Source organism: Nocardia sp. NPDC004068 (assembly GCF_042874315.1).
In the GTDB taxonomy this organism is placed as follows: domain Bacteria; phylum Actinomycetota; class Actinomycetes; order Mycobacteriales; family Mycobacteriaceae; genus Nocardia.
The window spans coordinates 1-221,206 of the sequence record NZ_JBIAMW010000005.1; the positions used below are offsets into that span (position 1 = coordinate 1).

Genomic DNA, 221,206 nt, shown 5'->3' on the forward strand with positions numbered 1-221,206 from the left:
TTTTGAAGGATCACGCGGTGACCACCCTCTACTCGGCTACGACACGCCACCACTTCGCTGGCGTCCGGTCGTACACCATCCTGCTGGACACAACCTTTTTGCGGATCTCGCGGAGTCGTGCGCCGAGAGCTTGCCTCGCTTGTTGAACAGAGTTCGTCACTTCCGGATGTACTCCGAATATCGGATGGCAGCGGGCCAGAGGCGTTCTCTGGCTGTGCGGCAGTATCCGACAATTCCGGGGTCGGTCGTCACCGCCGGACCTACCGGCACGCCTTCCGAATCCACGAGGTTGAAGGCAACCGTCTCGTCATCGAAAAGCCAGTAATCATCCTTCGGAACCGCTGACGGATCTACCGTCGACCGATCTATATACCGGATATCTTCCCCGGCTGCCACGGACGGCCCGGTTACCGAGAGCAGCCACCTCTGGTAATCCGTGTGCGGAACCGTGACGACACGTATCCGGCTCATTGCGAGACCCTGTGCAGTGAGCGACCGAATGACGTCGGTCCACTCGTCCAAGTCGTACTCGTCGTCCGGTTCCCCGGCAAGGAACCGGCGAAGCGGTTCGGACTCTTCCGGTACTGCGTAGATGTCTTTCACTTCGAGATGAAACGCTGATTTGCGAGCACCCCGAAGCAGGGCCATCCAAGCGTCATCGCCTGGCCTGAACTCCACCGAACCATGTCCTTTCCTTGCTGGGCACTTCGATTGCCGTTTCGTTCTTGTCGAAGGTCAATTTTTGGAGTGTTTCCGGGTCCGTGACCGGCCTCCCCGTGATTGTGAACGTGCCCCTCCCGGTATCCAGCAACGTTGCCGCAAGGTAGGTATTCGGTTCCAGGAAACCGAGCAACATGTGTGGAATCTCCACTGTCCCGACGGTTCCCGTCTCCCAGCCTTGGACAATGTACGTGCCTCGATCGGTGACGTAGAGAGTGGGGCAGTTGGTTCTACCCGATCCACCCATCCCGAGAAAACGTATCTCCACGAGAATTCTCCTATCGATGAACTTCTACGTACTTGCGCCTACGGCAGTCATGATCCCAGGCTCTTACCGCAGGTGTATCGGGTTTGACTGGTTGTCGCAAGTTTCCGCAAGTCTGTAGACCGCCGGGGCTGGCGTTTCGTAGCTTCGAACCAACGTCCGGGACTGGTGAAGGAGAGGCCCGGTCCCGGGCTGCCTTCCACCGACCTACCACAGGGGTTGAGATGAGCGCAGACGAAGACGAAACACACCAGGGCACAAGGCTTTACTCGTTTCCCGGCGGGATGCTCGAAGTGCAGGAATCCCCCGGTGACGAGCCGGGTACCGGAGTGTATTTGGAGTTCTACATCCCCCGGCAGTCCCATAGTGGCGCAAGGGGTTTCGGCCCTGGCGAAGTGGGGCGGCTCGACGTGGTGGACGATGGTCCGGAGGTCGCGTGATGCCGGTGTGGGTGGCGTTCGTGGTGCCGCTGGTGGTGTTGTTCGCCGTGCTGCTCTGGCCGCGCCGGGGGTGAGGGGCGATGAAGCTTGATGAACGCAGTGAGCCCGGTACATCTGCCGAAGCTCGGACCGAGGGCGCGGCCCGACATCGAGACGAAGGTGGCCAGGGGAAGACTTTCGTGTCACCACACGCGATAGGGCACCGTCACGGTGTAGGCGGTCGTGCGGTCGGCACGGATGGTCAGGCGCAGCCGCCACTCGCCTGGAGCGGGAACTCGCACACGCTGGGAGACGAAATGGTCGGGGCCGAGGTCGACCGGTTCGACGCGGCGGAAGGCGACATCGATCGGGATCGTGCCGTCGGCTTTCGTGAGTCGCCCGGTGACCTCGGCGGGGGTGAAGGGTGTGCCCGTGCTGTCGGTGAAGCGGAGGGTGAATTCCTGGGGGCCGACGCCGGTGCCGTCGATATCGACGGTGGCGTGCAGGGGTCCGGCCTCGGCCGTGAGGGAGGCGCGCGGGTTGTAGGCGTCGCGGGCCGGGGTGGTTCCGGCGAGGACGGCGGTCACGATCAGGACCGCGGTTTGGGTGGCGAGTTCGAGCCGTAGGGCGGTCGCGTGGTGGCGGACGAATTCGCGGGCGAGCCAGGCGGCGACGAGGGCCGCCGCGACGAGCGCGAGTTTGAGCAAGAGCAGGCGGCCCCACCCTGTGGTCCACAGGGCGGCGAGAGGGGTCGTGGCACGCCATGTCTGGTATGTGCCGGTGAGGATGAGCGCGGCTACCGCTGTGAGCGCGAATCTGCCGTAGCGGGCGGCGAATTCGAGGCGGCCGGGTCGCCGCAGGGTGAGGACGGCGAGGGTGACCCCGCCGAGCCACACCGCCATCGCCGCGAGGTGGATGGTGGTCGTCGCCACGGCGAGCCAGCGGTCCGCGCCCGCGACGCCATGGCCGCCGAGTGCGGTCGAGACAAGCAGGACCACCGACAACACCGCAGCCGCAACAACTCTGGGCCGCAGCGGTACACGACGGCGAGCCGCACCCTCGCCCGAAGCCGAAGCCGAAGCCGAAGCCGAAGCCGAAGGGGCTGGGGCCGGAGCCAATGCCGATGCCGGGGCTCGGGTCGATGCAGGGGCCGGGGCTGAGGCCGATGCTGGGGCTGAAGCCGATGCCGGGGCTCGGGTCGATGCAGGGGCCGGGGCTGAGGCCGATGCTGGGGTCGGAGCCGAGGTCGGACCCGATGCCGATGTCGATGCCGGGGCCGGGGTCGGAGCCGGGGCCGAAGCTGATGCCGGGGTCGATGCCGAAACCACGTGCAGGGCAGCGCGGAAGGTCAGGGCCAGCAGCGCGGCAGTGATCGTGCGGGCCAGGGCGGCCAGGGAGGGTGGGGACAGGAGGGAGCGGGTCCAGACGGCGGCGTCGGTCCAGCCGGGCGCACCGGCCAGGCGGACGGGGGCGAGGGCGACGGTGAGGGCGGAGGCGATCGCCAGGGTGAGCGCGCCCGCGCGGGCCAGTTGGCCGACGACGGGATCGCGGCGGCGCACGAGGCGGGCGACGGCCGGGACGCCGACCGCGAGGGCGAGGCCGAAATAGCCCGTGGCCGTGAGCATTCGGGCCGCGCCGTCGGCGGCGACGGCGAGCGGATCGCGCGGCGGGTCGGCGGCGAGCAGGTCCGGGGGTGTGCCGATGCCGAAGACGGTGGAGCCGGTGACCGTGTGGCCGTCGGCGGACAGCACCACCCAGGTGAACACGTAGGTGCCCGTCGGTGGGTCGGCGGGCAGCCGCACCCCGACGGTGTGGCCGCCGTCGGCGGTGAACATGCCGCCCGCGTCGACGCGGCGACCGTCGCGATCGGTGACGTGTACGCCCGATTCGGCGACGGCCACCGTCTCGTCGAAGGTCACCGCGACGTGGTCGGGGGCGCGCTCGACCGTGGCCCCGTAGGCGGGATCGGTCGACACCGCGATCGCGTGCGCCCCGGCCGTGGCGGCCGCGACGGCGGCCCACAGGGTCAGCAGCGCCAGCGTCGCGACCGTGGTGACGGCGCGGAACGCGGTGCGGCTCAAGGCTTTCGGAGACGCGCCCGGATCGCCGGGGCGCCCGCGATCGCCACGGCCGCGAGGGCGACGACCAGGGCCGCTCCCGCCAGCCAGGTCGCGGTTGAATTCGTTTGCGGGGCAGCGGCTTCGGTGGTGTCGCCGTGGGCGTGCTCGTGGCCGCCGGACAGGCGCAGGACGGGCGCGGGTTTGTCGGGTTCGGTGCCGTCGGCGCTGCGCTCGATCCAGCCGACCGAGGTGCCGTCGCTGTAGGTCTGGATCGTGGGCAGGACGAGTTCGGCGGCATCGGGCAAGGGGCCCAACAGGATTCGGAACTCGGCGAACTGCCCGGGTCCGATGGCGGCGCCCTCGCGGGCGGTGAACAGGATCGTCGAGACGGCGTCGCCGATCCGGTGGCCGTGGCCGTCGTCGATCGGGGCGGGCAGGGGTGTCCGCCGCACGGTCGCGTCCCAGCCGGGGATCGGTTCGGTGCGGGCCTCGGTGATGGGGTGGTCGGTGGGGATGGTCACCTCGAGTCTCACGGTGCCCGCCTTGTCGGATTCGGTCGGGACGCGCAGGCTCACCACGGTGTGCCCGCCCGCCGTCGCGTCCGGGGCGGAGGCGGTGACGTGGGCGGTGGCCGGGGCGCACAGCAGTGCGGTCACGCCGATTCCGAGGGTGACGGCGAGAGGTGTTCTCATACAGTGCCTTTCAGGGCGGCCGCGTCGAGCAGGGCCGAGATCGATCCGTCGTGCGCGACCACCACGGGGCCGCGATGGTCGCCGATCCGCGCGGCCGCCGCGGCGATCGTCTCGGTCGCGCCGATCACCGGCAGCGGCGGGTCGAGGTGCGCGGACACCGGGTCGTCGCCGGGCGCGGCGGCGAGGCGGGCGGGGGTGACCGAGCCGAGGATCTCGGCCACCACGGGGGAGCCGGATCCGTTGCGCTGCACCGTGACCGGCAGGGCGGTGGCCTCGCCGAGGAGTTCGCGGGCGCGGGCGGCGGAGGTCGCCGAGCCGATCACGCGGACCTCGGCGGTGGTGACCAGATCCGCCACGACCGGTTCGGCCGGTGTGAGGGCGGGGGCGAAGCCGAGCCGGGTCAGCCAGTCGTCGTCGAAGTATTTCGACAGGTAGTTGCGGCCCGAGTCCGGGGCGATCGCCACCACCACGTCGTCTTCGGACAGATCCCGGGCCACCCGCAGGGCCGCCGCGACCGCGGTGCCGGTGGAGCCGCCCGCCAGCAGGCCCTCCTCGCGCGCGAGTCGCCGTACGACGGTGAGGGATTCGTGGTCGGGGACGCGTTCGAGCCGGTCCACGATCGCGGGCCGATACGACAGCGGCCATTCGTCGGCGGCGGTGTCCGGGTGCAGGTAGTGGCCGATGGATTCGATGTACCAGGCGCGGCCGTCGCCGCCGCCGTACACCGATGCCTCCGGGTCCGCGCCGATCACGCGGACCGCGCCGCCGGAGACCTCCTTGAGGTATTCGCCGGTGCCCGTGACGGTTCCGCCGGTGCCGACCCCGGCCACGAAATGCGTTACCCGGCCCCGGGTTTGGCGCCAGATCTCCGGTCCGGTGGTGCGCCGGTGCGCGGCGGGGTTGGCCGGGTTGTCGTACTGGCCCGCGTACCAGGCGCCGGGGATCTCGGCGGCCAGGCGTTGGGCAACATTGCGGACGAATTCGGGGTGTTCGCGCGGACGGCCGCCCGGGGTGACGTGCACCTCCACGCCATAGGCGCGCAGCAGCGCGAGCTTCTCGGCGCTCGACTTGTCGGGCACCACGACCACGGCGCGGTAGCCGCGCGCGGCCGCGATGGCCGCCAGGGCGATGCCGGTATTGCCGGAGGTGGCCTCCACGACCGTGCCGCCGGGCCGCAGCTCACCCGCCGCCTCGGCCGCCTCGATCATGGCGAGCGCGGCCCGATCCTTCACGCTGCCAAGGGGATTGAGGTATTCCAGCTTCAGGTAGACGGTGGCGGCGATGCCCTCGGTGAGCCGATTGAGCCGGACCAGCGGGGTGTTGCCGATGGCCGCGGCGACCGAGTCGAAGACGTTGTCGCTCATGCCGCCGCCCGTCCCGGCTCGCCCAGCAGCGCGAGCACCTCGCGGCGCAGGTCCGGATATTCGGGGGAGTCGTGGGATCGCGGGCGGGGCAGGGTGACGCGCAGATCCCGCAGCACCTTTCCCGGGCGGGGGCTGAGCACGATCACCCGGTCGGCCAGCCGCAGCGCCTCGTCCACGTCGTGGGTGACCAGCACGGCGGTGAAACCGTCCTCGCCCCAAAGTCTTTCGATCTCGGCCTGGAGGGTCGCCCGGGTGAGCGCGTCGAGTTTGCCGAGCGGCTCGTCCAGCAGGAACAGGCGGGGCCGGTTCACCAGCGCCCGCGCCAGCGCCACCCGCTGGGCCATACCGCCGGACAGCTGCGCCGGATACGAGTTCTGGAACCCGTCCAGCCCCACCAGCCCCAGCGCCTCCGCGATCCCGTCCCGGTCCGCGGCGAGCGTGCCGCGCGCCTGCGGGCCCAGCGCCACGTTCTGCTCGACGGTACGCCACGGGAACAGCGTCGGATCCTGAAACATCAAGGCGCGATGCGGATCCGGACCCGCCACCGGCGTTCCGTCCACCCGCACCGACCCCCGCGTCGGCCGATCCAGCCCCGCGAGGAACCGCAACAGCGTGGACTTCCCGCACCCCGACGGCCCCAGCAACGCCACGAACTCCCCCGCCTCGATCCGCACCGACACCTCGGTCAACACCCGCAACCGCCCCAACTCCTGCGCCCGGGTCGGCACCGCCGCGGGCCTGCCCAACAACACCTCGACCACACTCCGCCGCCGCGGCCCGGCCACCGCGAACTGATGCGACACCCCCTCGATATCCACCGCACTGCCTCGTATGTTCACCATGGCACCAGATCCTTGTCTCACTCCGTGGCGCGGTTGGGAAGTCACCATCGCACCAGCCCCTTGTCTCACTCCATGGCGCGGTTGGGAAATCACCATCGCACCAGATCTTTCTCCCAGGCCAGGACGCGGTTGCGGATGCGGAACAGGATCAGCATCAGGGTGCGGCAGACTACGGCCATGATCACGATCGCGGCGTACATGCGGGGGTAGGCGGCCCAGCCCTTGGTCCATTGGATGTACCAGCCGAGGCCGTTCTTGACACCGAGCAGTTCGGCCACGACCAGGGCGACCAGGGAGGCGCCCAGGCCCATGAACAGGCCGGTGAAGATGCTCGGCAGGGCGCCGGGGACCGCGACCCGCCAGATCAGGAAACGCGGTGTGGCGCCGAGGGTTTGGGCGACGTCGAAGTAGCCGCGACCGACCCCGGCGATGCCCGCGCGGGTCAGCACCGCCACCGGGAACAGGACCCCGAAGGCGACGATGAACACGCTGCCGCTGTAGGTGGTGGGAAACAGCACCAGCACCACCGGCAGCAGCGTCGGCGCGGGCACCGGACCCAGCGAATGCAGCACCGGCAGCCCCCAGTACGCCGCCACCCGGGACCAGCCGACCGCGATCCCGATGGCCAGCCCGCCGACCGCGCCGATGACGAAACCGGTGAGCAGCAGCACCAGCGAATGCCAGGTGCTGGCGGCGAGGATGCCCGCGTCCTGGGTGAAGACCAGCAGCATGTGTTGCGGCGAGGCGAAATACGGAGGTTTCAGCCAGCCGGATTTCGCGGTGCTCAACTCCCAGAACAGGATCCAGGCGGCGAGCGCGACGAACCACGGAACGCGGTGGCGCAGCGCGAATGTCGCGGCGCGGCTGCGGTAGGCGTAGACGCCCCAGGCCGCGAGCAGCACGGTCCAGGCCGCGAACAGGGCGCCGACGACGGTCGGGTCGGCGGCGTCGAGGCGGTCCGGCAGTGCGAGGGTGAGCGCGGCCGTCGTCGCCCACAGCGCCCAGGCCGCCGCGAAACCGGGCGTCGGGGGATAGCGCCGGACGGAGTTCGGGGCGGCCGGGGCGCGGGGCGGCGCCGCGGTGGTGGTCACCACGTCAGACCCAGATCGGCGTACACCTTGGTGGCGAGCGCGTCCGGATCGGTCTTGCGGTCCAGGTAGCCGGTCTTGGCGAATTTCGCGATGCCGGGGGCCAGCTCACCCTTCAGCCGGGCCGCCGAGGGCGCGAAACCATAAGTGCGCAAGGTGGATTCGATGATCGACCGATCCGCGGCCACATACTTGTTGTCCGCCTCGAGCGTCGCGGCTGGGCCGATATTGGCCCCCACCCACCGGCTGCCCTCCGCCCACGCGGTGACCAGTTTGCGCGCGGTCTCGGGATCCTCGCGCAACAGCCGCCCGCTGATCGCGGTCGTGCAGCAGAACTCCTCCCGGTTGGCGCCCCGCTGATTGTTGGTCAGCTCGCGGGCATTGCCCTTCAGGATCGGCAGCAGACCGTTCGGATCGCTGCCCGCGATGGCGACGATCTCGCCCTTGGCCAGTGCCTCGCCCAGCTGGTCGCCGGGGAAGACGCGCCAGTCGACGTCCTGCGCGGGATTGATCCCCGCGTCGAGCAGATCGAGGGAGAAGAACGACATGGCCGAATCCCCGATCGCCGCGACCCCGATCGCCTTGCCGCGCAACTGCGCCACCGAGGTGATCGGACTGTCGTTGGGCACCGCGATCCGCAGGCACCCCTCGTGCAGCCCGGCCGCGAGTTTGGCATCGATGCCCTGCTCGATCGGCTTGAGCCAGGAGAAGAAGATCCCCGGCGCGGCGTCGAGCTTGCCCGCGCCCACCGCGTCCTTGATCTCGTCCCCACCGGTCTTGACGATCTCCACGTTCAGGCCGTACTTCGCGAAGATCCCCTGGTGATGCGCGGCGTACAGGGGCGCCTCGCAGATTCCGCCGCCGAATCCGATCTTCAAGGCGCGGTTGACCGTTCCGGTGCCCGGGGTGCGGCGGGTGGTGAGCCAGGCGGCCAGGCCGCCGCCGACGACGACCGCCGCCGCGACCCCCGCGCCCGCGAGGAGGGTGCGGCGGGAGACGGCGGCGGGTTCGGGTTCGGCCGGGGCGGCGAGGTCGGCTTCCTCGTCGGGGTCGGCTTCGCCCGCGGCGGTTTCCGCGCTGTCGGTGCTCGGGGGAACCGCCGGGGCGTCGGTGTCGTCGTCGTGCGGGGGCTGGGGAGTGGGGGACATCCGGAACCTCGAATCACTGTGCTGGACCGCGCATTCGGGGCGCGCCGCGGTCAGATTCGCAGAACCGTATGCCGCGCAACAGGTTTCTCGTCAGCGCGATCCGATTCGGGCTTCGAGGTCAGGCCGCGTATTTCCCGGCGAGGGCGGCGAGATCGTCGAGGACGCGCAGCGATTCGGACTCGGGGAGGGTGGGGAGTTTCAGGGTGACCCGTTCGACCCCGGCGGCGGCGTACGCGTCGAGGACGGCCGGGTCGGGCGGGGCGGGGGTGACCGTGACGGGCAGATCGGTGCCGCGCAGCGGGGCGAGTTGGGCGGGGACCGCGGCCGGGTCGCCGATGCCGTTGGGGATCCAGCCGACGCCGTGGCGGATCGCGCGGGCCGCCGCGGCCTCGCCGCCGCCGATGAAAATGGGCGGGTGCGGTTTCCGTACGGGTTTGGGCCAGGCGTGCATCGGGTCGAAATCGATGAAGCGGCCGTGGTATTCGGCCGGGTCGTCGGTCCAGATCGCGCGGATCGCGGCGAGTTGCTCGTCCAGCAGCGCGCCCCGGGTTCGGGGATCGGTGCCGTGGTCGGCCATCTCCTCGCGGTTCCAGCCCACGCCGACGCCGAAGACCGCGCGGCCGCCGGAGAGGTGGTCCAGGCTCGCGACCTCCTTGGCGGTGTGGATGACGTCGCGCTGGATGAGCAGGGTGACGCCGGTGCCGAGGACGAGCCGCTCGGTCACGGTCGCGACGGCGGCGAGGACGACGAACGGGTCGAGGGTGCGGTAGTACTCGCGGGGCAGTTCGCCCCCGGCGGGGTAGGGCGATTGGCGACTCGCCGGGATGTGGGAGTGCTCGGCGAGGAACAGCGATTCGAAGCCGCGTTCCTCGAGCGCGGGGCCCAGCCGCCGCGGCGCGATGCTCTCGTCGGTGACGAAGGTGTTGATGCCGATCTTCATACCAAGGCCGAACCCGATTGCGCGGCATCGTATTCCGGGGCTCGCACGAGCGTGAGCATGGACCGCTTGCGCAGCGTGAACCCCAGCCGCTCGTAGAGCCGGATGGCGGTGGTGTTGCGCGCGGTGGCGTGCAGGAACGGCGTCTCGCCCCGCGCCCGGATCCCCGCCCCCACGGCCCGCACCAACCGCGAGGCGAACCCGTGGCCGCGGAACTCGGCGTCGGTGCACACGGCGCTGATCTCGGTCCAGCCCGGCGGATGCATCCGCTCACCCGCCATGGCCACCAACCGCCCGTCGACCCGGATGCCCAGATACCGCCCCATCTCGATGGTGCGCGGCGCGAACGGACCGGGTTCGGTGCGCGCGATCAACGCCAGGATCTCCGGCACATCCGCGGCCCCGAGCACCACCAGCCCCGGATCGTCCGCGACCCGCAGCCCGCTCCCGTCCATCTGCACGGAATCGAACTGCTCGACCACCTCCCACCCCGGCGGCACCTCGTGCCCGAACCCCCGCAATCCCGTCATACCCCCCGGCCCGAGCAACGTCGCCAGATCCTCCCAATCCCGCTCGTCCAACACCGGCGGATGCCCCACGAACCGCGCGACCTCCGGGTCGTACCGCCCGCACCGCCCCACCCACGTCGCGAACCGCCGATGCTCCCCCCACAACGACCCCCGCACCGGATCATCCAACGGATGCCCCGAAACCTCCACGCCCCCAACCCTTCCCGAGCCCACATTCCCTCCGATCCCTGACCCGCAGCACCGTAACCCCACCCCCACGCCCCCACCACCCTTTAACTCCCCCCGAACCAAACCCCTCCCCAGGCACACGCAACACAGCCGCACCCTTTATTCGGATCCGCACCCCTTGCAGAGCCCTATAACGGGTGCGGATCCGAACAAGGGGTGCGGCTGGGGGTGGTCAGCTGGGGAAGGGGGTGTGGGTGAGGGATTCGGAGAGGCGCCAGAGGCGGGGGGCGTCGGGGTCGGTGCGGAGGCGGGAGTAGAGGGGCTGTTCGGCGGGGGCGCCGCCGAGGTGGCCGGGGCCGCTGGGGCCGTAGAGGCGGGCGCCTCGGGCGTCGGGGGAGGTGGCGGCGAGCAGGGCGGGGAGGAGGGCGGTTTCGGTGGTGCCGACGAGGATGCCGTGGCGGGAGAGGGTCGTGATGACGCGGCGGGCCGTGGTGTCGCGGGCGCGGCCCAGTTCGGGGCGGGCGGCGAGGAGGTTGGTGGGGGCCACGCCGGGATGGGAGAGGTTGCTGGTGATTCCCCAGCCCTCGGCGCGGCTGCGGCGGTCCAGTTCGAGGCCGAACAGACCCAGGGCGATCTTGGACTGGCTGTAGGCGCGGCGGCCGTCGTAGGAGCGTTCCCAGTTCGGGTCGTCCCAGTTGATCGCGTGCTGGTTCGCGGCAATGCTGATCTGCGAGGTCACCCGGGCGCGCCCGGCGTGCAGCAGCGGTAGCAGGTGGGCGACGAGCGCGAAATGGCCCAGATGGTTGGTGCCGAATTGCAGTTCGAATCCGTCGGCGGTGGTCTGCCGCTCCGGCGGCGTCATCACGCCCGCGTTGTTGACGAGGATATGGATCGGACGATCCTCCGCGCGCAGCGTCTCGCCCAGAGCGGCGACCGAATCCAGTGACGACAGATCCAGATCCCGCAGCGACACAACGGCTTTCGGGAACTCCTCCAGAATCCCGGCGACCGCCGCCGCGCCCTTGCGCGGATTGCGCACGGGCAGAACGACCTCCGCCCCGGCCGCCGCGAGCCGCCTCGCCAACCCCAGCCCCACCCCGTCGCTGCCCCCGGTGACCACGGCCAGCTTGCCGGAGAGGTCGGGAACGGTGATGTCCGGTCGAGTACGTGCCATGCTTTGCTCCTGATTTGCCCGAAGTGGATGTGAACCCAGATTGCCCCTGCCCGCTGGCTGTAGCCACGGCCTCTCGATCCCAGGCACACCGAACCGTGAGGGGGGATCCGCAGCCGTGCCCAAACTCGCAAGGGGGGATCCATAATCCGAGGCAACCCCCCGGTACCCCAGGCAGACTGAAGACGATTCCCTATCCGAGGAGGACGCACCCGTGATCGACCGAGCGGGACTCGCCGAATTCCTGCGTCGCCGCCGCGAGTCCCTGCAACCCGAGGACGTGGGACTTCCGCGCGGGCAACGTCGCCGCACCGCCGGGCTCCGGCGCGAGGAGGTCGCCGCGCTGTGCCACATCTCCGCCGACTACTACAGTCGCCTCGAGCGTGAACGGGGACCGCATCCGTCCGAGCAGATGATCGCCTCGATCGCCCAGGGCCTGCACCTGTCGCTCGACGAACGCGACCACCTGTTCCGCCTCGCCGGACACAACCCGCCCGCGCGCGGCGCGGCCAGCGAACACATCGGGCCCGGCCTGCTGCGCATCTTCGACCGGCTCGCCGACACACCGGCCGAGATCGTGACCGAACTCGGCGAGACCCTGCGCCAAACCCCCCTCGCCGTCGCCCTCACCGGCGACACCACCCGCTTCACCGGCCCGGCCCGCAGCATCGGCTACCGCTGGTTCACCGACCCGGACATCCGCGCCCTCTACCACCCCGACGACCACGCCCTGCACTCCCGCGTCTTCGTCTCCGGCCTGCGCGCGCGGGTCACCCTGCGCGGCCCCGACTCGAGGGCCGCCCACCTCATGAACCTCCTACTCGCCGAGAGCGACGAATTCCGCGCGCTGTGGTCCGATCACGAGATCGGCGTCCACTACAACGGCGTCAAGCGCTACGTCCACCCGCACGTCGGCGCCCTCGAACTGACGTGCCAGACCCTCGTCGACCCCGATCAGTCCCATCTACTCCTCGTCTACACCGCCGTCCCCGGCACCGAGAGCCACGAAAAGCTCCACCTCCTCTCCGTCCTCGGCCCCCAGCCGCACCCCTTGTTCGGATCCGCACCCGTTGTAAGGCCCTGAAGGGGGTGCGGATTCGAATAAAGGGTGCGGCTGGGGTTGGTGCCCTACACGGGTAGCTTGAGGGGGTGGTGGGGATCGAGTACAAGCCGGACGCGGATGACCCGAAGAAGGTGCGGATTTCTCGGGGGCTGCCGGAGGGGGTGTCTCGGGCGGAGGTCACCTTTCGGGTTGAGGGTGGGCTGCGGGGGTCTCGGGTGGTGCGGCGGTCGGAGGCGGAGTTCGCGTTCGTGCGCACCGCGACCGACGGGGCGTACGAGGGGGTGTGGAGTGAGCCCGAGCGGGTGTGGGTCGGGGATGCCGATCGGTACATCGAGCGGGCTCGGCGGCGAATCCTGGAGCAGGGGGCGGAGATTCGGCGGCGGCGGGAGGCGATCGATCTGAGCTGCCCGTGGTGTGCGCGGGAGCGGGACTACATCGGGGTGCTCGGATTCATCACCGGGGTCGCGGGATTCCTCACCGAGCATCCGGCCGAGTGGGGGCAGGAGATCGTCAAGCAGCACGCCTATCGCTGCGGTGGCTGCGGGTCCATGCAGTTCTTCGCCGACGGATTCCTGGAGCATCCGCTGCCGGGACGCCCGCGCGACGCCTGATCCCGATTCGACGCGATTGACGCCCACCCACACGGGTATGTAACCACTGAAACCCATTTAGCCGGTAACAGAGGTGTCGCGCATGACCCAGCTCGAAGCCCTCACCCCCCGACAACTCCCACGGGCCTGGCGCGTCGGCCTGCCCGGCCTGCTCACCCTCGCCGTCACCTACGGCTACGGCCGCTACGGCTACGGCCTCTTCCTCCCGCAGTTGCGGCGCGAATTCCGCGGCAGCGCAGGGCTTCTCGGAACCATCGTCAGCATCGGCTACCTCACCGAACTGATCGTGGTCGTCGTCGTGGGCCGCCTGTCGGGCCGGGTCGCGCCCCGCGTGCCGATCGTGATCGGCGGCCTCTTCGCCGCGTCCGGAATGGCGTTGATGGCGAGCGCGACCTCGGCCGGAATGCTCGCGGTCGGCGTCGCGCTGGCGGGAACGGCCCCGGGCTGGGTGTGGGCCCCGTACTCGGACGCGATCGACGCGGGCACCCGGAAATCGTCTCGCGCGCAAGCGATCTCGATGGTCAGCAGCGGAACCACCTTCGGTGTTCTGGTGGCCGGTCCCGCGGTGGTGCTCGTCGCCCCGTCCGGCTGGCGGCTGGTGTGGGCGGGCGCGGCGGCGGTCGCGCTCGCCGTCACGGTGTGGAATCGGCTCGTCCTGCCCCCGGTTCCGCATCCGGGACCGACCGGTGGCCCGCCTCGGCGCCAAGGCGCACGGCTACTCCCACAGCGCGGACACCTTCCCCAGCTACGAGGTGCTCGGCTGTCCCGCCGACATCGAACACCACACGCCCACCCGTACCGCCGCGAACGCGAGCGCGCCCAGCGCGGCGGCGTGTCGTGGCCGACCCCCGCCCGCGCCCGCCTGCTGCTGGCCGCCTTCTCCTCGGGCGCGGTCGGCGCGGCATACTGGGCGTACGCGAGCGTGGCTGTGAGCGAATTCCCCGGCGTCCCAACCACATTCGGCCCCACGCCCCTGTTCTGGACCATGATCGGAGCCGCCGGTGTGCTGGGCGTCCTCACCGGAACCCTCGTCACCTGCTGGGGCCTGCGCGCGGTCTTCGCGACCGCCCAGGCCCTCGTCGCCGCATCCTGCCTGCTGCTCGCCCTCCCCGGCCCCGGCTGGTTCGCCTACGTCGGCGCGGCCGCCCTGTTCGGCGCGGGATTCATGATCGGCGGCACCCTGCTGCCGCTGTGGAGCGAGCGCGTCGACTCCCGTTCGCCGACAGCCGGATTCAGTACGGTCGTCGTCGTGATGACCCTCGGTTCCGCGCTGGGCCCGGCGCTGTCCGGCCCGATCATCGATGCCGTCGGACCGGAACCGGTGTTCACATCACTGGCCGTCGCGGCGGTCGCCACCATGATGGTGTACCCACGCACCGGCGACCTCGCCGAGAACCGAAGGGAGACATAGATGCAACCCCCGCGCCTCGGCGGCCGACTGTGCCTGGACTTCGCCAACACCGTCGGCCCCCGCCGCTCCCGCCCGGACAAGGCGTCCCACGAATACCTCGGCACCCTCCCCGACCTCGTCCGCTGGTGTGCCGCCGCCGAACTCGTCGACGGTCCCTACGCTCTCCACGGCGACGACATCCTGCCCCGCTGCCTCGACCTCCGCGAGGCCATCCACCGCACCTTCGCCGCCGTCGCCGCCGACCGGCGACCCCCCGACCAGGACGTGGCCTCGATCCTGCACGCGCACAGCCGAACCCTGCGCCACGCCACCCTCACCGTCACCCACCCCCGCGCCCGCCTCACCTGGCCCCGAACCGGTCCGTCCGCCGTCCTCGGCCCGGTCGCCGACTCCGCCGTCGACCTGCTCCGCGCCGGCGACCTCGACCGGATCCGCGTCTGCCCCGGCCACGACGACTCCTGCGGCTGGCTGTTCTACGACACCACCAAGAACCGCTCCCGCCGCTGGTGCAGCATGGACCTGTGCGGCGCCCACGACAAGGTGCGCCGCCACCGCGCCCGCGCCTAGCGCCGTCGCGCGCGCCATTCCGCCTCCAGCACACCGAGTTCCGTCGTCGGGGCCTCGTCGTAGAGCCACTCCCGCGCGATGCGATGCCAATTGTTGGTCGTCTCCAGCTGTCCCAGCACCGCGAAGGTGAACAGATCCACCCGCCGGGAGAAGACGTGCTCGGCGGGCAGCCGCTGCTGGTGCATACCGCGGAACTCCTCGGCGCGCGGGTCCACGGCCATGATCACCGCGCCCGTGGCCAGTTCGGGGGTGATGGTCAGCTCCTCGTCGAGCAGATGCCAGCCCGCCGCGGCCCACACGTAGTCCAGGCACTCCTGCGGGGTGACCTCGCCCTCGGGGTCGATGATGCCGCGGGCCACCCAGGCGTCGTAGATGTCCTGGGCCCGGTACTCGCCCGCGGCCCGCAACGCAGACCGCTCGAGTTCGACGTGCTCGGGGTCCATCGTGTTGTAGAGGCCGAAATCCACGAACCCCAGCCGCCCGTCGTCGGCGAGCAGGATATTGCCCGGGTGTGGATCACCACAGAATTCGAAGTCCGCGAACAGGGAACTGACATAAAACCGGTAGATCAGCTCACCTATCCGATCGCGTTCGGGCGCGGGCAGTTGTTGCATCTCACCGAACGAGCGGCCCTCGAGGAACTCGGTCACCAGGACGTGATGCCCGCAGAATTCCTCGATACTGTCGGGTACGGTGATGCACGGATGATTCCGGTAGCGCGAGGCCACCCGATGCTGCGTGCGCGCCTCGCGCACATAGTCGAGTTCGCTGCCGATATTGCGCGCGATCTCGTCGAGCACCTCGCTGTCGGCGGCGCTGGGCAGCAACGATTTCCATAGTCGGCTGATCATCGACAGATTGCGCATATCCGCCTCGACGGCCCGATCCACGCCCGGATATTTCACCTTGACCGCCACCGCGCGGCCGTCGCGCAGCCGCGCCCGGTACACCTGACCGATCGAGGCCGCGGCCACCGGCGTCTCGTCGAACTCGGCGAAAACCCGTGCCAGCGGGCCCAGATCGCCCTCGATGACCCGCCGCATCTCCGGGAAGGGCACGGTGGGCGCGCGGTCGCGCAGCTCGGCGAGCTTGTCGCGGAACATTTCCCGATGCGATTCCGGTAGCAGATCGACATCGAGCACGGACAGAATCTGCCCCAACTTCATCGCCGCGCCCTTCATGCCGCCGAGCACGGTCACCAATTGCTGCGCGGTCTGGAGGGTGGAACGTTCGGCGAGCACGCGGCGCGCCTCCTCGGTCCGCCCGATCATCGACAATCGGGTGCCCACCCCGCGGATCGCCTGTCCCGCCGCGAGGCGGCCCATCCGGCCGCCTCGCGCGATTCGACTCTTCGGCACCCGACCGCTCACTGTCACACCTCCATGTGTCACAAACCGATGCCCACATTCCACCGCATCGCGGCCCGTGGGTTCGTGAAATTCGAATCTGGATCGGAAATCGCATCCGGCGCTAAACTGAGCGCCGTTCATTTTTCGATGCCAGCAGGAGGGGTGCGGTGCCGCCGAAAACAGTGGGCCAGCGTCATCGCCCGGCGCAGGAACGCGCCCGGGCCACCCGCGAGCACATCCTCGACACCGCGGCACGGCTGTTCGGGGAGCGCGGGATCGCCAACACCTCGACCAACCGCATCGCCGCGGAGGCCGGGGTGAGCATCGGCACGGTCTACCGCTACTTCGCCGATCGCTCCGTGATGGTCGAGGAGCTGCTCGAACGCCTGCTCGAGAACATCGAACGCCGGTTCACCCAGCGGGTTTTCGGGCTGGCGGAGAAGCAGGTGCTCGAGGTGGTCACCGGCATCCTCGAGGTGATCACCGACGAACTGGTCGCCAACGCGGCGCTCGTGCGCGCCCTGGTCGCGGGAGTTCAGTTCTACAGCAGCGGGATTCCCGAATTCGAGCCCCGGCTGCGGCTGCTGGTCAAGGTGCTGGTCATCCAGCTGCTCGGACCCGGCGACGATCACGAGTACGACGTGATCACGTTCGTGCTGATCAACACCGGTTTCGCGGCGGTGTTGCGGGCCTCGGCCCTGGAGGTCGACCCGCAACAGCGCAAGGAGGTCATCGACATGACCGCGCGCATGATCACGGCCATGGCCGAGAGCGAGATCGGCTCCCGCACCGCCTGAGCGCCGTAGCGGCAAAAAGTGAGCACCGGTGCCGAACAGTCGTCGCCGACCGTCCTCGAATCCGCCGTCACGGACGCGATATCCGCAGGTCGAGGCCGGTGCGGCGAAATGCGGAGCGGAGTATTCGAACGGAGTAGTAAGTGAGTGCGCGCCCAGCTTAGAGTTCGATCATCGACACGAGAGTGTCGTAGATCACCCGATGAGGGCGCGGGGTATCCCAGCGCCCGGGGCGGAGAGGAGCCGACGATGACGACCATTACCACCGGCGAAGCGTTCCGGACGCAGCTGACCGTGTCCGGCAAGCCGATGTCGGCGCCCCTGCAGGACGTGCGCGCGTTGTCGCGGCAGCTGGTCGGCCATTTCGTCGACAACGTGGTCCCGTGCGGGACCCTGCCCGGCGACGCCCTGTCCGGGGACGTCACCACCATCACCCGACTGTGCCTGGAACTGGCCGTGAGCATGCTCGACGGACAGGACATCCCGGCCAAGACCGACCGCCTCGCCGAGGCCGCCGCGGGCTGGGCGCGCGAGGGCGTGCCGATCGACACGATCGTGCACGCCATCCACGAGGGCTTCAAAGTCGGTATGGCCCTGGTGATGTCGCAGGCCACCGACAAGGACTACCAGAGCGTCGTCGCCGCCTCGCGGCTGGTGGTGGAGATGCTCGACACCATGACCGGCACCGTCGCGCGCGCATACGTGCGCGAGCACAAGGCCGTGGTCAGCGAGCACCACACCGCCGTGCACACGCTCACCTCCGCGCTGCTGGGCGGCTACTCGACCTCGACCATGGCCCGCGAATGCGGCATCGAGATCGCCGAGTCGTATTCGGTTGTGGCGCTGTCGATTCCGCGGCATCCCGACGAGAACAACCCGATGCTGGACGGCAAGGTCGTGGCCCGGCGCAAGCTGCGCCGGTTGCAGGCCGAACTGGCCACCCGCTGCGACGAGACGATGCTGTCGCTGCTGTCGGTGGACGGCGGCACGATCCTGGTGCCCGCCGACGCCGTGGACGACGCCGGGCTCGACGATCTGGTGGCGGGCCTGTCGGCCGCGGCGCACGTGCCGATCACCGCGGCCGTGGTGACCGCGGCGGTGGTGGAGATCCCCGGCGCCGCCGACCGCGCCCACGAACTGCTCGACATGGTGCACCGGCTGCACTGCATCCCGGGGGTGTACCGCTTCCCGGATCTGGCGCTCGAATACCAGCTCACCCGGCCGGGACCGGGCCGGGAGTCGTTGGGCGCGTTGCTCGATCCGCTCGACGAGCACCCCGAACTGCTGCACACCCTGCAGTGCCACATCTCCAACAACCTCAACCGCCAGCGCACCGCCCGGCTGCTGCACGTGCACACCAACACGGTGGACTACCGGCTCAAGCGCATCGGCACCCTCACCGGTTTCGACCCCACCGAGACCTCCGGGCTGTGGTATCTGCGCTCGGCGATCATCGCCCGCACTTTCCGCCAGGCGGAGGGCCTGGCGGGGAAGTGACGGCCGCGGCGGCCTAGGCGATGCCCAGGCCGCCCGCGAGCACCGGCCAGGACCGCTTCAGCGCGTCCTCCCAGTAGCCCCACGAATGGGTGCCCGCGGGTTCGAAATCGAAGGTCGCCGGAATGCCCAACTGCCCCAGGCGATTCTGGAGGTTGTGCGTGCAGTAGTCGACGGCGGCCTCGATCACCCCGCCGATCACCAGCTGATTGGCGTACCCGCGGGGACCGGGCTGCATGTGGCTGCCGTTGTAGACGTCGTAGATGCCGGGGATGCCGGTGCCGCTGGACACGAACAGCGCCAGCCCGCGCAGCTGATCGGCGTGCAGATACGGATCGTTGGCCGCCCACATCGGATCGTCGTCGGGGCCGTACATGTTGCGGGTGTCGCCGCCGCCCCACTGCTCCACCGACAGCTTCACGAACTGCCGCCCGAGCGGATCGCTGATCTGCGCGCAGCCGCTGTAGGCGGCCACCGCGCGGTACAGGCCGGGCGCGGCGATCGGCAGTTGCAGCACCGAGGTGCCCGAGGTGGACAGGCCCGCCAGCGCGTTCGCCCCGGTGGTGGCGAATTCGGCGTCGACGAGCGGCGGCAGTTCCTCGGTGAGGAACGTCTTCCATTTGTACACACCGAGTTTCGGGTCCGGCGCGCGCCAGTCGGTGTAGTAGCTCCACCGCCCGCCGACCGGCTGTACGACGTTGACCTGCTTACCGGACAGGAAGCTGAGCACATCGGTGTTGCGCTGCCAGGTGGCCGAATCCTGGCCGCCGCCACCGCCGTTGAGCAGATACAGCACCGGCGCGGGCGCGTCGGGATCGGCGGGCCGCTGCACGTTCACCATGATGTCGGTGTTCATCGCGGCCGAGTGCACCCGTAGCTGCACGGTCCGCTCGTCGACCTGCCAGCGGCCGGTGATCGCCGAGCCGTCCGGCGCGTCGGCCGCGCACGGGGCCGCGCCGAGCAGTGCGCCCGCCACGACCACGACGGCCGGAAACGCGATGCGGCGCAGCATGTTCCGGAACATGAGTACTCCTGAGAAAAACGGCTGTGCCCGCCGGGCGGAGAGGCTCCGATATCCGCCCGGCGAGCACATGTGGGAAAAGGGTCTTACAGCGAGCCGCCGCCGCCGAACAACCAGGGGTTGAAGGTGCAGGTCAGATTCGGCGTCTGGGCCGGATCCAGGGTGTTGAGGATGATCGACAACGCCCGCGGCGAGTACATGATCGTCAGGTGATCGGACACGTCCTGCTCGCAGCCGTCCTGCAGGGTGATGTTGCGGACCGTCGCGCCCGGGCCCGCCTTCAGGAAGGTCAGGTCGTAGGGCGTGGAGATCTCGTCGTAGCGGGTGCCGACCACGGTGTAGTCGACGCCCGGCACGGTGTCACCACCGGCGTTGAGGTTGTTGATGAAGTCCGAGCCCACGGTCTGCTGAATACCGCTGTGGCCCACGAAGATCTCCACCAGACCCAGCACGTCGATGCCGAGGTTGTTGATGGCCCGGCCCAGCGCGCCGATGCCGTCGAGGGTGGTGCCGTGGTTGGTGGCGGAGAAGGTCAACAGGTGGTGCACCTTCGACGCGCCGCCCTCGAACTTCAGGTACTGCCGCGACACCGTGCCACCCTGCGAGTGGCCGATGATGTTCACCTTCTGCGAGCCCGTCGCGGCGAGCACGCGGTCGACGAAAGCGCCGATCTGCTTGGCGGATTCGGCGATGTTCTCCGTCGCGTTCGCGCCGGGGAGCACCGAGCCGAGACCGCCGCCCTCGATCAGGTTGGCCTGACCGTAGTTCAGGGTGAACACGCAGTAGCCCGCGTCGTGGATGGGCTGGGAGATGTAGGCGAAATTGTCGTAGGCGCTCTCCCAGGTGCCGTGGATCAGCACGACCGGCTCGGGGTGCTGAGCGGTCGGCTTGCAGCCCCAGTCGTTGGTGCCGGGCGGGGCCGCGTTGGGATTGAGCAGGCTGTAGCCGAACGCGCCGATGAACGACGTCGATGCCGGGCCGTAGCCGACGGTGTCGGAATAGTGGCCGCCCGACGAGCCGGAACTGGAACCCGAACCGCCGTAACAATCACCGGAGCCGTTTCCCGAACCCGCCCCGCTGCCGGATGTGCACGCGGACCCGGAACTGCCCGCGCTACCGCTGTCGGCGATCGGATGGGCGTCGGGATTCTTCAGCCCTTGGTCGATGTATTGCGCCAGCTGCTGTTGCTGTGTCGCTTCATCCGGCGTCAACTCCGGGGCGGCATTCGCACCCCCGGTGGTCAATGCCATGGCGAGGGTCGCGGCGCCGGCGAGTATTCCGACGCGCAGCCCGCGCCGGGCGGCACTTCGTTTCATAATCTTTGCCTCCTGCGGAACCTCATCGTTCGGTCACGGTGCGGTCGAAGTGCACCGCGACGGGCAAAAACGTAAGGCGCGGCGCGGCTTTCGCGGCCGCGACGGCGTTCATTCTGGGTACCTCACCACCGGCGGGAACGCCCGCAGGGAAGGTTGACAGCTCGTAACTGTGAAAAATGCGCACGGATCGCCTCGCGGTTCGGTGATTTTTCCGGATTCACTCGCAACCGTCCGGGAAGGGGGAGTTCGTGGGCCACCATGAGCGTGTCAGGTCAGGCGCGAGGAGCACGATGTCGATATTCGTCCGGGACACCGACGCGCAGCCGGTTATCGGGCGGTGGCGGTTCCGAAGCCGGAATGCGGTACTGGCGGCCGAGGCCGCCGGGACGGCCGTGACGACCGATGTGGAGGACGCGGCCCTGACCGCGGTGGTCGCCAACTGGGACGCCGACCGGATTCTGCACGTGGAATACGTGCTCGACATCATTCGCCCGCTCGTTGCCGGAGAGCCGCTGGACGCCGATGTCCTGTGCGAGGGCTTCCACCACTACCGCGACTATCGCATCGTCTCGCTCACCACCAGGCTGCGTGACCGCGACGACGAACTCGTGCACGTCCGCACCACCACCCTGCTGATCCAGGGGCGGCTGGCCACGGCCGACGACGGCGCCCGCGCGAGCGAGCCGGCCGGCGCGCTCGTGTCGATCCCGCTGTCCCGCCGCCGCGCCGACCCCGAAGCCGCTCGCGCCCACGCGAATTCGTCGCCGCGCCCCGTCGTGGTGCGCCCGACGGTCGGCTTCGACTCGCTACGGGTCGGCACCGCGCTGCCGCCGCACGCCGTCGTGCTCGGCGCCCACAAACCACCCCCGCCGTGGGCGATCGGCCTCGGCCTCGCCGCGGGTTATGTCGGTTCCTGGGCGGGCGATCCCGCCGCGCTGACCCGGTGCCGCCTGCACTACGCACCGCGGCTGCACCGGACGCCGGGACCGGGGCGGGTGGTCTTCCGCGGCCAGGTGGGGTGGCTCAATCCCCGCTGCCGCACCGCCACGATCGTGGTCGACGCGGACGCGGGAGAGCACAAACTGTTCGGATACGCGACGGCCGAGGTCCGCCTCGGGTGATCGTGGGCGCACGAGGAAAGCACGACGTTGTCCACCGACATCATGGAGGTGACCGCCGAGGTGGCGGTCGCCCGCAGCGCCGTCTGGCAGCTGCTCACCGAATGCGGCACCTACGCCCGCCTGTTCACCGGAATCGGGGCCTGTGACCCCGTCGCCGCGATCGGCGGACACCCGCAGTGGCAGCTGCGGATCGGCACGCCCGATGCCGAGATCCACACGCTCACAGCCGTTCTGGTCGTCGTCGTGCCGGGGGTGACCTTCGAGCTGCGCTGCCCGGCGCTCGGCAGTTTCGCCGTGGTGCGGCTGCGCGATCGCGACGAGCTGACCCGGATCACGGTCACCTGCTTCGCGCCCGGCCGGGTCCATCCCGCCGTCGCGCCGCTGCCCAACGCGCGCATCCGGGCCTGGCTCGAGGAGGGGCTGGGCCGGGTGGCGGAGCTGGCGCAGGGCGCGTCCACCGCGGTCGCGGCCAACGGCGAACGCGCGGCGCTGCGGCAGCACGCGGCGGTGTTGCGCCAGATCGTCGCCAGCGGGGTGGCCCGCACCTACCGGCTCGATCAGGCCGTGCTGCAACTGAATTCGCTGTCGCGCTGGGGGTTCACCCTCGCCGGGGGCTACGCCGCCGCAGCCGTGGTCGATCCCGGCCGCACCGCGGTGGTCGACGATCGCGGGCGGCGCAGCTTCGCCGAGATCCACACGCGCACACAGGCTCTCGCCGCCGCCATGGCCGACCTCGGGCTGACCGCCGGGGACGCGGTCGGCCTGCTGGCGCACAATCACGCGGGCGCGGTCGAAACCCTCGTCGCCGCGGGCAAACTCGGGGTCGACGTGGTGCTGCTCAACGCCGGGCTCTCCTCGCGCCAGCTCGAGGACACCGTGCAGCGGCACCGGCTCACCACCCTGTTCGTGGACCGGAGCCTGGAACATCTGGTGCGGTACCTCAGCGACGGCGTGCGCCGCTACCGCACCGATCCGACCCCCGACACGGCCGCCGAGCGCACCTCCATCGACGACCTGATCGACCTGGGGCACAAGGACTTTCGCCGATCCTCGCGGCCGGGCCGGTTGATCGTGCTCACCTCCGGGACCAGCGGCGTGCCCAAGGGCGCCCGCCGCCCGCACCCCAAGGGCTTCGCGACGGTGGCGGCGCTGCTGTCGCGGATCCCGTGGAGCGTCCACGAGACCATGGTGATCCCCGCGCCGCTGTTCCACACCTGGGGCCTGGCCGCGGTGCAGCTGAGCACCGCGCTGCGCGCCACCGTGGTGCTGCCGCGCGAGTTCGACGCCCGCGAGTGCTTGCGGCTGATCGCCGAGAACCGTGCCAGCACACTGGTCGTCGTGCCGACGATGGTGCAGCGCATCCTGGATCTGCCGCTGGCCGTGCGGGCCCGCTACGACACCTCGAGCCTGCGCGTGGTCGCCAGCTGCGGCGCGCCGCTGGCCGGGGCGACCGTGCTGCGGTTCATGGACACCTTCGGCGATGTGCTCTACAACGTGTACGGCTCCACCGAGGTCTCCTGGGCGACGGTCGCCACGCCGGAGGATCTGCGCGTCTCGCCCACGACCGCGGGCCGTCCGCCGCTGGGCACGAAAGTCGCTGTGCTGGGCCCGGATCGGCGGCCGGTGCCGGTCGGGGCGACCGGGCGGATCTTCGTGGGCAATCACATGCTGTTCGACGGGTACGTCAACTACGCGCCGCCGGACGAGGCCGACGGGCTGCTCGACACCGGCGATCTGGGCTATCTGGACGTCAACGGGCGGCTGTTCATCGCCGGGCGCGACGACGAGATGATCATCTCCGGCGGCGAGAACGTCTTCCCGCGCCCGGTCGAGGAGGCGCTGGCGCATCTGCCGCAGATCACCGATGTCGCGGTGGTCGGGGTGCCCGATCGCGAGTTCGGGCAGCGGCTGGCGGCGTTCGTGGTCAAGCGCGAGGGATCCGGACTGGACTCGGACATGATCCGCACCTACATCCGGAACCGGTTGAGCCGCTTCTCGGTTCCGCGCGACGTCCACTTCCTCGACGCGTTACCGCGCGGGGAGACCGGCAAGGTGCTCAAACGGATGTTGGGCGGGCAACCGGCCGGGTGAGCCCGGTGCTCACCGCGGCCGGGACACCGGCCAATCGTCGGGCAGGGCCAGGACCGCGCCGATGATGCGCAGCGCCGACAGCAACGCCTGCACCTCGTCCAGCCCCACGCCCACCGCGTCGGGGCGGCCGCCGATCCGGAACGGGCACACGAACAGGTCGGGGCGGTCGGCGTCGCGATGCGGGCGGCCGATGGTGACCGTCACCGGTCCGGTGTTGCCGCGCAGCGTGCGGGTCGCGATCGGCTCGCCCAGCCGATCGGTCATCGCCGCCGGTTCCGTCCGCGCGGCGCCCGGACCGGGAAACGCATGTCGAACTGGCCGAACACGGTGAGGTCCGCGCCCTCGCGGCGGGCCGCGGCCAGTTCGTCGCCGACGGCGATGAGCGCGTTGTAGAGCGCGGCGAGTCCGTCCACCCCGCGCACGGTCGATTCGCCGCGGCCCTGGACCCGGAAGCCGCAGCGGAAGTCGCGACCCCACAGCGTCGGCACCGGCTTGCCGATCTCGATCAGAATTCGTCGTTCCCGGTCGGCGATCGTCCGGGTCGCCACCACCTCACCGACACCCTTGCCCACCGCTGACCTCCGGGCTCGACCGCGATCTTTCCGGTGGGAGTTTAGGCGACTTGCGTTGGTTTCCAACGGCTTTGGTGACAGGTCCCAGCTCAGCTCAGCGCGGATTCGAACATCGGCCAGCTGCTGTGCAGATCCTGCTGCCAGTAGCCCCACGAGTGGGTGCCCGCCGGGCGCAGATCGAAGGTGGCCGGGACGCCGAGGTCGCGGAAGCGGTCGCGCAGCGCGCGGGTGCAGCCGTCGGAGATCGCCTCGAGAATGCCGCCGATCGCCAGCTGGTCGGCGAGTTTGGCGGTGTTGCCGTTGATGCCGGTGCTGTCGAGACGATCCAGCGCGCCCGCCTGGCCGTTGCCCGCGGCGACGTAGATCGCGGTGTCGCGCAGGCGATCCGCGTGCACGTAGGGGTCGTTGTCGGCCCAGGCCGGATCGTTGGGCGGTCCCCACATATTGGTGACCGTGCCGCCCATGGCGGTGACGATGGTGGCGACCATGGCCTGCCCGGCCGGGTCGCTGGTGCGCACGCACCCGCTGTAGGAGCCGATCGCCTTGTACAGGCCGGGCGCGGCCATCGCGAGCTGGAACACCGAGGTGCCCGTCATGGAGACCCCGGCGATCGCGTCGGCCCCCGAGCCGTGGAAGGCGGCGTCGATCACCGGGGGCAGTTCGCGGGTGAGGAAGGTGGTCCAGCGCGGGCGGCCCAGCACCGGATCGTCGGCGCGCCAATCGGTGAAGTAGCTGCCCGCCCCGCCGGTCGGGACGACCACGGTCACCTGTTTGTCGGCGAAGAAGCGGTCGACGTCGGTGCGCTCGATCCAGCCGTCGCCGTCCACGCCGCCGTCGATCCCGTTGAGCAGGTACAGCACCGGGGCCGGGCGGCTCGGATCGCGCGGCGGCAGCACCCGGACCGGCACGGTGGCGTTCATGGCCGTCGAGTGGACCGACAGCTCGACGACCCGGCTCGGGGGCGCGTCGGCGACGGCGGGGGAGCCGGAGCCCGCGACGACCAGCAGCGCCAACAGGGATGCGCGCCAGCGTGATCCGTGCGATGCTCGACGCGAGGTCATGGCCCGACGCTAGGATTCCGCTGTCGCGACGGCAATGGCCGCGTGCCCGGTTTGGTGATTTCGGCAAACGATCTCGTGCCGAATTGGTAACCGACACAATGTTGCTCGAAAAGTGCGGCGATCTTCGCACCGATGTTGTTGACTACGAATTCGAGCCGTCCCACCCGGGGCCAGGAGTCAACATGTCCATATTCACGCACCGTACGGGCGCGGCGATCGCCGTCGCCCTCACTCTGTTGTGCACGACGGTCGGCGCGCGCGCGGCACACGCCGAGCCCGCGCCGACCGGCGAATCCGCCGACGGCACCCGCATCGTCGAAACGCGGGAGCGTTCCGATCGGTTGGTCGAACTCGAGGTCTATTCCGCGGCGATGAAAAGCACCACGACGATCAGCGTGCTGCGGGCCGCCGATCCCGACGCCCCCGCGCCGACGTTCTATCTGTTGAACGGCGCCAACGGCGGAATCGACGGAAATTGGTTGGATGGAACAGATCTCGTCGATTTCTTTCACGACAAGCAGGTGAACGTCGTGGTGCCGTTCGGCGGGGCGGGCAGCTACTTCACCGATTGGCGCTCCGACGATCCGGTCCTCGGGCGGCAGCGGTGGGGGACGTTCCTGACCAAGGAGCTGCCCCCGGTGATCGACGCGGCCTTCCACGGCACCGGCACCAACGCCATCGCGGGGGTGTCCATGGCGGGCACGTCGGTGTTCCAGCTGGCCTTGTCCGCGCCCGGCCTGTACAAGGCCATCGGGTCCTACAGCGGGTGCGTGCGGACCAGCGATCCGACCGGTCAGGCGATGGTGCAGGCGGTGGTGACCCAGGAGCGCGGCAACGCCGTGAACATGTGGGGGCCGCCGACCGATCCGGCGTGGCGCGCCAACGACCCGTATCTGCACGCGGATCGCTTGCGGGGCACCGCGATCTACGTGGCCAGCGGGACCGGGCAGCCGGGCGCCTACGACAATCTGCCGGGCGCGAACAACAATCCGGCGCGGTTGTTGTTCCAGCTGATCTTCGGCGCGCCGCTGGAGGCGGTGACGAACATGTGCACCCACGAGTTGCAGGATCGGTTGCGGCAGTTGAACGTTCCGGCGACCTTCGACTTCCGCCCGACCGGCACCCACGCGTGGGCGTACTGGCAACAGGATCTGCGCAATTCGTGGCCGATGTTCGAGGCGGCGCTGGGATGACCCGGCAGGAGGCGACGGTCGCGCTGGGGGCGTTCGGGGCGTGCCTGATCTCGGTGTTCATGCAGATGATCGACGTGACGATCGTCAATACCGCGCTGCCGGTGGTGACCACCGAGCTGGGGGCCTCGCGGTCGCAGCAGTTGTGGGTGGTGGCGGGGTACTCGCTGGCGTTCGCGTGCGTGCTGCTGGTGGCCGCGCGGATCGGGGCGACAGCCGGGCGGCGGCGGACGTTCCTGTGGTCGGCGGCGGCGTTCACGGCGGCGTCGGTGTGGTGTGGGTTGTCCACCGGGGCAATGGAATTGGTGATCGCGCGGATCGTACAGGGGGTGGCCGGGGCGGGGATGGCGGCGCAGACGATCGCGATCATCACCGCGACGTTCCGGCGGGAGCATCATCAGTACGCCTTCGCGGTGTACGGGGCGGTGGCGGGGTTCGCCGGGATGCTGGGGCCGATCCTGGGCGGGGCGCTGATCACGGTGGATCCGTTCGGATTGGGTTGGCACGCGATCTTTTTGATGAATCTGCCGTTGGGCGTGGTGGCGATCGCGCTGGCCTGGAAGTTCCTGCGGATGGGGGCAGCGCCGGAGCGGGAGCCGCTGGATCTGCGGGGGACGGTGGTGGCGACGGGGGCGTTGTTCCTGTTGTTGTTCGCGTTGTCGGACAGTCAGCAGGCGGGGTGGCGGCCGGTGCACGCCGGGTATCTCGTGATCGCGCTGGTGTTGGGGGCGGTGTTCGTCGCGCACGAGCGGGCGGCCCGGCGGGCCGGGGGGCGTGCGCTGGTGCGGCTGGATCTGTTCTCGGACAAGGCGTTCGCGGTGGGATCGACGTTGGTGGGGATCTTCTTCGGGGTGTTCACGGCGTTCGTGTTCACCGTGTCGATCCTGTTGCAGGACGTGCTGCACTTCTCCGCCCTGCGCACCGGGATCGCCATGACCCCCTTCGCCGTCGGCGCCGGGGTGGGCGCGGTGGGCTCCCCGATCCTGGTGAACCGCTGGGGTATTCGCGCCCTGTCCGCGGGGATCGCGCTGTTCGCCGTCTGCGTGGCCATCGGCATCGCCTACCTCCACATCACCGACGGCACGGTCAACCTCCCCCTCGTCATGGGCCCCACCTTCCTCGCGGGCTTCGGCGTCGGCGTCTTCGGCATCCCGCTCCAACCCCTCATGCTCGCCAACCTCGACGAACACTCCCTCGGCGAGGCCTCCGGCCTCCTCCCCACCATCGAACAGATCGGCAACTCGGTCGGCCTCGCCACCCTCAGCGCCGTCTTCTTCCAATCCCACACCCTCACCGGCAGCACCACCATGCTCACCGCCATCACCGCCGCCGCCCTCCTCCTCTCCGCCCTCACCCTCACCCTCCCCAACCACACCCCCACCGCCACCACCCCCTGGACCTTCTCCACCCCCTAACCCCAAAAGCCCGACAACCAAACGAGCACGAACCCAGCCGCACCCCTTATTCGAATTCGCACCCGTTTCAGAGCCCCACAAAGGGTGCGGATCGGAATAAAGGGTGCGGCTGGGTTGCCGGGCCTGGGGGTCAGGGGACGGCGGTGAACAGTTCGTAGCTGTGGCCGTCGGGGGCGTGGACGTAGACGCCGCGGCCTCCGGCCAGGTGGTTGATCTGTCGGTCCCACCCGTGTTCCGGGCCGGAGCCGTACTGCACGGCGGGCCATTTCGCCAACCTCTCCAGGCCGTGCGGTCGTTCACCTCACCGACAGCGGACGCGAGCTGCTGGCCGCATCCCATGACTGGCAACGCCGTTGCTTCGACCGGCTCACCGCGACGTGGACCGAACGCGACCGCCGACAATTCGCCGGGTACCTGCAACGCCTCGCCGACGATACGACCCGCTGAATTGTCGGCCACCGAAAACGGTTGGGGGACAGTGACTTTACCTCCGAACTAGGGGCTCAGGGGTGGAGGGTGGGTTCAGGGGTGGGAGCCGGTTGACGGCGGCGGCGGAGGAAGGCGGGGGTCCACCACGCGAGGTTGCCGAGGAGCCGGAGGGTGGCGGGGACGAGGAGGAGGCGGAGGAGGGTGGCGTCGATGAGGAGGGCGGCGACCATGCCGTAGGCGATGTACTGCATCATCACCAGGTCGGAGAGGGCGAAGGCGCCGGTGACGACGATGAGGATGAGGGCGGCCGCGGTGATGATCCAGCCGGTGCGGGCGATGCCGGTGCGGACCGCCTCGGTGGTGGTGGCGCCCGCCTCGCGGGCCTCGACGATGCGGGCCAGCAGGAAGATCTCGTAATCGGTTGACAGGCCGTAGATCACGGAGACGATCAACACCAGCACCAGCGCCATGATGGGCTGCGGGGTGAAGTTCAACAGCCCAGCCCCGTGACCCTCGACGAAGATCCACGTGAGGATGCCCAGCGTCGACCCCAGCCCGAGCAGGTTCAGCACCGCCGCCTTCAACGGCAACACCACCGAACCGAACGCCGCCACCATGAGCACCGTCGTGATCAGGAACACCAGCGCGATCATCCACGGCATCCGATGCAGCAGCGCGTCCACGCTGTCCCGCTGGATCGCGGGCTGACCGCCCACCAACACCGTCGTCCCCTTCGGCAACGGCATGGACCGCAGATAGTCGATGGTCGCGTCCGCGTCGTGCGCGTCCCGCAACACCGTCGAGGTGGTGAACACGTTCGGATGCGAAGGCCCCTGCACCGCGGGCGGGAACGGCGCGGTCAGTCCGGGCGCCTTCCCGGCCGCGTTCACCACCCCGTCCACATCGGCGGTGTTGTGCGTGATCACCACCAGATCCACCGGATTGATCTGCCGCAGCGGGAAGATGTGATCGAACCGCGCCTGCGCCGTGCGCGCCGGATGCTCCGGCGGCAGGAACAGTTCGCTGATCCCGCCGAAGGCCACGTTCCGCACCGGCGCGATCAACACCACCAGCAGCACCAGCAACGGAACCGCCACGGCCACCGGCCTTCTCATCACCCACCCCGCGAGCCGCCCCCACGCGTTGTCGCGCCCCCGGTCCGCCGCCCGCCGCGCGTGGAAACGGTTGAACCCCAGCCAATCCACCCGATGCCCGAGCACCGCCAGCATCGCGGGCAGCACCGTCACCGAGATCAGCGCCGCCAGCGCCACCGTCACCATCGCCCCGAACGCGAACGACCGCAGAAACCCCTGCGGGAACAGCAGAATCGCCCCCGCCGCGACCACCACGATCGTCGCCGAGAACGCCACCGTCCGCCCCGCGGTCAGCACCGACCGCCGCACCGCCACCGGCACCTCGTGCCCGTCGGCCAGCTCCTCGCGGAACCGGCTCACGATGAACAACCCGTAGTCGATCGCCAGCCCCAGCCCGATCATCGAAACCACCGGCGACACAAACGAATTCACCTCGGTCACCGTGGTGAGCGCGCGGATGATCCCCCACGCCCCGAGCACCGTCAGCCCGCCCACGATGAGCGGCAGCGACGCCGCCACCGCCCCGCCGAACAGGAAGAACAACAACACCGCCACCGCCGGGATGGCGAACAACTCCATCCGCCGCTGATCGTGGGCCATGGTGTCGTTCAACGCGCTCGCCACCGGCTGCCCGCCCGCGACCTCCATATCGATCCCGGGTATGCGGAACTCGTCGGCCACCGCGCGGTAGTTGCGCATCACCTCGGTGTCGTCGTTGCCGCGGATGGCCACCGACGCGAAGGCGTAGTCGCGGTCCGGGGTGCCGAAGACGTCGGGCAGCGCCAGCCCCGTCTCGGTCGGCCAGTAGGTGCCGTTGATCTTGGCGATCCGGTCCGGAAACCGTTGCGGCAGCGCGTTCAACTGCCCGGTGACGGTCGCCGCGAACGCCGGATCGTCGATCGTCTTCCCCGCGGGCGCGTGATAGAGCAGGATCACGTCGGCGATGTGGTCGTGCCCGAACGCCTCGTCCTTGACCCGGGCCGCCCGCGCCGATTCCGAACCGGGGTCGTCCCATCCGCTGACGCTGAGGTGGTCGCCCAGCCCGAGCCCGTACAGGCCGAGCGCGAGCAGCCCGGCGACCGCGACGCCGATGACCGTGAAACGCCGCCGCACGATCGCGTCGACCCAGCGGGTGAACTCGGCGAACAATGCCTTCCTCCTAATCGATGACATCGTATTTCGACGAGGGCCACGAACAGCGCAAACGTAACAACTCCCAGCGAATTTTCGGCTGCGGATTCGAGAGTCTCGACATGTGACAAGCGCGTCCGGTACCGAATTGTGATGTGTCCCTGAGCCACTGACGCTCGCTGTGATCGCAGTTACGCTGACCTCGACGTCACCTATCCATCTCATAGTGATTCGCCTGGAGAATGGCGATCGACAAACTTTCGCACCCGGAGGGATGTGCATGTCGGATATAGCAATTGTCGGCATCGGCTGCAGATTTGCAGGCGGAATCGACTCGCCCGACACCTTTTGGGAATTCGTCCTGGACAAACGCGACGGCGTGGTGGATATGCCCGCCGATCGCTGGGACTATCGCCGCTACTACGATCCGGAACCGCGCACCCCCGGACGCAGCTACACCAAGCGCGGCGCCTTCATGACGATCGACCCGTGGGAGTTCGACCCCGATTTCTTCGGCATCTCCGCGCGCGAGGCGACCCAGCTCGACCCGCAGCAGCGTCTGATGCTGGAGGTGACCTGGGAGGCCCTCGACGACGCCGGTGTCGCGCGGCACGCGGCGGGCCGCTCGATCGGCGTCTACGTCGGCGGCTTCGTGGTCGACCAGTCGGTGATCGGCGTGGTCGGCCCGGCGCTGTTCCACACCGATATGCACACCCCGGCCAGCGCGTCCTACACCATGCTGTCCAACCGAATCGCCTACGCGCTCAACCTCGTCGGGCCCGCGCTGACCGTCGACACCGCGTGCTCGTCGTCGCTGGTGGCCTTCCACCTGGCCTGCCAGGCGATCGCGAACGGCGACTGTGAGATGGCCCTGGCGGGCGGCGTCAACGTCATGTTGCAGCCGGAGACGTTCGTGCTCATGTGCAAGGGCGGCTTCCTGGCCACCGACGGCCGCTGCAAATCCTTCGACGCCTCCGCCGACGGCTACGGCCGCGGCGAGGGCGCGGGCATGGTCGCGCTGAAGCGGCTCGAGGACGCCGAGCGCGACGGCGACCGCATCTACGCCGTGGTCAAGGCCACCGGCGCCAACCAGGACGGCCGCACCACCGCGATCACCGTGCCCAACGCCGATTCCCAAGAGGCGCTGGCCCGTTCGGTGTGCCAGCGCGCCGGACTCGCGCCCGAGGAGATCACCTACGTGGAGGCGCACGGCACCGGCACCCTGGTCGGCGACCCGGTGGAGCTGCGCGCGCTGGGCCGCGTATTCGGCGCCCCGGCGGGCCGCACCCGGTCGCTGGGCGTGGGCTCGGTGAAGTCGACCATCGGCCACACCGAGGCCGCGGCCGGTGTCGCGAGCGTGATCAAGGCGGCGCTGGCGATCCGGCATCGCACCATTCCGCCGCAGGGCTGGCTGGAGAAGCCCAACCCCGACATCCCCTTCGACGAACTGGGCCTGCACGTGCAGCTCGAGGCCGAGCCGCTGCCCGCGGACGCCGCGCCGATGTCGGTCGCGGTCAACGGTTTCGGTTACGGCGGCACCAACGCGCACGCCATCCTCCAGGAGTACCGGCCCGCCCATCGGCACGAGACCGTCGAACCGGCCGGTCCTGCACGGCATTTCGGCATCCTGCCGATCTCGGCGCGCAGCACCGGCGCGGCCCGCGCGCTGGCGGGCCGCTACGCCGACCTGATCAGCGCGGGCACCGACGCCGAGCGCCTGGCCGAGGCGGTGTGGACGCGCACCGCGCATCACCACTACCGCACCGGTGTGCTGCTCGGCGACACCGACGACGTGGTGCACGAACTGCGGCAGTTCGCCGGGGGCGAGGGCCGCGACGCGGCGCGCACGATCATCGCCCGCACCGCCGAACCGGTCTTCGTGTTCTCCGGCATGGGCCCGCAGTGGTGGGGCATGGCCCGCGAATTGGTCACCGGCGACGGCGTTTTCGCCGAGGAGGCGCGGCGCATCGACGCCGAGTTCCAGGCGGTCGCGGGCTGGTCGATCATCGAGGAACTGCTGAAGCCCGAGGAGGAGTCGCGGGTCCCGCGCACCGAGGTCGCCCAGCCCGCCAACTTCCTCGTGCAGGTCGCGCTCGTGCGGGAACTGGCCCAGTACGGCATCCACCCCGCGGCCGTCGTCGGCCACAGCGTGGGCGAGGTGTCCGCGGCGTACGTCACGGGGATGCTGTCGCTGCGCGACGCGGTGCTGGTGGCGTATCACCGCGCCCGCCTGCAGGCCACCACCGCCGGCACCGGCGGGATGCTCGCGGTCGGCATGTCGCTCGAACAGGCCCGCGCGCTCATCGCCGACGATCCGCGGGTGGACATCGCCGCGGTCAACAGCGCCAGCTCGCTGACCCTGTCCGGCGACGCCGACCGGCTCGACGAGATCGCCGAGAAGCTCACCGAGGACGGCGTTTTCGCGCGCCGTCTGCGCGTCGAGGTGCCCTACCACAGCCGCCTGATGGATCCCATCCTCGACGAGCTGCGCACGGTGCTCGCGGAGCTGAAGCCGATGGCCCCGACCGTGCCGCTGTACTCCTCGGTCACCGGCGAGGCGGTGCTCGGACCCGACTGGGACGCCGAGTACTGGTGCGCCAACGTCCGCGAACCGGTGCGCTTCGCCGACGCCATCGGCACACTCATCGCCGCCGACAGCCGGGTGTTCCTCGAGGTGGGCCCGCATCCGGTGCTGTCGGGCAATATTCGCGAGATCCTGCTCGGCGCGGACGTCAACGGCACGACCGTGTCGACCCTGGACCGCAAGCAGCTCGATTCGGAGAGCGTGCGCCGCACCCTGATCGGCCTCTACGCGGCGGGCGTGCTCGATCTGGACGCGCTGTTCCCCGCCGACGGCCCGGCCGTCCCGCACGTGCCGCTGCCGCGCTACCCCTGGCAGCGCACCCGGCTGCACTCGGCGCTCCCGCTGTTCGAGCAGGCCCGCCTCGGCACCCCGGGCAGCTACGCGATGCTCGGTGACCCGGACGTGGAGGGGCGCCCCGACTGGCTGTTGCAGGTCGGCACCGAACTGCTGCCGTGGCTGGCCGATCACGTCGTCAACGGCGTGAAGATCATGCCCGGCGCGGCCTACCTCGACGCGGCGCTGAGCGCGACCGCGACCCGGATGGGCACCAAACGCGTTGCGCTGGAACAGGTCCGGTTCGTGGCCCCGCTGATCATGGGCGGCCCGGACGTGCCGCTGGTCGCGCTGACCGTGGAGGAGGCGAGCAACCGCTTCCTGATCCGGTCCCGCTCGGCGACCGGCACCGCCTGGACCGTGCACGCCACCGGCCGCACCCTGACCGGCAGCCACCGCCAGACCAAGGTGAACGTGCCGACCCTCGAGGTCGGCGTCGACGTCGACCCGCAGCTGTTCTACACCGGGCTGTCCGCGGCCGGATTGCAGTACGGTCCGTCGTTCCAGCGGGTGACCTCGGCCCGCGTGGGCCGCGACGCGGTGGTCGCGACCGTGGACGGCAGCATCGCCACCGACTCCGGGCATCTCGCCCACCCCGCGGTCGTGGACGCCGCCATGCAGAGCGCGGCCCTGCTGTTCGCCGACGCCCGCGTCGACGAGGGCACCCTCGTTCCCGTCGGGGTGGCGGCCGTGCGCCTGGTCGCGGCGCTGCCCGAACGCATCACCGTGGTGGCGCGCCGCGACCCGAAGGCCCGGCTGCGCGCCGACGTGGATCTGCTCGACGACGACCACAACCTCGTGATGCGGTTGAGCGGCTTGCAGATCGGCGCGATCTCCCCGGGCCAGGACCCGTTGCACCGCATGGTCGACTTCTTCTACACCGAGACCATGGAGGAGCGCGACGCGCTGGATCCCGCGGCGCTGCCGCAGGATTCGGTGAGCACCGTCGTCATCGCCCTGGGCAGCACCAGCCGCCGCGCGGGCCAGCTGGCCGCCGCCATCCCCGGTTCCCGGCTCTACGTCGCGGGCGTGGCCGGGCGCGAACTGGCCGCGGACCTGTCGGCGACCCTGCGGGCCGCCCAGGAGGAGGGCCGCGACCGGCTGCACGTCTGCGTGGTCGCGGGCGAGGTCGAGGACGATGTGGCCGACCTGTGGACCCTCGAGCGCATCGCGGTCGCCATCGACGAGTTCGTGCACCCCGAGACGACCAACGACCAAGGGCCGCAGAGTGTTTTCGGCGACGGCCGGTGCCACGTCACCCTCGTCACCGAACGCGCCTTCGCGCTGCCCGACGACGGGATCCCGCCGAACTCCAACCACTCCGCCCTCGCCGGTGCGCGCCGCGTCCTGCTCAACGAGCAGTCCGCGCTGCGGTGGCGGCTGATCGATGTCGAACCCGACACCGAGATCGACCGGCTGGTCACCGAATTGGCGGTGCCGGGCGCGTTCTGGACCGACAATATGGACGAGGTCGTGCTGCGCGGCGACAAGCGCTGGGCCCCGATGATCGCCAAACCGCTCGGCGAGCGACTCGACGCCCTCGACACCCCGGAGCCGCTGACCGATCCGGAGGCCAACTTCGAGCTGGAGCTGCCGCGCACGCGGCTGCTGTCGGCGCTGGCGTGGCGGGAATGCCCGCGGCGCGAGCCGGGCCCGGGGCAGCTCGAGGTGCGCATGAAGGTCATCGGCCTGAACTACAAGGATCCGCTCAAGGTCATCGGCCTGCTCGGCGAACGCGAGCTCGCCCCCACCTATTTCGGCACGGTGCCCGGCATGGAGGGCGTCGGCGAGGTGGTCCGGGTCGGCGAGGGCGTCACCGGCATCGCGGTCGGCGATCAGGTCGCGGTGGCGGCCAAGGGCATGATGAAGCGCTACGTGGTGGTCGAGCGCGAACTCACCATCCCGCTGCCGCCCGACACCGACCCCGGATACTGCACCAGCACAATCGCTTTCGGCACCGCCGAATACGCCCTGCACGATCTGGCCAACCTCCATCCCGGCGAGACCGTGCTCATCCACGGCGCGGCGGGCGGCGTCGGCACGGCCGCCATCCAGGTGGCCAAGGACCGCGGCGCGCGCATCATCGGCACGGCCAGCACCGAGGAGCGCCGCGCGCACGTGCTGGAACTCGGCGCCGATTACGCCATCGACTCGCGCTCGCTCAACTTCGTCGACGACGTGCTCGAGTTCACCGACGGCAGGGGCGTGGAGGTCGTGGTCTCCAGCGCGCCCGGCGAGATCCTGCGGCAGAACTTCAACGCCGTCGCCGAATTCGGGCGCATCGTGGAGGTCGGCAAGGCCGACATCTACACCGGCGGCCTGCTCGAGATGGCCAACTTCGACAAGAACGTGGCCTACTTCTCGATGGATCTGGACCGCCTCGTCGCGGTCGACGCCCAGCGGCTGACCAAACTGCTGCAACGGGTCTACGAGAAGGTGATCGCGGGCGTCTACAAGCCGCTGGACTACCGGGCGTTCGAAACCGACGACGTGGCCCACGCGTTCGAGGAGACCATCCGCTCGACCGGCCTGTCCCGCATCGCGCTGCGGATGGACTCGGCGAACCCGTCGGTGCGTCCGTACCTGCCCGGCGTCGAGATCCACAGCGACGCAACGTATCTGGTGACCGGCGGCTTCGGCGGCTTCGGGATGGCGATGGGCCGCTGGCTGGTGCTGCGCGGCGCGCGGCGGCTGGTGCTGCTGGGCCGCGGCGGCGCGAGCACCGAGGAGGCGCGCCGTCAGCTCGAGGCGTGGCGCACGATCGGGGTGGAGGTGATCGAGGAACGGGCCGACGTGACCGATCCGGAGGCGATCGCCGCCATCGTCGCCCGCGCCCACACCGCCGAGCGGCCGCTGCGCGGGGTGTTCCACTCCGCCGGCGCGGTGGCCGACAACCGTTTGGCGGCAATGGAATTCGAGGAACTCGCCAAGGTCTACCGGCCGAAGGTGCACGGCGCGCGCGTGGTGCACCAGGCCGTCGCCGACGCCGGGATCGAGCTGGACATGTTCGTGCTGTGCTCCTCCGGCGGCTCGATGTACGGCATCTACGGCCAGTACAACTACACCGCGGCCAATCTCGCGGTGGAGGCGCTGGCCGAGGAGTGGTCGCGAGCCGGGGAGCGGGCGCTGTGCGTCGGCTGGGGCCACCTCTCCGGCGCGACGGGCGGCATGGCCGCCGACGAGACCGCGCTCAAGTACCTGGATCTGGTCGGCTTCGATCCGATCGACATGGCCGACGCCACCGCCTATCTGGAGCAGACGCTGCGGCTGGGCATGGCGCGGGCGGCGATCATCCCGACCGACTGGGGCAAGCTGACCGGCACCTTCCCGCAGCTGACCCGGACCGGCCGCACCATCGCGCTGGCCCAGGCGAGCGCCAAGGACACCTCGGAGCTGGCCCGGCTGCGCGCGGAGGTGGCCGCGATCGAGGAGAGCAAGCGGGGCGCGTTCGTGGCCCGCAAGATGGCCGAGGAACTCGCGGTCGTCATGGGCGTGCCGGTGGAGTCGATCGACATGACGGTGCCGGTGCCCGAGCTGGGCCTGGACTCGCTCATGGCGGTCGAGCTCGGCGCGCGGGTCACCAAGACCCTCGGCATCGACCTGATGTCGTTGCAGATGGGCCGCTCGTTCAGCCTCGAGCAGGCGGGCCCGAAGGTGGCGGAACTGATCCTCGCCGGGGAAACCGGTGCGGGACAACCGCTTCCGGACGCGGTGCCGGTCCCGGCCGCGGCGAACGGCGCGGCGGCCGAGCCGGTGCCGGTGCTGGCGGGCGAGGCCCGGCCGTGACCGACCGTCGTCGTCGAAAGAGGTAGCACCGTGGTCAGTTTCGGACTGATCGACGAATGGGAGCCGGGACCGGGGCGACTGGTCAGCTGGGTCGCGTCACCGGATTCGGTGGCGCGCGCCCGGCGGGCGCCGGTCCACCCCGCCCCGCCCTCCCATCAGCAGGAACAGTATCTGCGGCTCGCCGACCGGCACGCCGAGGCCGACTTCCGGTACTCGGGCCTGTGCCTGGTGACCGCGGAGATCCCGACCGGTGATCTGGATCTGGACGCGATGACCCGCGCGGTCAACGCGTTCCTGCGGCGCCACGACACCTTCCGCACCTGGTTCCGGATCGACGCCGCGGGCGCGATCGAACGGCATCTGGTTCCCGAGGAGGACGTGGAGTTCGTGCCGATCGAGTACGGCCGCATCGACGACGCCGACACCCTGCGCGATCACGTCCAGAAGACCACGCCGGGGCCGTTCGACTGGGACTGCTTCACCTTCGGCACGATTCAGCGGGAGGAGTCGACCACGGTGTACGCCGCGGTCGACCACCTGCACACCGACGGGTTCGGGCAGTACCTGACCGGCTTCGACCTCGCGCTGCTGTATCTGCACGAGGTGTGGGAGGACACCGGGATGCTGACCCCCGCGGCCAGCTACCTGGACTACTGCGCCACCGAGCGCGGCTACACCGGCCGGATGACCCTCTCCTCGCCGGGAGTGCGCAAGTGGCTGGAGCTGATTCGCGGCAACGACGGCGAATTGCCCTCGTTCCCTTTGGATCTGGGGCGGCGCACCGATGTGTACAACCGCAGCGCGCACCGCACGGTCACGCTGTTCGACGAGGCCACCGCGCAGCGGTTCGAGCGGGTGTGCCGCGACAACGGCGCGGAGTTCGTCGGCGGTGTCTTCGCCGCCGCGGCGCTGGCCGAGCGCGATCTCGTGGGCGGGGACTACTACTTCGGCATGACCCCGGTCAGCACCCGCAGCTCCCCGGAGGAACGGGCCTCGGTCGGCTGGTACGCGACGCTGCTGCCGGTGGCGTTCCCGCTCGGGCCGACCGCCACGTTCGCGCGGGTGGTGAAACTCGCCCACCGGGCCTACGAGAACGGAATGCGCTTGGCGGCCACGTCGTTCCAGCGCGTGGTGGAACTGCTGCCCGCCGATTCGGATCTGAATCTGCGGCCCGGCTGGGCGACGCCGATGATCTCCTTCGTCGACGCCCGCGAACTGCTCGGCAACGATCTGTTCGACGTCGCCTCGTGCGGGCTGTACGCCAATCGCGCCGCCTCCGAACAGGTTCTGATCTGGATCAACCGGTTGGCCGATCGGACCATGCTGAGCGTCATCTATCCCGACACCCCCGTGGCGCACGGGTCGGTCGAACGGTACGTGGACACGCTGAAGGCGGTGTTCGTGGCCGCGGTCGAGGAAACGCAGTGAGGAGGACGCGTGCACACCGCGTTTCGTGATCCGGGCATCCCCGACGGCGAGAAGTCGGTCTACACCGTGACCGTCGCCGAGCGGCCGCCCAAACTCGATCTGATCAGCGTGGTCGGCCACGACGGTGACGGCTACCGCTCGATCGTGGAGGTGAGTCTGGGGCACGGCAATTTCGCGATGACCGTCGAACAGCGCTTCCAGCGGGCGGGTGGCCTGCTGCGGGCCGAGAACTACCGGGCCGAAACCCGTTCCGGCACAACGGTTGTCTCGCGGGAGGAGGCGAATTTCCTCGGCACCGCGCATCTCCAGTTCGGCGGCGGCCTGGCGCCGTTCCCCGACAATGTGATGCCGCTGCTCGGCGGGCTCACGCTGCTGCGCGGCCTGGATTTCACCGAGGGCGCCGAGGAGCTGGTCGATCTGTGGCTGGCCTTCTCGGTGAGCATCCCGTTCGCCGTCAAGGTGGAGCACACCGCCGAGATCGACGTGCCCGCCGGCTGCCGCACCGGCTGGCAGGTCCGGCTGCGCCCCCGCTTCACCGGATTGAACATGCTCATGGAGAAGGTGATCGGCGGCTTCCTGCCCCCCTCGGTCGCCCACTTCGAGGCCGACCCACCCCATCGCCTGGTCCGCCTGAGCTTCCCGACCGGCCCCATGCCGTGGGACCCGCGGGGCCTGCTCGAGCTGGTCGCCTAGGCTCGCTCGCGCCGACCCGGTACTGTCCCTGCCGGAGACGGAAGGAGTGTGCGTGGGTGAGTCGATGACCTGGGTGCAGGCGCTCGTGCTTGGTCTGGTTCAGGGGTTGACCGAGTTCTTGCCGATTTCGTCGTCGGCGCATCTGCGCATCGTGTCGTCGCTGTTCTTCGGCGACGACGCGGGCGCCTCGTTCACCGCGGTGACCCAGCTGGGCACCGAGGCGGCGGTGCTGGTGTACTTCGCCAAGGACATCTGGCGGATCCTGGTGGCCTGGTGCACCACGCTGGTCGAGCGGGTGCGCGGTGAGGCGCGGGTGCCGGTGCCGGTGAGCGAACAGCCGACCACCGTATTGCCCGTCTACACCGACGATTTCGACCCGCACGCGCTCGACCCGGACGCGCAGCGCGAACTCGACTACCGCATCGGCTGGTACGTGATCATCGCGACCATCCCGATCGGCGTGCTCGGCCTGGTGTTCAAGGATCAGATCCGCACCGGCGCGCGCAACCTGTGGCTGGTGGCGGCGATGCTGATCGTCTTCGCGCTCGTCATCGCCGCGGCCGAGTACTACGGGACGCGGCGGCGGCCCCTCGAGGAACTCACCACCCGCGACGGCTTGATCATGGGTTTCGCCCAGTGCCTGGCCCTGATCCCGGGCGTCTCGCGGTCGGGTGCGACGTCCTCGGCGGGCCTGTTCGTGGGCCTGACCCGCGAGGCGGCCGTGCGCTTCTCGTTCCTGCTGGCGATCCCGGCGGTCCTGGCGTCGGGCCTGTTCAGCCTGCCCGACGCGTTCCAACCCTCGGGCGAGGGCCTGCAGGCGTCGGGCGCGCAACTGCTGGTGGCCACGGTGTTGTCGTTCGTGGTCGGCTACGCGTCGGTGGCGTGGCTGCTGAAATTCGTGGCCCGGCACTCGCTGAACTGGTTCGTCGGCTACCGCATCGTCCTCGGTCTGGTGGTCATGGGCCTGCTCGCCACGAACGTGCTCAGCGCGACGTAGGGCTCCCTACGAGCCATCGGACCCATCCGACGGCAGAATCGAGGCATGGGAGCCAAGGCCGTAGTCAACGACATCACCATCGCCGAAACCGACACCTACGAGACGGTGGAGGGCAACATCTACTTCCCGCCGGAATCGATCCATCGGGAGTATTTGACCCCCACCGACTCTCACACGACCTGTCTGTGGAAGGGCGTGGCGAGCTACTACACGATCGATGTGGGCGACGGCCAGCCGCTGGTGGACGCGGCCTGGTACTACCCGGAGCCGAAGAAGGCCGCGGCGGCGATCAAGGATTATGTGGCGTTCTACAAGGACAGGGTGGATATCGTCGCGGAGTGAGTGACGTCAGCCATCGTGCCGCTGGGGCGCCCAGCCGAGCGGCGGGGATTCCGAGGGGTCGCCGTAGGCGGTCACGAACTCCTCGTCGGCGGGGATGGGCTGGGCCCAGAACTTCAGGCCGAAGTGGACGGGGAGGCGGCGAGCGTCGACGGTGATCACGCGGCGGGTGGTTTCGAGGTGAAGGGCGGGAAGAGTGGGGTCGAAGCGGGCGATCACGAATTCTGTGCCGTCCTGAGCTCGGCCGTACATGAACTCGACCCGCTTACCATCCTCCAGCGGCGGTCCGCCGAAACCCCAACCCTCGTTCACTCCCGGCCCGGCGATCTGGATGTCGGTCATCAGCACATCGCGACCCGGATGCAACGCCGCCATGATCTCCTCGGCGGGACCGGCCTCGACCCACCAGGTCAGCCGCCCGTCCGTGCGGCGATCCGTCACCGGCGTCAGATCCATCGTCCCGCCTCTCTCGCGGATCAACGCTTGATATCGGCACAGGCGACGCCCTTGCCGCCGATCCAACTGCCGCACATCAGCTTTCCATCTTGCATCGTTCCGGTCGGGCCCAGCTCGTCATAGTAGAACCCAGCCGTCTCTCCCGCCGTGTTCGGCCGCGGACACGCGGTGTGGTGCATCCCCTGCACGCGACTCGCGCCCGCCGGGAACCACTGCCAAGAATTGTCCATGCAGCCCTCCGGCGGTGAGTAGTAATACAGCGCGGACTTGTCCACGAAGATGCTGTCGCCCCACACGTGAATGCAGGTCAGCTCCCTGCACTTCAGCGCCTCCTTGGCCTCGGCGAATCCCGGAGCGCCCACCAGCTCGAGTCGGCCGCCGATGACTGTCGGCCGATCGGGCAACACTTCCGGATGCTTCTCGAGATAGGACACCGACACCCACGTCAACCGTCCGACCTGCCAATACTGCCCCCGGTCGGCCTGCTGCGCAGACACCGGCCAGGCCGTGACACCGAGAGCGGCGACGACCGCGAGGACAGCCGTGAAGAGTGCGCGAAACATGATCAAACCCCCTCAGCCTCAACGGATTCGGTGAAATCCGCCCGCGCTCAGTCTAGAACCCGACCGGCGGCCCGCACGGTCTTCCGTCGCGGGCCGTTCCAGGGCGAACTCCGAGATTCCACCGGCGGCGCGATTCGATCTTCCCGGCGCGGGTAGAGCCCGGTCGAAGGGTTGTCGGTCCGACGTTGGAGGGTCGTATGGCGCGAGCGAGGGTGATTCGTGGGGTGCGGGCGTTGCGGGTGCTCGTGGATCTGGGGTTCGCGCCGGTGGCGGCGGGGGTCATCGCGCGGCGGCGGCGGGTGATGGGGCTGCTCGAGCGTGGGCAGGCCGATACCCGGGCGCTGACCCGGATGCGCCGGCTTCGGGACGAATTCGGCAGGGGGCCGGTCGAATTGGATCTCGGGCTGCGGCGGATCGTGGTCGTCACCGATCCCGACGACGTGGGCCGTGTGCTGGCGGAGTCGCCCGGCCCGTTCCATCCCGCCAACAAGGAGAAGCTCGCGGCATTGCGGCAGTTCCAGCCGCACGGGGTGCTGATCTCGCGCGGCCCGGTGCGGGAGCGGCGGCGCGCGGTGAACGAGGCGGCCCTCGACACCGGCTCGGAACTGCACCGCCTCGCCGACCCCTTCGCCCGCGTCATCGCCGAGGAGGCCGACGACCTGATCGAATCCGCCCTCCGCGACCGCTACATCGACGCCGACCGCTTCACCACCGCCTGGTTCCGCATCGCCCGCCGCGTCACCCTCGGCGACGCCGCCCGCGACGACCACCACATCACCGACGACCTGTGGCGCCTGCGCTCGGCCGCCAACTGGTCCTTCGCCGCACCCCCACACCGCCGCCGCCGCGACCGCTTCATCGAACAGCTCTACCGCTACTGCGACTCACCCCAGCCCGACAGCCTCGCGGGCGCGGTCGTCGCCGCCTCCACCGACGCCGCGGTCGACCCCATCGGCCAGATCCCCCAATGGCTGTTCGCCTTCGACGCCGCGGGCATAGCCCTCACCCGAGCCCTGGCCCTGCTGGCCACCCACCCCACAGAACTCGACCGCGCCCGCTCCGAATCCCTTGCCCCCCAAAGCATCCAGCCCCGCCCCTACCTCCGCGCCTGCATGCTGGAATCGATCCGCCTCTGGCCCACCACCCCCACCATCCTCCGCGACACGACCGAACCGGTCACCTGGCGCGATGACGCCCCGATCACCCAGCCGGGCACGGCGGTGCTCATTGCCGCCCCGGCGTTCCATCGCGACGCCGAACTCCTCCCGTTCGCCGACGCCTTCACTCCTGATATCTGGGTCGATGGGCGGGCGCAGAGCTATCCGCAGCTGGTGCCGTTCAGTGCGGGACCGGCGGAATGCCCGGGGCGGAATTTGGTGCTGTTCACCACGAGTACCTTGTTGGCGCATCTGATCGAGGGGGTGGAGTTTCAGCTCACCGGGGGTTCTCGGCTCACGCCGGAAAAGCCGCTCCCGATGACGTTGAACAATTACGGGCTGGAATTCGGTGTCGCACCGAGACATTCGTTGTCCCTGAGTTCGACCGCGCCGTCGGACTGACCCCACACGCGGACGGCCCGCTGGGAACTCGTTGAGCAGCACAGATTTTCGCAGATGCGAGACTTCGCGTTAGGCTTGGGGTTCACCGGGGGAAGGGGGCCGGTCGCCCATGCGATCCAACGTCACCGCGATGTTCGCCGCCATCTTGGCTTTGCTCGGCGGCACACGCGGCGTCTACGCGCTCACCGCGATCCGATTCCTCCCCGGCAGCGACCTCGACCCAACGGGCTTCTGGCGCAGCGTGAAACCGCTGATCCTCCTCGGCGCGGTTCTCGCCGCCATCATGCTCCTCGGCGCAGTGCTCCTGCTGCTCCGCAAACAAGCCGGACAAATCCTGATCGCGGCCGCTGGAACCGCCTATCTCGCCCTGTCGACCGTCTTCACCATCATCGACCATCGCCACGGCGGCACGGTGCACACCGGCGTCACCTTGAACACCCAACTCACCCTCATCGGCGTCGTCGGCACGGTCTTCAACATCGCGATGCTGGTGCTTGTGCTGCTGCCCGGCACGTCACGCTGGCTGGCAGACCGGCCGGGCTTCCCTCGAACCCCCTACTGAACAAAGGGCACAAGGCCATCTGCTCGGCGCCCGAAATCACTGAGAGAGAACAAGATTCGTAACTGAGCCGAGGAGCGGGCCGTGAACGACAAGACTCGCAGCCTCCGTCGCCGAGCAACCACCGCCGACGGTGAGAACATGCCACGCTGCCCCGATTGGCTCAACCTCCGGATGGCCGCGAGTGGTGGGGCGACGCTCCGGCGGCGGGCTGGCCCCGCGTGCTGGATCCCGACACGCGGCTGGTCACCATTCCTGTACCCGAACGCTGATCTCGTCGGCGCGGTGCCCCGGCTGTCCAGCCAGCGGGAGTTACCATTCGTCAACGGAGCGCGAGCGCCGCTGTTCCAGAACTCGACTGATCAGCCCACGGGCGGCGTCGCCGACGACCGCAAGCTCCGCCAACGCACCGAAAACGCGACCGTACTGGGCGATCTCCCGTGGCCGGGTGATCGTCAGCTCGGCAGTGATGGTTTCCACCAGCACCATTCGGTTGTCGTACATGACGAAATTGGTTGTCTGCATGGGAATTTCGGCCTCGGCGGGAACAATGCCGAGCCTGACCCGAGGCAGCCTGATTACGGACAGCAGCCGGTCCAGCTGTCCTGTCATAACATCATCCCCGCCGACCGTCGTTCGCAACGCCTGTTCGGCGATGAGAATGGCGAAGTGGTGGTCGCCTCGGTGCAGAAACTGTTGGCGCTCCATACGTTTGGCGATACCGGCGTCGATGTCATTCGGGATGGCGTGGCGTGCGATGGAACGTTCGAGGATCGCGCGAATGTATTCGGCGGTTTGCAGGATGCCGGGGATCAAGACGTTCTGGAAGATCCGGGTATGGGTGGTTCGGGCGGCGAGCTTGACCAACTCGTCCTGCGCCCGGCCCGTACCGGCGCCGAGTAGTCGCCGCATTTCCAGATAGGCGGCGTCGATGTGGTACAGGCTGGCGAGGAGGTCCGGCAGCTGATCATCCGCGCCCGCGAACGTGCAATAGGCGCGGACGTCGGCATCCGAAGGCCGGAGTCTGCCGTATTCGAGCTTGGACACCTTGGACTCGTGCCAACCGGCCAAGGCCGCGAGCTGGCGTCCCGTCAGACCCGCGCGACGACGAATCTCCCGGAGCTGTTGTCCGAGTGCTTCTCTCGCGTCGTGAACCTCGTTGGTCACTGCTGCGGCGACGCACCTACGTAGTCGGCGAACGGAATCGCCGACGGCCACAGTCGCCGCTGCACGGACAGACACTCGCCGACGATGCCAGGATCGGTGGTCACGGCCATCCCCGCGGGCCGCCCCGCGTGGTCGACCAGGTTGAACGCCACCTCTCGCTCGTCGAACAGCCACCAATCGTCAAGGGGAACGTCTCCGGCCCGGTGCCGCGGAACATAGCGGATGTCCTCACCCGCCGCGACATTGCTGGCCGTGATGGACAGCAGCCACCGGTGGTAATCCGAATGCGGCTCGGTGACCACGCGAATACGGCTGACGACAACCCCGCGGGCGATCGTCTCGCGCATGAACTGGATCCACGGACGTTCCGCGTAGTCCGCCGGTGTCGGTTCGCCGTTCAGGAATCGTCGCAGCGGCTCGGACTCGGTGGCCGTGGTGTAGGCGTCCCGGACCTCGAGGTGGAACGCACTACGCTGGCACTCGCGAAACGGGTCGTCGGCCGCGTCGCCTCGGAGTAGTTGCACCGTAGTACGTCCTCTCTCGCTTCGGCACCTCGATGGCGGTCTCGTCGGCTGCCAACGTCAACTGTCGCAGCGTCTCGTCATCGGTGATCGGGCGGCCCGTCAGGATGAACGTACCCCGACCAGTATCGGTCAGGACCGCGTCGAGGAACGTATCCGGCTCCAGGAAACCCAATAGCAGATGCGGGATTTCGACGGTCTCGGGATTGTCGGTCTTCCAGCCCTGCACGAGGTAGCTGTCGCGGTCGGTCGCGTACAACGTCGGGCAGTCGCGGTCGCCCGAACCACCCTTACCGAGGAACCACAGGCGCATGATGAAGCTCCCTTCCAGCGGATGCGCGGATTATCCGCGCCCCCTTCATCTTTCACATACAGACGGCAGGTGTGCCCGGTAGTCGCCGAAATCGTTCAAGTTCTTGCAAACCACTGGCGTGGCGGCGAACTCGCGCCTTAACGTCGGATCGCCGCCGGTTCGTGCGACGGACCCATGACTTGATGCCATCAGTATTGAGCAGGAACGAGTTCTCGCATGTCGCAATTCATTTCGTCCTCCCGCGCAGAAAACGTCCTGCGAAAGGGCCGGATCATCGGTGCCGACGAGACACCCGATGCCATGGTGTGGCGCGTCGCTGACGCACTCGCGCAGGAAGAGTCGGCGCTCACCGACCAGCGTGCGGGCGCGCAGTTCGCCGAGGAATTCGCGGCCGCATTGGCGGACAGGGCTATTGTCATGAGTACGCCCGTTATGACGAATGCCGGCCGCTACCCCGACCGTCCACTCACAGCCTGCGCGATGCCGACCACGAACGTCGATCCGACCAATTCGAGGGAGCTCGAGGCCGAGATCATCCGGCTGCACGAGCAGGGCATGGGCACCGGCTTCAATCTCGACGCGGCGGACGATCCGGTCGCTACCCTGTGCTTCCTCAACAGAGTGGCGATGGCAAGTGCCAGCAATGGCCGGGAGGACCGGCCGGTGGGAAACATGGCGATCCTCAGCGTCCGGCATCCGAGAATTCGCGAGTTCATCACCGCCAAGGTCGACGCCTCATCGGACGACAACGAATGGAAATTCAACATCTCGGTCGACCTCGACCGTGAGTTCATGCGTGCGCTGGAACGTGGCCGGGCGATCGAGCTTCGCAACGGCCATCATGTGGATGCCCGTGAACTTTTCGACACCCTGTGCGCAGCGGCCGCGGCCTGTGCCGATCCGGGCATCGTGTTTCTCGACCGGATGAATGCCCGAAATCCCTTGCCGGGCATGGGCACATACGCCACGACCGCACCGTGCGCCGAGGTCGGCCTGATATCGGGGGAGACGTGCCAGTTCGGCTACCTCAACGTTCGAAAGTTCGTCACCACCGACAGCGTGGGTAGGGCGGTTGTCGCTACCGCGAAGCTGACGGCGGCGACCCGGTTGCTCACCCGCGCCCTGGACAACAGTCTCCAAATCAGCCTGACGAATCTGACCGACCCTCGGGCGCAACATGTCTCGTCGCAGAAGCGGAAGATCGGCATCGGCCTCTGCGGTGTCGCTGACGCGCTCAGCGTGGCAGGCTTGCCTTACGACTCCGCCGCAGCCCGCATCCTCATGTGCGATGTCCTGTCCCTCGTGAACTTCACGTCCAAGGAAGAATCGATCCGCTTGGCCGAGCAGCGCGGGCCGTTCGGAGCCATGCGCACCACCCTGCTCGGTAACCGCCACCGAGAGACGCCGGGGCATATCGAGCGGTTGTACGGGCAGCTCCAATCGGACACGGTTCCGGCCGCGGACTGGCGAGCGCTGTCCGTCCGCGTGGCGGAAACAGGGATGCTGCGCCATGTTTCGACGATCGCGCTTCCGCCTACGGGTCGCAGCGCCTTGATCATCGACGCGTCGACGGGAATCGAGCCACACTTCGATACCTTCGCGGCGACGGAGGAGGTGCTCGCCGCACTCGCGAGCTTCGTTCAGGAGAAGTACCGGGAGTCGATTTACGCGGATGCGTCGAGTCGTTCCCAACCGGTCCGAGAAATTCTGGCGTCCGCCTCCGACATCGGCCCTGCGGGGCATATAGCGATGGTAGCCGCGTTGCAGCAATATACCGACGAGGCGATTTCGAAGACAGTCAACCTGCCCTTGAGCGCCACGGCCGATGACGTGAGGCGAGTATACTGCGCGAGCTACGAAGCCAACCTGAGCGGCATCGCGGTGTATGTGGACGGCAGTCGCGCGACGCAGCCGAAAAGACTTGCGGCACAAGGAGAAGCATGCGGGATACGACTCATTTCCAATACTGCCAAAAGCTGGTCGTCATAGATCCGGCAACCGATAGCGTCCTGCTGGCCCGACGCAAGGGAGAGGCCGATTATGATGGCGTTTATTCCCTGATCGGTGGCAAGATGGAAACCATCGACGGCAGCATTCTGGACGCGATCCGCCGTGAGAAGGACGAGGAGATCGGCAAGGCGGCCAAGATATCGGTCGCTGCCGATTTGTCGTACAACATCCTGTTCAGAAAGAAGGATGGCAATAGTATGATCCTGCCGCACTTCTATGCCGAATACGAAGGCGGCGACATCGAACTCAACGACGAGTACGCGGACTATACCTGGGTGCCCGTCGAGCAGCTGGACGCGTTCGAGCCGAAGATCGACACGATTCCAGCCGCGGTGCGATGGGCGAGGGAGGTCGGTGCGCTCGTGAAGAAGGGGCGGGGGCTGACGGAGTTGTAGGGTCGTGGTCGTGCGGGGGTGGTCAATTACTGCGAGGTGAACTCACGGATCAGGACGTCGAAGCGAGGGGCGTTCGGGAGGTTGGGGCGGAGCCAGCCGACCTTGTGCCAGCCCCAGCGGCGGTAGCGGTCGTAGGCGCGGGAATTGGTGGGGTCTACGAGTAGGGTGGCGCGTTTTTCGGGGCGGGTGGTGCTCAGGTCGTCGTGCATGGCTCGGGCGATGCCTTGGCCGGTGTGGGTGGCGCAGACAATGATCTCGCTACCGGCGAAGGTGCGGGTGCCGTCTTCGGTGGTGAATTGTATTGGGTCCCCGCCGGTTTCGAGATGTAGGCCGTTCCACCAGCGGGTGTCGGCTGGCAGCGGCCAGCCCCAAGCTTGTCGCATGGGCTCGCCGTTGAGATAGGCGATTACGTGGGCGAACCCTTCGCGTGCGGAGTAGGAACCGAGTCGCGCAGCAACCCCAACGGCGAGTGGCGCAGGTCGCCGAACGGGGCTGCCTTCACCTTGCAGCGGCGGTGGCCGTCCTCGCCAAGTCTCGTCCAGCGTGGGCCTGGATCGCCGCCGGTGTTCGAGAACCTCCCGTCGGACTGTCACCTACCGGCCGCCTTCCGCGCCAAACTGTCATAAAGCTCCCGGAATTCGGCTCCCGACGCCACGTTGTCCACGGCAGTGCGAACCGGCTCCAGAACACGCAGCGTCCGAGTCGAACTGATGGAAGACAGCTTCAGCAAAGCCTGATAGCCATGCTCCAACGCACCGGTCGTGTCGCCGAGCTGTGCTCTGCTCGCGGCCGACCACGCACGAATGATGGTGGCGTTTCGGGTCTGGGTCGGGCTCTCGGCGGCGGTCGCGAACAATTCCGCCGCCTTGGAGAGGTCGCCGAGATCGGCGTGGGCGCGTGCCTCGTGATCAACGACTTCCGCGTGTCTGACGAAGTGCAGCCACTTCGGAGCCTCCGCCAACGGCTCGAGCTGGAAGGCTTGGTCGAGTTCTCGCCATGCGGTCGCGACGGCTCGGTTGAACGCCGTCCGATCGCGGAGCAGGCCGTATGCCTGCGCTTCGCGGATGGCGATCAACGCGTGTATCCGGCCGGGCGGCCGTCCGCGCACCAGCGTGCGAGCCCGGTCGGCGAATTGCAGTGCGCGGTAAGGACTTCCGCCCCGGCCGGTACGCGCGAGAACGTATGCGAGGTTGGCCGCACCCATGCAGACATGTGCGATCAGGTCGTTGTCGTCGGCCTCTGCGCCCAAAGTCATTGCCTCGGCGTAACATCGACGCGCCAGTTCGTGACGATCAGCGTCGTAAGCGAGCCAGCCGGTTATCGATGCCAACTCGCCCACCGCGCTGGCATACGCCTTGCCGGTTGCGTTGTCGTACGCGCCGCGGTCGAGGAATTCCTTCGCCGCCTGCAAATGCCGAAGCGCGGGTTCGAGCAACGCCGCCCCGCCCGCCTCCCGATCTTGTCGTCTGAATGCCTCGACCTCTGCCATAATTCGGTGAGCGTCGGCCATCCCGAGCCGAATCTGCCCGTCCCGCACCAAGATCGCGGTGCCCGTGGCCGCTGCCGCCAACTTGCCCAGTTCGCGCCGTCTCATCTCGTCATCGACTTCCCCTGTGTCGGTATCGAAGTCAAGGGAACCGGTACCACCTGGTACCGCCACAGCGAACGTCGTTCCGCCACTACCAGCATGCCCCCCACCCCGCACCCGCGACAGCTCCGCCAGAAACCTCTCCCGCTGCCCCTCCTCCAACCGCGCATACGCCGTATCCAACGCCTCGGCCGACCCGCCCTTGACCGGCCGCTCGGCCGTACACTTCTGCTCCCACTTCTGAATCGTCTCGACCTTGAACCCGAGCGCCTCCGCGAATTGCTCCTGCGTCATCCGCAGGGCGGCCTTGCGCAGTGCCCGAACCTCGGTCTTCGTCCATGTGCTGACGACCATGCCCACCCCTCACCCCTGCGATTGATGATCAATGGGAGAAGAGTACGGCCTTCGTGCCAGGTTTGTGGCTGGGATGGCCGAAGAATTTCCCGGAAGCTTGTGGCAGACAGGTTCATTCGATAGCAAAGGAAACAAATATGCCCGCAGCGGGTTCGACGGTGGCGCGACGAGCGCTCGGCCGGCAATTGATGAAGTTCCGGAATATGGCGGCCATGAGTCAATTCCAGGCCGCCCGAATTCTCGGGATCTCGCCGCAGACGATGGGTCGCCTCGAGGACGGACTTTCCGTGCGTTCGGCGAGCGACCTGTACATGAATACGCTGTGCGACAACTACGGCATCTCCGACGAGCATCGGCGCATGATTCTCGCGCTGGCCCGGGAGGTGCGCACCACGGCGAAGAACGGCGGCGGCTGGTGGCGTCCGCACCTGGACCGTACCGAAGGCGACCCCGACCCGTACTCGGCGGTGGACGACGCGGCCACCCGGATGACGGCGTGGTCGGTCATCCTGCTGCCGAAGATCGTGCGCACGCCCGACTACTGCCGCGCCGTCGCCTGGACCGAATTCCCCAACGCCCCGGCCGATCTGATCGAGGGCCGCATCGACCGATCCCTCAAACACGCTCGGCGACTGGAGGATCTGTCCTTCCACGCCGAGATCATCCTGTCCGAGGCGGCGATTCGCGAGGAATGGGGCGGCCCCGGGGTGATGGCCGAACAACGTCGCCACCTCGCCGAACTCGCCGAGCGTCCCAATGTCTCCGTCCGTGTCGTCCCCTTCGACACCCGCAATCACATCGGCGCGCTGACCGGCCCCTTCGCCCTCCTCGAATTCCCCCTCCTGCCCCACACCCGTTTCCTCGAACCGCCGCTGATCTACATCGAGGAATATGTCGGCAACCTCTACCTCGAGCGCTCGGCCGAGGTGGCCAGCTACAAATCCGTGATTCCCGAGCTCCGCCGCGTGGCGCTGAGTGAAAGCGATTCGAGCGCAATGTTTCTCGAGTAACGGATGAACTCGGGTCATGACCCGCGAGGGTCGGCGGGATAGGCTGCCCATCGTGTTAAGGATTCGGCATCTGGTTCTCGCCGCCATCGTGGCGACGGGCGTGACCGCGTGCGGCGAGTCGGAGCCCACATCGGCTCCGATCACGCGCACGACCTGCGACGCCACCGCGGCGAACGGAGCCGTCTTCACCACCCGAGCGCGCCCCGATCTGCCCTTCACGCTCCATCTTCCGCAACTGCGGGGTTGGCAGGTCACGCCGGACGACGCGGCCGATCTGGTGTTGCGCCGCACCGATCGGCTCGCCGGGCGGACGGGCAGCGCGACCATCACCCTCCGCGTGACCGAACCGCGTCGCGCCGACAACCGCACCAGCGTGTTCGTCGCATACGAGGGCCCCTGGCGGCAGTGGCGGTCCGAGTCGGTGCAGGTGTGCGGTCGCGGCGGCACCCGTTCCGGCGGGATCCATCCCGCGTCCGACGCCGAGGGCGGCGACCGCTACCACGAATACCTCGACTTCGATTGTCCCGCAGGCGAATTGCTGTATCCGATCCGAATGCTGGTCGAGGCCACGGCCGCCGACCGAGACCTCTACCGACCCGATATCGACAGTTTCATCGATGGGTTGCAGGTCGTGCCGACAGCCTCCGCGGGGTGAGCGGCGTCGTCCCTGCCCCGCCGGCACGGGCTGGATCGGAGCGAACCGCTCATCGGTTCCCGCGACCGCCTAACGCCCCGCCAACTCCGCCACCACCGGGGCGAACCGCTCCGCGGCTCCCGCGCCGATCACGAAGTACGAGAAACCCATCTCCTCTCGCCGCCGCTGAACCTCCGCCACCGCCGCAGCCGGATCGTCGGGCAGGACGGTGAGCGCGTCCGCCTCCCGCCACGGCGTGGGGTCGGTGTCGGGCGGGGCCATGTGCGGTGCGACCCAGTCACCGATGGCCGGTACCGCGAGCGCGAGCTCGACCTTCTCGTTGTCCCGGAACTCGCTGGCCATCGGCGCGACCTGGCCGCGCGGTTGGTCGCCCAGGACGAAGGTCACCGTGTCGGCGACCTCGGCGGCCAGGGCCCGCGCCTTCGGCCCGAGGACGGCCATCGCGACGGGGGTGTGCCGGTCGGGTCCGTCCAATTCGCGCAACCGCTCGACGGTCTCCCGGATCTGGGGCAGCCGCTCGCCCCGCGACGGGACGTCGGCCACGCCCTTCTCGTGCAACTCGTCCTCGATGCCGGGCCGGCCGGTGCCGATGCCCATCTCGAAGCGCCCGTCGGTCAGCAGCGACAGCGAATGCGATTCCCACGCCGTCAGCCACGGCGCGCGCAGCGGGGACGCGTACACCCAGGTGCCCACGCGCAGGTCGGTGATCTCCGCGGCGATCGTCAGCAGGGGCGCGGGCGCGGGTTGGGTGAGCGGGAAGTCGGGCACGAGCAGCGTCGAGTAACCCAGGTCGCCGATGCGGCGCGCTTGCTCACGCCAGGTCGGCAGGTCGGTCAAGAGCGGGGCAACGACCCCGAAGCGGAACGGTTTCGTCATGGCTGAACTCCTCATCGTCGGTATCCAACGATATGGACGACGAGTCGGCACGGAATTCATCGGTGCGGTGGGGCGGATGCCTGCGACCGTTGTGTTCGCCGAGATTCGTTGGAGCACAACGGCTCCGGCCGCCACGGCTGGGGCCACCAGCTACGTCACCGAGAACCCCGCAGTTTCGCTGCCGAGATCAGGGGCCGCGTGTCGCGCTCGAAACGTCCGGTCAGACGGACCCACTGATTCCTGGGTTGTGCCTCTTCTTGATTTCGCTGGCGATATCCCCTTTGGACTGTGCTACAGCCTTGATCCGAGAACTTATGTGCACTCTTCCGCTGCTATCCGAACGATCGCATCCACCGCCTTGTCTGCTTCCTTCCGATGATCGGCGAAGAGGAGTGTTCCCGTCCGATGGTGATGGTCGATCGCCACCGCTTCGAACTTGACTCTGATCGAGGACCGACGTTTCCGAATCGCTTTTTCAACGTCGCCGCCCTGCTCCCGGTACTGTGCGGCCGCCCAGCGGATTACATTCTCGGAGATCTCTCGCTGCTCGGGGTCGTCGAGCTGGCCTTTGGCCGACTTCCAGGCATAGTCATCGATGGACTCATCGAATGTGCGCTTGGTCTTCTTCAGCTCTTTCGGCTCGAACATGATTTCCTCTGCTTCGACCCTCGATATGTCGCATGGCGCAGTACAGCGTCTCACAGATGTTTCTCCCAGGATGTCCTGTGAATGAACGACACTCGCTCATGGTTCATTGCTTGCAGGAGAACGGACTTCGACCTCGAGATTTGTCAGCGGAGCCCGTCGAACAGGTCGGTCTCCTGATCCGGCGCCCCCGTCACCCGATTACTGTGGCGCACAAAGGTTTCCGTGCCGAAGATGCCCTGCTGCACTTCCGCGGGCAGGCTCAGCAACATGATGCTGTCGCTCTGGCTGCCGTGAGCCTGGAGCGCCTTCAGTTTGCGCGGGGCGTAGGGGGTGACGTCGACGACGGTGGTGATCCGGTCCATCGGCGTGCCGAAATCCGCCGGCGGCTCGAAATCGACGGCGCCGCTCGCGCGCAGCGCCGCGAACATCTCGAGGGAGGGCTCGCGGGGGATCGCGGTGTAGTAGAGCTTGGCCGGGATATCGGTCGCCTCGGTCGCGGCGACGGCGATGCGATTGGCCTGAATGTGGTCGGGGTGGCCGTAATTGCCGTTCTCGTCGTAGGTGACGACGACCTGCGGACGGTAGTGCCGGATGAGATCGGCGAGGCGGGCCGACGCCTGCTCGACGGGGATGTTGCTGAACGCGCGGGGATCGTGGTTGGCGTCCCAGCCGTCCATTCCGGAATCGCGGTAGCCGAGCAGTTCGACGTGCTCGATGCCCAGCAGCGCCGCCGACTCCTCGAGTTCGCGCAGCCGCAGGGCGCGCACCTCGTCCTCGTCGTGGCCGGGCTCGCCGGGCTTGATGCCGCCCGGCGCGTCGCCCTGTTCACCGTTGGTGCAGGTTACCAGGACCGTGCGGATCCCCTCGGCGGCGTAGCGGGCGAAGATTCCGCCGGTGCTCATGACCTCGTCGTCGGGATGGGCGTGTACGGCCATGATCGTCAGTGGCGTCGTTGCGTTCACCCTGGCATTCAACACCAGGGACCGAGGCGGTCATTCCGTGCCGGTGACGCCCGGATCTCGCTCAGCGCCGGGCGTGTCGTCCGACCGCGTGCAGGTGGCGCAGCGCCTGGGCGTAGGACTCCCACAGCGTCGTCTCGCGGTAGGGGATGCCGACCTCCGCGCAGAACCGGGTGACCAGGGTTTGGGCGCGCGGCAGATTGGGTCGCGGCATGGACGGGAACAGGTGGTGCTCGATCTGGTAGTTCAACCCGCCCAACGCCAGATCGGTGAGGTGGCCGCCGCGGACATTGCGCGAGGTGAGCACCTGACGACGCAGGAAGTCCGTGGCGTCGGTGGCCGAAAGTACTTCCATCCCTTTGTGATTCGGCGCGAACGTGCAGCCCATGTAGAACCCGAACAGACCCTGCTGCACGACGACGAACGCGAGCGCCTTACCGGGCGGCAACACCGAGAACACCACGCCGAGGTACCCGATCGCGTGCACGGCCAGCAGCGCCGCCTCGACGCCCCGATGCCGGAGTGGCCACCGCAGCAATCCGCGAACGCTCTGGACGTGCAGACTCCAGCCCTCCAGCAACAGCATCGGGAAGAACAGGTACGCCTGGTAGCGGAAGACGAACCGGCGGAAACTCCGCTCGGTGCGCGCCCGCTCACTCGAATGGGCCAGCACCCCCATGATGTCCGGATCCGCGTCCTCGGTGTTCGGATGCGCGTGGTGCCGATTGTGATTGCTGGTCCACCACCCGATGCTCACCCCCGTCGCGAGATTCCCGAACAGCAGACCCGTCACATAGTTCCCCCGCCGCCCCGCGAAGATCTGCCGATGCCCCGCGTCGTGCCCGAGAAACGCGCACTGCGCGAACACCATCGCCAACCACGCCGCGACCCCCACCTGCCACCACGAGTCCCCGACCGCGACGAACGCCGCCCACCCGCCCCCCAACGCCAGCAGCACCCCCGCACCCTTCCCGTAGTAATACCGCCGCCGCCGATGCAACAACCCCGCCTCCCGCACCCGCCGCATCAGCACCGCGTACTCACTACCCCGCGACCCCACGACGCCGTCCACCACCAGGGCGTGCATCCGTTCCTCTCCCACCATCGCCGGTCTGCTCGAACAACAGAATGCCGAGATCAGACCACGACCAGGCAAACGGAATGTGCCGGGGGATCATACATCTGGGTGGTCGAACCAGCCGTGGCGGTTGCGGTTCTCGAAGAAACGGTCCTCGGCCTCCTCGCGTTTGCGCCTGCGGCGGGCCTTCTCGGCCCGCTGCCGGGCCGCGTTGGCCTCGGTGAAGGTGGAGACGGCGTCGAAGCGGGCGTCGGCGCGGAGCTCACGCAGGGCCTCGTCGACCTTGGGTTGTTTGTCGGCGAGGGCGGCCCGGTAGGCGGCGAGGATGGCGGGTTCGTCGTCGACGGTGACCGAGAGGAGGCGGTTCTCGGCGTCGATGATCACTCGAATGCCTTGTGCGACACCGGTTCCGCGGATTTGTTGGAGGGCTTGGTGGGCGCGTTGGACTTTTCGGCCGAGTTCCTCGAAGTCGGCGGGGTTCATGGCGTGCCTTCGATCACGTCCGGCGCGGGAGTCTCCGCGCCCAGACCCTCGTAGGGGAAGCAGGGGGATGCGGCCACGATGCTCAACCAGCCGTCACCTTTGCCCGCGTCCTGCACGATGAACGTGTAATGGTCCGGGGTTCCCAGTGCCGCTAGCGTGTTCGTTGCCTTCGGATCCAATTTCCAGCCCCAGTTCTTCCACGTGTCGCGCAGGAGCGAGAAGAATCGCGAGGTCTGTCCCGGTGGTACTCCGGCAACCCAGTACAGAGCCTGTACCTGATGCGGTCCGCGTTCACGATGGCCGTCGTAGCACGGCATCGTATCGGCCGGTTCGAACGCGGTCGCATGGTTGACACCATCGGGCGACAAAGAGAATTTGACTCCGATCTCGTTTGCGGTTCTCTGTAGGTACTGGAAGATGTATCGACGGGCTGCTTCTTCCGTGAGTGATTGCTGCACCGCATCTGCTCCCTTGTGCTGCGAGACTGTGCATTCAGTGGTCGACAGCGCAATCAACACCATTGCCGAGACGACGAGTAGTCCAGGACATAATCGTGCCATCATTCGACCGTCGGGTTGTGACCGGCGATGATATCGGCGATATTGACCAAGGATTTGCAGGGTTTGCCGTCGGGTACGTCCCAATATTGACTGTGGGCGTCGGTCGTTACGCCCCACGGTCCGTCTGCGCCGGGGTCCGATGCGAACACCTGCGCGCCGAAGTCGGGGTTGTTGGGATTGGGGCCGAACGGGTCGCCCAGCAGTGCGAGCTGGATGATGTCGTGCTCGGCCTTCGTCGCGAATATGTGCTTCGGCACCTGGTCCTGCGGTACTCCGTCCAGGTGGAGGTCCCAGGCGTGCTCGACCGTGGTACCGGGGCTCGCTACCAGGACCACGGCATCGGCATCGAGACTTCGTCCGTGGGCAGCCGCATCACCCACGACTGTAGTGCCGTAGCTGTGCGCTACCACCGAGTTGTATGAGGGCGGTTCACCATGAGAAGCGCGCAAGCCCTCCTGGAAACGATCCAGAACCGGTGCTGCGGCGTCGGCGTACTTGATGTTCGAGGCATCGTCGACATCCCAGTCGAAGGGGTTCAGGTGCTGGTCGACATCGACCGGTGTGGGAGGTGTGTCGTATCCGATCCAAGCGATCACCGCAGGGTTCTCGGCGCCTTTCGATTTCGCGTACTCCGCCATGAACTTGCACCTCTTCATATCTTCGGACATTTTCGAAGGTTGTGTGCCTGTGCCGGGTACGTAGGTGGCGACATGGTCGGCGAAGTCGGGATTGCCGATGGACACCGCCGCGTGGGCGTTGCGACCGGTCTGCGTATCGAGAAGCATCAGGTAACGGTTCTGTGCGGCGAGCGAGGACGCTGTCGTACGCAAATCGCCGAGTTTGTTCGCTACCGCCGGATCGCCCGCTTCGGCCCGGGTGATCTCGTCCTCCAGTTTCATCCTATTGTAGTAGTCCCGATCGATCACGGGGATACCATCTCTATTGCCTAGATAATTGTCGTGCTGCCAGAGGGCGTCCTTCTCCGATCGGGTCAAGGTCTCCCAAAAGGCATGAAGCGCAACAGGGTCGGTGGGCAGGGGCTTCCGCCCCTCGATGATGCTCAGCACGGGCGGCCGTAGTGACGGCCCCGCCGGGTTCTGCTGATATACCACGAGCTGTTGCAGTTCATTGGTAATCGCCTGTGCAGCTTTGCGTTCGGCCTCCTCGAACCGAACCAGCAGGTTCATGATTCGAGACTGAAGGTAATCGGCGTGGCCGTCCAGTTGTTTCTGGATGAGATACACCGCTATGGAATTCGTGGTGTTGGGGAGCGTGGGCGCGGTGACCCGACCGGTGTCATCGACCTTCATGCCACCCCGCGGAACGTCGCCGTCGACGAGGCCCAGCAACGCTGCGCGGTAGCCGTCGAGTTCGGTACCGCAGCTGTGCACGAGGGCCGCGATGATCCGCACGTCCTCACCGATGTGATTCGCCGCCAGCCCATGCGCCAGCGCGCGCGCCGAGGTGGCCGCGGCGCCCTCGCCCTTCCACTCCGCCATCGCGTCGTCCACGTCGCGGTTCATCCGCCCGATGCGTCCGGTGAAGATCTCGTTCTGTGCGGTCACGTCGGCTGCGAAGGCCACCAGCGATTCCGGATCGCAATGCCGCACATGACTTATCGTCGCCATCGCGCTCACCCACCCCTGGTATACCGAGCCAACTGGTCGGCGTATACGCGATCGTTCTCCTCATAAGTCTTCGCCGCCGCCTTCGACGCATCCGCCATCTCGCGAATATTCCGTCCGATGAGTCCGAACGCCCCGATCACCGCATCGCCGATCCGCGCCCCCACATTCTGCAACGGCGAGTCCGGCATGACGACCGACACCGAAATCTTGATCTTCCCAATGGCATCCGCGTGGTCGGCGAGCGTATCCCCGAGTCGATGCAGCGTATCCAGGTCCGCTTGAAGCATGTCGGCCAATGTTTCCCCCTGAAAGCTAAGCGCCAACAGCAAAGCTTTCGGGGAAGATTAACACGACGTACCCCACTCTGTCGCTGTGTCCGGAAAATGAAAATGATTCAGAAATGTAATTTCATTGCGCTGGGCCGAAACTCGCACGCCGGGGAATGCGGAAGGATATCCCCAGCGGTTGCCATCCGTTTCCCGAACCCCGCCGATCCGCTAGAATTCGATCATGAGAACCGCCGTGCTGCGCGTAAACGTCGATCCCGCAGGCGAACTCACCGCTGCCGAGTTGGAATCCGGCATCGCGACGCTGACCGAAAGCGCCCGAGCCCTCGGCGCGGAGGTGCTCGACACCGACCCCGCCGCACTGCCCCGCCACCGCCGCGAGATTCGACTACTCATCACCACCGAGCACCCGGAAACCGACTCCGAGCCTGCAATCGCCCTGTGCGCCAACGCGTTCGGAACCCACCCCCAAGCAGGCCCCCTCACCTACATCAGCCGAGGCACCGACGACGACGCCCACGGCGTCCTCGCCGGGTTCGGCCTCACCGGCCACCTCACCCGCGAACAAGGCCCCGACGGCTACGACATCATCAACGTGACCCTCGCGGAGCGAGACCTCGCCCGAATCCCCGAGAGCCGCATCCACACCGCCCTCGAGGCGGCGCTCAACTGTGAGGTGCGGATCCGAGCGCGCTAGCCAAGAACCCCAGGATCGCGGGCGCCGCCAACACCCACGTATCGAACATATTGTAATGATCCACCCGCCCCCGAGCCTGATCCTCCATAGCCCGCTCCCACGCGTCCTCCGGCCACGGCGGATCGATCAGCACCGACCCCTTGATCAGACAGCTCACCTCCAGCGACGTCCGCTTGGGATGGTCCAGATCATTCTCCCCACCCCGAATGATCAACGTAGACACCCGGATTCGGTCGAACAGCTCGTCATCGACCCCCGGAATCGTCTGCCCAGGCTTGGGAACGTAAGCGTTCAACCACCGCAACGACAGCCTGACGAACTCGTCAGCGTCCAATGCCAACAGCCGCTGCTCGTTGCGCGGATTGGCCGCGATGCGCTCACGCCACTCCCGCATCCGCACCAAACCCTCGACCCCGCGCCCCCGCACCGTCTGCAAACTCGGAAGTACGTAATACGCACCGAGATTGAACGTCCCGTAGATCCCACCAACGATATTCCACAACACCAGCGACGTGACCAACTCCGGGTATAGGATCGCGGTCACCATGGAATCCCGAGCCCCACCGGACCCACCCGCGAGCACACACGGCCCGAGATCCAGCGCCCCCAGCAATCCCGCCAAAGTCTCTGCCCGCATATGGGATTCGGACCGCCCGTAGAACTGCACATCCGACGACCCGCAATTGGGCCGGTCCCACAACAACACCCGATAACCGCCAGCCACCAGCGCCTCGGCGAGGGGCCGCAACCCGGGAATGTCCATGGCGAACCGACCGCCGGGCGTCAGGACGATGAGCTCGCCTGTCTCCCCGAGGATCTCGTAGGCGACCAGGCCGCCGCGCACCATCTCCCCGGGCACGACTACCCCTTCTTCTTCCGGCCCGATTTGCTCAATCGGAACTCCGGCGGGAACTGATCGTCGTTCGATTTCACCGAATTGCTCAGCCCCGATTCCCGAGCCTGCGCGAGCATGAGCTCGTCCCCATCCGGTCGCGCATGCCCCCCGATCGATTCGAACATCCCCGCCAACAGACTCCCCATATACTCCCCCTGCTGCTGCTTCATCACCTCGAAGAACACCTTCTGCATGAACACCGTGTCCACCGGTCGATTCCGCGCACACGCCAGCGCGTACTTCGCCGTCTCGTCCTCGAGCTCCTCCCGCGCGACCACCTTGTTCAGGAAATTGCAGTCCAGCATCTCCCGAGCGGTGAACGGCCGCCCGGTGAACACCATCTCCTGGAACTTCCGCAACCCCATCGTCTGCGCCCATGTCCACATGCGCGGCCCCCACCCGTAGTACCGGAAGGACGGATGCCCGAACAGCGCGTCGTCCGAGGAGATGACGAGGTCCGCGTCGGTGGCCTGGTAGAAGTGCCAACCGTAGCAGTAGCCCTTCACCTCCACGATGCTGATCTTCTTGAACTCCTGCAAACTCCGGCACCCCGCGGCCGAATTGCCGTACCAGGCACCGATATTCGCGCCGTGCCGGAACGAGCCGCGCGGGGGATACCGTACTTCGTCCGGACCTATCCGGTACTCGCTCAGCAGGTGGCCCGGATCGGGGTCGTTCTGGGCCTCCAGGAATTCGGGGAGGTCCGCGCCCGAGCCGAAGTCCTCGCCCTCGCCGCGGATGACCAGGACTTTGACATCGTCATCGATGCTCGCCCGGTGCAGGAGGTCGGCGTAGCGCAGGCGCGCGGCGATGGTGGGGGCGTTGAGGTGGTCGGGCCGGTCGAAAGTGATTGTCGCGATGCGAGTTTCGACGTCCTTGTCGTAGCGGATCATCTTCTCCGCGGCGGCGCGTTCCCGAGCCCGCGCCCGAGCGCCGTTGTTCACCGAGCGCGCCATACCGACACAGCCAAGGTCGTGAGATCCAGCGCGGGACTCAACGGGATCTCCCCGGCCCCGGCGCGCTTCATGAACTCCGCTACGACCGTCGCCGGGTCGCCCTCGATGTCGTAGACGGCGAGATAGCGGTGTGCGGGGGACTCGCCGCCGGGCAGGCCGCTGGGCACCACGTCGAACCGCTGACCCGAGACCACCCCGGGCACGGCCCGCACGTCGTCCAGGTGCTCGGTGTCGTACCATTCGTTGAACGTGTCGTCCTGTCCCGCAACGGCATTCGAGAAGACGAGCATCTTCGACTCAGACATCGGTGTCCTTCCGGATCTCTTCGGGGCGTGTCGCGTCCGACAGCGCGATGATGGCGTGGGCGGGACAGTCGAGCAGCGCGCGCAGGACGCTGTCGCGGTCCTCGGGCGGCACCGTGCCGTCACCCTCGAGCGCGGCGTAACCCCAGTCGTCGAGGGAGAAATACGCGGGCGCGTGCCGCGCGCAGATCCCGAACCCGTCGCAGAGGGTCTTGTCGAGGCGGATCCTCACGGCAGCGCCTCCACCGCGAAGGGGCGTTCGGCGCGAAAGGGTCCGCCCGCGCAGTCGCGGCACGAGCCCTGGAGGTGCGCGTTCACCTCGCCCGGGAACCGATTCAGCAGCGTCGCCGCCATATTCACCGCCGCGTCGAGCGTGCCGCACGCCCCGCGCCCGCGCAGCGAGACCGACCAGCGCCGCAGCCGTTCGAGATCGCCGGAGTCGGCGAGCCCGTCCCGCAGCGCCGCGGCGACGGCCGCCATGGCCGCGGTCCCGTTGAAACAGGAACCGCACTGCCCGGCGTTCTCCCGGGCGAAGTACGCGAGCACCGAGGCGCCGACGGCGACCGGGCATTCGGTGGTGAGGAACGAGATCGCCCCGCAGCCGAGCCCGCCGCCCAGAGCGCGGAAGGATTCGTGGTCGAGCGTGGCCCCCAGCACCTCCCGGCCCAGCACGCCCGTGAAGTAACCCCCGGTCAGCGCGCCGCGCACGGATTCGGGCGAAATACCGTGCAGCGCAAGTAGTTCCGTGACGGGTGTGCCGTGCGGCAGCTCGTACAAGGCCGGGGGGAGCGCACCCCCCGTGACCGTCGCCAGGAACGTCCCCGGCGAGGCGGGCGTGCCCACGGATCCGAACTCCGCCGCCCCGTGCCGGTGGAGGTAGGCCAGCTGGGCCAGCGTCTCGACATTGCTCACCACCGTGGGCACGCCATCGACACCGCGCTCGAAGGGGCGCGGTGGCTTATCGGTCGGCAGCGCCGGGCCGCCGTTGATCGCGCGGACCGCGGCGGTCTCTTCACCGGCCACGTAACCCGCGCCTACAGTCACCAATTCCGTTGCGGGAAAATCTATCTCGGCGCAGGACCCCAGTTCGCTCAGCGCCGCGTCGGCCCGGGCTGCCGCCTCGGCATCGGAGAGATAGACATATGCGCGCCGCGCCCCGACCACCCCCGCCGCCAGTCGCAACCCGTCCAACACCAGATGCGGCCGATTCCGCAACAACCACTTGTCCTTCACCGAAGCCGGTTCGCCCTCTTCACCATTGGCGACCACGACCGTCTCCGCACCATCCAACCCGGCCGCGCGCACTGTCGCCAGCTTCACCGCGAGCGGGAACGCCGCGCCGCCCCGCCCCCGTAATCCGCTCTCGCGCACGGCATCCAGCACGTCCTGCGCGGAGCCCGACGCGCGATACCCGCCCTCGGCGCGATAGGCGGCCAGGCCCTCGGCTCGCAGCGCCGCGCTCTCGCCGCGAGTGATGGCCAGGTCCTCTGGTCGGAGCGCGGCGCTCTCGCCGTGGGCGGCAACCGAATCCACGGAACGCGCCCCGTCGTCGTCAGGGTTCATGCCCGCGGCGGTCGTGCGCAGCAGCCGAGGCGGGCATCCCGGTAGCGCGCCGAGCGTGAGCCCGCCCGGCTCGACAGTATCCAGCACCGCCCCTCCCCTCAGGCCGTGACCACGACGTCGTCACCGACGACACGTACGGGATAGGTACGGATACTCCACTCCGGTTTCACCGCGGTGGTCCCCGTGGCCAGTTCGAAACCCCACTGATGCCACGGGCAGTAGATGAACTCCCCGTCGCGCACCATCACCGCGTCGCCGGGCACCGACTCGTCGACGATCGTGCGTCCGCGCGGCCGCCCCGCGCACAGCGGGCCGCCCTCGTGCGGGCAGTAGTTGGCGATGGCGTAGAAGGTGCCGCCGACATTGAACACCCCCACCCCGTGCCGTCCGATGGGCACGACTTTCGAAGTGCCGGGCGGGATTTCGGCGACGGTGGCCACGACGTGCTCCCGGCCCTGCGCGAGGCGGGGCCGTTCCGGTTCGGCCGTCATCTAGAACACCCGCCGCTGGCCGTCGACGGCCGGGATCGACTCGGGCAGGTGATAGGTCTCGATGCCGTTGCGGAACATGACCCGTTCGCGGGCGGCCTCGGGCAGATGCTTGACCAGCCAGCGCGGATCGTCGAAGGTCCAGTGCGGATAGTCCGAGGAGTACAGCAGGATCCGCTCCGCCTCCATCCACTCGAATGCCCGCGTCAGCTCGGTCTTGTCCTCCGGATAGTCCAGCGGCTGGGTGGTGAAGCGGATGTGCTCCTTGACGTACTCCGACGGCTTGCGCTTGATCGTCGTCCACGCCTTGCGCTGTTCGTAGACGGCGTCCATCCGCCACATCAGCGGCAGAATCCAGGTGAACGCGTGCTCCACGAACACGATCCGCAGCGCCGGGAACGCGTCGAAGACGCCGTCGAAGATCAGGCTCATGATCTGATTGGCCGCCAGCAGCGAGTAGCTGACCATGAAATCGTGGTTGTAGCTGGGGAATCCGACCGGCGGCATGGGCATGGTCTCGTACGAGCCGCGGCTCAGATGACAGCTCACCACCAGATCGTGTTTCACCGCCGCCGCCCAGATCGGGTGGTACCGCGGATCGCCCCAGCTGGGCCGCGGCTCGGCCTTGATCAGGATCTGCGCCATGTACGGATGCCCGGCCCACTGCTCGATCTCGCGCACCGCGGCCACCGGATCGTCGATGGCCACGCAGATCGAGCCGCGCCAGCGCTGATGCCAGTTGTGCGTCGGATCGAGCCAGTGGTTGGCCAGCCAGTGATTGATGCCGGTGGCCAGCGCGCTGGTCGCCTCCGGCAGTCGGCACGCCTTGACCGTCGGCTCGAGGATGGCGATATCCGACCCCGCGTCCACGATCAGCTGCCGGAACGCCAATTCCGGATCACTGCCCGGGAATTCGCCGTCCGCGGGGAAGGTATCCACCCGCATGGCGTAGGAGTGCGCGTAGTCCGGGGCGTCGTAGACGATGGTGTCGCCGACCCGATGGCTGAGGAAGTACGCGCCGCGCTGCGGCTCGGGAATGTACTCCACGAGTTCCCCGCGCCGCGGCACCGGATGCACGTCGGAATCCACCACCCGCACGGGTACCAGCTCGGGACCCGAAGCACCCTGCCGGGCCGAGCCCCCGGGTGCGGGATCGGTACCCGACACACCCTGCCGGGCCGAGCCCCCGGGTGCCGGATCGTGGGTGCGCCGATGGGCCAAGGTCATGGTCGTCCTCCCTGGGATGTCGTCAACGGGCCGTGGCCGTGGCGGGGATGTCGATGCCGTACAGGCGGGAAGCGTTGCGCCAGCTCAGGTTCGCGCGCTGCTCGGCGGACAGGGCCGGGGGCAGTGCGGTGATGTCGGTGCAGTGCCAGTGCGGGTAACTGGATCCGAACATCACCGTGTCCTGCTTGCCGGTGAACGCGAACCACTCCGCGGCGAACTCGGCGTCCCCGGGACCGTCCAGGCCGCCGTGCACGAAATACACGTGGCCGGGCAGGTAGTCGCTGGGCATGCGCGGCGCCCACGGGGTCTGCTCGAGATGCGGCCGCCCGAAGGTGTCCATCCGCCACATGAACGGCGTCAGCAGATCCGCGCCGCCGTCGGCGAAGACGAACCGCAGGCCCGGCAGTCGCTCGAACACGCCCTCGGCGATCATGTTCATCAGGTGATAGACGTAGTTGAGGCCCATGAACCCGATGTACTGCTCATAGGTGCGGGTGTGTCCGGAAGGCGTGGGCGGCAAGGCGATCGACTCGCCGGTCTCGATGTGCGCGGCCACCGGCAGGCCCGCCGCCGCGGCCGCCTCCCACAACGGCCAGAACTGGGGTTTGCCGTACAGCTCCCGCGATTGCAGCGGCACCCCGAGCTGCACCACCCGCTCGTGTCCACCCCACCGCTCGAGCTCGCGCAGCGCGCCGGGAATGTCCTCCGGATTGACCCGGATCGTGCCGCGGAAGCGGTCGCCGAACTCGGCGTGCTCGAGCCAGCGCGTCACCAGCATCTCGTTGTGCGCGGCCAGCACCGCCGAGGTCAGATGCCGGTCGGGCAGGATGCCGCGCGTCATCGGATGCAGCACCGCCACATCCACGCCGCGCTCGGCGAACAGCTGCCGGGCGACGAACGCCGGATCCGAACCGGGATACCCCTTGTCCGGGCCGCGGGTACCCTTCGCGTACTCCCCGCCCGGCGCGCCGTACCAATCCATCTCCGGATCGGGTATCCCGCGACTGGTGAACGGTTCGCGCAGGAAGCTCCGCAGATCGCGGTTCGACGCGAAGAAGATGTGCACGCTCGCGTCGATCACCGGCAGGTCGGTGCCGTCGGACAGTCGGATCATCTGAAGTCTCTCGGTTGAGCGAAATCTAATTCTCTCTGTATGAGAACATTACTCTCGGTGGTTCGGCCGGGCAAGCGCCGCCGCTGCGGCCGATCTCCGAGATTGCAGTATCGACCGTATGAGAATACGATTCTGTTCAACAGAGAATCGAGGTCTACACCGTGTCTTCGCAGCGGGAATCGCAGGTCACCTCCTGGGACACCGAGGTCGATGTCGCCGTGATCGGCAGCGGCGCAGCGGGTTTGACGGCGGCGCTGACGGCCGCGGTGGCCGGTGCGTCGGTGCTGGTGTGCGAGAAGGCGGCCACGGTCGGCGGCACCAGCGCGGTTTCGGGCGGCATCGCGTGGATTCCGGCGCACGACCGCTCGCCCGACGGCCCGTTGACGGTGGCCGACGCGCTGAGTTATCTGCACGCCCAGTCGCTGGGCGCGATGGACGACGAGCTGGTCGAGACATTCGTGCGCACGGGCGCGACGATGGTCGATTTCGTCGAGCGGCACAGCCCGCTGCGGTTCGAGATCGCCGCGGGCTTCCCCGATTACAAACCGGAGTTGCCGGGCGGGAAGCCGGGCGGCGGGCGGTCGCTGAGCCCGGTGGCCTTCGACCTGGCGCGGCTGGGGGAGTGGCGCGACTGCATCACCGCGTTCCCGCCGGACTGGAGCAATGTCGGTTTCGACGCCGAGACCCGGGCCCGGCTGCACACCGGGGTGACCTCGGAATCGGCCGATCTGTGCGTGGCCGGGACGGCGCTGGTGGCGAGCCTGCTGTCGGGGGTGCTCGCCGCCGGGGTCGAGATCCGCACGGGCGCACGGGCGGTGGAGTTGATCGCCGCCGACGGTGTGATCGCGGGCGTCCGGATCGCCACGGCCACAGGCGAATCCACGATCCGCGCGCGCGGCGGTGTGGTGCTGGCGGCGGGCGGGTTCGAATGGGACGCGCGGTTGACCCAAACGTATCTGCGCGGCCCGATGCACGGCGCGGTGTCCCCGCCCAACAACACCGGCGACGCGCTGCGGATGGCGATGGCGCACGGCGCGGACCTGTCGACCATGGGCGAGGCGTGGTGGGTGCCGATCGTGCGGATTCCCGGCGACACCATCGACGGGCATCCGCGCAGCCGCAGCGTGCGGCTCGAGCGGACCCGGCCGCGCAGCATCATGGTCAATCGGGCGGGCAGGCGGTTCACCAACGAGGCCGGGGAGTACAACTCCATGGCCGGGGCCTTCCACTACCTCGACCCGAGGCACGGCTACGTCAACGATCCGGCGTGGATCGTGTTCGACGCGGAGCATCTGCGCCGCTACGGCTTCCTCGGCATCGCACCGGGCGACGAGGTGCCCGAATGGTTCTGTGCCTCAAACGATCTCGCGGACCTCGGGGCCAGAACGGGCATCGATCCCGACGGGCTACGGGCGACCGTGGAACGTTGGAATCGCGCGGTGGCGGCGGGGTCCGATCCCGACTTCGGGCGCGGCTCGAGCGCCTACGACGGGTATTGGGGCGACGAGCACGCCGCCACCCTCGCGGGCCGCACCCTCGGCCCGCTCGACACCGCCCCCTATTACGCGGTCCCGGTGAGCGTGGGCGCGATGGGAACCAAGGGCGGGCCGCGCACCGATCGCGACGGCCGCGTGCTGCATGTGAACGGTTCGGTGATCGGCGGCCTGTTCGCGGCGGGCAACGCGATGGGCGGGCCGACGGGGCGGGCCTACGGCGGCGCGGGCGGAACCATCGGGCCCGCAATGGTTTTCGGGTACCGGGCCGGGCACGCGGCGGCGACCGGCAAATCGGTGGAGCCGTGAGCGCGGCGCGACGGGCGGACGGAGGAGGACAGTTGTCGGAGTACGAGAGCATCTGGAGCGATCTCCAGGGCGTGGCGTTCGACCAGGGGTACCTGGACGTGGGCGGGGTGCGCACCCGCTACCTGCACGCCGGTGATCCCGCGCAGCCGTCGCTGGTGCTGCTGCACGGGTCGGGCGGGCACGCCGAGGCATACGTGCGCAATCTGGCCGCGCACGCCGAGCACTTCGACACCTGGGCCATCGACATGCTGGGCCACGGATACACCGGCAAACCCGGTCATCCGCTCGAAATCGCCCACTACGTCGAGCATCTCATCGGCTTCCTCGATGTGATCGGCGCGGACCGCGCGCACATCAGCGGTGAGTCGCTGGGCGGCTGGGTGGCCGCGCGCGCCGCCGTCGATCATCCGTCCCGGGTGGATCGGCTGGTGCTCAACACCGCGGGCGGGTCGCAGGCCGACCCGGAAGTCATGGCGCGCATCGTGAATCTCTCGATGGCCGCCGTCTCGGATCCGACGTGGGAGACGGTGCAAGCGCGGATCAAGTGGCTGATGGCCGACAAGACCAAGGACTACGACGATCTGGTGGCCAGCAGGCAGCGCGTCTACCGCCAGCCCGGCTTCGTGGCCGCCATGCGCGACATCATGGCATTGCAGGACCCCGAGATCCGGCAGCGGAACCTGTTGGGCCACAAGGAGTACGGCGCCATCACCGCGCCGACGCTGGTGCTGTGGACGAGTCACGATCCGACCGCCGACGTCGCCGAGGGCCGCCGGATCGCCTCGATGATCCCGGGCGCGCGCTTCGAGGTGATGCCCGACTGCGGGCACTGGCCGCAGTACGAGGACGCCGAGACCTTCGACGCCCTGCATCTGGGCTTCCTGCTGGGCGGCTGACATGACCGACACCGATGTGCTCATCGTCGGCGCGGGGCCGGTCGGCCTCACGCTGGCGAATATGCTCGGGATGTACGGCGTGCGCACCCGGGTCGTGGAGGAGCGCGCGACCCTCATCGACTATCCGCGCGGCGTCGGCCTGGACGACGAATCGCTGCGCACCTTCCAGGCCATCGGGCTCGCCGAGGCGATCCTGCCGCACACCACGCCCGACCAGATCATGCGGTTCGTGGACTCGCGCCGCCGGTTGCTGGCCGAGATCGCGCCCAGCGACACCTCGTTCGGCTGGCCCAAGCGCAACGGGTTCGTGCAGCCGCTGGTGGACGCGGAACTACTGGCGGGGCTGGAGCGGTTCGACAGCGTCGAGGTGAGCTGGTCGACGGCCATGACCGCCTGCGTGGACACAGGCGAGCACGTCCGGGTCGAATTGACCACGGCGACAGGCATTTCCGTGACGACCGCGCGCTACGTCGTCGGCTGCGACGGCGGCCGCAGCGCCACCCGCAAACAGATGGGCGTCAGCTTCGACGGCACCACCTCCCCGACCCGCTGGCTGGTCATCGATATCGCCACCGACCCGCTGGGCCACCCCAATATCGAGGTCGCCGCCGATCCGGCGCGACCCAATGTGTCGGTGTCGATCGCGCACGGCATCCGCCGGTTCGAATTCATGATCCACGACGACGAGACCGACGCGCAGGCCGAGGATCCGGAGTTCGTGGCCGGGATGCTGGCCCCGCTGGTGCCGCATCCGGAGCGGCTCGACATCATCCGCCGCCGCCTCTACACCCACCACTCCCGTATCGCGGGCGAATTCCGCAGGGGCCGTGTCCTTCTGGCGGGCGACGCCGCGCATCTGATGCCGGTGTGGCAGGGCCAGGGCTACAACAGCGGCATCCGCGACGCCGCGAATCTGGGCTGGAAGCTCGCCGCGGTGGTGACCGGCAGGGCCACCGACGCGCTGCTGGACAGCTACGACCTCGAGCGACGCGACCACGCGCGCGCCATGATCGACCTGTCCACGCTGGTGGGCCGGGTCATCTCGCCCACCGACCGCAGGGTGGCCGCCGCGCGTGACGCGCTGGTGCGGCTCGCGGCGGCCATTCCGCCGGTGAAGCGGTACGTGCTCGGAATGCGGTTCAAGCCGATGCCGCGCTACGACCGCGGCGCGGTCGTGCACACCTGGTCGCGGTCGCCGAAATCGGCGGTCGGCACGCTGTTCGTACAGCCGCGGGTGGACACCCGCGAACACGCCGGGGTCCTGCTCGACGATGTGCTCGGCCCGTGGTTCACGGTGCTGTGCTGGAACAACCAGCCGCGCAGGCTGCTCGGCGAGGACGCCTTCGCACGGTGGAAGGCATTGGGCGCCAAGTTCATTGCCGCCCGGCCGCAGACGCAGCTGCACTGGACCGACCAGGACGATCCCGATGTCGTCATCGTCGGCGACCGCACGGGCGCGCTCAAACGCTGGTTCGACGGACACGCCGACTCGGTGCTGTTCCTGCGCCCGGACCGCTGTATCGCGGGGGCGACCATCGCGCAACTCGCGCCGGACCTCGCCGCGGACCTCGCCGACACGCTCACGCTCGCGCCGGGAGGTGACGATGCCGCTGGCCCTGTGCTGCGTCTCGCACAGCCCGCTTCTTGACCTCCCCGGGCCCGACCGCGACCTGCTCGACGATATCGAGGGGGCGCTGGCGGGGGCGGCGGAGTTCGTGCGCGACTTCGAACCCGAACTCTTGGTGACCTTTTCGCCCGACCACTACAACGGGTTCTTCTACCGGCTCATGCCGCCGTTCTGCGTCGGCGTCCAGGCCCGGGGCGTCGGCGACTACGGCACCTACTCCGGTGCGCTGCCCGTGCCCGCCGACGTGGCCGCCGATCTCGCCGAGTCGGTGCTCGCGGCCGGGGTCGATCTCGCGGTGTCGATGGACATGGACGTCGACCACGGCACGGTGCAGCCGTTGCAACGTCTGCTCGGCGCCGCGACCGCCGTGCCGGTGGTACCGATCTTCGTCAATGCCGTTGCCGCGCCGCTGGGTCCGCTCGCCCGGGTGCGGGCGCTGGGCGCGGCGGTGGGGGAGTACCTGGCCGGGCTCGACCGGCGGGTGCTGGTGATCGGATCGGGCGGCCTGTCGCACGATCCGCCGGTGCCCACGCTGGCCACCGCCACCGGGCCGGTGCGCGACCGCATTCTGCACGGCGGGCCGCTCACCGCCGAGCGCCGTGCCGCCCGCCAGGAACAGGTCATCGCCGCCGCCCGCGAATTCGCCTCCGGCGCGGGGCCTTCCCGGCCGCTCAACCCGGACTGGGATCGGCGGTTCCTCGACGTGATCGACGGCAACCGGCTGCCCGACCTCGACGCCTGGACCACCGCGGAGATCACCCGCGAGGCGGGCAACTCCGCCCACGAGATCCGCACCTGGATCGCCGCCTTCGCGGCCCTGGGGAGCCAGGGCCCCTACCGCACCATCCACCACTACTACCGACCCGCGCCCGCGCTCATCGCCGGATTCGCCCTGCGCACAGCGCTTCCCGAGCGGGACCGCACCGACCGGAGGCGAGTGTGACCCCCGAACCGAGCTTCGACCGGACCGTCGACGTCCTCGTCATCGGATCCGGCGGGGGCGGGCTGACCGCCGCCCTCACCGCCCGCGCCGCCGGGCTCGACACCCTCGTCGTCGAGAAGTCCCCGCGCTACGGCGGTTCCACCGCGCTGTCCGGCGGCGGCATCTGGGTGCCGGGCGCGCCCGCGCAACGCCGCGACGGCTACACCCCGGCCCCGGAGGCCGTGGTCGAGTACCTGAAGGCCATCACCCAGGGCCTGGTCACCGAGGAACGCCTGCGCGCCTACGTGGCCAAGGCGCCGGAGATGATGGAATTCCTCGAAAGCCAGAGCGACTGGCTGGAATTCGTGTGGAAACCCGGCTACGCCGACTACTACCCCGAACTCCCCGGCGGCGACCCGCGGGGCAGCACCATCAATGTGCCGCCCATCGATCTGCGCGTCCTCGGCGAAGACGAGGAACTGCTGCTCGCCCCGCTCGCGCTCGCGCCGAAGGGAATCTGGCTGGGCCCCAAGGATCTTCGGCTGTTCTACCGGGTGCGGCAGTCCTGGCGCGGTAAGGCCGTGCTGGTGAAGCTGGTGTGGCGGATGTTCCGCGCCCGCGTATTCGGCGACCGGATCGCCGCCATCGGGCAGTCGCTGGTGGCCCGGCTGCGACTCGCGTTGCGCGAGCACGACATTCCGCTGTGGCTCGACGCCCCGATGCTCGAGCTGATCACCGCCGAGGACGGGTCGGTCGTCGGCGCGGTCGTCGACAAGGAGGGCACCCGCCTGCGGGTGCGCGCCACCCGCGGGGTGATCCTGGCGACCGGCGGCTTCGACCATGACATGGCCTGGCGCAAGGAACTCGAACCGGTCATCGAGCAGGACTGGAGTTTCGGCAATCCGGCGTCGATGGGCGACGGCATCCGCGCGGGCCAGCGGATCGGCGCGGACACCGACCTGATGAACGAGGCGTGGTGGTTCCCCGCCATCCAATGGCCCGACGGGCGCATGCAATTCATGCTCAACGAGCGCATGATGCCCGCCCAGTTCATCGTCAACGGCGCGGGCGAGCGGTACATCAACGAGGCCGCGCCCTACATGGACTTCGGGCACGCCATGCTCGCGGGCGAACGCACCGGGGTCCGGCACATCCCCAGCTGGCTCATCACCGACGCCCGCTCCTGGCACCGGTACGTCATCGCCGGACATCTGCCGCTGCCCAAGATCCCGTTCGCGCCCGTGCCCACCGGCCGGAAGATCCCGCCGCAGTGGCTCGAGTCCGGCGTGGTGAAGGCCGCGAACTCCTGGGAGGACCTCGCCGCCCAGATCGACGTGCCGCCGGATCGGTTGCGCGCCACCGCCGAACGCTTCGACCAACTCGCCCGCACGGGTCACGACGACGACTTCCACCGCGGCGACAGCGTCTACGACAACTACTACGGCGACCCCACCCTGCCCAACCCCAACCTGCGGCCGCTGGGCAAGCCGCCCTACTACGCATTCCGGATGGTGCTCGGCGACCTCGGCACCTCGGGCGGACTGCGCACCGACGAGCACGCCCGGGTCCTGCGCGCCGACGGTTCGGTGATCGAGGGACTGTACGCCACCGGCAACACCTCGGCCGCGGTCATGGGCCGCAGCTACGCCGGCGCGGGCGCCACCATCGGCCCCGCCATGACCTTCGGATACATAGCGGCCCAGCACATTTCGGACTCCCACGGAGGAAACCAATGAAGATATCCCTGTTCTACGAATTCGCGCTGCCGCGGCCGTGGGTGCCCGAGGACGAACACGAGATGTTCCGCGACGGCCTCGACGAGGTGGAGGCCGCCGACAAGGCGGGCTTCGCCACCGTCTGGCTGACCGAACACCACTTCCTGGAGGAGTACTGCCACTCCACCGCCCCGGAGATGTTCCTGGCCGCGGCGAGCCAGCGCACCGAGGACATTCGGCTCGGTTTCGGCGTCATGCACCTGCCGCCCGCGATCAACCATCCCGCCCGTGTCGCCGAGCGCGTCGCCACCCTGGACCTGATCTCGAACGGGCGGGTGGAGTTCGGCACCGGCGAATCGTCGTCGGTCGGTGAACTCGGCGGATTCAATATCGACCCCGCCGACAAGCGCGGGCAGTGGGAGGAGGCGCTCGACGTCGCCATCCGCTGCATGATCGAGGAGCCGTTCACCGGGTTCAAGGGCGAACACATCGAAATGCCCGCCCGCAACGTGATTCCCAAGCCGTACCAGCGCCCGCATCCGCCGGTGTGGGTGGCGTGCACCCGGCCGTCGTCGGTGCAGATGGCCGCGCAGAAGGGCATCGGCGCGCTCAGCTTCGCGTATACCGGGCCCGGCCCACTCGGCGACCGCGTGCGTGGGTACTACCAGGAGTTCGAGGACAAGGCCGCGCCGACCATCCCGCAGCTCAACCCGAACATCCTCGCCATCGGCGGCGATCTGTCGATGATGGTGGCGCCCACCGACGAACAGGCCGTCCAGCGGCTCGGCGTCGGTGGCGGGTTCTTCTCCTTCGGGATCATGCACTACTACATGACCGGTCAGCACACCCCCGGCCGCACCGGCGTCTGGGAGCGCTACCTCGACGCGGTGAAAGAGGACGAGACGCTGGCCTACGGTCCCGGCCGCGGCGCGATCGGCTCGCCCGACACCGTGCGCGAATTCCTGCGCAGCTACGAGGAGAGCGGGGTGGACGAGATCATCCTGCTGCTCAATCCGCGCAGCCACGAGGCCACGATGGAATCCATCGAGCTGATGGGCAAGCACGTGCTGCCGGAGTTCATCGAGCGCGACGCGAAGGCCGTGGCGGACAAGGCGAAACGGCTCGAACCGATCATCGAGAAGGTCGAGAAGCGCCGCAGGCCGCTGCCCTCCCCGGAGTTCGACGAGACCTACGCCTTCGGCGGGCTGCCCACCGGACGCGGCGGCAAGTTCACCGCCAGCGAGATCCCCGAGGCCATGGCCGAGATCAACGAGGGACGCGTACAGGCCGCGCAGCGGCTCAAGGAAGAACAGCAGCAGTAGGCGAGAACGAGGATGCCCGCGGTGGAACGCATCGATGAACTCTGGCGGTACGACGGCCGACGCGTCGTGGTGACCGGCTGTTCCTCGGGGATCGGCGCGCAGGTGGCGCGTCAGGTCCGGGACCTGGGCGGCGAGGTGATCGGCCTGGATCGCGCCGACCCCGATATCGCGCTCGACGCGTTCCACCGCGTGGATCTGACCGACACCGACTCCATCGATCGCGCGGTGGCCGCGATCGGCGGGGGAGTGGACGCGCTGTTCAATGTCGCCGGGGTGTCCTCGGGCATCGGCGATCCGCTGCGGGTTGTGGCGATCAACTTCCTCGGTCTGCGGTACTGCGCCGAATTGCTGTGGGCGGCAATGGGTTCCGGCGGCACCATCGTGAGCGTCTCCTCGCTCGCGGCGGCGGGCTACCTCGAGCACCGCGACCAGTCCGAGGGCCTGCTCGCCACCACCGGCATGGCCGACGGAATCGACTGGTGCCGTGCGCATCCCGAGGCGATCGCCGACGGCGGCTACCGGCTGTCGAAGGAGGCGATCATCCACTACACCATGCGCCACGCCGTCCCGCTCGGGGCGCGCGGCATCCGGATCAACTGCACCGCACCGGGAGTCACCGAGACGCCCATCCTGGACCAGCTGCGCTCGGCCTACGGCCAGGACTATCTCGACACCATCCCCAAACCGCTGGGCCGGGTCTCCACCCCGGCCGAGCAGGCGGCGGTGCTGGTGTTCCTCAACAGCCGGGCCGCGAGTTACATCACCGGCCAGGTGGTGTGGGTCGACGGGGGGAACACGGCCGCCCGCATCGCGGGGACGGCCGCCGCAAGCTCCGAAGGGAAACGATAGTGGCCGATCTGACCGATTTCCGGCGCGTCGCCGAGCGGGTGCGCAACTGGGGCCGCTGGGGCGCGGCCGACGAACTCGGCACGCTCAATTTCATCACCGCCGAGAAGGTCGCCGCGGCGGCGGGTCTGGTCCGGCACGGGAAGGTATTCCCGCTGGGTGTGGACTTCGGCTCGAACGGCCCGCAGGGCGCGTTCCAGTTCCGGCACAACCCCGTGCACGTGATGACCGTGGACGGCGGGGACGCGCGGACGCTGGCCGAGTACGGGCCGAAGTGGTTGCGCAACAGCGTCGCTCGCGAACTGAGCGGATTCTTCGCCGACAACCCCTTCCGGTTCAACGACGATCTGATCATCATGCCGTTGCAGGCGGCCACCCAGTGGGACGCGCTGTCGCACGTGTACTACGAGGAGCAGCTGTACAACGGGTTCCCGGCGAGTTCGGTCACCAGCCTGGGCGCGGTGCACTGCGGCATCGACAAGGTCGACGGCAAGGGCATCACCACCCGCGGCGTGCTGCTCGATCTGGTCCGCCATCGCGGGGCCGAAACCTTCTTGGCCGCGGGCGAACCCATCACCCCCGACGAACTCGACGAGGTGGCCCGCGCCCAGGGCGTCGAGGTCGGCACCGGCGACATCGTGCTCATCCGCACCGGCTGGTGGGCGCGGTTCCAGGAGGCCGGGGACGGCTCCGAACCGTACTCGGGGCTGGACTGGCGGTGCGCGACGTGGCTGCACGAACGCGAGGTCGCCGCGGTGGCCGCCGACAATCTGATGGTCGAGGACCCGGTGTCCGGCGTGGACGGCACCTTCCTGCCGATGCACATGCTCTGCCTGCGCGATATGGGCCTGATGCTCGGCGAGTACTGGGACCTGACCGCGCTGGCCGCCGACTGCGCCGCAGACGGCGTCTACGAATTCCAGTTGATCGCACCGCCGTTGCGCGTGGTGGGCGCGGTCGGCTCACCGATCAACCCCCTCGCCATCAAGTAGATGCGCGACCCGGAGGAAGCACGAGGTACCGGCATGACCGTGAGCACCACACCGGCGGCCGTCGGCGACGCCACCGGCCGCGACGAGCGCCCGTTCGTCGTCGGCGTCGGCGGCACGCTGCGATCGGGCTCGTCCACCGAACGCGCGCTGCGCCACTGCCTTTCGGCGGCCGAGCGCCTGGGCGCGCGCACGGCGGTGTTCAGCGGTCCCGACATCAACCTGCCGATGTACAACCCGCACGACACCGTGCGCACACCCGCCGCGACCGCCCTGGTCGAGGCCCTGCGCGCGGCCGACGCCGTGGTGATCGGCTCACCCGGATACCACGGCGGCATCTCCGGGCTGGTGAAGAACGCGCTGGACTACATCGAGGATCTGCGCGGCGACCCGGTGGTGTATCTGGACAACAAGCCGTGGGGCTGCATCACCTGCGCCTACGGCTGGCAGGCGGCGGTGGGCACGCTGGGGCAGCTGCGGGTCATCGGGCACGCGCTGCGCGCCTGGCCGACGCCGCTGGGGGTGGCGATCAACTCCGCCGATCCCGTGTGGGACGCCGAGGGCACGCTGGTCGACTCCACGGTGAACGCCCAGCTCGAACTGCTCGCGGCGCAGGTGTTGTCCTTCGCCCGTGCGAGCGGGGCCCGGTCGTGACCGCCGTCGCCGCCGCCCTCGCCGAAGTGCGTTCGCGCGGCATGGTTCTCGTGCTCGGCGCGGACGGACGGCACGGGCATCTGGTGACGGCGGCCGAACACGCTCCCGCGGACGCGATCGAGGCCGCGGATCTGCTCGGCGAGGGATCCCGCGCGCTGCTGGTGCGGGTGCCGGTGGCGGCGGAATCGCTGAAAGCCGTTCGCGCGCAGGGCTTCCCGACGATCACGACCGAGGATCTCACCGATCACCGGGACCGCGAGCTGGCCCGGGTGCGCCGCCACGGTTCGGCGCGAGTCCCATTGCCGCCCGGGGGTTTCCGGGCCATCGGATTCGTCGACGGCCTCGGCCGCGAACACGTCGCCTTCGTCCACGGCGACCCGGAGTCGGCCCCCGCCCCGCTGGTGCGGCTGCACGGGGAATGCCTGCTCGGCGACGTGCTCGGCTCGGCGTTGTGCGACTGCCGCGCGAACCTGCGCGCCGCCCTGGATCGGATCGCCCGCGCGGGCTGCGGTGTCCTGGTCTACGTGCGCGCCCAGCGCGAGGCGATCCGCACCGCCCTGACCGCTGGGGCGCAGCGACATTCGCTCACCGCCCTCGATCGCTATGTGGCCGCGGCCATCCTGACCGACCTGGGCCTGCGCACGATCCGGCTGGCGGTGACCGGCCCCGCTCCCGAACTCGAGGGCGTGCGGATCGTGGACCGCGTGCCGCTGCCCGGAGGTGCGTGGGCGTGGCCGGACGACGCCTCGGCCATGGGGAGCGCGTCGTGAGCGCGCGGCGGACACTCGTGGTGGACGGGCTGGTCACCGGATATCTGGAGGCCGGTGCGGGGGAGCCGGTGGTGTTGCTGCACGGCGGGGAGTTCGGCTGCGACGCCGAGATCGGGTGGGAGCACACCATCGACGCGCTGGCCGGGCGGTACCGAGTGCTCGCGCCGGACATGCTCGGGTTCGGGACCTCGGCCAAGGTGGTGGACTTCACCGACGGGCGGGGGCTGCGGATCCGGCATCTCGCGCGATGGCTGGCCGTGCTCGGGGTGGATTCGGCGCATTTCGTGGGCAATTCGATGGGGGCGATCAATCTGCTGGTCGACGCGACCGCCACACGGCCGCGACTGCCGATGCGGAGCCTGGTCGCGCTGTGCGGCGGGGGGACCATCCAGCAGAACGAGCACATGCGGGCGCTCTACGACTACGACGCCACCCTGCCCGCCATGCGGCGCATCGTGACGGCCTTGTTCCATTCGCCGTCGTTCCCCGGCGACGAGCGGTACGTGGAACGCCGCTACCGGTCCAGTATCGCGCCGGGCGCGTGGGAGGCCTTGGCGGCGGCCCGATTTCGCCGTCCCGAGGCCGACGCGCCGCCCGCGCCGTCGAGCGAGCGCGCCTACCACCGCATCACGGTGCCGGTGCTGCTGGTCGAGGGCGAACGGGACAAGTTGCTGCCGCCGGGCTGGGCGGCCGAGATCGCCAAGCAGATCCCCGACGGGCGCGCCGAGGTGGTCCCGGACGCGGGGCATTGCCCGCAGATCGAACAGCCGGGGGTCGTGAACCGGCTGCTGCTGGGCTTCCTCGACGAACACTCAGGAAAGGAATCGACCTCATGAGCGAGGAACTGGCGGGCAAGGTCGCCATCGTCACCGGGGGCGCCGCCGGGATCGGCCGCGCCACGGTCGCCCGGTTCGTCGCCGCCGGGGCGCGCGTCGTCGTGGGCGATATCGACGCCGAGGCGGGCGCGGAATCGATTGCCGCTTACGGTGATTCGGCGGTGTTCCGGCGCGTCGACGTGGCCGATCCGGAGCAGCTGGAGGCGCTCGTCGACGTGGCGGTGCGGACCTTCGGCGGGCTGGACGTGCTGTGCAACAACGCCGGGATGTCGGGCACCATGTACAAGACCTTCCTCGACGACGACCTCGGCGACTTCCACCGGGTGCTGAGCGTCAACCTGCTCAGCGTCATGGCCGCAACCCGCCTCGCCGCCCGGCACATGGCCGACCACGGCGGCGGCTCGATCGTCAACGTGTCCTCCATCGGCGGCATCCAGGCCGGGGGCGGCGTGCAGTGCTACCGCGTGTCCAAGGCCGCGGTCATCCACTTCACCAAATCCGCCGCGATCGAGCTGGCGCGCCACGACATTCGCGTCAACTGCATCGCGCCCGGCAACATCCCCACCGGCTTCCTCGCCGCGTCGGCCACCCGGATGCGCTCGGAGGTCAGCGAGCGATTCGAGGCGGCCGTGCGCGAATCCATGCGCGCCGACCGGCCGTTGGCCCGCGAGGGCACCCCCGAGGACGTGGCCGAGGTCGCGGAGTACTTCGCCAGCGACCGGTCCCGCTATGTCACCGGCACCGTCCTGCCGATCGACGGCGGCATCACCGCCGGAAAACCATTGCGCCCCTTGCCCAAACCGGACGGCCGGGTCGCCGCGACGACGGAGCGGTCGTGAGCCGCGTCCGCCGCACCGGCGTCCTCGTCGTCGGCGCCTCCGCCGCCGGGCTGGCGACGGTCGAGGCGCTGCGCCGCGACGGCTACCGCGACCCGATCACCCTGCTCGGCGCGGAACCGCACCTGCCCTACGACCGGCCGCCGCTGTCCAAGCAGATCCTGTCGCGGACCTGGCGACCCGAACGGACCCTGCTGCGCACGCCCCGGCTGCTCGCCGACCTCGATATCGACCTCGTCCTCGGAAACCCCGCGCTCGCACTGGATTCCGCGACCCGCACCGTCGAGACCGCGACCGGGCCGATCACCGCCGAGCACATCGTGATCGCCACCGGCGCCCGCCCGCGCACCCTGCCCGGCGCGATCGAGCCGACCGGGGTGCACGTGCTGCGCACACTGGACGACGCGCTCGCCCTGCGCGACGGCCTGACCCGCGCCCGGCGCGTAGTGGTGGTCGGGGAGGGCGTGCTGGGCGCCGAGATCGCCGCCACCGCACGGCGGCTCGGGCACGAGGTCACCATGACCGGGTTGCAGCACGCCCCGATGGCGAACCAGCTCGGGGACCTCGCCGCCGGGAAACTGGCCGAGCTGCACACGGACAACGGCGTCCGGTTGCGGCTCGGTGCGGGCGTCCGGAACCTCACCGCCCGCAACGGCGCGGTCACCGGGGTGGTTCTGGACTCCGCGGGCGGTGCGGAGACGGTGCCCGCCGATCTCGTGGTCATCGCGATCGGCGCGGCACCCGTCACCGACTGGCTCGTCGGCAGCGGGCTGCGACTGGACCGCGGCGTCGTCTGCGACGCGCGGTGCCGCGCCGCCGAGAACATCTGGGCGGCAGGCGATGTCACGCGCTGGCACCATCCCGCCGTGGGCGCGGGCTGCCATCTGGAGAACCGCACCAACGCCACCACCCAGGCGCACCTGGTGGCCGCCAACATCCTGGGCGCGGACCGGGCCTACCAGCCCGTCCCGTACTTCTGGACCGATCAGTACGACACCAAGATCCAGGTGCACGGGATCATCCCGCCGGACGGCCGCGCGGTCGTGGTCGAGGGCGATCCGGCGGCCGGGCGGTTCGTCGCCCGCTTCGACCGCGCCGACGGCGCACCGGTCGCGGTGCTCGGCTGGAACATGCCCAAGCAGGTCGCCGCGCACCGGCGTTCGCTGATCGGCACATTCGAGGTCCACGCGCCCGCGTACGCCCCGTAGAAGGAGGGTTCGGATGAAAGTCACTGTCGACCAAGGCAAATGCGTCGCGGCCGGGCACTGCGTCATGCACGCCGAGCGGGTGTTCGACCAGCGCGACGACGACGGCATCGTCGTCCTGCTCGACGAGCACCCGCCCAGCGAGCTCGCCGACGACGTCCGCCAGGCCGCGGCGGTGTGCCCGGCCTCGGCGATCCACATCGAGGAATGAAACGGCAGGAGTCCCAACGTGTCCGAAGTGATGACCGACGTCGCGCAGACCGACGGTATCTCGGAGTACCCGATGCTCCGCTCGTCCGCCTGCCCCTTCGCGCCGCCCCCCGAGGCGCTGCGGCTGGGGCGGGCCGCGCCGCTGAGCCGGGTGCGGATCTGGGACGGCAGCACCCCGTGGCTGATCACCGGCCACGCCGAGTACAAGACGCTGATGGCCGATCCGCGGGTGAGCGTGAACGACCACCTCGACGGGTTCCCGCACTGGAACGAGGGCATGAAGTCCATCGTCACCAGCCGCCCGCCGTCGGTGTTCACCAGTGACGGCGAGAAGCACAGCCACTACCGCCGGATGCTCACCAAACCGTTCACCGTCAAGCGGGTCAACGGGCTGCGCGAGGTGATCCAGCGGGTCACCGACGAGCACATCGACCGAATCCTGGCCGGGCCCAAGCCCGCGGATCTGGTGGCCGGACTGGCGTTGCCGGTGCCGACGCTGATGATCAGCGAGATGCTCGGCGTGCCCTACGACGACCACGAGTTCTTCCAGGAGTCGGCCACCGCCAGCGTCGACCGCTTCGCCACCAAGGAGCAGGCCGACGAGCGCCGCAGCACCCTGGCCCGGTACCTGGTCGACCTGATCAAACAGAAGCTGGACGAACCGGCCGAGGACGCGCTGTCCGATATCGCCGAGCGGGTGCGTTCGGGCGAGATCACCATGGGCGAGGCCGCGCAGCTCGGCACCGGCCTGCTCATCGCGGGCCACGAGACCAGCGCCAATATGATCTCCCTCGGAGTGCTCGCGCTGCTGGACAATCCGGAGCAGTGGGCGCTGCTGCGCGACACCGACGATCCGAAGGTGATCGCGGGCGCGGTCGAGGAGCTGATGCGGTATCTCAGCATCATCCAGAACGGGCAGCGGCGGGTGGCGGTCGGCGAAATCGAGGTCGCGGGGCAGACCATCCGCGCGGGCGAGGGCATCATCTTCGATCTGGCCCCGGCCAATTGGGACGAGAAGGCGTGGGACGAGCCGGACAAACTGGATCTGCGCCGCCCGGCGAGCAAGCACGTCGGCTTCGGTTTCGGCCCGCATCAGTGCGTGGGCCAGCAGTTGGCCCGCGCGGAGTTGCAGATCGTGTTCGGGACCCTCGCGCGGCGGATCCCGACCCTGAAGCTGGCGATCCCGTTCGAGGAGGTCGAGTTCAAGCACGACCGCCTCGCCTACGGCGTCTACGTGCTGCCGGTGACCTGGTAGGTCCGCGACGCCCCGGCCCGCGCCGAGCCGATCACTCGGTCCGGGCGGGGGCGCGCACGACTTCCGGTGTGCCGCCGATGATTCCGTCGGCCGCCAGGGTCGCGATCCGTTCCGCGGGCAGGCCGAGTTCGGTGAGGACCTCGGTGGTGTGCTCGCCCAGCAGGGGAGCGGGGGCGCGATGGAACTGTTCGGGTCCGGCGGAGAAGCGGATCGGGACGGTGCTGTGGCGCGCGGTGGGCAGCACGGGATGGGCGACGGGTTCGAAGAAGCCGCGGTGGAGCAGGGGCGGCAGCTCGGTCTGGCGGTGCGGTTGCATCACCTTCGCCACGGGAATGCCTGCGGCCCAGAGGGTTTCGACGATCTCGTCGCTGTCGCGTTCAGCGCACCATGCGGCGAGCCGGGCGTCGATGAGGTCGTGCTGGCGGCGTCGGCCCTCGGCCGTGTCCAGGTCGCGGTCCATGGCCCAGGCGGGGTTGGCGAGCACCTCGCGCAATTGCCGCCACTGATCGTCGGTCTCGACCGCGATCGCCACCCAGCGGTCCGCGCGCCCGAACTCGTCGGTGCCCGCGGCGCGGTAGAGGTTCTGCGGCGCGGCCACCGGGCCGCGATTGCCGTCGCGTTCGAGCAGCGCGCCGTAGGCGGAGTACTCGATGACCTGTTCGGCGGCCACATTCAGCGCGGCCTCCACCATCGCCGCCTCCACCAGCACCCCCTCGCCGGTGCGGCGGCGGTGTTCGAGGGCGAGCAGCAGGGCGTTGAGGGCGTGCACGCCCGCGTTGGGGTCGCCGATCGAATAGGGCTCGACGGGATTCTGATCGGAATAGCCGGTGAGCCAGGTCAATCCGGACGTGTCCTCGATGACGTAGGCGAACGCCGGATGGTCGCGCCACGGACCGTCCAGGCCGAAACCGGGCATCCGCACCATGATCGCGTCGGGCCGCAGCTCGCGCACGGTGTTCCGATCGAGGCCGAACTGTTCCATGACGCGCGGCGTGTAGTTCTCCACGATTACATCGGCGCGAGAGATCAACGCGTGCAGGATCTTCCGGCCGTCGTCGGTGCGCGAGTCGACGGTGATGCTCCTCTTCCCGGTATTCAGGCCGGTGAAGATCGGCGACTTCTCCCACCATCGCTCCTCGGTGGCGGGCACGCCCGCGATGAGCCGCGTCCCGTCCGGGCGGGTCCCCGATTCCACATGCACCACGTCCGCGCCGAGCATGGCCAGATAGTGGGTGCACGACGGCCCCGCCCAGAAGGTGGTCAGATCCACCACCCGCAGGCCGCGGAACGGCAGCGCGTCGGATTCGGAACCGTTGGAAGACACCGGGGTTCGAGGCGTCAGGGCGCGATAGTGGTCGGTGTGCTCGCCCAGGCGCGGGGCGGGTTCGGGGGCGCGCAGGAGCGGGGGAGCGGTGCGGTAGGGCGGGCCGGGCTGGGTGAAGCCGTCGCGGGGGTTCGTGGTGAAGAAGCGCCGCGCCTGGTAATGATCCATGGTGGGCGCGTTCGCGCCGTGCACGACGGGGCCGTTGGGGATACGGAAAGCCGTTGCCAGATCCCGGATTACGTCCACGGGCTGTTCGGCCATCCACGCCATGATCTCGGGCGCCTTCTCGGTGGCACGTTCGGTGATGCCGGGCCCGATGCCCTCGTCGATCCACTCCGGATGACCGACCATGGCGCACAGGTCGAACCACTGCTGGGCGGTGCCGCAACCCACGGCGACCATGCCGTCGGCGGCCGCCGCGACACCGGGCACGCTCAGCCGCCGCCGATCGCGGAACGGGCGGCCCAACCCCTCGAAGAACGACACCGGATAGTAGGTCAGGCCCAGGATCTGGGTCTCGAGCATCGACAGATCGCACAGTTCGCCCACCCCCGTGTCGTGCGCGCGCCACCGCGCGGTGAGCGTGGCCACCGAAGCGTATGCGCCCGCGAACCATTCGCCGATCCGCCCGCCCACGTGCACGGGCGCGCGGTCCGGCGCGCCGCGTCCGAGTCCGACGATGCCCCCGGACCAGGCTTGCAGCGTGAACTCGGTGGAGGGCCGATCCGACCACGGACCGTCCAGCCCGAACGGCGTGATCGCGGTGACGATCAGATGCGGGTGGCGGGCGCGCAGAGCGGCGGGCGCGCAGTGCGGATGCTCGGCCAGAGGGGAACCGGGCGACCACACCGCCACCCGCGCCGCCGCCAGAATCCGGTCCACCAGCTCCAGATCGGCGGCGACCGCCGGATCGGCCACGACGCCGCGCTTGGATCCGGCGAGGAAGGCGAACAGCGCCCCGTCCGCCCCGGGTGCGAGTTCCGCGCCCGAGGCGGTCCACCGCCGCAGCGAATCCCCCTCGGGCGCTTCGATCTTCACGACCTCGGCCCCGGCGTCGGCGAGCAGTTTGGTGCAGTATCCGCCCGCGATGCCCGACGACAGGTCGGCCACCATACAGCCGTCGAGAACCTCCATCTCAGCGGTCCCAGTGCGGCGCGCCGGTCAGCACCTCGGCCCCGGTGTCGGTGATCAGCACCGCGTCCCGGCCGAAGACCGCGCCGACGCCGGACTGCCACACATAGCCGGTGACCGCCAGGACCATGCCGGGTTCGAGGCGTTCGGCGGTCGCGGTGCCGCGCAATGCCGGCGACACCACGGGCGAATCGAAACCCATACCCAGGCCCCGGGCCACCGGCACGGGCGGCAGCGCCTCCCCGGCGGCGGTGTAGGCGTCGAGCAGACCGGCCGCCGACCGGCCCGGGCGGCAGGCTCCGATCAGCTTGTCCCACAGGCTGTTCCAGCGTCCGTAGAGGCCACGGGCGCGGGCGGAGTCGCCGACCGGGTGGGTGCGGCCCACCTCGCCGATGTAGCCGTCGCCGAGCACGCTCGCCGAGATCGCCACCAGATCGCCGTCGCGGGCGCGCCGGTCCACTCCGGCTCGGCGCCACGGGTGTTCGCGCGAGGTGACCCACGCGCAGTCCTGCGCGGCGGGGGTGCTCACCCCGCCCGCGGCCTCCGCCTCCAGCACGACCGCGGTCAGCTCCTGTTCGGTGACGCCCGGCGCGAGGTGGGCCACGGCCGCGGCGAGCGCGTCCTCGGCCACCCGCAGCGAGTCGCGCAGCACCGCGATCTCCTCGGGCGTCTTGATCCGCCGCGCCGCCCGCAGGGCGAGTTCGCCGTCCACCAGCTCGGCGTTCGGGAACGCCGAGGGCAGCATCGCCGCGAAAGACGGTGACAGCGCGTCGGTTCCGACCCGCTTCGCCGTCGCCGCGCCCGGGATCTCGCGCAGCACGGCGATGAGGTTCATCGGGTTCCAGGCGAGCCCGTACAGGTGCTCGTGCGGGATGTCGTCGGGGATGCCCTCGTCCCAGGTGCTCAGCAGGTGCACGTCGCCGGTCTCGCGGACGAGCGTGGCGACCGGGCCGAAGGGCCGGGTCCCGGCCACCCACAGCTGCGGCGCGCCGGAGACGTAGCGGGCGTTGCCCTGTCGGCCGAGGACGAGGACGTCGAGGTCGTGGGCCCGCATCTGGGCCAGCGCGCGCTCGCGCCGCCCCAGGCGCAGGGCGCGGTCGTCCGGCGCTACCTCAGTCTTCATAGGGCGCGTAGGGGTAGTCGGTGAGTGCGGTCCAGCCGTCCTCGGTGATCACGATGATTTCCTCACTGCGGTAGCCGCCGGTGCCGTCGGTCCAGACGACCGGCTCCAACACCAGCACCATGCCGGGTTCGAAGACGAAGTTCTCGTCGTACTCGGGCCCGAGATCCGTTCCGATCATGGGCATTTCGGCCGCGCTGACCCCGATGCCGTGACCGAGGTAGAAGTGCGGCAGCCAGGGTTTCACGCCGTCGTTGGCCGCGGTCGCCGCCCGCGCCAGATCCGCCGCGGTCGCCCCCGCCTTCGTCACGTCGAGCACGGCGTTCAGGATCGTGCGCCACCGCCGGAACTGGTCGCGCTGAGCGGCATTCGGCTCGCCACCCACCAGCCAGGTGCGGCCGAAGTCGGAGCAGTAGCCGCCGTAGGTGATGCTGACATCGGTCCACAGCACATCGCCCGCCGCCAGTTCGCGCGCGGTGGTGAGCAGCGGCAGCGCCAGATCGCCGTGCGTGGTCCACACGCCCGCGGCCCTGCTGTCGGGCATGACCTGCCAGATGGCGTCCAGCATGGTCGCGGTCGCGCCGAGTTCGAAAGCGCGCCGGATGAATCGGGCCGACAGATCGATCTGGCGGCGGCCGGGAGCGAGCGCGGCCTGCACGTCCACCATGGCCCGTTCGGTGATCCGGCACGCGGTGCGGATACACGCGATCTCGTCCGGGGTCTTGATCAGCTTGGCGGCCCCGACCACGAGGGCCGCGTCCGAGGGCGGGCCGCCGGGAAAGACCGCGTCTGTCGCGCGCCGCATCGCCCCGGTGCATTCGTCCACCGCGACGGTCGAGCCCGCGGGCACGAGTTCGGCCAGCCGCCGCGCGAATTCGGCGACGCCCTCGTCGAATTCGAGGTACACCGGGCCGTGCAGATGGTCGTCGGGCAACTCGGATTCCGCCGCCGCGCCCTCCCGGAACGGCAGGAACAGATGCGGCCACGGGTCCCCGGCCACCACCACCGCCACCGGGCGCTCGACGTGCGCGAGTCCGGCGTCGCCGAGCGGCCAGTTGGCCCCGGTGGCGTACACGACATTGCTGTTGTGCAGCAGGACCAGCGCGTCCACGCCCCGCGCCGCCATCGCCGAACGCAGCCGCGCCCCGGTGTCGCGGCGCATACGGGCGCGATCGGGCCGCTCGGGTATCTCGAACCGCGCGGCGCCCGCGGTCACGGAGGAAGTCATAGGCCCAGGAAATCCTTGATATTGCCGCTCACCACGCGCGCGGCGTCCTCGGGTCCGACCGCCTCGACCACCGCGGCCAGCGACTTCTCCGAATAGCCGAACGTGCTCTCATTGTGCGGGTAGTCCGACGACCACATCACCCGGTCGCGGCCGATCTGGTCGACCATGGACAGCCCGAGCGGATCGACGATGAACGAGGCCCGCATGTGATTTCGCCAGTAGTGGCGCACCTCGTGCTCGACCGGGCGGTCGAGCATGTGCTGGAAGGAGGCGAGCATGTGCTCGGCGTCCTGCAACGCCGCGGGCACCCAGTTGATGCCGCCCTCGAACCAGCCGACCGACAGACCGGGATGGCGGTCGAGGATGCCGCTGAAGATGTACTTGGCGAACAACTCCCGGAACGGGGCGACATTGTGCATCATGCCCACGGCCACGCTGTTGACCTCGCACGGCGCCGACAGCGGCGACTCGCCGATGTGATGGGCGACCGGCACCTCGGACTCCTCGATGGCCTCCCACACCGGGCGCATCGCCGCGCCCGCGTAGTCGATGACCTTGCCGTCGTCGTCCTTACCGGCCGACAGCGGCAGCAGAAACGTCCTGAGCCCCAACGACTTCAGCTCCGCGAGGGTGCGCCGCGCGCCCTGTCCGTCCCACCAGTTGATCAGGCCCACACCGTAGAACGCGCCGCCCGAACGCTCCTGCAACTCGGCGATGTACTCGTTGTACACCCGGAACGCCAGCTCCCGAATCTCCTTGTCCGGGTAGAACAACAGCGCCAGCAGCGCGTTGGGGAAGGCCAGCTCCTTGGCGATGCCGTCGGCGCGCAGGTCCGCGATGCGGGCCTCGAGATTCGCGCTGCCCGATCCCTCGAGCGGGTCGTACTGCATGAGCACATGGCTGAAATCGCCGGGCAGGAACGACTTTCCCTTGCGGCCCAGCTGATACGCGCCGTCCTCGTACCAGACCCGCGGCGCCCGGTCCTTGAGCGACTCGGGGAACCGCTCGTAGAAGATGTCGTCGGCCAGCGAGATGTGGTTGTCGGCCGAGAACACCTCCGTCCCGACGGGAAGCCCCAGACCGCCCTCGGCATGGCCGCGCCGGTCCTTGGGCGGCCCGAAGCCGCCGGGCGGGTACAGGGAAGCACTGCTGGTCGGAGCCGACATCGGGTCCCTCCATGACTCGGTTCGCTTGTGAGAATGACGTTATCATTTTTTGAGAGTCATGTACATGTAGTCGTCGTGGAGCTGGCCTTTTTCTGCCGATCTGACTGGGAGAATGGTGTTATCCTCGAGGCCATGGACGCTCGGTCTCACGATCCCCGCCGCGGCGATCCGCGGGTGCACAAGCTCGCCGGAACCCGCCTGCGCTTCGACTGGGGAATCGTGCGATACCGCCTCGACGTGGTCGCGACCAGCGTCGCCGACGCCGTCGAACACGCCGGGGGCTGGCTGTTCGACCGGGCCGCCGCGGGCTGGGAGGTGAGCGTGCTCGTCCCCGAGCCCGACGACGATCGGCCGCTGCGCATCCTCGGCGCGGAGGTGCTCGATCTGCGGGCGGTGCTCGACACGGGCGGGGTGGACCGGCGGCCGCACGCGATCGCGGTGGCCGCCGAACTGATCGACTGGGACGCGCGCATGGCCGACGGGCTGCGCCGCGCCCTCGACGACGGTGGCATCCAGGTCGTCGGCTGGGGCGCCAACTGGCCCGCGGTGCCGGAGTACCGGGTCGATCCGGTGCTGCATCACCTGAGCGCGGCGGCCCAGGTGTTCAAGGCGCAGGCGCTGGCCGCCGCGGGCGTGCGCGCCGCGGCGACCGGGCCCACCGAGACGCTGTGCAGCGGAATGGCTTGGTGGCCACCGGTTGTCGCGGATCTCAGTCCCGTGGGCGGGTGATCCCGCGCGAGCAGAACGCCCACACGTCCGCGGCGGTGATGGGATCGGCGTCGTCGTCGGCCGCGGTGGGCCGGGCGATGTACATGACGGCCTGCATGGTGATCGCCGCCAGGCGGCGCGGATTCGCCCCGGGCGGCAGCGCGCCCGCCCGCTCGGCCTCGGTGAGCAGTTCGGTGAACAGCTCGAAATGCGACGCGTGCGCCTTGCGGACCTCCGCGGCCCGCGAGCGCAGCAGCTGCGGCGCGAACTCGGTGAACAGCGGCCGTTGCGTGCGCGGATCGGGTCGGCACAGCTGATAGAGCAATTCGACGGCGATGCGCAGCTTGTCCAGCGGATCGGTGCGATTGCCGGTGGCCGCGCGGATCTGCGCGACGGTCCGGTCGAGGGTGTCCTCGTAGAGCGCGAGCAGCAGTTCGTGTTTGCCGTCGAAGCGCATGTAGAAACTGGTCAGCGACTGCCCGGCGCGGTCGACGACCTCCTGCACGGTGATGTCGGTGCTGCCCTTCTCGGTGATGGCCGCTTGCGCCGCGTCCAGAAAACGGTTGGCGCGGTTGCCCGCTCGCACCCGGGCCCCGCGCAGCGAGCGGTCGACCGAGCGCCGCACCCAGGCCGGTTGCCGCTCCTCCTCGAGATGGCTCATGCGCGTCCTGTCCCTCGGCCCGGTGGGCCTACACCGGATCGAACGCCGAAATGCGCCATATCCCTTGGGTTTTGGTGAGGGTGACGCGCACGCTGCTGGCGGTCATCGCCGGATCGGGTTTGGCGGCGGAGGTGGTGCTCTGATCGATGAACACCAGGGCCGTGGCGGTGTCGTCGCGCAGGTCCGAGACCGCGGCGCGCACGACCGTGGCGGTGGTCTTGACGGATTTGTCCTTGGCCGCCGGGGCCACGATCTGCTGGGTGAACTGGGTGTAGTAGGTCAGGAAGTCGCCGGTGAGATGGGATTTGGCGGTGTCGAAGTCGTGATCGAGGGTGTCGGGGGCGTAGGACAGCAGCGCGACCGTGCCGTCCCGGGCGGCGGCGAGCGCGGCGGCGCGATCGGAGTCGTCGGCGTGGCGATCGGGCAGGTACTGGAACCAGATCAGCGACGCCGCGGTGACGGTGCTCGCGAGCACGAGCACGGTGAGCGCGACGGCCCCGGGCGCGCGGCGCAGCGCGGCGAGTCCGCGACGGATCAGGTGCGCGGCCACGGTGGCCCCGGTGCGGACGGCGTTCACGGCACGAACTCCACTTTCGACATCTTGATTCGGTCGTCGGCCCGCGTCACGGTCACGCTGAGCCGCCACACCCGCGGTTCCTGTTTCGCCCCGGCCGAATTGGTGATCTGCGAGGTGGCCGCCACCAGGATCACGGCCGAGTCGTCGGTCATGGACTCCACGGCGGTCGCGGTGACCTTGCCCTCGGTGGTGACCTGCGATTGCTGGACCACCTTGGTGAAATCGTCCGCGCGGCCCTGGAAGTCGTCACGGAACGCCCCGGTGGAATTGTCCAGCACGCGCTGCACATCGTCCTTGGCGTGGTTGAAGTCCAGCGACGTCAGCGCCACCACCCCCTGCCGCGCCGCCGCCGTGAACTCCGCCGCCCGCCGCTGCTCCGCGTCCGCCTCACGATGCCGCCACACCGAGAACCCGCTCACCCCGAGCGACACCACGATGAGCACCACCGCCACGGTCACCACCGCGCCCCGCCGCCACCCGACCGCCGCCACCCGAGCCCGCACCCGCCGCAGCCGGGTCCGCTCCTCGGAATCCGCCTCGCCCGCAACCGATTCCCCCGCGCCCTCGATGTCCGCTCGGGCCTCCGCTTCCGCCGCGGAATCCGCCTCTGCCACAGTGGGTTTCGACGCGTCCCGCGCTGCCTCCGGAGTCGGGTGTTCCTCGGACCCGGTGGGTTCCGGTGGGGTGGGGGAGACGGGCACGCTGGGTTCGGTTGCGGGCGTGCTGGTTTCGGTCGTGCGGGCCGAGGCTTCGGCGCGCTGGCGTAGCCGGGCGGCGCGGGCGCGGGCCCGGGCGGCGGCGGCCTCGGCCTCGGCGGCCTCGGCGGCGGCCTCCGCCTCCTCGGCGGCCAGGAGCAGGGTGCGGGGATCCACGTCGGGATCGGCGAGATCTTTCACTCGGTGATCACCGCGGCCTCCGGCCGGACCGTCACCGGCGCGGCCAATCGCTGTTCGTCGCAGATGCGTTGCAGCTTCTTCAAGGTGTCGTCCAGGCCCGGGCCCAGCCGCTCCCCGGGGGTGAAGGTCGCGGGCAGATGCCGCATCCCCTGGATGACGCCGATGGTGTCGTAGTGCACCGTGCCCTCGGGATCGCAACGGTAGTCGGGCATCCGGTCGAGCACCGCGGTGAGCATGGACTTGAACACCGTGCGCGCGACGTTCGAGCCGATGCAGCGATGGATGCCGATCCCGAAACTGAAGTGCCGGTTGCCCTTCCGATCCAACAGCACATCGTCGGGATCCGGGAACACCGCCGGATCGCGATTGGCCATCGCCCACGACAGCCACAGCCGCTCGCCCTCCTGGAAGCGGGTGCCCGCCACCTCGAAGTCCTGCGCGATGGTCCGGCCGTCGCCGGGCGCGGGGGTGAAGTAGCGCAGGAACTCCTCGGTCGCCGGATTGAGCAGATGCTCGCGCTCCCGGCCGAGCAGCTCGCGCTGGTCCGGATGCTCCGACAGCCACTCCAGCGCGTGCGCGGTGAGCGCGGTGGTGGTGTCGAACCCGCCGCCGATGATCAGCCCGAGCATGCCGAGGATCTCCAGATCCGGCGCGGGCTCGCCGTCGATGCGCAGTTGGATCAGCGCGTCGACCAGACCGGGCCGCGGATTCTGTTTGATCTCGTGCAGATTGGTGACCAGATCCAGCCCCATCTGCCGATGCATCTCCGCCACCCGCACCGCGTCGGGGGAGTCCTCCGGGGTGTAGACCGCCGCGTGCACGGGCTCGCTGTAGACCGACCACTTCTCCAGCGGGATCCCGAGCATCGCCAGGGTCAGCACGGCGGGAACGATATTGGCGAGATCGTCGACGAAGTCGATGCGCCCGTCCTCGATCCGCTCGTCCAGGCTCGCGCGGACCACCTCGTCGATGAACGGCTCCCACCGCTTGACCGCCGCGGGCGACAGATACGGGTTGAGCACCTGCCGATAGATCCGGTGCTCCGGATCGTCCATCTCCAGGATGCCGCCGCGTACCACCGAGGCGCGCCGGGCGGTGGGGATCGATATTCCCTTGTAGCCCTTGCGTTCCCCGTGCAGGTCGTGATCATTCGACACGTGCGGGCAGCGGGCCAGCTCGAACACCTCGTTGGCGCCGCTGGCGACCCAGTGCCCGTCGTAGGTGTCGGTCCACGCGATCGGGCAGCGCTCGTGCATCTCCCGGGTGATCTGCTCGAAGCGGCCGCGGTATTCGGGGGTGTGCCGGTCGAAGTGGTAGCGGTTGCGTTTGCGGTCCTCGCCCGCGGCGACCTCGTCGATGCTCACAGTGTGTTTCCCTCCGGTGTGCTCACGCCTCGGCGATGGCGCGCTCGGGGCACGAACGCACCGCCTCGCGCACCTGCTCCTCCTGATCGGCGGGCACCTCGTCGAACACCGCCGTCGAATGGCCATCGATCTCGCTCAACTCGAACGCCTTCGGCGCGGCCAGGGCGCACAGGGTGTGGCCTTGGCAGCGTTCCGGATCGACCCGAACCTTCATCGCACTGTCCTCGCTGTCGTCTCGTCCGCCGGTCTCACAGGTGGTGGTCGTACCACTTCAGATAGCCGCCGCCGTCCACCCGCAACTGCATGCCGGTCACGTACCGGGCCTCCTCGGAGGCGAGGTAGACGATGGCGTTGCTGATGTCCTCGGGCTCGATGTAGGAGATCGGCATGGCCTGCTGCACCCCGAACACCGGTTCGGCGTCGGCGCGGGTGGGGTGTTCCAGATCGGGGCGGAAAGAGCGGTACATCGGCTCGCTCTGCAACATCGGGGTGTTGCAGTTGGTCGGATGCACGACGTTGAGCCGGATGCCGTGGGGGGCAAGGTGCGTCGCGAGGTCGTGCACGTAGGCCGACAGCGCCCGCTTGGAGTGCACGTAGGCGATGCCGCCCAGATCGCGGCCCGGCTGATCGGTCTTGGAGGTGTCCATCATGGCCGCGGTCGACCCGGTGGCGATGACCGACGCGCCGGACCGCAAGTGCGGCAACGCGACCTGGATGGCGTTGATGGTGCCGATCAGATTGGTGTCGATGACATCGCACCACGCCTGGTACTGCGGCTCCCCCTTCATTCCCGCGATCCCGGCCTGGGCCACCACGATATCGAGCCTGCCGAATTCGGCCAGCCCCGCGTCCAGCGCGGCGCGCAGCGAATCCGCCTTGCGCACATCGGCTTTCGCGGTGACGATGCGGCGGCCGGTCTTGCCGACCAGATTCGCGGTCTCCTCGAGATCCTCCGGACGGGCCAGCGCGTAGCCGAGGGTGGGGATGTCCTCGCACAGATCGACCGCGATGATGTCGGCGCCCTCCTCGGCCAGGCGGACCGCGTGGCTGCGACCCTGGCCGCGCGCCGCGCCCGTGATGAATGCGACCTTGCCCTCGACACGTCCCACGGTCGTTCCCCTTCACTGCTGGGTGCTCGATGCGAGAAGAATCATACTTCCGCGAAAGAGAACGGTACTCTACCTAGAAGTTGGCAGCAAGGTTCGACTCCGTTCACAACCAGGAGTGGAGCGCGAGAATCACATTTTCAGTGAGGCGGCGATGGGTGACACCGGCGAGACGCGGCAAGCCGCCTGGAAACAGCGCGCGGTCGAGCGTGCCCTGCGCGGCGCGGCCCAGCGCGCGGGGCGGCGGGTCGAGCAGTTCCTGGACGCGGCGCAGGCCATCATCACCGAGAAGGGCAGCACCGACTTCACCGTTCAGGAGATCGTGGACCGGTCGGGGCAGTCGCTGCGCAGCTTCTATCTCCAGTTCGACGGCAAACATCAACTGCTGCTGGCCCTTTACGAGGAGGCGGTCGGCAAGACCGCGGCCCAGATCCGCGCGGCCGCGACCGTGCGCGAGGATCCGGTGGACGCGCTGCGCACGGCGGTCGAGCTGCTGTTCCATCTGTGCCGCCCGGACCCCGACGCGCACCGGCCGCTGTTCACCGAGTTCTCGCCGCGGCTGCGCACCTGCGATCCGGCCGAGGTGCGGGCCGCGCACGCCGCGCTGTTCGCGCTGTTCGCGGAGCTGATGGAACGGGTCGGCGCGGCCGGGCGGCTGCGGCCGGGCGCGAATCCGCGACGGCTGGCCGCGACGACCATGCAGGCGGTCATGTTCATCGCCCATCCCGGTACGGTCGAGGCCGATCCGCATCCCATCTCGGCCGCCGAGGCGTGGGCGTTCTGCGCGCACGGCATCGTCGGCGCTGGCGAGTATTGAATTCTCATATTCGGTATGCAAGCCTTGTCGATGACGAGAATCTTATTATCCGTTTGTGAGAGGGAGGTGGGTCGATGGGTGTCGGACTGCCCCGTTGGTCCCCGGCCCTGTCCCGGCGGAGCGTGAGCGTTCTCCAAGTGATCGGCGGGCTGTTCGCCATGTCGGCCGACGCGGTTCGGTTCGTCTTCCGGCGGCCGTTCCAGACCCGGGAGTTCCTCGAGCAGTCCTGGTTCATCGTGCGGGTGTCGCTGGTGCCGACGCTGCTGGTGGCGATCCCGTTCACGGTGCTGGTGAGCTTCACCCTCAATATCCTGTTGCGCGAGCTCGGCGCGGCCGATCTGTCCGGCGCGGGCGCGGCCTTCGGGGCGGTGACCCAGGTCGGGCCGATGGTGACCGTGCTGATCGTCGCGGGTTCGGGGGCGACGGCCATGTGCGCGGACCTCGGCTCGCGCACGATCCGCGAGGAGATCGACGCCATGCAGGTGCTCGGCATCAATCCGGTGCAGCGCCTGGTGACTCCGCGCATGCTGGCCTCGGGTCTGGTGGCGTTCCTGCTCAACAATCTGGTCTGCATCATCGGCATCCTCGGCGGCTACGTCTTCTCCGTCTACGTCCAGGACGTCAACCCGGGCGCGTTCGCCGCGGGCATCACGCTGCTCACCGGCGTGAACGAGGTGATCATCTCCTCGATCAAGGCGCTGCTGTTCGGATTGGTCGCGGGGCTGGTGGCCTGCTATCGGGGGCTCATCGTCACCGGTGGGGCCAAGGCCGTCGGCAACGCGGTCAACGAGACCGTGGTGTACGCGTTCATGTCGCTGTTCGTCATCAATGTCGTCGTCACCGCGATCGGCATCCAGATGACGGCGAAATGAGGTGCCGCCCATGACCATTGCCGCGCGCTATCCCAAACAGGTGCGCCGCGCGCAGCGGCCGATCAAGGGTCTGGGCCGCATCGGCGACCACACCCTGTTCTATCTGAAGGCGCTGGTGCGCGCGCCCGCGGCGGCGGTCCGCTATCCGCGCGAGACGATCCGGCTCATCGCCGAGATCAGCATGGGCTCAGGGGCTTTGGCGGTGTTCGGCGGCACGGTCGTCATCGTCGGGTTCCTGACCCTGGCCACCGGCGGCACGCTCGCGGTGCAGGGGTACAGCTCGCTGGGCAATATCGGCATCGAGGCGCTGACCGGATTCCTGTCGGCGTTCATCAATGTGCGCATCTCGGCGCCCGTCGTGGCGGGCATCGGACTGGCGGCGACCTTCGGTGCGGGCGCGACCGCGCAACTGGGCGCGATGCGCATCAACGAGGAGATCGACGCGCTCGAATCGCTGGCCATCGAGCCGATCGCGTACCTGGTGGGCACCCGGATCGTCGCGGGCATGGTGGCCATCACGCCGCTGTACGCGCTGGCGGTCATCGCCTCGTTCCTCGCGAGCCGGTTCACCACGGTGTTCCTGTTGGGGCAGTCGGCGGGACTCTACGACCACTACTTCTCGACCTTCCTGAATCCGCTGGATCTGGTGTGGTCGTTCGCGCAGGCGTTGTGCATGGCCATCACGATCCTGCTCATCCACACCTACTTCGGGTTCTTCGCCAGCGGCGGGCCGTCCGGGGTGGGCATCGCGGTGGGCAACGCGGTGCGGACCTCGCTGATCGCGGTGGTCTCGGTGACGCTGCTGGTGTCGCTGTCGGTGTACGGGGCCAACGGCAACTTCAACCTGTCGGGATAGGGAGCGATGCTGTCGAATGTGTTGCGGCCCTTGCTGGGTCTGCTGTCCATCGGCGCCGTGGTGGCGATCGTCGCGGGCGCGATCACGCTGTTCCGCGGCGGGCTTACCGACACCGTGCCGGTGACGGTGCTGGCCGGGCGCGCCGGGCTGGTGATGTACCCCGACGCGAAGGTGGAGATGCGCGGGGTGACCGTGGGCCGGGTGAGCGCGATCGACGAACGCCCCGACGGCACGGCCGCGATCCACCTTGCGATCCGAGCGAATCAGGTGCGGATGATCCCCGCCGACGTCTCCGTCGACATCGCCTCCACCACCGTCTTCGGCGCGAAGTTCGTGCAACTGATCCCGCCGGACCGGCCCACCCGGGCCACGCTCGCGGCGGGTCAGGTGTTCGACGCCGACCACGTGACCGTCGAGATCAACACGGTCTTCGAACAACTCACCCAGGTGCTCGGCAGCATCGAACCGGAGAAGCTGAACGAGACCCTCGGGGCCATCGCGGCCGCCACCAAGGGCCGCGGCCAGCACATCGGGCAGATGCTCACCGACCTCGAGGCGTTCCTGGCGAAGCTCGATCCGGGGCTGCCCGCGCTGAACACCGATCTCGCGCAGGCCCCGGCGGTGGTGAACGCCTACGCCGATGCCGCGCCCGCGCTGCTGGACACCGCGGGCAACGCCGCGCGCATCAGCGAGACCCTGGTGGCCGAGCAGCACAATCTCGACGCCCTGCTGACCGGCCTGATCGGCTTGTCCGACACGGGAACCCAGGTGCTCGGCGACAACCATGCGGGCCTCGCGTCCACGCTGCGGCTGCTGGTGCCCACCACCGAACTCACCGACGAGTACCGCGACGCGCTGAACTGCTCGATGGCCGGATTGGCGAAGCTGTACCGGCTGCCCCCGGCGCGGATGGAGGGCGTCGCGATCTCGGCGAACTTCCAGTTCGGCACGTACCCGTATCAATACCCGCGGGATCTGCCCAAGGTGGCGGCCAGCGGCGGTCCGCAGTGCGAGGTGGTTCCGGTGCCCTACGAGGGGAAGCCCCCGTTCGTCGTCGCGGACGTCGGCGCCTCGCCCTGGGAGCATCCGCGCCGGGATTTGGAGCTCAACGTCGACTCGATTCAGCAACTGCTGCTGGGCATTCCGGCGAACGGGGCGCCGCGATGAGGCGGCGCAACTCCCCGCTGCTGAAGTTCGGCGCCTTCGCCGCGGTGATGGTCGTGCTGTCGGGGGTGCTGATCCTGGTGTTCGGCGACTACCGCACCGGCTCCACCAACGGCTACTCGGCGGTGTTCACCGACTCCTCGGGCCTGCGCGCGGGCAACACCGTGCGCGTCGCCGGGGTGCGGGTGGGCACGGTGAAGGGTATCGAGCTGCGGCCCGACCACACCGTGACGGTCAGCTTCGACGCCGACCGCGGCGTCGCGCTCACCACCGGCACCCATGTCGCGGTCCGCTACCTGAACCTGGTGGGGGACCGGTACCTCGAACTGAGCGAGGGACCGGGCTCGACGACGATCCTGCGCCCGGGCGCGCGGATCCCGGTCGAGAACACCACGCCCGCACTGGATCTGGACCTGCTGCTGGGCGGGCTGAAACCGGTGATCCAGGGCCTGAACTCGCGCGAGGTGAACGCCTTCACCTGGTCGCTGCTCGAGGCCGTCCAGGGCAAGCAGGGCACCCTCGATTCGCTGATGACCCGGACCGCGTCGTTCACCACCACCCTCGCCGACAACAGCGCGGTGATCCAGCAGCTGATCGACAACCTGAACACGGTGATGGCGACGCTGGCCGCGGACGGCAACCAGTTCGCCGGGACCGTCGACCGGCTCGAGCAGTTGGTCACCGAGCTGTCACGGGATCGCGATCCGATCGGCGCGGCCATCACCGCGCTCGACACCGGCACCGCCTCGATCGCCGATCTGCTCACCCGGACGCGAAACCCGTTGGCGGGCAGCGTGGCCGAGCTCGCCCGGCTCGCGCCCGCGCTGGACGGCGACAAGGAAACCCTGGAGACCGCCATCCAGAAGGCCCCGGAGAACTTCCGCAAGATGGCCCGCACGGGCACCTACGGCAACTTCATCCAGTACTACCTGTGCGAGATCACCGTCCGGGTGAACGATCCGTCCGGCCAGGTCGTGGTGCTGCCCGCGATCAAGCAGGACGCGGGGAGGTGTGCGCCCTAGTCATGCTCGAGTATCGAGGCGGTCGGCTGTTCCGTCAGGGTCTGGTCGGCATCGTCGTCATCGTGTGCGTCATCCTGATCGGATTGCAGTCCCAGGCCGTACTGGCCTGGGGCACAACGGTTCGCTACGAGGCGGTGTTCACCGAGGCGGGCGGGCTCACCGTCGGCGACGACGTCATCGTGTCGGGGGTGAAGGTGGGCAGGGTCGCGACGGTGGCGTTGCGCGACGGCGACGCGCACGTGGAGTTCACCACCGAGTGCACCGTCCGGCTCGGCGACCGGACCTCCGCGCACATCAAAACCGGTTCGCTGCTGGGCAAACGGATCCTGACCGTGGTCTCCGAGGGGTCGGGCACGCTGCGCCCGCACGCGGTCATCCCCACCGAGCGGACCTCGTCGCCGTATTCGCTCACCGACGCGGTCGGCGACCTCACCGGCAATGTCACCGACTTCGACACCAAGGCGCTCAACGAGTCGCTGGATCTGCTGTCGTCCACCCTCGACCACATCGCCCCGCAGCTGGGCCCGACCCTGGACGGGCTGACCAAGCTCTCGCACACCCTCAACGACCGCGACGCCGCGCTGCGCGCCCTGCTCGGCGCCACCGCCGACGTCAGCGGCATCCTCGCCCAGCGCGGCGATCGGCTGAACACGCTGCTGCTCAACGCGAATTCGCTGCTCGGCGTGCTCGCGGAGCGGCGGCAGGCGATCGTGGACCTGCTGGCCAACACGACCGCCGTGGCGCGGCAGCTGTCCGGACTGGTCGCCGACAACGAGGCCCGGCTCGGGCCCGTGCTCGACCACCTGAACTCGGTGGCCGCCATGCTCGAGAAGAACCGCGACAGCATCTCCGCGGCGCTGCCCGGCCTGGTGAAGGTGACACTCACCCAGGGCGAGATCGTGTCCAGTGGACCGTTCTACAACGCCTACGTCGCGAATCTGCTGCCCGCCGAGCTGACCCAGCCGTTCATCGATCAGGCGTTCGGGCAGCTGCCGGTCCCCACTCCCGCACCGGAGGCGCCCCGATGAGAAACCGTCGCATCCTGCGGGCCGCCGGGGCCGTGCTCATCGTCGCCGTGATCGCGGCGGCGGCGCTGGTGGTGCGCCGGGAGATGTTCGCGCCCACCACGATTCGCGCGGTGTTCGCCTCCGCGACCGCCATCTACCCCGGCGACGACGTGCGGGTGGCGGGGGTGAAGGTCGGCACCATCGCCGCGATCGAACCGCGCGGCACCGGTACCGAGATGGTGCTGCACGTCGACCGCGGGCTGCGCGTGCCCGCCGACGCGCGCGCGGTCATCATCGCGCAGAGCCTCATCGCCGCGCGCTACGTGCAGCTCACCCCGTCCTATCGCGGATCGGGGCCGACGCTGGCCGCGGGCGCGACCATCCCGCGCGAACGGACCGCGGTGCCGGTGGAATGGGACGAGATCAAATCCCAATTGACCCGGCTGGCAACGGATCTGGGCCCCGACAGTGTGCTGGCGAGCAGTTCCACCGGACGTTTCATCGACAGCGCGGCCGACGCGCTGGCGGGCAACGGCGACAAGCTGCGCCAGACGCTGGCCCAGCTGTCCGGTGTGGGACGGATTCTCGCCGACGGCAGCGGCAACATCGTCGACATCATCGAGAATCTCCAGCGGTTCGTCACGGCATTGCGCGACAGCAACACCGAGATCGTGCAGTTCGAGAACCGGCTGGCCTCGCTGACCAGCGTGCTCGACGACAGCCGCTCCGAACTCGACACCGCGCTGACGACGCTGACCACCGCGATCGGCGAGGTGCAGCGGTTCGTCAACGAGAACCGCGACAAGGCGAGTGAGCAGGTGCGGCGGCTGGCGGACGTCACCCAGAACCTCGTCGACCATCGCGGCGATCTGGCGAACCTGCTGCATCTGTTCCCGACGAGCCTGGCGAACTTCTACAACATCTACAACCCCGACACCGGTACGGAGGCGGGCGTTTTCACGCTGAACAACTTCACCAACCCGGTCCAGTTCGTGTGCACCGCCATCGCCAGTCTGGAGAACGCCACCGCCGCCCAATCCGCCGACCGCTGTCGCGAATACCTCGGGCCGTTTCTGAAGATGCTGGCGTTCAATTACCTTCCGCTGCCGGTGAATCCGATCCTCGGGCCCACCGCGGATCCGAAGAACCTGATCTACACCGAGCCCGATCTCATCCCGAAGGTGGTCGACACCCGGACTCCGGCGCCCCCGCCGCCGAGCCTGGGCGACATCCTCCTCCCGGGCGGAAGGCGCTGACCATGACCCACTCGCATCGCGGCCGGCTGCTGCTGACGCTGGGCGTCTGCGCGGTGCTCACCGCCGGGGGCTGCGGCTGGAACGGGGTGAACTCGCTGCCGTTGCCCGGTGCGACCGGGCACGAATCCGGATCGACCGTGATCCACGTCGAGATGGCGGATGTCGGTACGCTCGTGTCGAATTCGCCGGTCATGATCGACGATGTGGTGGTCGGCAGCGTCGGCGCGATCACGTTGCGCGGCTGGCACGCCGAGGTGGAGGTGTGGATCCGGCCCGGCACGGTCGTGCCCGCGAACGCGGTCGCGATGATCGGGCAGACCAGCCTGCTGGGCTCGAGTCATCTGGCGCTGAACACCCCGCCCGGCGCCGCGCCCGCCGGACGGCTGTCCTCGGGGGCGACGATCCCGCTGAACTCCTCGTCGACCTACCCGTCCACCGAACAGACCCTCGCCTCGCTGTCGGTGGTCGTCAACGGCGGCGGGCTCGGCCAGATCGGCGACATCATCCACGGGCTGAACGAGGCGTTCGCCGGGCGGCAGGACACCGTCGGATCGCTGCTGACCCGGCTCGACACCCTCATGGGCACCCTCGACGGCCAGCGCGACAACATCGTCGCCACCATTGCCGGATTGCAGAGGCTGGCAACGACATTCGCGGGTCAGCGCGATGTGCTCACCGACGCCCTGGAGAAGTTGCCGCCCGCGCTGGACACGCTGCTGGCCGCGCGGCCCGATATCGTCACCGCGCTGAACAAGTTGAAGACCTTCAGCGACACCGCGACCGGGGTCGTCACCGACGTCGGCGACGATCTGGTCACCGATCTCGAGCATCTGGAGCCGACGCTGCACTCGCTCGCCGACGTCGGCGCCGACATCAACTCGGCCATCGCGTTCGCCACCACCTATCCCTACGGGCAGTACGGCATCGATCACGCGCTCAAGGGCGACTACGTCAATCTCGACGCCACGGTGGATCTGACCATCCCGCGGTTGCGGCGCGAACTGCTGCTCGGCACCCCGCTCGGCGATCCGACCGCGGTGGTGCAGGCGGCCATCGGGGATCCGGGGTACGCCCGCCAGACCAGCGATCCGCTGTCGGTCGGCATCGAACCCGCTCCCGCACAGGGGAATTCGGGAGGCCGCTGATGCTGCTGTCGCGTTTCGTCCGGATGCAGCTGACCATCTTCGCGATCCTGTCGGTGATCGGGATCGTGGTCATGGCGACGGTGTACATGCGCCTGCCCGCGCTGACCGGGCTGAGCACCTACCGGGTCGCGGTGGATCTGCCCGCGGCGGGCGGGCTGTACCGGTTCGGCAATGTCACCTATCGGGGCGTGGAGGTCGGCAAGGTCACCAGCGTCGAGCTCACCCACGACGGGGTGCGCGCCTCCCTCGCCATCGGCGAGAAGTGGCGCATCCCAGCCGATGTCGAGGCCGAGGTGCGCAGCGTGTCGGCGGTCGGCGAACAGTACGTCGAGTTGCGCCCGCGCACCGACAACGGGCCGTATCTGCACGACGGTTCGGTGATCGCGCGGCGCGACACCACGATCCCGCAGCCGGTGGGCCCGATGCTGGACAGCCTCAGCGCCCTGGTCGGCACGATCCCCAAGGACAAACTGCACGAGCTGCTCGACGAGATGTTCCGGGGCGTGAACGGCGGTGGCTACGACCTGGATTCGCTGCTGTCCTCGACGGGCAAGGTGGCCGCGGGCCTGAACGGGGTGGGGGAGAACGCGCGCGCCCTCGTGGAGGACACCGGCCCCCTGATCGATTCGCAGGCCCGCACCGCGGACGCGATCCGCATCTGGAGCCGCAGCCTCGCCGGGGTCACCGATCAGCTCGTCGCCGACGATCCGCGGGTTCGGGCGCTGTTGCAGAACGGCCCCGGCTTCACCCACGACGTGGCGCAGCTGCTGGATTCGGTGAAACTCACCCTCCCGGTCCTGCTGGCCAACCTGACCACTGTCGGCCAACTCGCAGTGACCTACCACGCCAATATCGAACAGGTCCTGGTCCTGCTGCCCCCCGCCATCTCCATGATCGAGGCGGTCCACCCCACCAACAACGCCTCCGGCTGGGGCCTCGGCGACTTCCGCCTCAGCGGCACCTCCGATCCCCCCGCCTGCACAGTCGGCTTCCTCCCACCCTCCCAATGGCGTTCCCCCGCCGACACCACCACCCTCGACACCCCCGACGGCATGTACTGCAAACTCCCCCAAGACTCCCCGATAGCCGTCCGCGGCGCCCGCAACTACCCCTGCGCCGGGCATCCTGACAAACGCGCCCCCACCGCCGAATTGTGCGACAGCGACCAACAATATGAGCCGGTCGCCAACGAGCAGCCTGTAGTCGGCCCCTACCCTTACGACCCGGGCCTCGCCGGACAGGGCATCCCCCAGGACGAGCAATCCCGCACCCCAGGGTCCGCCAACCTGATGGGTCCGTCGATCGGCGTCGCGAAATACGATCCGAACACCGGCAAGTACGTGGGGCCCGACGGCAAGCTCTATGAGCAGACCGATTTGGCAGGGGGGAAGCCGCAGGTGTGGAAGGACATGCTGCCGCATTGACGGGGAACGGCCGGGGTGTCGAAATTACTGGAGCCTTCGCATCGCTCGGGCGATCAGGGCTCGGGCGTCGTCCCGGTAGGCGGCTTGTGTTGCGAGAGTGGCGAAGGTCTTCTCGTGTAGGGCGATTTCCGAGGGTTGGGTGATGGTCAGTTCGGCGCTGACCGTCTCCGTCTGGACTCGGGTGCGGTCGTAGATGACGAAATTGGTTGCGGGCACGCGGTATTCGGCGGTCAGCGGGAGGATGCCGAGTCGAATACGGGGATGGGTGATCGTCTCGGTCAGCCGGGCGAGTTGATTGAGCATCACCTCGTCGTCGCCGACGGTGCGGTAGAGCGCCCACTCGCCGACGATCAGGTGGAAGCGGCGCTCGCCACGGTGCAGGACGCGTTGGCGTTGCATGCGGGCGGTGAGTGCCTCGTCGAGATCGTTCCTGCCCGCGGTGACGGCGATACAGGCCGTGAGGACGGCGCGGGCGTAGGGTTCGGTTTGCAGTAGGCCGGGGACGACGTCGGGTGACCACCAGCGGATGAGCTTGGTGCGGCCTTCGAGCTGGATGGATTGACGCTGTCGGTGCGCGTGCCCCGCTGCCACCGCGCGTTGCCATTCGAGATACATCGCCTGCGCGTTTCGTAGCGAGGCGACGAGATCATCGAGAACGGAGAGATTGCCGACGGCCGAACACCATTGGGCCACATCCTCTTCTGTCGGGCTCTGCTTGCCGTGCTCGATTCGCGACACCTTCGACGAGTGCCAGCCACAGGCGGCCGCCAGCTCGACGCCGGACATGCGGGCGGCTCGGCGCAACTCCCGAAGGCGTGCACCGAGTGCCGCCCGCGCCTGCTGAACATCGGTCACGCCTGGACGTACTCGCTCTTGACGTAGGCGGCGTGGTCGATTCCCTTGGGCCACAGGATGTCTCGTGCGTGACTGGCCCAGTCCGCCAGCCCTGGATCGGTGCTGATCGACAGGCCCATGAAGCCGCCTTCCTCGTCGAAGGTGGTGAACGCGAGCGTGGCACTGTCGAACAACCAATAGTCGTCGGCGGGAATCGCCGTCGGCCGAGCCAGATGGCGGGGGAGCCAGCGCACGTCTTCGCCGGTCTCCACGTTGTCGTCGGTGTTTTCCAGCAGCCAGCGCACATAGTCGGAGTGCGGCACGGTGACGACGCGCAGTCGTTCGAGTGCGACGCCGCGACCGGCGGTTTCGATCATCAGCTCATCCCACGCGCGCCAGGAGTCGGGTTGCTGCTCGCGTTCGTACGGCTCACCGGCCGCCCAGCGGCGCAACGCTTCGGCTTCGTCGGCCACGGCGTAGCTGTCGCGCACTTCGAGATGAAAGGCGCTGCTACGCGCCCGACGAAACAGCGGGGCCCAGATGTCGTCGCCGCTGACGTGGAGCATCAGCGCACCTCGACGGCGGTTTCGTGCGGATCGAGCGTCAGTTGCCCTCGCACGTCGTCGGTCACGGGGGTACCGGGAACCAGGATGACGCCGGGGGTGCTCGTGGCTTCCACGGGCAGCATCATGCCCGGTTCGAGCCAATCGAGCAGCCGGTGGGGGACAGCGACCGCATGCCCATCGGGGATTCGGTCGCCCTGCACGATGAGGCCGTTGTCATCGGTGGCGTAGACGGCCGGACATGCGCCGTGATCGGAGCCGGACCCGAGCAAGCGAAGTGTGGTCATGGCAGAGCCCCTTTTGCGGAATGCGGAAGAGCGGGCACGCAAATCGTGACGTCCCACGGCGATTTTGGTCAAGGTCGCGCGCAAAGACGCGCAAAACGGTGGCCACGCCACAGTGGTGGGCTTCAGCATCGATGAACAGGCACTCGGCATGAGCGAAAGCCCGCGCGGGACAGCGCATTCGGCTTGCTCATCCCTGGTGCCGAACTGCCCCACCTCAATATCGAAGGAGTGCGTTTCGGTGCGTCGATACTTGGTGAAGGTTCATTGCTGCGGCAGTCGCTGGCTGATCCAGGTCCCCGCGGTCGATAGGTGGACACCGGTCGACGACAAGAAGGCGATCGAGCCGACCGCCCGGCAGATGATCGCCGCCCTCACCGGAGCCGCACCCGACACCTTCGACGTCGATCTCAGCGCAGGCCCGGTGATCGGCGACATCGAGGAGTACGCGGTAGGCGCCCGGGGCCTGCAACGCTGGCAAGCGCCGGAGACCGCAAGCATCGGCCGCTCACCCCAGCCAAAAGCAAAGCGCCCCACCTGAATATCACGCATGAATCATGGCGATGACGCCGAACGTCGTCTTTGATCTCGTGCTATGCCCGGTCTGTCCGCCGCCGCCGCAGCAACAGCAACACCAGCGACAGCAGACCCAGGGCCGCGACCGCGACGGCCAGTCCCAGTTCCCGATTGCCGCCCATTCCCGCCGCGCGGATGAGGTCGATGGGCTCGGCCGCCGGTCGGGTCGGCGTCGCGACGGGTTGCAGCTCTTCGTCTGAATCTATCTGTGTGGCAACGAGTTCGGCGGTGGGAGCCGAAGCCGAAATCTCAGCCGCCAGATTGTCCGCGAACCGCCCGATAAGCGTCCCCGCCACATCCGCCAGCACCCCCCTGCCGAACTGCGCGGGCTTGCCGGTGATCGCCAGATCGGTCTCCACGAAAACATCCGTCGTCCCGCCGTTCTCGACCATCCGGCAGGTGACCACCGCCTTCGCGGTCCCGTTGCCGCGCGTCTCCCGCCCACCACCCTCGAGCACGGCCACCTTGGCCTGCTCGTCCTGGGAGAGCACCTTGATGACGCCGGTGTAGGTGAGCCCCACCGGACCCAGCTTGACCTTGATCTTGCCGTGGAAGTCGTCGCCCTCGCGGGAGGTGAGCACCGCCCCCGGCACGCACGGCGCGATGCGTTCCAGGTCCAGCAGGACCGGCCAGGCGTCGGCGGCGGGGACCGGGATGCTGAAGGAGTTCTCGAGTTTCATGCGATCTCCTCGACGGGAGCGGATTCGGCGGCGAGGGTGTCGGCGGCGGCGCGGACGGCGCGCACGATGCCCTGATATCCGGTGCAGCGGCACAGATTTCCCGACAAGCCCTCGCGGATCTCGTCCTCGGACGGATCGGGGTGCTCGCGCAGGAAGGCGGTCACCGACACCACGAAACCCGGTGTGCAGAAACCGCATTGGAGCCCGTGCTCGTCGCGGAACGCCTGTTGCACGGGGGACAGCCGCCCGTCGGGGGCGGCGAGGCCCTCCACCGTCGTCAGCTCCGCGCCGTCGGCCTGCACGGCGAAGATCAGGCAGGCGCGCACCGCCTCCCCGTCGAGCAGCACCGAACACGCGCCGCACACCCCGTGCTCGCACCCCAGATGCGTGCCGGTCAGCCCGCAGTTCTCGCGCAGATAGTCGGCGAGGGTCAGCCGCGCCGGAACCCGGTCGCGGCGCACGCGCCCGTTGACGCGCACCTCGATCTCGACGTCAGTCATCGCCCGCCTCCTCAACGGCGCGCCGCCACGCGCGCGCCACCATGGTCGCCCCGAGCCGCCTGCGGTAGGCGGCCGAGCCGTGCACGTCACCGGTGACCGACGACAGCGCCGCGGTCGCGGACCGGCCCAGCTCGGCCGGATCCACCTCCGCCACCGCGCGGCCGGTCACCTCGGCCTCGATCCCGCTCGCCCGCACCGGCGTCGGGGCCAGCCCGAACAGCCCGATCGCGCAGCGCTCGATCCGCGAATCCGCATCCAGCCGCACCGCCACCGCGGCCCCGGCCATGGCGAAATCGCCACTGCGCCGGGCGAATTCCTCGATGGCGAAACCGCACCGCCCCCGCCACACCGGGAACACGACGCCGGTGAGCAGTTCGTCGGGTTCCATCGCGGTGGTCCACATACCGGTGAAGAACTCCGCCGCGGGGATCACCCGCCGCCCGCGCGGGGACAGCGTCTCGATCTCGGCGTCGAGAGTCAGTGCCACCGTGGGATATTCGGCCGCGGCGTCGGCGTGCGCGACCGCCCCGCCGAGGGTGCCGCGATTGCGGATCTGGAAGTGCCCGATCAGCGGGGTCGCCCGGTTCAGCAGCGGCACCCGCCGCCGAATCTCGGCCGAGCGCCCGACCGCGGCGTGCGTCGTCGTGGCGGCCACCCGCACCGCGTCCGGGGTCGACTCGATGCCGCGCAACTCGTCGAGCCCGCGCAGATCGATGAGGTGCTCGAAGGCGGCCAGCCGCAGCGCCAGCATCGGCACCAGGCTCTGACCCCCGGCGAGGAGTTTGGCCTCGTCGCCGAATTCGGCCAGCAGCGCGACGGTTTCGTCGGTGGTGGCCGGGGCGTGATATTCGAAGACCGCGGGTTTCACTCGGCCACCCCCTTCGCCTCGTCGAGCATGGCCACGATCCGCGCGGGCGACAGCGGCAGCCGGGAGATCTCCACCCCGAACGGGGACAGCGCGTCGGCGACCGCGTTGAGCACGGCGGGCGTCGAGCCGATCGCCCCGCCCTCGCCGACGCCCTTGAAGCCGCCGGGCCCGGCGCTGCGGGTCTGCACATGCCCGATCTCGATGGTCGGCGCCTCCGCGGCCGTCGGCATCAGATAGTCGAGGAAGGTCGTGGCGACCGGGTTGCCGTCGTCGTCGTAGGCCAGATGCTCGTAGAGCGCGCCGCCGATGCCCTGCACGGTGCCGCCGTGGATCTGACCCTCCACCACATTCGGATTGATCATCGGGCCCACGTCCTCGCTGACGATGTAGCGCAGCAGCGTCACCGCGCCGGTCTCGATGTCGACCTCGCACGTGCACACGTGGGTGGCGTTGGCCCAGATCATCATCGCCTCGGCGCGGTGCCGGCCGGTGGCCTCCAAACCCGGTGGGACGCCGGGCGGTAACGCCTCGGTCCGGTGGTAGGCGGTCTGGGCGATCTCGGCCAGCGTCACCGTCCTGTCGGATCCGGAGGTGGTGGCGCGGCCGTGCGCGAACTCCACCTGATCGACGGCCACGCCGAGTTCGTGCGCGGCGATGGCGAGGACGCGCTCGCGCAACACCTTCGCCGTCTCGGCGATCGCGCCCGCGGTCATGGATCCGGAGCGGCTGCCGTTGGTGCCGCCGCCGACCGGGGCCACCGCGGTGTCGCCCTGGATGGTGTGCACGTCGTCGAGGTCGACGCCGAGCGCGTCGGCGGTGAGCTGCACGACCGTGGTCTCGAGGCTGTTGCCCGCCGAACCGCCGGACACGTAGACGTTCACCTTGCCGGTCGGGGCGATCCGGATGGTCGCGCCCTCGGTGCTCAGGAACGGGGTACTGCCCGTGGTGGGTTCGACATACGTGCACGTGCCCACGCCGAGGTACCGGCCCTCGGCGCGGGCGCGGCGCTGTTCGGCGCGGAAGGCGTCGTAGTCCAGCATCGCCAGCGCCTGTTCGAAGGTCTCGCGCGGGGTGGCGTCGGAATAGGGCATGCCATTGGGATTGGCGGTCGGCATGTCGTCCCGGCCGAGCATATTGCGCCGCCGCAGCTCCACCGGATCCATGCCGATCTGCCGTGCCGCGGCGTCGAGCAGCACCTCGCGGGAGACCGATTCGAACTGCCACGGCCCCCGATAGGCCACGCGCCCAACGGTATTGGTGTAGACCGACGCCGTGCTGAACCCGGCCTCGGCCACCCGGTACGGGCCGGGGAACAGCATCCCGACGGCGATCGAGGCGGTCAGCGGTGACGGGATCGGATAGGCCCCGACGTTCTGCACGTGCTCGATGGTGGCGGCGAGGATGCGGCCGTCGGTGTCGAAGGCCATGGCGACCTCGCCGTGTTCGTGGCGGGACATGCCCGCCGCCATGAGGTTCTCCTGCCGGTCCTCGATCCATTTGACCGCGCCGCGCAGCGTGCGCGCGGCCAGCGCCACGCACGTCTCCTCGCGGCCCGGCGCGACCTTCTGCCCGAAGCCGCCGCCGGTGTCGCGCGCCACCACCCGCACCCGGTGCTCGTCCACGCCGAGCAGGCGGGAGAAGAAGCCGCGCACCTCGTGCGGGGACTGGGTCGACGACCACACCGTCAATTCGCCGACGCTCGCCGACCATTCCGCGACGATGCCGCGGGTCTCCATCGGCACCGGCGCGTACGCCTGCTGAAAGATGGTGCGGCGCACGACATGTGCGGCAGCCTCGAAGACCGGGGCCAGATCGGCGGGCGGTCGGCCGCCCAGCCCGCCCGCGGAATTGCCGGGGAAGCCCGCGTGCACGAGTTCGGTGGCGGTGGCGGCGGTTTCGTAGTCGACCACCGGGGGCAGCGGGTCGTAGTCGATCAGGACCAGTTCGGCGGCGTCCTCGGCGACGTAGCGATTCACGGCGACGACCAGCACGACGGGGTCGCCGACGAAGCGCACCTCCGCATCGGCCAGCGGCGGGCGGGGGACCGGCGGGAAGCCGGGAGTGTCCAGGGCATAGGTGATCTCGTGCACGCCCGGGTTCAGATCCGCGGCGGTGTAGACGCCGAGCACGCCGTCGAGGGCGAGGGCCGCGGTGACGTCGATCCGCTCGATGCGGGCGCGGGCGTGCGGGCTGCGCACGAAGCACGCGTGGCCCATGCCGGGCCGGACGACGTCGTCGACGAAGGTCCCCGCGCCCGTGAGCAGGCGCAGATCCTCGAGTCGGGGGACGCGGGTGCCGACGGCGCCCGCGGTGGTCGTTGCCTGACTCATCGCACGCTCCCGCGCGCGGGCCTGATTCGAGCCATCGGGCCGATCCTCCGTTCACCGTGAGCCGAGGTGATGTATGTCGAAAATGAAAATGTACTATGAGTATAGACGAGAATCACATTCTCGCCTCCGATCGGGCCCTCGAGGATGGAACATGCGCGACCTGGCCGCACACCTGCTGCGCTGGCATGCCGACGGCGCCACCTACGCCCTCGCCACCGTCGTCGGCCTGACCGGCAGCGCCCCCCGCCCCCTCGGCACGTCCATGGCCGTCGACGCGTCCGGCGCCGTCCGCGGCAGCCTCTCCGGCGGCTGCGTCGAGGCCGCCGTCCACGACCTCTGCCAACACGTCCTCGCCACCGGCCTCCCCCTCCGAACCCGCTTCGGCTACACCGACTCCGACGCCTTCGCCGTCGGCCTCACCTGCGGCGGCGAACTGGACGTCTTCATCCGCCGCATCACCCCCACCGACTACGCCCCCCTCGAGGCCGCCCTGCGCGAGCCGGGCCCGATCGCCCTCGTCACGGATTTGGAAACCGGTGCGGCAGTGGCGGTTACGCCGGACCGAGTGATCGTCGCGGAGGCGGGTTTCGGTCGCGTAGCGGCGGGGAGCGCGGGATCCGGTGCCGGTCGTGTGGCGGCAGGAGATGCGGGGTCCGTCCCCAGTTGTGTGGCGGCAGGGACTGCGGAATCCGTTCCCGATCGCGCGGCGGTAGGGGATGCGGGGTCCGGACCCATTAGCGCGGCGGCTGGGGATGCTGCACCTTGCGCTTTCGTGCCCCTGGGCGAGGATCGCGGGGTGGACTCGGGCCGGGGTCCCCTGGCGGACGGGGGCGCGGAGCCTGGCTCTGTGCCGTCGGATTTCGACCGCTCGGCGGGCTCGGGTCCGGATCCCCGGATGGCCGGTGGCGCTGATTCGGGCGGCGGGGTGGCTTCGGGCCCGGGTCACGCGGGGCTGGAGCCAGTGGCGGGCTTCGACCGTGCGGGGGCTGACTCGGCCCTGGTGGGGCAGGCGCGGGCGATGTTGGAGGCCGGGGTCAGTGGGGTGCGGGTGGTGGGGTGTACGGATCGGGAGCGGACGGTGTTCGTGGCGTCGTTCGCGACGGCGCCGCGCATGATCGTGTTCGGGGCAACGGATTTCGCGTCGGCGCTGTGCCGGGTGGGGCGGCTGCTCGGGTATCGGGTGACCGTGTGCGAGGCGCGGCCGGTGTTCGCGGATCCGGCGCGGCTGCCCGACGCCGACGAGGTGGTGGCGCGGTGGCCGGACCGGTATCTGCGGGAGACCGAGGTGGACGCGCGCACGGTGCTGTGCGTGCTCACCCACGATCCGAAATTCGACATCCCTGTGCTCGTGGAGGCGTTGCGGCTGCCGGTGGCGTACGTGGGCGCGATGGGGTCGCGCCGCGTCGACCGCGAGCGGCGCGCCCGGCTGCGCGAGGCGGGGGTCACGGAAAGCCAACTGCGCCAACTGCGTTCGCCCATCGGCCTCGAATTGGGCGGGCGCACACCCGAGGAGACGGCGGTCGCCATCGGCGCGGAGATCGTGGCCGTGCGGCGCGGCGGCTCCACCCGGCCGCTGTCGGCCACCGAGCGGCCCATCCATCCCGTCGGCCGCGAGCGCGCGGCCGCGAGCTGACCATTGCACAAGGACATCGGAGGAACAGTGCGCATCGGAGTGATGATCGGGCCCGAGAAGGGCGATTCGGCACGCAAGCTCGAACGGATGCTGCGCGATATCGAGTGGGCGGAGTCGGCGGGCCTGGATACGGCGTGGATCCCGCAGATACCGACCGACTTCGACGCGTTGATCACCGTCGCGGCCATGGGATTACGGACCTCGCGCATCGAATTGGGCACGGCCGTCGTGCCTTTGGCGGCGCAGCACCCCATAGCCCTGGCGCGCCAAGCGCTTTCGGCACACGCCGCGGCCGGAGGCAGGCTCAGCCTCGGCATCGGCCCCTCGCATCACTGGATCGTGCGCGACATGCTGGGCCTGCCCTACGAGCGCCCCGCCGCCTACACCCGCGACTACCTCGAGGTGCTCGACGCCGCGCTGCGCGGCCCCGGCACGGTCGAGGTGTCGAACGAGACCTTCACCGTGAACAACCCCCTCGACCTCGGCCCGGTCGCCCCGCTACCGGTCCTGGTGGCGGCCCTCGGCCCGGTCATGCTGCGCCTGGCGGGCGAGCACGCCGACGGCACGATCCTCTGGATGGCCGACGAGCGCGCCATCGCCGACCACGTCGTCCCCCGCATCACCAAGGCCGCCGCCGACGCGGGCCGCCCCGCCCCCCGCATCGTCGCGGGCCTCCCCGTATGCCTGTGCGCCCCAGGCGAAGTCGACGCCGCCCGAGCCCGCGCCAACCGCATCCTCGGCGAGGCCGAGATCTCCCCCAACTACCAGAAACTCCTCGACCGCGGCGACGCCCGCGACATCGGCGACCTCTGCATAGCCGGAGACGAGGAAACCATCCGCACCGCCCTACGTCGCTACGCCGACGCGGGCGCCACCGACCTCTCCATCCGCCTCCTCCCCCTCGGCGAAACCCGAGACGCCCTCATCGCCTCCAAACAACGCACCCGAACCCTCCTGGCCCACCTGGCCCACGACCTACGCTGACCCCCCAAAGCCGAGGCAACCCAGCCGCACCCTTTATTCAAATCCGCACCCCTTGCATGGCCCTACAAGGGGTGCGGATGCGAATAAAGGGTGCGGCTGGGGTTGGTTCAGTTGGGGTAGGTGGTGGTTTCGGCGAGGTCGGTGGCGGTGCGCACGAGGGTGGGGACGAGGGGGCCGAAGGCTTGGAGTTTTTCGTTGTCGCCTGCGCGTTGGTAGCCGCGTTCGAGGACGATGGCGAGTTTCCACTTGGCGAGGATGAGGTAGTAGTCGAGGTCGTCGACCTGGCGGCCGGAGACGTCCGCGTAGTGGGCGGCGAGGGCCTCGCGCGACGGCATGCCTTGCAGATTCACGTAACTCGCGGTGGCCGCCTCGGGGGCGGAGGTGTCGGCGGGCCAGCCCTCCAGCATCCAGGCCAGATCGAGTTTCGGATCGCCGACCGTCCCCATCTCCCAATCCACGATCGCCGCGAGCCGCGCGGGCGCGCCGTCGGCGAACATGACATTGGCGAACTGGTAATCGCCGTGCATGAGCCCCGGCACGTAATCCAACGGCCGATGCGCCCGCAGCCACGCCGTCGCCACATCCATCCCGTCGAGCTCGCGCCCCTTGATCCGCTCGAAAAGGCTTGTCCACCGGTCGACTTGACGCTCGTGAAACCCCTCGGGCCGCCCCAGATCGTGCAGCCCGCGCGCCCGCCAATCCACCTTCGACAACAAAGCGATCCCCTCGACCAACTGATACCCCAGCCCCGCCCGGGCGCCGAGATCGGTATCGAAGGGCGCGGGCCAGTTCCGATGATCCATCGGCGACCAGCCGTCCACGAACCCCATCAGATAGAACGGCCGCCCCAACACCCCCGCGTCCGCGCACACGGCGACCGCGCGCGTATGCGGCACCTCGCTCCCGTACAGCGCCCGAATGATCCGCCACTCACGCAAAATCCCCTTGTCCCGCTCGGTGGGCGCGGCCGCGGGCGGAATGCGCAACACACACCGCTCCCCATCGCGCTCGATCGCGTAGATCTCGTTCTGCGCGCCCCCCGACAACAGCCGCGCCGACACCGGCACCCCCGCCCCCGGCAGTCCCGCCTCGTCCATCCAGGCACCGAGTCGTTGCAAGTCGATCACCGGTGCCCCGCTTCCCGGCCGACACGAAAGCCGATGCGCGCCCGGCCGATACGCCCACCCGGGCGGTCGATGTCCATCACAGGTCTCTCCGCTTCCCGACCGACATGAAGGCCGATGCGCGCCCGGCGGATACCCGCATCCCAGCGTCCGGTGCCCATCACAGATTCCCCGCTTCCCGATCTAGATAGTCCGCGAGCTTGACCCGAGCCGCCTCGAGCCGCCCCGGAATCCATTCCGTCGGCCACCGCCCCGGGCTCGGAACATGATCGCGCAGCACCTGTTTCGCGACGGTCGTCTTGTGCACCTCGGTGGGCCCGTCGGCCAGCCCCATGACGGCCGCCCCGTGGATCATGGTGAACAGCGGTACCTCGTTGCTCACCCCCAACGCACCGTGCACCTGCATGGCCCGCCACGCGATGTCGTGCAGCACGGTCGGCATGACCGTCTTCACCGCGGCGATGTCCTTGCGCACCTTCTTGTAGTCGTTGTACTTGTCGATCTCCCACGCGGTGTAGAGCACGAACAGCCGGAACTGGGTGAGCTGCGCGTAGGAGTCGGCGATATAGCCCTGCACGTACTGCTTGTCGGCCAAGCGGCTGCCCGCCGTCTCGCGGCTCAGCGCCCGCTCGCACAGCATGTCCAGGGCCTTGCGCGCCAGACCGATCGTGCGCATGGCGTGATGGATACGCCCCCCGCCGAGCCGCGTCTGCGCGATGACGAACGCCTGCCCCTCCCCGCCGAGCAGCGCCTCCGCCGGAACCCGGACATGGTCGTAGTGGATGAGCGCGTGCGTGCCCTCGTCCAACGGCTCCCCGTAGAGCCCGACATTACGCACGATCCGCACCCCCGGCGTGTCGGTGGGCACCAGGAACATCGACATCCCTTGGTGCGCGGCCACATTCGGGTTCGTCACCGCCATGACGATCAGGAACGCGGCCGTGCGCGCGTTGGAGGAGAAGAACTTCCAGCCGTCGATCACCCAGTCCTCGCCGTCGCGCACGGCCCGCGTCTCGAAGCGCGTCGGATCCGCCCCGGCCTGCGGCTCGGTCATCGAGTAGCAGGAGAAGATCTCCCCCTCCAGCAGCGGTCGCAGATACCGGTGCCGCTGGTCGGGAGTCCCGTAGTGGGCGATGATCTCGGCATTGCCGGTGTCGGGCGCCTGACAGCCGAATACGATCGGCGCCCAGGACGAGCGGCCCAGAATCTCGTTGAGCAGGGCCAGTTTCAGCTGCCCGTACCCCTGCCCGCCCAGGTCGGGCCCGAGATGGGTCGCCCACAAACCCTGTTCACGCACCGCCCGTTTGAGCGGTTCGATCGCCTCGCGCCGTTTGCCGGTCAAGGGGGTGAACTGCTCACCCGGCCAGACCAGATCCAGCTGCTCGACCTCGTCGCGGACGAACGCGTCCGCCCAGTCGAGCTTCGCCTGGAAGTCCGGATCGGTCTCGAAATCCCATGCCATGACGCACTTCCTGTCGAAGAATATCATTCTTAAACTTCAGAATGCTATTCTTACCACACTCGCGGAAGCTTTGGAGAAGAAGATTCTTATGTCAGAGAACGTTGAACTCACCTCGGCCCCCGACCTGGCGGGCCGAATAGCGCAGCGCACCTTGGCCAAACGCCGGGCGGGCTACGAGGACGAGGTGCGCCGCCTGCTGGACGCGGCGCTGACGGTCATGCGGCGGCACGGCACCGGCTCGCGCCCGCGGGTCACCGATATCGTCGCGGCGGCGGGGCTGTCCAACGACGCGTTCTATCGCCACTTCCCGTCCAAGGACGCGCTGGTGGTGGCGCTGCTCGAGGACGGGGCGACGCGGCTGTGTGCGACCGTGGGCGAGCGCATGGACCGGGAGAGCTCACCGCGGGCGAAGGTCCGCCGATGGGTGGAAGGCATTCTGTCCGAAGCGGATCCGGCGATCGCCGACACCACGCGCGCGGTGCTGTGGAACGCGGGCAGCCTGCGCTCGGGCCTGGCCTTCGGCGCGTCGGCGGCGAGCGCCCCGCTCGCGGCGCTGCTGCACACGCCGTTCGCGCGGCTGGGCAGCGCCGATCCGGAGTTCGACGCCGCCGTCGCCGCGCACGCGCTGGTCGGCACCCTGTCGGACTACCTGTGGCGGCACACCCGGCCGACGGCCGCCGACGTCGACCGCCTCACCGCCTTCTGCCTGCGCGCCGCCGCCTCGGGTCAGCCCTCGTAATCGACGGTGATCGACTCGGTATCCGGAACCGCCTGACACGTCAACACATACCCCTCCGCCAACTCGTCATCGGTCAGCGCCTCGTTGTGCCGCAACGTCGCATGCCCCGCCGTCACCTTGGCCATACACGTCGCGCAGTTCCCCGCCTCACACGAGAACGGCGGCGCCAACCCCGCCCGCCGCGCACTCTCGAGCACCGTCTCACCCTCCTTACGCGGCACGGTCTTCTTCTTCCGATTCAACAGAATCGTGATGGTCCCGGCGGCCGAGCCCGATGTTTGGGTCCCCTGGGTCGAGCCGGAACCTGTTGCGGCCGAGGCATTCTCGACCGAGCCCGGGAATGCTGCGGCAGGGGTCGAGGCCGAGGCGGACACCGGGGCCGGGGTGTCGGCGAGGCGGGGTGGGGGAGCGCCGAAGCGTTCGCTGAAGACCGCGCCCGGGCCCGGGAGGGCCAGTTCGACCATCTCCATGAATGGCTCCGGGCCGCAGATGTAGTGGTCGGCGTGGGTGTCGGGGCCGACGAATTCGCGGATGGCGGCGGCGTCGAGGAAACCGGACGTGCTGTCGAGGTGGCGGGTCACCTCGAGGCGGCCGGGGTAGCGCTCGGCCAGGTCGGTGAGGGCCGCCTCGAAGATCATGGAGTCGGCGTCGCGGTCCGCGCACAGCAGGCGGACGCGGCGATCGGTGGTGGCCAGGGCCGCCTTGGTCAGGGACATGATGGGCGTGATGCCGCTGCCGCCGCTGTAGCCGAGCATCGGAACGTCGGTGTCGCGCAGGCAGAACCGCCCGGCGGCCTGGGCCAGTTCGACCACGTCGCCCTCGGTGAGGTGGTCGTGCATCCAGTTCGACACCTTGCCGCCCGGCACGCGTTTGACCGTGGTCGTGAACTCCTCGTCCACGCCCGGCGCGCTCGACATCGAATAGGACCGATACAGCGTCGTGCCGTCGACCTCGACCTTGAACGTGCAGAACTGCCCGGCCCGGTAGGAGATCGGGCCCTCGTGCGGCGCGAGGACGAACGTCCGCGCGTCGATGCTCTCCTTGACGATTCGGGTCACTGTGGCGCGTCGGAACGCCGGGGATCTCGCCATCGACCTCACCTCCTGGTATTAACATTCTAACGACGCGAGAATATGATTCTCCAACACGAGACGGAGTCTTCTCAAATGACCTCTGGCCCCGAACCGGCGGCCCTCGCCTTCGAGGGACGTGACTACAGCCGTGCCGAACTCGAGGATCTGGCCGCGGGCCTGGCGGTGGAACTGGCCGCGGCCGGGGTGCGCGCGGGCGAGCGGGTGGCGGTGATGTCGTCCAATCGGCCGGAGTTCGTCGTCGCCGTGCTGGCGCTGTGGCGACTGAACGCCGCGGCGGTGCTGATCAGTCCGGCGTGGAAGCACGACGAGGTCACCCACGCGCTCGCGGTCGCCGGGCCGACCCGCGGCATCGGGGATTCGCCCGTCCTGGCCGGGCTGATCCCGATGCGGCATCTCGACGAGCCCATCACTCCCGTGCGCCGCGACTTCCACGCCCCCGCACCGGATTCCGACGCGGTCCTGGTGTTCAGCTCCGGCACCACCGGCATGCCCAAGGCGGTCCGGCACACCCACGCCTCGCTGAAGGTCGCGGTCGGGCAGTGGCAGAAGGTGCTCGGCCTCACCGCCACCGATCGGATGCAGATCGCGACCCCGCCCTCGCACATCCTGGGCCTGCTGAACATCGTCACCGCGCTGGCGGCGGGCACGTGGATCCGACTGCACCGGCGCTTCGATCTGGACACCGTGCTCGACTGCGTCCAGCGCGACCGGATCACCGTGGAAATGGCCGTCGCGCCCATCGCGCTGGCCATCGCCGCGCACCCGAAACTCGAGTCCTACGACCTGAGTTCGCTGCGCTACATCATGTGGGGCGCCACGCCGGTGACGGTCGCGGTGGCCGAGACGGTGACCCGCCGCACCGGCGTGGGCTGGCTGCCCGCCTACGGCGCGAGCGAACTGCCGGTGATCGCGTGCAACCCGATCGAGGGCGCCCGGCTGGACACCGTCGGCAAGGCCGCGCCCGGGGTGTCGATCCGGGTGGTCTCCCTCGAAGAAGGCCAGCCCCTCGAGACGGGCGATATCGGCGAAATCCAATGCCGCGCCGACTCTTTGATGGCCGGATACCTCCCCGACGAGGCGACCGCCGACGCCTTCGCCGACGGCTGGTACCGCACCGGCGACGTCGGCTACATCGACGACGAGGGCTGGATCCGGCTCACCGACCGGGCCAAGGAGATGATCAAGGTGCGCGGCTTCCAGGTCGCGCCCGCCGAGATCGAGGCGGTGCTGCACGGGCATCCGGCGGTGGCCGACTGCGCGGTGTTCGGGGTGCCCGACGCCGCGGACGGGGAGGCCATCGTCGCCGCGGTGGCCGCGGCCGAACCGGTTGCCGCCGAGGAGCTGATCGACCTGGTCGGGGCCCGTCTCGCCACCTACAAGCGGCCGCGCCGGGTGGTGTTCGTTCCCGAAATCCCGCGCCTGCCCTCGGGTAAGGCACTGCGTCGAGTTCTGAAGGAGCGCCATGGATGTCCGTCTGAGCAGTGAACAGCGCCAATTGCGCGAGGCCGCGGCCCGGTTGGCCGACGAGCTGGGGCCCGGTTCGGTCGCCGATCTCGACGACGAGGTGCGCCGGGCGCGGCTGGGCAAGGCGGTCGAGACAGCGGGCTGGCGATCGTTGCGCTCCGACGGCGCGTCCGGGGTGGAGGTCGCGATCGTGGCCGAGGAGTTCGGCCGAGGTCTGGTCGACGTGGCCTTCCTCGGTCCCGCGCTCGCCGACGACCTGCGCCAGCGCGCCGGGCTCGCCGAGGCGAATCGCACTGTGGCCGTGGAGGATCGGGCCATCGACGCGCTGGGCAGCGACCGCGTGCTGGCTGTGGCCGACGGATCGGTGCTTACCGCGCGGACCGGGACACCCGTGCTGGGCGCGGACCTGACCCGTAGCAGCGCGACCATCGACGGGCGGCTCGAACCGATAGGGGAGCTGTCCGCCGACGACGAGACACGCTGGTACGCACTGGCTCTGGTGATGACCACGGCCGATCTGCTCGGAACAGCTAGGGGCGCACAACGACTCGCGGTCGAGTACGCGAAAGCGCGCCAGCAGTACGGCAATTCGATCGGCTCGTATCAGGCCGTGGCGCATATGCTCGCCGACAACCAAGCCGTGATCGAGGGCGCGATCAGCGTGCTGCGCTACGCGTCGTGGGCGGTGGACGAGCTGACCCCCGCCGAGGCCGAACGCGCCGCGCGAGTGGCGAAGGTGTACACCGCGCGCGCCGCGGTCTCGGTGTGCGAGGCCGCGATCCAGGTGCACGGCGGCATCGGTAATACCTGGGACTGCCTGGCGCACGTGTATCTGCGCCGGGCCCTGACATCGATCGACATGTTCCCCGTCCGCCTGGAGGAGATCGACCTTGGACTTTCGTGACGCACCGGAGGAGGCCGCGTTCCGGGCCCGGCTGCGCGGCTGGCTGACCGAGACGGCGGGCGAATTCCCCACCGCGGGAGACGAGTACTGGGCGCGGCAGGGTGAATGGCATCGGGCGTTGTACGCGGCCGGATTCTTCGGGCTGTCGTGGCCGAGGGAGTTCGGCGGGCACGAACTGCCGCCCGTCTACGACGTGATCCTGGACGAGGAGCTGGCCCTCGCGGGCGCGCCGCCGCGGCCCAGCCTCGGTTACCTCGTGCACGGGCTGGGACGGCACGGCAGCGCGGAGCTCCAGCGGCGGTTCCTGCCCGGCATGATCGACGGCACGCAGCGGTGGTGTCAGGGGTTCAGCGAGCCGGAGGCGGGGTCGGATCTGGCGTCGCTGCGCACGACCGCGACGCGCGACGCGGACCGGTACGTGGTGCGCGGGCACAAGATCTGGACCAGTTACTCCGATGTGGCCGACTGGTGTCTGCTGCTGGCGCGGACGGACCCGAATGTGCCTCGGCACAAAGGGATTTCGGCGTTCGTCATCTCCATGCATCAGCCCGGGGTGGAGCAGCGGCCGCTGAAGATGATCAACGGGGTGACGCGGGAGTTCGGGCAGGTGCTGTTCGACGAGGCGACCGTCCCGGCGGAGAACATGGTGGGCGCGCCGGGGGACGGGTGGAAGCTGGCCATGACGGTGGTGGGGCACGAACGGGAGCCGTCCACCCTCGGGTACGCCGCGCGGTACGGAAAGCTGGTGCGGCAGTTGGCCGCTCGCGTCGACGGGCCGCCGCCGACGGAGCTGGCGTGGGCCGCGGTGCAGACCGAGATGTTGCGGCTGCACGTGCGGCGGCGGCTGTCCGAACAGCTCGACGGCGTCACCCACGGGCCGGACGGATCGCTGGACAAACTGCTCATGACCTGGGTGGACCAGTCCGTCGGTCATGCCGCGCTGGCGGTCGGCGGGCCCGACGACCCCGAACTGTTCGCCACCTATCTCTACAGCCGCGCGCAGAGCGTGATGGGCGGGACCTCGCAGATCCAGAAGAACATCATCGCCGCGCGCATTCTCGGACTAGGAGTCTGACATGTACGACCTGCCCCCCGTCCTCGACGTCCGCGCCGACGAGCCTCTGCGCGTCATCACGCTGAACCGCCCCGACGCCCTCAACGCCGTCGACGACGACCTGCACACCGCCCTGGCCCACCTGTGGCCGCGCCTGAGCGAGGACCCCGACGCCCGCGTCGCGGTGCTGACCGGCGCGGGCAAGGCGTTCTCCGCGGGCGGCGACTTCGCGTATCTGGCCGAGCTGAGCCGGGATTCGCGCCTACGCGCCAAGACCATCGCACACGGCCGCGACATCGTCCTCGGCATGACCCGCTGCCGAGTCCCCGTGATCGCGGCCGTCAACGGCCCCGCCGTCGGCCTCGGATGCAGCCTCGTCGCATTGAGCGACCTCGTCTACATGTCCGACACCGCCTACCTCAAGGACCCCCACGTGCAGGTCGGCCTGGTCGCCGCCGACGGCGGCCCCCTCACCTGGCCCCTGCACACCAGCCTCCTACTGGCCAAGGAATACGCCCTCACCGGCGCCAAGATCCCCGCCTCCCGAGCCCGCGAAATGGGCCTGGCGAATCACATTGTCCCCGACCCACTTTCGGAAGCTCTGGCCGCCGCCAAACGCATCCTCGAACTCCCCCGCCAGGCCGTGGAGAGCACCAAGCGCTTGCTGAACCTGCACCTCGAGCGCGCCGTACTGGCCACCTTGGACTACGCCACCACCGCCGAGGATGTGTCGTTCCAGCACCCGGATTTCCTGGCGACCATCGAGCGGCTCACCAAGCGGGGGTGAGTCCCGCCTTCCCTTCGACGCCCCCTTGTTCCTCGCATTTCGACCCCCGCCTCACCCCCCCATGTTCCTCGGCTTCGGACGCCCCCAGGGCGGCCGAAGCCGAGGACCCCACTTCACTTGGGCCCGAACCGCAATGCCCCATCCAGCCGAATGACCTCCCCATTCAAATAATCGTTCTCCACGATCGACACCGCCAACTTCGCGTACTCCTCCGAACGCCCCATACGCTTGGGGAACGGCACCTGCGAACCCCAATGGGCCTCCAGTTGATCCGCGGCCTTGCCGTAGGCGGGGGTGTTGACCAAGCCCGGGGCGATGGTGACCACGCGAATTCCCAAGGGGGACAGGTCACGGGCCGCGACGAGGGTCATGCCGACGACACCGCCCTTGGCGGCGGCGTAGGGGAGCTGGCCGATCTGGCCCTCGTAGGCGGCGATCGAGGCGGTGCTCACGATGACGCCGCGCCGGCCCTCGTCGAGAGGGTCGTTCTTGGCCATGGCCGCGGCGGTCAGGCGCATGACATTGAACACCGCGGTCAGATAGAACTCCACAGTGGTGCGGAAACCGGCCAGACCCAGCGGGGAGCCGTCGCGGCCGACGAGCCTGCCGCCGGTGGCCGGGCCGCCGTGGGTGTCGACCGAGATCCGCAGTGGCGCAAGCGCACTCGCCTCCTCCACGGCCGCCCGCACGGACCGCTCGTCGGTGGCGTCGGTGTGGACGTAGCGGACGCCGAGTTCGCTCTCGAGCTGCCTGCCCTTCTCCTCCGCGACGTCGGCGACGACGACCTTGGCGCCCGCGGCGTGCAGGCGGCGCACCGTGGCCTCACCCAGTCCGCCGGTGCCGCCCACCACCAGAGCGGAGCATCCTTCGATCTGCATGTGGCGTTCCTCTCTTGTAACTCACGCTCTCTCATTGAGAGAATAATGTTCTCATGAACATCGGCATGATCCTAGACATGGCCGCCGCGGCGAGCGATCGCCCCGTGGTCACCTTCGGCGACCGGTCGCTGCCCGCGGGCGGCCTGCTCGACCTCGCGCGCCGGGCCGCGACCCGGTTCGAGGGGCATCCGGCGGTGCTCTACCTGGGCACCAGCCATCTGGCCTATCCGGTCGCGCTGTTCGGCGCGGCCCTGGCGGGCGTGCCCTTCGTCCCGCTCAACTACCGGCTCGGGGCCGAGCAGTTGGCGGCGCTGCGCGAGCGGCATCCCGGGGCGCTGGTGATCGGCGGCGACGAGCTGGACTCGTTCGTCGACGGGCTGGGCGGATTGGCCCCGGCGGCGGGCGAGTTTCCCGCGGACGGGGACGCCGTGGCCGCGATCATCTACACCAGCGGCACCACCTCCGCGCCCAAGGCCGCGCTGCTGCGCCACCGTCACCTCATGGCCTATCTGCTGAACACCGTCGAATTCGGTTCGGGCGCAGGGGAATCCATGCTGGTGTCGGTGCCGCCGTACCACATCGCGGGGCTGACCAACCTGCTGTCGAATCTGTACTCGGGGCGTCGGGTGGTCTACCTGCCCGCCTTCGACGCGGGCCGCTGGCTCGAGACCGTGCGCCGCGAGGAGATCACGCACGCCATGCTCGTGCCGACCATGCTGGCCCGCATCGTCGCCGCGGTCGACGGCGAGGACGCGGGGACGCCGAGTCTGGTGAGTCTGGCCTACGGCGGCGCGCGCACCCCGCGTCCGGTTCTGGAACGGGCCTTGCGCGTGTTTCCGGGCACCGGCTTCGTCAACGCCTACGGGCTGACCGAGACCGCCTCGTCCATCGCCGTACTCGGCCCGGACGATCACCGTACCGCGGCCGCCTCCCCGGATCCGGCCGTGCGGGACCGGCTCGGCTCGGTCGGCCGTCCGCTGCCGGGGATCGAGATCAGCGTTCGCGACGAGGCCGGGCGGCCGGTGCCGGACGGGGAGCCGGGACTGGTGTTCGTGCGCGGCGAGCAGATCTCCGGCGAGTACGGCGATCGCAGCGTGCTCGACGCCGAAGGGTGGTTTCCCACAAGGGATCTGGGACGTCTCGACGCCGACGGGTATCTGTTCATCGAGGGCCGGGCGGACGACACGATCATCCGCGGCGGCGAGAACATCGCGCCCGCCGAGATCGAGGATGTGCTGCTGGAATACCCGGGCGTCGAGGAGGCCGCCGTCATCGGCGTGCCCGATCCGGAGTGGGGGCAGCGGCTGGTCGCGGTGGTCGTCGGAAGCGGCGATCCCGACGTCATCCGCGCCTGGATCAAGGACCGGCTGCGCTCGTCCAAGACCCCCGACGCCATCGTCTTCCGGGCCGAGCTGCCCCGCACGGACACCGGAAAGCTGTTGCGCCGCAACCTCGTCGCCGAAATGGAGGCCACCAATGCCTGACGCCGTCCTCGTATCCGCCCTGCGCACCCCCATCGGAACCGCCCGCAAGGGCACGCTGCGCGACACCGACGCCTTCGAACTCGCCCGGCACGTGGTGAGCGCCGCGGCCGAACCCCTCGCGGGCGAGCGCGTCGACGACGTGATCCTCGGCGAGGGCCGCTACGGCGGCGGCGTCCTCGCCCGGCACGCCGCCGTCACCGCCGGACTCACGAATGTGCCCGGCCTGGCGCAGAATCGGCACTGCGCGGCGGGCATGTCCGCGGTGCAATCGGCCGCGGCGACCATCCGCGCGGGCATGGACCGGCTCGTGATCGCGGGCGGCGTGAACTCCGATTCCACCGCCCCCCGCGCCCGCTTCAAGGTGGGCGAGGACGAGTGGATCGATCCGTGGGTCTCGCCGAGCCACCCCGACCGCCCCGACGCGCCCTGCCTGGACATGTCGATCACAGTCGGCTGGAATACCGCTGTGCGCGCGGGCATTTCGCGTGCGGAGATGGACGAGTGGGCGTTGCGCTCGCACCGCAACGCCATCGCGGCGATCGATGAAGGGCGGTTCAAGGAGGAGATCGTCCCGATCGAGACGCCGCACGGGGTGTTCGACACCGACGAGCATCCGCGTCGGGACACCAGTCTCGAGAAGCTCGCCGCGCTGAAGCCTTTGCATCCGGAGATCGAGGGGTTCTCCATCACGGCGGGCAACGCCAGCGGGGCCAATGACGGCGCCGCCGCCCTGGTCGTCGCCAGCGATGCCCTCGGGCTGCCCGCGCTGGCCACCATCCGCGCCTGGTCGTCGGTCGGCGTCGACCCCGCGGCCACCGGGCTGGCTCCCATCGATGCCATCCGAATCGCCGCCAACCGGGCGGGAATCGCCCTGTCGGAGGTGAAACTCTTCGAGATCAACGAAGCATTCGCCTCGGTGCCCATCGCCACCATCCGCGCCCTCGACCTGGACCCGGACCGCGTCAACTTCAGTGGGAGCGGGTGTTCGCTCGGGCACCCGGTTGCCGCCAGTGGTGCCCGTATGTTGGTCACGATGGTCCACGAATTGCGCCGTCGCGGTGGGGGATTCGGGATCGTGGCCATGTGCGCGGGTGGGGGGATGGGTTCGGCGACGGTCCTGGAGGTCGCTGCCGCTTAACGCTCGGCCCGCTCTCTTGGTGTGGTTCGGAAAGCCAGGCGGCCCACGGGGAAGTCGCCTGGCTTCGAGCGCGGCAATCCTTGGCGGTGCAGGTCGGATCTTCTACTCGTCGGAGATCGCCAGAATTCTTGCGGCGGAATCGCTTTCGCTCAGCGCGACCCGGCGGAGTTCGGTGCGAGCGTCCTGGTAGCGAGCAACCTCCTCGGAGCGTTCGAGGTACAGATTGCCCACATACTCCTCGATGTAGACCAGCGGAGGTTCGACCCATTTCGAGTTGGGCAGGAGGGGAAACTCCAGCAACGAGAACGGGCCGACCAACGCCCCGAGATGACTGCGGGCGTTGTGGGGGACCACGCGGATCGAGATGTTCGAGCGTTGCCCGATCTCGACCAGGTAGCGGCGTTGTTTGGCCATCACCGAGGGCCCACCCCATTCTTCACGCAGCGCCGCCTCCGACAGCATGACCTCGGCCGTGAAGCCGGGATCATGAAGGCGCTGTTGCTGTTCCAGCTGTGCCTCGATACGGGCCTCGATCTCATCGGTGGGCGCGTGCGGCGATTCAGTCCACGCGACCGCGCGCAGATAATCCGGTGTCTGGATCAGGCGTGGCAGCAGGATGACACTCCAAGCGCTCAAGCACGTGACCGAATCGTGCAACCACGAATACGGATCGATACCGTCGCGAGGGCGGTCCAGGTGTGCTCGCCACCAGCCACCGCCCTTCTTCTTGGTCGCCCGAACATCCTGTGCCAGCGACAGAATGGTGCGGCGCATCTCGTCGGAGACACCGTAGCGATCACACAACGCGTTCATGTACAGGTCACTCGTGTGCCCGGACAGCCCATCTTCGAAACGGCCGACCGTCTGCGCCGAAACCCCGAGCACTTTCGCGGCGGAGAGTTGGCTGATTCCCGCCTTTTTCCGCAATGCTTGCAATTGCCGACCCAGCACCCGTCGTGGGACTGTCGAGCCTGCTACACCCATCTTATTCCCCTCACTTTCGGATCGTAGAATTTCGCATCAGGAACAATGATTTTCGACGGAATCGGCGGCCGTTCGATCCGGTACTTTTGCCCGTACCAAGTCGCGCCTGGCAGACGTTGTGGGAGGCCGCTATTCACCACGTCCCCCGGGACGCTGACTCGGATTCATGCCCGCTCTGTGCATGTTTGGACTCCTGACCGATTGGACGAGTGTGTTGTGGACACCCCGCAGAAGAGGGATGCTTGGATGTAGTCTCGCTCGATAACGGAATGCGTGAACGGTCAACATTGGTCAACAAATTCAGGGGATGAATGATCAGCGGTGACGAACTCAGACGGCTGCGCGAGGCGGCGGGACTCGGGCTACGGAAGTTCGCGGATCGAAGCCACTTCACCAGGCAGTACCTCAGCCTGATCGAGCGAGGTCAACGGCCGGTGACGTCCGCCGTGCTGGCTGCCTATGAGAATGTGCTCGGTATCGGCGTCGGCGATGATGGAGATGTGAACCGGCGCAGCTTCTTGACAGTATCCGTAGCGGCAGCGGCGAACGTCGCTGTCCTCAACGACTTGCACGCCAGTTTGGCGGGTGGGGATCCGGAACCCCTTGCGGTCGTGCAGACCTCGCATGCGGTCGATCAGGTGTTGGCGACGCGGTTGGACGGTTCCACGGTGCGCAGGCTCCTTGCCTGGTCGACGGACGAACCCTCTGACATAGTGCGCGTGAACGCGGTCGGCATCCTGGCCAAGTTGCCCGGGCAGGGCGCCGCACGGCAGGTTGTTCGCGTGATCGAGCACGATTCCGCCGTGCGGAGCCGGTACGAAACGGCCGTCGTGGCTCGGCTGTGCGGCATCAACCACACACAGGCGCACGGCTATGTCCAGACCCCAGAGCTGATTCCCTCCGCTGAACTTGTGGCGCAACGGCTTTCGGCTGAGGCGATGAATCCGAACGACGCGGGCGCACGGTGGTGCGCGGCTACGATGCTCGCGAAGCTCAGCCCCTACCTCGGACAGGAGTAGTGCGTGTACGTGCTGGAGATCAAGAACGGTGAACTGCTCAGCCAGATCGAGGAGCAAGCCGTCGCTCAGGGCATCAAGAACGCGGCGATCGTCAGTCTGATCGGTGGAGTCGACTCGTTCACTGTGTCGACGATGCCCATGAATGACGCGACCTCGGACGTTGTCAGCGAGTACGCCATGCCTGCCGAGATGCACGGTTCGGGTGAAATCGTGGACGGCTCGGTGCATATCCACGCGACCATGGCCGTCCAGGGAGACCGGGCCGTGGCGGGGCATGTGCACAAGGCGAATATCGAGACCTGGTTCGCTCGGGCGTATGTGATCCCTACCGACGTTTCTTGAGAGAAAAGCTTCGAGGGTGTCGGCCCCGTTGAGTGCATGGATGGAATCGCCGACTTGGCCGTGGCGACAGCTCGTTCGGCTTGCCCGCGCTCGGGGCGGGAGATTGATGGACAGTGGACCTCATGGCTGATGTGACATGGGATCACTGGTGGTGGCGTCCGGGCTGGCGAATGGGGAGGTCGTTCTACACCTGGCATGTCACCTTCGGCGACGACTCTCCGGTGGGAAAGTTGGTGGCGCAGTTCGCTCCCGTGCTGCGCGAGATGCCGACGATGACGCCCGTGGTCCGCGAGGGACTGCACATCACCATTCAGGGCGTCGGGTTCGGTGACGAGGTGTCCGACGAGGATCTGGACGCGATCATCGCGGTCGCTCGGCGGCGACTGGCTCGATCGGCCGCCTTCGAGTTCGAGGTCGGTCCGCCGAAGGTGGACGAGGAGACGGTCGGTATGCCGGTGCGTGATCCGGGCGCGCTGGAAGGGGTGCGTGCCGAGTTGCGGGCGGCGATCGGGGAGGTGTGGGGTGAGGAGGGCGTGCCGGAACGGGGTGTGTCGTTCACGCCGCACCTGTCGCTGGCGTATTCCACTGGCGCGGCGTCGATTTCGGTCATGACGGAGAAGATCGCCGCCGCGGGATTGGAGGAGGTGACCGCGACCGAGACGGTTACGGCGATCTCCTTGATCGAGCTGAACCGCGACGCTCGCCGGTACGAATGGCGTGAGGTGGTGCGGGTGCCGCTGGCCGGGCATCGCACGGCTGGTGAGCCGGGAGCCGAATGACGATACTGGCGTCGTGGCGACAGTTGTTGCGTTCCATGCGCACCCGGACGACGAGATCCTCCTGACGGGCGGCCTGCTGGCGAAACTGGCCGACGAGGGGCATCGGACCGTGATCGCGGTGGCGACCGACGGTCATGTGGATCCGTTCGACGGCGAGATCGCGCCGCGGCTGCGGGAGTTGCGGGCCAGTGCGGAGGTGCTCGGGGTCGCGCGGGTGGCGCATCTCGGATATGCCGACAGCGGGCACGGTGCGGAGCTTTATCCGGATCCCCCGGGGCGAATTCGGTTCGTGCGGGCCGAGATCGAGGAGGCGGCAGAAAGACTCGCCGCGATCCTGCGGGAGGAACGCCCCGACCTCCTGCTCAGCTATGACCGCAACGGTGGCTACGGCCATCGTGACCACGTTCGGGTCCAAGAGGTCGGCAGCCGCGCCGCGCGGCTGGCGGACGTTCCCCGGGTTCTCGACGCCACCTTCCCGCGCGAACTCCTGCGGCGCTACGCCGCTCCCTTCCGCTGGCTCGGCCGCGACACCACCATCCTCGACGACTGGTTTCTCTCCCGCGCCGAGACGACTCACCGTGTCGATGTGAAAGCGTATGCGCCCCAACGGCTTCGAGCGCTCACGGAACATCGGTCGGTGCTGGTGGGGGACAGCCGCTTCGCGACCATCGGGCGCACCCTCCTGCGGCTGCCCCGACCACTGCGAAACCACCTGTTCCGCTGGGAGTGGTACGCCGAGGAGGGCGTCGGAACGCGAGTCCCGACGCCGCTGGACGACATCTTCACCAGCGCCGTTCGATCGGCTACGTCGTGAACAACTGGATATGCAGATAGCGGCTCGTCTGGTCCCGTTCGTCGACGACGATCACGCGAAAGACCGTCTTGCCGTCCGTCCCTCGATGTTCGTCCTCGGCGCGCAGGATCGAGGGTGAGGTGTTCAGCGGTGGGCCCGCGATGGTGGGTTCGGCGACCTGGAACACCTTGACCAGAGGGGCGGAGAAATTGGACGACCGCAGCAGTTGGTCGACGCCCTCGGGGGTGGTCGACAGCGCGAGCTGGTAGAGGGTGTCGGCACCGCGTTCGGTGCGAGCGTCGAGCACCGAAACCCCTTCGGGGAGGACGATTCCGCCGAACGCGGTGGCTTCGGCGACAATGGCGTCCCGATTGTCCGCGGGTGTCGAACCGGGCCGCGGCTCGCCGCCGTTGCCGGTGCCGGAGCAGGCGGTCATTCCCGCGACGGTGGCGGCGAGAAGGCCGATCAGCCAGATCGATCGAATGCCGGGATTCTTTCGCCTCATCTGGTGGGATCACTCCTTTCCCCGTCTCGGCTGTCCGCCGATCCGGGTAGATTCACCGGGCCGTTCGCGGGGATGGGCCCCCGGTACCAGCGAACATCGCTCGAGCCCTCGATATCGTACTCACGCGCAAGTCCGGCGGTGTGCAGTGATCCCATGTCCTTGTCGGTGACCGTGATGCCCGCGATCTCCGTGCTCTTGCCCTTGTCCCAGTTGTAGCGGTCGTGGAGGTGAATTCGATACGCCACCACCACATTCGGCTGCGCGCCGTGCGCGGGCTCGAGCGTGGTCACCGAACCGCTCGCCGCCAACCGGATACCGCCCATGGCGAAGAACCAGTCGGCGCTCATGCTCTTGGTGATGTAGAAGCCCTGCCAATTGGTCTGGAAGGTCACCGGGGTGTTGTAGGACGAACTCGCCACCGCATTGCCCGCGATCCGCCGTATTTCCCCCTCCGCGATGGCGTTCGCCGCGGTATTGGCCGGGCCCACATCGTGGAGGACCGAATCGACATTGACGTGGAGCGTGTCCCCGGTGTCTTCGAGATAGTGCCGAAGATGCGCGGCCGCATGGGTGTATCCGAGCGCGTCGGCCGCCATGGCGGCCGCCCCCGCGATTTCGGCGTAGCCGAGATCGTCGAATCGGCTGTACCAGGGCTGTGAATTCCATTTGCCCGCACCGGGATCGTCCTGTGGCGGAGCCGGAGGTCCCGGCATCGGGGGGAGGCTGGGGCGGCGGCGTGGGGGGCGGTCCCGGTTGTGCGGTGGGTGTGGGTTCGGTGCTGGTCATCGTCTGCTCCCCCTTCCCTACACGGCGATTCCGTTTTGCCACCACGTGTTGTCGCCGAATCCGTACCGGATCGCCGCCGGGGTGGGCGCCATCTTCTTCGGAACCTGGAAGGACGCCACGTCGAAGGTCGGCGAGGTGCGGCCCTGCGAATAGTTCAGGGCGGAGGACATGTGCCCGATGAGTTCGGTCATGTCGTCGTGCCGCGATTTCGCGGAGGACTTCATCGAATCGACCGCGGAGAGGATCTCGGACCGGTACGACTCCCGCATCGGATGGTCGGTCAGCAGTGCCCACACGCCGAGGGGAAGGGTGAGACCGACGAAGGTCATCGGCCGCGAGATGTCGTTGACCAGTCCGACGGTTTGATTGTGTACCAGGCGTTCGAGGCTTTCACCGCCGCTCCGAACGATTTTCGACACCGCGTCCATATCCCAGCTGCGCTCGGCGACCGCGTGCCGGAGAGCACCCGCCCGGTGGCCGAACGCCTGCGAGCCCAGCCGGGTCCAACCGGTTTGCAGCCAGGCGGTTCCGCCGGAGATGTTCTCCGACGTGGCATGGTCGTTCACGCCCAACAGGCCGATCCGCTCGCCGACGGACTGGAGTTCCTCCCAGTCCGCCACCAGCGGTTCCAGATAGTCCTTCGCGGGCCGGAGACCGATCTTGCGATGCAACGGCTCGTCGTAGGGCGTGATGAAATTCATTCCCGCGGAGACGATCTCGCGAAGTCCCACCTGTGCGCCCGCGACCTCCGGCAGATCGGGAAGATGCAAGCCGCCGAACCGGGCGATCTCCCCTGGACCCGAAAGCGGATGCGTCACCGGGGCGTCGGCGGCGGTCGCGAGCGAGTCGGTCGAGACGACCTCGGCATTGCCGTATTCGCGTCTCGCGCTGACGAGATGGGTACCCAGCCCGTCGACCGTGGCCAGATCGTCGCGATGCGCCGAGGACACCTCGGTGCGGAACTTCGCGAGCGCCGGAGCCAGGGTCGCCAGCAATCCGGTGGTTCCCTCCGGCAGCGTGACCCCCGGCAGCAGTCTCCCGGCGTTCGACGAGAAACTCGTCGTGATGTCATGGAGATCCAGCCCGAACCCCGACAGGGCGGCCATGTCGACCGCGAGTTTTCCCATGACGCCTCCCGATACATCACTCCCCGCAACCGTGGCACGGACGAGAGGGCTTGGAAAGCCGATCGAATCGGGGGCCTGCGCGTCGGTTCAGAACATGAGAATGGGCCGTCAGGAGACCGGCAGGCGGACCATGGCCTCTTGGGCGTAGGAGGCTACGAGAGTGCCTGTGGGGGTGAGGATGTCGCCTCGGCCGTAGGTGCGGGCGTGGGCGAGGGTGGGGGAGTGTTGGCGGAGGAGGAGCCAGGTGGTGGTGGTGAAGGGGCGGTGGAACCAGAGGGTGTGGGAGGTTACCGCGGAGAGGAAGGTGGTGCCGTTGCCTCGGTGGTCGACGCCCTCGACGGGGCGGAGGGCGGTGCCGATGAGGGTGAGGTCGGTGGCGTAGGCGGCGAGGGCGGGGGAGAGGGACGGGTTCACCTCGGGGGTGCGCATCCAGAGTTCGAATTCCGGTGGGGCGCTGGTGGGGTCGTCGAGGTCGACCAGGGAGCGGACCTCCCAGGGGAGGAGGTCTATGTCGCGTTTGTACTCCGCGGACGGCAGGTCGGGGACGGGGGCGACGTGCTGGAGGTCGGGGCCGTCCTCGGGGGCGTGCAGGGAGATCGAGGCGGTGGCTATGACGCCCTTGGACTGTTCGGCGAGGACCGTGGCGGCGGCGAAGGAACGGCCGGAATGGGTGCGGTGCAGGCGATATCGGACCGGCTCGTCGGTGCGGCCCTCGCGGGGGAACAGGACGTGCAGCGATTTCACCGACTTGTCCGGGAAGCTCAGCGCGGCGGCCCGAACGAACTGCGCCAGCAGCTGGCCGCCGAACACACGGTGATAGGCCAACGCCTGATTGCGCCCCTCGTACTCGTCTACACCATCCTCGGAAGAGGGCAACACGGACAGATCGAGGCAAGCGAGAAGGTCGGTCCACAGCTCCGGCATGAAACCGAGTGTAAATAACCCTCTCCCGAAAGAGAACTATATTCTCAAGCCCGCGTGAACCCGTGCGCGCAGAAGTTCCAGACCTCGGCCGCCGTGATCGGGTGCTGGGTCTCCTCGTCGATCGACCCGGAGGACTGCGCGGTGAACATGACCGTCTGCATGACCATCGCCGCGAGCCGGCGGGCGTTCGCGTCCGAGGGCAGTTGCCCGGCCGCGGCGGCCTCCTCCATCAGCTCGGTGAACAGCGCGAGCAGGGGCGCGTGGGCGACCTTCACCTGGCTGGGGTGCGAGAGCAGCAGTTGCGGTGCGAAATCGGTGAACAGCGGGCGCTGCGCGGACGGGTCGGGGCGGCACAGCTCGAACAGCAGCTCGACGGCCACCTGCAACTTGTCCAGTGGATCGTGCTGACCGTCGGTGGCCGCGCGCAGCTGTTCGGCCGTGCGGCTCAGGGCGTCCTCGAACAGGGCCAGCAGCAACTCGTGCTTACCGTCGAATTGCAGGTAGAAGCTGCGCAGCGACTGCCGGGAGCGGTCGACGACCTCCTGCACCGTGAAATCGGTGGTGCCCTTCTCGGTGATGATGGCCTGTGCGGCGTCGAGGAAGCGCTGGACGCGTTCCTCCGCGCGGACCTTCGCCGCGCGCAGCGAGCGTTCGACGGCGCGTTGCTTCCAGGCGGGCTCCTCGCTCGGACTGGTCACGAGCGTCTCGGTTCCCTGGGAAATGGGGAGAACATGCATGCACTGTACCGGAGAACGGGGTGTTCGCGGTGGTCGGACGGCCCGGTCGCGGACGAGGCGGGAGGGTTACTTTCCAAAAGTGAGAATGCTATTCTCGAACCGTTGCGATGCGGAGCTTGCGAGGAGGCGTGCCGGAATGCTTTTGGAGTTCGACTCCGACCAACGGTTGTGGCAGAAGACCGTCCGCGACGTGGTCGCCAGACACGCCCCGGCGCGGTTGATCCGGCAGGTGGTCGACGCGGGCGCGCCGACCGACGAGCTGTGGCGCACCTACGTCGAGCAGGGCTGGACCGATCTGACCGATCCGGCCGACATGGTGGAACTGGCCATCGTGCTCGAGGAACTCGGCCGGGCCAGCGATCCCACCCCGTTCCTGGCGACCATGAGCCAATTCGCCCCGCTGGCAACGAGATCCGGGATCACCGGCGCGCCGGGCGCGGCCGTGACGGACGGCGTGACCGCCCATCACGACGGCACCGGCTGGATTCTCACCGGCACCGCCCGCCACGTCCTCGACGGCGACCGCGCCGACTGGTTCGCGGTCACCACCGTCGCGGGGGTGTTCGTGGTGCACTCCGCCGACGCGATCGTGCGCCGCGAGGAGGTCTTCGACCCGGTGCTGCACCTGGCCGAGGTCAGCTTCCCCGGCGTGCGGGTGCGCAACGAGGACCGGGTGGACGCCGACCCCGAGCGGGCCCGCCACATCGCGCTCACGGGAATGGCGCTCACCATGGTCGGGGCGTGCGCGCGGGTGCTGGAGCTGGTGCTCGAGCACGTGCGCACCCGCGAACAGTTCGGGGTGCCGATCGGCTCGTTCCAGGCGGTCAAGCACAAGGCCGCCGATATGCACGTCGCGATCGAACGGGCCCGCGCCCTGGCGTATTTCGCGGCGCTGACCATCGCCGCGGACGATCCGCGCCGGCGGGTGGCGGCGTCGATGGCGAAAGCCGGTGCGGGCGAATGCCAATCGCTGGTGTTCCGGCACGGCATGCAGCTGTTCGGCGCGATGGCCTACACGTGGGAGAACGACCTCCAATTCGCGCTCAAGCGGGCCAAATCCGGCGAGCTGCTGCTCGGCGGCGCGGCCGAACACCGAGCCCTGATCGCCGAGGAGTACCGTGCGACTGACTTTTGACGCCGAGGTCGAGCGCTTCCGCGCCGAATTCGTCGAATTCCTCACCGAGCACATGCCCGACGAGGCCAGCGCGCTGGCCGAACGGCCCGTCTCCAGTTCGGAGGTGCCGGGCTGGGCGCGGGACTGGCAGCGCACCCAGTTCGAGCACGGCTGGCTGCTGCCGGGCAATCCGCCGGAGTTCGGCGGGCGCGACGCGAGCATCCTCCAGCAGTACGTGCATCTCGAGGAGCTGTCGCGGCGGCGGATCTACCACAGCTTCAATCCGCAGGGGCTGGGCATCGTCGCCGCGTCGCTGCTGTCGTTCGGCACCGCCGAGCAGAAGAAGAACTGGGCCGTGCGGATTTTGCGCGCGGAGATCACCGCCTCGCTGGGTATGAGCGAGCCGGGCGCGGGGTCGGATCTGGCCGGGCTGCGCACCCGCGCGACGCGCGACGGGGACGACTTCGTGGTGAACGGGCAGAAGGTGTGGACCTCCGGCGCGCATCACGCCGACGTGCTGCTCACCTTCGTGCGCACCGATCCGGAGGCGCCGAAGCACAAGGGCATCAGCGTGCTGCTGATCCCCACGGACACACCGGGTTTGACGCGGCGCCCGTTCCCCTCGATCTGCGGCACCCGCGACGTCGACTTCAACGAGGTGTTCTTCGAGAACGTCCGCGTCCCCGCCGAGAATCTGGTGGGCCCGCTCAACGAGGGCTGGAAGGTGGCCAACGGTTCGCTCGGCCACGAACGCACGATGCTGTGGCTGAGCTTCGCCGACCGAATGCGGTGTCTCATCGACGATTTCGAGCCGCGCACGGTGTTCGACCGCGACCACTACGCGACCCTGGTCATGGACAACACCGCCCTGCGACTGCTCGGCTCGGCGGCCCTGGCCCGTGCGGCGCGCGGCGAGCAGGATGTGGCCGCGCTGTCGGTGCTGAAGCTGCTCGGCTCGGAGGCGGTGCAGAGCGCGGCCGAACACGCGCTCGACGCGGCGGGCGCGGACGGGCTGATCGATCCGGCGTTCACCGGGCCGCTGCATCCGCTCAACCACGACAACTCCGTCGGCAGCTGGTTCGAGCGCTACGCGCGCAGTTTCGCGGGCACCATCGCGGGCGGCACGTCGGAGATCCAACGCAACATCATCGCCGAGCGGGTGCTCGGCCTTCCCCGGAGCTGAGGTCCATCGTGTACATCCGCTACGAGGTCGCCGACAAGATCGCGACCATCAGCCTGAACCGTCCCGAGGCCGCCAACGCCCAGAACGGTGAACTGCTCGACGAACTCGACGCCGCGTGGACCAGCGCGGCGAACGATCCCGAGGTCGCGGTGATCGTGCTGCGCGCGGAGGGCAAGCACTTCTCGGCCGGGCACGACCTCAAGGACCGCTCCTGGCCGGACCCCGCCAAGATCACCCTCGACCGCATCGTCGAGATCGAATCCCGCCGCTACCTGGAGTATTCGCTGCGCTGGCGGAATGTGCCCAAACCGTCGATCGCGGCGGTGCAGGGCCGCTGCATCGCGGGGGCGCTGCTGCTGTGCTGGCCGTGCGATCTCATCGTCGCGTCCGAGGACGCGCTGTTCTCCGATCCGGTGGTGCTGATGGGCATCGGCGGGGTCGAATATCACGGGCACACTTGGGAATTGGGGGCGCGCAAGGCGAAGGAGATCCTGTTCACCGGCCGCCCGGTCACCGCCCGCGAGGCGGAACAGACCGGCATGGTGAACCAGGTGGTGCCGCGCGCCGAACTCGACGAGCGCACGCGCGAGCTGGCGGCGCGGATCGCGGCCAAGCCCGCGTTCGGCCTGCGCCAGGCCAAGCGGGCGGTCAATCAGACGCTGGACGTCCAAGGTTTCTATGCGGCGATCCAATCGGTATTCGACATTCATCAGACCGGGCACGGAAACGCGTTGAGCGTCAACGGATTCCCGATCCTCACGCAGTTGGAGGACATGAAGTCGAATATCCAGTGATGATCGTTTCTCGAAGATGAGGATCTCCATGCGAATCTCGTTCCCTCGCACCGTCGTCGCCGCGCTCGGCGCCGCGGCCCTCGTGACCGCGACCCTGACCGGCTGCTCCGACGACAAGGACAACAGCGCCACGGCGAGTTCGTCGGCCGCCGCCTCGGCCGCCGCCACCAGCGCGGCGGGCCAGGCCGACGCCGCGACCACCAAGGCGATCACCGACGCCTTCGTGACCTTCTTCAACGCCTCGACGCCGGTGGATCAGCGCGTCGCGTCGGTGGAGAAGGGCCAGGACTTCGCGGCGGTGTTGCAGGGCGCGGCGGCCAACCCGCAGGCCCAGGGCACCACGGCCACCGTCTCGGCGGTCAAGCTCGTGGACGCCACGCACGCCAACGTCACCTACACCCTGCTCATGGGCGGCAATCCGGTGCTGCCCGACCAGACCGGCCAGGCCGTCAAGGACGGCTCGGCGTGGAAGGTGGCTGCGGCGACGTTCTGCGCGCTGCTGTCGTTGCAGGGCGGCGCCTCACCCGCCTGCTGAGCTCAGCCCAGCTGCGCCAGCCGGGGTGCGTGTCCGAGAGCTCGGATGCGCGCTCCGGCCTCGCGCGTGAGTTCGGTTGCGCTGCCGAGCAATCCGTCGAGCACCAGTGCGCGGCGCACGAACCGGTGCAGATCGTGTTCGGCGGTGAACCCGATGCCGCCGAGGACCTGCTGGCAGTGCCGGGCGGCGGTGAGCGCGGCGGTGCCCGCGGCGGCCTTGCCCAGCAGCGCGCCGAGATCGTCATCGGAGATCCGCAACGCGGCCTCCGCCCCGTCGAGGGCGACCCGCGTCTCGGCCAGCCGGTGCCGGACCGCCTGGAAGGAGGCGATGGGACGCCCGAACTGGCTGCGCTCCAAGGCATGTCGCCGCGCGAGCCCGAGCATCGCCTCCCCGGTGCCGAGCAGCCACCACCCCAGCGCCCGGCGTCCGGCGGTGAGGGGGAGATCGGTGGCGGCTGTGACCAGACGCAGCGGCAGTTCCTCGTCCAGGGTTTCACCCGGCCCCCCGGTGCGTTCCCAGCACACCCAGCGGCCCCCGGCGTAGGGCAGAATCACGCTGTCGCCCAGAGGTTTTCCCGACTCCGCCGCGATGACGTCGCCGAGCAGCGGGGCGTGGGCTCCGGTCTGTCCGAGGAGCCGGAACACCAGTGGTATCGCGATGTCGGCGTGGTCGGTGAGCAGCTCGGCCCAGCCGAGGTCGGCGAGGGCGGTGGCGAGGTCGGGCCCGCGCGCGGTGGTCATGGTTCCGCGCAGTGAGTCGGTGAGCAGCCGCAGGTCCTCCGCGTCGAGCACGCTCACTCCTTTCCCAGGCCGAGCACGTGCCGGGCGATGATGTTGCGCTGGATCTCGGCGGTGCCGCCGTAGATGGTGGCCGCGCGGGAGTACAGGTATTCGGTGCGCCACGGCTCCTCGCCGAATTCCACGGCGCCGGGCAGCGATTCGCGCGCGGTGTCGAACAATCGCTGTTCGGCGGTGGCGAGCAGCACCTTGTCCACCGAGGTCTCCGGGCCCAGCCGGGCGCCCTCGGCCAGGCGTTGCTGGGTCTCGCGGGAGCGGCAGCGGGCGGTGTGCAGCGCCAGGTAGGCCGCGCCCAGGGCCGCGTCGTCGGTCGAATCCGTCTGCGCCAGCAGGCGATCCAGTCGGGTGAACAGGTAGGTGATGCGATGCCAGAAGCAGGTGGAGCGTTCGTGCGGCAGCAGATCCATCGCCACCCGCCAGCCGTCGCCGGGCCGCCCGAGCATGCGGTCCGCGGGCACCGCCACCTCGTCGAGGTAGACCTCGGCGAACTCGTCGACGCCGTGCATGGTGCGCAGCGGGCGCACGGTGACGCCGGGGGAGTCCATGTCCACGAAGAAGGCGGTGATGCCGTCGTGGCCGGGCCCGGTGCGGGTGAGCAGCACGCAGCGGGCCGCGTACTGGGCGAGGCTGGTCCACACCTTCTGACCGGTGACGATCCAGCGGTCGCCGTCGGGCCGCGCCTTGGTGGTGAGCGAGGCCAGATCGCTGCCCGAACCCGGCTCCGAAAACCCTTGGCACCATTGCTCTTTCCCGGACAACAGTCGCGGTACCATCTCCGCCGCCAGCCCGGGAGGCGCGTAGGAGATCATGGTCGGCGCGAGCACCTCGACCATGGAGTAGATCCCCGGCTCGGCGAGATCGCGGGCGGCGACCTCCTCGCCGAGCACCGCGCGCAGCACCGCCGGACCGCCCAGCCCGCCGACCTCGGGAGGCCACCCGTAACGCATCCACCCGGCCTCGTGCAGCGCGCGCCGCACCCGGGCCAGCTGCGCGACCTGCCCGTCCAGGCTGTGGTCCGGTCCGGGCGTGAGGTCGTGCTCGTCGAGCCACGTCCGCAGCGCCGCGCGGAACTCGGCGACCGGCGCGGCGGGCGAAACCTGTTGCGCGGTCATGCCTTCGAACGCTCGAAGGCGTGCGGGATGCCCGAGTCGTGGTCGCCGTTGCGGCGGATGAAGGTCATCGCGCGGGTGCGCAGCCGCCAGCCCTCGGCGGTGCGGACCAGGGTGTCGGTGTAGTACCCGATGCGCATGTCGTGGGTGCTGTGCTCGACGAAGCACAGCGTCTGCGTGCCGGTGGCGGAGTCGCCGTCGATGTCGAGAACCGGTGTGCCCGTGAGGAACAGGCCCTTCGGCGCGGCGGCCACCAGCTCCGGGAACCGGTCGAGTGGATAGACGTCGCCGAACGCGCTGTAGCTGCCGTCGGGGGTGAACACCGCGACCACGGCGTCGATATCGTCGCGGGTCATCCCGACCGCGTAGCGGGCCAGCAGTTGCTGGATCTCGAGCAGGTCGTCAACGGTGGACATACACCTTCCCGCCTTTCATCACGAAGCGCACGTCCCGGGTGACGGTGATGTCCGCGATCGGGTCACCCGGGACGGCGATGACATCGGCCAGCTGTCCCTCGGCGAGGCGCCCGCGGTCCTCCACACCGATCAGCTCCGCCCCGGCGATCGTGGCCGCGCGCAGCACGTCCGCGGCCGGGATGCCGCGCTCGACCAGGGCGACGAGCTCATCGGCGTTGCGGCCGTGCGGAATCGCGGGCGCGTCGGTGCCGACCGCGATCTTGACCCCGGCCTTGTAGGCGGCGAGCACCGAGGTGCGGGCCTTGGGGAACATCTCGGCGGCCTTGGCCCGCAACGCGGGATCGGCCTTGCTCACGTCCATGGCGTCTGCGAGCCGGGTGGTGGGCACCAGCCAGGTGCCGTGCCGCACGAGTCGATCGATGGCGTCGTCGTCCATGAGGAAACCGTGTTCGATGCAGTCGATCCCGCAGTCCACCGCGTGCCGCACCGCGTCCGCGCCGTGGGTGTGCGCGGCCACCTTGAGCCCGCGCCGATGCGCCTCGTCCACGATGGCGCGCAGCTCGTCGTCCGAATAGTGTTGCGCGCCAGGCGCTCCGGTGAGCGACATGACGCCGCCGGAGACGCACACCTTGATCAGCTGCGCGCCGTGCTTGATCTGGTAGCGCACCGCCTTGCGCACCTCGTCCACGCCGTTGGCGATGCCCTCCTCGAGGGTCAGCTTCAGCACGTCGGGGGCGAACGCGGAGAACATGGTCGGATCCAGGTGCCCGCCCGTCGGGGTGATGGCGTGGCCCGCGCACACCACCCGCGGGCCGTCGATCCAGCCCGCGTCGATCGCCTTGCGCAGGGCCACATCCAGCAGATAGCCGCCGGTCTTGACGAACAGGCCCAGATTGCGCACGGTGGTGAACCCGGCGCGCAGCGTGCGGCGGGCGTTGCCCACCGCTCGCAGCATCCGCAGCGCCGGATCGTCGGTGACGCTCGAGGCCAGCCCGGTCTCGCCGCGTCCGCCCATGAGGAGGTTGACCTCCATATCCATCAGGCCCGGCAGCAGCACGGTGTCGCCGAGATCGATCACCTCCCCGTCGGTGTCGCCGCCCACTCCCGCGATCCGCTCGCCGTCCACGCGTAGGATGCCGGGCCGGACGATCTCGCCCGCGTCGACGTCGAGCAAGCCGGCCGCCCGCAGGGTCACCGTGGTCATGATCAGACCACCGGCTCGTCGATCAGATCCAGATACGCCGCACCGGAATCCGGCACCCGCGGCTGCTTCCACACCTCCACCGGGAACGACACCATCACCAGCGACTGCAACAGGTGGAACAGCGCCCGCGCCTCGTCGGGCAGATCGTGCCAGTCGAAGCGCTCGATATAGGCCAGCGCCGCGTCCAGCCGCGGGAACACGGTGTCGTAGAGGTCCTGCATCTCGGCCATCGTGGAGGCCAGGCGTTTGGCGTAGCGCTCGGGCTCGGTGGGCAGGATCCAATCGGAAAACGGTGCCAGATCGGCGAATTCGGCCGGGAGCGGGGTGGCCGTGTGCTGATCAGTGGGTGTTGCCATCGCGGTACTCCTCGATGATGCGCTGCACGGTCTTGTGCAGGTGACGGAGCAGGATCTCCTGGTCGTTGAGCGGGAAGTCGGTGATCTCGCGGGTGGCGATCATCGTCTGGGTGGCCTCGAGGGTGTTCGCGTCCTGGAGCGCGTACTCCTTGAAGGTCACCGCCGCGAGCTCCTGGGCGAGCCGCTGGCGGGCGTTGGCGGCCGGGACGAAGTACAGGCTCGCCTCGAAGATGTGCCGGTCCACCGCGGTCGGCCAGTAGTGGTAGGTGAGGTACCAGCCCGGCGCCCAGAACAACAGCGAGAAGTTCGGGAAGAACTCGAATTCGTCCACGCCCCAGGCCCGATGGCGCGCGGGGTTGATGCCCGGCGGCAGCGGGTCCAGACCCTCGATGTCGGGCCGGTCCCACGGGCCGAACAACCCGCTGCGCAGCGCGCGCTCGATCGGCTTGACCATGTTCGGATCCTTCGGCGGGGCCATACCGCCCCACGAGGACACCATCGAGTGCGGGGCCGCGATCTCGTAGTGCAGCGCCTCGAATCCGACGTCGTAGAGTTTGGCCGCCTCGTCCTTGACCGCCTGCTTCTGGTGCAGCACGGGCGCGTGGTAGAACTCGGCGAACGCGTCGATGAACAGCTTCCAGTTGCTGCCGATCTCGGCCTTGTAGCTGAACACCTCGGTCATCCGGTCGAACGGGTAGCCCTCGAGCCCCTTGGCCATCGGGCCGAGGTACTCGGTGAGCGGTTTGGCGTCGGGGTCGAGGTTGACGAAGACGAACCCCTCCCACACCTCGCAGCGCACCGGCTTGAGCCCGAAATCGTCCTTGTCCAGGTCGAAGAACTCCTTCTCCTGCTGGACGAAGGTGAGCTTGCCGGTCAGGTCGTAGCGCCAGGCGTGGTACTTGCAGGTGAACTGGCGGCACACTCCCGAGGTCTCCTCGTTGGGGTAGTCGTCCCACACCAGCTTGTTGCCGCGGTGGCGGCAGATGTTGTGGAACGCGCGCACCACGCCCTCGCCGTCCTTGACGATGATCAGCGAGGTGCCCACGCAGGCCAGCTCCTTGGTGAAGTAGCTGCCCGTGCGCGGAAGCTTGTTCACCCGGCCGACATTGAGCCAGCTGCGACGGAAGACGGCCGCGCGCTCGGCCTCGTAGAACTCGGGGTCGATGGAGTCGGTGTAGTCCACCGGTTCGGTGCCCAGCTCGGGGTAGTTCCGGGTCCAGCTCCCCGCGGCCGGTTTGGTGAAGTGTGGCAACGATTTACCTTTCGTGTCCGGCGGGCTGTACGCCGAAGGTGTTGAACGCCATGGCCAGCACGCTGTAGCCGCCGACGGTGAAGACGAGATCCATCAGCTGCCGCTCGTCGAGATGCGCGGCCAGCGCGCTCCACGTCGCGTCGGTCAGGGTGCTGTGCTCGGCCAGTTCGTCGACCGCGGTGAGCACGGCGTGGTCGAACGGGTCGGCCGCGGCGCCGCGCCGCACGGTCTCGATGTCCCCGGCGGAGATCCCCGATTCGGCGGCCATCTCGACGTGGCTGTCCCATTCGTAGGCGCACCGGGTGCGATGGGCCACGCGCAGCACCACGAGCTCGCGCACCCGCGGCGGCAGGCTCGACCGGAACAGCACGTACACCCCGAACCCCAGGAACGCCTCGGTGAGATCCGGATGCCGGACCAGCGTGGCCATCGCCGGGCCCGCGCCCTCCGGATTGCGCCGGTCGCGGGGGAGCAGCGCCCGCAGCGCGGCGCGGCTGCGGTCGTCCCATTCGTCCGCCGGTAGCGGTGGCAACCGCATCGGACCTCCTCTGTGAGAATTACATTCTCCAAAACTGCTCACTAGATTTCCACGCAGCTGTCATGCTGTCAACGGGACTCGGGTTCGCTCGGGTGGCCGGGCCGTCCGGTCCCGTACCGGAGCGAAGGTTGATTCTCTGTTTGGGAGAATGTAATTTTCCACCCAAGGGTCCGGCGTGGGACCCGCAGAGGAGGAAACACGGTGAGACCGCGTCGAGTACTCATTGCCCTCGTGGCGCTCGCGCTGCTGGCGTCCGGCTGTAGCCGCGGCGCCGAGACCGGGGGCGGGGGCGAGCAGTCCGCGGGCTCGGCCGCGGTGTCGGGCACCTTCGGCGACCTGACCGACGTGTGCAAGAAGGGCAGCGCGAAAGGCGCGACCGCGCAGGGCGTTTCGGACTCCGAGATCCAGATCGGCGTCTTCAGCGACGTCGGTTTCACCAAGAACCCCGAATTCGTCGACACGGCCAAGGTGTTCACCGAGTGGTGCAACGCCGCGGGCGGGATCAACGGCCGCAAGCTGGTCGCCAACATCCGCGACACCAAGCTCATGGAGTACCGCCAGCGGATGCTGGAATCCTGCAAACAGGACTTCTTCCTGGTCGGCGGCGGCGCGGCGCTCGACGGGCTGGGCGTGAAGGACCGGCTGTCGTGCCTGCTGCCCGAGTTCCCGGGTCAGGTCGTGCAGGCCACCAACGGCGGCTCCGATCTCCAACTCGCCGCGGGGTCCTCGGGCGCGGGACCGTACAACCAGTACACCGGGTCGGAGCAGTGGCTGACCAAGGAGGCGTACCCGGCCTCGGCGGCCGCGATCGGATTCATCGTCGGCGACTCGCCCGCGGTGAAGCCGACGGCCGAGAAGATGGCCGCCTCGCTCACCGCCCAGGGCGCCACCATCGTCTACAACGACCTGTATCCGGCGGCGGGCGTGTCGGATTGGACGCCCTACGCCCAGGCCATCAAGGCCAAGGGGGTGCGCGGGCTGATCTTCCTCGGCGACTTCCGGCAGCTGGCCAAGCTCGAGGACGTGCTCACCTCGATGGACTACAAGCCGGACTGGATCGACGCCAACTCCAACGCCTACAACCCCTCGTTCATCGAGGCGGCGAAGAATTCCCTTGCGGCGCAGAACAATATCGCCGACCTGAGCGAGATCGCGCCCCTGGACGCGGCCGACAAGGTGCCCGCGGTCAAGCAGCTGCGCGACCTGTACGCCAAGTACGCGCCGGGCGCGGCGATCACCTATCCGGCGCTGCGGGCGTTCCAATCCTGGCTGCTGTTCGCCAAATCCGCGTCCAGTTGCGGGTCCGACCTCACCCGGGCGTGCGTCTACAACACCGCGGCCAAGGAGTCCGCGTGGACCGGCGGCGGCCTGACCGCGCCGCAGGATCTCACCAAGCCGCCCGCGGAACAGGTGCGTTGCTTCAACGTCCAGCGGGCCACGCCCGACGGCTGGAAGGCCGCGGACTTCAAGCCCGACACCGGCGTGTTCCGGTGCGACATCCCGCTCTACCGCCCGGCCGGTGACTTCCCCAAGGCGACGACGCTGGCCGATGTCGGCAAGTCGCTCGCCGATCTGAAGTGACGGGACGGCCGCACCGATGGAACAGTTCCTCGCCTTCGGGATCGTCGGGCTCAGCACCGCGGCGATCTACGCGATCATCGGCAGCGGACTGGTGCTCACCTACACCACCACCGGCGTGTTCAACTTCGCCCACGGCGCGACCGGCATGGTGTCGGCGTTCGTGTACTGGCAGTGCGTGATCGGCTGGGGCTGGCCGGTTCCGGTGGCGCTGGTCGTCGTGCTCGGCGGGTTCGCGCCGCTGTTCGGGCTCGCGGTCGGGCGGGCGCTGGCGCCCACCCAGGGCCTGGGCGACGCCGAGAAGCTCGTCATGACCATCGCCCTGCTGAGCGGGTTGATCGTGCTGGCGCGGTGGGTGTGGGATCCGAACGTGTCGCGCTCGCTGCCGAAGTTCTTCGCGGCGAGTCCCGCCCTGCGGCTCGGGCCGGTCGGCATCACCTGGCATCAGGTGCTCACCATGGCCGTCGCCGTGGCGGTCGCGGTGGCGCTGCGAATCCTGTTGTACCGCACCAGGATCGGCGCGGAGATGCGGGCGACCGTGGACGATCGCGCGCTGGTCGGGCTGACCGGGGCCGATCCGCGCCGGGCCACCCGGGTCGCGTGGATCCTCGGCACCGAACTGGCCGCGATCGGCGGCATCCTCATCGCGCCCATGGTGACCCTGGACGCGGCGCAGCTGTCGCTGCTCATCGTGAGCGCCTACACCGCCGCGATCTTCGGCCGGTTGCGCAGTCTGCCCATGACGTTCCTGGGCGCGGTCGTGGTCGGCTGCCTGGAGAGCTATCTCACCGGATACCTGCCGCACAACGACTATCTGCCCGGTCTGCGGCTGGCCGCGCCCGCGCTGCTGCTGTTCCTGGCGTTGCTGGTGTTCCCGCACGGGCGGCTGCGCGGGCGGGACCGGAAGCTGAGCCCGGTGCCGTTGCCGAGCCGGGGCGGATCGCTCGCCTTCGCGGCCGTGATCGTGGTGTCCGGGGTGGTGCTGGCGACCGTGCTGAGCGAATCGGATCTGATCACCTACGGGTCGCTGTTCGCGTTCGGGGTGATCGCGCTGTCGTTCGTGCCGCTGACCGGGTTCGCGGGCCAGATCTCGTTGTGCCAGTTGAGTTTCGCCGGGGTCGGGGCGGCGGTGTGCGCGCACGCCGGGCCCGACGGACAGTGGTGGGCGGTGCCCGTGGCGATGGCGGTGGCCGGGGTGGTGGGTGCGGTGATCGCGATCCCGGCGCTGCGGCTGTCGGGGGTGTACATGGCGCTGGCGACCGCGGCGTTCGCGGTGGTGCTGGACCGGTGGATCTTCAATCTGCCGTCGTTCGAGCTGTTCGGCGTGAAAGTGGTGCTGTTCGACCAGGGTTCGGTGTCGCTGGTGGGGCCGCGGCTGTTCGGGTGGCGGCTCGACAGCACCGCGGAGCTGACCGTGTTCGCGGCGGTGTGCCTGGCGCTGGCGGTGCTGGCCGTGGTCGCGGTGCGGCGCAGCCGATTCGGGCGGCGGCTGATCGCGGTGCGCGACAGCGAGGCCGCCTACGCCACCCTCGGCGGCGATCCGCTGACCGCGCGGGTGCTGGTGTTCGGCCTGTCGGCGGCGCTGGCCGGGTTGGGCGGGGCGCTGTACGGGATGCAGCAGCGGGCGGTGACCGCCGAACAGTTCGGGTTCGTGGCGGGGTTGCCGATCTTCCTGATCGTGGTGCTCGCCGGGGTCGGCGCGGTGGGGGCGGGGCTGTTCACCGGGGCGGTGTTCGCCGGGCCGCTCAACGCGATTCCGGTGCTGTGGCCCGCGTTGGCGAATCTCGCGCAGGTGCTGCCCGCGCTCGGCGGCGTCGCGGTCGGCGGCGGCATGTTGCGCGCGGGGGTGATCGGCACCTTGCGCGCGGATTGGCTTGCGACACTGCGGGATCGGGTCGTCGCGCCGGTCCTGGCGGTGGTGGCGCTGGCGCTGTGGGGCGCGCGGCTGGGCGGGGTGATCGACGGGTGGATCCTCACCGGCGGCCTGGTGGTGGCGCTGGTGGCCGCGCGGCTGTGGCACGCGCGGCGCGTCCGGCCGCCCGCGGTCGAGGCCGATGTCCCGATCGAGTGGTGGGGGGTGCGCCGGGAGTGGCGGGCCGGGGACGAGGAGGTGCTCGACCATGCCGTCGCGACTGCACGTTGAGGACGTCACCGTCGTGTTCGGCGGCAACCGCGCGCTCGACGGGGCGGGCCTGCGCGCCGAGCGCGGCGCGATCACCGGGCTGATCGGACCCAACGGGGCGGGCAAGAGCACGCTGTTCGACGTGATCTGCGGCCTGCGCGGGCCGACCCGCGGCCGGGTGATGATCGAGGGCCGCGATGTCACCCGGCTGGGTCCGGCGCGCCGGGCCCGGCACGGGCTGGCCCGCACCTTCCAGCGCCTGGAGTTGTTCGGGCGCTTGAGCGTTCGCGACAACCTGCTCGTCGCGGCCGAACTCGGCCCCGACCGCCGCCGCGCCGCGCGCGTCGCCGCCGAGATCATCGACCGGCTCGGGCTCGGCCACCTCGCCGACACCTCCGCCGACGCGCTGCCCACCGGCACCGGCCGCCTGGTCGAGGTGGGGCGCGCCCTGGCCGCGCGGCCCAGCCTGATCCTGCTCGACGAACCCGCGGCCGGACAGGACCCGACCGAGACCGAACGGTTCGGGACGCTGCTGCGCTCGCTGGCCGACGACGGCACCGCCGTGCTGCTGGTCGAACACGATATGGGCCTGGTGATGACCGTCTGCGACGAGGTCTTCGTCCTGGACCTCGGCAGGATCATCGCCTCCGGCCCGCCCGCCGTCATCCGCGACGACCCCGTCGTCCTCGCCGCCTACCTGGGGGACGCGTGAACACCAGCGCCATGACCGAAACCCGCACCGTCACAACCGAATCCACCACGACCACCCTGCTGGAGCTGCGCGCGGTGCGCGCGGCCTACGACGCCATCACCGTCCTGCACGGCGTGGACCTCACCGTCGCGGCGGGTCGGGTGCTGGCCCTGCTCGGCCCCAACGGCGCGGGCAAGACCACCGCGCTGCGGGTCGCCGCGGGCATCCACCCGATCGCCTCGGGCGAGCTGCTGCTGGGCGGGCGGGTGATGTCGGGGGCCGGTCCGCGCGATCTGGCTCGCGCGGGGGTGTGCCTGATTCCGGAGGGGCGCGGGGTCTTCCCGAATCTCACTGTGCGGGACAACCTCTGGATGATGACCTGCACCGGCCGTCCCCGCGCCGAGATCGAGGAGATCGCCTTCGCGCGGTTCCCGATCCTGAAGCGCCGGGCCGAGCAGATCGCGGGCACCATGTCCGGCGGCGAACAGCAGATGCTCGCCCTCGCCCGCGGCCTGGCCACCGATCCGGCGGTGCTGCTGCTCGACGAATTGTCCATGGGCTTGGCGCCTTTGGTGGTGGGGCAGCTCTACGAGGAGGTCGCCGAGATCGCCCGCCGGGGGGTGGCGGTGCTGATCGTCGAGCAGTTCGCCGCCGCCGCACTCGATATCGCCGACCGGGCGGCCGTGCTGGTGCGCGGCCGGATCGCGGCGCAGGGGGATCCGGACCGACTCCGCGACGAACTCGCGGCCCACTACCTAGGAAGTGCCCCATGACCGATACGCGCGCGGACCGCTTCGTCCGCGAACTGGCCGAACTGAAGATCCCCGATCCGGCGGCGGGCCGGGCGCGGCTGTGGCTGCGGCTCGGGATCGCGCTCATGGCGCTCGGGCTCGTGCTGGCGATCGCCGCCTACGCGATGTGTCACGGCACCACCAACGCGCTGAGCCAGCGCGACGCCATCACCCTCGCCCTGGGCGGGGTGAGCGCGAGCGTGGTGGGTTCGGCGCTGTTCCTGCGGTACTCGCTGACCGGATTCCTGCGGTTCTGGTTGGCGCGGCAGTCCCTCGATCTCGCCCAGCTCGGTGATCGGCTGGCGGGGAAGGAGATTCACAATGACGGCATCCCTGCGTCCCGGTGAGCAGCTGGCCAGCACGGTGTGCGGGACCAAGGTGGTGGTCGTGCGCGCCCCGGCCGACGCGGTCGCGCTGACCTGTGGCGGCGCGCCGATGGTGCCCGCGGCGTCCGCCCCCGACGCCGCCGACGGCAAGGAGGCGGTCACGCTGATCGGCAAGCGCTACGTCGATTCCGCCGACTCGGTGGAACTGCTGTGCACCCGCTCCGGCAGCGGGGAGCTGCGCCTGGGTGACGAACCGCTGACGATCAAGGCCGCCAAGGCGCTTCCCGCCTCCGACTGAAGGGGCGCCATGAACTTCGAACTGACCGAGGATCAGGAGCTGATCCGCAAGTCGGTGGCCGAACTGTGCCGCCGCTTCGACGACCGGTACTGGATGGCCAAGGACCAGGCGCACGAATTCCCCACCGAGTTCTATCGGGCCGTCGCCTCGGGCGGCTGGCTGGGCATCACGATCCCGGAGGAGTACGGCGGCCACGGACTCGGCATCACCGAGGCCACGCTGCTGGCCGAGGAGGTGTCGCGCTCGGGCGGCGGCATGAACGCCGCCACCGCGATCCACCTGTCGATCTTCGGGATGAATCCCGTTGTGGTGCACGGCTCCGAGGAACTCAAGCGCCGCACCCTGCCCCGGGTGGCGACCGGCGATCTGCACGTGTGCTTCGGGGTGACCGAGCCGGGCGCGGGCCTGGACACCACCCGCATCACCACCTTCGCCCGCCGCGACGGCGACCACTACGTGATCAACGGGCGCAAGGTGTGGATCTCCAAGGCGCTCGAGTCGGAGAAGATCCTGCTGCTCACCCGCACCACGCCCTACGACGAGGTGGCCAAGAAGACCGATGGCATGACGCTGTTCCTCACCGACATCGACCGCGCCCACATCGACATCCGCCCGATCACCAAGATGGGCCGCAACGCGGTCTCCTCCAACGAGGTGTTCATCGACGATCTGCGGGTGCCGGTGGAGGACCGGGTCGGCGAGGAGGGACACGGGTTCCGGTACCTGCTCGACGGGCTCAACCCCGAGCGCATGCTCATCGCCGCCGAGGCGCTGGGCCTGGGCCGGGTGTCGCTGGACCGGGCCGTGCGCTACGCCACCGACCGCGTGGTGTTCGACCGGCCCATCGGCATGAACCAGGGCCTGCAATTCCCGCTCGCCGACTCGCTGGCGCACCTCGACGCCGCCGAACTGGTGCTGCGCAAGGCGACCTGGCTCTACGACCACGGCAAACCCTGTGGGCGCGAGGCGAATACGGCCAAGTACCTGTGCGCGGAGGCCGGATTCACCGCCGCGGACCGGGCGTTGCAGACCCACGGCGGCATGGGTTACGCCGAGGAGTACCACGTATCCCGCTACTTCCGGGAGGCGCGCGTCATGCGCATCGCCCCCATCAGCCAGGAGATGATCTTGAACTATCTGGGTTCGCACGTGCTCGGACTGCCGAGGAGCTACTGATGGCGCGCTCGCTGTTCGACCTCACCGGCCGTTCGGCGCTGGTGACCGGGGCCGCGGGCGGGATCGGCGCGGCCGTGGCGGGCGCGCTCGCCGACGCGGGCGCGGCGGTGCTGGTCACCGATCTGAACGGGGACGCGGCCGCCGCGGTGGCGGAGAAGATCCGCGGAAACGGCGGTACCGCACGGGGTTTCGCGTTCGACGTCACCGATCGGGCCGCGGCGGACGAGGCGGTGGCGGCGGCCGCAGAGCTGGCCGACGGGACCCTGCACATCCTGATCAACAACGCGGGTGTCACCGCGCCCGCCATGTTCGCCGACACCACCGCCGAATCCGTGCGGCGACTGTTCGACATCCACGCGCTGGGCACCATCAACTGCGCGCAGGCCGCCCTGGCGGCGCTGCCGACCGACGGCACCGGCCGCATCATCAATGTCACGTCGGCGGCGGGGATCGTGGGCACGCTGGGTCAGGTGAACTACTCGGCGGCCAAGGCCGCCATCATCGGCATCACCAAATCGCTGGCGAAGGAGTTGGCGCGCAGACAAATTCTCGTCAACGCGCTCGCGCCGCTGGCGGCCACGCCGATGACCGAGACCATTCGCACGAACGAGCGCTTCGCCGAGCAGATGCTCAATCGAATCCTGTTGCGGCGCTGGGCCGAACCGGAGGAGGTCGCGGGCGCGTTCGTATTCCTGGCCTCCGACGCCGCGTCGTTCGTCACCGGGCAGGTGCTGCCGGTGGACGGCGGCACGGTGATCTGATGCCCGAGCAGGAGCCGGTGCTGCGGTGCGAGGACCGCGACGGGGTGCGCACCCTCACCCTGAACCGGCCGCATCGCCGCAATGCCATCAACCCGGCCCTGTTCACCGCGCTCGCGGAGGCATTGCGCGCGACCGCGGAGGACCGCGGCGTGCGGGCGCTGGTGATCACCGGCGCGGGTGGGGCGTTCTGCTCGGGCGCGGATCTGTCCGAACCCGATCGGCGGCATCCGGTGTACCGGATGCGGGCGCTCACCGAGGTGGCGCTCGCCCTGCGGGAGCTGCCGGTGCCGACCGTGGCCAAGGTGACGGGCGTGGCGGTGGGCGCGGGCTGGAATCTGGCGCTGGGCTGCGATCTCGTCGCGGCGACACCGGATTCGCGGTTCTGTCAGATCTTCGCCCGGCGTGGGCTGTCCCCGGATCTGGGCGGCACGTGGCTGCTGCCCCGGCTGGTCGGAGTGCAGCAGGCCAAGCGGCTCACGCTGCTCGGGGAGACCATCGACGCCGCCGAGGCGCGCGCCCTGGGACTGGTGACGTGGGTGGTGGCCGCCGAGGAGATCGACGCGTTCGTCACCGATGTCGCCGGGCGGCTCGCCGCCGGGCCGCCGGTGGCGCTCGCCCAGACCAAGGCGATGCTCGACGCGGGCGCGGAGGGCACCTTCCGCGACGCGCTGGCCGCCGAGGCCCGCGCGCAGGGACTCAATTTCGCGACGGCCGACGCCCCCGAGGCGTACGCGGCCTTCGCCGAGCGCCGGGAACCGGAGTTCACCGGGCGCTGGAGATTACAGAACGGAGCATGACCCATGCGGGAAGTGGTTGTGGCGGGGGCGGTTCGGACCGCCGTCGGCAAACGCGGCGGCGGGCTGGCCGGCGTGCACCCGGCCGACCTGTCCGCGACGGTGCTCACCGAACTGGCGACGCGCACCGGCATCGATCCGGCGGTGGTCGACGACGTGATCTGGGGCTGTGTGTCCCAGGTGGGCGATCAGTCGTCGAATATCGGCCGCTACGCGGTGCTGGCCGCGGGCTGGCCGGAGTCGATTCCGGGCACCACGATCAACCGCGCGTGCGGATCCAGCCAGCAGGCACTGGATTTCGCGGCGCAGGCGGTGCTGTCGGGTCAGCAGGACGTGGTGGTGGCGGGCGGGGTGGAGGTGATGAGCCGGGTGCCGCTCGGCGCGGCCCGCGCGAGCGGGATGCCCTACGGGCCGAGAGTATTGGCCCGCTACGACGACTTCTCGTTCAATCAGGGCGTGTCCGCGGAACTGATCGCGCGCAAGTGGGGGTTCTCCCGCACCGCGCTCGACGAATACGCCGCGCGCTCCCACGAACTCGCCGCGGCCGCGCAGGATCGCGGCGCGTTCGCCGACCAGATCGTCGGTGTGGCAACGGAATCCGGCGCGGTGCTCGCCGACGAGGGCATCCGGCGCGGCACCACGGTCGAGAAACTGTCCGGGCTGAAACCCGCCTTCCAGTCCGACGGGGTGATCCACGCGGGCAACTCCTCGCAGATCTCCGACGGCGCGGCCGCGCTGCTGCTCACCACGCCGGAGAAGGCGCGCGAACTGGGCCTGACCCCGCTGGTGCGGTATCGCGCGGGCGCGGTGGCGGGGTCGGATCCGGTGCTCATGCTCACCGGGCCCATCCCCGCGACGGAGAAGGCGCTCGCGAAAGCCGGTCTGGCGCTGGGCGATATCGGGGTGTTCGAGGTGAACGAGGCGTTCGCGCCGGTGCCGCTGGCGTGGCTGGCCGAGACCGGCGCCGATCCGGAACTGCTCAACCCGCTGGGCGGGGCGATCGCGCTGGGGCATCCGCTCGGCGCGTCGGGGGCGGTGCTGATGACCCGCATGATCCATCACATGCGCGACAACGGGATTCGCTACGGCTTGCAGACCATGTGCGAGGGCGGCGGCACCGCCAACGCCACCATTGTCGAGTCGATCTCCTGACGGAAGGGCCACCGGTGCGCCGCGACCTGTTCACCCCCGACCACGACGAATTCCGCACGCTGGTCCGGGATTTCGTGCACGCGCGGATCGTGCCCGAGTATCCCGCCTGGGAGAAGGCGGGCATCATGCCGCGCGAGATCTTCACCGAGATGGGCGATCTCGGCCTGCTCGGCTTCGCGCTGCCCGAACAGTACGGCGGCGCGGGGATGCGGGATTACCGCTATAACGTGGTGTTGCAGGAGGAGGCGGCCCGAGCGCTGGTCACCCTCGGCACCGTGCGCACGCAGCTCGACGTCATCCTGCCGTACTTCCTCGAATACGCCGACGAGGCGCAGCGCGCACGCTGGTTCCCCGGCCTGGCCGCGGGCCGCCTGCTCACCGCGATCGCCATGACCGAACCGGGCACCGGCTCGGATCTGGCGGGGATGCGCACCACCGCGATTCGCGACGGCGACGACTACCTCCTCAACGGCGCCAAGACCTTCATCACCGGCGGCGCCAATGCCGATCTGGTGATCGTGGTGGCCCGCACCTCCACCGATCCGGACAATCGGCGCGCGGGACTGACCCTGCTGGTCGTCGAGGACGGGATGCCCGGGTTCACCCGGGGGCGGATGCTGGAGAAGATGGGCTGCAAGGTGCAGGACACCATGGAACTCGCCTTCGACAATGTCCGTGTGCCGCAGGCGAATCGGCTCGGCGAGGAGGGCAGGGCGTTCGGCTATCTGGGGCACAATCTGCCGCAGGAGCGGATGACGGTCGCGGTCGGTTCGGTGGCGCAGGCGCGGGCGGCCATCGCGGCGACGGTGGATTACGTCAAGCAGCGCAAGGCGTTCGGCACGCCGGTCGCCTCGTTCCAGAACACCAAATTCGAGCTGGCGGCCATGTCGGCGGAGGTGGAGGCCGCCCAGGCCATGGCCGACCGCGCGGTGCGGGAGCTGATCGACGGCGAACTGTCGGCGGCCGACGCGGCCCGGGTGAAACTGTTCTGCACCGAGGTGCAGGGCCGGGTGGTCGACCGCTGCCTCCAATTGTTCGGCGGCTACGGGTACATGATGGAGTATCCGATCGCCCGGCTGTACACCGATGCCCGCGTGGCTCGGATCTACGCGGGCACCAGCGAGGTCATGAAACTGCTCATTGCCCGGGATCTGGGGCTGTAGCCCACCCCGGAATGCCCTTGATCTCCAGGTAGTCCTCGAAGCCGAATTCGCCCCACTCCCGGCCGTTTCCGCTCTTGCGGTAGCCGCCGAACGGGCAGTGGAAATCGAAGCCGTCGTTGATGCCGACCCAGCCCGCGCGCAGCCGCCGCGCCACCGCGCGGGCCTGCTCGAGATCGGCCCCGGCGACATTTCCGGCCAAACCGTAGTCGGAGTCGTTGGCGATGGCCACGGCCTGGTCGAGATCGTCGTAGCCGAGGATGCACAGCACCGGGCCGAAGATCTCCTCGCGGGCGATGGTCATGTCGTTGGTGACGTCGGCGAAGACCGTGGGCTTGACGTAGTACCCGGTGTCGAGACCCGCCGGGCGCCCGGGACCGCCGATCACCAGCGTCGCGCCCTCCTCGATGCCCTTGCGGATGAGGGCCTGGATCTTGTCGAACTGCGCGCCCGACACCACCGGCCCCACGGCCACATCGCCGGTGGGGTCGCCCACGGTGATCGCCTCGGCCGCCTGCCGCGCGGCTTCGATCGCCTCGGCCATGCGGGAATTCGGAATCAGCATGCGGCTCAACGCACTACAGGTCTGACCGGAGTTCACCACGAGGGTCGCGACGGCGGTGGCGACATTGGCGGGCAGATCCGCGTCGTCGAGCACGATATTGGCGCTCTTGCCGCCGAGCTCCTGGGTGACCCGTTTGACGCCGGGCGCGGCATTGCGCGCGACCTCGACGCCCGCGCGGGTGGACCCGGTGAACGACACCATGTCCACGTCCGGATGCGCCGACAGCGGCACGCCGACCCCTGGCCCGTCGCCCTGCACGAGATTGAACACCCCGGCGGGAACGCCTGCGGCGGCGAGGATCTCGGCGAAGATCTGCCCGCTGAACGGCGACTGCTCCGACGGCTTGAGCACCATCGTGCAGCCGGTGGCCAGCGCCGGGAAGACCTTGACCGCGATCTGGTTCAGCGGCCAGTTCCACGGCGTGATGAGTCCGCACACGCCGATCGGCTCGCGCACGATCAGGGTCGTCCCGCGCAGCTCCTCGAAGGTGAACCCCTCGAGCACCTCGATGGCGGTGGCGAGATGGCCCGCCGCGAGATCGCAGTGGAACCCGCCGGCCAGCGCGGCGGGCGCGCCCATCTCCTCGGTGAGGGCCGCGGCCAGATCGGCGCGGCGTTCCTCGAATCGTTCGGAGATGGTGCGCAGCACCGCGATTCGGTCCGCGACCGAGGTCCGCGACCACGCGGGGAAGGCCGCGCGGGCGGCGGCCACCGCGCGGTCCACGTCCTCGGCCGACCCGGCGGCGACTCGGCCGCACACCTGTTCGGTGGCCGGGTTGACCACGTCGAAGGTGCGGGACTCGGCCGGGTCGACCCAGTCGCCGCCGATGTAGAACTTCGTGTACTCGCGCATGGCTACTGCGTTCCCTCCGCGTACCAGGTCCGGAATTCGTCGTAACTCGGCATTTCCTCCGAATTCGCCTTCGGATCCACCGCCACGTGTATCACGCCGGGTCTGCCGCTGGCGTAGGCCCGCTTGACGGCCGGGGCGATGTCGGCGTCGCGCTCGATGTACTCGCCGTGGCAGCCGAAGCCCTCGGCGACCTTGTCGAGCCTGGTCTCGGTGCTCCAATGGGTCCCGGTCTCGCGCGAACCCGGACCGAACGTGCGCTTGTACACCCCGACCTCCAGACCCCACGAATAGTCCACGGCGACAACGCACACCAGCGGCAGGCGCAGTCGCGCGGCGGTCTCGAGTTCGGCGATCTGGAACAAGAACGACGAATCACCTGTGACGAGCATGACCGGCCGCTTGCCGCCGTCGGCGACCGACGCGCCGACCGCGTACGGGAGGCCGGTGCCCAGATGCCCGAAGTTCTGGTTCCAGATGACGTCGTGCGGTTTGGCCTTAGAGTAGGTCCAGCCGAAGATGGTGGTCGCCCCGCCGTCGCGGACCATGATGCCGTCGGCGGGAAACGCCTTGGTGGCCTCCACGATCAGCCGCGCCGGATGCACCGGCGACCCGCCCGACGGCGCGGTCTCGGCGAGTTCGGCGAGCCGGGCGGCGTCGGATTCGATCCAGCGGGCCAGATCGGGGGAGGGGGTGCGCGGGGTGTCGGCGAGCGCGTCGACCAACTGCGGCACCACCGCGCGCAGGTCGCCGACCAACGGGACGTCGATGGGCCGGTTCACCCCGATGGCCTCCGGATTCTGTTCCACCAGAATCCATTTCCGCGTCGCGTCGCCCGCCAGCCAGTGCCGCCCGCGCCCGTAGTGCACGGGTTCGCCCAGTTCGGTACCCAGCGCCAGGCACAGATCGGAGGTCACCACGGCCTCCACCGCCGACGGGGAGAAGCCGTAGGGGAAGGTGCGGTCCTCGAGCCCGGCGATGTAGGAGGTGCCGCCGGAGGTCTGGATCACCGGACACGCCATGGCCTCCGCGAGCGCGCGCACGGATTCGCCGGTGCGGGTGGTGTGCACGCCGTGCCCGACGAGCAGGATGGGACGCTCGGCCGCGCGGACGAGCGCGGCGGCCTCGGCGATCTGCGCCGCGCCCGCCGTCTGACCGACGAGCCGATACGCGCTGGGCGGCAAGGGTTCCGGCACGTCGAGGTCCTCGAGGATGACGTGCGAGGGGTACTCGATGTACACCGGGCCGGGTGTTCCCGTGAGCGCCTTGCGCAGGCCCTCGCGAATGATCTCGTCGGTCTGGTCGGCGTATTCGATACTGGCGCTGTACTTGACCGACGGCTCGAAAAGCGCCGACTGCTTGACGAATTGGATGCGCCCGCGCCGCACCCGCTGCTCGGTGATGCGGGCCCGCTGCCCGCCCAGGAACAGGACCGGCGAGTTCTCCACCTTGGCGCACATCATGGCGCCCGCGAGGTTGGCCACGCCCGGCCCGAGGGTGCCGATGCAGACCGCGGCCCTCCCGGTCATCCGCGACACCGCCTCGGCCATGAACCCCGCCGCCTCCTCGTGATGCGGGGCGACGACCTGCCAGCCGCGTTCCTCGGCCAGGTGGAACATGTGCACGAAGTTCGGGTCGGGTATGCCGAAGAGGGTGTCGATGCCCTCGGCCTCGAGGAGCCGAAGAATGCGTTCGTAGACCTTAACGGACATGCTGCGCCGCCTCCTTGGCCAGCTCGAAACTCTTGATCAGGTGATCGGTGTGCCCGGACGGGACCGGCGGCAGCACCCACGATTCGGCGGGGTCGCGGATCTCGTCGATGCGTCGCGCGACGTCCGCCACCGTCCAGGCGGGCTGATACACCCCGGGTGTCTCCGCGAGGTAGGCCCGCGCCACCCGGCCCGCCACCGCCACCAGGATTTCGCCGGTGACACAACAGCTTTCGTGCGCGAGCCAGCCCACCGCCGGGGCGGTGAGTTCCGGGCCCATCGGCGGGTAGGCCGAGGTGTCCAGGCCGTCGGCCAGCCGGGTGACCGCGGCGGGCACGATGACATTGCTGGTGACGCCGTACTCGGCCCCCTCGAGGGCCACCACCTGGGACAGCCCGAGCACCCCGGCCTTGGCGGCGGCGTAGTTGGCGACCCCCTTGTTGCCGTAGAGCCCGCCGATCGAGGAGGTGAGTACCACCCGCCCGTACCCGGCGTCGGCCATCACCGGGAAGGCCGGGCGCACCACGTGGAACGCGCCGCGCAGGTGGACGTCGAGCACGGATTCGAAGTCCTCGTAGGACATTTCGCGCAGCGAACCGTAGCGGACGTTGCCCGCGTTGTGGATGAGGACGTCGATCCGGCCGAAGCGATCGAGGGCGGTCTCCACGATCGCGCGGCCGCCCTCGGGCGTGGCGACGGAATCGGTGGAGGCGATCGCGGCGCCGGCCGCCGCCTCGATCTCGGCCACCACGTCGGCGGCCGGACTGCCCACGACGGTGTCGCCGCGCACACTGCTGCCCAGATCGTTCACCACCACCGTCGCCCCGCGCGCGGCCAGCAGCAGCGCGTAGGCGCGGCCCAAACCCCGTCCCGCGCCGGTGATCACGGCGACGCGGCCGTCGAAGCGGAGATCGGCGGTCATCGGCCGACGCTCATGCCCGGCAGATCGCCGGAGTCGCGCCACGCCTGCAACAGATCCTCGAAGGCGTAGAAGCCGGGCCAGTACGGTTCGCCGAGGTGGGAGCGGATCGTCCGCTCGCCCTCGTTGTTGTAGTAGCCGGGGGTGCACTCGCGCTGGAAGGTGGTGTTGTCCACCGCGGTCTCGCGCACGGTCGTGCACCAGTCCGCGACCGCCTCGGGCGTGGGTTCGACGGTGGCGTAACCGGATTCGGTGGCCTTGGCGAGGATGTAGGCGATGTGGGTGGCCTGCTGGTCGAACATGTCGGTGGTGCTGGCGGTGACCCCGCCCTGGAGGAATCCGGTGAAGAAGATGTTCGGGAAGCCGTGGGTGGTCAGCCCGTGCAGGGTGCGGTAGCCCTGCGCCCAGTGGTCGTAGAGCGAGATCCCGTCGCGGCCGGTGAACGGCGCGATGCCCAGGCGGCGGTCCAGATCGGTGGTGATCTCGAAACCGCTGGCGAACACGATGCAGTCCACCGCGTGCTCCACCCCGTCGGCGACGATGCCGGTGGCCGTGATGCGTTCCACGCCTTTGGTTTTCGACACGTCGATCAGCGTCACGTTGTCGCGGTTGAAGGTCGGCAGGTATTCGTCGTTGAAGCACGGTCGCTTGCACAGGAATCGGTAGTACGGTTTGAGCGCCTCGGCCGTCGCGGGGTCCTTCACGATGGCGTCGACGCGCTGGCGCACGCGTTCCATCGCCTTGTAGTCCTCGATCTCGCGCAGCTCCATGAACTTCTCCGGGGTGAGCGTCGCCCAGCCGCCGGTCGCGCTCAGACGCGCCTCCAGATTGCGGCTCACCTCGGTCCAGCCGTCGCAGATGAGATCCGGCTGGCCGGGCGCGAACGCCTCGAAGGCCGCGGTGTGGAAGTTGCGTTTGCGTTCGCGCACCCAGCCCGGTTTCAGCGAGGCCGCCCACTCCGGATCGGTCGGCACGTCGCCGCGCTCGTAGATGTAGGAGGGGGTGCGCTGGAAGACGTAGAGGTGGTCGGCGGACTTCGCGATGTGCGGGATGACCTGGATGCCACTGGCTCCCGTGCCGATGACCGCGACCCGCTTGCCCGCGAGCCCGGTCAGCCCGCCGCGCATATCGCCGCCGGTGTACGCGTAGTCCCAGCGGGCGCTGTGGAAGGTGTGCCCGGTGAAGTCGCGGATGCCCGGAATGCCCGGCAGTTTCGGTCGATTGAACGGGCCCTGGGCCATGACGACGAACCGGGCGCGCAGATCGTCGCCGCGGTTGGTGCCCACCCGCCAGCGGCCCAGATCCTCGTCCCAGGCGAGCGCGGTCACCAGGGTGCTGAAGAGGGCGCGTTCGTAGAGGTTGTAGTGCTTGCCGATGCGCTGGGCGTGCTCGAAGCATTCGTCGCCGTGGGCGTACTTCTCGGTCGGCATGTAGCCGGTTTCCTCGAGCAGCGGCAGATAGGCGTAACTGTCGGTGTCGCACTGGATTCCGGGATAGCGGTTCCAGTACCACGCGCCGCCGAAGTCGCCGCCCAGTTCGATGATGCGGAAGTCGGTGACCCCGGCCTCGTCGAGCCGGGCCCCGGCGAGCAGCCCCGCCCAGCCGCCGCCGAGGATCGCCACCTCGATCTCGTCGGTGCGCGGGGCGCGCGGCACGACCGGGGTGTAGGGGTCGGACTCGTAGAACTCGCCGAACTCGTCCTCGGCCACCAGGTACTGATCCTGACCCTCCGGGCGCAGCCGCTTGTCGCGTTCGGCCAGATAGCGGGCCCGCAGCGCGGGCAGATCGATCTCGGGGGTCTGCGTGGGTGCGCAGTCGTGCATGCGAATGTCCTTGCTGGAGAGACTGTTTCAGGCGAGTTCGCGCGGCTCGCCGGTGCCGAGGTAGGCGGCGAGATTGCGGTGCAGGTTGACCACGCTGCGTTCGCGGTACGGGTTGGGCTTGGGACCGGAGAAGCCGCGACTCTTCATGCCCTGCTGCACCGCGGCCATGTTCGCGAAGTCCTGTGGCAGCACGGTCCGCCAGCGCGGATCCCCGACCGGGGTGTACTCCCATTCGGTCTCGGGTTCCTCGCCGGGCGGGAACAGCTCGAACACCGCGGCCTCGAAGACGCACTTGTCCGGATCGAATCCGTACGGGCGGAATCGGTAGCACAGCATGTTGTTGAGCGCGTGGCCGATCTGGAAGTTGGGGAAGATCTGCCAGGCGGTGCCCGCGCGGGCGACGACGTCCGGGTCGACCTTCGGCCACACCACCCCGCGCCGTTCGTCCTCCGAGCGCGCGGTGTCGAGCCAGTAGCGCAGCACCTCGGGAGCCGGTGTGCCCTCGGGCAATTCGTCGACCAGCCGGTTGGCGACGTCGACCAGGGTGCGGGTGGTGTTGGTGTTGGCGTTCTCCCAGGTGAAGTTCTGCAACGCGGCGGTGGCGGCGCGGGCGTCGGGGCCGGTGCCCAGGCGCACCTTGGCCTGGTTCTCCTCCATGCCCTTGGGCGCGTCGTAGCCGATGTTGCTGTGCTTGCCCTGCGCCCGCGCCCAGCCGAGGAACTGGCCGAAGTTCATGAACTCCGGGTGGGTGTAGGGGACGTGGTAGGTCTCCATGAACGCCTCGAAGGCGACCTTCCAGTTGCAGTCGAAGGTCAGCCAGCGCCGCCAGCGGTAGCGCATGTTCTCGAGTTCGAAGTGCTCGAGCAGGCTCGCGGCGGGTTCGAGGTAGTCGCGCAGCGGTTCGCAGTCGGGGTCCATGGTGATCCAGACCCAGCCGCCCCAGGTGTCGACGCGGACCTTGCTGAGCCCGTCGTTGCGTTCGGTGAGCCCGCAGGTCCAGTCCTCGCGTTCGGGGGCGAAGGTGTTGCGGCCGTCGAGATCGTAACGCCAGCCGTGGAATCCGCACACGAACTGTTTGCGGGAGCCGCGGGCGTCGTGCGCGCCGGGCGGGGTGTCGATCAGGCGGCGGCCGCGGTGGGCGCACACATTGTGGTAGGCGCGGATGGTGTCGGGCGCGGTGCGGACCACGATGATCGAATCGGCCATGATCTCGTAGGTGAGGAAGTCGCCCACGCGCGGGATCTCCTCCACCCGGCAGACCTGCTGCCACACCTTGGCCCACAGCTTGTCGGCCTCGGCCCGGGCGTACTCGGGGGAGATGTAGGCCTCGACGCCGATTTCCATCGGCGTGGACAGCGGCTCGGTTTCGGTGGTGTCGGTCATGCGATCCTCCTGGTGCACACCGGGTTTCAGCGAGTGATGGCGGCGCGGAACGACGGGTCCGCGAGGAACAGCGAGGTGTTGTCGTCGCCCAGATGGGTCCATTTGAGGTTCAGGCCGCCGTCGACGAGCAGCGTCTGGCCGGTGATGTAGCTCGACAGGTCCGACAGCAGGAACAGGATGGGCCCGGCCTGTTCCTCGGGGGTGCCGCGGCGGCCCATGGCGATGGCGCGGCGGTCGCGGTCCGGGTCGTCGCCGACATAGGTGCGCGAGGCGGGGGTGGCGGTGACGCCGGGCGCGACGGCGTTGACGCGGATGCCGTCGAGGGCCAGTTCGACGGCCAGGGTGCGGGTGGCGGCCACCAGCGCGGATTTCGCCGTGCCGTAGGCGATGTGGAAGGGGGCGGTGTTCATGCCGCTGATCGAGGAGAGCGACACGATCGAGCCGGGGCGGCCGCGCGCCTTCAGTTCCGCGGCGACGGCCTGGCTCATGAAGAACATGGTCTCCAGGTTCTGGGTGAACAGGTCCCGCCAGTCCGCGCGGGTGACGCGGGTGGCGGGCATCCAGGTGGCGGGGGCCGCCCCGCCCGCGACATTGACCAACCCGTGCAGGTCGCCGGGGGCGCGGCGGGCGGCGTCGAGCACGGTGGCGATGCCCTCGTCGGTGGCCGCGTCGGCCGCTACCGGGAGCACCGGAAGGCCCTCCGCCGCTAGCGGTTCGATGTGTTCGGCGAGATTGTCCTTCGAGCGGCTGACCGCGACGACTGTGGCCCCGGCCTGCCCGAGCATTCGGGTCACCGCGGTGCCGATGCCGCCGCCGCCCGCGCCGGAGACGATCACGACGCGGCCGCCGAGTCCGAGGCCGTCGAGGCTCATGGGTTCACGCTCCGATCCGGACGGCCAGCACGCTGCCCTCGGCGTCGGCGGAGACGTAGACCGTTCCGTCGGGTCCGGCGGCGATGCCCGCGAACGGGCCCATGGGGCCGGAGAACGGGGGCGTGCCGAGCAGCGGTTTGGGTTCGACGCCGGGCGGCGCGCCGACGGGCAGGTGCGCGGCGAGGGTGCGGCGCGCCTTGGTCTCCAGGTCGACGCCGATCAGCTCGCGCAGTCCGGCGTCGACGATGAGAATCTCCTTGCCGCGCACCAGGATTCCCTGCGGATGTTCGAGGCCGTCGACCACGGTGTCGACGCCGCCGCCGATCGAGACGATGCGGCCGCCCTCGGATTCGGAGACCAGGATCGTGCCGTCGCCGGTGACGGCCACGCCCATGGGTCCGGCGAGGCCGGAGGCGAGGACCTCAGTGGTGCCCGCGCGCACCGACACCACGCGGCCGGTGCCCAGCTCGGCGGCGACCACCGCCCGGTCCGCGGCGGCGGTCACGCCGTAGAGACGGTCGAAACCCTCTGCGAGCAACTCTGTTTCGGGTTCGGGTCCGGGACGGTGGACGGCGATCTGGCCCACCGAGGTGGCGCAGAGCAGTTCGTTCGACGCGACCGCCGCCACGCCGCGCACGTACCCCGGGGTGCCGGGGGTGAACAGCGAGGCGACGACGTGCAGGCGGCCGTCGCGCAGCACGTGCAGGTAGGTGCCGTCGGCGACGTAGAGTTCGCCGCCGGGGCCGACGCTGAGGTCCAGCGGCCACAGCAGGCCGCCGGGGAGGACGGCCCGGGTCGCGCCGCCGGGCAGGATCTCGGTGATCTCGCCGGTGAAGCTGGAGACGAACAGGCGGTCGCCGACGAACGTGCAATTGTCCAGTCCCGGAGCGAGATTCGCGAGCACCCGCCGGTCGCCGGTGCGCGGATCGATGCGCAGCACCTCGCCGGTCTGGACCTGGGTGGAGACGATGAACCCGGCGGCGTCGAACTTCACCGAGTCGGGGACGCCGAGATCGCCCGCGACGCGTTCGGGTTCGCCGCCGTCGGGGTGGATGCGCCAGATGTCGTTGGTGCCCATGACCGGGTAGTAGAGGAGTCCGTCGGGGCCGACCTCCATGGCGTTGGGCATGGGCAGGTCGTCCTGGAGGACGCGGGGCGCGCCGCCGTCTAGCGGGAGTTCGACGAGCCGTCCGCCGATGCGGCACTCGTTGACGAACAATCGGCCCGCGTGCACGGTGATGCCGTTGGCGCCGGGCAGGTCGGCGCGCAGGACGCGGGTGCGACCGGCCTTGTCGCGCAGGCTGACTCGCGCGTCCATGTACTCGGTGGCGATGAGGTTGCCCTCGGGGTCGAAGGCCAGATCGTCGGGTGCGACGATGTCGCCACCCTTGGCGCTGACGGTCTCGAGGTCGCCGGTGGCGACGTCGAGCGCGCTGATCTGGCTGCCGACGACCTGGGCCACGTAGACCCGGCCGTCGGGTCCGGTGCGCAGGCCGTTGGCGCCGAACAGGCGGCTGGGTGGGGTGAGGCGGTCGATGCTCACCCCCTCGGCGGCGGTGATGGGTGTGGTGCTGGTGTAGCGCGCCCCCTGAGTCAAGGCGGGGCCTCCCGGGTGAGGTGAGAACGATGCGTTCGCCATGGGCGCGCCGGATGCCGGAGGTGCGGCGTGACGCAGGCCACTGGTTCGGGGGCTACGCTACTTCAATCCTCATAAGGATAGCAATACCGGCGGTGGGAAACGCTGGTGGGGGCGGTGTTTCGGCGTCTCGAGGGCGTGGTGCGCCGTGTTTCTTCGAAGGGTCCGAATACGTTGGCGCGCAGCGCATTACAGCATGTTTGCAGGCGTGCGGCCCGACCGGCAGTGGAAATCTATCCAAGCCTTGTCGGCACGCGTATTCGCAGGTTCGAGAAGAAGGTTACCGCATGTCAGCGGGATCAGATGCGGGTCCGCGGGACCGCGCGGAACTGGGCGCGAGCCAGGGTGGGGGAGGCGCCGACGACGCCGTCGTCGAATCGTTCCAGCACCAGGGCCTGGGTGGCGGTGAGGTGGGTGCGGTAGAGGCGCTCGGCCTCGGCGGCGCGGCCCGCCTCGATCTCGCGCACGATGCGCCGATGGGTGCGGACCGCCGCGGCGGCCTCGGCCTCGGAGGGGTACTCGCCCTGTTCGGTCCGGGCCTCGGCCCACGCCTGCTCCTGCGCCGACCACAGGGTGACCAGCGTGCTCACCACGTAACGGATGGTCAGGTTGGGGGTGAAAGACACGATCAGATCGTGGAATTCGCGCGCGGTGTGGGTGAACGCGACGCCGTCGCCGACCAGCGCCGCCGACGCCTCGACGCTCGCGGCGAGCGCGGGGACGACGGTCTCGGCCCGGTCGGCGCGTTCGGCGCACGCCGACGCGCACAGCGGTTCCAGCATGCGCAGACCCGCGGCCAGATCGCCGAGCGTGACGCGCGCTCCTTGGAGGGCCAGGCCCAGGTGATAGGCCGCCGAGGACTCGTCGGGGCGATGCACCTCCGCGCCGCCGACATTGCCGCGCCGCACCGTCACCAGGCCCTCGGTCTCCAGGATGCGCAGCGCCTCGCGGATGGACGGATAGCTGACGCCGAAGTCCTGGACCAGCTGGTCCTGGGTGGGCAGGCGATAGTCGTCGTCCCCGGCGAGGATGCGCGCGCGCAGTTCGGCGGCAACGGTTTCGGCGATGCGGCGCTGCGGCACGCGAGGCGCGTTCCGCCCGCGGCGAGGGGGTGTGCTCACGCGTGTCGCCTCCCGATCATGGTCGGAGTCTAGTTCACCAGCGGATTAGCCCTCAAATATTGCTATCCTTTAGAGGATTGAAGTAGCCTGCGGCGCATGGACTTCACGATGGGGGAGGCCGCCGCGACGCTTCGGGGGGAGCTGCGGCGGTTGATCGCCGCCGAGGTTCCGGCCGATTTCCTCGGCGCCTTCACCGACGATCCCGCGGATCTCGCGCTGGCACAACGGTTCTGCGGGGTGCTGTCGGAGCGCGGGCTGCTGTGCGCGGCCTGGCCGGAGGAGTTCGGCGGGCGCGGCGCGTCGGTGTGGGAGCAGACGGTGGTGCGCGAGGAGATGTGGGCGCGGCACGAGCCGCGTGGCGCGCAGTACATGGGCGTCAACTGGGTGGGGCCGACGATCATGCGGCACGGCACGGCCGAGCAGCGGCGCAAGCATCTGCCGCCGATCGCGCGGGGCGAGGTGATCTGGTGTCAGGGGTTCAGCGAGCCCGACGCGGGATCGGATCTGGCGTCGCTGCGCACCTCCGCGCGGCGCGACGGCGACGGCTGGCGCATCTCGGGGCAGAAGATCTGGACCTCCTACGCGACCATGGCGCAGTGGTGTTTCCTGCTGGCGCGCACCTCGCGGGAGGCGCGAAAACAGCAGGGGCTCACGGTGTTCCTGCTGCCCATGTCCGATCCGGCGATCGAGGTCCGGCCGATCCGGGCCATGTTGGGGCCGCATCATCTCAACGAGGTGTTCCTCGACGGGGTGCGCGCGACGGAGGCCGATGTGCTCGGCGAGGTGGGCGGCGGATGGGCTGTCGTCCAGGAGGTGCTGGCCTTCGAGCGCGTGGGCATCGCGCGGTACGCCCGGTGCGAGCGCCTGCTGCACGACGCTCCCGGCGCGGCGGGCGAGGTCTGGGACGAGCTACCGCCCGCGCTGCGAGCGCGGTGGACCCGAGCGCTGGTGCACTGCCGTCGCGCCCGCCTCCTCGCCTATCAGGTGGTGTCCCTCCAGGACGCGGGCCGCGTCACCCCCGCCGACGCGGCGGCCTACCGCATCGCGGTCACCCGGCTGGACCAGGAGAGCGCCGCGGTCCTCGCCGAAATAGCACACTCGATCCCCCCGAACACACCCGCCCGCAACCATTTCCGCGCCGCCGTCGCCGACCACTGGCGCTACGCCAACGCAGCCACCGTAGCCTCCGGCAGCATCGAGATCCAGCAAACCCTGCTATCGCGGACCCTGCTGCCCCCACCCGATCCCCGGGCCGCCGCGTGAGGGCGACGTCGACGGGAGGGGCGGTATGCGGGTCGAATTGAGCGATGAGGCGGTCGAATATGGGCGGGCGGTGGCGGGGGCGTTGCGGGCGGCGGGTGGGGACGAGTTGGTGCGGCGGGCCGAAGGGGGGCTCGCCCACCGGGAGTCGGTGATCGAGCCGGTGCTTGAGGGGGTCGGGGCGTGGGAGCTGGAGCCCTTGCGGGACGCCGGGGAACTCGAGGCGGCGGCGGCGCTGTGTCGGGCGGTGGGGTATCGGGCGGTTCCGTATCCGGTGGCGGAGCGGTTGGCGCGGCCGGACGGGCTCGAGGTGGACGGGCTGGTGCTGGTGGCCGAGCGGGATCCGGTCGCGGCCGTGGCGGGGCTGTCGTCGCGGTGGGCGGCGGTGACTATCGACGGTGCGTTCGGGGAAGTCGTTGTGCCGCCGTCGGATTCGTTGCCGCGGGAGTCGGCGTTCGTGACGCCGCTGGAGGTGCGGCCCGCCGGGGTTGCCCTGCCCGACGCCGATCGGTATGTGGCCCTCGCCCTGGTCCTGCCGTGCTGGACGTTGCTCGGGATGTTGGATCGGGCGCTGGATCTGGCGCGGGCGCACGTGCTGGTCCGGGAGCAGTTCGGGCGGCCGTTGGCCGAATTCCAGTCCGTCCGTTTCCAATTGACCGACGCGGAGGTCGAGCGACGCGGCGTGGAGATGCTGGCCCGCTACGCCCTGTGGAGCCTCGCGGCCGGGGACCGGTCCGCCGTCGACGACGCCCTGGCCCTCCGGCTGGCCGCCCTCGAGGCGGCCGACCTCGTCTTCCGCGTCGCCCATCAACTCCACGGCGCCCTCGGCTTCTGCGACGAGTCCTTCCTGTCCTGGCTCTCCCGCTACAGCCTCCCCCTACGCCGCCTCCCCTACCCCCACTCCGCCACCGAGGACCTCCTGTCCCGCCGAATCGGCCGCCGCGGCATCACCGGCCTGTTCTCCGAACCACCGGGAGCGTGACGGGATGCGCCGCCGAGGGAGCCAGGAGGGGCGGGAAGCGTGGCGGGATGACGCCGCCGAGGAAACCGGGGGGCGGGGAGCGGACGAGATGCGCCGTCGAGGAAACCGGGAGGGGCGGAAAGCGTGACGGGATACGTTGCCGAGGGAGCCAGGAGGCCCGGGAGTGTGACGAGATGCGCCGCCGAGGGAGCCAGGAGGGGCGGGGAGCGGACGGGATGCGCCGCCGGGGGAACCAGGAGGGGCGGGGAGCGGACGGGATGCGCCGCCGAGGGGACCAGGAGGGCGGGGAGCGGGAAGGGCTGGGGGCCTGTGGAATCGGAGTGCGGGAAGGGATGGGGAGCATGCGGTATGACTTGCCGCCGGAGTTGACCGTGGAGGTCGAGGGGCCGGTGCGGGTGGTGGTGATCAATCGGCCGGGGGAGGCGAATGCGGTGAATCGGGCGTTGCATCGGGCGCTGGCGGTGGTGTGGCGGCAGGTGGCGGCCGATCGGGGGGCGCGGGTGGTCGTTCTGACCGGGGCGGGGCGGGCGTTCAGTGCGGGTGGTGATCTCGAGTGGATCACGTCGTTTCTCGACGATCCGGCGGCGCGGGACGAGAGTGTGCGGGAGGGGGCGGAGATCATCGAGGAGATGCTGCGGTTTCCATTGCCGGTGATCGCGGCGGTGGACGGGGCGGCGGTGGGGTTGGGGGCGAGCCTGGCGGTGTTGTGCGATGTCGTGCTGATCTCGGAGCGGGGGTATCTGGCCGATCCGCATGTGGCGGTGGGGTTGGTGGCGGGGGACGGGGGCGCGGCGTTCTGGCCGTTGCTGACGCCGATTCTGCGGTCGCGGGAGTTCCTGTTCACCGGGGATCGCATCGATGCGGGGACCGCGGTGGAACTGGGGTTGGCCTCCCGGGTGGTTCCGTCGGACCGGCTGCTCGACGAGGCGCGCGCCTTGGCGACGCGGCTCGCGGCGCAGCCCCCGGAGGCGTTGCGAGCCACGAAACGGGTTGTGAACATGTATCTTTCGCAGGCCCTCGCCGGTCCGCTGCAAGCGGGGTTCGCGGCCGAGATCGTCTCCATGCAGACCCCCGAACACCGCGAACGCCTGCTGGCCCTGCGTCGCCGGGCCGGGTCCCGATGACCGCCGAGATCACCGATTTCCGTGCGGCGGTGCGGGATTGGTGCCGGGACAATGTCCCGCCGGATTGGCGCGCCGCGCAGACCGGGGCCACCGACGCGGAATTCGTCGCCTTCCAACAGGACTGGTTCCAGCGGCTGCGCGCGGGCGGATTCGCGGTCCCGCACTGGCCCGCGGCGTACGGCGGCGGGATGCCGGTGCCCCGGCAGATCGTGCTCTATCAGGAACTGGCCGCGCACGACGCGCCCCGGCAGGTGCTGTCCTTCGTCGCCATTCACCACGCGGCCGCGACCCTGCTCGAGGCGGGCAGCGCCGAACAACGGCAGCGACACCTGCCCGCGATCCTGGACGGCGAGATCTGGGCGCAGGGCTTCTCCGAACCGAGCGCGGGCTCCGATCTGGCGGCCCTGCGGACGACCGCCCGCCGCGACGGCGACGACTATGTGGTCACCGGGCAGAAGGTGTGGGCCAGCGGCGCGCAGTACGCCGACTGGTGCCTGCTCCTGGCCCGGACCGACCCGAACACTCCCGCGCGCCAAGGCATTTCGTATTTCCTGCTGGATATGAGGTCCCCGGGCATCGATGTGCGGCCCATCCGTCAGGCGACCGGCGAACGCCACTTCTGCGAGATCTTCCTCGACCAGGTCCGCGTCCCCGCCGCGAATCTCGTCGGCGCGGAACACACCGGCTGGCGGGTCGCCCAGCGGACCCTGAGCGCCGAACGCGGCCTCACCATGCTGGAACTGGCCGAACGCCTCGGCAACGCGGGCTTCCGCTGGCTCGTCCGCCAGTGCGCCACCCCCGGCCCGCACGGCCGCCCCCTCGACGATCCGGTGGTCGCCGACCGCCTGGCCGAACTGGAAACCGAGATCACCGGCCTGCGCGCCCTCGCCCGCGATCTGGTCGAACGGCACGCGGCGGGCACCGCCGGCCCCGCCGACGCCTCGATCGTGAAGCTCTACTACAGCGAACTGCTCCAGCGCGTCACCGATTTCGGTGCCGAGATCGGCGGTATGGCCGCCCACACCACCCTGCGCAAACCCCTGTCCGGCGGCTGGGAATCCGGCGCCTGGGTCCTCGACTTCATCGGCTCCTGGGAGTGGACCATCCCCGGCGGCACCAGCGAGATCCAGCGCACCATCATCGCCGAGCGCGGCCTCGGCTTACCGCGGGGGGACAAGCGATGACCGACATAACCGACCTGACGGACCTCCACGACGACCTGCGCACGGCGGCCCGAAAGCTGCTGACCCGCACCCCGGACTGGGCCGCGCTCACCCGAGCGGGCTGGCCAGGCCTGGAGATCCCCGACGAATTCGGCGGTGCCGGAGCCACTTTCGCGGAAACCGCGGTGCTACTCACCGAGATCGGGCGCGCGGCCGCCCCCACCCCGTATCCGAGCGTCGCCCTCGGCGTCGCCGCGCTGGGCCTGCTCGAGCCGAGTCCGACCCGCGACCGTCTGCTCAGCGCCACGGCGGCGGGCGAGGCCCGGCCGATCCTCGTCCTCGACGGCTCCACGCCGAATCCGGCGCCACACGAGGACACGGAGTGGGTGCTGGACGCGACGGCGGCCACGAGCCTGCTCGTTCCGGTGGTCGACGCGGACCGGACCACGGCCCTGGCGGTCGTGTCGCCCGACGCGCCGGGAGTGACGGTCCGGCCGCGCCCACTGGTCGACGAGACCAGGATGGTGGGTGCGGTGGCCGTCGAGCGGGCGTCGGCCGAGGCGATCCTGCGCTTCACGGACCCGCGAAACGCTTTGAGGCACTTGGCCGATCGCGCCAGCATCGCCGTAGCCTGCGACAGCCTCGGGATCGCCGAGGCCATGCTCGCCGCGACCGTCGACTACGTCAAGGTCCGCGAGCAGTTCGGCCGCCCCATCGGATCCTTCCAAGCGGTGCAACACGCCTGCGCCGACATGCTCGTGGACCTCACGATCGCCCGCCAGCTCGTGACCGCCGCCGTCCGCGCGGACACCGACCCGGGCACGGCCGCGGCCATGGCGAAATCCTTCACCACCGCCGCCGCGGTCCGCGTCACCGGGAAGGCCGTGCAACTGCACGGCGGCATCGGCTACACCTGGGAGAGCGGCCTGCACCGCTACCTCAAGCGCGCCACCCTCAATCGCGCGTTGTTCGGCGCGCCCGCCGATCATCGCAAGCGGCTGGCCGCGCGGTACGCCGACCGGTTCACCCCCGCAGCCGCCGCGCCGCCAGCTCCCGCAGATCCGATGTCTTGATCTTGGCGCTGCCGGTCAGCTCGAAGTCGTCCTCGGCGAAGAACAACACGTGCCGCGGCACCTTGTAGCTGGCGAGCCGCTCGCGCAGGAAGGTCCGCAGCTCGTCCTCGCCGACGGTCGCGCCCGGCCGGGCGATGACGCACGCCACCACCACCTCCCCGAGCGTGTCGTGCGGAACGCCTACGGTGCGAACGACTTTCACCGCCGGATGCGCGAGCAGCGCCTCGTCGATCTCGAGCGGGGACACATTCGCCCCGCCGGTCTTGATGATGTCGGTGAGCCTGCCCTCCCAGTACAGCCGTCCGGCGTCATCGATGTGACCGGCGTCCCCGGTATGGAAGAAGCCCTCCGCGTCGAGCGTCTCGTCCAGCGGCGTGCCCAGGTAGCCGAGCATGAGCGTAGGACCCTTGAGACAGATCTCGCCGCTCTCGCCGCGGCCGAGCACCCGGCCGTCGAGCGGGTCCACGATCTCCACGGTCACCCCGGGCAGCGGCCGCCCGCTGCTGCCCGCGATCTCCTCGGCGGGCGTGTTCGCCGGGAAACACGTTGTGATGGTGAACGTTTCGGTGCTGCCGTACGCGTGGCCCGGCTCGGTGTAGTCGGTCGACACCGCCGGATGCCGGGCCGCCGGGAGCGAGACGTCGACGAATCTCAAACTGCCGAGATCGGTCTCCGCCCAGGTGGGCGCCGCCTCCAGCTGAGCCCACTGATGCGGCCAGGCGACGGGGAAGTTCACCCGCTCGATCGCCATGAGCCGCAACGCCTCCGCGGCGTCGAAGGTCGATTGCAGCACCAGCGAACCCCCGGCCGCGAGCGTCGCGCCCAGCGCCATCCCGAAGTTCCCCGACCAGAAGAACCCGTTGGCCGTCCAGCAGCGCACCCGATCCTCCGGCCCGAACCCGTACATGCGCCGGAACCGCCACATCTGCACCGCCACCCCGCGATGCGCGCTGCGAATGCCCTTGGGCTTGCTGGTGCTGCCCGAGGAGAAGAACACCACCGCCGCGTCCGCGGGCGTCACCGAGGCCGCCGTCGCCTCGATCAACTCCACGGGAACCGCCCGGCCCCGGTCCAGGAACTCCGCCCACTCCTCGATCGCGCCCGTCGCCGCGCCCACCGTCGAAACGTGCCGCAGGAACGGGTATCTCACCGACCGCAACGCGCCCAGGGACGGCTCCCCGAGCGCCGGCTCCAGTTCGGTCAGCACGGCCGCGAAATCCTTCCGCGCCACCGACCGCTCGAACAACAGCACCGACACCCCCGACACGCGCAGCAGATGATCCAGTTCGCTCGCCGTGGAGAACGTGCTCAACGTGACCGCCACGCCCCCGGCCAGACTCGTCCCGAACACCGCCGCCAGCCATTCGGGCCGATTGGTCATCAGGACCCCGACCCGGCCGTCCTTCCCGATCCCGCGCGCCCGCAACGCCCGCGCCACCGCGACCGCCCGGTCCCACAGCTCGGCGTAACTCCACCGCGTGACGGTCTCGCCGTCGCGGAACACCAGCGCCTCCCGTTCGCCGTAGCGGGAGGTCACCTCGCGCAGGAAGCCGGGCAGGGTGAGCGGCCCGAGGCCGGGCTCCTCGGCCAGCGGCGGACCCGTGACGACGGCCGGGACGCTCATGGCAGTTCGATCTCGGCCGCGCAGTTCACCAGCGTCCCGCTGTCCTGATTGGTGAGCGTCAGCTCGACCCGGACCAGGGGCACGCCCCACGCGGATTCCGGTTCCTTGCCGACGATCTCGGCGTCGAAATAGGTGACGTCGCCCTCGAATGCGGGCAGCCGGAAGTCGGCCTTGGTGTGCCGCACCAGCCCGTCGTGGCCCGCCCAGTAGGCGAGATAGTCGGTGCACCACGCCCCCATGGTGGCCCCGTACCCGTAGGCGCGGGCCATGCCCACCGCGTCGGCCTTGTCGCCGTCGATGTGCCCGCGCGAGGGCCCCACGTACAGCCCGTCGCGTTTGCGCGGATCGATGCGCGCGCCCTCCTCGTCGAAGGCGAACCCGTCGGTCCAGCCCGGATCCTGATTGATCCACGGATCCTCGACGCCCGGCGGGGCGGTCCAGTGGAAGGTGCCCCAGATATTGAACAGGAACGCGCGGTACTCGGTGGTGAAACTGGCGATGCTGTGCGGCCCGATCACCCTGCGCGGCAACCGATCTCCCACCTTCACCTCGTCGAACCGCGGCGACACGCCCGCCCGGTTGGACAGGATCCACTCGTGCCGCAGCCGCTCGACCTCCACCAGCTCCGGCGCGGTCCAGACCTTCGCCGTGCCGTAGCGGTCGTTGTACATGCCGCGCCTGCGGGCCTCCTCGGCGAGGTAGCGGATCGCCGTCGACCGTTCCTTCGCCACCAGCGCCCCGTGCTGGTTGGTGTGCACGGTGTCCCCGCGCGAGAGCATGGTGGGCCCGGCGAACTTGGACTGCACGATCTTGTAGTCGTGGAAGCGCCGGGTCTGGAACAGCTTGTCGCCGGGCCGGATCGGGACGCCGTAGAACCACCACTCCTCGCCGCCGAAGATCAGATGGCTGTCCGGGATCCGGCCCACGCACGCGGGCTGCGCGCCGTGCCCGTAGTCCAGCGCCACCGCGATCGACTGCGGCGCCACCAGCCCGCCGAACCGCGTCCCGCGCGCGAACTCCTCGTCCCAGTGCAGCGGGTTGGCGTAGTCCATCGCCATCACCCAGCGCCGGATGTCGGATGAGGAGCACGGATCCCACAGTTGCCCGCCGCCGACCGGTTTGCCGACCCGGTGATCGACATCGGAGAGATCGAGTTCGGTCATGCCGCAACCCCTTTCACGCGTTCACGTCGACGACGAGACGGCCGCGCACCGTGCCCTCGACGAGCCGGTCCGCCGCGGCGATCGCCTCGCCCAGCGAGATGTCCTGTGCGATGGCCTCGATCGCGTCGGCGTCCAGATCGCGGGCCAGCCGCGCCCACGCGTCCAGCCGCCGCGCGATCGGGGCCTGCACGCTGTCCACGCCCAGCAGCGCCACCCCGCGCAGGATCAGCGGCGCGACCGTGCCCGGCAGATCCATGCCCTGCGCCAGCCCGCACGCGGCGACCGCGCCGCCGTAGCGGGTCTGGGCGGCGGCGTTGACCAGGGTGTGGCTGCCGAGGGTGTCGATCACCCCGGCCCAGCGTTCCTTCTGCAACGGCTTGCCCGCCGCGCCGAGGTCGGCCCGGTCGATGATCGTGGTCGCGCCCAGCCCCTTCAGATACGCGGACTCGGCGGCCTTGCCGGTCGCCGCGGCGACCGTGAAACCGGCCTTGGCCAGCAACGCGATCGCCACGCTGCCGACCCCGCCGGTCGCCCCGGTGACCAGGATCTCGCCCTGGTCGGGCGAGACGCCGTGGCGCAGCAGCGCGTCCACGCACAGGCTCGCGGTGTAGCCCGCGGTGCCCAGGGCCATCGCCTGCCGGGCGGTGAACGCCGCCGGGCGCGGCACCAGCCAGTCCCCGTTCAGCCGGGCCTTCTGGGCCAGTCCGCCCCAATGGGATTCGCCCACGCCCCAGCCGTTGAGGATCACCGCGTCGCCCGGCGACCACCCCGAGTGCGTGCTCGCGGTGACGACCCCGGCGAGATCGATGCCGGGGATCATGGGGTAGGAGCGGACGATCCGGCCCTTGCCCGTAATGGCCAGGGCGTCTTTGTAATTCAGGGTGGAGTACTCCACGTCGACGCTCACGGTGCCGTCGGGGAGCGCGGACTCCTCCACGCTCGCGACCCGTGGCCCCGCGTCGCCCTGCTCGATGAGGATTGCCGAGAACATACGCCAGCGAATTCCTTCCCCGGCCCGAGCGGCGGGCCGACGCCGCACTCTAGGAGAATATCATTCTCTGAATGCGGAATGGATGTTTCCAGGAGCGGCGGGCGGTGTCAACCGCGCTCAGCGGGCGGTCCAGCCCCCGTCCACGACGATGGTCTGACCGGTGACGTAGCGGGCCGCGTCGCCCGCGAGCCAGGCGATGGCGCCGACGATGTCGGCGGCCGTGCCCTCGGTGGGCAGGGGAATATTGCGGTGCAGGTAGGCGGCCCCGCGGTCGTCGGCGTAGAGGCTGTCGGTGATCTCGCTGCGGAAGAAGCCGGGGGCGACGGTGTTCACCCGGATGGCGTGCCGCGCCCACTGCACGGCGAGTTCGGTGGTGAGCCCGGACAGGCCAGCCTTGCTCGCCGCGTAGGACGCCTGCGGGATGCCGGGGACGCCGACCCGGCCGCTGATGGAGGAGACGTGCACGATCGAGCCGCGGCCGAGCGCGCGCATGTGCGAGAACACGGCTTGGGAAAGCCGCAGCGGCGCAATGAGATTGAGGTCGAGGGTCCGCTGGATGTCGGCGCGGGTCTCGTCCTCGGCGCGGTCGGTGGTGAAGCGGTTGCCCGCGGCGTTGATCAGGATCTCCGGCGGCCCGAGCCCGTCGGCGACGGCGGGGACGACCGCGTCGAGCGCGGCGGGGTCGCCCAGGTCGGCGGGCACGGCGAGACCCCCGATCTCGGTGGCGAGTTCATTCAGCCGGTCGGCGCGCCGCGCGACGACCGCGACCCGCGCGCCCAGCCCGGCGAGGGTGCGCGCGACCTCCGCGCCCAGGCCGGACGACGCGCCGGTCACGAGGGCGACCCGATCGCGGAGGTCGAACAGCGGTAAGGGGTTGGCGGACACGCTCAATCCTCCGTGAGCGCCCGGGCGCCCGGTCCGGTGGCCAGGTCGGCGAGGCGGGTGCGCTCGATCTTGCCCATGGCGTTGACCGGCAGGGCGTCCACCCGTGACCAGATCTCGGGCACCTTGTACCCCGCCAGTTCCCGGCGGCACAGCGCGGTGAGCGAGGCGAGATCCACGGTGGGCGAATCGGTTTCGATGACGGCCGCGACCCGCTGCCCGAGGCGTTCGTCCGGGACCGCGCACACCGCCACCTTGGTGACGTCCGGGTGGGTCGCGATGACCCGCTCGACCTCCAGGGGATACACATTGGCCCCGCCGCGGATGATGACCATCTTCTTGCGATCGAGCACCGACAGCCATCCTTCGGCGTCGACCGTGCCGATATCGCCGGTGGCCAGCGGTCCCGGCTCGGGCGGACGGATGCCGTCCGGCTCCCGATAGCCCAGCAGGGGCCGCCAGCGTCCGGCCCACGGTCCCGTGGTGCTCGCGGCCAGTCGCAGTTCGCCCAATTCCCCTGGCGGCAAACGGTTTCCGTCGTCGTCGTATGCGGCCACGTCGTACTGCGGGAGAACCCGCCCGCTCGTCCCGGACCGCCAGTCGCCGTTCACCGGATCGATGGACACTACGGTCGGGGCCTCGGTCAGGCCGTAGGTGACCCGGGGGACGAGCCCGTGCGCGGTCGCGAAGGCGCGCCGCACCGGGTCGGGGGTGTCGCCGCCGCCGCTCCACACCTCGTGCAGCGAGCGCAGATCCGCGTTCGGGCGGCGGGCCAGATCGTAGAGTTGCGCGGGCGCGCCGTTCCACACGGTGACCCGATGCTCGCCGATCCAGTCCGCGACCCCGTCCGCGTCGCGGCGGTCCATGATCACCGCGCGGCCGCCCGCCTGGGCGGTGAGCAGCGTGGACAGCACCATGAGATTGAGGATGGTGAGCGGGAAGCTGTCGCCCTTGCGCAGGTCCGGACCCCAACCGCGGGTGGCGACCAGCACCGCGCCCGGCAGGAGCAGATTGCGCTGACTGTGCACGACGGCCTTCGGGCGGCCGGAAGTGCCGCTGGTGAAGGCGATTCCGGCCGGGGCGTCGGGATCCTGGTCGACCGCCGGGGGCCGCTCGGCGCGGGTGAGCAGTGCCGTCCAGTGGTCCGGGTCGATCCGCGTGGGGGTGTCCAGCAGGCAGCGCGGTCCGGCCAGCACCACCGCCGGATCGCACAGATCGTGCAGGTCGCGCTGTTCGGCGGCGGTGAGCGCCTCGCCGATCCCGGCCCACACCGCCCCGATGCGCTGGGCGCCGTGGAAGGCCGCGACGATATCGAGATCGTTGGGCAGACAGGCGGCCACGCGATCGCCGGGCCGCACCCCGAGCGCCCACAGGGCTCCGGCGGCGCGATCGGCGTGGGCGTCGAGTTCGGCGTAGGTCCACGCGCCGGAGGCGGCCACGAGCGCGACGGCGTTCGGGTCGGCCGCGCCGAGCACTCCGGCGATGGTGTGAGCGTCCACGCCCTCTTTGATAGCACTATCCTTACAAAGATTCATCAGATAGGCTCTCGCCATGCGACATTCGGGTCCCTTGGCCGGGGTACGGGTCGTGGATCTGACGGCGATGGTCATGGGTCCGTACTGCACGCAGATTCTCGCCGACATGGGCGCGGACGTCATCAAGGTCGAACCGCCCGCGGGGGACGACACCCGCCGCATCTCGGTCGGACCCGAGCCGGGGATGGGCGGCGTCTTCGCGAACGTCAACCGCGGCAAGCGCAGCGTCGTGCTCGATCTGCGCGTCGACGCCGACGCCGCGGTACTGCGGCGGATGGTCGCCGCGGCGGATGTGTTCATCCACTCCATGCGCGCGAACGCGGTGGCGCGCTTGGGATTCGGCTACGAGCGGGTGCGCGCGCTCAATCCCGCCATCGTCTACACCAACTGCTACGGCTACGGCCGCCGCGGCCCCGACGCCGACCGCACCGCCTACGACGACACCATCCAGGCCGAGTGCGGACTGCCCTTCGTCCAGGAGCGGCTGACCGGGGAGCCCGGCTACGTGGGCAGCATCGTCGCCGACAAGATCGCGGGCCTGACCGCGGTCTACGCCACGGTCATGGCGCTGTACCACCGCGAACGGACCGGCGAGGGGCAGGAGGTGGAGGTCCCGATGTTCGAGACCATGGCCTCGTTCATGCTCGTCGAACACGCCAACGGGGCGATGTTCGATCCGCCGCTGGCGGCCGCGGGCTATCCGCGCGCGTTGAGCGCGCACCGAAAGCCGTACCGCACCAAGGACGGTCATCTCGCCGCGCTGGTCTACAACGACAAACAGTGGAACGCCTTCGTGCAGGCCGTCCAACCGCCCTGGGCAGGACCGGAATTCGCCACCCTGGCCCAGCGCGCCGCCCGCGTCGACACCGTCTACGCGCTGCTGAGCGAGACGTTCCGGGAACGCACCACCGCCGAGTGGCTGGAACTGCTGCGCTCGCTGGGTGTCCCGGCCGCGCCCGTGCGGTCGCTGGACGACCTGTTCGACAACGAACACCTCACGGCGACGGGTTTTTTCGAGTCCGTCGAGGCCCCGTACGGCACGATGCGGATGCCCGGCCCGCCGACCTGGTTCTCCCGCACACCCGGCCGCATCGCCGGACCCGCGCCCCGCCTCGGCGCGGACACCGACGACATCGTGCGCGAGTTCGGGGACCGTGCGTGACGGCCCTCGATCTGACCGAGGTGCTGCGCCCGGGGGACCGGATCGTCGTGGGGCAGGCGTGCGGTGAGCCGACCACCCTGATCGAGGCGCTGATCGACCAGGGGCCGCGGATCGGGAACCTGTCGGTGTTCATCGCCACCAGCTTCTCCGGGCTGTTCACCGCCGCGACGGCCGACGCCTTCGCGGTGACGAGCATGGGCGCGATCGGCGCGTTGCGCGCGCTCACGAAAGAGCATGTCCTCCAGGTGATTCCGTGTCATGTGAGCCAGGTCGGCCCGCTCGTCGAGGCCGGGGTGATCGGTTGCGACGTGGCCATGGTGCAACTCGGCCCGGCCGACGGCGCGGGACGGCACAGCTGCGGCCTGGTCGCCGATCACGTGCGCGCGGCGGTGTCGAGCGCCCGCACGGTCGTGGCCGAGATCAACGACCAGGTGCCGCACACCTTCGGCGAGACGGTGTCCGCCGACGAAATCGACTGCGCCGTAACTGTTTCCAGGCAACCCGTACGGGTCGGCGCGGCCCCGATCGGACCGGTCGACGCCGCCATCGCCGCGCACGCCGCCGACTACATCGGCGACGGTTCCGTCGTGCAGATCGGCGTCGGCGCGGTGCCCGAGGCCATACTCCGGCTGCTGCGCGACCGCGTCGATCTCGGCGTGCACTCCGGCATGGTCGGCGACGGCCTGGTCGATCTCATCGAGGCGGGCGTGGTCACCAACGCGCGCAAGGGGATCGATCGCGGCGTGACCGTCACCGGCGCGCTCATCGGCACCGAACGCCTGTACGCCTTCGCCGACCGCAACCCGCTGCTGCGCATGTGCCCCACCCGCTACACCCACGACGCGGGCGTGCTCGCCCGGCTCGACCGGCTGGTCACGATCAACTCCGCGCTCGAGGTCGATCTCACCGGGCAGGTCAACGCCGAGCAGAGCGGCCCGGCCTATCTCGGCGGCACCGGCGGGCAGGTCGACTTCGTGCGCGCGGGGGCCCGCTCACCCGGCGGCCACGCGATCATCGCGCTGCCCGCGACGGCCAAGGGCGGCACGGTGAGTCGCATTACCGCGGCCTTGTCGGGGCCGGTGACCACCGCGCGCAGCGAGGTCGACGTCATCGTCACCGAATTCGGCGCGGCCGAGCTGAAGGGCCGCACCCTCGCCGAACGCGCGCGTCGTCTGATCGCGATCGCGCATCCCGATTTCCGGGCCGAGCTGGACCGGGCCGCGCACGAGATCCGGCGGAGAGGATTCTGATGACCGACCCCGGCGACGCCGTGCTGTTCGACGCCCGCGACGACGGCATCGCGATCATCACCCTGAATCGGCCCGACACCCGCAACTGCCTGTCGAAGGAGGTGCGCGCGGGCCTGTTCGCCGCGTGGGACCGCTTCGAGCGCGATCCCGCCTCACGGGTGGCGATCCTCACCGGCACCGGGACGGCGTTCTGCGCGGGCGGGGATCTGAAGGAGATGGTCGACACCGGCATGGCCGTGCCGCCGCGCGAGATGTTCCCGGTGCCCTACGACACCGTCGAACTGAGCAAGCCGACCATCGCCGCGGTCAACGGCCTCGCCTACGCGGGCGGCTGGATGATCGCGCAGGCGTGCGATCTGTGCGTCGCGGCGACCACCGCCCGCTTCGCCGTCACCGAGGTGAAGGTGGGCCGCGCCTCGCCGTGGGCCGCGCCGCTGATCCACATGATCCCGCAGCGGATCATGATGGAGATCCTGCTGACCGGCAAGCCGATCGACGCCCGCCGCGCCTACGAGATCGGCCTGGTCAACCGGCTCGCCGAACCCGAGGCTCTGCTCGACGCCGCGCTGACGCTGGCGGGCGAGATCCTGGCCGGGGCGCCGCTGTCGGTGCGCGCGGCCCGCGACACGGTCCTGCTGGCCACGGAGATGGGCCGCTCGGCCGCGCTGCGCGCCGCCCGGCACGCGGCGGAGGCGTGCTACCTGTCCGAGGACGCGCAGGAGGGCCCGAAAGCCTTCGCGCAGAAGCGAATTCCGCGCTGGCGGGAGCGCTGAGGGAGGCCGGCCGTCGACGGTTCAACCGTTACTTCCACTGTTGACCTGTCGGGATCAGGCGTGTTAACTATGTCACAGCACACGAAAACCGGGCATGAGTTCGGTTTCCGCAAGGAGATTCCCGTGACCGAGTTCGATATGGCGGGAGACGGTGCCGGACCGGAGAATTCGATCGCGGCGTCGTTCGCGCGCGCCCGGCTGCACGATCTGAGGTATCGGCTGGTGGTCTCGGCCCTGAGCCCGGCCACGGTCGTGCGGTGCGCGGGCGGCTGGCTGTTCGACCGGGCGCTGGCCGGGTGGGAGGTCACGGTCGTGGTCGCCGAACGCGGCGACATCCGCCCGTTGCAGATCCTCGGCGCGGACGTGCTCGACCTCGACAGCTGCCTGGCGGTGACCCTGGACGACGGCTGGCCGTTGGACGAGCCGTGGCCGCAGGTCTTCGCGCTCGACACCGAGCTGTTCCACGCCGATCCGCGGGTGCTGCCCATCATCCTGGACACCCTCGACAGCGGCCGATCCGATGTGCTGCTGTGGGGCGAGGTGTGCCCGGACGAACTCGATCGCCGGATGGCCGCGGTGCAGCATCGAATGAGCGCGGCGGCAAGGGCTTTCAAGGCCCGCGCGTGCGCGGCCGCCGATCTGCCCGCCGTACCCGCCGCCGCGGTGGAGACCTTCCGCACCACAGCCTGGCCCGCGCGCGGCGCCTCGCTGTCGGGCTGCGACGCGGTGCCGTGCCCGATGGGGGAGTGCTCGGGCGAGGACGCGAAGGTGCTCTCGTTCACCGCCCGCGTCGGACCTCGTTGAACGGCACGTCCCGATCCGCGGCGAATTCGCGCGGCATGCCGAGCACGCGTTCGCTGATCACATTGCGTGCCATCTCGGTGCTGCCCCCGGCCAGGCTCCACGCCGCCCGGAACAGGTAGTCGGTGCCGATCCGCTCGGTGTCGGCGGCGTCGCCCGGCCCGTGGGTGGCGGCGGCCGCGCCCGCGATGCGCACCGCCATATCCGTTTGCAGCCAAGCGTTCTCGGCCGTGAACAGCCGCGCGATCGCGCCCGCGGACGGCGGCAGCGAACCGTCGGCGATGGCGCGGGACACGTGCGCGATCAACTGGTCGCGCACCACGTTCATCGCACGCGCCTCGCCCACGTCCTCGCGCACGCGGGGATCCTGCCACTGTCCGGTCGCGCGGGCGAGGTTCAGCAGCCGGGTGGCGTCGCCGCCGAGATGCGGGCGCGCGCCGCTGGTGTAGGGCGAGGTGCCGCCGAGCGCGGCCCGCTCGTGCTGCAACAGTTTCGACGCCGCGTCCCAGCCGTCGTCGACGCGGCCGAGCACGGCGTCCTCGCCGAGCGCGACATCGTCGAAGAACTCCTGACAGAACTCGGTCGATCCGGTGACCTGTTTGATGCGCCGCACGGTGACCCCGGGCGCGTGCACCGGCACCAGGAACATGGTGAGCCCCCGATGTTTCGGTACGTCCCAGTTCGTGCGGGCCAGGCACAGCCCGTAGTCGGCGGCGTAGGCGCCCGAGCTCCAGATCTTGGAGCCGTTGAGGATCCAGCGTTCCCCGTCGCGGTCGGCGCGGGTGGTCAGGCCCGCGAGATCCGAGCCGCCGCGCGGTTCGGACAGGAACTGCACCAGCACGGTGTCCCCCGACAGGGTCGCGGGCAGGTGGGTGCGCTTCTGCTCCTCGGTGCCCAGTTCGAGCAGCGCGGCCGCGCAGATGGCCAGGCTCGGCACGTTGAGCAGCAGCGGCATCTCGTAGGGCAGCGATTCCTCGGTGAACGCCTGCTGATGGGCCGGGGTCAGGCCGAGCCCACCGTACTCGCGCGGGAAGCAGATGCCCGCGAACCCGCCGTCGAACAGCAGCCGCTGCGTCTGCCGCGCGCGCAGCCACGCCTGTTCGCTGTAGTCGTCCTTGGCGTCCGGCGGGGGCGCGGGCGGCAGGTGGTCGCGCAACCAGGCGCGGGCGCGGGCGCGGAAGGCGTCGACGGATTCCAGGTCGGTGCTCACGATGTCTCCCAACGGGTTTCGGGCTAGGCGGCCCGGTCGAGCAGATCGGTGACGTGGCGGCGGTGCTCCTCGGGCGTGCCGTACAGCGCGCGGCCCAGGGTGATCCGGCGCAGGAACAGGTGCAGATCGTGCTCCCAGGTGACCCCGATGCCGCCGTGCAGCTGCACGCAGTCCTGGGCGATGACCGGACCCTTCGCGCCCACATAGGATTTCGCGACGCTGACCGCCTCGGCCGCCGCGCCGGGATCGCGGTCGCAGGCCGCCGCGGCCGCGCCCGCGGTGGCGCGGCACGCCTCGAGCCAGGTCTTGTTGTCGGCCATGCGATGTTTGAGGGCCTGATAGGAGGCCAGGGGGCGGCCGAAGGTGTAGCGGTCGAACAGCCATCCCAGGGTCGCCTCGAGCGCCCGATCCACGGCGCCGACCAGTTCCGCCGCGGTGAGCACCGCCGCGATCCGCGCCTGCGCCCGCACCGCGGCCGCGGCGGCGTCGCCCCGGTGCACGATATTCGCCTCGCCCACAGCCACATCGGTGAAGGAGATCCGCGCGGTGCGGCGCACCAGATCCAGCGTCCACGCGGGCGTCACCGTCACCCCCACCGCCCCGGCCGGGACGAGGACCTGCACCGGGCCCTCGGCGCTGTCGGCGGTGACGAGGAACAGATCGGCCTGATCGGCCGCCTCGACCCGATCCTTGACCCCGGTCAGCCGATAGCCGTCGCCGTCGCGCTCGAGCCGGGTGCGCGGGCGGGCGTCGGTGAGCGGCGTGAAGCCGTGGCCGGGTTCGTAGACCGCCCAGCTCGCCACGCTCTCCCCGGCCAGGATCGCGCCGATCGAATCCTCGAAACCCGCTGCGGCACCGGCCAATCCGGCCAGCACGGCGTTCACGGTGACGAACGGACCCGGCGCGCACGCGCGGCCCAGTTCCTCGGCCACCGACGCGAGTTCGGTCACCGGCCGCCCCGAGATCGACCCGCCGCCAAACCTTTCCGGTACCAGCATGGCCGTCAAGCCGAGGTCGGCGGCGCGCCGCCACCAGTCCCGCTCGAAGCCCAGCCCGGCCTCGCCGAGGCGGCGGACCTCCGGGATCGGTGTGGTCTCGGCGAGGAAGTCACGCGCGGTGGACTGGAACAACCGCTGGTCGGCGGTGTGATGGGAGGTCATGGACGCCTGCCTTCGGTTGACGCGCGGCTGCCGGTGTGGAAATCTCATACTCACAGATGAGAGTCATATTCTCAATCGCGGAAGTCGGAAGGACCGTCGAGTGGTGAACAACTTCCAGGATCTGGACTTCTTCCTCGGGCAGGAACTGGTCACCGACCCGTACCCGTATTTCGAGTCCCTGCGCGCGCGGTGCCCGGTCGCCCGGGAGAAGCACCACGACGTGACGATGGTGACCGGGTACGACGAGGCGCTCGAGGTCTACAACGATGTGGAGCGGTTCTCGTCCTGTATCTCGGTGACCGGTCCGTTCCCGGGTTTCCCGGTGCCGCTGGCCGACGCCGACAATGTCGACGAGCTGATCGCCGAGCATCGCGATTCGCTGCCGATGAGCGATCAGCTGCCGACCATGGACCCGCCGACGCACACCCGGCACCGGGCGCTGCTCATGCGGTTGATCACGCCGAAGCGGTTGAAGGAGAACGAGGATGCCATGTGGTCGATCGCCGACCGCATGCTCGACGGATATCTCGCGCGCGGCCGGGGCGACTGCATCCGCGACTTCGCCGGGCCGTTCACCCTCTACGTGATCGCCGATCTGCTGGGCGTGCCCGCCGAGGATCAGGAGGAGTTCCTGCACACGCTGCAACGCGATCCGAGCCGCGAGGGCGTGAACGTGGGCAGCACGGGCGGGGATTCCATGGGGCACAACCCGATCGAGTTCCTCTACGAGCGGTTCTCGGCCTACATCGAGGACCGTCGCCGACAGCCGCGGGCGGACGTGCTCACCAGCATGGCGGCCGCGACGTTCCCGGACGGGTCGACGCCGGAGGTCATCGATGTGGTGCGGGTGGCGGCGAACCTGTTCTCCGCCGGACAGGAGACGACCGTGCGCCTGGTCAGCTCCGCGCTCAAGACGCTGGCCGAGAATCCGGAGATTCAACGCTATCTGCGCGCGGACCACAGCCGCATCCAGAACTTCATCGAGGAGTCGTTGCGGATGGAGAGTCCGGTCAAGGGCGATTTCCGGCTCGCCAAGACCACGACCGAGGTCGGTGGCGTCGCGGTCGATCAGGGGTCGATCCTCATGGTGGTCAACGCCGCCGCCAACCGCGATCCGCGCCGGTTCGACGCACCCGCCACATTCGATCCCGCGCGCTCGAATGCCCGCGCGCACTTGGCCTTCGGGCGCGGCGTGCACACCTGTCCGGGCGCGCCGCTGGCCCGCACCGAGGCACGGGTGGCGATCGAGCGGCTGCTCGACCGCACCACCGACATCCGCCTCGACGAGTCGGTGCACGGGCCCGCCGACGCCCGCCGGTTCCGGTATCTGCCCACATTCATCCTGCGCGGCCTGACGTCGCTGCATCTGGAATTCGACGTGAAGGAGGAGACCCGATGAAGGTGACCGTCGACTCCGATCGGTGCCGCGGCTTCGGCGTCTGCGTCTCGATCTGCCCGCAGGTCTTCACCCTCACCGAGTGGGGCTACACCGAGGTCGAGAACCCGGACGTGCCAACCGAACTCGAGGGGGCGGTGACCGAGGCGGTCGCCGCCTGCCCCGAGCACGCGATCGAGACCGAGTGATCAGCGCGGCCGGTTCATGACGGCCAGGGTCGCGTCCGCGGCGTCGAGCACGATGCCGGGCGCGACCCCCGCGGCCCCGGCCAGTTCCGCGATCAACCCGACGTCCTTGCGCAGCAGATCCCCCGCGTGCGCGGCCAGCCGGTCCACGGTCCCGCCGCCCGCCACCACCCGGCCCAGCGCGAAACTGTTCGCCGTGCCGTGCGAGATGACCTCGCCGAGCCGATCGGGATCGATGCCCAATTCCTTGCCCAGCGCCAAGGTGCTCACGGCCGTGGCGATATTCGCGGTGAACAGCAGATTGTTGAGCAGTTTGGTGGCCTGACCCGAACCGATGTCGCCGAGATGCACGATCGGATCGCCGTAGGTGGCGAAGACCGGGCGGCAGCGCTCCACGACATCGGCCGGGCCGCCCGCCATCACCAGCAACCGGCCCGACGCCGCGGCGGGACCGCCGCCGGACACCGGCGCGTCGATTACCGAAACCCCTTGCGCGGCGGCGATTTCGGCGAGTTCGCGGCAGGTGTCGGGATGGACGGTGCTGTGCACGGCGAGCACCGACCCGGGCGCGAGCCCCGCCAGTACCCCGGTCTCCCCGAGCGCCACCTCGCGCACGTCCGCGTCGCCGACGACGCACAGGCACACCAGATCGCTCGCGGCCGCGAGCGCGGCGGGGGAGTCGGCGGTGACCGCGCCGGTGTCGGCGAACGGTTCCAGCGTGGCCGCCCGCCGCGCCCACAGCGTGGTGGGGTATCCGGCCTCGGCGATGCGGCGTGCCATCGGGCCGCCCTGACTGCCCAGGCCGATGAATCCGACGCGCATCAGCCCACCTCCTCGGTCTGATCCGGCCGCGGCTGTCCGTGGCCGTCGAATTGTGTTGCGGGTCCGGAGAACTCGCCGTTCTCGCGGTGGACGAGGCACTCCTCGGCGAAGGAGAGCAGTTTCAGGTGGTAGGCCGCGGCGGTGTGCCCGACGCTGAGGTTGTGCCCGCTGTTGGGTTGCAGATTCAGCACCACCCGGGGCGCGGCCTCGAACAGCGCGCCCACCTCGGCCAGATCGGCGGATCCATTGCGCCACACACGCTCGAATTCGCCGAGGCTGAACCGCACCGGGACGCGCACCCCGCGCGCCAGCCGCGGGAATTCCCGATCGGCCCAATCGAGGACGCTGCCCGCCTCGAGCCGGGTGCCCTCGGCGGCGATGGACGCGCCGTAGACGACATCGGCGGGGTAGAGCCGTTCGGGCCGCCACAGCAGTTCGGCCAGGCCGGGCGGCCGCCGCGACGGGCGCGCCCCGGAACCCCACAGCGTCCGCTGGGCCAGCGGGGGATGCCGCAGCCCGGTGCCGGCGATCTCGAGGCCGAGCAGATCCGTGCCGCGCTCGTCCACCGACATGCGCAGCGCCAGTTCGCATCCCGCCGAATGCGCGACCAGGAACACCCCCGCCCCGCGCGGGCGCGGGCCCAGGTGCGCGGCCACGGCCCCGAACATCAGGTCCACCCGGTCGGCGGCGGTGGTCAGCCGCTCCGAGTAGGGGGTCGAGCGGCCGTAGCCGGGGCGGTCGAGCGCGAGCACGGTGTAGCCCAGGCGCCGGCCCAGCCGCAGCAGCGACAGTTCGGGGTGGCCCGGGCAGTCGAAGTACACCGAGCGGGTCGAGCCGCCGTGCAGGGCCACCAAAACCGCACGGGGCGTGGGGGATTCAGCCAGCAGTCCGGAGACCGGGATGCCGTCCACGTCGGCGACCACGGGCACCGGCCCGGCGTCGTCGAGCCCGGACAGCTCGGATTCGGTGAGCGTCACAGGTTCTCGTCTCAGGTGTTGCGGCCGCCGTTGACGCCGATGATCTGCCCGGTGATGTACCCGGCCTCCTCGGAGATGAGGAACGCGCACGTGGCCGCGATGTCCTGCGGGGTGCCGATGCGGCGGACCGGGGTGCGTTTGATGTGGTCCTCCACGCTGCCGCCGAGCAGGCGGGCCTGTTCGGACTTGCGCAGCATGGGGGTGTCGATGAACCCGGGCGGCACCGCGTTGACCGTGATGCCCGACGGCCCGAGTTCGAGGGCCAGCGCCTTGGTGAGGCCGTTGATCGCCGACTTCGCCGCCACGTAGTGGCTCATGAACGGCTGACCCGAATGCGCGCTGGAGGACGAGATGTTCACGATCCGCCCCCACCCGGCGTCCAGCATGTCCGGCAGCACCGCCTGGATGCAGTGGAAGGTGCCGTTGAGATTCACGTCGAGCACGCGCTGCCAGTCGGCGAAGGCGATGCTCTGGAAGCGTTTGAAACCCTCCAGCCCGGCCGCGTTGACCAGGACCGTGACCGGTCCGAGCTTGGCGCGCACGGCGTTCAGCGCCGCGGCGATCTCGTCCGGTCTCGTGACGTCGGCCCGATAGGCGAGATCGTCGTCCTCGTCCGGATTCAGATCCAGGACGGCGACGTGGAATCCGTCGCCGCGCAGGCGTTGCGCGATGCCCAGGCCGATGCCCGAGGCACCGCCGGTGACCACAGCCGTCTTCACGACCGGCTCTCCTCTCCAGCAACGAATGTCGCTCTCGTCTCGCGCCTATGAATGTATCATTCTCCTGAAGTGAGAACGTTGTTTCCAGGATAGGCAGGAGACGGGATGTCAACGCGGGAGAAGGTCGCACGGCGGCTACTGATCGACGGGCGGCTGGTCGAGACCGAGCGGGTGGTGTCCTCGCTCGATCCCGCCACCGGCGAGGTGTACGGCTACGCGCCGGAGGCGGGGGTGGCCGAGGCCGACGCCGCGATCGCGGCCGCCCGCACGGCCTTCGACACCACCGACTGGTCCACGAACGTCGAGCTGCGCACGCGCTGCCTCGAGCAGCTGTACCGGGCGCTGCGCGACAATGTGGAGGAGCTGCGCGAGCTGACCATCGCCGAGGTGGGCGCGACCCGTACCCTCACCCACGCCAACCAGCTCGAGGCGCCGATCGAGATCGTGCGCTACTACGCCGAACTGCTGCCGACATACGACTTCACCGAGGATCTGGGCACTGTCGAGGTCCGCGGTCAGCAGCACCATCGCTGGGTCGAGTTGGAGGCCGCGGGCGTGGTGGCCGCCATCGTCGCCTACAACTACCCCCATCAGCTCACCCTGGCCAAGCTCGCGCCCGCCCTGGCCGCGGGGTGCACGGTCGTGCTCAAGGGCGCGCCCGACACCCCGCTGGCGACGCTGGCCATCGGCGAGATCATCGCCAACCACACCGATATCCCGCCGGGCGTGGTGAACGTGCTGGCGTCCTCGGATGTGGCCGTGGGCGAACGCATGACGACCCATCCGGACGTGGACATGATCACCTTCACCGGATCCACGGCGGTCGGCCGCAAGATCATGGCCGCCGCGAGCGGCACCCTCAAGCGGGTCTTCCTGGAGCTGGGCGGCAAATCGGCCATGATCCTGCTCGACGACGCCGACTACACCCAGGCCGCGGTGTTCGCCGCGTTCAGCGTCGTCACCCACGCCGGGCAGGGTTGCGCGCTGACCACCCGCGTGCTGGTCCCGCGCGCCGAGCACGACAAGTTCGCCGAACTGGTCGCCGCGAACTTCGCCCACGTCCGCTGGGGCGATCCGGGCGACCCGAAAACCTATATGGGACCGCTCATTTCGGAGAAGCAGCGCGACAAGGTCGACGGCATGGTCCAGCGCGCGGTCGCGGCGGGGGCGACCCTGGTGACCGGCGGCGAGAAGGCCGGGCCCGGCTTCTTCTACAAGCCGACCCTGCTGGCGAACGTCGATCCCGACAGCGAGATCGCGCAGGAGGAGGTGTTCGGCCCGGTGCTCGCGCTGATCCCCTACGACGACGAGGAGGAGGCGGTCCGCATCGCCAACAACTCCATCTACGGGCTGTCCGGGGCGGTGTTCGGGGCCGACAACGAGCGGGCCAAGGCGGTGGCGCGGCGCATCCGCACCGGCACGCTGAGTGTCAACGGCGGCAACTACTTCGCCCCCGACGCGCCCTTCGGCGGCTACAAGCAGTCGGGCATCGGGCGGGAGATGGGCCGGGTCGGGCTGGAGGAGTTCCTGGAGCGCAAGACCCTCGCGGAGGTGGTCGCATGAGCGGGCCGCTGAGCGGCATCCGGGTGCTCGAGGTCGCGATGTACGGGTTCGTGCCCTCGGCGGGCGCGGTGCTGTCGGACTGGGGCGCCGATGTGATCAAGGTGGAGCACGCCGTCACCGGAGACCCGCAGCGCGGGCTGCGGCAGGTCGGCAAATTCAAGGTGGAGGGCGACCCGAATCCCAATGTGGAGCACGCCAATCGGGGCAAGCGCAGCATCGGGGTGGACATGTCCAAACCCGAGGGCCGCGCGATCGTCCACGATCTGGCCGCGACCGCGGACGTGTTCCTGACCAGCTTCCTGCCCGGTGCGCGCACGAAATTCGGCATCGATGTCGACGACATCCGCGCGGTGAATCCGGCCATCGTCTACGCACGCGGCAGCGCGCTCGGCCCGCGCGGCGTGGAGGCCGAGCGCGGCGGGTACGACATGACCGCCTACTGGTGTCGCGGCGGTGTCGCGGCCACCATCACCCCCGAGGGGACGACCGGCATGATCGGTCCGCCCGGTCCGGCCTTCGGCGACACCATCTCCGGGACGAACCTCGCGGGCGGGATCGCCGCGGCGCTGCTCAAACGCGAACGCACCGGGGAGACCTCGGTGGTCGACGTGTCGCTGCTCGGCAGCGGGCTGTGGTCGATCGGGCATTCGGTGGCCCTGTCGAGCTACACCAAGGAGCCGATGACCGCGCCCGCCCCGGGCGTGCACGGCGCGCCGACGAATCCGCTGTCGGGGCTGTACACCACCGCCGACGGCCGCTACCTGTCCTTGGTCATGTTGCAGCCGGGCAAGTTCTGGGCCGATGTGTGCCGCCACATCGATCGGCCGGAACTGGCCGAGGATCCGCGCTTCGCCGACGCCGCGCGGATCGCCGAGCACACCCCCGAGGCCGTGGCCATCCTGCGCGAGGTGATCGCCACCCGCACCCTCGCGGAGTGGACCGAGCGGTTCGCGACGCTGGCCGGGCCGTGGGCGCCGGTGCAGGATTCGGTGCAGGTCGGGCATGACGCGCAGATCGCCGCCAACGAATATCTCCGTCCCGCAGGGGAATCGACTCTGGTGTCGAGTCCGGTGCAGTTCGATGTGACCGCCCCCGACCTGCGGCCCGGCCCGGAGTTCGCCGCGCACACCGAGGAGGTGCTGCTCGAACTCGGCCTGGACTGGGACCGCATCCTCGAACTCAAGACGGCGGGCGCGATCGCATGAGGGAGGTGGCCGTCGTCGGCGCGGGCATGACACCGTTCGCCGAGCATTTCGCCCTCGGGGTCAAGGATCTGCTGCCCCTCGCCTTCGCCGAGTGCGCGGCCAGCGTGGACAAGGGCCTGCGAACCGCGGATCTGGACGCCGCCTGGTTCGGGGCGACCGGCGGCACCGACGGATTCGCCGCCGGCATCCTCTCCGACGCCCTCGGGCTGCCCGAACTGCCGGTCACGAAGATCGAGAACTCCTGTGCCACAGGCAATGACGCGGTGCGCAACGCGGTGTTCGGCATCGCCTCGGGCCTCGTGGACGTGGCGCTGGTGATCGGCGCGGACAAGTTGCGCGAGACCGCGCAGCGGGATCTGCTGCGCGAATGGGAGGCCACCGGGGCGGATCGGGCCTGGGACTATCCCCTGGGCCCGTTCACCCCGGCCGGATTCGCCCTGCACGTCAACCGCTATCTCCACGAATCCCCGGCCACCCGGGAGCATCTGGCCATGGTGGCGGTGAAGAACCACCGCCACGGCGCGCGGAACCCGAAGGCGCGCTTGCGCTTTCAGATCACCATGGAACAGGCCATGACCGCGCCCCTCGTCGCCGATCCGTTCGGCGTGTACGACTGCGTGCCGCAGAGCGACGGCGCGGCGGCGCTGGTGCTGGCCGCCGCCGAGGTGGTCGATCGCTACACCGATCGGCCGGTGTGGATCCGCGGGGTGGGGCTGGGCCTGGATTCGGTGATGCACCAACACAAGCGGGATATGACGACGTTCCCGGCGACGGTGCGCGCGGCGCGGCGCGCCTTCGCCATGGCCGGGCTGGAACCGGCCGATGTGGACGTCGCCGAGGTGCACGACTTCTTCACCGGCATCGAGCTGATGAGCTACGAGGACCTCGGCTTCGCCGACCGGTTCGAGGGGTACAAGCTGGTGGAGTCGGGCGCGACGACCGTCGGCGGCGCGCTGCCGGTCAACCCGAGCGGGGGGCTCAAATGCAAGGGGCATCCGCCGGGGGCGACCGGGATCGCGCAGTGCGTGGAGCTGTTCGAGCAGTTGCGCGGCGACGCCGTCAACCAGGTCGACGGCGCGCGAATCGGGTTGGCGCACAATATCGGCGGCCCCACCGCCGTGGCGGCGGTGACCCTCCTCGAAGGCCCGCGCTGATCCGATCAGGCGGGCCGCGTCGCCTCGGCCGACAGCAGGTCCTTGGCGACCTTGCCGGTGGCGTTGAGCGGCAGGTCGGGGACCAGACGCACGGTGCGCGGCACCTTGTACCCGGCCATCCGCTCGCGGCTCCACGCGATCAGATCCGCCTCGGAGAGCGGGCCTTTGGCGACCACGAACGCCATGCCCACCTGGCCGAGCCGCTCGTCGGGCACCCCGATCACCGCCGCCTGCGCGACGGCCGGATGCTCGAGCAGGAAGTCCTCGATCTCGGCCGGGTAGGCGTTGAAGCCGCCGACGATGAACATGTCCTTCTTGCGGCCGAGCACACGTAGCCGCCCGGTGTCGTCGAGACTGCCCAGATCGCCGGTGTGCAACCAGCCCTCGGGGTCGATGGCCGCCGCGGTGGCCGCCGGATCGTCGAGGTAGCCCCGCATCACGGAGTAGCCGCGCACCAGGATCTCGCCGTCGTCGGCGATGCGCACCTCGACGCCGTCGCAGGGCAGCCCGACCGTGGTGGCGATCTGCTCGAAGGTGTCGCCGGGCCGCGACGCGGTGGCCGTGCCCGCCTCGGTCAGGCCGTACCCGGTCATGATCGACTCGAACGGCAGTTCCTCGCGCATCCGCCGGATCAGCTCGACCGGGATGTCGGCCGAACCGGTGACGGCCGCGCGCAGCGACGACAGATCGTGTTCCCCCTGGGCCGCGAGCAGTGAATGGTACAGCGTCGGTGGTCCGGGCAGCATCGTGACGCGTTCGCGCGCAACGAGTTCCAGCACCCGGTCCACGTCGAACACCGGCACCGGCAGCATGGTCGCGCCGCGGATGAGTGAGGACACGATACCCGCCTTGAGCCCGAAGGTGTGGAAGAACGGGTTCACCATCAGATAGCGGTCGCCCTCGCGCAGATCCGCCAGATCGCACCACTCCGCGTACAGCCGCAGCGTCTGATGGTGGTTCATCATGCAGCCCTTGGGTTTTCCGGTGGTGCCCGAGGTGAAGATGATGTCGGCGATCGCGTTCCCGTCGACCTCGCGCTCGAACGGATCGCCCTCGGCGAGGAAGCCGGACCTCAGATCGATGACCGGCACCCCGGCCGGGGCGGTGTAGCGCGTTCCCAGGAAACCCTGCTGTGCCAGCACGAGTTTCGCCCCGCTGCGGGTGATGACATCGGCCGCCTCGGCCGCCTTGAACCGGGTGTTGATCGGCACGAGCACCCCGCCCGCGGTGAGCAGCCCGAGGGCGGCGACGATCCAGTCCGCCGAATTCGGCGCCCAGATCGCCGCCCGATCCCCCGGGCCGATCCCGGCCGCGGCGTAGGCCCCCGCGGCCCGGCGCACCCGTCGCGCGAGTTCGGCGAAACTCCACCGCACCCGCCCGTCCACCACGGCCTCGGCATCGCCGAACCGTTCGGCCGCGTCGCGGACCAGGTGCGGAATGGACTCCCAGCTCACAGCGACAGCAATCGCGCGAGGTTGCCGCCCATGATCAGCTCCTGATGCTCCAGCGGCATGTCCTTGACGACGTCGACGTAGCGGGCCGGTTCGGCCAGCCCCTCCGGATGCGGGTAGTCCGATCCGAACAGCACCCGCTCCACGCCGATGAGGTCGGCCAGCGCGCCGAGATCCTCCTCCCAGAACGGGCTGACGTGGACGCTGCGCTTGATCGCGGCCACCGGATCCTGGAAGCCGAAGCCCTCCGGCGCCTTCTTGTAGACGTCGGCCAGCTCGGCCAGCAGCGGCGGCAGCCAGCTCGCGCCGTTCTCGATGACGGCGATCTTGAGCTCCGGATTGCGCAGCAGCCCACCGTGACACACCCACGACGCCACCGCGTCCTGGATCGGCCGCCACTCGTTGACCATGCGGAACGTATTCGTCTGGAACGGAAGCATTTCCGCGCGGTTGCCCTCCCAGTCCGAGGCGTACTTGGCGTACCCGCTGTCGGAGGAGTGCATGGCCACCAGCACATCGAGCTCGATCACCCGCCGCCAGAACGGATCGAACTCCGGCAGCGCGAACGAGCGCGAGCCGGCCAGGCCCGGCACCGGCGCGGGCCGCACCAGGATCGCGCGGGCGCCGCGCTCGACGACCCACTCCAGTTCCTCGATGGCCTTGTCGACGATGGGCAGGCTCACCACCGGCACGGTGTAGATGCGGTCGGCGTAGTTGAACGGCCAGGTCTCGTGCAGCCACTGGTTGAGCGCGTGGATGACGGCGTGGATGAGTTCCGGATCGTCGCTCATCCGCTCCTCGATGAGGCTCGCCAGCGTCGGGAACATGAGCGAGCGGTGGATGTTCAGCTCGTCCATCAGGGCCAGCCGCGCCGCGGGCTCGCGGAAGGCGGGGATGGATCTCATTGCCTCGCCGAAGATCTCGCGTCGGCTCTTGCCCTCCGGATTGCCGTTGCGGAAGTACTCCTCCATCGCGCCGGGCCGGGCGACCACCTCGAAGGTGGGGTTGGGGATGTACTCGCTGATCTGGTTGCGGATCGCGATCTTGGTGCGGCCGTTCACCTCGACGTACTGGATCGCGCCCCGGAAGCGCTCGGGGAGGTACTTGGTGAGCGCCTCCTTGGTCTCGTACAGGTGGTTGTCCGCGTCGAACAGCTGATACGGCAGATCGCGCTTGCCCATGAGATCCTCCTTGTCTCGTTGAGAGAATCGTATTCTCGCTGGGCTGGGCGTGGCAATGCCCGATGCCTGCCGGAATTGGCCGAATGCCGTTACTATCTCCGATGAGACCGATCTCACATTTTGGAGAACGGTGTTTTCGTGCCCGAGAGGGGACAGCATGTCCGGGAACTCCGCCGCTTCCGTCGACAAGGGCGCCCGGGGCACGCGCGCGGCCGCCCGCTGGCGCGCGCACGCGCGACGGCATCCGCTGCGGTACCGTCTGGCGGTGGTGGCGCCGCGGACGGTCGATGTGGTCCGCCACGCGGGCGGCTGGTTGTTCGATCGGTCCTCGGCGGGCTGGGAGGTCACCGTGCTCGTGCCCGGGTGCCGCGACGTCCGTCCGCTGGAGATCCTCGGGGCGACCGTCCTCGATCTCGAGCGGTCCCTCGCGGGCGGCCCGCACGATGTGTGGCCCGACGTCATCGCGGTGGCCGCGGAATCGTATCGCGCGGATCCCCGTGTGCGCGAAGGGGTTCTGGCCTGTCTGGACGACGGCCGGGCCGAGATCACGGTCTGGGGCGACGCCCTGCCCGCGGAGCTGGACTCGCGGGTGGCGACCGCCGAACACCGGGTGAGTGTGGCCGCGCGGGCGTTCAAGGCGTGCGCGCTGACCGCCGCGGGCTGCGGCGGGGAGGCCGTCGGGAGGTTCGAGGTGTTCCGGACCGGCGCGATGGGGCGAACGGAGTCTGAGAATCAAGCTAACCCGCTGTAAGTAGCTCGCTACTCGAAGTGGAGAACGCTATTCTCTTGAAATGAGTAACCAAGTTACTATCGGTTGGGTCTCACGCATGGCAGGAGCTGTCCAGGATGACTGACTTCGACACCGTCGACTACTTCACGGATCAGACGCTGGTTCCCGATCCGCATCCCTATTACGACCACCTGCGCGCGAAATGCCCGGTGACGGAGGTGGCGCACGGCGTCGTCGCGGTGACCGGGTACGAGGAGACCGCCGACGCGATGCGCAGCGGCGAGACGCTGTCGTCGATGGTCGCGCTCGGCGGCCCGTTCCCGCCCCTGCCGTTCGAGGTGGCAGGCGACGATCTGACCGAGCTGATCGCCGAGCACCGGCACAAGATGCCCATGTTCGAGCACATGGTCACGATGGATCCGCCCGAGCACACCTACGCCCGCTCGCTGCTGAACCGGCTGCTCACACCGGCCCGGTTGAAGGAGAACGAGGAGTTCATGTGGCGTCTGGCCGACGCCCACCTCGACGAATTCGTCGCCGACGGCCGGTGCGACTTCCTGGCCTCCTACGCGAAGCCGTTCTCGCTGTTGGTGGTCGCCGATGTGCTGGGTGTCCCGGAGGAGGATCACAAGCAGTTCCGGGTCGTGCTCGGCGCCGACCGCCCGGGCGCGCGGGTGGGCGCGCTCGACGAGGACATCGTCTCGGCCAACCCGCTGGACTTCCTCGACGAGAAGTTCAGCGCCTACATCGCCGACCGCCGCCGCGAACCGCGCGACGATGTGCTGACACAGCTGGCGCTGGCGAAGTATCCCGACGGGTCCACCCCCGAGATCATCGAGGTGGTGCGCTCGGCGACCTTCCTGTTCGCGGCCGGGCAGGAGACCACGGCCAAACTGCTCACCTCCGCGCTGCGCTTCCTGGGCGACAATCCCGAACTCCAGGAACGACTTCGGGCCGACCGCGGCAAGATCCCGCTGTTCATCGAGGAGACGCTGCGGCTGGAGGCCCCGGTGAAAAGCCTGTTCCGGCTGACCAAGCGGGACACCTCGCTGGGCGAGGTCCAGGTGCCGGTCGGCAAGGTCGTCATGCTGTGCCCGGGGGCGGCCAATCGGGATCCGCGCCGGTTCGACGAGCCGCACGAGTTCCGGCTCGATCGCCCGAATGCCCGCGAGCACATGGCCTTCGGGCGCGGCGTGCACACCTGTCCGGGCGGACCGCTGGCGCGGGTGGAGGGCCGGGTGTCGATCGAACGCATCCTCGACCGGATGCTCGATATCCGCATCGACGAGGACAAACACGGCCCGCGCGACGCGCGCCGCTACGAGTACGAGCCCACCTACATCCTGCGCGGGCTGCGTGAGCTGCACATCGAATTCACTCCCAACGACGAACAGAGGAAACCACGATGACCGGACGGGTCGAGGGCAAGGTCGCATTCATCACCGGTGCGGCACGCGGTCAGGGGCGCAGCCACGCGGTGCGCCTGGCGCAGGAGGGCGCCGACATCATCGCGGTCGACGTCTGCAAGCAGTTGGACAATGTGCCGTTCGCGATGTCGACGCCGGAGGATCTGGCCGAGACGGCCGACCTGGTGAAAGCCGAAGGGCGGCGGATCGTTACGGCCGAGGTCGACGTGCGCGACTACGACGCGCTGAAGGCCGCGGTGGACGGCGGCGTCGAACAGCTGGGGCGGCTGGACGTCATCGTGGCCAACGCGGGCATCGGCAACGAGGGCGGTCAGCTGCTCGACCTGCGCGAGGATCTGTGGGACGACATGATCGGGGTCAACCTCGGCGGCGTCTGGAAGACCGTGAAAGCCGGTGCGGGACATATCATCTCCGGCGGGCGCGGCGGGTCGATCATCCTCACCAGTTCGGTGGGCGGGCTCAAGGCGTACCCGAACGTCGGGCACTACGTGGCGGCCAAGCACGGGGTGGTCGGCCTGATGCGGACCTTCGCGGTCGAGCTGGGCCAGCACTCCATCCGGGTCAACTCGGTGCATCCCACACACGTGAACACCCCGATGGTCATGAACGAGGGCACCTACAAGCTGTTCCGTCCGGACCTCGAGCATCCGGGTCCGGCGGATCTGGATCCGATCTGCCGCATGTTCCACACCCTGCCCATCCCGTGGGTGGAGCCGGTCGACATCAGCAACGCGGTGCTGTACCTCGCCTCCGACGAATCGCGCTACGTGACCGGCGTGCCGCTGCCGATCGACGCGGGCAGCATGCTGAAATAGCCTGTCGCACAGTGTAACCGAGCGCCGGTGGGATTCTCACCGGCGCTCGACTACGCGAGCCTACTTGTCGGCGGGCCGCCAGAACACCGCCAGCAGCGCGGCCGTGCCGAGCACGCCGAGGCCCAGGGCGATGCCGCCGCCCGCCCAGCCGGTGATCTCGATACCGGCGGCGTGATCGAGCGACAGTCGGCCGGGGCCGAGCAGCGCCGTGGCCACCGCGGTCACGGCGAGCGCCAGCACGTACTCGTAGCCCTCCTTGAACACGAAGAACCCGTTGGGCCGGTGTGCGAGCAGGCCCGCGACGAGCATCACCGACACCACCGCCGCGCACGCGAACGGGGTGAGCAGGCCGAGCACCAGCAGCGCGCCCGCGCCGATCTCGGTGAGCACGCTCAACCACGCCTGGAGCGTGCCGTTGCGCAGCCCGAGACTCGCGAACCAGCGCGCGGTTCCGGCGATCTTGCCGCCGCCGATCCAGTGGTTGACGCCGTGCGCGATCATGATCACGCCCAGCACCAGGCGGAGCAGGGCGAGCGCGGTATCGGATTCGATCATGGAAGTACCTCGTGGAGTGGGGGATTCGGGGTGTCACGCCAGCGGGCGGATGTCGTCCCCGAGGGAGGGGAGAGTGTGGCAGCCAGCATAATGTCACTGGGTGCCAAAAAGGAAGGGCATCCGGCCGCCGATCACGACCGCGCGGACGAGGGTGTGATCGGGGTGGGCGAGGGCGTGGCGCAGGGGTGTGCGCAGCAGGCAGAGGTCGGCGGGCGCGCCGGGTTCGAGGCGGCGCGGCGGGCCACCCGGCCGCTCGGGCGGGCCGAGGTAGGCGGCGAGGGCGGTCGCGGCATCGACGCGCTCGTGCGGGCCCACGAGTCGGCCGGTGCGCGTGGTTCTTTCGACGGCGGCGCGCAGGACGGTCCACGGGTCGAGGGGGCCGTAGGGGGCGTCGCTGGACAGCGCGACGCGGACCCCGGCGCGCCGCAGGCTCGCGTGCGGATAGAGGTGGTCGCGGTCGTCGGGGGCGACCTCCCGCAGATAGGTGTCGCCGCGGTCGAGCAGGAAGCCGGGCTGGGTGACCACGGCCGCGCCGAGCCGCGCGATGTGTTCGGCCACCCCGGGGGGCACGACGCCCGCGTGTTCGACGCGGTCGCCGGGTAGCGCGCCGACCTCGTCGAGGGCGGCGAGGGTCAGCAGCAGCGATTCGCGGGTGACGCAGTGCACCGCGACCGGGCGGCCGCGGCGGTGGCTGCCGGAGATCATCGCGGTGAGGGTGTCGTAGTCGGGCAGGTCGTGGTCGCGTAGCAGCAGCTTGCGCGGGCCGACCGAAAGGCCCTGCGCCGCTTCGGGTTCCGCGCCGAGCAGGGTGAGGCGCTGGGGGAGCGCGCCGTCGCGGTGCGCGTCGGCGAGCAGGCGCACCGCGGCCGCGTCGAGATCGGGGGTGGCGTCGGTGACGCCGGTGATGCCGTAGCGGGTGAGCGTGCGGCCGAGCGCGGTCAGGTCGGGTGGATCGTCGGGGAGCGCGGGCCGCAGGCGGGTGTCGTAGCGCCACAGCCGCCCGTTCGGGACGCCGGACGCGTCGCGTTCCACGTCGGCGGTGTCGTCCAGGACGTCCGAGATCGCTTCCAGCGCTGCCGAATTCAACATCCAGAGAGCTCCGCCGCGATGCTGGACGCGCAGCGGGCGGTCGGGGACGATCCGGTCCAGGGCGTGCCGGTCGAGGGGTCCGGCGACCGATTCGTGATAGCCGGTGCCGCGCAGCCAGCCGGTGCCGGGTCGCGCGGTCAGGGCGCGGCGCAGGGCGGCGAGGTCGGTCACCGCGGGCGGGCCGCAGTCGATCGAGCGGGCCGCGGCGGCGGTGGCCAGCAGGTGGATGTGGTGGTCGTGCAGGCCGGGGAGCAGGGCGCCGCCGCGGCCGTCGACGATCTCGGCGGCGCGGGCGGGCAGGTCGGGGCCGATCTCGGAGATTCGGTCGCCGACGACGCGGAGATCGGTTGTGCCGCCGTCGATCTCGACGTCGCGGAACAGGATGTTCATGATCGCGTGCGCGCGGTGGGCGGGGCGACGGGGAACCGGTCGGTGGGGGTGTGGACCCACCAGCGGTGCCCGTCGTGGCGGACGGTGTGCTCCTCGACCGGACCGGCGGCGGTCTCGGCGCTCAGGTGGAGCATGGCGATATCGATCAGGCGGGCGCGGTCGGCGAGCAGCGCGGCCGCGGCGGCCTCGGCGGCGCACACCCCGGTGAGGGGATCGGCGAGCGCGTCGCCGCAGGGCAGCAGGTCGTCGCCGTCGGGCACGAAAAGCCCTGCGGCGACGGCGATGTCGTCGCCGAAGCCGACGGCATCGCTGGCGCGCCCGCGGGCGGTGATGGACAGCCACGAGGTGCCCGCCGCCGCGCAGGCGGTCGCGTCGACGCCGAGCTGGCGCAGCGCCCGCGCGCGGGAACTCTCCAGGACGAGGTCCGCGTCGGCGATCAGGGCGCGCAGCCGGTCGATATCGCGGTCGTCGCCGAAGTCCAGAGTGAGCATGTCGTGTCCGCGATGCAGCAGGTCGAAGAACTCCGCCGAGCCGCGGCGCGCACCGTCGGGCCGGGTCGTGCTCTCCACCTTGATGATTCGCGCGCCGCCGAGGCCGAGGAGATGCGCGCACAGCGGACCCGCCCACAGCGCGGTCAGGTCCACGATCACCGGGTTCTCCCGCCGCCGCGTGCGCGGGCCGAATTGCGAGATCACCACGCCCGCACGGGAATTCAGCCCAGGTGCGGGTACCGCCGACCCGGCGAGGCCCAGCAGTTCGACGCGCTCGGCCGCCTCCCGGGTCGAACGTTCGCGCGCCCAGGCGAGCACGGCCGCCCACGGGTCCGTGACGGCGGCCTTCTCGACGAGCGCCGGGATCAGCTCGAGATCGGTGGGCCGAGGGAGGGACAATCCCAGCCACCCGTCACCGGTCCGTACCGTCCGAAAGGCCCCGCCGCACGAGACCGGGCCGCGCCGCGTGAAACCCATGGCGGCGGCGCGTTCCCCGAGCAGGTTCACTCCCGGCAGCCGGGGTGTGGTCCCGGTGCGCGCGCGGGTCAGGTCGGCGATGCGTTCGAGGCCGGTCGCGACCCGCGCGGCGGGGAATCCCGGTGCGGCACAGGGCGGCCCGTCGGTGTGGCCGGTGAGGGCCATCGCCCCCGACGCGGCCCAGGCGCGCAGGGGCGTGGTCACGGCTCGCCGTCGGTGAGTTCGTCGATCAGGCCCCACTCCAGGGCGGTGGCGGCGTCGATCGGCTGACCGGTGAGGGCCAGATACGCGGTGCGCCAGCGGCCGATGCGGTGGGTGATGCCGACCGTGCCGCCCGCGCCGGGGACCAGGCCCATGCCCAGTTCGGGAAGGCGGAAGCGGGCGTCGGGGCGGGCGCGTATCCGTGCGGCGAAGGACGGGATCTCGACGCCCGCGCCGATGCACGCGCCGTGCACCTCGACGCGCACCCGGTCGCCGAGTCGGTGGATCGCGGCCGCCGCGCTCTGCCGCAGCCGGACCAGATGGGCCGCCACGGGATCGGTGGCGGTGCCGAACTCGTCGAGATCGCCTCCGCTGCAGAAGGATCGGCCGTTGCCGCGCAGCACGACCTCGCGGATGGACGGATCGTGTTCGGCGACGGCCAGACCGTTCAGCAGCGCGTCGCGGACCGCGCGGCCGAAGGCGTTGTGTCGCTCGGGCACATTGAGGGTGAGGGTGAGGACGTCGCCGGTGCGGTCGAGCAGCACCGGGTCGGCGGGTTCCGGGATCGGGCGGCGGGGGGTCCGCGCGCGCCAGGCCGCGAATTCGGGCGCGGCCAGCAGCATGGAGTAGGCCAGGGATTCGGCGGTCAGGCCGTCGGTCACGCTCGCCCGCGCGGTGAGGTCCAGCAGGCCCGCGAGCGTGAGCGCGGCCCGGGGCGCGGCGGCGACGGTGGCCGCGATGGCCTTCAGATCGACCGGTGATCCCGCGACCCACGCGCCGCCGGGGCCGCCGGGCGCGAGCGTGCAGGTGAGCGCCTCCAGCAGCGGGGCGGCGGCCACCGGCAGCGGACGATCCGCGATGCCGACCGTGACGACCGTGCGCCCCCGCAGCGCCTCGATCGCCGCCTCCGCGTGCCGCCACTCGTTGCGTCCGAGGTCCACCACGACCAACGGATGCCGCGGCGCTCCGGCCGCGTCCAGCGTGAGAGCGGCCGCGCCGGAGGCGATTTCGGCGAGGCCGACCGGATGCGGTACCGCGCCGGAGGTGATTGCGGCCGGGTCACCCGGATGCGGTACCGCGCGGGAGGTGATCGCGGCCGGGCCATCCGGATGTGGCACCGCGCCGGAGGCGGTCGCGGCCGGGTCATCCGGATGCGGTACCGCGCCGGAGGCGGTTTCGGCCGGGGCATCCGGATGTGGCGCCGGGCCGGAGGTGATCGCGGCCGGGTCATCCGGATGCGGTACCGCGCCGGAGGTGATTGCGGCCGGGTCACCCGGATGCGGTACCGGGCCAGAGGGTCCGCTCATCGCTGGTCGGGCACCGCGGTGCGGGCGTGGGGGGCCCGTTTCGCGGTCGCCTTCTTGGCGGGCGTTTTACGCGCGGGGGCGTGACCGGCGTCGAGTTGCCGGGCGGCGTGGTCGAGGATGCAGTTCAGTCCGTATTCGAAGGTTCGGTCGTCGGGGACGCCGAGTGCGGGCGCGGCCGCCGGATCGCCCTCGTTCTTGTCGAACAGGCGGCGCAGCACCGCCGAGCCGTGGACGTGCAGGCGGATCGCGGCGTAGGTGTCGAGCGCGTCGCGCCGGGGTAGGCCCGCCGCGACGAGATCGGCGACCGCGCGGTCGGCGGTGGCCGCGCCCGCTCGGACGGCACCCGGGCTCACGGCGGCGCGGACGAGCAGCAGATCGCACAGGATCGGGTTGTCGGCGAACACCTTTCGCACCGCGTGGGCGTGCGCGCGCAGCGCGGCCCGCCAGTCCGCGTCCTCGGGGGCGGCGTGGCCGAACACCGCGGACTCGTAGCGGGCCAGCGCCCGCTCGGTCATGGCCTCGAGCAGATCGTCCTTCTTGCGGAAGTACCAGTAGATGCTCGTGACGCCGACATCGAGGTGTTTGCCCAGCATGGGCATGCTCAGATTGTCGATCCCGATCTGCTCGGCGAGTTCGAAGGCGCCCGCGAGGATATCGTCGGGGTTGAGCGAACCCCGTTCCCGGCGTTGCCGTTTCACCGCCGTCGCTCGCTTGGCCATCGCCGCAACCACCTCCGGATCGACCCGATCGTAGGCACCACCGACCGTAGGCACCACGGTAAATGGTACGGCTGGGCATTCCGCCGACCGTAGGCACCACGGTAAATCGTACCGCTGGGCATTCCGTCGACCGGGGTCCGGGCGATCAACTCGCCGCGGCCACCACGCCGCCGTCGACGAGCAGATCGGTGCCGGTGACGAATCCGGCGCGGGGGTCGAGCAGGAATTCGGCGGCGGCCGCGATGTCGTCGGGCGTGCCCACGCGGCCGGTGGCCGACATCTCGATCAGCGCGCGCATCCCCGCCCCGAGCGGACTCGACAGTTCCAGGCGGCCCATCGGGGTGGAGATGACGCCGGGGCTGATCGAGTTGATCCGCGCCCCGCGCGCGCCCCAGGCCCCGGCGGCGGCGCGGACTCGTAAGACGTTGCCGCGCTTGGCGATCGCGTATGCCGCGCCGGGTTCGGTCAGCGCCTTCGGGGCGAGGAAGGGCAGCGTGAGCAGGTCGTCGGCGGGGGTGGCGGCCAGGGCCCGCTCCTGATCGTCGGGCAGCGCGCCGATCAGTCGCGCGGCCATGCTGGCGATCACCACCCCGGCCCCGCCGGGCGCGACGACCCGCGCGAACTCCTCGAGCACCAACGCGACCCCGAGCAGATCCACGCGCAGGATCGCCGCCGTGGGCGCCTGCGTCGGGGACAGCCCGGCGGTGTGCGCGATCCGGGTGACCGGGCCGAGCGCGTCGGCGGCGTCGGCGAGCTCGCGCACCGAATCCCGGTGCGCCACATCGACAACCCGCGCGGTGACCGTGTGGCCCTCGTCGCGCAGCTGCTCGGCGACGGTGTCCAGGGCCGCGGCGTCGAAGTCGGCGAGGAGCAGGCACCGCCCGCTGCCGATCCGGCGCGCGATGGCGCGGCCCATGCCCCCCACGCCGATGACGACCGCGACCATCACGCGACGAGGCTGTCGGGTTCGACGGGAGCGAAGAACGCGCCCATTCCCCGGGCGCTCAACGCGTCGCCGAGGCCCACGAAGTCGTAGACGTCCGGCTGTCCGGGGTGGCGGACCAACGCGGCCAGTGGCTCGTGCGTCCCGTCGGCGAGCAGCGCCGCCCGGACCCGCGCGGTGTCGTGATCCACCGCGTCCCGGTGGCGCTCGGTGTGGTCGAGCATCAGGTGCAGGCACAGCTGCTGGGCCGGGGTGGCCGGGCGCGGCACGCCGCCTCGGGCGAGGGTGGCGGTGAGGGTGTCGAAGGACTGCGCCAGGTAGTAGAGGAACACCGGGCGCGGGCCGTGCAGGATGTCGGCGCGGACGCGATCGGCGAGCGCCTTGCCGCTGTCGTGCAGGGCCGCGGCGATTCGCGGTGTGAGACCGGGGATTTCGTCGTCTCTCATGGGCGCTCCTGAAAGATGCTGTATAAGCAACGGTAAGGCAAACGGTATGCTCGGGGCAAGGTCGTGGAAGGAGCCTCGCGATGACGCGGAGCGTCGGATTCGTCGGTGCGGGACAGATGGGCGAGCCGATGGTGGCCCGGCTGGTGGGCGCGGGGCACCGGGTGGTGGTGTACGCGCGCCGCGACGAGGTGCGCGAGCGGCTGCGCGCGCTCGGGGCGACGGTGGCCGACGCGGCGGCCGAGGCGGCCGCGCAGCCCGTCGTCATCGTGTGCCTCTACGACGACGCCCAGCTGACCGAGGTGCTCGGCGCGCCCGGCGGCGTGCTGGAGCGTGCGGCCCGCGACGCCGTGATCGTCTCGCACACAACGGGTTCCATCGCCACCCTGCGCGCGCTGGCCGCCGCGCATCCGGACGGTCCGGTCCTGCTCGACGGCCCGATCAGCGGCGGCCCGCACGATATCGCGGCGGGCGAGCTGACCGTGCTGCTGGGCGGTCCCGCCGCCGCGGTCGAGACCGTGCGCCCGGTGCTGTCCGCCTACGCCGGGAACATCGTCGCCACCGGCGGTCTCGGCACGGCCCTGGCGGTGAAGCTGATCAACAACGCGCTGTTCTCCGCCAACGCGCAACTCGTCGCGACCGCGGTGCGGATCGGCGGCGAACTCGGCATCGCCGAGCGGGATCTGCTCGACGCGCTGTCGCTGTGCAGCGGCCGCAGTTACGCGGCGGGGTCGATTCGGCGCGGCGGCGGGGTGGCCGGATTCGAACGCGTGGTGGACCGGTTCCTGCGCAAGGATGTGGCGGCCTGCCTCGAGGCCGCCGACAGCGCCGGTATCGCCCTCGGCCCGCTGGCCGCGGTCATCGCGGACGGGCCGTTCGATCTGGTTTGAGGCGATCATGGCCGCCCGGTGACCGCCGGAACGGCCACGCCCACTTCGAGATTCACCCGATCCTGGTAGAAGCCGATGTGCCCGCGCAGCACCGCGACCTCCGGGTACGGCTCCGGATACTCCCACGCGATCGGCTCGGTCCCGTCCACCGGCCGCCAGTACCGGGCCTCGCCCTTGAACGGGCAGCGCGAGGTCGTGGGATCCGGCGCCAGCAGTTCGAAGCGGACGTCGGTGCTCGGCAGGTAGAAGACCACGCCGTGATCCTGTTCGGCCACCAGCAGACTCGCGGTGCTCTCGGCGAGGACCTCCCCGTCGTGGGTGACCCGGATCCGGTTGCGCACCCGCCGCACATCGACGATGTAGTCCGGCCGTTCGACATAACCCGATTGCTTCATCGCTGCCTCCTCCCATCCCATGGTGCCGCCTCGGTCGCCTCACAGCACGGCGTCCGCGCTCCCGCCCCGGTCCGCCGCGAAGCCGCGCACCATGGCGTGCACGGTGTAGGAGGCGACGAGACGGCCGTCCGCGGCGTGCACGCGCCCGTCGCCCTGGGCGTGTCCGCGCCCGGCGTAGATCGCGCGGGTGGAGTACAGCAGCCAGTCGCGCACGTCGGCCTCGTCGTGGTAGGTCACCGTCGCCATCGTGATCCCGGTCGAGATCGAGTGGTGGGCCATGGCCTCGGTCAGGCCCGCGTGCGGGCGCAGCGCGGCGGCCACGGTCCAGTGCGTGGTGGACTGGGTCAGCAGCGCGGCGTGCAGCTCCGGACGCCGCGGGGCGTCGTGAAAACGCGTCCACACGAACAACTCCGGCGGTCCGCACGCCGCGCTCGCGGGGTCGTAGCCGCCGACCACCCGCGTGTCCCGGCCCGCCACGACCGCGCCCGGCAGATCCAGCGGGCGCAGGTGTTCAGGCGGGGGGACCCGGGGCATCGGCTCGGCGGCCGAAATGAGCTCGGGCGCACCGGAATCTAGCAGGACCAGGCCCGAGGCGCACAGTCGCTCGTCCTGGGTGACGCCCACCCGCGCGGTGGCGAAGGTGCGGCCGCGGTGCGGGAGTTCGAGGTCGAACGTCAGCGGCGCGTCGTGCGCGGCGACCCGGGAGAAGATCATCGAGACCGAGGTGACGCGATGGCCCGGCAGTTCGGCGGCCGCGGCGACCACCGCGCCGCCCAGCAGTTGCCCGGCCTCGACCACATTGCGTTCGGACGGGCCGTGCGCGGGGGCGCGATACCGCCCGGGTCCCGCGGGCCGCACGTCCATCAGCCGGACGAGTTCGGCCTGAACCCACGCGGGGGCAACGATTCTCGCGCCCACGGGCACCTCCTCACCGGTCCGGGGACATGTTCTCTCATTTGGATATGTAATTCTCATTGACGAGAATAACATATCCACCATGCGCACGATTCCCGCGGAGCTGGTCGAACGGTATGTGGCGGAGGGGTGGTGGACCCGGGACACGGTGGGCGAGTTGCTGGCCCGGGGTCTGGCGGCGGCACCGGACCAGCGGTTCCAGGTGCACTCGGAGGTGCGGCCGTGGTCGGGCCGGGTGCGGGAGGTGGAGCGGGTGGCGCGCCGGCTCGCGGCCGGGCTGTCCGCGCGCGGGGTGGGCGCGGGGGACGTGGTGGCCTTCCAGCTGCCGAACTGGATGGAGGCCGCGGCGACGTTCTGGGCCTCGGCGCTGCTCGGCGCGGTGGTGGTGCCGATCGTGCACTTCTACGGGCGCAAGGAGGTCGGCTACATCCTCGCGACCACGCGGCCGAAGGTGTTCGTCACCGTGGAGCGCTTCGGCGCGCTCACCTTCGATCCGACCGTGTGCGCCGGGGTGCCGATCGTCGGCGTGGTGGGTCGCGATTTCGAGGAGTTGCTGGCCGACGAGCCGATGGCCGGGGTGGCGCGGGTCGATCCGGACGCGCCCGCGCTCATCGCCTTCACCTCCGGTACGACGCGAGATCCCAAGGGGGTCATCCACTCTCATCGCACGCTCGGTTTCGAGACCCGGCAGTTGGGCGGGCACTATCCGCCGGATTTCGGGGCGCAGCTGACCTGCGCGCCGGTCGGGCATTTCATCGGGATGATCAACGCGCTGCTCATCTCCGTGCTCAATGCCGCGCCGATCCATCTCCTGGACGTCTGGAACACCGATCGCGCCTTGGCGCTGATGACGGAGTTCGAGGTGAATGTGGCCGGGGGCGTGCCGTATTACTTCACCAGCCTGCTCGACCATCCCGACTTCACCCCCGAGCATCTGCGCTTCATCCGTTATGCGGGCATGGGCGGCGCGCCGGTGCCCGCGGCGGTCACCACGCGGCTGACCGATCTCGGCATCGTGGTCTACCGCTCCTACGGCAGCACCGAACATCCGTCGGTGACGGCCTCGGCGCACACCGCGCCCGCGCACAAGAGGCTGTTCACCGACGGCGAGCCGCTGCCCGGGGTGGAGGTGCGGCTGGCCGAGGACGGCGAGATCCTCACCCGCGGACCGGATCTGTGCCTGGGGTACGTCGACGACGCGCTCACCGCCCGCGCCTTCGACGCCGAGGGCTGGTATCACACGGGGGACATCGGCGTCCTCGACGCGGACGGCTATCTGAGCATCACCGATCGGACCACCGACCTCATCATTCGCGGCGGGGAGAACATCAGCGCGGTGGAGGTCGAGGAGATCCTGCTCGGCCTGCCCGCGGTCGCCGAGGCGGCCGTGGTCGCCGCCCCCGACGCCCGCCTGGGCGAGCACGCCGCGGCGGTGTTGCGGCTGCGTCCCGGGCACGCCGCGCCCACCCTCGACGACATCCGCGCCCACTTCGCCGAACGCGGTCTCGCCAAACAGAAGTGGCCCGAGGAGGTCCACATCGTGGCGGACCTGCCGCGCACGCCCAGCGGCAAGGTGCAGAAGTACCGCATCCGGCAGGAACTGGCGGCCGGGGCCGCGGGAGAATAATATTCTCATATACGTGAAGGAGGATTCTCAATGACCAAGGTAGATCTGCCCTATCAGCTGTTCGACGCCGACAACCACCTCTACGAGACCGAGGAGGCCCTGACCAAGTACCTGCCCAAGGAGTACGACGGGGCCATCAAGTACGTGGAGATCAACGGCCGCAAGAAGATCGCGGTGCTGGGCCAGATCAGCGAGTACATCCCCAATCCCACCTTCGACTACGTGGCCGCGCCCGGCGCGATGGAGGAGTACTTCAAGAACGGCAATCCGGAGGGCAAGAGCCGCCGCGAGATCTTCGGCAAGCCGATCGAGGCGATCCCCGCGTTCCGTGATCCGATCGAGCGCCTGAAGGTCATGGACGAGTTGCAGTTGCGGCGCGCGCTCATGTTCCCGACCCTGGCCAGCCTGGTCGAGGAGCGCATGCGCCACCACCCGGATCTCATCCACGCGGTGATCCACTCGCTCAACCGCTGGATGCTCGAAACCTGGGGTCAGGACGGCGGTTTCGTGCATTCGGACCGGATCTTCACCGTGCCGGTGGTGAGCCTGCCGATCGTGGAGCGGGCCATCGAGGAACTGGATTGGTGTGTCGAGCACGGCGCCCGCGCGATCCTGATCCGCCCCGCGCCCGTGCCGGGGCTGCGGGGGATGCGCTCGTTCGCGTTGCCGGAGTTCGATCCGTTCTGGAAGCGGGTCGTCGAGCACGACGTGCTGGTCACCATGCACTCCTCCGACAGCGGCTACTCCCGCTTCGACGCCGAATGGGACGGGTCGAGCCTGGAGATGCTTCCGTTCAAGACCAACACCTTCCAGATGACCACGGCCTGGCGGCCGGTGACCGACGCGGTCGCCTCTTGGGTGTGCCACGGCGCGCTGTTCCGCTTCCCGGAGTTGAAGATCGCGGTCATCGAGAACGGCAGCTCGTGGCTGGAGCCGCTGTTGAACACGTTGCGCGATGTGTACAAGAAGGCTCCGGAGGGCTTCGGGTTCAAGGATCCGGTGGAGGCGGTCAAGCGCAGCCTCTACGTGAGCCCGTTCTGGGAGGAGGATCTGCCCGGGACCGCGGAGCTGATCGGCGTGGACCACGTGCTGTTCGGCTCGGACTGGCCGCATCCGGAGGGCCTGGCCGAACCGGCGCGCTACATCCACGAGATCAAGGACATGCCGGTCGAGGATCAGGCGAAGATCATGGGCGGCAATCTCGCTCGCCTGCTGAAGGTGTAGCGGCGTCGTGGGCGATCACCGACTCCCCGAATTCCGCGAGCGTCGCGGGGTCGGCGAAGTCGGTGAACCACACGTAGAAGCGTTCCACGCCGAGGCGGGTCAGCGCGGCGAAACGCGCCCGCAGCCGCGCGGCGTCGCCGCACACCAGGCCGTCGCCGAGATACCCGAAGCGCCGCCGGGCCAGCTCGGCGACTCGCTCGGGATCGCTTGCGGCGCCGGCGAATCCGATGGCCTGCTGCACCGACACCCGCGCCGAACCGATCTCGCCGAGCAGTTCGGGCAGCCGGGGCAGGTGCGGGGCGGGCAGATTCCACCAGCTCGCGTGGCGGCGGACCAGCTCCAGGGTGCGCGGACCGACGCCGCCGACGAGCAGCGGGATCGGCACGGCGGGCGTGGGCGGCAGGGCGAGGTCGGAGTCGGGATCCCAATGGGCGGCCAGCAGGTCGAGGGTCCGCGCGAGCCGCCGATGCCGTTGCGACGCACGGTCCTCGGTGATTCCGAACCGGGTCAGCTCGGCGGGTATCGAGCCGGAGCCGAGGCCGAGTTCGAAGCGGCCGCCGGACGCCTCCTGGAGGGTGGCGGCCTGCTTGGCGAGCAGCGCGGGGTGCCGGAACGCGTCGCAGAGCACGAGATGCCCCACGCGCAGCCGGTCGGTGCGCGCGGCCACCCAGGTCGCCGCCGTCATCGCCTCCCACAGCGGCTGGTGTTCCGCGCCCGGCGCGAGGAGATGGTCGATGAAGGCGATGCCGTCGAAGCCCGCGTCCTCGGCCGCGCGGGCACGGATCACGATGTCGGCCAGCGACATTCGGATCTGGGGCAGGAAGACGAACCATTCGGCCATCGGAACCTCACCGGGGTAGGACGATCACGATCCGAGCGCGCCGAACACACCGCGGCGGCGCAGGTCCGCGATCTCCTCGGTGTCGAATCCGGCTGCGGCGAGGACGGTTTCGGTGTGCTCGCCCAGGGCGGGAATCGCGCCCATGGGCGGCGTCCAGCCCGCGATCACGGGCGGGGGCAGCAGGGCGGTCACCGGGCCGACGGGGGAGTCGATCGAGCGCCAGCGGTCGCGGGCGGTGAGGTGCGGATGAGCGATCACGTCGGTGGGGGTGTTGTAGCGGCTGTTGCCGATTCCGGCGGCGTCGGCGGCGGACTGGATCTCCGAAAGTGTGTGCTGGCTGGTCCATTTCGCGATGGCGGTGTCCAGGTCGGCGCGGTGGTGGACCCGATCGGCGTTGCTCGCGTAGCGGTCGTCGTCGGCCAGGTCCGGGCGGCCGAGCAGGTCGCGGGCGAGGCGTCGCCACTCCCGGTCGTTGGTCGTGCCCAGCACGACGGTGTGGCCGTCGGCGGTCGGGTAGGCCCCGTACGGGGCGACCGCGGGGGAGCTCATGCCGAGCGGGGTCTGGTCGACGCCGGTGTAGCGGGAGTAGGTGAGGGCGTAGCCCATGAGTTCGGCGGCGGTGTCGAACAGGCTCACCGCGGCCGGGCCCGGGACGGACGCGCCGCCGCGCCTCGCGAACAGCATGGCCATGATCGTGAGGGCGGCGTAGAGGCCCGAGCAGACATCGGCCACGGGCGGGCCGGGTTTGGCGGGCGCGTCCGGATGTCCGGTCACCGCGCACACGCCGGATTCGGCCTGGATCAACAGATCGTAGGCGCGCTTGTGCGACAGGGGGCCGCCGGGGCCGTACCCGTCGATCTCCAGCACCACCAGATGCGGATGGCGCGTGGACAATTCGGCCGCGCCGAGACCGAGCGCGGCGGCCGCGCCCGGGGCGAGATTGGACACGAACGCGTCGGCGGTCGCCAGCAGCCGGTCCAAAACCGCCGGGCCGTCGGGATGTTTGAGGTCGAGGGTGACCGACTCCTTGCCGCGGTTGACCCAGACGAAATGCGCGCCGAGACCGTGGACGACATCGTCGTAGGCGCGGGCGAAATCGCCCACCGGCGGATTCTCGATCTTGATCACCCGGGCGCCGAAATCGGCGAGGGTGCGGGTGCACATGGGCGCGGACACGGCCTGTTCGAGGGTCACCACGGTGACTCCGGACAGCGGTCCCGGGGCGGGGTGGTCGGAGTCCATGTCGCTCCTTCGAAACGGATTGGCGCGCTGACCTATTCGATGCGCGTTCGATACACCGAACTGAATACAGTATGACGAACTATAACCCTGAGGAGAACACGTGGCCACCACGAACGGACGCCCGGCGCCGACGGTCACCCCGGAGAACGAGTTCTTCTGGACCTCGGGCGCGGACGGGCGCTTGCGGATTCAGGAGTGCCTGACCTGTTCGGCGCTGATCCATCCGCCGCAGCCGGTGTGCCGGTACTGCCGCGGCCGGAACCTCGGTGTGCGCGCGGTCTCCGGATACGCCACGCTCATCGGCTTCACCGTCAACCACCGGTTCGCGCTGCCCGGACTGCCCGCGCCGTACGTGGTGGCGCAGGTCGCGCTCGAGGACGATCCGCGGGTTCGGTTGACGACCAACGCGATCGGTTGCGAGCCGGAGGCGCTCGCGCTCGGGACGCGGATGGCGGTCGAGTTCGAGCGGGTCGGCGACGCGGTGTGGTTGCCGTTGTTCCGGCCCGCCGCCGAATCCGGGCCGCCCGCATCGTTGCCGGTGGACGAGATCGACCCGGGGGAGATGCGCCGGTTCGTGCGGCCCATGGTGTCGTCGGAGAAGTTCGAGGACAAGGTGGCGATCACCGGGGTCGGCATGTCGCCGTTGGGTCGTCGGCTGATGGTGAATCCGCTCGCGCTGACCGTGCGGGCGTGTGAGGCGGCGGTGGCCGACGCCGGGCTGCGGCTCGAGGACATCGACGGGTTGTCGACCTATCCCGGGGCGGGCGCGGTCGGGCCGTTCGGGGAGGGCGGGGTCGGCGCGCTGGAGGCGGCGCTGGGTATCCGGCCGACCTGGTACAACGGCGGCGGCGACACCTTCGGGCCCGGGGGTTCGGTGATCGCGGCCATGCTCGCGGTCGCGGGCGGGCTGGCCCGGCACGTGCTGTGTTTCCGGACGCTGTGGGAGGCCACCTACGCGGAACTGATTCGCACGGGCCGTCTCTCGTCGCCGGGGCCGCGCACCGACGGCTGGCTGGCCCCGTTCGGGGCGACCTCGGCCGCGCACACGCTCGCGCAGAACGCGCAGCGGCACTTCCATCGCTACGGCACCGACCGCGAGACGCTCGGGTGGATCGCGCTCAATCAGCGCGCCAACGCCGCGCTCGATCCGACGGCCATCTACCGCGATCCGCTCACGATGGACGACTATCTGAGCGCGCGGCCCATCACCACGCCGTTCGGGCTCTACGACTGCGACGTGCCCTGCGACGGTTCGATCGCGGTGATCGTGTCCGCGCGCGAGACCGCCCGCGATCTGGCGCAGCCGCCGGTTCTGGTCGAGGCGGTCGGCACCCAGATCCTCGAACGCGTCGAATGGGATCAGAGCACCCTCACCCACGAGCCCCAGGTCCTCGGCCAGGCCGCCCACCTGTGGACCCGCACCGACCTGCGGCCCGAGGACGTCGACGTGGCCGAACTCTACGACGGGTTCACCTTCAACTGCATGTCCTGGATCGAGGCGCTCGGCTTCTGCGGCATCGGCGAGGCGAAAGACTTTCTCGCCCAGGGCAAGAACATCGCCCGCGACGGCGTGCTCCCGCTCAACACCCACGGCGGTCAGCTCTCCCACGGCCGCACCCACGGCATGGGCCTGATCCGCGAGGCCGTCCTGCAACTGCGCGGGCAGGCCGAGGCCCGGCAGATTCCGGACGCGCGCGTCGCGGTGGCCAGCAGCGGGGGGCTCACGCCGAGCGGGGTGTTGTTGTTCCGCGCGGATCGGTGATCGCGCTCAGCGGCGAAAGAGCCTGCGGCGTGGCGGTTTCGGCGCGGGCAGGCCCCGATGCTCGGCGAAGGCGGCCGCGTCGGCGGCGGTGGTGGTCTTGGGGCGGGTACGGGCCCAGGCGAGGAACTCGGCGGTGAACGCGGGTCCGCACGCGTGCGCGAGCAGCGGGTAGCGGTGCGCGATCTCGCGGGCCCGCTTGTGCAGCAGGGCGTGGGCGGTCGCGGTCACGGCGTCGGCGTCGAAGCCCGCGGGGATCGGGCCGCCCGCGACCAGGGCGCGGACGAGGGCCGCCTGCTGGTCGGCGAGGGGTTCGGTCCCGGGGCCATCCGTGTTTCCGGCCGCGCGGCGAGGTCGCGTTTCGCGCGGGACGGACGTGGGCTCGGTCATGGCGCGGCCGTGGTGAGGGAGGGGCGGTTCGCGGCCGCGGCGAGGGCGTCGAGTTCGGCGCGGAGTTCGGGGGCGGGTGGGTAGTTGTCGTCGCGCTCGAGCATGAGGGGAACGGGGTGGCGGGCGGTGAATTCGGTGACCAGCGCGAGGACTTCGGCCGGGACGGGGTCGGCGTGCGTGTCGTGGTAGCGGCCGCCGGATTCGTGCCCGCCCGCGACGTGGCAGTAGGCGATGCGTTCGGCGGGCAGGCGGCACAGTTCGGCGAGCGGGTCCAGGCCGCGGTTGCGGGCGTTGGCGTAGACGTTGGCGATATCGATGAGCAGGTGGACGCCGGTTCGTTCGACCAGCTCCTGGAGGAACTCGGCCTCGGTGTATTCGGCCGTGGGCCAGTCGAACAGGGCCGCGATGTTCTCCACGGCGAGGGGGACATCGAGGTCGGCGGTCGTGCGAGAGATGTTGCGCGCCAACGCATCCAGGGCCTCGCGGGTGCGCGGCACCGGTAACAGGTGACCGGCCTCCAAGCCGCCCGCGCGCACGAACGCGATGTGCTCGCTCACCAGCGGCGAGCCCAGTGCCCGCGCCGCGGCCGCCAGGTGTTCGACCCGCCGCGGGTCCACCTCCTCCGCCCCGCCCAGCGACAGCGAAACACCGTGCGGCACAACGGCTGTGCCGCGCGCGGCCAAGGCGGTCAACTCCGCGGGCGGGGTGACGGTCGTCCGGCCCCACCGGCGTCGCGGCGGCAGGGACTCCACGATCACCTCACAGAATCCGAGCCCGGTCAGTTCCGCTATGACGCCGCAGATCTCGCGCCGCCAGCCGATGCCGAGTGCGTGCGGCGGCAACGGGCCGTTCACCGGACTACCGCCGGTTCCCGGGACGTTCGGCGGCCGCGCTCTGCGAAAGACGCGCGCCCACGGCCGAATCCGGGCGGGACGGGCGGCACGCCGCTGTCACCCACCGCAACCGCCGCCCCCGCAACCCCCGCCGCCGCAACTGCTTCCGCAGCTGCTGCTACTGCCGCAACTGCTGCTGTCGCTGCCGCTGGAACAGCTGTCACCCGAGGAACCTCCGCCGCCCGCGCTGGGGGCGAGGGTGCCGGTGGCGGCCGCGAGGGCGGGGTCCAGGGACCAGATGGCGGCCGCGCCGAACAGGGCGGCGGCCATGGCGGCGCTCGTCGGGCCGTAGGTGGCGAAGGCGGGGGCGTTGGACGGCCGCAAATGCGTGTTGCGCCTGGTGGTTTCGGCCAGAGCGGCCTTGCCGAACGGCGTGAGGCGCACCGGGCGGATGATGAGACCGTTGCAGATCGCGACGATGATCACGAGGACCACCAGGAACCCCACCGAATGCCGACCGGCCAGCCCGGCGATCACCCGAATCACGCCCAGCCCGAAGATCACCGCGCCCGGCAGCCCGGCCACCATCAGATCGCGCCGCAACGCGGGACCCGCCAGCAGTCCCCGATCGACCAGCCGCGCCCGCAACTGCGCCAGCGGCACGGTCGACGCCGCCAGCAGGCTGCCCACATCGCGCCGCCCGCCCGCGGCGAGCCGATCGTAGAGCGACCGCACGAACGGGTCCGCGGACGGATTCGGCGGCCGGTAGGGGTTGCCCGCCGAGTCGATCATCTGCCCGCCGCGCAGTTCGGCGAGCCCGGCCAGCACCGCCCGCCGATCGTCGAACAGCATCGCGGTCTCCACCGGATTCAGCGCGATGTCGACCGGCCCGCGGTGCGCGCGCGTCAACCGGGTCCGCAGCACGACGCCGGTGAGCAGGGCCACGACCGCGACCAGCAGATACAACCGAAGGAAGTCCGGCCCCGAGACGCCCCAGGTGTCCGCGGACAGGAAATCGACGGGAGTGACCCGATCACGCATGGCACTCCACCTCGGAATAGCCGGAACACAACGCGATCAGTATCGACGCAACCGCCGCCCGAGCGCTACCGCACCGGCACGCCCGAACCCGAACGGTGATGCTACGGTTACCGCACGTTTCGGCCTCGGCCCACGACTCGGAAGGGAAACCGCATGGCGCGCAAGGTCGTTGTGGAACTCGTCGACGATTTCGACGGTGAGTCCACGGCCGAGGAGACGGTGTCGTTCGCCCTCGACGGCGTCGAGTACGAGATCGATCTGTCGGTGCTCAACGCGGGCCGGTTGCGCGCGGAGTTCGAGGCGTGGACCGGACACGGCCGCAGGACGGGCCGCGCCGCCCGCCCGGCCGCACCGGTCGCGGTCCGCGAGCAGACCGCCGCCATCCGCGCCTGGGCGCGTCGCAATGGCTATCACGTGTCCGATCGCGGCCGCATCCAGGCCGAGGTGGTGGCCGCCTACGCGAAGGCCGGTGTGCGGCCGGAGTATTCAGCTGGGTAGTGCCCGCGAGGTGACCAGCACACCGGTGGCCAGCAGCGCGACACAGCCCAGCGTGAGCGGCATCGATCGGGTCAGGGCGAGCAGCCCGAGGCCGAAGATCACGCACAGTCCTGCGGCGAGAATCATCGTGCCCCGGTCCACCGGCCGAACTTTCGGGATCCGGAGGTCGGGGACTGTCATACCCGTGGGGTACCCGTCCGCCTCTTTATCAAACCGTTATCGGTTTGCCCGAAATGTGCTCAGCCCCGGCCCAATCCGGCGTCCACCGCATCGCACAGGCGGGTGAACAGCGGCAACGGCGGTGCGACGACCGCGGTTTCGCCCTCCACGGGCTCGCGCTGCGGCACGAACGTCTCGACGAGTTCGATGGCGGCGGCGATCCGGCGGGCGTCGAGCGTGGAGGCCGCGTGCCGGAAGATCGGCAGCTCCCGAACCTCCTCGGTGGCCATGTGCATCGCCACCCGATCGGCGAATTCGCCGAAGCGACCGGGGAATTCGACGTGGTCGACGCCCAGCTCGTAGAGTTCGGACAAGGTGGCGAGCAGCTCCCGCTCCTCGTGCACCCGGGTGCCCGCGCCCGCGGCGCCGCACCGGTCGACGGCCGGGTGCACGAGCGATTCCTCCACGCTCTCGTGCGCGGCCATCAGGCGGACCAGCTCGGCGAACGAGGTCTCGCGCGCACCGCCCGACTTCACCTCGCCGAGCAGTCCCTCGATCCGTCGATGCTGCCGAACGAGCAGATCCGCGGCGTACGCGGCGGCCCGGGTCACATCGACCACCCCTTTCCCATTGACGGCCCAGCTTGCTCGTCGGTTACCCTGCCCGGCCGCCTCGCAATCGTTCCGGGCGGCAGAAATCGGTCAATGCGGCTTGGCGTTGGTGCGGTCCCACAGTTTGTCGGTGGGTGCGGCTATGGTCTGGGGACATGACCGGGGCGGTCGGCATTTTCGTCCCTCGGTGGGGTAGTCGGTTCAGCAGTGTGTCAACGGGAGGAGTTCGTCATGCGTCATTCGAGTGTGCGTCCGGCTCGCGCGGTCGCGGGGCTGATGGCCGTCGCGGCGTTGACCGTCGGCGGCGCCGCGCAGGTGAGCGCCGAGGCCCCGGCGCCCGGTGCGGTGCAGGTGGATTGGCAGCAGGCCGTGCAGCGGCTGCGCGCGGCGGCCGCGGGCGACCCGGCCGCGCTCCAGGCCATCGATCGGCTGGTGACGGCGGGCGCGGTGCCCGCCGCGGCCCCGGCCGCGTTGCCCGCGCAGCCGTTCCAGATCCCGGCCCAGTCCGATATCGGCCGCGGCGACGGGCCCGGGGTGTACGGCTCGGGAATCGCCTTGGGCTACGACGGTTTCCGGTTCGGCTTCTTCGGCGGTCCGGGCACCATCGCGCCGAACCAGGCGGGCGCGCGCCTTCAGGTGGTGTGGATCAATCTGTCCAACGGCCGCAGCGGAACCGAGGATCTCGTCGAGCACAACGACGTCCCGGTCGACACGACCATCCGCACCCGTGCGCTCGATCCGGGCGCGGGCATGATCGTGGCGGCGGTGTACGGGTCGCTGTGGCATCGGTGGCCGGTTCCGGTCAGCGACGCCAATCCCGATGGCTACCAATACCAATTGGGGACGATCAGCGTGCCGTCGTTCGGAGCGGTGTACAACTGATCAGCCGTGCCGTCACCCCGGCCACCCGGTGGCCGAGGTGACGGCAGGTCGCGCGATCGGAGCCGACGACGCCCGCGGGCGGGAGATCGGTGTCGGTCTGCGCGCCCGCGCCGAGGAAGAAGCCGAGCCGGTTGAGGTCGTCGCGGCTGGCGGTGCTGCTGTTCCAGCCCGCGACCAAACCCAGGTTCACCCAATGCATGTGGTGCTGGGCGGCCAGCACGGCCAGTGACATCAGCGCGTGCAGCTTGTCGCCGCTCATGCCGCCGGAGTTGGTGAATCCGGCGGCCACCTTGTCCCGCCAGGCGCCCCGCACACAGCGCGACGAGGTGGCCTCGGCGAAGGTCTTGAAGGCGGCCGAGACGTCGCCCATATAGGTCGGGCTGCCGAAGACGATGGCGTCGGCGGCGTCGAGCGCGGCCCAGCCGTCGGGCGTGATCCCGTCGACGGTTACGAGTTCGGCGGTGGCGTCGCCGTCGCGGGCGCCCGCGGCGACGGCCTCGGCGAGGACGGCGGTGTGTCCGTAGCCGGAGTGGTAGGCGACGGCGAGGCGAGGGGTGGGGAGGGTGTCGTTGCGCACGGGGCCAGCCTGGCGGTGGGTCGGCGGTGCGGTCCAATACCGGCGTTCATAACCTCGGGGAATGGATATCGATACGCGGCTGCTGCGATCGTTCGTGGCGGTCGCGCGGGAGGGTCATCTGACCCGGGCCGCGCGGCGGCTCTACCTGTCCCAGCCCGCGCTGACCAAGCAGATCCGGCAGCTGGAACGGCTGCTCGAGGTGGAGCTGTTCGTGCGCTCGCGCGACGGCATGACGCTCACCGAGCCGGGGGCGGTGCTGGCCGAGCAGGCGCCCGCGCTCTTGGCGGGCTGGGATCGCGCGTTGCGGGCGACCAAGGGCAGTGCGAGCCGGGCCGCGTGCGTGCTGCGGGTGGGGTTCGTGGCCAGTGCCGCAAACGAATTCACCCCGCGCATCGTGGCCGCCTTCGGCGCGGCGGAGCCGGGGTGGCGGGTGGATATGCGCCAGTTCGGCTGGACCGATCCGAGTGCGGGGCTCGACGCGGGTGCGGTCGATGTCGCCCTGGTGCGGTTGCCGTTTCCCGGGCAGGAGGACTATCGGATTCGGGAGCTGTTCACCGAGCCGCGCTGGGTCGCGCTGCCCGAATCCCATCGGCTCGCCGGGCGGGACGACATCGAATTCGACGAGCTGTGGGGTGAGCCCTTCGTCGCGGCCCCGCCCGACAACGGCCGGTGGCGCGACTTCTGGATCGGCGCCGACGAACGCCCGTCGCATACGGCCGTGGTCGGCGCGGTCGCCCGCAATACCGATGAATGGCTGACGGCCATCGCCAACGGGTTCGGCATCAGCTTCACCCCCGAGTCGTCCGCCCGCTACTACCCGCGCCCCGGGATCGTCTACCGGCCGGTGCGCGGCATCGGGCCGAGCCGGGTCGCGGTGGCGTGGCCGGGGTCGACCGAGACGAATCCGGTTGTGGGGGAGTTCATTCGGTGTTGTGTGCGGAGCTGCGATCCGGGGTGAGGGCCGCGGCGAGTTTGGTGAGGAAGCGGGGCAGGTGGGGGTCGGTCGGCGGGAGGTCGCGGGTATCGATGTCCCACCAGTCGCCGCCGTCGAATTCGGCTGGGGCGAGGGGGTATTCGCGGGTGCGGTCGCCGCGGACGACGTACCAGAGGGAGACGTCGACGTGCGGGTCGGAGCCGACGGTGGTGCTCACGCTGAGGAAGACTGGGGCGTCGCCGAGGACCGTGAATTCGGCGGCGATGCCGAGCTCCTCCTCCGCCTCGCGCAGCGCGGTCGCGCGCGGATGCTCACCGGGTTCGACGTGGCCGCCCATCGGAAGACGCAGGCCCGATTTGCGGTGTGCGCCAAGGTAGATGGCGCGGCTCTCGGGGTCGACGAGGGCGATGTAGGAGACCAGGTGCGGGCTGGGGGTGGCCGGGGGGACGCGGCGGAAGATGTCGTCGGTCTCGGCGAGCCAGGCGCGGGTGCGGGCGAGGTGGTCGCGTTCGAGGTCGTCCAGCGGCGGAATGGCGCGAACGAGGTCGGCGACGGCCGTGGTGGCGCGGTCCATGGGGGGACCTTAGAGGGAGGTACCGACACGTCTTGACCTGGAGGGCGCTCCAGATCCTACCGTCGGGGCATGGGCGAGAAATCGGTGCGGCCGAGCTTCGGGATCAAGACCACTCCGGCGGGGGTGGGTTATGACGAGATCGTGCGGGTGTGGCGGGAGGCGGACGAGATTCCCGAGATCGAGCACGCGTGGCTCTATGATCATCTGCTGCCGCGGGTCGGTCCGGACGCGGGTCTGGACGATCCGGTGCACGAGGGGTGGACGCTGCTGGCCGCGTTGGCGGCGCAGACGCGGCGGCTGCGGTTGGGACTGCTGGTGACCAACAATCGGATTCGTCGCCCCGCGGTCCTGGCCAAGATCGCCGCCACGGTCGACGTGATCTCGGGCGGCCGCCTCGATGTCGGCATCGGCATCGGCGGGCTGCCGGGCAGCGATCCGCGCTACGGGGAGATGGTCGTGCCCGAGTACGAGGCGTACGGAATCCCGTTGCGGCCGTGGGCCGAAGCGGTCGCCGACTTCACCGAATCCTGCGAGATCATCCGGCGGCTGTGGACCGAGGACGTCTTCGACTTCGACGGCGTCCACCACCGCCTGCGCGGCGCCCGCTGCAACCCCAAACCCGTCCAACACCCGCACCCACCCCTGCTCATCGCCGGCTCCGGCCGCGCCACCCTGGCGATAGTCGCCGAACACGCCGACATCTGGAACGTCATCGGCCCGCCACTCACCTCGGTCGACACCCTCCGCCGCCACAACGAGTCCCTCGACGCCCACTGCGCCGCCCGCGGCCGCGACCCGCGCGAGATCACCCGCTCGGTACAGACGATCATCTCCTACGACGACCCCGCCCGCATTCGCGCGAATCTGGCGGCACTGGTCGACGCCGGTTTCACCCACATCGTCCTGAACCTACCGAGCCCCTACCCCCCACGCGTAGCCCATTGGGCCGCAACGGAATTGATCGCCCCGACCCTGGAGGCCGCCGGTCTGGACCCCACGGCCTTCGCGTAGCGGGCACCGACGGCTACGCGACCGCCGATCGATCGGCGTGACGGTGGCCCGTGCCGCGCCCGAAGCCACCGCCCGCCAGCTGCATGACCGTCTCCCGCGTCGCGCCCTGGGGCCACCTCCTCGAGGGCGTGACCGTCTCCCGTGTCGCGCCCCGAGGCCACCCCTAGCGGCGTGATGGTGGTCCATGTCGCGCCCGGAGCCACCGGCCGCCAGCTGTGTGACTGTCTCCGTGTCGTGCGCCGGGCCAACCCACAAGGGGCGTGACTGTCGCCGTGTCGCGCCGCGGGGCTATCCCTCGAGCGGCGTGACCGTGTCCCGTGCCGCGCCCCCGGGCCACCCGTCTCCATCTGCGTGACCGTGTTCTCTGCCGTGCCTCCCCACGTCGGCCGGAGCGGGACGGTACGTTGAGCCCCATGCCCGTTGTGTCGCGTCGTCGGATGGCGGCCGTGGTGGTCGCGGTGGGTTTGTGGGTGGGGGGTGCCGTGCCTGCGGCGGTGGGGGAGGGGCCGGGGGAGGCTCGGTTGAGTGGGGTGGGGGTGTTGGATCCGCGGTGGGGGTTTGCGGCGGCTGCGGCGGGGATCGAAATCGGGTATGGGACAACGGATCAGTGGGGGCGGGCGGCGCGGGGGTCGGGGGCGTTGTATCTGCCGCACGGGGTGCCGCCGGTGGGTGGGTGGCCGGTGGTGGTGTGGGCGCACGGGACCGTGGGGATCGGGGACGGGTGTGCGCCGTCGCGGCGGCCGCAGAGCGAGCGGAACAGCGCCTATCTGAATCGGGTGCTCGACAGGGGGTACGCGGTGCTGGCGCCGGACTATCAGGGGCTGGGGACCGAGGGGCAGTTCAGCTACTACAACAGTGCGGTCGAGGGGGCGTCGATCCTCGACGCGGTGGCGGCGCTCCGCACCGTGCCCGTACCGCTCTCGGGGTCGTGGGCGATCGTGGGCCAGTCCGAGGGGGCGCACGCGGCGATGAGCGCGGCCGGGCGGTACGCCGACAGCGGCGGCGGCGCGGCGAGGGGTCTGCGCGCGGTGGTCGCGACCGGGCTGCGCACCGACCCGCCGCACAGCCTGCGCGCCATGTTCCGCCGCGGTTCCACCGGCGCGCAGAATCAGGTCGGCTATGCCGCCTACTTCCTGGCCGCGCTGCGCGAGCTGGCCCCCGAGCGCGTCACGCCCTACCTGTCGGACTTCGGCCGCGACTACGTGGAAGCCGCTGCCACGCAATGCCTTTCGGATCTGGTCGCCCGCGCCGCGGGTCGCCGCCCCGCCGATCTGGTCGCCGACCCCGATCACCCCACCCCCACCTTCGACGCCGATATCGCCGCCCTCACCGGCTACCGCGACCACGATCTCCCCGCCGACATCCTCCTCGGCTACGGCACCGCCGACATCGACGTCCCGCCCACCGGCACCGACGCCTACGCCGCTGCCCTGCGCGCCGCCAACCGGGGCATCGGCGTCACCGTCGAGAGCTACCCGGGCGCCGACCACAGCGGCGCGTTCCTCGCGTCCCTCCCGGACGCTCTCGCCTTCCTCGACGCCCACCTGCGCTGAGCGTGGGGCCGTCGCCCACACGCGGTCGTGATCGCCGGGAAGGCCGTGCGCCCGAACCGAACCGCCGCGCCGTCGTTCCCGGTGAGAGCCGCGGCCACCCTGTAACACCAGCGCCGTTCCCCGACGACGTATCGGTACCGGAGCCGTTCGGGGCGCGGGCGGTTCCGGTGCAGGTCGTTCAGTTCTCGAGGTGAATTGCGGTGAAGAACGTTTTCCGCCGGTGGCGGCGGCGCGGGAGGCGGTATCGCGGGTCGGGGTATCCGGCGGGCCTGCGCTCGGATCGGTTGCGGCGCAACGGGATCAGCGTGCGGACCTGCCGCGTGGAGTCGTGCGCGGTGGAGCCGTTCGACGCCTGAGGTGTAGGCGGCCGGGTGACGGGTATCACTCCCGGCAGATTTTCGCCGAGACACCGAGGGCCGCCTGATGAGACTGCTACCGATTTCCTCCGCACCGCTCGAAACGGTCGTCGAATGGGTCGGCGACCAGGTACGACGCCGGGTGCCCGAGGCGGATATGCGCAACCGCGACCCCGCCTACATCGCCCGCATGACCGAACCCAACTGGCAGCTGCTGCGCCTGTACTTCCGGCCGGAAATCCGTGGGCTGCACCGCATTCCGGCGGAGGGGCCGGTGCTGATCGTGGGCAACCACTCCGGCGGCAACACCTCCCCGGAGGTGCTGGTGACCACCGTCGCGTTCGCCCGGCACTTCGGGCCCGAGCGGCCGTTCTATCAGCTCGCCCACAATCTGGTGATGCTCGTCCCCGTGCTCGGTTCGATCCTCGGCAAGTGGGGCACGATGGCCGCCGACCCCGAGAACGCCCGTGCCGCACTGCGTTCCGGCGCGGTCGTGCTGGTGTATCCCGGCGGGGACTGGGAGGTGCACCGGCCGGCCTGGGAGGGCGACCGCATCGACTTCGCGGGCCGCACCGGATTTCTGCGCCTGGCCTGGGAGGAGAAGGTGCCGATCGTGCCGATGGTGAATTACGGTGCGCACCAGAATCATCTGATCCTCACCCGCGGCGAATGGATCGCCCGCCTACTGCGCCTGGACCGGATGCTGCGCCTCAAGGTCTTCCCGATCTCCCTGGCCGCCCCGTGGGGCCTGAACATCAGCGATCTCGCGGGCCACCTCCCGCTGCCCGCCAAGGTCACCATCGAATTCCTCGACCCCATCGACCTGCGCGCCGAACTCGGGCCCGACCCGGATTTCGACGAGGCGTACGACCGCGTCACCGAGCTCATGCAGGGCACGCTGACCCGGCTCGCCGACGAGGCGGATCTGCCCATCCTCGGGTGAGGTCCCCGTCCGGCGGTTCGTGAGACAACTAACGCCCAAATCGTTCGCGCACTAACTGTTGCCGCGTTAAGCTCTCGGTATGCAGATCGAGGACCCCTTGCGGCTGGACCGACAGGTGTGTTTCGCGCTCGCGGTCGCCAATCGATCCGTGCTCGCCGTGTACCGGCCGCTGCTGGAACCGCTGGGGCTGACCCATCCGCAGTATCTGGTGATGCTCGCGCTGT

The 221,206-nt window shown here is 69.7% G+C and carries 220 protein-coding genes (1 of these 220 cut by a window edge); 106 read left to right on the forward strand and 114 right to left on the reverse strand.

Translation table 11 applies throughout. The features are described from left to right. Positions 1-156 precede the first annotated feature (156 nt). Both ACFYTQ_RS13315 and ACFYTQ_RS13320 read right to left on the reverse strand, forming a co-directional pair. Entirely contained in the window at positions 157-648 is a 492-nt protein-coding gene (locus ACFYTQ_RS13315) for a DUF6879 family protein (protein ID WP_387361269.1), read from the reverse strand. A gap of 7 nt (positions 649-655) precedes the next feature. Next, the gene (locus ACFYTQ_RS13320) at positions 656-988 is read right to left on the reverse strand and encodes a hypothetical protein (RefSeq protein ID WP_387360208.1); all 333 of its coding nucleotides are present in this window, start codon (positions 986-988) and stop codon (positions 656-658) included. Between the two features lie 221 nt (positions 989-1,209). Between ACFYTQ_RS13320 and ACFYTQ_RS13325 the strand changes: the two genes are divergently transcribed. Next, positions 1,210-1,425, forward strand: a complete 216-nt coding sequence (locus tag ACFYTQ_RS13325) for a hypothetical protein (RefSeq protein WP_387360210.1) — start codon at positions 1,210-1,212, stop codon at positions 1,423-1,425. A 182-nt stretch (positions 1,426-1,607) separates the two neighbouring features. On the opposite strand, the gene ACFYTQ_RS13330 is transcribed toward ACFYTQ_RS13325, so the two are convergent. From ACFYTQ_RS13330 to ACFYTQ_RS13370, 9 genes are all read right to left on the reverse strand, one after another. Beyond that, positions 1,608-3,485 carry a copper resistance protein CopC gene (locus ACFYTQ_RS13330; protein ID WP_387360212.1) on the reverse strand — a complete coding sequence of 626 codons (1,878 nt, stop codon included), beginning with the start codon at positions 3,483-3,485 and terminating at the stop codon, positions 1,608-1,610. Further along, positions 3,482-4,156 carry a YcnI family protein gene (locus ACFYTQ_RS13335; protein ID WP_387360214.1) on the reverse strand — a complete coding sequence of 225 codons (675 nt, stop codon included), beginning with the start codon at positions 4,154-4,156 and terminating at the stop codon, positions 3,482-3,484. The genes ACFYTQ_RS13330 and ACFYTQ_RS13335 overlap by 4 nt, the downstream gene beginning before the upstream one ends. Further along, positions 4,153-5,520 carry a PLP-dependent cysteine synthase family protein gene (locus ACFYTQ_RS13340; RefSeq protein WP_387360216.1) on the reverse strand — a complete coding sequence of 456 codons (1,368 nt, stop codon included), beginning with the start codon at positions 5,518-5,520 and terminating at the stop codon, positions 4,153-4,155. Before ACFYTQ_RS13340 ends, ACFYTQ_RS13335 begins: the two co-directional genes overlap by 4 nt. Continuing rightward, positions 5,517-6,362 (reverse strand): ABC transporter ATP-binding protein, encoded by an 846-nt coding sequence (locus ACFYTQ_RS13345; RefSeq protein ID WP_387360218.1) that lies wholly within the window; start codon positions 6,360-6,362, stop codon positions 5,517-5,519. The genes ACFYTQ_RS13340 and ACFYTQ_RS13345 overlap by 4 nt, the downstream gene beginning before the upstream one ends. Positions 6,363-6,451: 89 nt before the next feature. Further along, complete coding sequence (locus ACFYTQ_RS13350) at positions 6,452-7,453, reverse strand: ABC transporter permease (protein WP_387360220.1); 1,002 nt, start codon at positions 7,451-7,453, stop codon at positions 6,452-6,454. Further along, positions 7,450-8,598, reverse strand: a complete 1,149-nt coding sequence (locus ACFYTQ_RS13355; protein ID WP_387360222.1) for an ABC transporter substrate-binding protein — start codon at positions 8,596-8,598, stop codon at positions 7,450-7,452. Before ACFYTQ_RS13355 ends, ACFYTQ_RS13350 begins: the two co-directional genes overlap by 4 nt. Positions 8,599-8,716: 118 nt before the next feature. Then, a complete protein-coding gene (locus ACFYTQ_RS13360) occupies positions 8,717-9,538 on the reverse strand; it encodes an LLM class F420-dependent oxidoreductase (RefSeq protein ID WP_387360224.1) in 822 nt (273 codons plus the stop codon). Beyond that, entirely contained in the window at positions 9,535-10,254 is a 720-nt protein-coding gene (locus ACFYTQ_RS13365) for a GNAT family N-acetyltransferase (protein ID WP_387360226.1), read from the reverse strand. Before ACFYTQ_RS13365 ends, ACFYTQ_RS13360 begins: the two co-directional genes overlap by 4 nt. Before the next feature lie 211 nt (positions 10,255-10,465). Continuing rightward, a complete protein-coding gene (locus ACFYTQ_RS13370; RefSeq protein WP_387360228.1) occupies positions 10,466-11,407 on the reverse strand; it encodes an SDR family oxidoreductase in 942 nt (313 codons plus the stop codon). Positions 11,408-11,618: 211 nt separating this feature from the next. Between ACFYTQ_RS13370 and ACFYTQ_RS13375 the strand changes: the two genes are divergently transcribed. The 4 genes from ACFYTQ_RS13375 (at position 11,619) to ACFYTQ_RS13390 (ending at position 15,056) form a co-directional block, all read left to right on the forward strand. Continuing rightward, positions 11,619-12,488 (forward strand): helix-turn-helix transcriptional regulator, encoded by an 870-nt coding sequence (locus tag ACFYTQ_RS13375; protein WP_387360230.1) that lies wholly within the window; start codon positions 11,619-11,621, stop codon positions 12,486-12,488. A gap of 65 nt (positions 12,489-12,553) precedes the next feature. Then, positions 12,554-13,078: a hypothetical protein gene (locus ACFYTQ_RS13380; protein WP_387360232.1), complete on the forward strand. Its 525-nt coding sequence runs from the start codon at positions 12,554-12,556 to the stop codon at positions 13,076-13,078. An 82-nt stretch (positions 13,079-13,160) separates the two neighbouring features. After that, positions 13,161-14,489 (forward strand): MFS transporter, encoded by a 1,329-nt coding sequence (locus tag ACFYTQ_RS13385; RefSeq protein ID WP_387360234.1) that lies wholly within the window; start codon positions 13,161-13,163, stop codon positions 14,487-14,489. Further along, positions 14,490-15,056, forward strand: a complete 567-nt coding sequence (locus ACFYTQ_RS13390) for a CGNR zinc finger domain-containing protein (protein WP_387360236.1) — start codon at positions 14,490-14,492, stop codon at positions 15,054-15,056. Here the strand turns inward: ACFYTQ_RS13390 and ACFYTQ_RS13395 are convergent. After that, complete coding sequence (locus ACFYTQ_RS13395; RefSeq protein ID WP_387360238.1) at positions 15,053-16,426, reverse strand: ABC1 kinase family protein; 1,374 nt, start codon at positions 16,424-16,426, stop codon at positions 15,053-15,055. The two genes, ACFYTQ_RS13390 and ACFYTQ_RS13395, sit on opposite strands and share 4 nt — an antisense overlap. A gap of 146 nt (positions 16,427-16,572) precedes the next feature. Here ACFYTQ_RS13395 and ACFYTQ_RS13400 point away from each other — a divergent pair, with 146 nt between their 5' ends. Beyond that, entirely contained in the window at positions 16,573-17,202 is a 630-nt protein-coding gene (locus ACFYTQ_RS13400; protein ID WP_387360240.1) for a TetR/AcrR family transcriptional regulator, read from the forward strand. Between the two features lie 246 nt (positions 17,203-17,448). After that, positions 17,449-18,696 carry a PucR family transcriptional regulator gene (locus ACFYTQ_RS13405; protein ID WP_387360242.1) on the forward strand — a complete coding sequence of 416 codons (1,248 nt, stop codon included), beginning with the start codon at positions 17,449-17,451 and terminating at the stop codon, positions 18,694-18,696. 13 nt (positions 18,697-18,709) lie between these two features. On the opposite strand, the gene ACFYTQ_RS13410 is transcribed toward ACFYTQ_RS13405, so the two are convergent. Further along, entirely contained in the window at positions 18,710-19,717 is a 1,008-nt protein-coding gene (locus tag ACFYTQ_RS13410; protein ID WP_387360244.1) for an alpha/beta hydrolase, read from the reverse strand. Positions 19,718-19,800: 83 nt separating this feature from the next. Further along, the gene (locus ACFYTQ_RS13415) at positions 19,801-21,030 is read right to left on the reverse strand and encodes an esterase/lipase family protein (RefSeq protein WP_387360246.1); all 1,230 of its coding nucleotides are present in this window, start codon (positions 21,028-21,030) and stop codon (positions 19,801-19,803) included. Between the two features lie 290 nt (positions 21,031-21,320). On the opposite strand from ACFYTQ_RS13415, the gene ACFYTQ_RS13420 reads away from it, so the two are divergent. After that, positions 21,321-22,151 carry a hypothetical protein gene (locus tag ACFYTQ_RS13420; RefSeq protein ID WP_387360248.1) on the forward strand — a complete coding sequence of 277 codons (831 nt, stop codon included), beginning with the start codon at positions 21,321-21,323 and terminating at the stop codon, positions 22,149-22,151. A 27-nt stretch (positions 22,152-22,178) separates the two neighbouring features. After that, positions 22,179-24,242, forward strand: a complete 2,064-nt coding sequence (locus tag ACFYTQ_RS13425; RefSeq protein WP_387360250.1) for an AMP-binding protein — start codon at positions 22,179-22,181, stop codon at positions 24,240-24,242. Positions 24,243-24,251: 9 nt separating this feature from the next. On the opposite strand, the gene ACFYTQ_RS13430 is transcribed toward ACFYTQ_RS13425, so the two are convergent. The 3 genes from ACFYTQ_RS13430 to ACFYTQ_RS13440 all read right to left on the reverse strand — a co-directional run bounded on the left by ACFYTQ_RS13430 (position 24,252) and on the right by ACFYTQ_RS13440 (position 25,875). Beyond that, positions 24,252-24,506 (reverse strand): DUF6968 family protein, encoded by a 255-nt coding sequence (locus ACFYTQ_RS13430; RefSeq protein WP_387360252.1) that lies wholly within the window; start codon positions 24,504-24,506, stop codon positions 24,252-24,254. Further along, complete coding sequence (locus tag ACFYTQ_RS13435) at positions 24,503-24,814, reverse strand: DUF6968 family protein (RefSeq protein ID WP_387360254.1); 312 nt, start codon at positions 24,812-24,814, stop codon at positions 24,503-24,505. The genes ACFYTQ_RS13430 and ACFYTQ_RS13435 overlap by 4 nt, the downstream gene beginning before the upstream one ends. Before the next feature lie 89 nt (positions 24,815-24,903). Then, a complete protein-coding gene (locus tag ACFYTQ_RS13440) occupies positions 24,904-25,875 on the reverse strand; it encodes an alpha/beta hydrolase (RefSeq protein WP_387360256.1) in 972 nt (323 codons plus the stop codon). A 182-nt stretch (positions 25,876-26,057) separates the two neighbouring features. Here ACFYTQ_RS13440 and ACFYTQ_RS13445 point away from each other — a divergent pair, with 182 nt between their 5' ends. Beyond that, positions 26,058-27,068, forward strand: coding sequence for an alpha/beta hydrolase (locus ACFYTQ_RS13445; RefSeq protein WP_387360258.1), 1,011 nt, complete (start codon positions 26,058-26,060; stop codon positions 27,066-27,068). Beyond that, on the forward strand, positions 27,065-28,480 hold the full coding sequence (locus ACFYTQ_RS13450) for an MFS transporter (RefSeq protein WP_387360260.1): 1,416 nt from the start codon (positions 27,065-27,067) through the stop codon (positions 28,478-28,480). The genes ACFYTQ_RS13445 and ACFYTQ_RS13450 overlap by 4 nt, the downstream gene beginning before the upstream one ends. A gap of 130 nt (positions 28,481-28,610) precedes the next feature. On the opposite strand, the gene ACFYTQ_RS13455 is transcribed toward ACFYTQ_RS13450, so the two are convergent. Further along, positions 28,611-28,754: a hypothetical protein gene (locus ACFYTQ_RS13455; RefSeq protein ID WP_387360262.1), complete on the reverse strand. Its 144-nt coding sequence runs from the start codon at positions 28,752-28,754 to the stop codon at positions 28,611-28,613. 229 nt (positions 28,755-28,983) lie between these two features. After that, the gene (locus ACFYTQ_RS13460) at positions 28,984-31,152 is read right to left on the reverse strand and encodes an MMPL family transporter (RefSeq protein ID WP_387360264.1); all 2,169 of its coding nucleotides are present in this window, start codon (positions 31,150-31,152) and stop codon (positions 28,984-28,986) included. Positions 31,153-31,414: 262 nt separating this feature from the next. On the opposite strand from ACFYTQ_RS13460, the gene ACFYTQ_RS13465 reads away from it, so the two are divergent. The 5 genes from ACFYTQ_RS13465 to ACFYTQ_RS13485 all read left to right on the forward strand — a co-directional run bounded on the left by ACFYTQ_RS13465 (position 31,415) and on the right by ACFYTQ_RS13485 (position 41,297). Further along, positions 31,415-37,837, forward strand: a complete 6,423-nt coding sequence (locus ACFYTQ_RS13465; protein WP_387360266.1) for a type I polyketide synthase — start codon at positions 31,415-31,417, stop codon at positions 37,835-37,837. A gap of 30 nt (positions 37,838-37,867) precedes the next feature. Continuing rightward, positions 37,868-39,265 carry a condensation domain-containing protein gene (locus tag ACFYTQ_RS13470; protein ID WP_387360268.1) on the forward strand — a complete coding sequence of 466 codons (1,398 nt, stop codon included), beginning with the start codon at positions 37,868-37,870 and terminating at the stop codon, positions 39,263-39,265. A 9-nt stretch (positions 39,266-39,274) separates the two neighbouring features. Beyond that, positions 39,275-39,958, forward strand: coding sequence for a hypothetical protein (locus ACFYTQ_RS13475; protein WP_387360270.1), 684 nt, complete (start codon positions 39,275-39,277; stop codon positions 39,956-39,958). Between the two features lie 64 nt (positions 39,959-40,022). Next, a complete protein-coding gene (locus ACFYTQ_RS13480; RefSeq protein WP_387361271.1) occupies positions 40,023-40,955 on the forward strand; it encodes an undecaprenyl-diphosphate phosphatase in 933 nt (310 codons plus the stop codon). Between the two features lie 45 nt (positions 40,956-41,000). Continuing rightward, positions 41,001-41,297 carry a DUF427 domain-containing protein gene (locus ACFYTQ_RS13485; protein WP_387360272.1) on the forward strand — a complete coding sequence of 99 codons (297 nt, stop codon included), beginning with the start codon at positions 41,001-41,003 and terminating at the stop codon, positions 41,295-41,297. 6 nt (positions 41,298-41,303) lie between these two features. Here the strand turns inward: ACFYTQ_RS13485 and ACFYTQ_RS13490 are convergent, their stop codons facing one another. Together ACFYTQ_RS13490 and ACFYTQ_RS13495 are read right to left on the reverse strand one after the other, a co-directional pair. Then, complete coding sequence (locus tag ACFYTQ_RS13490; protein ID WP_387360274.1) at positions 41,304-41,750, reverse strand: hypothetical protein; 447 nt, start codon at positions 41,748-41,750, stop codon at positions 41,304-41,306. A gap of 20 nt (positions 41,751-41,770) precedes the next feature. Then, positions 41,771-42,319, reverse strand: a complete 549-nt coding sequence (locus tag ACFYTQ_RS13495) for a hypothetical protein (RefSeq protein WP_387360277.1) — start codon at positions 42,317-42,319, stop codon at positions 41,771-41,773. 191 nt (positions 42,320-42,510) lie between these two features. On the opposite strand from ACFYTQ_RS13495, the gene ACFYTQ_RS13500 reads away from it, so the two are divergent. Continuing rightward, positions 42,511-43,872: a cytochrome P450 gene (locus tag ACFYTQ_RS13500; protein WP_387360279.1), complete on the forward strand. Its 1,362-nt coding sequence runs from the start codon at positions 42,511-42,513 to the stop codon at positions 43,870-43,872. Positions 43,873-44,002: 130 nt separating this feature from the next. Continuing rightward, entirely contained in the window at positions 44,003-44,434 is a 432-nt protein-coding gene (locus ACFYTQ_RS13505) for a hypothetical protein (RefSeq protein WP_387360281.1), read from the forward strand. 309 nt (positions 44,435-44,743) lie between these two features. Here the strand turns inward: ACFYTQ_RS13505 and ACFYTQ_RS13510 are convergent, their stop codons facing one another. From ACFYTQ_RS13510 to ACFYTQ_RS13520, 3 genes are read right to left on the reverse strand one after another with little or no spacing between them, the layout of a single operon-like run. Beyond that, the gene (locus tag ACFYTQ_RS13510) at positions 44,744-45,598 is read right to left on the reverse strand and encodes a helix-turn-helix domain-containing protein (RefSeq protein WP_387360283.1); all 855 of its coding nucleotides are present in this window, start codon (positions 45,596-45,598) and stop codon (positions 44,744-44,746) included. Further along, a complete protein-coding gene (locus ACFYTQ_RS13515; protein WP_387360285.1) occupies positions 45,595-46,122 on the reverse strand; it encodes a DUF6879 family protein in 528 nt (175 codons plus the stop codon). Before ACFYTQ_RS13515 ends, ACFYTQ_RS13510 begins: the two co-directional genes overlap by 4 nt. Beyond that, positions 46,067-46,432 (reverse strand): hypothetical protein, encoded by a 366-nt coding sequence (locus tag ACFYTQ_RS13520; protein ID WP_387360287.1) that lies wholly within the window; start codon positions 46,430-46,432, stop codon positions 46,067-46,069. Before ACFYTQ_RS13520 ends, ACFYTQ_RS13515 begins: the two co-directional genes overlap by 56 nt. 216 nt (positions 46,433-46,648) lie before the next feature. On the opposite strand from ACFYTQ_RS13520, the gene ACFYTQ_RS13525 reads away from it, so the two are divergent. After that, positions 46,649-48,421, forward strand: coding sequence for a ribonucleotide reductase N-terminal alpha domain-containing protein (locus ACFYTQ_RS13525; protein WP_387360289.1), 1,773 nt, complete (start codon positions 46,649-46,651; stop codon positions 48,419-48,421). Beyond that, the gene (locus ACFYTQ_RS13530; RefSeq protein ID WP_387360291.1) at positions 48,373-48,837 is read left to right on the forward strand and encodes an NUDIX hydrolase; all 465 of its coding nucleotides are present in this window, start codon (positions 48,373-48,375) and stop codon (positions 48,835-48,837) included. Before ACFYTQ_RS13525 ends, ACFYTQ_RS13530 begins: the two co-directional genes overlap by 49 nt. A gap of 26 nt (positions 48,838-48,863) precedes the next feature. Here ACFYTQ_RS13530 and ACFYTQ_RS13535 read toward each other — a convergent pair whose 3' ends face one another. Then, positions 48,864-49,220, reverse strand: a complete 357-nt coding sequence (locus tag ACFYTQ_RS13535; RefSeq protein WP_387360294.1) for a hypothetical protein — start codon at positions 49,218-49,220, stop codon at positions 48,864-48,866. A 206-nt stretch (positions 49,221-49,426) separates the two neighbouring features. Next, on the reverse strand, positions 49,427-50,779 hold the full coding sequence (locus ACFYTQ_RS13540) for a helix-turn-helix domain-containing protein (RefSeq protein WP_387360296.1): 1,353 nt from the start codon (positions 50,777-50,779) through the stop codon (positions 49,427-49,429). A 212-nt stretch (positions 50,780-50,991) separates the two neighbouring features. Here ACFYTQ_RS13540 and ACFYTQ_RS13545 point away from each other — a divergent pair, with 212 nt between their 5' ends. Then, complete coding sequence (locus tag ACFYTQ_RS13545) at positions 50,992-51,789, forward strand: DUF5753 domain-containing protein (RefSeq protein ID WP_387360298.1); 798 nt, start codon at positions 50,992-50,994, stop codon at positions 51,787-51,789. A 52-nt stretch (positions 51,790-51,841) separates the two neighbouring features. After that, complete coding sequence (locus tag ACFYTQ_RS13550) at positions 51,842-52,444, forward strand: hypothetical protein (protein ID WP_387360300.1); 603 nt, start codon at positions 51,842-51,844, stop codon at positions 52,442-52,444. A 69-nt stretch (positions 52,445-52,513) separates the two neighbouring features. Here the strand turns inward: ACFYTQ_RS13550 and ACFYTQ_RS13555 are convergent, their stop codons facing one another. The 8 genes from ACFYTQ_RS13555 to ACFYTQ_RS13590 form a co-directional block, all read right to left on the reverse strand. Continuing rightward, complete coding sequence (locus tag ACFYTQ_RS13555) at positions 52,514-53,320, reverse strand: LLM class flavin-dependent oxidoreductase (RefSeq protein ID WP_387360302.1); 807 nt, start codon at positions 53,318-53,320, stop codon at positions 52,514-52,516. Positions 53,321-53,632: 312 nt separating this feature from the next. Beyond that, a complete protein-coding gene (locus tag ACFYTQ_RS13560) occupies positions 53,633-53,968 on the reverse strand; it encodes a hypothetical protein (protein ID WP_387360304.1) in 336 nt (111 codons plus the stop codon). A 143-nt stretch (positions 53,969-54,111) separates the two neighbouring features. Then, the gene (locus ACFYTQ_RS13565) at positions 54,112-54,930 is read right to left on the reverse strand and encodes a PIG-L family deacetylase (protein WP_387360306.1); all 819 of its coding nucleotides are present in this window, start codon (positions 54,928-54,930) and stop codon (positions 54,112-54,114) included. 61 nt (positions 54,931-54,991) lie between these two features. After that, positions 54,992-56,032, reverse strand: coding sequence for a fatty acid desaturase family protein (locus ACFYTQ_RS13570; RefSeq protein ID WP_387360308.1), 1,041 nt, complete (start codon positions 56,030-56,032; stop codon positions 54,992-54,994). 69 nt (positions 56,033-56,101) lie between these two features. Further along, positions 56,102-56,488, reverse strand: coding sequence for a hypothetical protein (locus ACFYTQ_RS13575; RefSeq protein ID WP_387360310.1), 387 nt, complete (start codon positions 56,486-56,488; stop codon positions 56,102-56,104). Next, on the reverse strand, positions 56,485-57,009 hold the full coding sequence (locus ACFYTQ_RS13580) for a hypothetical protein (protein ID WP_387360312.1): 525 nt from the start codon (positions 57,007-57,009) through the stop codon (positions 56,485-56,487). The genes ACFYTQ_RS13575 and ACFYTQ_RS13580 overlap by 4 nt, the downstream gene beginning before the upstream one ends. A 38-nt stretch (positions 57,010-57,047) precedes the next feature. Further along, entirely contained in the window at positions 57,048-58,676 is a 1,629-nt protein-coding gene (locus tag ACFYTQ_RS13585; protein ID WP_387361273.1) for an alpha/beta hydrolase, read from the reverse strand. 5 nt (positions 58,677-58,681) lie between these two features. Further along, entirely contained in the window at positions 58,682-58,972 is a 291-nt protein-coding gene (locus ACFYTQ_RS13590) for a hypothetical protein (protein ID WP_387360314.1), read from the reverse strand. Positions 58,973-59,186: 214 nt separating this feature from the next. Between ACFYTQ_RS13590 and ACFYTQ_RS13595 the strand changes: the two genes are divergently transcribed. Further along, complete coding sequence (locus ACFYTQ_RS13595) at positions 59,187-59,660, forward strand: hypothetical protein (RefSeq protein ID WP_387360316.1); 474 nt, start codon at positions 59,187-59,189, stop codon at positions 59,658-59,660. Here ACFYTQ_RS13595 and ACFYTQ_RS13600 read toward each other — a convergent pair. From ACFYTQ_RS13600 to ACFYTQ_RS13635, 8 genes are all read right to left on the reverse strand, one after another. Beyond that, complete coding sequence (locus ACFYTQ_RS13600) at positions 59,629-60,507, reverse strand: alpha/beta fold hydrolase (protein WP_387361275.1); 879 nt, start codon at positions 60,505-60,507, stop codon at positions 59,629-59,631. The two genes, ACFYTQ_RS13595 and ACFYTQ_RS13600, sit on opposite strands and share 32 nt — an antisense overlap. Before the next feature lie 14 nt (positions 60,508-60,521). Then, complete coding sequence (locus ACFYTQ_RS13605) at positions 60,522-61,511, reverse strand: enoyl-CoA hydratase/isomerase family protein (protein ID WP_387360318.1); 990 nt, start codon at positions 61,509-61,511, stop codon at positions 60,522-60,524. After that, a complete protein-coding gene (locus tag ACFYTQ_RS13610; RefSeq protein WP_387360320.1) occupies positions 61,496-61,816 on the reverse strand; it encodes a hypothetical protein in 321 nt (106 codons plus the stop codon). The genes ACFYTQ_RS13605 and ACFYTQ_RS13610 overlap by 16 nt, the downstream gene beginning before the upstream one ends. Continuing rightward, entirely contained in the window at positions 61,809-62,045 is a 237-nt protein-coding gene (locus ACFYTQ_RS13615) for a ferredoxin (RefSeq protein WP_387360322.1), read from the reverse strand. Before ACFYTQ_RS13615 ends, ACFYTQ_RS13610 begins: the two co-directional genes overlap by 8 nt. After that, positions 62,042-63,460, reverse strand: coding sequence for an NADH-ubiquinone oxidoreductase-F iron-sulfur binding region domain-containing protein (locus ACFYTQ_RS13620; RefSeq protein WP_387361277.1), 1,419 nt, complete (start codon positions 63,458-63,460; stop codon positions 62,042-62,044). The genes ACFYTQ_RS13615 and ACFYTQ_RS13620 overlap by 4 nt, the downstream gene beginning before the upstream one ends. A 14-nt stretch (positions 63,461-63,474) precedes the next feature. Further along, positions 63,475-63,867 (reverse strand): Rieske (2Fe-2S) protein, encoded by a 393-nt coding sequence (locus ACFYTQ_RS13625; RefSeq protein ID WP_387360324.1) that lies wholly within the window; start codon positions 63,865-63,867, stop codon positions 63,475-63,477. Beyond that, the gene (locus ACFYTQ_RS13630) at positions 63,868-64,962 is read right to left on the reverse strand and encodes an amidohydrolase family protein (protein WP_387361279.1); all 1,095 of its coding nucleotides are present in this window, start codon (positions 64,960-64,962) and stop codon (positions 63,868-63,870) included. A 151-nt stretch (positions 64,963-65,113) separates the two neighbouring features. Then, positions 65,114-66,205, reverse strand: a complete 1,092-nt coding sequence (locus ACFYTQ_RS13635; RefSeq protein ID WP_387360326.1) for an amidohydrolase family protein — start codon at positions 66,203-66,205, stop codon at positions 65,114-65,116. 161 nt (positions 66,206-66,366) lie between these two features. Between ACFYTQ_RS13635 and ACFYTQ_RS13640 the strand changes: the two genes are divergently transcribed. The 15 genes from ACFYTQ_RS13640 to ACFYTQ_RS13710 are packed head-to-tail and all read left to right on the forward strand — an operon-like array spanning position 66,367 to position 82,090. Continuing rightward, positions 66,367-68,007: an FAD-dependent oxidoreductase gene (locus ACFYTQ_RS13640; RefSeq protein WP_387360328.1), complete on the forward strand. Its 1,641-nt coding sequence runs from the start codon at positions 66,367-66,369 to the stop codon at positions 68,005-68,007. Between the two features lie 32 nt (positions 68,008-68,039). After that, on the forward strand, positions 68,040-68,903 hold the full coding sequence (locus tag ACFYTQ_RS13645) for an alpha/beta fold hydrolase (RefSeq protein ID WP_387360330.1): 864 nt from the start codon (positions 68,040-68,042) through the stop codon (positions 68,901-68,903). A 1-nt stretch (position 68,904) separates the two neighbouring features. After that, positions 68,905-70,551 (forward strand): bifunctional 3-(3-hydroxy-phenyl)propionate/3-hydroxycinnamic acid hydroxylase, encoded by a 1,647-nt coding sequence (locus tag ACFYTQ_RS13650; RefSeq protein WP_387360332.1) that lies wholly within the window; start codon positions 68,905-68,907, stop codon positions 70,549-70,551. Further along, the gene (locus ACFYTQ_RS13655) at positions 70,508-71,473 is read left to right on the forward strand and encodes a 3-carboxyethylcatechol 2,3-dioxygenase (protein WP_387360334.1); all 966 of its coding nucleotides are present in this window, start codon (positions 70,508-70,510) and stop codon (positions 71,471-71,473) included. The genes ACFYTQ_RS13650 and ACFYTQ_RS13655 overlap by 44 nt, the downstream gene beginning before the upstream one ends. Further along, positions 71,470-73,188, forward strand: coding sequence for an FAD-binding protein (locus tag ACFYTQ_RS13660; protein WP_387360336.1), 1,719 nt, complete (start codon positions 71,470-71,472; stop codon positions 73,186-73,188). Before ACFYTQ_RS13655 ends, ACFYTQ_RS13660 begins: the two co-directional genes overlap by 4 nt. Then, positions 73,185-74,489: an LLM class flavin-dependent oxidoreductase gene (locus ACFYTQ_RS13665; RefSeq protein ID WP_387360338.1), complete on the forward strand. Its 1,305-nt coding sequence runs from the start codon at positions 73,185-73,187 to the stop codon at positions 74,487-74,489. The genes ACFYTQ_RS13660 and ACFYTQ_RS13665 overlap by 4 nt, the downstream gene beginning before the upstream one ends. A 21-nt stretch (positions 74,490-74,510) precedes the next feature. Continuing rightward, a complete protein-coding gene (locus ACFYTQ_RS13670) occupies positions 74,511-75,338 on the forward strand; it encodes a coniferyl-alcohol dehydrogenase (RefSeq protein WP_387360340.1) in 828 nt (275 codons plus the stop codon). Continuing rightward, positions 75,338-76,327: a cyclase family protein gene (locus tag ACFYTQ_RS13675; protein ID WP_387360342.1), complete on the forward strand. Its 990-nt coding sequence runs from the start codon at positions 75,338-75,340 to the stop codon at positions 76,325-76,327. Before ACFYTQ_RS13670 ends, ACFYTQ_RS13675 begins: the two co-directional genes overlap by 1 nt. Before the next feature lie 33 nt (positions 76,328-76,360). Then, positions 76,361-76,978 (forward strand): NADPH-dependent FMN reductase, encoded by a 618-nt coding sequence (locus ACFYTQ_RS13680; RefSeq protein ID WP_387360344.1) that lies wholly within the window; start codon positions 76,361-76,363, stop codon positions 76,976-76,978. Further along, positions 76,975-77,748: a hypothetical protein gene (locus ACFYTQ_RS13685; protein ID WP_387360346.1), complete on the forward strand. Its 774-nt coding sequence runs from the start codon at positions 76,975-76,977 to the stop codon at positions 77,746-77,748. Before ACFYTQ_RS13680 ends, ACFYTQ_RS13685 begins: the two co-directional genes overlap by 4 nt. Further along, entirely contained in the window at positions 77,709-78,584 is an 876-nt protein-coding gene (locus tag ACFYTQ_RS13690) for an alpha/beta fold hydrolase (RefSeq protein WP_387360348.1), read from the forward strand. Before ACFYTQ_RS13685 ends, ACFYTQ_RS13690 begins: the two co-directional genes overlap by 40 nt. Continuing rightward, positions 78,581-79,423 carry an SDR family NAD(P)-dependent oxidoreductase gene (locus ACFYTQ_RS13695; RefSeq protein WP_387360350.1) on the forward strand — a complete coding sequence of 281 codons (843 nt, stop codon included), beginning with the start codon at positions 78,581-78,583 and terminating at the stop codon, positions 79,421-79,423. Before ACFYTQ_RS13690 ends, ACFYTQ_RS13695 begins: the two co-directional genes overlap by 4 nt. Next, positions 79,420-80,628, forward strand: a complete 1,209-nt coding sequence (locus ACFYTQ_RS13700) for an NAD(P)/FAD-dependent oxidoreductase (protein WP_387360352.1) — start codon at positions 79,420-79,422, stop codon at positions 80,626-80,628. Before ACFYTQ_RS13695 ends, ACFYTQ_RS13700 begins: the two co-directional genes overlap by 4 nt. Before the next feature lie 13 nt (positions 80,629-80,641). Further along, positions 80,642-80,836 (forward strand): ferredoxin, encoded by a 195-nt coding sequence (locus ACFYTQ_RS13705; protein ID WP_387360354.1) that lies wholly within the window; start codon positions 80,642-80,644, stop codon positions 80,834-80,836. Positions 80,837-80,866: 30 nt separating this feature from the next. Next, positions 80,867-82,090: a cytochrome P450 gene (locus ACFYTQ_RS13710; RefSeq protein ID WP_387361281.1), complete on the forward strand. Its 1,224-nt coding sequence runs from the start codon at positions 80,867-80,869 to the stop codon at positions 82,088-82,090. Between the two features lie 31 nt (positions 82,091-82,121). On the opposite strand, the gene ACFYTQ_RS13715 is transcribed toward ACFYTQ_RS13710, so the two are convergent. From ACFYTQ_RS13715 to ACFYTQ_RS13730, 4 genes are read right to left on the reverse strand one after another with little or no spacing between them, the layout of a single operon-like run. Continuing rightward, positions 82,122-84,548 (reverse strand): CoA transferase, encoded by a 2,427-nt coding sequence (locus tag ACFYTQ_RS13715; protein ID WP_387360356.1) that lies wholly within the window; start codon positions 84,546-84,548, stop codon positions 82,122-82,124. A gap of 1 nt (position 84,549) precedes the next feature. Beyond that, complete coding sequence (locus ACFYTQ_RS13720; protein ID WP_387360358.1) at positions 84,550-85,668, reverse strand: M24 family metallopeptidase; 1,119 nt, start codon at positions 85,666-85,668, stop codon at positions 84,550-84,552. Continuing rightward, positions 85,658-86,893 carry a M24 family metallopeptidase gene (locus tag ACFYTQ_RS13725; RefSeq protein WP_387360360.1) on the reverse strand — a complete coding sequence of 412 codons (1,236 nt, stop codon included), beginning with the start codon at positions 86,891-86,893 and terminating at the stop codon, positions 85,658-85,660. Before ACFYTQ_RS13725 ends, ACFYTQ_RS13720 begins: the two co-directional genes overlap by 11 nt. After that, positions 86,890-88,059 (reverse strand): amidohydrolase family protein, encoded by a 1,170-nt coding sequence (locus ACFYTQ_RS13730; protein WP_387360362.1) that lies wholly within the window; start codon positions 88,057-88,059, stop codon positions 86,890-86,892. The genes ACFYTQ_RS13725 and ACFYTQ_RS13730 overlap by 4 nt, the downstream gene beginning before the upstream one ends. A 132-nt stretch (positions 88,060-88,191) precedes the next feature. Between ACFYTQ_RS13730 and ACFYTQ_RS13735 the strand changes: the two genes are divergently transcribed. Beyond that, positions 88,192-88,788 (forward strand): hypothetical protein, encoded by a 597-nt coding sequence (locus tag ACFYTQ_RS13735; RefSeq protein WP_387360364.1) that lies wholly within the window; start codon positions 88,192-88,194, stop codon positions 88,786-88,788. Here the strand turns inward: ACFYTQ_RS13735 and ACFYTQ_RS13740 are convergent. From ACFYTQ_RS13740 to ACFYTQ_RS13765, 6 genes are read right to left on the reverse strand one after another with little or no spacing between them, the layout of a single operon-like run. Then, entirely contained in the window at positions 88,769-89,428 is a 660-nt protein-coding gene (locus ACFYTQ_RS13740; RefSeq protein WP_387360366.1) for a TetR/AcrR family transcriptional regulator, read from the reverse strand. The two genes, ACFYTQ_RS13735 and ACFYTQ_RS13740, sit on opposite strands and share 20 nt — an antisense overlap. A 28-nt stretch (positions 89,429-89,456) precedes the next feature. Beyond that, on the reverse strand, positions 89,457-89,978 hold the full coding sequence (locus ACFYTQ_RS13745; RefSeq protein WP_387361283.1) for a twin-arginine translocation pathway signal: 522 nt from the start codon (positions 89,976-89,978) through the stop codon (positions 89,457-89,459). Between the two features lie 23 nt (positions 89,979-90,001). Then, a complete protein-coding gene (locus ACFYTQ_RS13750; RefSeq protein ID WP_387360368.1) occupies positions 90,002-90,901 on the reverse strand; it encodes a hypothetical protein in 900 nt (299 codons plus the stop codon). Then, the gene (locus tag ACFYTQ_RS13755) at positions 90,898-92,265 is read right to left on the reverse strand and encodes a cytochrome P450 (protein ID WP_387360370.1); all 1,368 of its coding nucleotides are present in this window, start codon (positions 92,263-92,265) and stop codon (positions 90,898-90,900) included. The genes ACFYTQ_RS13750 and ACFYTQ_RS13755 overlap by 4 nt, the downstream gene beginning before the upstream one ends. A 22-nt stretch (positions 92,266-92,287) precedes the next feature. Then, positions 92,288-92,479, reverse strand: coding sequence for a ferredoxin (locus ACFYTQ_RS13760; RefSeq protein WP_387360372.1), 192 nt, complete (start codon positions 92,477-92,479; stop codon positions 92,288-92,290). A gap of 34 nt (positions 92,480-92,513) precedes the next feature. Further along, positions 92,514-93,374 (reverse strand): mycofactocin-coupled SDR family oxidoreductase, encoded by an 861-nt coding sequence (locus tag ACFYTQ_RS13765; protein WP_387360374.1) that lies wholly within the window; start codon positions 93,372-93,374, stop codon positions 92,514-92,516. Between the two features lie 151 nt (positions 93,375-93,525). Here ACFYTQ_RS13765 and ACFYTQ_RS13770 point away from each other — a divergent pair, with 151 nt between their 5' ends. The 9 genes from ACFYTQ_RS13770 to ACFYTQ_RS13810 all read left to right on the forward strand — a co-directional run bounded on the left by ACFYTQ_RS13770 (position 93,526) and on the right by ACFYTQ_RS13810 (position 102,934). Continuing rightward, positions 93,526-94,188, forward strand: a complete 663-nt coding sequence (locus ACFYTQ_RS13770) for a TetR/AcrR family transcriptional regulator (RefSeq protein ID WP_387360376.1) — start codon at positions 93,526-93,528, stop codon at positions 94,186-94,188. A gap of 74 nt (positions 94,189-94,262) precedes the next feature. Then, complete coding sequence (locus ACFYTQ_RS13775) at positions 94,263-95,060, forward strand: MlaE family ABC transporter permease (protein ID WP_387360378.1); 798 nt, start codon at positions 94,263-94,265, stop codon at positions 95,058-95,060. A gap of 10 nt (positions 95,061-95,070) precedes the next feature. Next, on the forward strand, positions 95,071-95,916 hold the full coding sequence (locus ACFYTQ_RS13780) for an MlaE family ABC transporter permease (RefSeq protein ID WP_387360380.1): 846 nt from the start codon (positions 95,071-95,073) through the stop codon (positions 95,914-95,916). Positions 95,917-95,922: 6 nt separating this feature from the next. Beyond that, entirely contained in the window at positions 95,923-97,083 is a 1,161-nt protein-coding gene (locus ACFYTQ_RS13785) for an MCE family protein (protein WP_387360382.1), read from the forward strand. Then, positions 97,080-98,102 carry an MCE family protein gene (locus tag ACFYTQ_RS13790; RefSeq protein WP_387360384.1) on the forward strand — a complete coding sequence of 341 codons (1,023 nt, stop codon included), beginning with the start codon at positions 97,080-97,082 and terminating at the stop codon, positions 98,100-98,102. The genes ACFYTQ_RS13785 and ACFYTQ_RS13790 overlap by 4 nt, the downstream gene beginning before the upstream one ends. 2 nt (positions 98,103-98,104) lie before the next feature. Beyond that, positions 98,105-99,130: an MCE family protein gene (locus ACFYTQ_RS13795; RefSeq protein WP_387360386.1), complete on the forward strand. Its 1,026-nt coding sequence runs from the start codon at positions 98,105-98,107 to the stop codon at positions 99,128-99,130. Next, entirely contained in the window at positions 99,127-100,365 is a 1,239-nt protein-coding gene (locus ACFYTQ_RS13800; RefSeq protein ID WP_387360388.1) for an MCE family protein, read from the forward strand. Before ACFYTQ_RS13795 ends, ACFYTQ_RS13800 begins: the two co-directional genes overlap by 4 nt. Before the next feature lie 2 nt (positions 100,366-100,367). Next, on the forward strand, positions 100,368-101,510 hold the full coding sequence (locus ACFYTQ_RS13805) for an MCE family protein (RefSeq protein WP_387360390.1): 1,143 nt from the start codon (positions 100,368-100,370) through the stop codon (positions 101,508-101,510). 2 nt (positions 101,511-101,512) lie between these two features. Further along, the gene (locus ACFYTQ_RS13810) at positions 101,513-102,934 is read left to right on the forward strand and encodes an MCE family protein (RefSeq protein WP_387361285.1); all 1,422 of its coding nucleotides are present in this window, start codon (positions 101,513-101,515) and stop codon (positions 102,932-102,934) included. Positions 102,935-102,958: 24 nt separating this feature from the next. Here the strand turns inward: ACFYTQ_RS13810 and ACFYTQ_RS13815 are convergent, their stop codons facing one another. The 3 genes from ACFYTQ_RS13815 to ACFYTQ_RS13825 are packed head-to-tail and all read right to left on the reverse strand — an operon-like array spanning position 102,959 to position 104,618. After that, positions 102,959-103,789 carry a helix-turn-helix domain-containing protein gene (locus tag ACFYTQ_RS13815; protein ID WP_387360392.1) on the reverse strand — a complete coding sequence of 277 codons (831 nt, stop codon included), beginning with the start codon at positions 103,787-103,789 and terminating at the stop codon, positions 102,959-102,961. Continuing rightward, positions 103,786-104,334 (reverse strand): DUF6879 family protein, encoded by a 549-nt coding sequence (locus tag ACFYTQ_RS13820; protein ID WP_387360394.1) that lies wholly within the window; start codon positions 104,332-104,334, stop codon positions 103,786-103,788. Before ACFYTQ_RS13820 ends, ACFYTQ_RS13815 begins: the two co-directional genes overlap by 4 nt. Next, entirely contained in the window at positions 104,334-104,618 is a 285-nt protein-coding gene (locus ACFYTQ_RS13825; protein ID WP_387360396.1) for a hypothetical protein, read from the reverse strand. Before ACFYTQ_RS13825 ends, ACFYTQ_RS13820 begins: the two co-directional genes overlap by 1 nt. 64 nt (positions 104,619-104,682) lie before the next feature. On the opposite strand from ACFYTQ_RS13825, the gene ACFYTQ_RS13830 reads away from it, so the two are divergent. Further along, positions 104,683-105,156, forward strand: a complete 474-nt coding sequence (locus ACFYTQ_RS13830) for a hypothetical protein (protein WP_387360398.1) — start codon at positions 104,683-104,685, stop codon at positions 105,154-105,156. Between the two features lie 52 nt (positions 105,157-105,208). On the opposite strand, the gene ACFYTQ_RS13835 is transcribed toward ACFYTQ_RS13830, so the two are convergent. Genes ACFYTQ_RS13835 through ACFYTQ_RS13850 form a run of 4 tightly spaced genes read right to left on the reverse strand, consistent with a single transcriptional unit; the run spans position 105,209 to position 109,569 of the window. After that, the gene (locus tag ACFYTQ_RS13835) at positions 105,209-105,871 is read right to left on the reverse strand and encodes an SRPBCC family protein (RefSeq protein WP_387360400.1); all 663 of its coding nucleotides are present in this window, start codon (positions 105,869-105,871) and stop codon (positions 105,209-105,211) included. After that, a complete protein-coding gene (locus ACFYTQ_RS13840) occupies positions 105,868-106,371 on the reverse strand; it encodes a (2Fe-2S)-binding protein (protein ID WP_387360402.1) in 504 nt (167 codons plus the stop codon). Before ACFYTQ_RS13840 ends, ACFYTQ_RS13835 begins: the two co-directional genes overlap by 4 nt. After that, a complete protein-coding gene (locus ACFYTQ_RS13845; protein WP_387360404.1) occupies positions 106,364-107,239 on the reverse strand; it encodes an FAD binding domain-containing protein in 876 nt (291 codons plus the stop codon). Before ACFYTQ_RS13845 ends, ACFYTQ_RS13840 begins: the two co-directional genes overlap by 8 nt. Beyond that, positions 107,236-109,569, reverse strand: a complete 2,334-nt coding sequence (locus ACFYTQ_RS13850; protein WP_387360406.1) for a xanthine dehydrogenase family protein molybdopterin-binding subunit — start codon at positions 109,567-109,569, stop codon at positions 107,236-107,238. The genes ACFYTQ_RS13845 and ACFYTQ_RS13850 overlap by 4 nt, the downstream gene beginning before the upstream one ends. A gap of 151 nt (positions 109,570-109,720) precedes the next feature. Between ACFYTQ_RS13850 and ACFYTQ_RS13855 the strand changes: the two genes are divergently transcribed. After that, positions 109,721-111,202 carry an XdhC family protein gene (locus ACFYTQ_RS13855; protein WP_387360411.1) on the forward strand — a complete coding sequence of 494 codons (1,482 nt, stop codon included), beginning with the start codon at positions 109,721-109,723 and terminating at the stop codon, positions 111,200-111,202. A gap of 27 nt (positions 111,203-111,229) precedes the next feature. After that, on the forward strand, positions 111,230-112,186 hold the full coding sequence (locus ACFYTQ_RS13860; RefSeq protein WP_387360414.1) for an LLM class F420-dependent oxidoreductase: 957 nt from the start codon (positions 111,230-111,232) through the stop codon (positions 112,184-112,186). 107 nt (positions 112,187-112,293) lie between these two features. On the opposite strand, the gene ACFYTQ_RS13865 is transcribed toward ACFYTQ_RS13860, so the two are convergent. Both ACFYTQ_RS13865 and ACFYTQ_RS13870 read right to left on the reverse strand, forming a co-directional pair. Then, positions 112,294-113,283, reverse strand: a complete 990-nt coding sequence (locus ACFYTQ_RS13865; protein ID WP_387360417.1) for a phosphotransferase family protein — start codon at positions 113,281-113,283, stop codon at positions 112,294-112,296. A 187-nt stretch (positions 113,284-113,470) separates the two neighbouring features. Then, positions 113,471-114,772: an acyl-CoA dehydrogenase family protein gene (locus ACFYTQ_RS13870; protein ID WP_387360419.1), complete on the reverse strand. Its 1,302-nt coding sequence runs from the start codon at positions 114,770-114,772 to the stop codon at positions 113,471-113,473. Positions 114,773-114,860: 88 nt separating this feature from the next. On the opposite strand from ACFYTQ_RS13870, the gene ACFYTQ_RS13875 reads away from it, so the two are divergent. After that, positions 114,861-115,511: a TetR/AcrR family transcriptional regulator gene (locus ACFYTQ_RS13875; protein ID WP_387360421.1), complete on the forward strand. Its 651-nt coding sequence runs from the start codon at positions 114,861-114,863 to the stop codon at positions 115,509-115,511. Here ACFYTQ_RS13875 and ACFYTQ_RS13880 read toward each other — a convergent pair. Continuing rightward, the gene (locus ACFYTQ_RS13880; RefSeq protein ID WP_387360423.1) at positions 115,499-116,602 is read right to left on the reverse strand and encodes a 2Fe-2S iron-sulfur cluster-binding protein; all 1,104 of its coding nucleotides are present in this window, start codon (positions 116,600-116,602) and stop codon (positions 115,499-115,501) included. The two genes, ACFYTQ_RS13875 and ACFYTQ_RS13880, sit on opposite strands and share 13 nt — an antisense overlap. A 75-nt stretch (positions 116,603-116,677) precedes the next feature. Here ACFYTQ_RS13880 and ACFYTQ_RS13885 point away from each other — a divergent pair, with 75 nt between their 5' ends. The 4 genes from ACFYTQ_RS13885 to ACFYTQ_RS13900 are packed head-to-tail and all read left to right on the forward strand — an operon-like array spanning position 116,678 to position 120,814. Further along, positions 116,678-118,090: a class I adenylate-forming enzyme family protein gene (locus tag ACFYTQ_RS13885; RefSeq protein WP_387360426.1), complete on the forward strand. Its 1,413-nt coding sequence runs from the start codon at positions 116,678-116,680 to the stop codon at positions 118,088-118,090. Further along, positions 118,068-118,973, forward strand: a complete 906-nt coding sequence (locus tag ACFYTQ_RS13890; RefSeq protein WP_387360428.1) for an acyl-CoA dehydrogenase family protein — start codon at positions 118,068-118,070, stop codon at positions 118,971-118,973. Before ACFYTQ_RS13885 ends, ACFYTQ_RS13890 begins: the two co-directional genes overlap by 23 nt. Then, a complete protein-coding gene (locus ACFYTQ_RS13895; RefSeq protein WP_387360430.1) occupies positions 118,960-120,048 on the forward strand; it encodes an acyl-CoA dehydrogenase family protein in 1,089 nt (362 codons plus the stop codon). The genes ACFYTQ_RS13890 and ACFYTQ_RS13895 overlap by 14 nt, the downstream gene beginning before the upstream one ends. Position 120,049: 1 nt before the next feature. Then, a complete protein-coding gene (locus ACFYTQ_RS13900; RefSeq protein WP_387360432.1) occupies positions 120,050-120,814 on the forward strand; it encodes an enoyl-CoA hydratase/isomerase family protein in 765 nt (254 codons plus the stop codon). A gap of 113 nt (positions 120,815-120,927) precedes the next feature. On the opposite strand, the gene ACFYTQ_RS13905 is transcribed toward ACFYTQ_RS13900, so the two are convergent. Then, positions 120,928-121,692, reverse strand: coding sequence for an SDR family NAD(P)-dependent oxidoreductase (locus ACFYTQ_RS13905; RefSeq protein WP_387360434.1), 765 nt, complete (start codon positions 121,690-121,692; stop codon positions 120,928-120,930). A 53-nt stretch (positions 121,693-121,745) separates the two neighbouring features. Here ACFYTQ_RS13905 and ACFYTQ_RS13910 point away from each other — a divergent pair, with 53 nt between their 5' ends. Next, positions 121,746-123,176 (forward strand): class I adenylate-forming enzyme family protein, encoded by a 1,431-nt coding sequence (locus ACFYTQ_RS13910; RefSeq protein ID WP_387360435.1) that lies wholly within the window; start codon positions 121,746-121,748, stop codon positions 123,174-123,176. Next, positions 123,169-124,314: a thiolase family protein gene (locus ACFYTQ_RS13915; protein WP_387360437.1), complete on the forward strand. Its 1,146-nt coding sequence runs from the start codon at positions 123,169-123,171 to the stop codon at positions 124,312-124,314. The genes ACFYTQ_RS13910 and ACFYTQ_RS13915 overlap by 8 nt, the downstream gene beginning before the upstream one ends. A gap of 102 nt (positions 124,315-124,416) precedes the next feature. On the opposite strand, the gene ACFYTQ_RS13920 is transcribed toward ACFYTQ_RS13915, so the two are convergent. Further along, positions 124,417-125,298, reverse strand: coding sequence for a helix-turn-helix domain-containing protein (locus ACFYTQ_RS13920; RefSeq protein ID WP_387360439.1), 882 nt, complete (start codon positions 125,296-125,298; stop codon positions 124,417-124,419). Positions 125,299-125,609: 311 nt separating this feature from the next. Between ACFYTQ_RS13920 and ACFYTQ_RS13925 the strand changes: the two genes are divergently transcribed. The 4 genes from ACFYTQ_RS13925 to ACFYTQ_RS13940 all read left to right on the forward strand — a co-directional run bounded on the left by ACFYTQ_RS13925 (position 125,610) and on the right by ACFYTQ_RS13940 (position 128,252). After that, on the forward strand, positions 125,610-126,317 hold the full coding sequence (locus ACFYTQ_RS13925) for a helix-turn-helix domain-containing protein (RefSeq protein ID WP_387360441.1): 708 nt from the start codon (positions 125,610-125,612) through the stop codon (positions 126,315-126,317). Positions 126,318-126,320: 3 nt separating this feature from the next. Further along, positions 126,321-126,659, forward strand: a complete 339-nt coding sequence (locus ACFYTQ_RS13930) for a PCC domain-containing protein (RefSeq protein ID WP_387360443.1) — start codon at positions 126,321-126,323, stop codon at positions 126,657-126,659. A 122-nt stretch (positions 126,660-126,781) separates the two neighbouring features. Next, complete coding sequence (locus ACFYTQ_RS13935; protein ID WP_387360445.1) at positions 126,782-127,438, forward strand: 2'-5' RNA ligase family protein; 657 nt, start codon at positions 126,782-126,784, stop codon at positions 127,436-127,438. A 13-nt stretch (positions 127,439-127,451) separates the two neighbouring features. After that, entirely contained in the window at positions 127,452-128,252 is an 801-nt protein-coding gene (locus tag ACFYTQ_RS13940) for a PIG-L deacetylase family protein (protein ID WP_387360447.1), read from the forward strand. Here the strand turns inward: ACFYTQ_RS13940 and ACFYTQ_RS13945 are convergent. The 5 genes from ACFYTQ_RS13945 to ACFYTQ_RS13965 all read right to left on the reverse strand — a co-directional run bounded on the left by ACFYTQ_RS13945 (position 128,242) and on the right by ACFYTQ_RS13965 (position 132,271). Continuing rightward, positions 128,242-128,736 (reverse strand): hypothetical protein, encoded by a 495-nt coding sequence (locus ACFYTQ_RS13945; RefSeq protein WP_387360449.1) that lies wholly within the window; start codon positions 128,734-128,736, stop codon positions 128,242-128,244. The genes ACFYTQ_RS13940 and ACFYTQ_RS13945 overlap by 11 nt on opposite strands. Then, a complete protein-coding gene (locus ACFYTQ_RS13950; RefSeq protein ID WP_387360451.1) occupies positions 128,733-129,449 on the reverse strand; it encodes a hypothetical protein in 717 nt (238 codons plus the stop codon). Before ACFYTQ_RS13950 ends, ACFYTQ_RS13945 begins: the two co-directional genes overlap by 4 nt. 90 nt (positions 129,450-129,539) lie before the next feature. Beyond that, positions 129,540-130,649: a hypothetical protein gene (locus ACFYTQ_RS13955; protein WP_387360453.1), complete on the reverse strand. Its 1,110-nt coding sequence runs from the start codon at positions 130,647-130,649 to the stop codon at positions 129,540-129,542. 108 nt (positions 130,650-130,757) lie between these two features. Next, the gene (locus tag ACFYTQ_RS13960) at positions 130,758-131,573 is read right to left on the reverse strand and encodes an acyl-CoA thioesterase (protein ID WP_387360455.1); all 816 of its coding nucleotides are present in this window, start codon (positions 131,571-131,573) and stop codon (positions 130,758-130,760) included. A gap of 44 nt (positions 131,574-131,617) precedes the next feature. Continuing rightward, positions 131,618-132,271 (reverse strand): TetR/AcrR family transcriptional regulator, encoded by a 654-nt coding sequence (locus ACFYTQ_RS13965; RefSeq protein ID WP_387360457.1) that lies wholly within the window; start codon positions 132,269-132,271, stop codon positions 131,618-131,620. Positions 132,272-132,446: 175 nt separating this feature from the next. Here ACFYTQ_RS13965 and ACFYTQ_RS13970 point away from each other — a divergent pair, with 175 nt between their 5' ends. The 4 genes from ACFYTQ_RS13970 to ACFYTQ_RS13985 are packed head-to-tail and all read left to right on the forward strand — an operon-like array spanning position 132,447 to position 135,936. After that, on the forward strand, positions 132,447-133,445 hold the full coding sequence (locus ACFYTQ_RS13970; protein ID WP_387360459.1) for an acyl-CoA dehydrogenase family protein: 999 nt from the start codon (positions 132,447-132,449) through the stop codon (positions 133,443-133,445). Beyond that, positions 133,429-134,607, forward strand: coding sequence for an acyl-CoA dehydrogenase family protein (locus tag ACFYTQ_RS13975; RefSeq protein WP_387360461.1), 1,179 nt, complete (start codon positions 133,429-133,431; stop codon positions 134,605-134,607). Before ACFYTQ_RS13970 ends, ACFYTQ_RS13975 begins: the two co-directional genes overlap by 17 nt. 8 nt (positions 134,608-134,615) lie before the next feature. Continuing rightward, positions 134,616-135,401, forward strand: coding sequence for an enoyl-CoA hydratase (locus ACFYTQ_RS13980; RefSeq protein WP_387360463.1), 786 nt, complete (start codon positions 134,616-134,618; stop codon positions 135,399-135,401). 28 nt (positions 135,402-135,429) lie between these two features. Next, positions 135,430-135,936: a hypothetical protein gene (locus ACFYTQ_RS13985; protein ID WP_387360466.1), complete on the forward strand. Its 507-nt coding sequence runs from the start codon at positions 135,430-135,432 to the stop codon at positions 135,934-135,936. 2 nt (positions 135,937-135,938) lie between these two features. Here ACFYTQ_RS13985 and ACFYTQ_RS13990 read toward each other — a convergent pair whose 3' ends face one another. The 7 genes from ACFYTQ_RS13990 to ACFYTQ_RS14020 are packed head-to-tail and all read right to left on the reverse strand — an operon-like array spanning position 135,939 to position 141,608. Next, positions 135,939-136,676: an acyl-CoA dehydrogenase family protein gene (locus ACFYTQ_RS13990; protein ID WP_387361287.1), complete on the reverse strand. Its 738-nt coding sequence runs from the start codon at positions 136,674-136,676 to the stop codon at positions 135,939-135,941. Between the two features lie 53 nt (positions 136,677-136,729). Beyond that, the gene (locus tag ACFYTQ_RS13995) at positions 136,730-137,845 is read right to left on the reverse strand and encodes an acyl-CoA dehydrogenase family protein (protein WP_387360468.1); all 1,116 of its coding nucleotides are present in this window, start codon (positions 137,843-137,845) and stop codon (positions 136,730-136,732) included. Continuing rightward, positions 137,842-138,258, reverse strand: a complete 417-nt coding sequence (locus ACFYTQ_RS14000; protein ID WP_387360471.1) for a nuclear transport factor 2 family protein — start codon at positions 138,256-138,258, stop codon at positions 137,842-137,844. The genes ACFYTQ_RS13995 and ACFYTQ_RS14000 overlap by 4 nt, the downstream gene beginning before the upstream one ends. Next, the gene (locus ACFYTQ_RS14005) at positions 138,245-139,462 is read right to left on the reverse strand and encodes an amidohydrolase family protein (protein WP_387360473.1); all 1,218 of its coding nucleotides are present in this window, start codon (positions 139,460-139,462) and stop codon (positions 138,245-138,247) included. Before ACFYTQ_RS14005 ends, ACFYTQ_RS14000 begins: the two co-directional genes overlap by 14 nt. A 2-nt stretch (positions 139,463-139,464) precedes the next feature. Beyond that, positions 139,465-139,818 (reverse strand): hypothetical protein, encoded by a 354-nt coding sequence (locus ACFYTQ_RS14010; protein ID WP_387360475.1) that lies wholly within the window; start codon positions 139,816-139,818, stop codon positions 139,465-139,467. Next, complete coding sequence (locus ACFYTQ_RS14015) at positions 139,802-141,070, reverse strand: aromatic ring-hydroxylating dioxygenase subunit alpha (RefSeq protein WP_387360477.1); 1,269 nt, start codon at positions 141,068-141,070, stop codon at positions 139,802-139,804. Before ACFYTQ_RS14015 ends, ACFYTQ_RS14010 begins: the two co-directional genes overlap by 17 nt. 4 nt (positions 141,071-141,074) lie before the next feature. Continuing rightward, positions 141,075-141,608, reverse strand: coding sequence for a carboxymuconolactone decarboxylase family protein (locus ACFYTQ_RS14020; protein ID WP_387360479.1), 534 nt, complete (start codon positions 141,606-141,608; stop codon positions 141,075-141,077). A 201-nt stretch (positions 141,609-141,809) separates the two neighbouring features. On the opposite strand from ACFYTQ_RS14020, the gene ACFYTQ_RS14025 reads away from it, so the two are divergent. From ACFYTQ_RS14025 to ACFYTQ_RS14075, 11 genes are read left to right on the forward strand one after another with little or no spacing between them, the layout of a single operon-like run. Then, positions 141,810-143,189, forward strand: coding sequence for an ABC transporter substrate-binding protein (locus ACFYTQ_RS14025; protein ID WP_387360481.1), 1,380 nt, complete (start codon positions 141,810-141,812; stop codon positions 143,187-143,189). Between the two features lie 16 nt (positions 143,190-143,205). Beyond that, on the forward strand, positions 143,206-145,329 hold the full coding sequence (locus ACFYTQ_RS14030; RefSeq protein ID WP_387360483.1) for an ABC transporter permease: 2,124 nt from the start codon (positions 143,206-143,208) through the stop codon (positions 145,327-145,329). Next, positions 145,307-146,020 carry an ABC transporter ATP-binding protein gene (locus tag ACFYTQ_RS14035; protein WP_387360485.1) on the forward strand — a complete coding sequence of 238 codons (714 nt, stop codon included), beginning with the start codon at positions 145,307-145,309 and terminating at the stop codon, positions 146,018-146,020. The genes ACFYTQ_RS14030 and ACFYTQ_RS14035 overlap by 23 nt, the downstream gene beginning before the upstream one ends. An 11-nt stretch (positions 146,021-146,031) precedes the next feature. Continuing rightward, positions 146,032-146,772: an ABC transporter ATP-binding protein gene (locus tag ACFYTQ_RS14040; protein ID WP_387360487.1), complete on the forward strand. Its 741-nt coding sequence runs from the start codon at positions 146,032-146,034 to the stop codon at positions 146,770-146,772. Beyond that, positions 146,769-147,137, forward strand: coding sequence for a hypothetical protein (locus tag ACFYTQ_RS14045; RefSeq protein ID WP_387360489.1), 369 nt, complete (start codon positions 146,769-146,771; stop codon positions 147,135-147,137). Before ACFYTQ_RS14040 ends, ACFYTQ_RS14045 begins: the two co-directional genes overlap by 4 nt. After that, on the forward strand, positions 147,112-147,414 hold the full coding sequence (locus tag ACFYTQ_RS14050) for a hypothetical protein (protein ID WP_387360491.1): 303 nt from the start codon (positions 147,112-147,114) through the stop codon (positions 147,412-147,414). Before ACFYTQ_RS14045 ends, ACFYTQ_RS14050 begins: the two co-directional genes overlap by 26 nt. A gap of 9 nt (positions 147,415-147,423) precedes the next feature. Next, positions 147,424-148,590 carry an acyl-CoA dehydrogenase family protein gene (locus tag ACFYTQ_RS14055; RefSeq protein ID WP_387360493.1) on the forward strand — a complete coding sequence of 389 codons (1,167 nt, stop codon included), beginning with the start codon at positions 147,424-147,426 and terminating at the stop codon, positions 148,588-148,590. Beyond that, positions 148,590-149,351: an SDR family NAD(P)-dependent oxidoreductase gene (locus ACFYTQ_RS14060; RefSeq protein ID WP_387360494.1), complete on the forward strand. Its 762-nt coding sequence runs from the start codon at positions 148,590-148,592 to the stop codon at positions 149,349-149,351. The genes ACFYTQ_RS14055 and ACFYTQ_RS14060 overlap by 1 nt, the downstream gene beginning before the upstream one ends. Further along, on the forward strand, positions 149,351-150,148 hold the full coding sequence (locus ACFYTQ_RS14065; protein WP_387360495.1) for an enoyl-CoA hydratase/isomerase family protein: 798 nt from the start codon (positions 149,351-149,353) through the stop codon (positions 150,146-150,148). Before ACFYTQ_RS14060 ends, ACFYTQ_RS14065 begins: the two co-directional genes overlap by 1 nt. 3 nt (positions 150,149-150,151) lie before the next feature. Further along, positions 150,152-151,297 (forward strand): thiolase family protein, encoded by a 1,146-nt coding sequence (locus tag ACFYTQ_RS14070; RefSeq protein ID WP_387360496.1) that lies wholly within the window; start codon positions 150,152-150,154, stop codon positions 151,295-151,297. 14 nt (positions 151,298-151,311) lie between these two features. Beyond that, positions 151,312-152,460, forward strand: coding sequence for an acyl-CoA dehydrogenase family protein (locus ACFYTQ_RS14075; RefSeq protein ID WP_387360497.1), 1,149 nt, complete (start codon positions 151,312-151,314; stop codon positions 152,458-152,460). Here the strand turns inward: ACFYTQ_RS14075 and ACFYTQ_RS14080 are convergent. The 8 genes from ACFYTQ_RS14080 to ACFYTQ_RS14115 all read right to left on the reverse strand — a co-directional run bounded on the left by ACFYTQ_RS14080 (position 152,435) and on the right by ACFYTQ_RS14115 (position 163,334). Beyond that, the gene (locus ACFYTQ_RS14080; protein ID WP_387360498.1) at positions 152,435-153,874 is read right to left on the reverse strand and encodes an aldehyde dehydrogenase family protein; all 1,440 of its coding nucleotides are present in this window, start codon (positions 153,872-153,874) and stop codon (positions 152,435-152,437) included. The two genes, ACFYTQ_RS14075 and ACFYTQ_RS14080, sit on opposite strands and share 26 nt — an antisense overlap. A 2-nt stretch (positions 153,875-153,876) precedes the next feature. Beyond that, positions 153,877-155,583, reverse strand: coding sequence for a thiamine pyrophosphate-binding protein (locus ACFYTQ_RS14085; RefSeq protein ID WP_387360499.1), 1,707 nt, complete (start codon positions 155,581-155,583; stop codon positions 153,877-153,879). Next, positions 155,573-156,502, reverse strand: a complete 930-nt coding sequence (locus ACFYTQ_RS14090) for an SDR family NAD(P)-dependent oxidoreductase (protein WP_387360501.1) — start codon at positions 156,500-156,502, stop codon at positions 155,573-155,575. Before ACFYTQ_RS14090 ends, ACFYTQ_RS14085 begins: the two co-directional genes overlap by 11 nt. After that, positions 156,499-158,322 carry a flavin-containing monooxygenase gene (locus ACFYTQ_RS14095; protein ID WP_387360503.1) on the reverse strand — a complete coding sequence of 608 codons (1,824 nt, stop codon included), beginning with the start codon at positions 158,320-158,322 and terminating at the stop codon, positions 156,499-156,501. The genes ACFYTQ_RS14090 and ACFYTQ_RS14095 overlap by 4 nt, the downstream gene beginning before the upstream one ends. A gap of 27 nt (positions 158,323-158,349) precedes the next feature. Continuing rightward, complete coding sequence (locus ACFYTQ_RS14100; protein WP_387360505.1) at positions 158,350-159,705, reverse strand: SRPBCC family protein; 1,356 nt, start codon at positions 159,703-159,705, stop codon at positions 158,350-158,352. Between the two features lie 26 nt (positions 159,706-159,731). Next, positions 159,732-160,577, reverse strand: coding sequence for an SDR family NAD(P)-dependent oxidoreductase (locus ACFYTQ_RS14105; RefSeq protein ID WP_387360507.1), 846 nt, complete (start codon positions 160,575-160,577; stop codon positions 159,732-159,734). Positions 160,578-160,581: 4 nt separating this feature from the next. After that, complete coding sequence (locus ACFYTQ_RS14110; protein WP_387360509.1) at positions 160,582-162,216, reverse strand: SMP-30/gluconolactonase/LRE family protein; 1,635 nt, start codon at positions 162,214-162,216, stop codon at positions 160,582-160,584. Positions 162,217-162,512: 296 nt separating this feature from the next. Continuing rightward, a complete protein-coding gene (locus ACFYTQ_RS14115; RefSeq protein WP_387360511.1) occupies positions 162,513-163,334 on the reverse strand; it encodes a FadR/GntR family transcriptional regulator in 822 nt (273 codons plus the stop codon). Positions 163,335-163,430: 96 nt separating this feature from the next. Between ACFYTQ_RS14115 and ACFYTQ_RS14120 the strand changes: the two genes are divergently transcribed. From ACFYTQ_RS14120 to ACFYTQ_RS14140, 5 genes are all read left to right on the forward strand, one after another. Continuing rightward, complete coding sequence (locus ACFYTQ_RS14120) at positions 163,431-164,597, forward strand: acyl-CoA dehydrogenase family protein (protein ID WP_387360513.1); 1,167 nt, start codon at positions 163,431-163,433, stop codon at positions 164,595-164,597. 25 nt (positions 164,598-164,622) lie between these two features. Then, on the forward strand, positions 164,623-165,576 hold the full coding sequence (locus ACFYTQ_RS14125) for an acyl-CoA dehydrogenase family protein (RefSeq protein ID WP_387360515.1): 954 nt from the start codon (positions 164,623-164,625) through the stop codon (positions 165,574-165,576). 341 nt (positions 165,577-165,917) lie between these two features. Next, positions 165,918-166,700 (forward strand): enoyl-CoA hydratase/isomerase family protein, encoded by a 783-nt coding sequence (locus ACFYTQ_RS14130; protein ID WP_387360517.1) that lies wholly within the window; start codon positions 165,918-165,920, stop codon positions 166,698-166,700. After that, positions 166,697-167,884 carry an acyl-CoA dehydrogenase family protein gene (locus tag ACFYTQ_RS14135; protein WP_387360519.1) on the forward strand — a complete coding sequence of 396 codons (1,188 nt, stop codon included), beginning with the start codon at positions 166,697-166,699 and terminating at the stop codon, positions 167,882-167,884. The genes ACFYTQ_RS14130 and ACFYTQ_RS14135 overlap by 4 nt, the downstream gene beginning before the upstream one ends. Continuing rightward, positions 167,881-168,936, forward strand: a complete 1,056-nt coding sequence (locus tag ACFYTQ_RS14140; RefSeq protein ID WP_387360521.1) for an acyl-CoA dehydrogenase family protein — start codon at positions 167,881-167,883, stop codon at positions 168,934-168,936. Before ACFYTQ_RS14135 ends, ACFYTQ_RS14140 begins: the two co-directional genes overlap by 4 nt. Here the strand turns inward: ACFYTQ_RS14140 and ACFYTQ_RS14145 are convergent. The 5 genes from ACFYTQ_RS14145 to ACFYTQ_RS14165 form a co-directional block, all read right to left on the reverse strand. Beyond that, complete coding sequence (locus tag ACFYTQ_RS14145; protein ID WP_387360523.1) at positions 168,887-170,560, reverse strand: class I adenylate-forming enzyme family protein; 1,674 nt, start codon at positions 170,558-170,560, stop codon at positions 168,887-168,889. The genes ACFYTQ_RS14140 and ACFYTQ_RS14145 overlap by 50 nt on opposite strands. Further along, positions 170,557-171,723 carry a MaoC family dehydratase N-terminal domain-containing protein gene (locus ACFYTQ_RS14150; RefSeq protein ID WP_387360526.1) on the reverse strand — a complete coding sequence of 389 codons (1,167 nt, stop codon included), beginning with the start codon at positions 171,721-171,723 and terminating at the stop codon, positions 170,557-170,559. The genes ACFYTQ_RS14145 and ACFYTQ_RS14150 overlap by 4 nt, the downstream gene beginning before the upstream one ends. Positions 171,724-171,736: 13 nt before the next feature. Further along, positions 171,737-172,714 carry an MDR family oxidoreductase gene (locus tag ACFYTQ_RS14155; RefSeq protein WP_387360529.1) on the reverse strand — a complete coding sequence of 326 codons (978 nt, stop codon included), beginning with the start codon at positions 172,712-172,714 and terminating at the stop codon, positions 171,737-171,739. Positions 172,715-172,831: 117 nt separating this feature from the next. Next, complete coding sequence (locus ACFYTQ_RS14160; RefSeq protein WP_387360531.1) at positions 172,832-173,599, reverse strand: SDR family NAD(P)-dependent oxidoreductase; 768 nt, start codon at positions 173,597-173,599, stop codon at positions 172,832-172,834. A 2-nt stretch (positions 173,600-173,601) separates the two neighbouring features. Further along, entirely contained in the window at positions 173,602-175,095 is a 1,494-nt protein-coding gene (locus ACFYTQ_RS14165) for a class I adenylate-forming enzyme family protein (protein WP_387360533.1), read from the reverse strand. A 52-nt stretch (positions 175,096-175,147) separates the two neighbouring features. Here ACFYTQ_RS14165 and ACFYTQ_RS14170 point away from each other — a divergent pair, with 52 nt between their 5' ends. The 4 genes from ACFYTQ_RS14170 (at position 175,148) to ACFYTQ_RS14185 (ending at position 179,120) form a co-directional block, all read left to right on the forward strand. Beyond that, positions 175,148-176,293: a CaiB/BaiF CoA transferase family protein gene (locus tag ACFYTQ_RS14170; protein WP_387360535.1), complete on the forward strand. Its 1,146-nt coding sequence runs from the start codon at positions 175,148-175,150 to the stop codon at positions 176,291-176,293. Then, positions 176,290-177,543 carry an acetyl-CoA hydrolase/transferase family protein gene (locus ACFYTQ_RS14175; protein ID WP_387360537.1) on the forward strand — a complete coding sequence of 418 codons (1,254 nt, stop codon included), beginning with the start codon at positions 176,290-176,292 and terminating at the stop codon, positions 177,541-177,543. Before ACFYTQ_RS14170 ends, ACFYTQ_RS14175 begins: the two co-directional genes overlap by 4 nt. Next, entirely contained in the window at positions 177,543-178,316 is a 774-nt protein-coding gene (locus ACFYTQ_RS14180) for an enoyl-CoA hydratase/isomerase family protein (protein WP_387360539.1), read from the forward strand. The genes ACFYTQ_RS14175 and ACFYTQ_RS14180 overlap by 1 nt, the downstream gene beginning before the upstream one ends. A 123-nt stretch (positions 178,317-178,439) precedes the next feature. Then, positions 178,440-179,120 carry a hypothetical protein gene (locus ACFYTQ_RS14185; protein WP_387360541.1) on the forward strand — a complete coding sequence of 227 codons (681 nt, stop codon included), beginning with the start codon at positions 178,440-178,442 and terminating at the stop codon, positions 179,118-179,120. Here ACFYTQ_RS14185 and ACFYTQ_RS14190 read toward each other — a convergent pair. Both ACFYTQ_RS14190 and ACFYTQ_RS14195 read right to left on the reverse strand, forming a co-directional pair. Continuing rightward, the gene (locus ACFYTQ_RS14190; protein ID WP_387361289.1) at positions 179,095-180,330 is read right to left on the reverse strand and encodes an acyl-CoA dehydrogenase family protein; all 1,236 of its coding nucleotides are present in this window, start codon (positions 180,328-180,330) and stop codon (positions 179,095-179,097) included. The genes ACFYTQ_RS14185 and ACFYTQ_RS14190 overlap by 26 nt on opposite strands. Positions 180,331-180,350: 20 nt before the next feature. Beyond that, positions 180,351-181,487: an acyl-CoA dehydrogenase family protein gene (locus tag ACFYTQ_RS14195; RefSeq protein WP_387360544.1), complete on the reverse strand. Its 1,137-nt coding sequence runs from the start codon at positions 181,485-181,487 to the stop codon at positions 180,351-180,353. A gap of 100 nt (positions 181,488-181,587) precedes the next feature. Between ACFYTQ_RS14195 and ACFYTQ_RS14200 the strand changes: the two genes are divergently transcribed. Together ACFYTQ_RS14200 and ACFYTQ_RS14205 are read left to right on the forward strand one after the other, a co-directional pair. Then, positions 181,588-182,886, forward strand: a complete 1,299-nt coding sequence (locus ACFYTQ_RS14200; protein ID WP_387360546.1) for a cytochrome P450 — start codon at positions 181,588-181,590, stop codon at positions 182,884-182,886. After that, positions 182,883-183,071 (forward strand): ferredoxin, encoded by a 189-nt coding sequence (locus ACFYTQ_RS14205; protein WP_387360548.1) that lies wholly within the window; start codon positions 182,883-182,885, stop codon positions 183,069-183,071. Before ACFYTQ_RS14200 ends, ACFYTQ_RS14205 begins: the two co-directional genes overlap by 4 nt. Here ACFYTQ_RS14205 and ACFYTQ_RS14210 read toward each other — a convergent pair whose 3' ends face one another. From ACFYTQ_RS14210 to ACFYTQ_RS14220, 3 genes are read right to left on the reverse strand one after another with little or no spacing between them, the layout of a single operon-like run. Further along, a complete protein-coding gene (locus ACFYTQ_RS14210) occupies positions 183,072-183,890 on the reverse strand; it encodes an NAD(P)-dependent oxidoreductase (RefSeq protein ID WP_387360550.1) in 819 nt (272 codons plus the stop codon). It abuts the gene before it with no gap. Then, the gene (locus ACFYTQ_RS14215; RefSeq protein WP_387360552.1) at positions 183,890-184,867 is read right to left on the reverse strand and encodes an alpha/beta hydrolase; all 978 of its coding nucleotides are present in this window, start codon (positions 184,865-184,867) and stop codon (positions 183,890-183,892) included. Before ACFYTQ_RS14215 ends, ACFYTQ_RS14210 begins: the two co-directional genes overlap by 1 nt. An 11-nt stretch (positions 184,868-184,878) precedes the next feature. Further along, the gene (locus ACFYTQ_RS14220) at positions 184,879-185,586 is read right to left on the reverse strand and encodes an SDR family NAD(P)-dependent oxidoreductase (protein ID WP_387360554.1); all 708 of its coding nucleotides are present in this window, start codon (positions 185,584-185,586) and stop codon (positions 184,879-184,881) included. A 105-nt stretch (positions 185,587-185,691) separates the two neighbouring features. Between ACFYTQ_RS14220 and ACFYTQ_RS14225 the strand changes: the two genes are divergently transcribed. From ACFYTQ_RS14225 to ACFYTQ_RS14235, 3 genes are read left to right on the forward strand one after another with little or no spacing between them, the layout of a single operon-like run. Continuing rightward, positions 185,692-187,149: an aldehyde dehydrogenase family protein gene (locus ACFYTQ_RS14225; RefSeq protein WP_387360556.1), complete on the forward strand. Its 1,458-nt coding sequence runs from the start codon at positions 185,692-185,694 to the stop codon at positions 187,147-187,149. Continuing rightward, a complete protein-coding gene (locus ACFYTQ_RS14230; RefSeq protein WP_387360558.1) occupies positions 187,146-188,354 on the forward strand; it encodes a CaiB/BaiF CoA transferase family protein in 1,209 nt (402 codons plus the stop codon). The genes ACFYTQ_RS14225 and ACFYTQ_RS14230 overlap by 4 nt, the downstream gene beginning before the upstream one ends. Then, positions 188,351-189,508, forward strand: a complete 1,158-nt coding sequence (locus ACFYTQ_RS14235; RefSeq protein WP_387360560.1) for a thiolase family protein — start codon at positions 188,351-188,353, stop codon at positions 189,506-189,508. Before ACFYTQ_RS14230 ends, ACFYTQ_RS14235 begins: the two co-directional genes overlap by 4 nt. Positions 189,509-189,513: 5 nt before the next feature. On the opposite strand, the gene ACFYTQ_RS14240 is transcribed toward ACFYTQ_RS14235, so the two are convergent. Both ACFYTQ_RS14240 and ACFYTQ_RS14245 read right to left on the reverse strand, forming a co-directional pair. After that, complete coding sequence (locus ACFYTQ_RS14240; protein WP_387360562.1) at positions 189,514-190,962, reverse strand: FadD3 family acyl-CoA ligase; 1,449 nt, start codon at positions 190,960-190,962, stop codon at positions 189,514-189,516. After that, on the reverse strand, positions 190,959-192,140 hold the full coding sequence (locus ACFYTQ_RS14245) for an amidohydrolase family protein (protein ID WP_387360564.1): 1,182 nt from the start codon (positions 192,138-192,140) through the stop codon (positions 190,959-190,961). The genes ACFYTQ_RS14240 and ACFYTQ_RS14245 overlap by 4 nt, the downstream gene beginning before the upstream one ends. A 247-nt stretch (positions 192,141-192,387) precedes the next feature. Here ACFYTQ_RS14245 and ACFYTQ_RS14250 point away from each other — a divergent pair, with 247 nt between their 5' ends. The 3 genes from ACFYTQ_RS14250 (at position 192,388) to ACFYTQ_RS14260 (ending at position 195,112) form a co-directional block, all read left to right on the forward strand. After that, the gene (locus ACFYTQ_RS14250; protein ID WP_387361290.1) at positions 192,388-192,891 is read left to right on the forward strand and encodes a hypothetical protein; all 504 of its coding nucleotides are present in this window, start codon (positions 192,388-192,390) and stop codon (positions 192,889-192,891) included. Positions 192,892-192,986: 95 nt separating this feature from the next. Next, positions 192,987-194,279: a cytochrome P450 gene (locus tag ACFYTQ_RS14255; protein ID WP_387360566.1), complete on the forward strand. Its 1,293-nt coding sequence runs from the start codon at positions 192,987-192,989 to the stop codon at positions 194,277-194,279. Continuing rightward, positions 194,276-195,112, forward strand: coding sequence for a mycofactocin-coupled SDR family oxidoreductase (locus ACFYTQ_RS14260; RefSeq protein ID WP_387360568.1), 837 nt, complete (start codon positions 194,276-194,278; stop codon positions 195,110-195,112). The genes ACFYTQ_RS14255 and ACFYTQ_RS14260 overlap by 4 nt, the downstream gene beginning before the upstream one ends. A 60-nt stretch (positions 195,113-195,172) precedes the next feature. Here ACFYTQ_RS14260 and ACFYTQ_RS14265 read toward each other — a convergent pair whose 3' ends face one another. The 7 genes from ACFYTQ_RS14265 to ACFYTQ_RS14295 all read right to left on the reverse strand — a co-directional run bounded on the left by ACFYTQ_RS14265 (position 195,173) and on the right by ACFYTQ_RS14295 (position 201,730). Further along, positions 195,173-195,667 carry a DoxX family protein gene (locus ACFYTQ_RS14265; protein ID WP_387360570.1) on the reverse strand — a complete coding sequence of 165 codons (495 nt, stop codon included), beginning with the start codon at positions 195,665-195,667 and terminating at the stop codon, positions 195,173-195,175. Between the two features lie 93 nt (positions 195,668-195,760). Beyond that, positions 195,761-197,146: an amidohydrolase family protein gene (locus tag ACFYTQ_RS14270; RefSeq protein WP_387360572.1), complete on the reverse strand. Its 1,386-nt coding sequence runs from the start codon at positions 197,144-197,146 to the stop codon at positions 195,761-195,763. Next, a complete protein-coding gene (locus ACFYTQ_RS14275) occupies positions 197,143-198,318 on the reverse strand; it encodes a CoA transferase (protein WP_387360574.1) in 1,176 nt (391 codons plus the stop codon). Before ACFYTQ_RS14275 ends, ACFYTQ_RS14270 begins: the two co-directional genes overlap by 4 nt. Next, on the reverse strand, positions 198,315-199,622 hold the full coding sequence (locus ACFYTQ_RS14280) for an enoyl-CoA hydratase-related protein (RefSeq protein ID WP_387360576.1): 1,308 nt from the start codon (positions 199,620-199,622) through the stop codon (positions 198,315-198,317). Before ACFYTQ_RS14280 ends, ACFYTQ_RS14275 begins: the two co-directional genes overlap by 4 nt. Next, positions 199,619-200,341: a TetR/AcrR family transcriptional regulator gene (locus ACFYTQ_RS14285; protein ID WP_387361292.1), complete on the reverse strand. Its 723-nt coding sequence runs from the start codon at positions 200,339-200,341 to the stop codon at positions 199,619-199,621. The genes ACFYTQ_RS14280 and ACFYTQ_RS14285 overlap by 4 nt, the downstream gene beginning before the upstream one ends. Positions 200,342-200,486: 145 nt before the next feature. Further along, positions 200,487-201,287 carry an SDR family oxidoreductase gene (locus ACFYTQ_RS14290; protein WP_387361294.1) on the reverse strand — a complete coding sequence of 267 codons (801 nt, stop codon included), beginning with the start codon at positions 201,285-201,287 and terminating at the stop codon, positions 200,487-200,489. Beyond that, complete coding sequence (locus ACFYTQ_RS14295; protein WP_387360578.1) at positions 201,287-201,730, reverse strand: hypothetical protein; 444 nt, start codon at positions 201,728-201,730, stop codon at positions 201,287-201,289. The genes ACFYTQ_RS14290 and ACFYTQ_RS14295 overlap by 1 nt, the downstream gene beginning before the upstream one ends. Before the next feature lie 80 nt (positions 201,731-201,810). On the opposite strand from ACFYTQ_RS14295, the gene ACFYTQ_RS14300 reads away from it, so the two are divergent. Then, positions 201,811-202,617, forward strand: a complete 807-nt coding sequence (locus ACFYTQ_RS14300) for an NAD(P)-dependent oxidoreductase (protein ID WP_387360580.1) — start codon at positions 201,811-201,813, stop codon at positions 202,615-202,617. Positions 202,618-202,622: 5 nt separating this feature from the next. Here ACFYTQ_RS14300 and ACFYTQ_RS14305 read toward each other — a convergent pair whose 3' ends face one another. Further along, positions 202,623-203,012, reverse strand: coding sequence for a DUF427 domain-containing protein (locus ACFYTQ_RS14305; RefSeq protein ID WP_387360582.1), 390 nt, complete (start codon positions 203,010-203,012; stop codon positions 202,623-202,625). A gap of 39 nt (positions 203,013-203,051) precedes the next feature. Then, on the reverse strand, positions 203,052-203,930 hold the full coding sequence (locus tag ACFYTQ_RS14310) for an acyl-CoA thioesterase (protein WP_387360584.1): 879 nt from the start codon (positions 203,928-203,930) through the stop codon (positions 203,052-203,054). A 79-nt stretch (positions 203,931-204,009) separates the two neighbouring features. Here ACFYTQ_RS14310 and ACFYTQ_RS14315 point away from each other — a divergent pair, with 79 nt between their 5' ends. Beyond that, on the forward strand, positions 204,010-205,554 hold the full coding sequence (locus ACFYTQ_RS14315; protein WP_387360586.1) for an AMP-binding protein: 1,545 nt from the start codon (positions 204,010-204,012) through the stop codon (positions 205,552-205,554). 30 nt (positions 205,555-205,584) lie between these two features. Further along, positions 205,585-206,778 carry an amidohydrolase family protein gene (locus ACFYTQ_RS14320; protein ID WP_387360588.1) on the forward strand — a complete coding sequence of 398 codons (1,194 nt, stop codon included), beginning with the start codon at positions 205,585-205,587 and terminating at the stop codon, positions 206,776-206,778. Here the strand turns inward: ACFYTQ_RS14320 and ACFYTQ_RS14325 are convergent. Both ACFYTQ_RS14325 and ACFYTQ_RS14330 read right to left on the reverse strand, forming a co-directional pair. Next, entirely contained in the window at positions 206,741-207,619 is an 879-nt protein-coding gene (locus tag ACFYTQ_RS14325) for an LLM class flavin-dependent oxidoreductase (RefSeq protein WP_387360590.1), read from the reverse strand. The two genes, ACFYTQ_RS14320 and ACFYTQ_RS14325, sit on opposite strands and share 38 nt — an antisense overlap. A 24-nt stretch (positions 207,620-207,643) precedes the next feature. Then, positions 207,644-208,861 (reverse strand): CaiB/BaiF CoA transferase family protein, encoded by a 1,218-nt coding sequence (locus ACFYTQ_RS14330; protein ID WP_387360592.1) that lies wholly within the window; start codon positions 208,859-208,861, stop codon positions 207,644-207,646. Positions 208,862-208,961: 100 nt separating this feature from the next. Here ACFYTQ_RS14330 and ACFYTQ_RS14335 point away from each other — a divergent pair, with 100 nt between their 5' ends. Further along, positions 208,962-210,623, forward strand: coding sequence for an OB-fold domain-containing protein (locus tag ACFYTQ_RS14335; RefSeq protein WP_387360594.1), 1,662 nt, complete (start codon positions 208,962-208,964; stop codon positions 210,621-210,623). Between the two features lie 6 nt (positions 210,624-210,629). Here the strand turns inward: ACFYTQ_RS14335 and ACFYTQ_RS14340 are convergent, their stop codons facing one another. From ACFYTQ_RS14340 to ACFYTQ_RS14350, 3 genes are all read right to left on the reverse strand, one after another. Continuing rightward, positions 210,630-211,010, reverse strand: coding sequence for a hypothetical protein (locus ACFYTQ_RS14340; protein ID WP_387360596.1), 381 nt, complete (start codon positions 211,008-211,010; stop codon positions 210,630-210,632). Further along, positions 211,007-211,864 carry a DUF692 domain-containing protein gene (locus ACFYTQ_RS14345; RefSeq protein WP_387360598.1) on the reverse strand — a complete coding sequence of 286 codons (858 nt, stop codon included), beginning with the start codon at positions 211,862-211,864 and terminating at the stop codon, positions 211,007-211,009. Before ACFYTQ_RS14345 ends, ACFYTQ_RS14340 begins: the two co-directional genes overlap by 4 nt. A 96-nt stretch (positions 211,865-211,960) precedes the next feature. After that, entirely contained in the window at positions 211,961-212,884 is a 924-nt protein-coding gene (locus ACFYTQ_RS14350) for a TIGR04222 domain-containing membrane protein (protein ID WP_387360599.1), read from the reverse strand. Between the two features lie 153 nt (positions 212,885-213,037). Here ACFYTQ_RS14350 and ACFYTQ_RS14355 point away from each other — a divergent pair, with 153 nt between their 5' ends. Continuing rightward, positions 213,038-213,382, forward strand: coding sequence for an Lsr2 family protein (locus ACFYTQ_RS14355; protein ID WP_387360601.1), 345 nt, complete (start codon positions 213,038-213,040; stop codon positions 213,380-213,382). Here the strand turns inward: ACFYTQ_RS14355 and ACFYTQ_RS14360 are convergent. Beyond that, a complete protein-coding gene (locus ACFYTQ_RS14360; RefSeq protein WP_387360603.1) occupies positions 213,371-213,562 on the reverse strand; it encodes a hypothetical protein in 192 nt (63 codons plus the stop codon). The two genes, ACFYTQ_RS14355 and ACFYTQ_RS14360, sit on opposite strands and share 12 nt — an antisense overlap. A gap of 59 nt (positions 213,563-213,621) precedes the next feature. Beyond that, entirely contained in the window at positions 213,622-214,161 is a 540-nt protein-coding gene (locus ACFYTQ_RS14365) for a hemerythrin domain-containing protein (RefSeq protein WP_387360604.1), read from the reverse strand. Between the two features lie 222 nt (positions 214,162-214,383). Between ACFYTQ_RS14365 and ACFYTQ_RS14370 the strand changes: the two genes are divergently transcribed. Continuing rightward, positions 214,384-215,034 carry a hypothetical protein gene (locus ACFYTQ_RS14370; protein WP_387360606.1) on the forward strand — a complete coding sequence of 217 codons (651 nt, stop codon included), beginning with the start codon at positions 214,384-214,386 and terminating at the stop codon, positions 215,032-215,034. Here ACFYTQ_RS14370 and ACFYTQ_RS14375 read toward each other — a convergent pair. Continuing rightward, entirely contained in the window at positions 215,000-215,611 is a 612-nt protein-coding gene (locus ACFYTQ_RS14375; protein WP_387360608.1) for a flavodoxin family protein, read from the reverse strand. The genes ACFYTQ_RS14370 and ACFYTQ_RS14375 overlap by 35 nt on opposite strands. Positions 215,612-215,672: 61 nt before the next feature. On the opposite strand from ACFYTQ_RS14375, the gene ACFYTQ_RS14380 reads away from it, so the two are divergent. Beyond that, on the forward strand, positions 215,673-216,569 hold the full coding sequence (locus tag ACFYTQ_RS14380; protein WP_387360610.1) for a LysR family transcriptional regulator: 897 nt from the start codon (positions 215,673-215,675) through the stop codon (positions 216,567-216,569). Here the strand turns inward: ACFYTQ_RS14380 and ACFYTQ_RS14385 are convergent. Then, on the reverse strand, positions 216,532-217,119 hold the full coding sequence (locus tag ACFYTQ_RS14385; protein ID WP_387360612.1) for an NUDIX domain-containing protein: 588 nt from the start codon (positions 217,117-217,119) through the stop codon (positions 216,532-216,534). The two genes, ACFYTQ_RS14380 and ACFYTQ_RS14385, sit on opposite strands and share 38 nt — an antisense overlap. Before the next feature lie 69 nt (positions 217,120-217,188). Here ACFYTQ_RS14385 and ACFYTQ_RS14390 point away from each other — a divergent pair, with 69 nt between their 5' ends. From ACFYTQ_RS14390 to ACFYTQ_RS14410, 5 genes are all read left to right on the forward strand, one after another. Next, on the forward strand, positions 217,189-218,130 hold the full coding sequence (locus ACFYTQ_RS14390; protein ID WP_387360614.1) for an LLM class flavin-dependent oxidoreductase: 942 nt from the start codon (positions 217,189-217,191) through the stop codon (positions 218,128-218,130). A 413-nt stretch (positions 218,131-218,543) separates the two neighbouring features. Continuing rightward, positions 218,544-219,683: an alpha/beta hydrolase family protein gene (locus ACFYTQ_RS14395; RefSeq protein ID WP_387360615.1), complete on the forward strand. Its 1,140-nt coding sequence runs from the start codon at positions 218,544-218,546 to the stop codon at positions 219,681-219,683. Between the two features lie 200 nt (positions 219,684-219,883). Then, positions 219,884-220,039, forward strand: a complete 156-nt coding sequence (locus ACFYTQ_RS14400; RefSeq protein ID WP_387360617.1) for a hypothetical protein — start codon at positions 219,884-219,886, stop codon at positions 220,037-220,039. Positions 220,040-220,106: 67 nt separating this feature from the next. Further along, positions 220,107-220,982 (forward strand): 1-acyl-sn-glycerol-3-phosphate acyltransferase, encoded by an 876-nt coding sequence (locus ACFYTQ_RS14405; RefSeq protein WP_387360619.1) that lies wholly within the window; start codon positions 220,107-220,109, stop codon positions 220,980-220,982. Positions 220,983-221,061: 79 nt separating this feature from the next. Beyond that, a protein-coding gene (locus ACFYTQ_RS14410) for a MarR family winged helix-turn-helix transcriptional regulator (protein ID WP_387360621.1) crosses the window boundary here: on the forward strand, positions 221,062-221,206 show its 5' end (the start). It continues 311 nt past the right edge of the window; only the first 145 of its 456 coding nucleotides appear in the window; its start codon is at positions 221,062-221,064; the stop codon falls past the right edge of the window.

What these genes read in the sequence shown, in the direction of transcription:
- ACFYTQ_RS13315 (WP_387361269.1), bottom strand. Translation starts at nt 648, where the DNA reads ATGGCCCTGCTTCGGGGTGCTCGCAAATCAGCGTTTCATCTCGAAGTG.
- ACFYTQ_RS13325 (WP_387360210.1), top strand. Translation starts at nt 1,210, where the DNA reads ATGAGCGCAGACGAAGACGAAACACACCAGGGCACAAGGCTTTACTCG.
- ACFYTQ_RS13335 (WP_387360214.1), bottom strand. Translation starts at nt 4,156, where the DNA reads ATGAGAACACCTCTCGCCGTCACCCTCGGAATCGGCGTGACCGCACTG.
- ACFYTQ_RS13340 (WP_387360216.1), bottom strand. Translation starts at nt 5,520, where the DNA reads ATGAGCGACAACGTCTTCGACTCGGTCGCCGCGGCCATCGGCAACACC.
- ACFYTQ_RS13345 (WP_387360218.1), bottom strand. Translation starts at nt 6,362, where the DNA reads ATGGTGAACATACGAGGCAGTGCGGTGGATATCGAGGGGGTGTCGCAT.
- ACFYTQ_RS13355 (WP_387360222.1), bottom strand. Translation starts at nt 8,598, where the DNA reads ATGTCCCCCACTCCCCAGCCCCCGCACGACGACGACACCGACGCCCCG.
- ACFYTQ_RS13360 (WP_387360224.1), bottom strand. Translation starts at nt 9,538, where the DNA reads ATGAAGATCGGCATCAACACCTTCGTCACCGACGAGAGCATCGCGCCG.
- ACFYTQ_RS13370 (WP_387360228.1), bottom strand. Translation starts at nt 11,407, where the DNA reads ATGGCACGTACTCGACCGGACATCACCGTTCCCGACCTCTCCGGCAAG.
- ACFYTQ_RS13385 (WP_387360234.1), top strand. Translation starts at nt 13,161, where the DNA reads ATGACCCAGCTCGAAGCCCTCACCCCCCGACAACTCCCACGGGCCTGG.
- ACFYTQ_RS13390 (WP_387360236.1), top strand. Translation starts at nt 14,490, where the DNA reads ATGCAACCCCCGCGCCTCGGCGGCCGACTGTGCCTGGACTTCGCCAAC.
- ACFYTQ_RS13405 (WP_387360242.1), top strand. Translation starts at nt 17,449, where the DNA reads ATGACGACCATTACCACCGGCGAAGCGTTCCGGACGCAGCTGACCGTG.
- ACFYTQ_RS13410 (WP_387360244.1), bottom strand. Translation starts at nt 19,717, where the DNA reads ATGTTCCGGAACATGCTGCGCCGCATCGCGTTTCCGGCCGTCGTGGTC.
- ACFYTQ_RS13415 (WP_387360246.1), bottom strand. Translation starts at nt 21,030, where the DNA reads ATGAAACGAAGTGCCGCCCGGCGCGGGCTGCGCGTCGGAATACTCGCC.
- ACFYTQ_RS13420 (WP_387360248.1), top strand. Translation starts at nt 21,321, where the DNA reads ATGTCGATATTCGTCCGGGACACCGACGCGCAGCCGGTTATCGGGCGG.
- ACFYTQ_RS13430 (WP_387360252.1), bottom strand. Translation starts at nt 24,506, where the DNA reads ATGACCGATCGGCTGGGCGAGCCGATCGCGACCCGCACGCTGCGCGGC.
- ACFYTQ_RS13440 (WP_387360256.1), bottom strand. Translation starts at nt 25,875, where the DNA reads ATGACCTCGCGTCGAGCATCGCACGGATCACGCTGGCGCGCATCCCTG.
- ACFYTQ_RS13445 (WP_387360258.1), top strand. Translation starts at nt 26,058, where the DNA reads ATGTCCATATTCACGCACCGTACGGGCGCGGCGATCGCCGTCGCCCTC.
- ACFYTQ_RS13450 (WP_387360260.1), top strand. Translation starts at nt 27,065, where the DNA reads ATGACCCGGCAGGAGGCGACGGTCGCGCTGGGGGCGTTCGGGGCGTGC.
- ACFYTQ_RS13465 (WP_387360266.1), top strand. Translation starts at nt 31,415, where the DNA reads ATGTCGGATATAGCAATTGTCGGCATCGGCTGCAGATTTGCAGGCGGA.
- ACFYTQ_RS13480 (WP_387361271.1), top strand. Translation starts at nt 40,023, where the DNA reads ATGACCTGGGTGCAGGCGCTCGTGCTTGGTCTGGTTCAGGGGTTGACC.
- ACFYTQ_RS13485 (WP_387360272.1), top strand. Translation starts at nt 41,001, where the DNA reads ATGGGAGCCAAGGCCGTAGTCAACGACATCACCATCGCCGAAACCGAC.
- ACFYTQ_RS13490 (WP_387360274.1), bottom strand. Translation starts at nt 41,750, where the DNA reads ATGGATCTGACGCCGGTGACGGATCGCCGCACGGACGGGCGGCTGACC.
- ACFYTQ_RS13500 (WP_387360279.1), top strand. Translation starts at nt 42,511, where the DNA reads ATGGCGCGAGCGAGGGTGATTCGTGGGGTGCGGGCGTTGCGGGTGCTC.
- ACFYTQ_RS13505 (WP_387360281.1), top strand. Translation starts at nt 44,003, where the DNA reads ATGTTCGCCGCCATCTTGGCTTTGCTCGGCGGCACACGCGGCGTCTAC.
- ACFYTQ_RS13520 (WP_387360287.1), bottom strand. Translation starts at nt 46,432, where the DNA reads ATGCGCCTGTGGTTCCTCGGTAAGGGTGGTTCGGGCGACCGCGACTGC.
- ACFYTQ_RS13525 (WP_387360289.1), top strand. Translation starts at nt 46,649, where the DNA reads ATGTCGCAATTCATTTCGTCCTCCCGCGCAGAAAACGTCCTGCGAAAG.
- ACFYTQ_RS13530 (WP_387360291.1), top strand. Translation starts at nt 48,373, where the DNA reads ATGCGGGATACGACTCATTTCCAATACTGCCAAAAGCTGGTCGTCATA.
- ACFYTQ_RS13535 (WP_387360294.1), bottom strand. Translation starts at nt 49,220, where the DNA reads ATGCGACAAGCTTGGGGCTGGCCGCTGCCAGCCGACACCCGCTGGTGG.
- ACFYTQ_RS13540 (WP_387360296.1), bottom strand. Translation starts at nt 50,779, where the DNA reads ATGGTCGTCAGCACATGGACGAAGACCGAGGTTCGGGCACTGCGCAAG.
- ACFYTQ_RS13545 (WP_387360298.1), top strand. Translation starts at nt 50,992, where the DNA reads ATGAGTCAATTCCAGGCCGCCCGAATTCTCGGGATCTCGCCGCAGACG.
- ACFYTQ_RS13555 (WP_387360302.1), bottom strand. Translation starts at nt 53,320, where the DNA reads ATGACGAAACCGTTCCGCTTCGGGGTCGTTGCCCCGCTCTTGACCGAC.
- ACFYTQ_RS13560 (WP_387360304.1), bottom strand. Translation starts at nt 53,968, where the DNA reads ATGTTCGAGCCGAAAGAGCTGAAGAAGACCAAGCGCACATTCGATGAG.
- ACFYTQ_RS13570 (WP_387360308.1), bottom strand. Translation starts at nt 56,032, where the DNA reads ATGGTGGGAGAGGAACGGATGCACGCCCTGGTGGTGGACGGCGTCGTG.
- ACFYTQ_RS13575 (WP_387360310.1), bottom strand. Translation starts at nt 56,488, where the DNA reads ATGAACCCCGCCGACTTCGAGGAACTCGGCCGAAAAGTCCAACGCGCC.
- ACFYTQ_RS13580 (WP_387360312.1), bottom strand. Translation starts at nt 57,009, where the DNA reads ATGGTGTTGATTGCGCTGTCGACCACTGAATGCACAGTCTCGCAGCAC.
- ACFYTQ_RS13585 (WP_387361273.1), bottom strand. Translation starts at nt 58,676, where the DNA reads ATGGCGACGATAAGTCATGTGCGGCATTGCGATCCGGAATCGCTGGTG.
- ACFYTQ_RS13595 (WP_387360316.1), top strand. Translation starts at nt 59,187, where the DNA reads ATGAGAACCGCCGTGCTGCGCGTAAACGTCGATCCCGCAGGCGAACTC.
- ACFYTQ_RS13600 (WP_387361275.1), bottom strand. Translation starts at nt 60,507, where the DNA reads ATGGTGCGCGGCGGCCTGGTCGCCTACGAGATCCTCGGGGAGACAGGC.
- ACFYTQ_RS13605 (WP_387360318.1), bottom strand. Translation starts at nt 61,511, where the DNA reads ATGGCGCGCTCGGTGAACAACGGCGCTCGGGCGCGGGCTCGGGAACGC.
- ACFYTQ_RS13610 (WP_387360320.1), bottom strand. Translation starts at nt 61,816, where the DNA reads ATGTCTGAGTCGAAGATGCTCGTCTTCTCGAATGCCGTTGCGGGACAG.
- ACFYTQ_RS13625 (WP_387360324.1), bottom strand. Translation starts at nt 63,867, where the DNA reads ATGACGGCCGAACCGGAACGGCCCCGCCTCGCGCAGGGCCGGGAGCAC.
- ACFYTQ_RS13635 (WP_387360326.1), bottom strand. Translation starts at nt 66,205, where the DNA reads ATGATCCGACTGTCCGACGGCACCGACCTGCCGGTGATCGACGCGAGC.
- ACFYTQ_RS13650 (WP_387360332.1), top strand. Translation starts at nt 68,905, where the DNA reads ATGACCGACACCGATGTGCTCATCGTCGGCGCGGGGCCGGTCGGCCTC.
- ACFYTQ_RS13655 (WP_387360334.1), top strand. Translation starts at nt 70,508, where the DNA reads ATGCCGCTGGCCCTGTGCTGCGTCTCGCACAGCCCGCTTCTTGACCTC.
- ACFYTQ_RS13665 (WP_387360338.1), top strand. Translation starts at nt 73,185, where the DNA reads ATGAAGATATCCCTGTTCTACGAATTCGCGCTGCCGCGGCCGTGGGTG.
- ACFYTQ_RS13680 (WP_387360344.1), top strand. Translation starts at nt 76,361, where the DNA reads ATGACCGTGAGCACCACACCGGCGGCCGTCGGCGACGCCACCGGCCGC.
- ACFYTQ_RS13695 (WP_387360350.1), top strand. Translation starts at nt 78,581, where the DNA reads ATGAGCGAGGAACTGGCGGGCAAGGTCGCCATCGTCACCGGGGGCGCC.
- ACFYTQ_RS13705 (WP_387360354.1), top strand. Translation starts at nt 80,642, where the DNA reads ATGAAAGTCACTGTCGACCAAGGCAAATGCGTCGCGGCCGGGCACTGC.
- ACFYTQ_RS13710 (WP_387361281.1), top strand. Translation starts at nt 80,867, where the DNA reads ATGACCGACGTCGCGCAGACCGACGGTATCTCGGAGTACCCGATGCTC.
- ACFYTQ_RS13715 (WP_387360356.1), bottom strand. Translation starts at nt 84,548, where the DNA reads ATGGAGGTTCTCGACGGCTGTATGGTGGCCGACCTGTCGTCGGGCATC.
- ACFYTQ_RS13720 (WP_387360358.1), bottom strand. Translation starts at nt 85,668, where the DNA reads ATGAAGACTGAGGTAGCGCCGGACGACCGCGCCCTGCGCCTGGGGCGG.
- ACFYTQ_RS13725 (WP_387360360.1), bottom strand. Translation starts at nt 86,893, where the DNA reads ATGACTTCCTCCGTGACCGCGGGCGCCGCGCGGTTCGAGATACCCGAG.
- ACFYTQ_RS13730 (WP_387360362.1), bottom strand. Translation starts at nt 88,059, where the DNA reads ATGTCGGCTCCGACCAGCAGTGCTTCCCTGTACCCGCCCGGCGGCTTC.
- ACFYTQ_RS13735 (WP_387360364.1), top strand. Translation starts at nt 88,192, where the DNA reads ATGGACGCTCGGTCTCACGATCCCCGCCGCGGCGATCCGCGGGTGCAC.
- ACFYTQ_RS13740 (WP_387360366.1), bottom strand. Translation starts at nt 89,428, where the DNA reads ATGAGCCATCTCGAGGAGGAGCGGCAACCGGCCTGGGTGCGGCGCTCG.
- ACFYTQ_RS13760 (WP_387360372.1), bottom strand. Translation starts at nt 92,479, where the DNA reads ATGAAGGTTCGGGTCGATCCGGAACGCTGCCAAGGCCACACCCTGTGC.
- ACFYTQ_RS13770 (WP_387360376.1), top strand. Translation starts at nt 93,526, where the DNA reads ATGGGTGACACCGGCGAGACGCGGCAAGCCGCCTGGAAACAGCGCGCG.
- ACFYTQ_RS13775 (WP_387360378.1), top strand. Translation starts at nt 94,263, where the DNA reads ATGGGTGTCGGACTGCCCCGTTGGTCCCCGGCCCTGTCCCGGCGGAGC.
- ACFYTQ_RS13780 (WP_387360380.1), top strand. Translation starts at nt 95,071, where the DNA reads ATGACCATTGCCGCGCGCTATCCCAAACAGGTGCGCCGCGCGCAGCGG.
- ACFYTQ_RS13785 (WP_387360382.1), top strand. Translation starts at nt 95,923, where the DNA reads ATGCTGTCGAATGTGTTGCGGCCCTTGCTGGGTCTGCTGTCCATCGGC.
- ACFYTQ_RS13790 (WP_387360384.1), top strand. Translation starts at nt 97,080, where the DNA reads ATGAGGCGGCGCAACTCCCCGCTGCTGAAGTTCGGCGCCTTCGCCGCG.
- ACFYTQ_RS13795 (WP_387360386.1), top strand. Translation starts at nt 98,105, where the DNA reads ATGCTCGAGTATCGAGGCGGTCGGCTGTTCCGTCAGGGTCTGGTCGGC.
- ACFYTQ_RS13800 (WP_387360388.1), top strand. Translation starts at nt 99,127, where the DNA reads ATGAGAAACCGTCGCATCCTGCGGGCCGCCGGGGCCGTGCTCATCGTC.
- ACFYTQ_RS13805 (WP_387360390.1), top strand. Translation starts at nt 100,368, where the DNA reads ATGACCCACTCGCATCGCGGCCGGCTGCTGCTGACGCTGGGCGTCTGC.
- ACFYTQ_RS13820 (WP_387360394.1), bottom strand. Translation starts at nt 104,334, where the DNA reads ATGCTCCACGTCAGCGGCGACGACATCTGGGCCCCGCTGTTTCGTCGG.
- ACFYTQ_RS13825 (WP_387360396.1), bottom strand. Translation starts at nt 104,618, where the DNA reads ATGACCACACTTCGCTTGCTCGGGTCCGGCTCCGATCACGGCGCATGT.
- ACFYTQ_RS13835 (WP_387360400.1), bottom strand. Translation starts at nt 105,871, where the DNA reads ATGAAACTCGAGAACTCCTTCAGCATCCCGGTCCCCGCCGCCGACGCC.
- ACFYTQ_RS13840 (WP_387360402.1), bottom strand. Translation starts at nt 106,371, where the DNA reads ATGACTGACGTCGAGATCGAGGTGCGCGTCAACGGGCGCGTGCGCCGC.
- ACFYTQ_RS13850 (WP_387360406.1), bottom strand. Translation starts at nt 109,569, where the DNA reads ATGAGTCAGGCAACGACCACCGCGGGCGCCGTCGGCACCCGCGTCCCC.
- ACFYTQ_RS13855 (WP_387360411.1), top strand. Translation starts at nt 109,721, where the DNA reads ATGCGCGACCTGGCCGCACACCTGCTGCGCTGGCATGCCGACGGCGCC.
- ACFYTQ_RS13865 (WP_387360417.1), bottom strand. Translation starts at nt 113,283, where the DNA reads ATGGACGAGGCGGGACTGCCGGGGGCGGGGGTGCCGGTGTCGGCGCGG.
- ACFYTQ_RS13870 (WP_387360419.1), bottom strand. Translation starts at nt 114,772, where the DNA reads ATGGCATGGGATTTCGAGACCGATCCGGACTTCCAGGCGAAGCTCGAC.
- ACFYTQ_RS13875 (WP_387360421.1), top strand. Translation starts at nt 114,861, where the DNA reads ATGTCAGAGAACGTTGAACTCACCTCGGCCCCCGACCTGGCGGGCCGA.
- ACFYTQ_RS13880 (WP_387360423.1), bottom strand. Translation starts at nt 116,602, where the DNA reads ATGGCGAGATCCCCGGCGTTCCGACGCGCCACAGTGACCCGAATCGTC.
- ACFYTQ_RS13885 (WP_387360426.1), top strand. Translation starts at nt 116,678, where the DNA reads ATGACCTCTGGCCCCGAACCGGCGGCCCTCGCCTTCGAGGGACGTGAC.
- ACFYTQ_RS13890 (WP_387360428.1), top strand. Translation starts at nt 118,068, where the DNA reads ATGGATGTCCGTCTGAGCAGTGAACAGCGCCAATTGCGCGAGGCCGCG.
- ACFYTQ_RS13900 (WP_387360432.1), top strand. Translation starts at nt 120,050, where the DNA reads ATGTACGACCTGCCCCCCGTCCTCGACGTCCGCGCCGACGAGCCTCTG.
- ACFYTQ_RS13905 (WP_387360434.1), bottom strand. Translation starts at nt 121,692, where the DNA reads ATGCAGATCGAAGGATGCTCCGCTCTGGTGGTGGGCGGCACCGGCGGA.
- ACFYTQ_RS13910 (WP_387360435.1), top strand. Translation starts at nt 121,746, where the DNA reads ATGAACATCGGCATGATCCTAGACATGGCCGCCGCGGCGAGCGATCGC.
- ACFYTQ_RS13915 (WP_387360437.1), top strand. Translation starts at nt 123,169, where the DNA reads ATGCCTGACGCCGTCCTCGTATCCGCCCTGCGCACCCCCATCGGAACC.
- ACFYTQ_RS13920 (WP_387360439.1), bottom strand. Translation starts at nt 125,298, where the DNA reads ATGGGTGTAGCAGGCTCGACAGTCCCACGACGGGTGCTGGGTCGGCAA.
- ACFYTQ_RS13925 (WP_387360441.1), top strand. Translation starts at nt 125,610, where the DNA reads ATGATCAGCGGTGACGAACTCAGACGGCTGCGCGAGGCGGCGGGACTC.
- ACFYTQ_RS13935 (WP_387360445.1), top strand. Translation starts at nt 126,782, where the DNA reads ATGGCTGATGTGACATGGGATCACTGGTGGTGGCGTCCGGGCTGGCGA.
- ACFYTQ_RS13945 (WP_387360449.1), bottom strand. Translation starts at nt 128,736, where the DNA reads ATGAGGCGAAAGAATCCCGGCATTCGATCGATCTGGCTGATCGGCCTT.
- ACFYTQ_RS13950 (WP_387360451.1), bottom strand. Translation starts at nt 129,449, where the DNA reads ATGCCGGGACCTCCGGCTCCGCCACAGGACGATCCCGGTGCGGGCAAA.
- ACFYTQ_RS13955 (WP_387360453.1), bottom strand. Translation starts at nt 130,649, where the DNA reads ATGGGAAAACTCGCGGTCGACATGGCCGCCCTGTCGGGGTTCGGGCTG.
- ACFYTQ_RS13960 (WP_387360455.1), bottom strand. Translation starts at nt 131,573, where the DNA reads ATGCCGGAGCTGTGGACCGACCTTCTCGCTTGCCTCGATCTGTCCGTG.
- ACFYTQ_RS13970 (WP_387360459.1), top strand. Translation starts at nt 132,447, where the DNA reads ATGCTTTTGGAGTTCGACTCCGACCAACGGTTGTGGCAGAAGACCGTC.
- ACFYTQ_RS13985 (WP_387360466.1), top strand. Translation starts at nt 135,430, where the DNA reads ATGCGAATCTCGTTCCCTCGCACCGTCGTCGCCGCGCTCGGCGCCGCG.
- ACFYTQ_RS13990 (WP_387361287.1), bottom strand. Translation starts at nt 136,676, where the DNA reads ATGACCACCGCGCGCGGGCCCGACCTCGCCACCGCCCTCGCCGACCTC.
- ACFYTQ_RS13995 (WP_387360468.1), bottom strand. Translation starts at nt 137,845, where the DNA reads ATGACCGCGCAACAGGTTTCGCCCGCCGCGCCGGTCGCCGAGTTCCGC.
- ACFYTQ_RS14000 (WP_387360471.1), bottom strand. Translation starts at nt 138,258, where the DNA reads ATGTCCACCGTTGACGACCTGCTCGAGATCCAGCAACTGCTGGCCCGC.
- ACFYTQ_RS14005 (WP_387360473.1), bottom strand. Translation starts at nt 139,462, where the DNA reads ATGACCACGGTGACCCTGCGGGCGGCCGGCTTGCTCGACGTCGACGCG.
- ACFYTQ_RS14010 (WP_387360475.1), bottom strand. Translation starts at nt 139,818, where the DNA reads ATGGCAACACCCACTGATCAGCACACGGCCACCCCGCTCCCGGCCGAA.
- ACFYTQ_RS14020 (WP_387360479.1), bottom strand. Translation starts at nt 141,608, where the DNA reads ATGCGGTTGCCACCGCTACCGGCGGACGAATGGGACGACCGCAGCCGC.
- ACFYTQ_RS14030 (WP_387360483.1), top strand. Translation starts at nt 143,206, where the DNA reads ATGGAACAGTTCCTCGCCTTCGGGATCGTCGGGCTCAGCACCGCGGCG.
- ACFYTQ_RS14035 (WP_387360485.1), top strand. Translation starts at nt 145,307, where the DNA reads ATGCCGTCGCGACTGCACGTTGAGGACGTCACCGTCGTGTTCGGCGGC.
- ACFYTQ_RS14040 (WP_387360487.1), top strand. Translation starts at nt 146,032, where the DNA reads ATGACCGAAACCCGCACCGTCACAACCGAATCCACCACGACCACCCTG.
- ACFYTQ_RS14045 (WP_387360489.1), top strand. Translation starts at nt 146,769, where the DNA reads ATGACCGATACGCGCGCGGACCGCTTCGTCCGCGAACTGGCCGAACTG.
- ACFYTQ_RS14050 (WP_387360491.1), top strand. Translation starts at nt 147,112, where the DNA reads ATGACGGCATCCCTGCGTCCCGGTGAGCAGCTGGCCAGCACGGTGTGC.
- ACFYTQ_RS14055 (WP_387360493.1), top strand. Translation starts at nt 147,424, where the DNA reads ATGAACTTCGAACTGACCGAGGATCAGGAGCTGATCCGCAAGTCGGTG.
- ACFYTQ_RS14060 (WP_387360494.1), top strand. Translation starts at nt 148,590, where the DNA reads ATGGCGCGCTCGCTGTTCGACCTCACCGGCCGTTCGGCGCTGGTGACC.
- ACFYTQ_RS14065 (WP_387360495.1), top strand. Translation starts at nt 149,351, where the DNA reads ATGCCCGAGCAGGAGCCGGTGCTGCGGTGCGAGGACCGCGACGGGGTG.
- ACFYTQ_RS14070 (WP_387360496.1), top strand. Translation starts at nt 150,152, where the DNA reads ATGCGGGAAGTGGTTGTGGCGGGGGCGGTTCGGACCGCCGTCGGCAAA.
- ACFYTQ_RS14080 (WP_387360498.1), bottom strand. Translation starts at nt 153,874, where the DNA reads ATGCGCGAGTACACGAAGTTCTACATCGGCGGCGACTGGGTCGACCCG.
- ACFYTQ_RS14085 (WP_387360499.1), bottom strand. Translation starts at nt 155,583, where the DNA reads ATGTCCGTTAAGGTCTACGAACGCATTCTTCGGCTCCTCGAGGCCGAG.
- ACFYTQ_RS14090 (WP_387360501.1), bottom strand. Translation starts at nt 156,502, where the DNA reads ATGACCGCCGATCTCCGCTTCGACGGCCGCGTCGCCGTGATCACCGGC.
- ACFYTQ_RS14095 (WP_387360503.1), bottom strand. Translation starts at nt 158,322, where the DNA reads ATGCACGACTGCGCACCCACGCAGACCCCCGAGATCGATCTGCCCGCG.
- ACFYTQ_RS14100 (WP_387360505.1), bottom strand. Translation starts at nt 159,705, where the DNA reads ATGACCGACACCACCGAAACCGAGCCGCTGTCCACGCCGATGGAAATC.
- ACFYTQ_RS14105 (WP_387360507.1), bottom strand. Translation starts at nt 160,577, where the DNA reads ATGAGCCTCGACGGCCTCGGACTCGGCGGCCGCGTCGTGATCGTCTCC.
- ACFYTQ_RS14110 (WP_387360509.1), bottom strand. Translation starts at nt 162,216, where the DNA reads ATGGCGAACGCATCGTTCTCACCTCACCCGGGAGGCCCCGCCTTGACT.
- ACFYTQ_RS14120 (WP_387360513.1), top strand. Translation starts at nt 163,431, where the DNA reads ATGGACTTCACGATGGGGGAGGCCGCCGCGACGCTTCGGGGGGAGCTG.
- ACFYTQ_RS14125 (WP_387360515.1), top strand. Translation starts at nt 164,623, where the DNA reads ATGCGGGTCGAATTGAGCGATGAGGCGGTCGAATATGGGCGGGCGGTG.
- ACFYTQ_RS14130 (WP_387360517.1), top strand. Translation starts at nt 165,918, where the DNA reads ATGCGGTATGACTTGCCGCCGGAGTTGACCGTGGAGGTCGAGGGGCCG.
- ACFYTQ_RS14135 (WP_387360519.1), top strand. Translation starts at nt 166,697, where the DNA reads ATGACCGCCGAGATCACCGATTTCCGTGCGGCGGTGCGGGATTGGTGC.
- ACFYTQ_RS14140 (WP_387360521.1), top strand. Translation starts at nt 167,881, where the DNA reads ATGACCGACATAACCGACCTGACGGACCTCCACGACGACCTGCGCACG.
- ACFYTQ_RS14145 (WP_387360523.1), bottom strand. Translation starts at nt 170,560, where the DNA reads ATGAGCGTCCCGGCCGTCGTCACGGGTCCGCCGCTGGCCGAGGAGCCC.
- ACFYTQ_RS14150 (WP_387360526.1), bottom strand. Translation starts at nt 171,723, where the DNA reads ATGACCGAACTCGATCTCTCCGATGTCGATCACCGGGTCGGCAAACCG.
- ACFYTQ_RS14155 (WP_387360529.1), bottom strand. Translation starts at nt 172,714, where the DNA reads ATGTTCTCGGCAATCCTCATCGAGCAGGGCGACGCGGGGCCACGGGTC.
- ACFYTQ_RS14170 (WP_387360535.1), top strand. Translation starts at nt 175,148, where the DNA reads ATGCGACATTCGGGTCCCTTGGCCGGGGTACGGGTCGTGGATCTGACG.
- ACFYTQ_RS14180 (WP_387360539.1), top strand. Translation starts at nt 177,543, where the DNA reads ATGACCGACCCCGGCGACGCCGTGCTGTTCGACGCCCGCGACGACGGC.
- ACFYTQ_RS14195 (WP_387360544.1), bottom strand. Translation starts at nt 181,487, where the DNA reads ATGACCTCCCATCACACCGCCGACCAGCGGTTGTTCCAGTCCACCGCG.
- ACFYTQ_RS14205 (WP_387360548.1), top strand. Translation starts at nt 182,883, where the DNA reads ATGAAGGTGACCGTCGACTCCGATCGGTGCCGCGGCTTCGGCGTCTGC.
- ACFYTQ_RS14210 (WP_387360550.1), bottom strand. Translation starts at nt 183,890, where the DNA reads ATGCGCGTCGGATTCATCGGCCTGGGCAGTCAGGGCGGCCCGATGGCA.
- ACFYTQ_RS14225 (WP_387360556.1), top strand. Translation starts at nt 185,692, where the DNA reads ATGTCAACGCGGGAGAAGGTCGCACGGCGGCTACTGATCGACGGGCGG.
- ACFYTQ_RS14230 (WP_387360558.1), top strand. Translation starts at nt 187,146, where the DNA reads ATGAGCGGGCCGCTGAGCGGCATCCGGGTGCTCGAGGTCGCGATGTAC.
- ACFYTQ_RS14235 (WP_387360560.1), top strand. Translation starts at nt 188,351, where the DNA reads ATGAGGGAGGTGGCCGTCGTCGGCGCGGGCATGACACCGTTCGCCGAG.
- ACFYTQ_RS14245 (WP_387360564.1), bottom strand. Translation starts at nt 192,140, where the DNA reads ATGGGCAAGCGCGATCTGCCGTATCAGCTGTTCGACGCGGACAACCAC.
- ACFYTQ_RS14255 (WP_387360566.1), top strand. Translation starts at nt 192,987, where the DNA reads ATGACTGACTTCGACACCGTCGACTACTTCACGGATCAGACGCTGGTT.
- ACFYTQ_RS14260 (WP_387360568.1), top strand. Translation starts at nt 194,276, where the DNA reads ATGACCGGACGGGTCGAGGGCAAGGTCGCATTCATCACCGGTGCGGCA.
- ACFYTQ_RS14265 (WP_387360570.1), bottom strand. Translation starts at nt 195,667, where the DNA reads ATGATCGAATCCGATACCGCGCTCGCCCTGCTCCGCCTGGTGCTGGGC.
- ACFYTQ_RS14270 (WP_387360572.1), bottom strand. Translation starts at nt 197,146, where the DNA reads ATGAACATCCTGTTCCGCGACGTCGAGATCGACGGCGGCACAACCGAT.
- ACFYTQ_RS14280 (WP_387360576.1), bottom strand. Translation starts at nt 199,622, where the DNA reads ATGAGCGGACCCTCTGGCCCGGTACCGCATCCGGGTGACCCGGCCGCA.
- ACFYTQ_RS14285 (WP_387361292.1), bottom strand. Translation starts at nt 200,341, where the DNA reads ATGGCCAAGCGAGCGACGGCGGTGAAACGGCAACGCCGGGAACGGGGT.
- ACFYTQ_RS14290 (WP_387361294.1), bottom strand. Translation starts at nt 201,287, where the DNA reads ATGGTCGCGGTCGTCATCGGCGTGGGGGGCATGGGCCGCGCCATCGCG.
- ACFYTQ_RS14295 (WP_387360578.1), bottom strand. Translation starts at nt 201,730, where the DNA reads ATGAGAGACGACGAAATCCCCGGTCTCACACCGCGAATCGCCGCGGCC.
- ACFYTQ_RS14300 (WP_387360580.1), top strand. Translation starts at nt 201,811, where the DNA reads ATGACGCGGAGCGTCGGATTCGTCGGTGCGGGACAGATGGGCGAGCCG.
- ACFYTQ_RS14305 (WP_387360582.1), bottom strand. Translation starts at nt 203,012, where the DNA reads ATGAAGCAATCGGGTTATGTCGAACGGCCGGACTACATCGTCGATGTG.
- ACFYTQ_RS14315 (WP_387360586.1), top strand. Translation starts at nt 204,010, where the DNA reads ATGCGCACGATTCCCGCGGAGCTGGTCGAACGGTATGTGGCGGAGGGG.
- ACFYTQ_RS14320 (WP_387360588.1), top strand. Translation starts at nt 205,585, where the DNA reads ATGACCAAGGTAGATCTGCCCTATCAGCTGTTCGACGCCGACAACCAC.
- ACFYTQ_RS14325 (WP_387360590.1), bottom strand. Translation starts at nt 207,619, where the DNA reads ATGGCCGAATGGTTCGTCTTCCTGCCCCAGATCCGAATGTCGCTGGCC.
- ACFYTQ_RS14330 (WP_387360592.1), bottom strand. Translation starts at nt 208,861, where the DNA reads ATGGACTCCGACCACCCCGCCCCGGGACCGCTGTCCGGAGTCACCGTG.
- ACFYTQ_RS14340 (WP_387360596.1), bottom strand. Translation starts at nt 211,010, where the DNA reads ATGACCGAGCCCACGTCCGTCCCGCGCGAAACGCGACCTCGCCGCGCG.
- ACFYTQ_RS14350 (WP_387360599.1), bottom strand. Translation starts at nt 212,884, where the DNA reads ATGCGTGATCGGGTCACTCCCGTCGATTTCCTGTCCGCGGACACCTGG.
- ACFYTQ_RS14355 (WP_387360601.1), top strand. Translation starts at nt 213,038, where the DNA reads ATGGCGCGCAAGGTCGTTGTGGAACTCGTCGACGATTTCGACGGTGAG.
- ACFYTQ_RS14360 (WP_387360603.1), bottom strand. Translation starts at nt 213,562, where the DNA reads ATGACAGTCCCCGACCTCCGGATCCCGAAAGTTCGGCCGGTGGACCGG.
- ACFYTQ_RS14370 (WP_387360606.1), top strand. Translation starts at nt 214,384, where the DNA reads ATGCGTCATTCGAGTGTGCGTCCGGCTCGCGCGGTCGCGGGGCTGATG.
- ACFYTQ_RS14380 (WP_387360610.1), top strand. Translation starts at nt 215,673, where the DNA reads ATGGATATCGATACGCGGCTGCTGCGATCGTTCGTGGCGGTCGCGCGG.
- ACFYTQ_RS14385 (WP_387360612.1), bottom strand. Translation starts at nt 217,119, where the DNA reads ATGGACCGCGCCACCACGGCCGTCGCCGACCTCGTTCGCGCCATTCCG.
- ACFYTQ_RS14390 (WP_387360614.1), top strand. Translation starts at nt 217,189, where the DNA reads ATGGGCGAGAAATCGGTGCGGCCGAGCTTCGGGATCAAGACCACTCCG.
- ACFYTQ_RS14395 (WP_387360615.1), top strand. Translation starts at nt 218,544, where the DNA reads ATGCCCGTTGTGTCGCGTCGTCGGATGGCGGCCGTGGTGGTCGCGGTG.
- ACFYTQ_RS14405 (WP_387360619.1), top strand. Translation starts at nt 220,107, where the DNA reads ATGAGACTGCTACCGATTTCCTCCGCACCGCTCGAAACGGTCGTCGAA.